The sequence below is a fragment of the Stenotrophomonas sp. YJH_SMC_36 genome, from assembly GCF_059369935.1.
The window spans coordinates 1-228,739 of record NZ_JCAFTD010000004.1; the positions used below are offsets into that span (position 1 = coordinate 1).

Here is a 228,739-nt window from a genome sequence, read left to right on the forward strand (position 1 = left end):
GAGCAATGGCAGCGTCATCAGCGGTACGGCTGAAGCCGGCGCCACGGTGATCCTCACCGATGGCAATGGCGATCCGATCGGGCAAGCTATCGCCGATGGCAGTGGCAACTGGAGCTTCACCCCTGGAGCGCCGCTGCCCGACGGCACCGTGATCAACGCGGTGGCACAGGATCCCGCAGGCAATAGCAGCGGCCCGGCCACCACCACGGTGGATGCGGTGGCGCCGCCGGCCCCGGTGATCGATCCGAGCAACGGCAGCGTCATCACTGGCACCGCTGAAGCCGGTGCAACAGTGATCCTGACCGATGGCAACGGCGATCCCATCGGCGAAACCACCGCCGATGGCAGCGGCAACTGGAGCTTCACTCCTGGAGCGCCGCTGCCCGATGGCACCGTGATCAACGCGGTGGCCCAGGATGCGGCGGGCAACAACAGCGGCCCGGCCACCACCACGGTGGACGCCGTGGCGCCGCCGGCGCCGCTGCTCAGCGTGAGTGCTGACGGTACGCTGCTGAGCGGCACGGCCGAGCCCAACAGCCAGGTCCGGATTGTGGTCAATGGAGACACCGCGAATCCGATCACCGTCAATGTGGATGGCAGCGGCAACTTCAGCCTGCCGTTCGCACCACCGTTGATTGCCGGCGAGCTGATCTCTGCGGTCGCGATCGATCTGGCGGGCAATACCAGCGGTCCGGCGACGATCAATGCCCCCGATCTTGCGCCACCGGACATCAGCGTGCCGGAGGCCGCCGACATGTGGATCAATGCTGCGGAAATCGGCGACGGCATCCAGGTCGACGTGACCGTTCGCCCGACGATGCAGGTCGGGCAGGTCATCACCGTCAGGTTCGCGGGCCAGAACGGCTACGAGGCCGATGTCAGCCACACCCTGACCGCTGCGGACATCGCGGCCGGTTCGGTGACCGTGACCTTGACGCCGCCCGCTGGCATGGGGCCGTTCCCGGAAGGCGCATCGACCATCACCGCCGAAGTCGCCGGTGGCACCGCATCGGCGCCGGAAGCCTTCACCATCGATACGGTTCCACCCGCAACCCCGGTGCTGTCGCTGGTCGGCAATCTGCTGACCATTTCCGCCGAACCCGGCACCGAATTGACGGTCACGCTGACGGTAGGAGGTGTGACGGCCACGGCGACGGTCACCGCCGACAACAGTGGCCTGGCGTCGCTGAACCTGCTCACCGATCTGGATATCGACTTCACCTGGGACCAGCTGCTCAACGCACAGGTGTCGGTCGTGGGCAGTGATCCGGCTGGCAATCCGAGCAACGTGGCCAGCATCGGCATCGGCACCAGCATCGAACAGCCGGTCACCATCGGCAACTTCGGGGTGGACGTCAGCCTCAATCCTCTCAGTCCGCGCTTTGGCTTCAGTGGCACCACCGAGCCGGATTCGAGCGTTGTGATCCGGGTGATCACGCCCGCGCTGAACGTCGAGCTGCTGCCGATCCAGGCCGATTCCTCCGGCAACTTCTCGCTGAACCTGCTCAGTCCGACCATCCTCAGCCAGCTCGGGTTGAACATCACCGATATCCTCAACCTTGGGTCGCAGATATCCTTCAATCTGGTATCTACCGATTCCAACGGCAACGACAGCGCTGCCTACGGCGTCACGCTGAGTCCGAACGGCCTGTCGTTGAACATCGGTCAGATCGATGTCAACGGTACATCCGGGAATGACGTACTGTCCGGCGCCAACGGCAGTTCCGAGCACATCAACGGCGGCGATGGCAGCGATCTGATCTTCAACGTCGGCAGCGGCGATCACGTGGTCGCCGGCAACGGCGACGACGCGATCCAGATCACCGCCACCAACTTCGTCAGCATCGATGGAGGGGCTGGATTCGACACCCTGATCCTGGCCAATGGCATCGACCTGGACTACAACTCGGCCGGTGTGGGCACGCTCAGCAACATCGAGCGCATCGATCTGGGCACGGGAGATTCGGGCAGCGTGCTCACCCTCACTGCGGCGGAAGTGGCGGCGATCACCGATGGCAACGACACGCTGCAGATCACCGGCGAGAGCAACGATGTGCTGAACGTCATCGGTGCGGTCAACACCGGAACCACCCAGTTGATCAATGGTGTGACCTACGACGTGTACACCTTTGGCAGCACCACGCTGCTGGTGGAGGACAACTCGGTGCAGGTGGTGGCCTGATGCCGCAACGGCGGAGCCGAAGGCGGTGGGCAGGAGGAGCGTTCGCGCTCCTCCTGCTGTGCGGCCTGCCGGCGGGGGCCAGTGCGATGAGTGTGGGGCAGGCTGTGCAGACCGGACTGGCGATCCATCCCCGGGTGCGTGCGGCGCTGAGCGAAGCGGAACGGGCAGGCACCGACGTGAAAATCGCACGGGGGGGCTACTTTCCCGCACTGCAGATCTCCGGCGGACCGCAGGCCGGACACATGTCCGAGATGGTGTACGACGTCACGCTGTCGCAGATGCTGTTCGACTGGGGCCGGACGCGCAGCCAGGTCGAGGCCGCCAGTGCGACCCAGCGCCGCTATCTGGCAGCGCTGGAGGTCGCCCGGGACGACGCAGCGCTGGATATCATCGAGACCTACCTGGACGTGCTGGTCGCCCGCGAAAGAGTGGTGGCCGTGCGTGACTTCCTGCAGCGGATCGAGGGCGTCCGCGGCATGGCCCGCGACCGCAGCGGCAGCGGCTACGCCGACCGCACCGAGCTGGATCGCGCGCAGCTGGAGTTCGCGCGCGGCCAGGACCAGCTGGCGTTCGAGGAAGGCGCGTTGCGCGATGCCAACAACCAGCTGGCCCTGCTGCTGGGCCGCGATCCTGGCCCGCTGCAGGCGCCGGACCTGCCTGCCGGACAGCGGGCGTGGCAGCGTGACGGCCTGGATGCAGCAATCGAGGCCGCGCCGCTGCTGCGGGAATCGCGCGAGGATGCCGCGGCAGCCGAGGCGGAGCTGGCCGAATCGCGCGCGGCATTGAAGCCACAGCTCAACGTGGAGGCATCGGCGCTGCGCCGCGAGATCGGCGGCCAGATGGAGAACGATTCGGTGGTTTCGCTGCGCCTGCGCATGGATGTCCTGCGCGGCTTCAGCAATTTCCAGCGGCCGGCGGCGGCCCGGCAGCGACTGGAGGCGGCGCAGTGGAGTGCCGACGCCACCCGCCGTGATCTGCGGCGCAAGATGCGCACCTTGTTCGACAACGCCGATGCGCTGGTACTGCGTGAGCAGGCGCTGCAGCAACAGGTGGAGGAGTCCACGCACGTCGGCGGCCTGTATCACGACCAGTTCCAGGTCGGACGCCGCGACATCATCGATCTGCTCAGCGTGCAGCGCGAGCGGATGGAGGCCGAACGCCAGCTGGCAACTCTGCGCATGGAGCGGGTCCGTATCGATTATCGCGCTGCCGCCCAGATCGGGCAGCTGGGTGAGTTGCTTGGAGGGAGGACGCATGCAGACGCCGCGCATTGAATCGACTACCACCGGCAGCGGCAACACGCCGCGCGACCCGCTGCAGGATGGCCTGCTGCTGCTGTGCGAGCGGCTGGGCCGGCCACTGGGTGCTGCCGAGCTGGTTGACGGCATTGCTCTGGAGCAGGGGCGGCTGCCATTGCAGCGGGTGCCACGCGCGCTGCGGCGGGCGGACCTGAACGCGCGCGTGGAGGCCTTCGAGCTGACCGACATCGACGCCTATCTGCTGCCGGTCCTGCTGCTGCTGAACAATGGGAACACGCTGTTGTTGACGGCGATCAGCGATGACCAGGCGCAGGTGGAGGTGCCACAGGCCGAGGGTGGCACACAGGCCATGCCGCTGCAGGCACTGCAGGCGCTGTACAGTGGTACGGCAGTGTTCGCCAAACCGCGCTTCCGCTCGGATGGCCGGGTCGGCGATTTCGCCGCGGGCCGGGGCGAGCACTGGTTCTACGGGCCACTGCGTCAGCTGTGGCGCTCCTATGTCGAGGTGGGGGCCGCCGCATTCGTGGCCAACCTGCTGGCCATCGCGACGGCGATCTTCGCCATGCAGATCTATGACCGGGTGGTGCCGGTGGCAGCGTTCGACACGCTGTGGGTGCTGGCCAGTGGCGTTGCCCTGGCGGTCATCATCGAAGGGGTGCTGCGCGTCCTGCGCGGGCAGCTGCTGCATGTGCTCGGCAAGCGCATGGACCTGCAGCTGGGAACGCTGCTGTTCGCCCGCGTGCTCGGTACCCGGACCAACGCCAAGCCGGCGTCGATGGGGGCATTCAGTACGCAGGTGCGCGAGTTTGAGGGCGTGCGTGATTTCTTCACCTCGTCCACCGCTGCGCTGCTCAGCGACCTGCCGTTCGTGTTCGTGTTCCTGCTGCTGATCGCGCTGATCGGTGGGCATGTGGTCTGGGTGCCGATGGTGGCCTGTGTCCTGATGGTGCTGCCGGGCGTGCTCGCGCAGCGCCGGCTGGGTGAGCTGTCGCGGCAGAATCTGCGCGAAGGGGCGATGAAGAACAGCGTGCTGCTGGAGGCCTTTGAACACCTGGAATCAGTAAAGGCCACGCGTGCCGAAGGCCGCAGCCTGAAGCACTGGGAAAGCCTGACGGCGCAGCTGGCGGGAACGGCATTGAAGACAAGTACGCTCACCGCCAGCCTCAGCCATGGCGCGGCCGTGGTGCAGCAGCTTGCGTATGTGGGTGTGGTCGCCTTCGGTGTCTACCGCATCAATGACGGTGCGATGACCGTGGGCGCACTGGTGGCGTGCTCGATCCTGTCATCGCGGGCGATCGCGCCGCTGGCGCAGGTTGCGGCGGTGCTGGGGCGCTGGCAGCACACCCGCGTCGCCATGGAGGGGCTGGACCAGTTGATGGGCGCCGAGCAGGAGCGCCCACAGGGTGCCCGCTTCGTGCACCGGCCGCGCCTGCAGGGTGCCTACCAGCTGCACGATGTCCGCCTGGCGCTGGGCGAAGGGCCGTGGGTGGTCGACGTGCATGCGCTGTCCATCGCACCTGGGCAGCGGGTGGCGCTGCTGGGCGGCAACGGTGCGGGCAAGTCCAGCCTGCTGCGCGTGCTGTCCGGACTGGTGACGCCGCAGCAGGGACGCCTGTTGCTGGACGACGTGGCGCTGGCACAGATCGATCCCGGTGACCGTGCACGCAACATTGGTTATCTGCCGCAGGACGTGGCGCTGTTCCATGGCAGCCTGCGCGACAACCTCAATCTGGAAGGTGCCGCCTGGCGGGATGATGAGCTGCTGGAGGCGCTGGATGCGGTGGGCATGGGGCCTTTCGTGCGCGGCAATCCGTTGGGGCTGGACCAGCTGGTGATGGGCAACGGCAGCCTGTCCGGTGGCCAGCGCCAGGCCATCGGCCTGGCCCGGGTGATCCTGCAGGATCCGCCTGTCGTGCTGCTGGATGAGCCCACCGCCGCCTTCGACCAGCAGAGCGAGACCCATGTCATCCAGTTCCTGCAGCGTTGGCTCGGCCAGCGCACGCTGGTACTGACCACCCACAAGCGCAGCATGCTGGCCCTCGTCGAGCGTGCCGTGGTGATGCGCAACGGCAGGATCATCATGGACGGCCCATTGGAGCAGGTGGTGCAGGGCAACCAGGTGCAGCCGATCGCCGCGGTCGCAGGAGGACATCATGGTTGAGCGGCAGAAGCGTTCGCAGCGACTGCGGCGCGAGCTTGCGGATCCACTGCTGGCGTCCACGCATCCCGTGTACCGACCGCTGTTGTGGGTGCTGCTGGCGACGGTGGCCATCGCCGTGGGCTGGGCCGCGCTTGCGCAGCTGGACCAGGTGACCCGTGGCGAGGGCAGGGTGGTGCCGTACAGCCGCATGCAGAAGATCCAGAGCCTGGAAGGCGGCATCCTCGATCGCCTGCTGGTGAAGGAGGGAGACCTGGTCGAAGTGGGCCAGCCGCTGGTGCGGCTGGAGGAAACCCACTTCCGCACCAACTACGAGGAATCGGCCAACCAGTCGCAGGTGCTGCGGGCCGCAATCGCGCGACTGGATGCGGAGGTGCTGGGCAAAGGTGCCATCGAGTTCCCGGACGACATTCCAGCCGGGAGCGCGCTGGCACGTTCGGAGCGGGAGCTGTACCAGTCCCGCCGTGCGACATTGCAGCAGAGTTCGGCAGCCATCGGCCAGCAGCTGTCGATCGCGCGCGACCAACTGCGGATCGTGCGGCCGCTGGTCGCGCGCAACGCCGTCAGCCAGATGGAAGAGTTGAAGCTGACCCAGGAAATCGCCACGTTGACCGGCAAGCTCAGCGAGTTGCGCAACACCTATTTCCAGGAAGCCTATACCGAACGCTCCAAGCTGAAGGCGGAGTTGTCCGCACTGGAGCCGATCGTTCACCAGCGGCAGGACCAGCTGCGGCGCACCGAGATCCTGTCGCCCGTGCGTGGGCGGGTCAACACGGTGCTGATCAATACCCGCGGTGGCGTGATTCCTCCCGGCGAGCCGATCATGGAGGTGATTCCGGTGGAGGAACGGCTGCTGGTGGAAGCCCGCGTCAAGCCGCGCGACGTCGCGTTCCTGGTGCCGGGCATGCCGGCCAAGGTCAAGATCACCGCCTATGACTACACCATCTACGGCGAACTCAGCGGCACCGTCGAGCAGATCAGTGCCGATACCATCGAGGAGGATACGCCGCGGGGCAAGGAATCGTTCTACCAGGTGCTGATCCGCACCGATGGCAGCCAACTGCGGCGGCACGGCGAGGCCCTGCCGATCATTCCCGGCATGGTGGCGGATGTGGACATCCTGACCGGCAAGCGCAGCGTCCTGAACTACCTGCTCCGACCGTTGATCAAGGCGCGGTTGAACTGAGACCGGGAGTCGGCCGCATGCCATGCAGCTGCGGCAGGGCGGCCTTCATCGCATCGATGAAGGCGCGCAGCCGCGCCGGCTGCTGGCGCGCGGCAGGAAACACCACATGGACCGGCAGGGGCGGCGCTTCCCAGCCCGGCAACAACTGGACCAGGCGGCCGTGCGCCAGATCCTCGGCGACCAGCCAGGCCGATACCACCGCCGCACCCAGGCCCGCACGCGCCGCCTGCTGGACCACGAACAGGTTGTCACTGAGCAGGCGCGGCGTGATCGACAGTGTGTGCGGACGCCCGCGTGCGTCGTACAGCAGCAGGCGTTCGCGGTAGTAGGTGACGAGGGAGATCCAGGGCAATGCCTGCGCCTGTGCAGCGGTGGTCACCGCATCGGGATCGACCAGCGAAGGCGCGGCGACCACGATGCGTGGGACTTCGGCCAGCGGCAGCGCGACCATGCGTGGCTCGTCCACCGGGCCGACCCGCACCGCACAGTCGACGCCCTCGGCAATGAAGTCCGGGCGCCGGTCTTCGAGGATCCACTCCAGGCTCAACTGTGGATGCCGGGCGAGGAAGGCGAGCATGGTCGGCAGCAGCTGTGCCTGTCCAAACGCATGCGGCACCATCACACGCAGGCGCCCACGCAGCACGTCGGGTTGTCCCTGCAGTTCGGCCTGGAGCGTTTCCCATTCCTCCACCACCCGCTGCGCGTGCCGCTGGCAGCGCATGCCCTCCTCGGTCAGCTGCAGACCATGCGTGGACCGGTGCAGCAGTCGCAGGCCCAGTTGCCGTTCCAGTGCCTGCAGGCGGCGGCTCACGGTGGGCTGGGTGGTACCCAGCTGCGCGGCGGCGGCAGACAGGCTGCCGGCGTCGACGATGCGCAGGAAGGTGCGCAGCAGGTCGAGCCGGTCGGCGCCCGGGGCCATGTCCATCATACGCACCATGTATGAAAAGTATTCATTTGATCCTACTACAGACGTGAGGCGAATAGGCGCAGGCTACCTCCCGTTCCCTGACTGGAGTTGCTGATGTCCACCCCCACGCTTTCCGTGACCGCCCCGCCGGTCGTGGCTCCTTCCACCTCCCTGGTACTGGCGATGGCGGCCGGTGCCGGGTTTTCGGTGGCATCGCTCTATTACAGCCAGCCGATGCTGGGACTGATCGCCCAGGACCTGTCCGCGGGCGAGCGCGCGGCAGGTCTGGTGCCGACCCTGACCCAGCTCGGCTATGCGCTGGGCATCCTGCTGCTGGCGCCCTTGGGGGATCGTTTCGACCGCCGGTCGCTGATCCTGCTGAAGTCCGCGCTGCTGTCGGTTGCACTCGCCGCAGCGGCCGGGGCGGGGCACCTGCCGGGCCTGCTGATGGCCAGCCTGCTGGTCGGGTTGATGGCAACGCTGGCCCAGGACATCGTGCCTGCCGCTGCGGCGCTGGCTCCGGATGCGCAACGCGGGCAGGTGGTCGGACGGGTGATGACCGGTCTGCTGCTGGGCATCCTGCTGTCGCGCGTGGTCAGCGGGATGGTGGCCGAGGCCTGGGGCTGGCGCACCCAGTTCGTGCTGGCGGCCGTGTCCGTGGCGGCGATGGGGGTGGTGATGGCGCGTGCACTGCCCCGCTTCGCATCCACCAGCACCCTGCGCTATCCGGCGCTGCTGGGCTCGTTGCTGTCGCTGTGGCGGGAGCAGCCGCAGCTGCGCCGGGCGGTGGCGAGCCAGTCGTTGCTGGCGGTGGGTTTCAGCGCGTTCTGGTCAACCCTGGCGCTGATGCTGCATGCGCGTCTGGGACTGGGCAGTGCTGCCGCCGGCGCCTTCGGTATTGCCGGTGCGGCGGGCGCGCTGGCGGCGCCGTTCGCCGGTCGCTTCGCCGACAGGCTGGGCAGCCCCGCAGTGGCACGCTTGGCGATCATGGTGGCATTGCTTGGCTTTGCACTGCTGCTCGCCGAATCGTGGCTGCCCGCAGCGGCACTGCTGCCGCTGCTGGTGGCCAGCGCACTGCTGTTCGATTTCGGCTTCCAGTCGGCTTTGGTGGCCCACCAGACACTGGTGTATGGCCTGGCGCCCGCCGCACGCAGCCGTCTCAATGCAGTGCTGTTCACCGGCATGTTCATCGGCATGGCGGCCGGAGGCGCACTTGGCAGCCTGGCATTGGCGCAGTGGGGGTGGCATGGGGTGGCATGGCTGGCGACGCTCTGTGCCGGTGGCAGCCTGCTGATCCGCCTGCGCTGAGCGCTGCGCGCGCAGCCGCGCGTCAATCGTGGCCGCTGTCGTCCAGGCTGATGATGCCGCGGCGCAGGGCCTGTGTGACCGCATGGGTGCGGTCGCCGACGCCCAGCTTGTCCATCAGGCTCTTCATGTGCGCTTTCACCGTCTGCTCCGAGATCTGCATGCGTTCGCCGATGCGCTTGTTCGAGAGTCCGCCGGCAACATGCCGCAGCACCTCGGTTTCGCGCGGCGACAGCCGGTCCTCCACCACGTGCGCGGCGATGCTGGCGGCCACCGCGGGTGGAATAGGCGCACGGCGACCACCGGCCACCATGCGGATGGTATCGATCAGTTCATGGCGCAGCATGTCCTTGAGCAGGTAGGCGCTGGCACCGGCCTGCAGGGCGCGCACCGCGCGCACGTCGCCGCGGTAGGTGGTCAGCACGATGATGCGGGCACGCGGGTCGAGCGCGCGGATCCGCATGATGGCCTCGACACCGTCCAGCCGGGGCATCTGCAGGTCCATCAGCACCACGTCCGGTTGCAGATGCTGGTACTGCGCGATGGCTTCTTCACCGTCGGCAGCTTCGCCCAGCAGCCGCAGGTCCGGCTGGGCGCCGAGCAGGGCCGCCAGGCCGTCGCGCAGCAGCGGGTGGTCATCGACCACCAGCACGCCGATGGGAGGGGAGAGCTCAGTCATGGTCAGGTCTGCTCCAGGGCCAGCGCCAGCGCGACGGCCTTCGGTGATAGAGGCGGCGCGCGGGGACCGACAGCGCCACTTCAGTGCCCAGGCCGGGCCGCGTCCACAGCTTCAGCGCCGCGCCCAGCCGCTGCGCGCGCTCGCGCATGCCCTGCAGCCCCCAGTGGCCGGCACCGGCATGGTCGTCGGCAATGCCAACGCCGTCATCGCGGACATGCAGCAGGAAGCAGCGGGCACCGTAGGACAGCTCGACCTCGATGGCGCTGGCGTGCGCATGCCGCAATGCATTGCGGATCGCCTCGCGGCCGATCAGGAACACCTCCTCGGCAGCATCCGGCTGCAGGCGGGGCGGGGTGCCTTCCACGGTCAGGCGCAGTGGGTTGGTGCCCTGGCCGGCGTACTCAGCGTGCACATCGGCCAGGGCCGAGGCCAGATCACGACCCGCGAAGGGACCGTCGCGCAGGGCGTTGACCCGTTCGCGGCCCTCGGCCAGATTGCGTTCGGCCAGCTGCATCGCCGATTCCAGCTGGCTGCGCACGGTTTCCGGTGTCTGTGGTGACTGGCTGATCGCGTGCAGGCGCAGGATCAGGCCCTGGCTGCCCTGCAGCAGCGTGTCATGCAGGTCACGGGCGATGCGCTCGCGTTCGCCGTTGCGCTCCTGCAGCCGGGCCCGGAACAGCGCGGCCAGCTGTCCGCTGCGGATCCGTACGGCCATCACCAGCACCGCCAGCACCAGCAGCGCGCACAGCAGCTTGAACCAGACCGTCTGCATGAAGGTCGGTGCGATGCGGAAGCTGCGATGCGCCGGCACCCGGCTCCAGATGCCGTCTTCGTTGGCGGCCTCCACCTCGAAGCGGTAGCTGCCGGGGGCCAGGTTGGTGTAGTAGGCGCGGGTGCTGCTGCCGGCGTCCTGCCAGTCCTCGTCGACACCCGACAGTCGATAGCGGTAGCGGTTGCGTTCGGGCCGGGCCAGTGAAAGGGCCACGTAGTCGATCTGCAGCTGGGTGGTACCAGCGGGCAGGCGCATATTGTCACGCAGTGGTTCGTGCACGTTGCCGTACAGCACATCGCCGATGCGGACGCTCGGCGCCATGCTGTTGACGTGCGCGTGGGTCGTGTCCAGCCATGCCAGGCCCTGGTTGGTGGCCAGCCAGAGCAGCCCGTCACCGGCCAGCACCGCCGTGGAGATCGGACCGCTCTGCAGGGCGACGCCCGGCATGCCGTCCACGGCATCGAACAGGCGCGGCGTCACCGGCAGGCCGGCGCGCAGCGCGTGCCGCAGATGCGCGCTGTCCAGACGCACCAGGCCGCGGCTGCCGTTGAGCCAGAGCCGGCCCTGTGCATCGGCCACCATGCCGGTGATGCCTTCGAGCACGCCCGCAAGGTCGGTGCGTACCGGCATGAAACGTCCGCCGCCCAGGCGTGCGGCCAGGCCCGATTCGCCGGCGACCAGCAACAGATCGCGCTGCTGCAGCAGGGCAGTCACCGGCCCCACTGACAGCCCCTGCGCGGCACCGAAGGTCTCGATCGTGCTATCACCCAGATGGCGCAGGCGTCCATCGGCATACCCCAGCAGCAGCTGGCCGTTGTGGTCCATTGCCAGGGAGGAACAGGCCTGCTCGGGCAGGCGCGGTTCGCGCTGCCAACGGCCCTGCGCGTAATGCAGCACGCCGCGCTCGCCGGTACAGACCCAGGCCTGCTCGTCATCGGGAAACAGCAGCGCGTGCAGTGGCTGGCCGGTGAACGGCGCCGGCAGTGCGATCCGTGCGGTCCGGCCGTTACGCGTGCGCGCGAGATTGACCCAGTCGAATTGCCAGATCGGCGTCGGCGCGCCGCGTGCAGCGGCTTTCAGTTGCGCGCCACTGCCGTCGAGCAGCTCCCGGCGCAGGTCATAAGGTGCCAGATCCTCGCCGTAGCCATACACGCGGCCATCGCTGGCACGGACCAGCGAGCGATACGGATCGGCAGGACCGGCCGACAGCGTTTTCACGCTGCGCGCGCGGAAGCGGTTGAGGCCGAGATTGGTGCCGACCCAGATATTGCCTTCGCGGTCGGCCATGATCGGCACGGCCGACGTTGCGGTCAGGCCATCCGGTGAATCGAAACGTTCCATGCGCACGGCGCGCCTGCCATCGAACGTGACCCTGGCGACCCCACCGTGCGGGCTCATCGTCGCCCACAGCGCGCCATCAGCGGTGAACTGCAGCCGCGCAGCGACCAGCTCCGGCAGGCGGCGTGCTTCGCGCTCGTGCTGTGGCAGCACACCCTCCGCGTTGGCCAGCGGCGAGGTGCCGCGCACGCGGTCGGCCAGCCACACCTCACCCAGCGGGCTCTCCACCAACGTGGCCATCTGCGAGACAGCGATGCCGGTGTCCTCGAAGCGGACGGCACCCGGCGCGCGTTTCCAGATCTTCAGGTCGGCCAGCACCCAGAAGGTATTGCGGCTGTCCTGCAGGACCCACTGCACGCGCCGCTCGGGCAGGCCTGCGCTGGCCGGTGGCGGCCGCCAGCGCTTGCCGTCGAACCAGCGCAGCCCGCCGTTGATGGCGGCCCAGCGGCGTCCGTGCTGGTCGCGGCTGAAGCGCGGCACCACGCCGACCGGAACCCCTTCCGCGCGCCCGAAGTTGCGCAGCTGGCCATTGGCGAACTGGCTGATGCCCGCCTGGAAATAGCCGATCCACAGCGCATCGCCATCGCCGGGCACCAGGGTGACCATGTTGGTGGAGGGAAATCGGCTGCCGGGCGGTGCGGGCTGCCGCTCGAAGCGACGCCCGTCGAAGCGGTACAGCCCGGAGCCGGTGGCCAGCCAGAGCAGGCCGTCGCGATCCTGGGCGATGTCCCAGATATCGCCGGGTGCGCCCTGTCCCACCCGCCAGGCGGTGTGCTCGTAGCCGGGCAGCCCGCTGCTCACTGCCGGGCGCTGCACGGCGTGGGCGGGCAGGGCGATGCACAGCAGCAGGCACATCAGCAACGCCGTCAGGCGACGCAGGGAAGGGAAGGGGCAGCCATGCATGCAGCGCATTCTCGCAGGTGCGGGGCAGGGCGGGGTGACCCGAACGGGGTAGGCGCCTGCCGCGGCACTCGGCTATCACGCCGGCATGGACCACAGAGACTCTCCATGCAGCGCCTGTTCGTGATGTTTCCTGACCGCGGTCCCGGCGCCGGCCTGTTGTGGCTGCGGCTGTGCGTGGTCGCAGCGCTGTGCGTGCGCCCGTCCGACGCGGGCTGGCTGACGGCTGCCTGCCTGATGGTCGCCCTGTCGCTGCTGCTGGGGGTGCTGACGCCGCTGTCTGCGCTGCTGGCCGTGCCGTGCCTGTTCTGGCAGTCCGTGCCGTGGGCCCTGGCGTTGCTGCCGTTGGCCCTGCTGGCACTTGGGCCGGGTGCCTACTCGCTGGACGCGCGGCTGTTCGGACGACGTGTGCTGGAGCGACGGTCTCCCCCATTCGGGTAGGTGCTGCCCTCGTCCGTCGGGGGTAGGGCATCGTGCCGGCGCCCCGCACCATGGGGCACCCCGTCGTGGCACCCCTCCATGGCTACCGTATCCAGCCCTGTTCCGACCGTCGCGGCGCTGCCGCCCCGGCAGGCTGCCGCTCTGCAGCGTGCGCTGCATTACATCGATGAACACCTGTCACAGCCGATGCGGGTCACCGAGCTGGCTGACGCGGCCTGCGTGAGCCGCTTCCATCTGGTGCGGCTGTTCCGCACCGGAACCGGCGCGAGCCCACTGCGCTACGTGCGCCGCCGCCGTATCGAGCGTGCCCGTCAGCTGCTGCCCGTCGTGCAACTGCCGATGTCCTGCCTGGCGCAGCAGCTGGGCTTCTTCGACCAGAGCCATTTCGTCCGCAGCTTCCGCGCGGAGACCGGCTGCAGCCCCGGCCAGTACCTGGCTGGAGATGCAGCCCTGTCCCTTCCCCCTGCCCTTGTTCGCAACGGAGTCCATCCATGAGCCTCGCTACCGCAATTCCTGCCAAAGGCCTGCTATCGCCCACCGATCACGCACTGGTCCTGATCGATTTCCAGTCGCAGATGGCATTTGCAACCCACACGATCGACATCTCGGCGCTGCGCAACAACGTCGCGCTGATCAGCAAGGGCGCGCAGGGTTTCAATGTGCCCGTGGTGCTGACCACGGTCGCGGAGACCTCGTTCTCCGGCCCGATGTTTCCGGAGCTGCCGGTGATCTTCCCCGGGCAGAAGGTGTTCGATCGCACCTCCATGAACACCTGGGAAGACCAGCCGGTGATCGATGAGATCAATCGCATCGGCAGGCGTCGCCTCGTAATGGCCGGGCTGTGGACCAGCGTGTGCATCGTGGGGCCTGCGCTGTCAGCGCTGGAGCAGGGTTTCCAGGTGTACGTGATCACCGACGCCTGCGGCGATGTCAGCGTGGAAGCACATGAGCGGGCGATCGCCCGCATGGTGCAGGCCGGTGCGGTGCCGATGACCAGCGTGCAGTACCTGCTGGAGCTGCAGCGCGACTGGGCGCGCGGCGAGACCTATGGCCTGACCACCGGAATCGCCCGTGATCATGCGGGCGGTTACGGCATCGGCATCCAGTACGCCAAGACCATGTTCGGCGCCCAGGAAGGCGGGCACTGACCATGGATCCGGGGCTCGACCTGGCGCTGCTGATCCTGCGCGTGGCGGCGGGCGGCTTCCTGCTGCCCCACGCGCTGGGCAAGCTGTTCGGCTGGTTCGGTGGCCCTGGCCTGAGCGGTTTCGCGGCCGAACTGCGTGGCTTCGGCCTGCCGTCGGCGGCGCCTCTGCCATTGCTGCTGGCCGGGCTGCAGGTGCTGTCCGGAATGGCCGTACTGCTGGGCTGGCAGACACGCATCGCTGCGCTGGCCGCAGCGGCGTTCATCGGCTTCACCGTGCTGCTGGCCGTGCCCAAGGGCTGGTTCTGGATGCGCGCCGGCGCCGAGTACCCCCTGATGTGGACCCTCGTCCTGCTGGCCATCGCGCTGGCCGGGCCGGGAGCCTGGGCGCTGGACAGCCCCGTATTTCCCGGAGACATCGCATGAACCATGAGCCACTCGATCCCGGCCGCCGCAGCGTCGTACTGGGCACCGGCGCTGCCGTGGCGCTGGGCCTTGCCGGACAGGCCGGCGCCGCCCTCGATTCCGCCCCCAAGGAGCGCCGCATGCACACACTGGTCATCCGCAACGCCCGCATCACCACGCTCGATCCACACCGTCCGCATGCACAGGCGCTGGCCGTACAGGAAGGGCGCATCATCGCCGTAGGCAGCGATGAAGAGATCATGCGTGGTTGGGGAGCCGAAGCCACGCTCATCGACGCACAGGGCAGGCGACTGGTGCCCGGCCTCAACGACAGTCACACCCACCTCATCCGTGGTGGCCTGAACTACAACCTGGAGCTGCGCTGGGACGGGCTGCGTTCGCTGGCCGATGCAATGGCCATGCTCAAGGCACAGGTCGATCGCACCCCGGCGCCGCAATGGGTGCGCGTGGTGGGGGGCTTCACCGCCGCCCAGTTCCACGAGAAGCGCCTGCCGACCCTGCAGGAGCTCAACCAGATCGCACCGGATACGCCGGTGTTCCTGCTGCACCTGTATGACCGCGCGCTGCTCAACGGGGCGGCGCTGCGTGCATGCGGCTACACCCGCGAAACGCCGGACCCGCCCGGTGGCCAGATCGTGCGCGATTCGCTGGGCAACCCCACCGGCCTGCTGCTGGCCAAGCCCAATGCGTTGATTCTGTATGCGACGCTCGCCAAGGGCCACGCCTGCCGGTCGAATACCAGGCCAACTCCACCCGTCACTTCATGCGCGAGTTGAACCGGCTCGGCATCACCTCGGTGATCGATGCCGGGGGAGGCTTCCAGAACTATCCCGAGGACTACCAGGTCATCGAGCAGCTGCACCGCGACGACCAGCTGACCGTGCGTATCGCCTACAACCTGTTCACGCAGAACAAAGGCAAGGAAGTGGATGACTTCCGTGGCTGGAGTGAGATCCTGCAGCCCCGCCAGGGCGATGATCTGCTGCGCCACAACGGCGCCGGCGAGATGCTGGTGTTCTCGGCAGCGGACTTCGAGCTGTTCAGCGAACCACGCCCCGAGCTGCCGCCGGAACTGGAGCCGGAGCTGCATAATGTGGTGAAGCTGCTGGTGCAGAAGCGCTGGCCGTTCCGCATCCACGCGACCTATGACGAGAGCATCGGCCGCATCCTCGATGTCTATGAGCAGGTCAACCGCGAAGTACCGTTCGATGGACTGCACTGGTTCATCGATCACGCCGAGACCATCACCCCGCGCAACATCGAGCGGATCCGGGCACTGGGTGGAGGCATTGCCGTACAGCACCGCATGGCCTACCAGGGCGAAGCGTTCGTCGAACGCTATGGCGTGCAGGCGGCACGGCACACGCCGCCGGTGAAGCGCATGCTGGCCGAAGGCGTGCCGGTCGGCGCGGGCACCGACGCCACCCGCGTGGCCAGCTACAACCCCTGGGTCGCGCTGTCGTGGCTGGTCACCGGGCGCACCGTCGGCGGCCTGGCGCTGTATGGGGAGGAGAACCTGCTGGAGCGCGAGCAGGCCTTGCGCCTGTGGACGCAGGGCAGCGCATGGTTCTCCGGCGATGAAGCGGTGAAGGGCACCTTGAGGGAAGGCCAGTTGGCCGATTTCATCCTGCTCTCGGCCGATTTCTTCCGCGTCGAAGATGCCCGCATCGCCGACATCACCAGCGTGCTTACCGTGGTCGGTGGCCGCATCGTGCATGCCGGCGAAGACTATGCCGGACTGGCGCCGCAGCTGCCGCCGGCGATGCCGGACTGGTCGCCGGTCAACCGGTTCGGGGGGTATCACGTGGGCGGCGCGGCCACCGGCCTGGCGATGGCGCATCACCATCACCATGGTGCGGCCTGCAGGACCCACGGTGCACACGACCATGCCGCGCGCCACGCAGCACCCAGCAATGATCTGACCGCATTCTGGGGTGCGATGGGATGCTCGTGCTTCGCATTCTGAGCCTCGCCCTGCTGGCCGCGCCGTCCCTTGCGCTCGCCTGCGAGGGGGGCTACTGCAGCGATGCCGCTGATGGCACGTTGCAGTGGGATGCCTCGATGCGTCTGCGCGGCATGTACTACGACCCGACCCGCTTCGGTATCGGCGGCGGCGAGGATGGCTACGGCCTGCTTCGCGCATTGGCGTCGGCCACCTACGGTAAACGCGACTGGAAGGCGATGCTGCAGCTGGGCGTGCACGGCGAGCGTGGGAGGGCCGGTGGACCTGGCAGGACCGATCGGGGTGCGCTGGACGTGCAGCAGGCGTACTGGCGCTGGCAGCGCGGCGGCCTGCGTGTGCAGCTCGGGCGGCAGGAGGCGGGCCATGGCAGCTCGCGCCTGCTGTCGGTGCGCGACGGGCCGAATATCCGCCTGGCCTTCGATGGTGCCAGGGTCGGATGGCAGGGCGGACTGGGCGAGCTGGAACTGATGGCACTGCGTCCGGTGGAGAACCGGCCGGGTGCGTTCGATGACCGTGGCGAACGCGGTGCGCATCTGTGGGGTGCCTATGCAACCACGGCGCCAGGCCAGGGTCCGGGCCAGTGGGACCTCTATCTGCTGGACTATCGCCGGGAGGACGCCCGCTTCGCGGCAGGCGCCGGCATCGAGCGCCGGCAGACTCTCGGGGCGCGCTGGTTCGGCCAGGCCGGATCGTTGGACTGGAACAGCGAGCTGGTCGTGCAGGGCGGTGAGCTGCGGACCACCAGCGAGCAGCTTGATATCCGCGCGTGGACGCTGGCCACCGATACCGGTTGGCGTTGGCCGCAACTGCCCTTGCAGCCACGGCTGGGACTGAAGGCCGACATCGCCAGTGGTGATGGCCGCCCGAACGACGCCCGGCTGGGCACCTTCAATGCCCTGTTCCCGAAATCGGCCTACTTCAGCGAAGCCAGCCTGCTGGCGCCGGCGAACCTGATGGACGTGCAGCCAACCCTCACACTGCGGTTGCACGAATCCGTCACCACTGAACTGGGCATGCAGATGGCCTGGAAGCACCGCCGCGCCGATGCGGTGTACACCACGCCCGCACCGCTGGTGGCGTTGCCCGGCAGCGCAGGCGGCGCGCGCAGGATCGGCCGCCAGTACAAATCCGAAACCCGCTGGCAGGCCAGTGCACACTGGCAGTGGCAGCTGCAGCTGGCCTGGGTCGATGCCGGTCCTGCGCTGACGCAGGCCGGTGGCCAGGACACGTTGTTCGCCTCGATCGTTGGAGCATGGCAATGGTGAATGCACGCACATCGCAACCTCCCGCACCGGCCGCAGGTGCCTGGTCCCCGCTGAAGATCCGCATGTTCCGCTCGATCTGGCTGGCGATCCTGGCCAGCAACATCGGTACGTGGGTCAATGACGTGGCCGCGGCCTGGGTGATGGCCGAACGCACAGGATCACCGTTGATGGTGGCCCTGGTGCAGTCAGCCACAACCGTACCGATCGTGCTGCTGGCACTGGCCGCAGGAACCCTGGCCGACATCGTCGATCGCCGCACGTACCTGCTGGCCACCCAGGGATGGATGCTGGCAGTGGCGGCCTTGATGGCGGTGCTGACCTCGCTCGGCATGCTGACGCCGCAGCTGCTGGTGCTGCTCACGTTCTGCATGGGATGTGGCGCGGCGATGGCGATGCCGGCGCAGGCAGCGATCGTCTCCGAGCTGGTTCCGCAGTCGATGCTGCCGTCGGCAGTGGCGCTGAATTCGATCGGCATCAACATCGCCCGTTCGATCGGGCCTGCTGTCGGTGGCCTGATCGTCGCCCAGCTGGGAGCCGTGTGGGCCTTTGGCTTCAATGCCATCACCTTCGCTGCGATGCTGTTCGTGGTCTGGGGCTGGAAGCGTGACCCGAAGGCATCGAGCCTGCCGCCGGAAGGCTTCGGTGCCGGACTGAAGGCCGGACTGCGCTATGCCAGCCGCGCCGGGCGTCTGCAGGCGGTGCTGATCAAATCGGTCGGCTTTTTCTTCTTCGCTGCGGCGATGAACGCATTGTTGCCGGTGGTGGTGCGAGGGCAGATGCATGGCGGTGCAGGGCAGTACGGCATGCTGCTGGGCTGCATCGGCATCGGCGCGGTTGCCGGGGCGCTGCTGCTGCCTAGATTGCGCGCACAGCTGGACCGCGATCTGCTGGTGTTGCTGGCGACGCTGGCGCTGGCACTGAGCTTGGTTGGACTGGCGCTGACCCGCAGCTGGTACCTGCTGCCGGTGGTGATGCTGGTTAACGGTTTTGCCTGGATCACGGTGCTGTCCTCGTTGCAGATCGCCGCACAGACGGCGGTTCCGGCGTGGGTGAGGGCACGAGCGCTGGCGCTGTACATCATGGTGTTCTCGGCAGGCATGGCCGCCGGTGGCCTATGCTGGGGCGCGCTGGCGCAGCGAACATCGCCGGAACTGGCGCTGCTGGTTGCGGCAGCAGGCGCGGTCATCGGCGGGCTGCTGGTGTGGAGGGTGCGAATCGCTGGCACCGAAGATCTCAACCTGCGCCCTGCGGGTCATTGGCCGGCGCCGGAACTGTCGGTGCCGGTCTCCAACGATCGCGGGCCGGTGCTGGTGACGATCGAATACCGCATCGATGCCGCCGACCGTGCATCGTTCCAGGCGCAGATGCGCGCGCTGGGCACGGTCCGGCGCCGCGACGGTGCGGTGGTGTGGGGCGTGGTCGAAGATGTGGCCAGCCCGGGCATCCATCTGGAGTATTTCGTGACCCCGTCCTGGCTGGAGCACCTGCGCCAGCACGAACGCATCACGGCCGACGACAAGGCGATCCAGGAAGTGCTGCGTGCTCTGCACCGTGGTGAACGCGCGCCGGTGGTACGTCATTTCGTCGGCGGGCATGACCCGTTGCCCACGGCGGTACCGCACCATCACAGCGATATCTGACAGGTAGCGCCGGGCCATGCCCGGCGGATGCTGGATACGTTCGCTGGGCAATACCCGTCGCTACCCCGCAGGAGCGGCGGCGCAGTGGGGCGCCGCCGCGGGACATCATTTGCGGGCGAACGCCAGCAGGTCGGCGTTGAAGCGATCGGCATGGGTGACGGTCAGGCCGTGCGGCGCGCCGGGGTAGACCGTCAGTTCGGCGTCCTTGATGATCTGCGAGGACAGCTTGGCCGACGCATCGAAGGGGACGATCTGGTCGTCGTCACCGTGCACGACCCATGCCGGCACGTCGATCTTCTGCAGATCTGCGGTGTAGTCGACTTCCGAGAATTCATGGATGCAGTCGTACTGGCCCTTCACACCGCCCAGCATGCCCTGCAGCCAGAACGAATCGCGCATGCCCTGGGTGACCGTGTTGCCGTCACGGTTGGCGCCGAAGAAGGGCGTGGCCAGGTCCTGGAAGAACTGCGAACGATCACCGCCGGTGCCCTTGCGGATGCCGTCGAAGACCTCCAGTGGCGTTCCGGCCGGGTTGCCCGCGGTCTTCAGCATCAGGGGCGGTACCGCACCGACCAGCACCACCTTCGCCACGCGCGCGCTGCCATGGCGGCCGATGTAGTGGGCCACCTCGCCACCACCGGTGGAGTGGCCGACCAGGATGGCGTCCTTCAGGTCCAATGCCTCGATCACCGCGGCCAGGTCGTCGGCGTAGGTGTCCATGTCGTTGCCGTCCCAGGTTTGGCTGGAACGACCGTGGCTGCGCCGGTCGTGGGCGATCACGCGGAAGCCGTTCTGGCCCATGAACAGCATCTGCGGGTCCCAGGCGTCTGAGGACAGTGGCCAGCCGTGCGCGAAAACGACCGGTTGCCCGGTGCCCCAGTCCTTGTAGAAGATGCGGGCGCCGTCGTTGACGGTGATGTAGTTGCTCATTGCGGTTTCCTTGGCGGAAGGGAAGGACGGCGGCGGCGAAGGTGGCCGTCGCCTGTGGCAGTACAGCGCAGAGATGATGCAGTGGCTTGCACGGCTGTGCTGGATGAGCACGGATGTGACGCGGATCGCTCTGGCGCGCGGCGCTCGTCGTACCGACCATGAGTGCTGGTCGTGGGAGGGGGTGAAGATGAGGACTCTGCCGGGATGGGGGCTGCTGGCCATGCTGCTGGCGACATCCGCAGCGGCGCAGACCCAGGTCTACAAGTGCACGGACGGCGGGCGTGCGCTGTACCAGCAGACGCCTTGCCAGGGGCAGGCGGAGTGGCGCTGGGAAGTGCCCGCCGAGCAGTCGCTGCCGCGCGGCAGTGCGCCGCTCACCGCCGAGGCGACCCCCACGGGTAACGGTGGACGCAGGCCGGTGCGGCGATCGGGCCGTGCACAGGGGGCGTTGATTCCGATCAGTGCGGATGCTGCGGCCTGTGCACGGGCGCGCAGGATGCGCACGGAGGCGCTGGCCAGAACGCGCCGGGCGGATTTCGTCCAGCGCAGGCAGTGGGACGATGCCGTGTTCGAGGCCTGCCGCTGAATCGGGTCGCAATCAGGCCAAAAACGACAACGGCGCCGTTCGGCGCCGCTGTCGGGTTCTGTCGGGGGATTCAGCGAACGTCGCTGGCCGCTGCCGGCGCGGGTGTGCTGTCCGGCTTCGGCAGGCTCAATTCGGGGTTGCCCTGTTCGGCCTGCAGGATCTGGATGCGGCGCTGCAGGGCGTCCAGCTGGCTGTTGGTGCTCTGCACATCGGTGCTCAGGCTGACGGCCTGCTGCTGGGCCTGCTGCAGTGACGCGCTGACCTGGGCCGACTGCGCCTGCTGCTGCTCCATTTCCTGGTGCAGGGTACGCAGGCGCTCTTCGTTGTAGGCCACCAGGCGCTCGGTATAGCGCTTGCCGGCTTCCAGGCGGGTGGTATCGATGTAGACCTGCGCGAGCTGTTCGGTCTGCTGCACGAACGTGCGATAGACCCGCTCGGCGTTGTCGACGGCATCGGTCTTGATGACGCGCCAGAAGTTCTTTTCCTGGAACAGGGCGACGTAGTAGGTCAGGGTACTGGCATTGAAAAGCAGGCTGGCGCCGTAGTTGCCGTTGTACGTGGTACGCAGTTCGGTCAGCTGGCGTGCGTCCATCAACTGCTTGAGCTCGTCCACCGTGTTGCGTACCACGGGTGCGCTGCTGCGTACCGGTTCGGCTGCGGCTTCGCGGCTGCTGCGCGCCGCCAGTGCGGACGGTGCCGCCAGCAGCATGGCCACGGCCAGCAGTGCCGCGCCGCGCGCGTGGCGGGCGAAGACGGTGCCCCCTGAAGTTTCTCGCATGTCTGGACCATCCACGGATGAGTGTGGGTTGAGATGGAAGTGTTCCCCGCCCGGGAGTCTAGCATGCGCGGCGGCGGCGCCAAGGGCGCCGGCCCGGCTCAGAACACAAGCTGTGCGCCATTGCACTGGATGGACTGGACGTTGACATCGGTGCGGCCCAGCTCCAGCCCCAGCAGGCTGGCCAGGGTCGTGCTCAGCAGGGAGCCGACGGTGTTGAGCACCGGCTTGAGCGCGGCCAGCACCGGGCTCAGCACGGTGCACAGCACACCGCTGCAGGACACGTTGTTGCCGGGCGTGGTGACACCGCCGCCGGCCGCCGCGTCGAGGAAGCCGTCCGGGGCGGTCTGGATGTACGAGGCCAGATTGGTGCGGACGCAGCCGTTGTAGTCGATCAGGTTGCCCAGCAGGCTGTCGCAGCGGTTGATGAGCAGCCCGCCGACCAGTGAGCCGAGCAGCCCGTCGAGCAGACCCAGGCCCTGTCCCGTCACGGTGGCGCGGTAGCCTGCCCACACCGAGCCATCTTCCCAGCAGGTGCCCAGCCCGATCAGGCAGGGTTTTGGCACGCCCTTCTTGACCGTCCAGTTGCCCAGCGGTGCCAGGTTGCGCGACGGGTCGCCGTCGCGCAGCAGGGGAATGAGCTGGTCGACGTTGTAGCGGCCGCCCGAGGGGAACGCTGCCTGCAGGTAGCGGTCGGCCAGTGCCTTGGCCGTGTCGTTGGCATTCATGCCCTGTGCCGGCGAGCTCAGCATGCCCGACAGGACACGCAGCAGCTCGTTGACCAGGTGCGAGACCGCGTCACCGACGGCCAGGGGATTGATCCGGGTGGTGCCGGTCTGGCCGGCGGCCAGGGTCAGGCTCTGCGTGCCGGTCAGCGCCGGCAGGGTGATCTTGTCGTTGATCAGCGGCCGTCCCAGCAGTGTCAGCAGTTGTTCGTTCTGCAAGGTGGCGTCGCAGACATTGCTCTTGGAGAAACGGTCGGCGGCATTGACCTTGCCGACGCACGCGCGCAGTACCGAGGAGTCCACCTGGATGGTGGCCGTGGGCGGTGCCGCGCTGCATTGGATGCTGGTCAGTGTTCCCATCGCGTTGGCCACGTCCACATGCAATGGCAGGTGCAGGCGCGTGCCCAGCAGGTTGAGCAGTGGCCCCACCCCGAACAGGCGGTCGCTGTCGACGTCGACCATCAGCCGGACCTGTGCGTTGTAGGCCCGCGAACCGACACCGCCGATGGCGATCGACGGCGGTTCGACAACACCTGCCTTGATATCCATGCCGAGCAGGTTGAGGTTCGGCACCGCTACGCCATTGCCATCATTGGCGATGGAGATGGCTGCATTGACCAGGTCAAGCACGTTGATCTGCGACTGCAGCGCACTGCCCACCGTGCCGTCGGGAGAGATCACCTCGGCGAACAGTCCGCCGCCGCCGTTCTGGCTGCCCAGCGCGATATTGACCCGATTGATGTCAAGGCGGGTGGCCACCAGGTCGGACAGCGCACGCAGCTGCACGCCCGCGGTGGTGCTGCGGCCGACCACCGTGGCGGTGGCGTCCACCAGCCGTGCCAGTGAAACCTGGTTCAACGACAGCAGGCGATTGAAGTCGGCCACGCTGAGATTGGCGGTGACCGGAATGCCGAGCGCATTGAGCAGGCCTGACGGTGTGATGTTGGCCTGCGCCAGTCCGTCGTACGACAGCACCGTGGCGTTGGTGACGTCCAGCCCCACCAGGCGCAGGGTGCCCATCAAGGGCGAGTTGCCGTTCGTGCGCAGCAGCTGCGAACCCACCGCGAACACCGCCGTCGGTTCCGAGCGGCGCGCCACGGCCTGTACGGTGATGGTCGGCAGGCTCTCGTTCTGGCCGAAGAACGGCAGCACGCTGCGGGTCGCAACCACCCGCACCGCATTGCGCGGATTGCTGGCGTCGACCGTCTCGCTGAAGCGGTTGCCTCCGCGTGCGGCGCTCCAGTTGCCGCAGCGGACCTGCACCGTGCCCGGGAACTGGTTCTGCGTGAGTGCGCTCTGCCGCGCGGCGCTGTTGTCGCCGTTGTTCGATGTACACAGCTCAAGTCGCTGTGCACCTGCCAGCGCCGCCAGGTCCACGACCTTCTGCGCATCGCGCTTGGCCCAGAACAGGAAGCCGACCTCGATCAGACCCAGCATGGCCACCAGTGCCAGCATCACCAGCATCATGGTGACGGACATGCCGCCGCGCGGGCGGTGGAAACGGGGCTGGCGAGAGCGGTTCATGGCATGCCTCAGCGTCCGGAGTTGGAGGTGCTCTTGGAACTGCCGACATCCGTGTCGAAGAAGGCGGGGATGTCCTGCTCGAAACTCTTCAGGTAGCGCGCGTAGCTGGCGGTGGCCTGATCACCGAGGATCGGCAGCCGCGGGCCGGCCTGTTGCCCGGACGCCTGCAGCTGGAACAGCTGGCGCGTGGCATCACCGACCTCGTTGCGCCGCGGCGCAGCCGGTGCAGCGGCCACCGGGGCAGGAGGCGCGGTTGGCATCGCCGGGGGCGGCGCAGGCGCCGCCAGGTCGACGGTTGCCAGTGCTTCGGCCTGCTGTGGGGCGACGGCCGGGCCGGCGGCCGGGCCGCCTCCCAGCATCTGGCCGGTCAGCGGCGCCTGTGGCGCCTGTGCGTGGGCTCCCGTGGCAAGCAGGCAGCAGGTGACCGCAGGCAGCAGGCGTCGGATCAGGGTCATCGCGGTCATGGCGTGTTCTCGGTGGGGTGGTCGGACGTGCCGAAGCGCTCAAGCATCGACGGCGGCAGACGGGAGGGATCGCGATCGCGGGCGTCACGGCGTGTTTCGGCCGCCAGCCGGCTGCCGGCCGGGGCGGGGGCGCGGGATGGCACAGTGGCGATCCGTGCCGTGCTGCTGGCCGCCGATGCCTGGGCTTGGCGCTGCTGCAGCCGGCTGCGGATCTGCTGGGCCTGCTGCTGGATGCTGCGCCGGGTGTCTTCGTTAAGGTTGGCCTGCGCAGCCAGGCGTTCGGCCGTGGCGTTGTCGCCGCGCAGGACCGCCCACAGCGCCAGGTTGGCGGTCGCCTTGGCGTTGCCCGGTGACAGTTCCAGTGCTTTGGCCAGCGGCTCGCGGGCCTGATCGAAGCGGCCGGCACGCAGACGCGCATACCCCAGGTCACCCAGGTAATCGGTATTCAACGGCTGCAGCTGGGTGGCGCGGGCCAGCGACAGTTCGCTGCCGGCCTCGTCATCGCGATGCGCGGCGATCAGGCCCAGGCCATGTGCCGCGGCGGCGGCCTGCGGCCCGCTGCTGAGTTCGCGGTACAGCGCGGCCGCGGCGTCGGTCTGGCCGGTCTCGCGCAGTGCATTGGCCTGCAGCAGGCGCAGCGCCGGAGGATCGCCGTAGCGCTGGCGGAATGCATCCACATGCGCCAGCGAGGCGTACCAGGCCCCTTGCAGCTGCATGCGCTCGATCAGCTCAAGGTAGGCATTGCGGCTGTCCTGCGGCGCGGGCCCGGGCTCGGCCAGGGTGGGCGCGCGCAGGTACTTCGGGGTGGACGAGGCGCATCCCGCGACGGCAGCGGCAAGAGCAAGCAACAGACAGGCGTGGCGCAGAGCAGGCATGACGGTCATCCCATGTTCGACAGGGTTTTGGCCAGCGCGACCAGCGCAGGCCCGGCCAGCACCAGCATCAGTGCAGGCAGCAGGGTCAGCATCATCACCACGGTCATCTTCACCGAGAGCTTGCCGACCTTCTCTTTCAGAGCATTGCGGCGCTGTTCGCGCAGCCGGATGCTGAACTGGCGCAGCGGCTCCTGCACCGCGCCGCCGTGGGCGTGCACCTGCAGGATCAACTGCACCAGGCTGGACAGGTCGTCATCGCCGTAGACATCGCTGAGCCGGCGCAGCGACTGGGCGCGAGTGCGTCCATGGGTGTAGGCGACGTTCGCCTCCTGGATCTCGCCACCGAGCACCGGCAGTGCGTCGCGCAGCTTGTCGCCCAGGGTCTGCAGGCTCTGATCCATGCTGAAGCCAACCCCCTGCAGCAGGCGCAGCAGGTCGATCAGCAGCGGCAACTCGTTGTTGACGGCGCGCCGCCGCCGTTTGACCCACGCGGCCAGCACGAACTTGGGCAGCAGCAGGCCGGCGGCGAGCGCGCCGACGATCACCATGATCCGGGCCAGGCCGGTGGCATCGCTCACGGCCAGGGTCAGCGCCAGCACCATTACTGCCAGCAGAAGGCGCAGGCCCAGATAGATCGCCGTGCCGCGACGGGTGTTCCAGCCGGCCAGATCAAGCAGCAGGCGATCCTCGCCTGCCAGCAGCGCGGCTTCCAGGCGCCCGCCGCTGAGCGTCCGTCCGAAGCGCTCCAGCCAGCCCAGTGAATCCCTGCGGGCCGCGTCCTCGTCGGCGATCGGGTCACGTGGCTGCAATGCGGTCTTCAGCGTTGCCGCACTGCGGTCCTCGCGATGGCTGCGGACCCAGCCACCCACACCGAGCAGGGCGACGCCGGCGGCCAGGACCAGCAGGGCCAGTGCGAACCAGGCAGTTGCGCTCATCGGGAACCTCCGCTGCGGATGCTCATAGCGACTTGGCCAGGCGATACAGCAGGAAACCACCGAGCAGTTCCAGGCCCAGGGCGATCAGCAGGATCTTGTGACCGAGCGGATCGTGCAGGACGGGCTGGAAGAACTCGGGGCTGGAGATCGCCATCAGTACCGCGCTGGCGGGCGGAAGCAGTCCCAGCACCCAGGCCGACATGCGGGTCTCGGACGTGGTGGCTGACAGCTCCTGCTGGGCCTGCTCCAGGTCGCGCATGAAATCGCCCATGCGCTGCAGGATCTGATCGGCGCGGCCGCCGATGCGGACGCTGACGCCCATCACCACGGCCAGCACCTTCAGCACCTCCATCCGATAGGGCTGCGCGGCGAGGTTCAGTGCGCGGTCCAGGTCCATGCCGCCCCGCGCGTATCGCACCGTGGTGTCCAGCAGCTCACGCAGCGGCGGCGTCGCCTGTTGCGACGCGACCTGGAAGGCCGACTGCAGGCTGTTGCCGAGCGCGGTCAGGCGGACCAGGTTGTCGAGGAAGTCCGGCAGCTGATGAAGCAGCTTGGCCTGCAACTTGGCGGTGCGGCGCATGATCCACAACCAGCAGCCCAGCAGGTACAGCAGCAGCGTCAGCGGCAGCATCCATGCCGTTCCCAGCCGCAGCATCGCGAACAGCGAGAGGGCCAGGCCGGGCACCAGCAGCATCAGCGGCACCTTCCAGCCGGTGGCGAGGCCCGCGCGTTGCAGCAGGCCATTCCAGGGCAGCGCGCGACGGCCAGCTGCTGCCGGCAGCGGCCGCGATCCATCGTTGGCCGCAGCCGCGTTGCTGCCCGGGCCCGCGCTGCCACGTGCCAGCTGCTGTTCGGCATGCTGCAGGGATGCCTGCCGCTGTTCGCGGCTGTTGGCGGTGCCCCACAGCCATACCGCCAGCGCCAGCAGCACCGACACGATGCTCAATACGCCCAGCAGCAGGCCGGTCCCCATGTTCAGTAGTCTCCGTAGAGGGATTCGCGCAACAGTTGGCGGAACGGCTCGAGCTTGTGCGAGTGCGGCTGGAAGCCCAGCCCGATCCAGCGGTCGGTCTCCTTGCCACTGCCGTCGATCTGCACTTCGTGGCGGAACATCTCCTGGGTGGTGATCAGGTTGTCGCTGACGCCGGTGATCTCGGTGATCGATACCAGCACGCGCCGGCCACTGCCGAGGCGCGAGATCTGCACGATGAAATCGATCGCGCTGGCGATCTGCCTGCGCAGGCTGTCTTCGCTGCCCTGGAACCCGGCGAAGCCGGCCAGCATCTCGATGCGATAGAGACAGTCGCGCGGCGAGTTGGCATGGATGGTGGCCATCGAGCCGTCGTGGCCGGTGTTCATCGCCTGCAGCATCTCCAGCACTTCCGCGCCGCGCACCTCGCCGACCACGATGCGGTCGGGGCGCATGCGCAGGCTGTTGCGCACCAGGTCACGGATGCTGACGGCGCCCTGTCCCTCCGCACCACCGATGCGGCTCTCCAGGCGCACCACGTGCGGATGGTTGAGCGAGAGCTCGGCGGTGTCCTCGACGGTGATCACGCGCTCGGTGGGTGGCACGTAGCTGGCCAGGGCGTTCAGCAGCGAGGTCTTGCCCGAGCTGGTGCCGCCGGAGACGAGGATGTTGCAGCGACCCAGCACCATCGCCTTCAGCAGCGCCTGCATCGGCGCATCGAAGGTGCCCTTGGCCAGCAGTTCATCGGGCGTGAACGGGTCCTTGCGGAACTTGCGGATGGAGACCATCGGGCCGTCCACCGCCAGCGGCGAGATGATCGCATTGAGGCGGCCGCCGTTGGGCAGGCGCGCATCCACCATCGGGTTGGAGTCATCCAGGCGCCGGCCAAGTGGCGCGAGGATGCGGCGCAGGATGCGCAGCAGATGGGTGTCGTCGGTGAAGCGCTGGGTTGCGCGCTTGAGCTGTCCGCCCTGCGAGACATGCACATCCTTGAAGCCATTGATCAGGATGTCTTCGATGGTGGGATCATGCAGCAGGTCGTCCAGCGGGCCGAAGCCGGTCAGCTCCTTGACCAGGCCCTCGGCCACCACCTGCATCTCCTCTTCATTGATCGGGATGCGCCATTCCTGGATGAAACCCACGGTCTGCACCTGCACCCAGCGCGCGATCGTGTCCGGAGCCCACGAATCGATATCGATGCGCTCGTCCTCGATGCTGTTGAGCAGGTGCTCATGCGCCGCGGACAGCACCTTCTGGTACTGCTCGGTCTCTGCGAACGGCAGATTGCCCGCAACGTGGTCAGGAACGGTGTGGCGGGCGACGGCGTGCGGAAACGGGGTTACTTTGTCTTCCATTGCGATCCACCCAGGGCAAGGGCAAGTCTTTCCCGCAGGCCGTGCGTCTGGACCGGGCATGCAGCCGGATCCAGGCGTTGGACGAGCGGGGCGAGGGCACGCAGGTACGGATCACGCGGCGCGTCCTGCAGCAGCAGGTGGCCGTGGCTGGCGGAGGCACGTACGCGTGGTCGTTCGGGGAGCGTGGCCAGCAGTGGAAGCTCGAACCGTCGGGCGATCTGCTCCGGGCTCATGCCGCTGCTGTCGTCATGGCGGTTGATCACCAGTTGCAGGCGCTTCTCCCGTTCGCGCTGGCCGGACAGATGCTTGAGCGCATGGTCAAGCGAGACCAGAGTGGCGATCGAAGCGTCCGCGACCAGCCAGATCTCGTCGGCCTGGTCCAGCAGCAGCGGTGGCAGTTGACGCAGCGGGCAGCCGCCGGCGTCGCACAGCACGCTGGCAAACACGCCGCGCAGCCGCTGCAGCAGGGCGCCCGGATCGGACGGTGGCAGCGCATCGCTGCCGCTGGCGCGGTCGAGCAGGACCAGTCCGCTGTCATGGCGCGCCATCGCAGTGCGCGCCAGGGTGGCGTCGATGCGGCTGGCATTGCGCAGTGCATCTTCGTAGTGGAAGCGGCTGTCCAGATTGAGGTAGAGCGCCAGGTCGCCTGCCGGCTGCGCCAGTTCCAGCAGCAGACCGTCCTGGGTGCTGGCCTCGCCCTGCGCCAATGCATGGGTCTGTTGTGCAAGCACGGCCAGATGCGCGGCCAGTGTGCTGGTGCCGACCCCGGCACGTACGCCCAGCAGCAGGATCAACCGCGCCTTGTGCGGCTGGTGTGCGGCAGCGGCGGGCCGGGGCGAGAGCGCGCGGCGCAGCGCGGCCTCGATGCCGGTGTTGTCGCTGTCCAGGTCGAGCACATCGCGCAGGCCGGCGCGCAGCGCCATCACCACGCCTTCGACCTGCCCGGCACTGGTGGCGCCAACGGCGACCAGCGCAAGGTCCGGCTGGGTCTGCTGCAGCTGCTGCGCCAGCACGGTCGAGGCGGCGGCGTGCTCGGGGCGGAAGTCGAGCAGTACCAGATTCTGCGGACCGCGTTGCAGGTCCTGCGCGGATGTCGGCTCACCGCTGTCCTGCCAGTGCAGGGTGGTGGCAGGCGGCAGCTTGGCCGCCAGCCGCGGCAGCAGTTCGCGATCCATCCCGTACAGGACCAGGTTCATCGGCGGTCCTTGCGGATGCAGCGGCTGGGCAGTGGCGTAGGGCATGGGCGTGGTATCGCAGGCATCATGGATTCAACGTGAGAAACCGGGCACCGGGTCCTGGCTGACCGGACCCAGCAGCCAGGAACCCCACTCAGGCAGGTTGGGCCGGGCCTCGCGCTCGCCTGGCAGTGCCAGCTCGGCATTGCGGGCGAGGGGCTGCACCAGCCGTGGCGTGACGATGATCACCAGTTCCTTGTCCTGGCGCTTGTAGTCGAAATCGCGGAAGAACGAGCCGATGATCGGCAGGTCGCCCAGCAGCGGGATCTTGTTCACCGTGGAGGCGACCGTCGAGCTGACGAGACCGCCGATCACGAAGCTCTCGCCATCGCCCAGCTCCACCGTGGTATCGGCACGGCGGGTGCTGATCGAGGGAATCTGCACACCGTTGAGGGAAATGGCGTTGGTGTAGTCGAGGTCGCTGGCTTCCGGCGCCACCTTCAGGGCGATGCGGTTGGGCGCGAGCACGGTCGGGGTGACGGTCAGGCCGATGCCGAACGGCTTGTAGGTGATGGTGGTGGTCCCCAGGCCCTGGGGTTCGAGGATCGGCAGTTCACCACCGGCGAGGAAGCTGGCGCTCTGGCCGGACAGCGCGACCAGGGTCGGCTCGGCCAGCACCCGGGCCATGCCATTGGACTGCAGCAGATCGAGGTCCGCATTCCACAGGCCCTTCGTCGAGCCGAACACCAGGCGGAAGGCCGACGAGATGGGCGATTCCGATTCGTTGCTGGAATTGCCCTCCTGCATGCCGGGCAGCACGCCGGTGTTGCCCGGCAGGATGCCGCCCGGACGAGCGAAGCCATAGGCAAAACCGCCGTTGCGGTTCTGGAAGCTGATGCCGACCTGTTTCAGCGCGGTCTTGTTGAACTCGACCACCTTCACCTCGACCTGGACCACACCGCCGCTGGCGATGGTGGAGGCATCGGCCAGCTGGCCATCCTTGCCCAACGCCATCGCGGCCGCCTTCTGTTCCTGCATGTGCGAGAGCGCACTGTCGGTGCTTCCCTGCAGCAGGCCCTGCTGGTCCTGCTGGGTGAACACCAGGCCGCTGGAACCCGCATCGGCCGCCCCCTGCACCGCGCTCTGCACGCGGACCTGCACGCGCTGTGGCTCCGACTGCTTGCGGTGCCACAGCAGCAGGGTGGTGGTGCCGGGGGCCTTGCCGACCAGCAGCGCCTGGCGCTGGCCTCGCAGCATCACGATATCGGCGACGCCCGGATCGGCGATGGCCACCCGTTCCAGGTCCGCGGGCAGTGTCCATGGCCGCTGTTCGCGGGCCTGCAGCACCAGGTCGTCAGCAGCCACGCTGGTCGCAGGCGCCAGCAGCACCAGCAGCAGAGCGAGCCAGCGCTGGCGGGAGGAGGGGCGTGGACTCTGGCGACGTTCGGTCATGGAAGCTCTCGGTGCAGGTCAAAGGGAGCCGCGGGGCGCAGAACCATCGCCGCGGATGATCTCGATTCCGGATGCGCGCGGTGCGCTGCGGCGGGCGGCGGGGGGCTGTGCCGGGGCGTCGTTCACCGTGCGTGCGCGTGCGTTGCTGCGACCGGCCAGGGCATCGCCATCGATGCCGGCGAAGGCGTGGTTCTCGGGGCGCTGCAACGCCAGCTGCTGTTCCGCGTCCAGGCCACGCAGCGGGTCGATCACACCCCGCGCCTGCGGGAACAGGGCCAGGTCGGGCTGGCCGGCGTCGGCGGGATTGCGCAGCGCGAGGTAGAGCTTGCCCTGCTGCGCGCCCAGCAGCAGCCGGTTGGCATCGGCCACCGGCACCGCCAGCACGGCGCTGCGGGCCGGCTGGGCTGCGTCACCGCTACTGCCGCCACCGCTGCTGGCGTTGCTGGTGATATCCGCCGCGCGCGGGTCTGCACGGTTGCTGGTATCGGCGCTGGCATTCGTGCTGCCCGTGTTCGGGGCGATGTCCTGCTGGCCATAACTGAGCACGCGCAGGCGCGACAGCAGAAGGCGGGTCTGTGCGGCGTCGGGTGCCGCGTTGTAGCTGGCAGGTTCGCTGCGCAGGTTGAGGAACACATCGACGAAATCGCCCGGCAGGATACGGTTGCCGGCACCGACCAGTTCATCCACCGGCACCGCCAGTGCACGCTCGCCGGGCCGCAGCTGCAGCGAGAAGCCCTGGGCCAGCACTGCGTCGCTGATGGTGCTGCCTTCGGCGATGTCCTGCACCGGCACCTTGCCGACCACGGCGGCCAGGTCGGCGGCGGCACCCGGCACGGCTGCGCTTCGACGCGCCAGGCGCACGCCATTGGCTGTGATCGGTTCACCGGCCGGCAGCCGGGCGATGGCCTCGACCACCGTAATGGCCTGTGCGTCGGCGTGAACGACCGGAGCCGCGCTTTCCGTCGAAGGGGCGGGCCTGCGGCCGATCACGAATGCGATCAGCGCCAGCAGCACCGCGAGTGCGATCAGAGCGATGGCGGCGATGCGGGTCAACTTGAGCATGGAACCGTCTCCTGTACCGTCAGTTGCCGGAGCCGAGGTCGAGCTGGGCGACCGCGACGCTGCGGATGGGGGCCTGCATCACCCAGCCGTAAAGCGTGGCGGTGCCGGGGAAGAAAGGGTGGGCGGCGTAGTCGTAGCGGACGGTGACCGTCATGCACTGCGCGGTCGCCATGCCCGCGCAGGGTGCCTGCGCCGAGACCTGGATCGGACCGGTGCCGCCGGCGCTGCAGTCAGGGTTCTGCCTGGAGAACTGCAGCAGCCATTGCATCGACTGGCGTGCTGCGACGCACGCGGCGGTGCGTCGTTCGTTGGCGGTTCCGAAGCGGAGCGATGCGCGCGCGCCTTCGGCAGCGGCCGTTGCAAGCGTCTGCTGGGCAGCCATGATCAGCACGCCGGAAAAAGTGAACAGCAGCAGCGGCACCAGGCCGAGAATCATCATCAGCGCGTATTCGACGGCAACCACGCCACGCTGGCGCCGGGGACCGAGGGTGTTCATGCGAGACCTCCGTAGGTCGTGGCCAGGAGCCAGCCGATCGCCGCCAATGCGAGGTAGGCCGCATAGGGAATGCCGCGGCGCCCCTGGCGGGCAGCCTCCATTCCGCGCAATGCGGGGTGCGTCTGCCATTGCTCGCTGGCGCGCGATACCTGCAGCTGCACGCGCATCGGCAGGTGCATGCCCAGCTGACGCCCGAGCAGGATCGCCACTGCGTGGGCGCCGGCGGCAAGGCTGGCCACTACCCATATCGGCAGCAAGGCATGCCATCCCAGCAGCAGGCCGAGCACGGCAAAGAATTTCACGTCGCCTGCGCCCATCCAGCGTAGTGCGTAGAAGGGCAGGAGCGCGAGCAAGCCGGCAACGGCACCGAGCAGGTGCGCCGGCCATGGCAGTCGTGGCTCACCAAACTGCCCGGCGACGAGCAGAGGTATTGCGAGTGCGCACGCAGCCAGCAGCCAGGCATTGGGCACCCGGCGGGCATACAGATCACTGATCGCGATCCGCAGGCACACACCGATGGCCAATAGTCCCAGCAGTGTCATCGCACTCCCCTTCGTCCGTCACTGGACCGTCTGCAACCGCATCCCGGCCTGCGGCCACCGTGGTCGCGGATGGCGCGACCAGCGGTGGTGCGTCCGCAGGTCGCTCAGGTGGTTGCTTCGGTGGCGATTGCCGAAAGGCGGGTGAACAGCGTGGTGAAGAATTCCGTGATCTGGGTGCGGCCCACGGCAATCAGGATGCCGGCGATCACAGCGGCCAGCAGCCCGTACTCGAGTGCGGTCACGCCATCTTCTTCTTTCAGGAACTTGCGGATGGAAGCGTTCATGACGGTTGTCTCCCTCTACCTGTCAATGGCAACAAGACACCTGCATCGGCCGGTTGCCCGACTCCGTCGGGACCGTCCATGGACCTCTGCCATCCTGGCGGAGGTGGCAATGCGGGACTGTCCCGCATCGCTAAAGCAGGGTGATCTCCGCCAGGGAGTGCAGCGACCGCGCATGTGCGACCGCGCGGCACCAGGCCGGTGGTCGCAACGTCATCGAGCAGCGCGTGCATCGTCATGCTGTCCCCTGGGTGTGACCGCATCGGAGCGGTTCGATCACCGTGATACCGACTTTGCCTGAATGGCGGCCGGGTGCAACCGGAACCTATATGCAAATTCGGCAGGAATCTCTTATTCCTGATAATAGGTTGCTTATTCTGTGATGAAGCGCCGTTCCCAAGCGTAACGATTCATCGTGATGTTAATAATGTGACCCGGGTTAACGCATGCGAGAATCGTGCCACTGGCGCCCACATTTCCTTCACGCCGGGCGCGGGTTGCTGTATTCCCGTGCGACCTGTTTACCTGCGTGGATTATCGGGCATACTCGTATTCAAGGTTTGGTACTTTCAAGGTGGAGCCGGCCAGTGGCCGCATCCATCACGGCAACGGATGATGCTCTTGGAAACCGCGCGCACCTGTAGGGCAGTGGGGGTTGCGGCGGGCAGCTGACCAACGGGGGACGACACTGTCATGGTTGATGGTGGGGTGGTTGACAGCGACGACGGCGAGCTCCGGTCGATCGACCTGGCCACGCTGAGCGGTGTGCTTCGCGTATGCGATGTGGAACTGTTGCTGCTCGACGGCAATGGTCCGCGCGCGGCGTTCGCTTCGCGCGTGCATGAGGAAGCCCTGTTCTGCAGCATCAGCTGCGGATTCCATTGCCGTGGCCGCTTCATGCTGCCGCCGGACTGGGCGATGCTGGGGTATCTGCAGGCCACCGACGAGGCGGTGAGCTGGTGCCATGGCGTACCGCTGGCGGCCGGGATGGCGTTGACCGTGCTTCCCGAAGGCATCAGTGAATTCACCCTCAGCCCCGGTACCCGCTTGACCCTGATGCTGGTGCCGGTATCGCGAGTGCAGCGCAAGCTGACCGAACTGAGCCTGCGCAGCACACCGCCGGCCGGACAGGCGCTCTCGCTGTTCAATCTGTCCGGTGATGATGCCCCGCTGGCGCTGCATTACCAGCAGCTGCACCAGCAGCTGGGGCAGGGTGCCAGCCTGCAGCCGGAGGAAACCGAGCGGCTGCTGCATGAGCACATCCAGGCCCTGCTGGGTGCCGGTGCCGTGGATCGCCCGGGGTGCAGCCGCGCACGGCGTACGCATTACCTGATCGCCCAGCGCGCCGAGAATTTCATGCGGCTCAACCTGCGTCGCAATATATACATGAATGAAATCTGCGACGCCGCCGGTGTCAGCGAGCGTGGCCTGCGCTATGCATTCGAAGATCTGTTCGGTACGTCGCCCAACCGTTATCTGTCCATGCTGCGCCTCTGTGCAGCCTGCCGCAGCCTGTCGATGGCCGACTCCAGCAGGCGTTCGGTCAAGGCGATCGCGCTGAGCTGTGGCCTGTGGGATCTCTCGCGCTTTGCCGACAATTACCGGAAGGTGTTCGGTGAACTTCCGCGGGATACCCTGATGCGCGCACCTGCGCAGTTGGGCCAACCGGCCTGAGTCTTGCCCCACAGGGGCTTTCACGGCATTGCTGCCGGTTTTGCATATCCGGCTGCCGAATCCGGCCGTGGATTTGCCGGATTGCGCGATTGCCCTGCCGGATTGAAGTGCGCCACGCCTCCGCGAACCGTTGAAATGTCAGTCACCTGCCTAGCGGCAAGTCCACTGTCATTCAAGTTGTTCGCCTACGGGGGAAATGCTCATGAACCGCATCTACCGGCGTGTATGGAACCGCCAGCTCAATGCTCTGGTTGTGGCCTCGGAACTGGCCACCGGCGATAGCGGCGGCACCGCATCACGCGATCCGCGCACCTCCCTGCTGACGCCCAGCGCCCTTGCGCTTGCACTGCTGTGCGTGCTGGCCAACGGGCCGGCATCCGCAACCGAATCCAATCAGTCGCTGCGCGATCTGCAGGCGCTGGCGGCCAAGTACACCCAGACCTTGCCGGTGAAGGTCGATGCCGAAGTCGCCCTGGCTGCAGCCGCGCGACAGGCGCAGGCCACGCCTGCGATCAGTGCCGATACGCGTGTGGGCCTGCAGCTGAGCACGGCCTCGCTGCCGCTGGTGCACGAGGTCCTGCCGGCCGCCGTGCAGGTGAAGCTGGGGGCGAACGCATCGCCGCAGCATGTGCCCACGCCAGCGCTGGCCGCTGATGTGCGGGCCCAGCTCGGCATCGGAGCAGGTACCCAGGTGGATACCTCACTGGCAGCGAACGTTTCCTCCGGCTCCGCTTCGCCGCTGGGGCTGACGGCCGATGCGAAGGCAAAGGCCAGGGTCGGCATCGCGGGTGCCCCGGTGGCATCGGTGGGTGCCGGCGCCAAGGCGGCAGCGGGTATCACGACATCCTCGCAGGGATTGTCCGGGTTGAAGGCCGGCATCGACGGCAACGCCGACTCGCATCTGGCCATCGCCGGACATCGAATCGAGGGCCAGGGCAAGGCCTCCGCAACCGCAGCGGTGAGCTTGCCCGCCAAGGAAGAACTGCCGGGCGAGACCGATGATCGCGCGATCACGGCGGCGTTCGATGCAGGCGTCGCCGGCAAGGTGCGCGTGCAGGGCCCGGGTGGCCAGGACGTGGTGGCCGATCGCAACCTGAAGCTCGCGGGCCGGACCGTCGTGAGTGCGCAGGCCAGCACGCTCGGTCTCGGAGGCCTGCATCACGGCGCCCTGGGCGATCTTGGCGGTGCGGTGGGTGGCGTAGTGCACGGCGTAGTCGGCACGGTGGGCAGCGCAGCAGGCGAGACGCTGCACGAAACCGTCGGCACCGTAGGTAGCGCAGTGGGCGGCACGCTGCACAACACCGTGGGCGCAGTAGGTGGCACGCTTCACGGAGCTGCCGGCACGGTCGGCGGTGCTGTGGGTGGCGTAGTGCACGACGTGGTCGGCACGGTGGGCAGCGCAGCAGGCGGAACGCTACACGAAACCGTCGGCGCCGTCGGCGGTGCGGTGAGCGGTGTACTGAACGGCACTGTCGGCACCGTGGGTGGCGCAGTGGGCGGCACGCTGCACAACACCGTGGGCGCAGTAGGCGGCACGCTCCACGGTGCTGTCGGTACGGTCGGCAGTGCGGTGGGCGGTGTACTGAACGGCACCGTCGGCAACGTCGGTGGTTCCCTGGGCGACACGTTGAACAACACCGTAGGTGCTGTAGGTGGCGTCCTCGATGGAACCGTCGGCACCGTCGGTGGTGCTGTGGGTGGCGCGCTCAACGGCACGGTCGGCACGATCGGCAGCGCCGTAGGCGGCGCTTTGAACGGCACCGTGGGTGCGGTTGGCGGTGTCCTCGATGGAACCGTCGGCACCGTCGGTGGTGCTGTGGGTGGCGCGCTCAACGGCACGGTCGGCACGGTCGACAGCGCCGTAGGCGGCGCGTTGAACGGCACCGTGGGTGCGGTTGGCGGTGTCCTCGATGGAACCGTCGGCACCGTCGGTGGTGCGGTGGGTGGCGCGCTCAACGGCACAGTCGGCACGATCGGCAGCGCCGTAGGCGGCGCGTTGAACGGCACCGTGGGTGCGGTTGGCGGCGTCCTCGATGGAACCGTCGGCACGGTCGGTAGCGCCGTAGGCAGCGCTTTGAACGGTACCGTGGGTGCGGTTGGCGGCGTCCTCGATGGAACCGTCGGCACCGTCGGTGGTGCGGTGGGTGGCGCGCTCAACGGCACGGTCGGCACGGTCGGTAGCGCCGTAGGCAGCGCTTTGAACGGTACCGTGGGTGCGGTTGGCGGCGTCCTCGATGGAACCACCGGCACTGTCGGTGGTGCAGTCGGTGGCGCGCTCAACGGCACCGTAGGTGCAGTCGGCGGTGTCCTGGATGGAACTGTCGGCACCGTTGGCGGTGCGCTCAACGGCACCGTCGGCACGGTTGGCAGTGCCGTGGGTGGCGCTCTGAACGGCACCGTAGGTGCGGTCGGCGGCGTCCTGGATGGAACTGTCGGCACCGTTGGCGGTGCGCTCAACGGCACGGTTGGCACGGTCGGCAGCGCCGTAGGCGGCGCTCTGAACGGCACCGTAGGTGCAGTCGGCGGTGTCCTCGATGGAACCGTGGGCACCGTTGGCGGTGCGCTCAACGGCACGGTCGGCACGGTCGGCAGCGCGGTAGGCGGCGCGTTGAACGGTACGGTAGGTGCGGTCGGTGGCGTCCTGGATGGAACTGTCGGCGCGGTCGGCGGTGCAGTCGGCGGTGCGCTGAACGGCACCGTTGGCACAGTCGGCAGCGCCGTAGGCGGTGCTTTGAACGGCACCGTGGGCGCAGTCGGCGGTGCAGTCGGAGGCGTGCTCAACGGCACGGTCGGCGCAGTCGGTGGTGCGGTGGGTGGTGTGCTCAACGGCACCGTCGGCACCATCGGAGGTGCCGTGGGCGGTGCACTCAACAATACGGTCGGCTCGGTCGGCAGCGTTGTCGGTGGCCTGCTCGGGGGTGGAAGCACCACGCCAGGCAGCGGGCTGGACGGCGTACTCACCGGCACGCTCGGCAACGTCGGCGGTGCGGTGGGCAACCTGCTGGAGGGCAACCTCAACGGTACCGTCAACAATCTCGGCGGCGCAGTCGGCGGGCTGGTGGGCGGCACGCTGGGTGGCCTGGGCCTGACCCAGCCCTCGGCGATTCCGCCGGACAGCCCGAAGGCACCCGCTCCGGCTGATCCGAATGCGGGACTCATCATCGGTACCGGTGGCCTGGTCGGCAACGTCGGCCAGCTGATCGGCCCGACGACCAGCAGCCTGTTCGGCGGTGACGGCTATCTGCACAACGGCAATCTCAAGCTCAGCAACGCGAACGTGATGCAGGCCTACTCCACGGTCAACGTGCTCGGCCTGCCGGTCGTGAACCTGTCACCGGTCGGCAGCACCCTCAATGGCCTGGGCGGCGCGGTGACCGGTGGCAGCTCGCACCTGACCCTGATCGGTGGCGTCACCTCCGACAGTTACATCTACAACATCAACAACGGCAACCCCGGTGGCCTGCTGGGCCTGCTGCTGCCGACCGATTCGCCGGCATGGGCCGCCAAGTGCCTGGATATCGCGTTGGCCGACATCTCCTGCTGGGCGGTCAACGCCGCACAGGATTACCAGGTGCTGATGGGTGACGGTGCCTTCGCCAACGGCTCCAAGGAAGTGGTGATCGGCGCCAATGCCCGCCATGAGCTGCCGAAGGTGGACGCCAACGTGGCGTTCCCGGGAGCCGGTCCCAACGATCCCACCAATCCAACCGGCGTGCCGACTGCGGACTACGCCGCGCGCATGGGCCACTCGGTGATCGTCGGCGACAGCGCGGTGGGTACTGCCAACGGCCAGACCCTGCTGGGTGCGGAGGCGACCTCCAACCAGGCCAATTCGGTGGCGCTGGGCTACCGTTCCGCAGCGCTGCGCGGCGCACAGGCCAGCTACAGCGCCTATGGTCTGACTGCCGCCCAGGTCTCTGCCGGTGAAGTTTCGGTGGGTACCGCCAACGGTGGCGAGCGCCAGATCACCAACCTGGCTGCGGGTAGCGCCAACACCGATGCGGTCAACGTCGCCCAGTTGAAGGGTGCGATCAGCCTCATCGACGATGTTTCGGCCGGCGCGGTGATGTACGACGTCGATGGCGCAGGCAATCCAGACTATCGCCGCGTCACGCTCGGCAACGGCACCGGTACCACCACCATCGGCAACCTCGCCGCGGGTGCGGTCACCGCCGGCAGCCTGGAAGCCGTCAACGGCGGCCAGCTGGCCACCACCAACGCCGCCATCGCCGGCTTCTTCGGTGGCATCACCGCCTTCGATCCGGTCAGTGGCGCCTTCACCGCGCCGCTGTTCGAGATCAGCACGATCTCCACCGATGGCGCCATTGCGCAGGGCCTGTACAACAATGCGACCGATGCCTTCGACGCCGTCGACGGCTCGCTGGTCAATCTCAACACGCAGATCAACGATATCCGCAACGGCGGCACCAAGTACCTGCGGGTGAACTCCACGGGTGTGGAGGCAGTGGCCACCGGTGCCGACTCCATCGCGGTCGGTACCAACGCCCGCGCCACGGCGGCCAACGCGATCGCGGTCGGTGCCGGCAGCCTGGCTGATCGTGCGAACAGCGTGTCGATCGGTGCCGCGGGTGCCGAACGCCAGGTGACGAATCTGGCCGCCGGTACGGCTGCCACCGATGCGGTGAACCTGGGCCAGCTGCAGGCCTCGGAGGAAGGCGCGCTGCGCTACGACCTCAATGGCGATGGCAGCGTCAACTACGCCAGCGCCACGCTGGGTCAGGGCGGCACGGCGACCACGCTGCGCAACCTCGGCCCGGGCCAGGTGAGCGCCACGAGCACCGAAGCCATCAATGGTGCCCAGCTGTTCGCTGCCAACCAGGCCGTTGCCACCCACCTCGGCGGCGGCGCGGCGGTCAATGCGGCCGGCGTGCTGACCGCGCCGACCTACACGATCAACAACATCGCCGCCAATGGCACCATCAGCCAGGGCAGCTACAACGACGTCGGCACCGCCTTCGACGCGGTCAGCAATTCGCTGGCCAATGTCGCGGACCAGACCGACGATATCGACAAGCGCGCGGTGAAGTACGATGTCGATGGCAGTGGCAACGTCGTGAACACGGTCACCCTGAGTGGTACCGGCACGGGTGCGGTGAAGGTGACCAACGTGGCGGCCGGCAGCATCCTTGCAGGCAGCAGCGACGCCATCACCGGCGACCAGCTGTTCAGCACGAACTCGACCATCGCCAGCTACTTCGGCGGCAGCACGGCCTTCGACGGCACCACCAATCTGTGGACCGCGCCGTCGTTCAGCATCTCCAGCATCGCCACCGACGGCACCCTGACCGCCAACGACTACAGCAACGTCACCGCGGCGTTCTCCGCGGTGGACGGTTCGCTGAGGGTGCTCAACCAGCGCATCACCAACGGTGGCGGCAGCCCGTACCTGGCAGTGAACTCCAGCGCCGCGGCGGCCGCTGCGGCGGGTGCGGAGGCGCTGGCGGTGGGTCCGCAGGCCAGTGCGGCAGGTGCTTCGGCCGTGGCAGTCGGCAACGGTGCCAACGCCAGCGCGGACAACAGCGTGGCACTGGGTGCCGGCTCGGTGGCCAGCGTCGGCGCGCAGAGCGGCTATACCGGTGCCTATGGTCAGACGGGTGCCAGCAATTCGGCAGGCGAAGTGTCGGTCGGCAGCAGCGGCAGTGAACGCAAGATCACCCACGTTGCCGACGGCTCGGACGATCACGACGCGACGAATGTCGGCCAGCTGAAGAATGGCGTGAACTATGCCATCGATCAGTCCAAGGCCTACACCGACCAGAAGATCCAGAACATCACCAACGTCGCCGGCAGCTTCCGCGCCAACAACAGCAACAACCTGGCCGATCCGGCCGCGACGGGCGCCAATTCCGCAGCCGGTGGTGCAGGATCGACGGCGGCCGGTGCCAACTCGACTGCCCTGGGCAACGGCTCGCAGGCACAGGCCGACAACTCGGTGGCCCTGGGCGCAGGGTCGGTGGCCAACCGTGCCAACACGGTTTCGGTTGGGGCCAGCGGCGCCGAACGGCAGGTGGTCAATGTGGCAGACGGCACCCAGGCCACCGATGCGGTCAACGTGCGGCAGCTGCAGGCCTCGCAGCAGGGCACCATCCGCTACGACACCACCGTCAACGGAGCCACCAACTTCAACAGTGTCACTCTCGGCAGCAGCACCAGCGGCCCGACGACGGTCCGCAACGTTGCCGCCGGTACGGCAGGCACCGACGCGGTCAATGTCGACCAGCTGAAGTCCGGCATGGCGCAGACTCTGGACTGGTCGAAGGCCTATACCGACGAGCGCATGGGCGGCTTCGAGCGCGACCTGCGCAGGACCGACAACCGCGCTTCGGCCGGCATCGCTTCGGCCATGGCCACGGCCTCGCTGCCGCAGCCGAGCGAAGCGGGTCGCAGCATGGCCTCGTTCGCCGCCGGCAGCTACAACGGCGAATCGGGCGTGGCGGTGGGCCTGTCCGGTGTCTCGGAAGGAGGCCGCTGGATCTACAAGTTCAGCGGCTCTACCAACAGCCGTGGCGAGGCCGGTGTGGCCGTCGGTGCCGGCATCCAGTGGTAACGCCGTAGCCGGGCCGCGATCGCGGCCCGGTTGCCGCGCAAACGTCTACAGGGGGAATGACATGAATCAGCATCGCATCGCCCGCGCTGGCCGCATCGCCGCGTCGCTGGGCCTGATCCTCGCCGCCGGCCTGCTGGCCGCCTGCCGCAGCCACGCGCCCGCCGGTGAGGGTCCGGCGGAGGCCACTGCAGTGGCCTTCCCGGAAGTCTCCAAGGCGTCGCTGAAGGAGGGTACCTATCCCGACATCGCCGACCTGCGCCGCTTCGCGCCCGGGATGAGCAAGCGGCAGCTGTACAGCCTGCTGGGTACGCCCCACTTCAACGAAGGCATGTGGGGCGTGCGCGAGTGGAACTATCTGTTCAACTTCCGCACCGCACAGGGCGCCGAGTACTTCACCTGCCAGTTCCAGGTGCGCTTCGACAACAAGGGCATCGCCCAGGCCGGCTACTGGAAGCCCGAATCCTGCGCCGCCGTGCTCGACCCGCCGCGGCCACCACCGCCGCCGCCGGCACCCGCGCCACTGCCCGAACAGCCGCTGCGCCTGGCCGCCGATGCACTGTTCGGTTTCGACAGCGCGGTACTCAGCGCGGAAGGCCAGCAGGCGGTGCAGGGCATCCTGGCGCAGGTCCGTGAGGCCAGCAAGGTGCAGTCGATCCAGGTCGTCGGCTACACCGACCGTATCGGTGCGGCCAGCTACAACCAGCAACTCTCGCAGAAGCGGGCCGAAGCGGTGCGCACGGCCCTGGTGCAGGGCGGAGTGCCGCCGGGCAGCATCAGTGCCGAAGGGCGCGGCGCGGCTGAACCGATCGTGCAGTGCGCACAGCGCAACCGTCGCGAACTGATCGCGTGCCTTGCGCCGAATCGCCGGGTGCAGATCGTCGGGATCGCGCACCCGCGCTGAAGTCTCCCGCGCCGTGGCCATGCCCCGGCATCCCGAGTCCCCCCTGACCACCGGCAGGACGTGGCCACGTCTCCCCCGTCGTCCACCCCTGCCGGTGGCTCAGGTTTTCATACGGTGCACGCGATGAACGCCCAATTCCTGCCTCTGTCCATGAAGACGGAAACCACCCTCAGCGTGTATGGCCAGCTCGGCAATCATGCGGTCGTGCGCATCCCCGGGCGGCGCCTGCCGGGCCTGATCCTGCAGGCCGATACCGTGGCCGGGTTCCTGGCCCAGCTGCAGGAAACCCAGGCCTGCCTGCGCAGTGGCCGGGCGCAGCGTGCCGATGCAGAGCTGGACATGCTGATCGACATGCTGGAGCAATGGTACGCGTTGATCGAGTCGCGGCTGGCCGATGCCGGCGAAGCGCTGTAGCAGCGGGGCGGGCGATCAATCGGCGTCTTCGACGCGCTCGCCCATCAGTTCGCGCTGGCGCTTGTCCAGCTCCTCGGCGTAGCGCCTGCGCACGAAGGCCTCGGAAACAATGCCCAGCAGCTGGCCATCGGCGGCAACCACGGCCAGTTCGTCGGCCTGCGTCCGGTCGAAGCACTGCATCACGCTGACCACATCCGCGCCCGGCAACAGTGACACCTCGCGGTTCTCGGCCAGATCGCCAACGGGTGTCTCCGGCTTCACGCCGTCGGCGAAGACGCGCGGAATCTGCACGATGCCGGCGTAGTGGCCTTCGCTGTCGATCAGGACCACGCGACCGCCGGAGCCCAGCGGGAAACGCTGGCGGAACGCAGCGGCATCCAGCCCGGCCGGAGTGGTGGCAACGCCCTTGCGCATCATCCGCCCGGCGTTGAGGGTGTGGATCCAGCCGACGTCGCGTGCGCTGCGGATGGTTTCGCCGCGCAGATGCATGCGCCATGTCGAGAACGAGTAACCGAACCACTGGCGGACCAGTGTGCTGGAGACCAGTACCGCGCTCATCACGACGCTGGTCAGCAGGAAGTCGTGGGTGCCTTCCAGCACCAGCATGGCCATGGTCATCGGCGCGCCGACCACTGCGGCGGCCAACGCGGCCATGCCCGCAAGCGCCGCGGACGTGGCATCAACCACGGGCACGCCGGTGGCCGTCGCCAGCAGGCCGGCAAACAGGGTGCCGACCAGGGTGCCCATGAACAGCGACGCAAAGAAAAGACCACCTCGGAAGCCGAAGCCCAGCGAAATGCCCGAGGCCAGAAGCTTCAGGGCGAGCAGGCCGCCGATCCAGATCAGTGGCAGCTGCGTGGTCAGGTCCAGGTGCAGCGCACCGTGACCGGAGGAAAGCACCTGCGGGCTGGCCATGGCCAGTGGAATCAGCAGGAGGCCGCCGACCACCGGGCGCCCCCACAGGGGCAGTGGACTGCGCTTGACCACGCCTTCGATGGAGGCGATCAGTCGCATCACGCCGATCCCCACCATCGCGCAGCAGCAACCGAGCAGGCCGTAGATCGCGTAGTCGGCGGCGCGCACATCGATGGTCGAGGCTGCGGGCAGCAGGTACGCCTCGATGCCAGCCTGGTCGGCGACGAATGCACCCGCCAGTGCGGCCAGGGCCACAGGCGCGAGAGCGGCGGGCGTGTAGGCGCCGATGACGATCTCGAACGCGTAGAACGCGCCGGCCAGCGGAGCCCCGAAGGCCGCGGCGATGGCGCCGGCGGCACCGGCACCGACCAGGATGCGCACATCATTGCGGCGCAGGCGCATGACACGGCCCAGCTGCGAGCCGCTGCCCGCACCCGTCTGGGTATACGAAGCCTCAAGGCCGACGGACGCACCGCAGCCGTTCGACAGCAGGGTCTGGGTGAGCACGATCAGATTGTCGCGCATCGACATGCGACCGCCATGCAGGGCATTGGCCTCGACCGCGTCGAGCAGCGGGCGCTTGCGCCGCGCGGCCGCCAGGCTGACCAGCCCGACCAGCAGGCCGCCCAGCGGCAGCACCAGCAGGGCGGTCCAGCTGAGCGCGGGCAGGGAGCTGAGGCGCATGCCGGGTTCCAGCCCGTACAGCGCACTCTGCAGCCCGCGCGCGATGTCCGATTGCAGCAGCGTCAGGCCACCGGCGATCAGGCCGACCAGCAACGCCAGTGCGATGAACCACAGGTCGCTGCCACGCAGGCGCAGTCGCAGGCCCTGGAAGGCCAGATGCAGGCGCGATGGTGGAACCGTGGAGGCCATGGTGGCGGCATGATACGCCGCCATCGTGATCGCCACCGTCACCGCATCGGGCATTTACCGCATCAGAAGCGGTAGCGTCCCTGCAGGTAGAAGGTGCGTGGCGCGGCCACCATGCGCCCGGCATTGCCGTCGACATTGCGGGTGTACCAGCGCTTGTCGGCCAGGTTGTTCACGCCGGCCGTGATCTCGCTGTCGCCCAGCCCCGGAACCTGCCAGGCCACCTGCGCATTCCACAGCCGCACCCCCGGCACGCGGCCCACACGTGCATCGGCGCTTTCCTGCCAGGTGTTGGCAGCGTCGGAGAACTGGCCGCTCTGGTGCGTGCTGGAGACATTGAAGGTCCAGGCCGACAGCGCATAGCGGGCGCCGATGCTGTCGGTGTCGCGCGAGTAGAAGGGCACGTCCCGGCCGCGGTTGTCACCGGACTGCTGGATCGCCTTGGTCCAGGTGTAGTTGGCGTACAGTTCCAGTCCGGCCAGCACGCTGTCTTCGGCGAAGCGGTATTCGAGCGCGCTTTCCACACCCTTGTGATCGGTCGCACCGATGTTCTGGAAGGTGGGCGGGGTAATCCCCGGCACCTGCAGGATCTGGTTGTCGAAGCGCATCCTGAACACCGTGACGTCCGCGCGCAGTGCGCCGTCCTGCCAGCGGGCGCCCAGCTCGGTGGTCCTGGCCACCTCCGGATTCAGCGGATTGCTGGCGGTCTGCGAGTTCAGCTGGATGTTCTGCACCGGCCCGAACGAGGTGGTGTAGTTGCCGAACACGGTCAGCTGCGGGGTCAACAGGTAGGCGACGTTGAGCGAGGGCAGGGCTTTGTCGTTGCGGCTGCTGAAGGTGGTGCCGCCATCGGCCTGACGGCGGTCCATGTCGATCCATTCCATGCGCACCCCCGGCGTGATCCGCCACTGGCCGATGGCGATGCGGTCGTCGAGATAGAAGGCGTGGGCGTCGGTGGCATTGTCGAAGCGGTTGATGGGGCTTGCGGCGCCGGTGCGGCGGGTCACCGTGTAGCTGCGGTCGTTGCCGCGCTCGCGCAGGAAGCGGTAGCCCGCGGTGACGTCGTGCACGCTTGCCCCCCAGTGCAGGCGCTGGGTGTAGCGCGGTTCGATGCCGAGCACGCGGTAGTCGCGCGGCTGCACGCTCACCTGGGTGTTGGCAGCGTTGATCAGCGAGCTGGCACGGGTGCTCTCGTTGTAATAGGCCAGTACCTCGAACTCGCTGGTGTCGGACAACGTGTGGGTGTAGCCCAGATCGATGCCCGTGCGGTGGCCCTTCCAGAAGTCATCGGGACGCGTGTTCTGGAACGGATCCGCCTCGTACTGCGCGCGGGTCAGGCCGCCTGGCGTCAGCGAGCGGACATCGTAGTAGGACAGCTTGGCACGCAGCGTCTGCTGGTCGTCGATGGCGTAGGCGAACTTCAGTGCCAGATCGTTGAAACGGTCGTCGCTGCCTTCGCGCCAGCCGCGACCGTCCTGGCCGGAATAGAGCAGGGCGACGCCCAGGCCGTTGTCGCTGGTGCCGCCGAGGAAGGTGTTGTACTGGGTGCTGTCGCCGCCGCCATGGTCATGGGCGTTGTAGCGGATCCCGACCTCGCCGTGCAGGCCGCTCTGCTGCGGAATGGCGCGGGTGCTGAAGTTGATGATGCCGCCCACGTTCTGCGGCCCGTAACGCACGGCTCCGCCGCCGCGCACGACGTCGATCGATTCGATGTTGGACAGGCTGGCCGGCGCGAACGACAGCTGGGGCTGGCCGTAGGGTGCGACGGCCAGCGGCACGCCATCCAGCAGCACCGTCGAGCGGGGTGAGTAGCGGCCGGTGAGGCCGCGCACGCCGATGTTCAGCGACACCGAACTGCCGGCGGTGCCGGAGTTGTCGGTGATCTGCACGCCGGGGATGCGGCGCATGGCGTCGCCGATGCTGGTCGCGCCACTGGCCTCGATGCGCTGGCGATCGACCACCGTACGTGCCCCGGCGAAGCTCTTGACGCTGTCATGCAGGCCGGTGCCCAGCCAACTGCCGGAGATCTGGATGCTGTCGAGCGTGGTCGGCGCGTCCTGGGCGAGGGCCGAAGCAAGGGGCATCAGGCACAGGGCGAGGGCTGCCACCAAGGGCAGCTGGGCCGGTTTCGGGGTGCGGAGGGGCATCTGGACGGCACAGGGGAGGTGGTAAATGAGAATTATTGCTGATTCCATTCGTGAATGGAATCGAGGGCAGATGGCCTCCGGGGTCGGGTGGTAAAGTGAATGATTGCCTCCTGACTCACCGAGATCCGTCATGCCTGCAGCTGTCTTCTATCCCGTCGGAACCCCTGGCCAGCCGTGGGGAGCGGCGGAACGGGAGCAGTGGCGTGCGCGCCAGCAGCGCCTGCGCCGCTACGACGAGGAAGTACTTCCGCGCATCGAGGCACTGGCAGCGCGCTTCGACAAGGTGGCCTACGGCCAGCTCGACTACGCGGGAGAGACCTATACCCTGTTCGCCCTGCGCAGCCGCGACTGGAACCCGGCGCTGCCGGCGGCGCTGGTCACCGGCGGCGTGCACGGCTACGAAACCAGTGGCGTGATGGGTGCCCTGGAGTTCCTTGAGAAGCACGCGGCCGAATACGCGGGCAAGGCCAACCTGCTGGTGGCACCGTGCGTCAACCCGTGGGGCTTCGAGCGCATCAACCGCTGGAACTTCGACGCGATCGATCCGAACCGCAACTTCCGTGCCGGTGGTCCGGCTCGCGAATCAACCGCGCTGATCGAGCTGATCGAACCCCTCAAGGGCCAGTTCGTGCTGCACATCGATCTGCATGAGACGACCGACAGCGATGAAAGCGAGTTCCGCCCTGCGCTGGCGGCGCGCGACGGCAAGCCGTTCGAACCGGGCCTGATTCCTGATGGCTTCTACCTGGTGGACGACAGCGCCAATCCGCAGCCGGCGTTCCAGCAGGCCGTGATCGCGGCGGTGGAAAAGGTGACCCACATTGCACCGGCCGACGACAAGGGCGAGATCATCGGCTCTCCGGTGGTGGCCCATGGCGTGATCGAGTACCCGCTGGTGGAACTGGCCCTCTGTGCCGGCATCACCGGTGCGCCGTACACCACCACCACCGAAGTCTACCCGGACAGCCCGCGCGCCACGCCGCAGCAGTGCAACGACGCGCAGGTGGCCGCGGTCTGCTCTGCGCTGGACTACGCACTGGCGCATCGCTGAGGGGGAGTGCCGAGCCCATGCGCGGCTGCGGTTGCAACCAACCTTGATACATCCCGGGCCGATACGGCCCGGCGCTACCGCAGCGCGTCGGCCCACCACAGTGCGGCCGGCCCGGGCGGCGTGTCGCGTCGCCATACCAGGTCGCTGTGGATGCGCCGCGGCCAACCGGGCAGGGCCAGTTCCACCAGGTGTCCGCGGTCGTAGCGCTGCACCAGCGCTCTCGGGAGTTCGGCCCAGCCGATGCCTTCCTCGGCCATTTCCATCACCATCAGGTAGTCCGATGCGGTCCAGGCCGGGCCGGCGACGGCACGCGCGTGATCGACCTGTGCGCTCAAGCGAATCTGTCGATGGCGGGCAAGCTGCGGTGCGGCGCGCGCACCGGCCGCGGCCAGTGCGTGTCCGTGCGCGACATACACCGCCAGCTCGCTGTGATGGGCCAGGGGCTGTGCGATCACTGCATCCGGATAGCGCTCCTGGCGAGGCAGCAGGCCCAGTCCGGCGCGGCCGCTGCCGACCAGTTCCAGCACATCGTGCCCTTCAGCGTCGAGCCACTCCAGTTCGATTTCGGGAAAGGCTTCAGCGAAACGCTGCAGCACCTGTTGCGCCGGGTCCAGCTGGTAAACATCGGAGAACACCACCGTCAGCCGGGGTTCGACAGGTGCAGCCAGGCGCACGCTCAGCTGCCGCAGGCGCGCATCGGCAGCCAGGATTTCCTGGGCATGGCCCAGCACCTGTCGCCCCGGGTCGGTAAGCTGCGGATAGCGCCCGCTGCGGTCGAACAGCGATACGCCCAGATCGGCTTCCAGATGGGCGATGGCGGTGCTGACCGTCGATTGGGTCTTGCGCAGGCGCCGCGCAGCAGCCGAGAAGGAGCCCAGTGCGGCAGCCTCGACGAACGCCTGCAGGGATTCAGGAGAGTAGGGCATCGATCCATCGCTAATATCGATGGATTCCATTTTTGATCCATCGTAAAGGGCGATGATACTGGGCGCCATCGCCCCTGTCAGCGGGCGCTGTGAATCCTGCTGGAGTTTTCCCATGACCCGTCGTGTTCCCGCCCCAGGCCCCCTGATTGCCTGGGCCTGCCTGACCGTGGCGATCGTCGCCGAAGTGGTCGGCACGTCCTTCATGGCCCATGCCGCCCGCGCCGGTGGCTGGACCGGCTACCTGGTGATGGCCGGGGCGCTGGCGTTGTCCTATTACTTCCTGGCGCTGTCGGTACGGCGCATCGCGGTCGGCGTTGCGTACGCGGTGTGGGAGGGGCTGGGGCTGACCCTGCTGACCCTGGTCGGCATTGCGGTGTTCGGCGAGAGCCTGTCGATGCAGCAGCTGGCCGGCCTGCTGCTGGCGGTGGCCGGCATTGTCTGCGTCACCCTTGGGGAGGCGCACTGATGAACACAACGGCACTGTTCTTCGTGATCTGTTCCGCACTGATCGACGTCGCGGCAAACATGATGGTGGCCAAGTCTGAAGGCTTCCGCCGCTGGCATTGGGGTGTCGCCGCCGTCGTCATGGTCTGGATCGCCTTCGCGCTGCTGGGCCAGGCAGTGCGCTACCTGGACCTGGCCACGGCCTATGCGCTGTGGGGTGCCATCGGCGTGATCGGCACCGCTGCCTGCGGGCGCCTGCTGTTCGGCAATCGCCTGCGGCCCATCGGCTGGATCGGCATTGCACTGGTGACGGGGGCGGTGCTTCTGCTCAGTACCGCATGAGCGGCGACGATTGCAGACCGGAGCGCGCTGTCCGACACTGCGGTTTTTCCGCAACGGAGTGCCGCCATGTTCAGCCACATCACCGTCGGTTCCAATGATCTTGCGGTCTCGCGCCGCTTCTACGACGCACTGTTCGCAGCCATCGGCGGCCGACCGGGCATGACCGATGAAGATGGAAAACTGGTCTACATCAAGGACGGGCGGATGTTCATCGTGACCCCGCCCATCGATGGCCAGCCGGCGTGCCACGCCAATGGCGGCACCATTGGTTTCGCGCTGGAGACTCCGCAGGCGGTGCACGCCTGGCAGGACGCAGGCATCGCCCACGGCGGCAGCGCCATCGAAGATCCACCGGGCGTACGCCACAAGGCCGGGCGGCAGCTGTACCTGGCCTACCTGCGCGATCCCGACGGCAACAAGTTGTGCGCCGTGCACGTGATGCGCTGAACTTCGCGGCGCGCGCGTGATACCACGCGCGTGCTGTCCCTGTGCTGTCATCGCGCGACAGCACTTCATCCTGCGTCCACCGCCGTTCAGCCAGAATCCGCCGGCTCACTCTTTGATCGACCGGAGAACGCCGCCCCGTGGAAGCCCTGGAGCCGCAACAATCCCCGGTGCGCACCCTGCGGCCTGTATTCGCCTTCGCGGCGATCATCGTCGTGGCGTTCGCGCTGTTCGTCAGCCTCTATCCGATCGGTGCCGGTCGCCTGCTGCTCAGCGCACAGGACTGGGCGGCACTCAACGTTGGCTGGTACTACCTGCTGGCGATGACCCTCTATCTGGTGTTCGTGGTCGGCGTGGCGCTGTCCAAGTATGGTGGCATCAAGCTCGGTGCCGACCATGACGAGCCCGAGTTCAGCTATCTCTCCTGGGCGGGCATGCTGTTCGCCGCGGGTATCAGCATCACCCTGTTCTTCTTCTGTGTCTCCGAGCCGCTGACCCATTACCTGCAGCCGCCGCAGGGCGCTCCCGCCGCCGGTGAGGCCGGCGCGCGCCAGGCCATGCAGCTGCTGTTCCTGCACTGGGGCCTGCATGGCTGGGGCGTGTTCGCGCTGGCGGCAATGGCCATGGCCTACTTCGCCTATCGCCACAACCTGCCGTTGGCGCTGCGCTCGGCGCTGTATCCGCTGATCGGCAAGCGCATCAACGGCCCGATCGGCTACACAGTGGATGCGCTGGGCATCGTCGCCACCGTGTTCGGCATCGGCGCCGACATGGGCTTCGGTGTCCTGCACCTCAACGCCGGGTTGTCGCACCTGTTCGACATCCCGCACTCGAACTTCGTGCAGATCGCCCTGGTCGCCAGCATGATGGGGGCGGCGGTGGCCGTGGCAGTGTCCGGCGTGGAGAAGGGGGTCCGCTGGATGGCCAACATCAACATGCTGCTGGCGATCGCGCTGGTGCTGTTCATGCTGTTCGCCGGGCCCACCCAATACCTGTTCGGCACGTTGATGCAGAACCTGGGCGACTATCTGGGCAGCGTGGTCGGCAAGAGCTTTGACGTGTACGCCTATGGCGGACGGCCGGCATGGTTGGGCGGCTGGACGGTGTTCTACTGGGCCTGGTGGATCGGCTGGGCGCCGTTCGTCGGCCTGTTCATCGCCCGCATCTCGCGCGGACGTACCATCCGCGAATTCGTGTTCGGCGTGCTGCTGATTCCGCTCGGCTTCACCCTGGCCTGGCTGTCGATCTTCGGCAACAGCGCGCTGGACCAGGTGCTGCACCATGGCCAGCAGCAGCTGGCACAGCTGGCCGTGGATGACCCACCGACCGTGCTGTACGCATTGCTTGATGGTTATCCGTGGAGCCGCACGGTGATCGCGGTGACCGTGCTGGTCAGCTTCATCTTTTTCGTGACATCGGCCGATTCGGGCGCGGTGGTGCTGTCCACGCTGTCGTCGCACGGCGGCGCTCCGGAAGACGATGGCCCGCGCTGGCTGCGCGTGTTCTGGGGCACGGTGATCGCCGTGCTCACCGCAGGCCTGCTGCTGGCGGGCAGCATCGATGCGTTGAAGTCGGCGGTGGTGCTGGCGTCACTGCCATTCTCGGCGGTGCTGCTGCTGATGATGTGGGGCCTCACCCGAGCCTTCAGTGACGAATCGCACCGCAAGCGCGCGCTGCAGTACCGGCCATCGCCGCTGATCGGCGACGATCGCCACCACCAGGGCTGGCGCCAGCGCCTGAGCCAGGCGATGCACTTCCCGGTGCGCGACCAGGTCTACCGCTTCATGGATGACACGGTGAAACCGGCGATGGAAGCCGTGGCCGAGCAGCTGCGCGGGCAGGGCTGGGATGTGCATACCCGCATCGAAGCCGGCGACATGGAACTTTCGGTCAACCATGGCGAGCAGCAGGACTTCCTGTATCGGGTGATCCTCCGCGGCTACCTGACGCCGTCGTTCGCCGCCCAGCAGCTGCGCAACCAGCGCTACTACCGCGCCGAAGTGCATCTGTTCGAAGGCAGCCAGGATTACGACCTGGTCGGATACAGCCGCAAGCAGATCATCAACGACATCATCAGCCAGTACGAGCGGCACCTGCAGTTCCTGCACCTGAGCCGGTGATGCACGACCGCTGCGATGGGTGCGGGCCGTTGGTCCGCACACTCCGTGGAGCCGAGCCCACGCTCGGCTCCATCAAGCCGGTAGAGCAGCCGGGCATGGGCTCGGCGCTACATGTGCAGTTTCCGCATCAGAACCGGTAGCGTGCCCCCACCGTGACGAACTGGCCGCGCAGGTTGTACTGGCTGATGTCGAAGCCGTTGGAGCCGCCCGCGGGGTCGAACGGCGGGTCCCGGTCGGTCAGGTTCAACACGGACAGCGAAAGCGTGGTGTTGGCCAGGCCCTCGTACGCCACGTACAGGTCCAGCTGGTGATAGGGCTTGACGCGATCGCGCAGGCCCGGGTTGCTGGTGGCCGTCGCGACCCGCTGGTCGTAGCCGCTGACATATTGCAGGCTCAGCGTGCTGTTCCAGTCGCCCACCGCCCAGTTCAGTGACGTGGTGCCACGGGTGCGCGGCAGCGCGCCGTGGCGGTTGTTGCCCGCGCCGTCATAGGGCGCCTGACCGGCTACCAGGGGCTGCTTGAAGCTGAGCAGATGGGTCCAGCTGCCGGCGAGGGTGAGGTTGCCCCAGCCGTCGGTGCGGAAGGTGCGGCTGGCCTCCAGGTCGAGACCGGACGTGGTCAGCTCCCCTTGGTTGGCGTACTGGTTGGTGATGAACTGGATGCGACCCTGCGCATCGCGCTGGACCCGGCCCGGAAACAGGGCGGGATTGTCGACGATGAACTGTGCGCTGTCGGGCTTGACCAGGTTGTCCTGCTCGATGCGGTACCAGTCCAGGCCGATGCTGCTGTCAGTGTCCGGCGACCACACCGCGCCAACGTTGAGATTGCGCGAGCGTTCGGCCTTCAGGTCGGGATTGCCGGTGCGGATGTTGGTGACACCGCGGCTGCCACCGGGCTGCAACGGGTCGAGCGGGTCGATCACCGATCCGTAGCTGACCGTCTGCCCGGGTGCGATTTCCGGCAGCGAGGGAGCGCGGAAACCGCGCGAGAACGAACCGCGCAGCAGCAGGCTGTCCAGCGGCTGCCAGCGCAGCGCGAACTTCGGCGAGAACGCCTTGCCGAAGTCGTCGTAGCGGTCGCCGCGTCCGGCGACCTGCAGTTCCAATGTGCGATGCAACGGTACGCTGAACTCGGCGTAGGCGGCGCTGACCTGCCGCTCGCCATCGACCACGTTGATCGCGGGCCGCAGCTCCGTTCCGGACAGCACCTGCGCACTTGTCCGTGCATCCAGCGATTCCTTGCGGAACTCCGCGCCCCAGGCGAAGCCGACCGCGCCGGCCGGCAGCTCCCACAGCGACGTAGATGCCTTGAGGTTCAGAGAGTGCAGCTGGTACCAGCCCGGGCGCTTGGTCTGCAGGCGCAGCGCGTCAAGCGCGGCCGGCGTGCTGGCCGGGTCGAGGAAGTTGTAGCTGCCATCGCGCAGGATCTGCTCGAATGCGTAGCGGTTGATGAAGTTGTCCACGTACTCGCGCTGCTCGCTCTGCGAGGTCAGCGCGGCGACCTCCCAGTCCCAGCGCTCGCCCTGGCCACGCACGCCGCCCAATGCACGGTAGAACACCTGCGTGTTGTCCTTCAGGCGCGGGCCGAGATCGAAGAACGTGTACTCGAAGGGCAGGGGAGCGCTGCCCGGGTTGTTCGGATGCCCGACCGGCAGCACTGCCGGAATGTCGAGCAGGGTGCCGGTGGCGGGGTTGTAGGCGCGCAGGCCCGGGCCGACGGTCAGTGGCGCGCTGAAGATCTGGTCGGCCGTGTTGTGGCTGTAGAGCACGTCGGCGAAGGCTTCGACGTTGTCGCTGAAACGGTAGGTCGCGCTCAGCGATGCCTGCAGGCGTTCGGCACCGGGCTGCAGGGTCTTGAACGGCTGCGCGTTGAATGCGCAGGCCTGGCCGGGCAGGCTGCTGCCGAAGTCGCTGTAGGGTCGCAGCTGGCTGCCTTCGGGGCAGGGCGAGAATGGCTGCGGCGCGCGCGGGTTCGCCAGCCAGTTGCCACCGGCAGTGGACCAGCCGGCCAGGCGACCACCGGGCTTGTCGCGGAAATCGCCGCTGCGGGTATAGGCGCGCTGGTCGGCGTCGAGCCGATCGCGCTTGAGCACGTCCAGCCCGAACAGCACGTTCCAGCCCTGCTGTTCGAGGTCGCCGAAACCGGCCAGCAGATTGGCCTTGCGTTCGTCGAGGCCGCCCTGGGTGGCCGTACCGAAGCCGCCGCCCACTTCCGCGCCCTGGAAGTTCCTGCGCAGGATGATGTTGATGACACCGGCGATGGCATCGGAGCCATACACCGCCGAGGCGCCGTCCTTCAGTACTTCAATGCGTTCGACCGCGCTGATCGGAAGCGCATTGAGATCGACGAAGGTGTCCTGGGTATTGAGGGCGAAACCGAAGTTGGCCACGCGATAGCCGTTGACCAGCACCAGGGTGTTCTTCGGCGACAGCCCGCGCAGGCCGATCGACGCCGAACCCGCCGCGAAGCTGCCGGTGTACTGCTCGTCGAAGCTGTTGCCGGCATTGGCCGACAGGTTGCGCAGCACATCGGTCAACGTGCTGCGACCGGTCTGTTCGATCTGTTCACGGCTGACGATCTGCACCGGGTTGGGGCCGGCGGTGTCGCTGCGCTTGATGTTGGATCCGGTCACCAGCACGGTGCCGAGCGTGGCGCTGTCCTTGCCGGTATCGGTGGTTTCAGCAGCGCCGGCAGCGCCGGCGGTAAGTCCCAGCGCGATGGCGCCGGCAAGCAGGTTCAGGGTGGTGCGGTACATGGAAGCGACAACGCCGGACAGAAGAGGAGCCGCCAGTACCGCATGCGCTCGCCTGCGCCTTCCAATGACGAAAGCGCATTCAGTTATACATCACAGGTTCTTAACGAGTGACTGGCCCTGTTATCGACCGGTGCTGCGCATTCCTCTCAGGGGTCAGATCCCTTTCCAACGGAAAGCGATCTGACCCCGGTTGGCCGACCGTCAAGGCCGCAAGAGCACCTTGCCGTTGCGGCCGGAACCTGCGCCGGCTTTGACCGCCGCAGCGATATCGTCGAGTGCGAACACCTGTTCCACCGGCAGCGTCAGTTCGCCGCCGGCTGCACGCTGCAGCAGTTCGCCCACCAGCCGTCGCTTGTCGTCCACCGCCATCGCCTGGCTGACCTTGCTGCCCCAGAAGCCCTTCACGGTGGCCTCCTTGTAGATCAGGCCTCCGGCGGGGATGCGCATGGGCTCGCCGCTCATCACGCCGAAGGACACCAGCGTGCCGTGGTGGCCGAGCAGGTCGACCAGGTCACCGCTGGCGTCGCCGCCGATGGAATCCACGGCGGCCGCCGCCTGCGCTTCACCGGTCACTGCACGCACGCGGTCCTTCCAGCCGTCCACCGAGGTATCGAATACATGATCGATGCCGAGCGCCTGCAGCTGCGCGACCGCATCGGCGTTGCGCACAAGGTTGGCCACATGGACACCCCGCGCCCGCGCCAGCATCGCCAGCGACTTGCCGACCGCGCCATTGGCGGTGTTCTGCACGATCCATTGGCCTGGCTCGACATGCAGGAATTCCAGCAGCATCAGCGCACTGAGCGGCATGGCAATCAGCTGCGCAGCGGTCTCGTCGGGGATCGATTCCGGCATCGGAATCACCATCCGTGCCGGCGCGATGAATGCTTCGGCCCAGGTGCCGTGCACCGAGGCGGCAGCGACACGCTGACCGACCCGAAGGCCGTCGACGCCGTCGCCAACCGCGTCGACCACGCCCAGTGCCTCGCTGCCACCGATTGCCGGCAGCGTCGGCTTGTAGCCATACAGGCCGCGCACGGTCAGCAGATCGTGGTTGTGGATGGAGGCGAGCACGGTACGGATGCGCACCTCGCCAGGACCAGGTTCAGGCAGGGCGGCCTCGGCGACGGCAAGGACGTCGGACGGGTCGCCGAAGGAGGAGTACTGGGCAGCGCGCATGGGGGATGTTCCGCGGAAAGTGGAGGTTGTATCGAAGTGGGGATGCGTGCGGCGTCGACAAGGCGGCGCAGACGCAACACGGCATCCTGCGACGGTTCGTCGCGGAGGGCGCTATTTACTGCATCTTGTGTTGACGATATCCATCATCCCCACTATGTTGGGGCCGTCACTCCCGGTCAGCCGCCGCCGCCGGACGATGCAAGACACGTCCCGCGGCCCGCCCCTGAAGGCTTGCCGTGTCGACGCGGCCGCCCTCGTGCGGACTCAGGTCGCCCCCACGGCCCGGATACCGGCCGCAGGCGCAGGCACTTGCCGACGATCTGGTGTTCCCGCGCTTTGGCATCCCACCCGATCGCCCCGTGCGCCGGTATCGCGTGCAGGGCCGCCATGGCATCGGCGCAATCGTGCGTGCGAGCCTGGAGACGCAGGACCATGACTGAATACACCTACCGCGCGGCCGATCCGGCCGGCGCCGGCGACGCCCTGCGCGCCGGTGGCGAGCGCGTGCCGACCTGGATCACCAAGGAGGCCGGCAACCGACGCCTGCCGTTCGACGCCGGGCGCCTGCAGCGCAGCATCGACGCCATCCATGCCGAGTTCCCGCAGCTGGACGTAGCCGACTACCGCCGCGTGGTACAGGCGATGGTTGAGCGCAAGCCCAGCATCAGTGCCGACGACCTGGTGGACCTGCTGATCCGCGAGGCGGAATCCCGTGTGGACCTGGTCGCGCCGGACTGGGAGCGGTTCGCCGCCCGCATCTACCTGCGCCGCCTCTACAAGCGCGCCAGCCGCAACCGCTTCTACGATGTCAGCCTGAAGTACGGCTCGTACGTAGGCCTGCAGGAGAGCCTGGCCGACCGTGGCGTCTACAGCAATGACATCCTGCGCTGCTACTCCAAGGAGGAGCTGCAGCAGGCCGGAGAGATGATCGATCCCGACCGCGACCGTCTGTTCGCGTACAACGGCCTGTACCTGCTGGCGACGCGCTACCTGGCCAGCGACCGCAGCCGCGAGGTGTACGAGTTGCCGCAGGAGCGCTGGCTGACCATCGCCCTGTACCTGATGCAGGAGGAGAAGCCGCGTGAGCGGCGGATGCAGCTGGTCGGCGAGGCCTACTGGGCGCTGTCGAACCTGTACATGACGGTGGCCACGCCGACGCTGGCCAACGCCGGCAAGGTCGGTGGACAGCTGTCCAGCTGCTTCATCGATACAGTGGACGACAGCCTGCAGGGCATCTATGACTCCAATACGGACATTGCCCGCGTGTCCAAGCACGGCGGGGGTGTCGGCGCCTACCTGGGCTACGTGCGCAGCAGCGGTGCACCGATCCGTGGTGTGCCCAACTCGTCCGGCGGCGTAGTGCCCTGGATCAAGCAGCTCAACAACACCGCGGTATCGGTCGATCAGCTCGGCCAGCGCAAAGGCGCGGTGGCGGTATACCTGGACATCTGGCACCGCGACATCGAGGCCTTCCTCGATCTGCGCCTGAACAACGGCGACCAGCGCCTGCGCGCGCATGATGTGTTCACGTCGGTCTGCGTCCCCGATCTGTTCATGGAGGCGGTCGAGCGTCGGGCCGACTGGTACCTGTTCGACCCGCATGAAGTGAAGCAGGCCAAGGGCTGGTACCTGCAGGACTTCTACGATGAGACGCGCGGTGCGGGCAGCTTCCGCGACCGCTACGCGGAGCTGGTGGCCGACGAGCGCATCAGCCGGCGCACCGTGCGCGCGATCGATCTGTTCAAGCGCATCATGCTCAGCCAGCTGGAGACCGGCAATCCATTCCTGTTCTACCGCGATGAAGTCAATCGCAGGAACCCGAACAAGCATGCGGGCATGGTCTATTCCAGCAACCTGTGCACGGAGATCCTGCAGAACATGAGCCCGACGCGGATGATCCAGGAGATCGTCAGCGGCGACCAGATCGTCACCACCCGCCGCGCCGGCGATTTCGTGGTGTGCAACCTGTCCTCGATCAATCTCGGACGGGCGGTCACCGCGCCGGACGATCTGCTGGCGAAGGACGTGCTGGAACGGTTGATCCCGATCCAGGTGCGCATGCTGGACAACGTGATCGATCTCAATGCCTTGCCGGTGCCGCAGGCCACGATCACCAACCGCAAGTACCGGGCCATCGGCCTGGGCACGTTCGGCTGGCATCACCTGCTGGCGCAGCAGGCGATCCCGTGGGAATCGCCGGAGGCCGAGGCGCTGGCCGACCGCCTGTACGAACGCATCAACTTCCTGACCATCCAGGCCAGTGCCGAACTGGCGAAAGAGAAGGGCCACTATCCGATGTTCGCCGGCAGCGACTGGCACACCGGCCGCTACTTCAGCGACCGCGATTACCGTGATGCGGCCTGGCAGGGCCTGGCGCGTGAGGTGGCCCGCCATGGCCTGCGCAATGGCTGGCTGCTGGCGGTCGCGCCGAACATGAGCACCGCCCAGATCGCCGGTTCCACTGCCTCGATCGATCCCATCTACAGCGCGTTCTACTACGAGGAGAAGAAGGACTTCCGACGGCCGGTCGCGGCCCCCGGGCTGTCGCTGGAGACCTGGCCGTACTACGAGAAGGGCGCCTACAAGGTGGACCAGTTCGCCAGCGTCCGGCAGAACGCCCGGCGCCAGCGCCATGTGGACCAGTCGATCAGCTTCAACCTGTACGTGCCCAGCACCATCCGTGCCAGCACGTTGCTGGAGCTGCACCTGAGCGCATGGCGCGCGGGACTGAAGACCACCTACTACGTGCGCTCCAACGACATCGACATCAGCGAATGCGAGTGGTGCTCGAGCTGATCGCTGCGCCCCAGCCGCGGTAGCGCCGGGCCATGCCCGGCGAGCGCACCGCGCGGCCACCGTACATTCCGCCGGGCACGGCCCGGCGCCATCCTCAGCAGGTAACACCATGGCAACGCCGCTTGACCGCATCAAGATCCTTGAACCACGCCATCCCAATCGCAGCACCGGCATCATCAACGGCCGCACCAGCGGCATACTGAACTGGAACGACATTCCGTACCCCTCGTTCTATCGGGCGTACAAGGAACTGTCGACCAACTTCTGGATCCCCGACGAAGTGGACATGAAGCTGGACGCACGCCAGTACGGTGAACTGTCCGGACGCGAGAAGAACGCCTACGACTCGATCATCGGCCTGCTGGCCACGCTCGATTCGCCGCAGACCCGGTTCATCTACAACGTCGCCGAGTACATCACCGATCCGGCCGCGCATGCCAATGCGGCGATCATCGGCCAGCAGGAAGTGATACATAACGAAAGCTACAGCTATGTGCTCGCGTCGATCACCGATCTGCCCAACCAGAACCGGGTGTTCGAACTGGCCCGCACGCATCCGACCATCATCAGCCGCAACGCGCCGATCATGCAGGCGTACGACGACTTCATGCGCGACAAGACTGCGGAGACGCTGCTGAAGTCGCTGATCCAGTCGTCGATCCTGGAGGGCATCAACTTCTATTCCGGCTTCGCCTACTTCTACAACCTGGTGCGGCAGAACCGCATGACCGGCACCGGCAAGATCATCAGTTTCATCAACCGCGACGAGCTGGCCCATACCAAGTTCATCAGCGAGGTGATCCGCGCCATCGTCGGCGAGAATCCGGAACTGCAGACCAACGAGCTGACGGCTTACGTACACAGCGCCTTCGAGCATGCCATCACGCTGGAGACGCAATGGTCGTCGGAAGTGCTGGATGGCATCGACGGCATCGATGTGGACGAGATGGTGCGCTACGTGAAGTACCGCGCCAACAAGATGGCCGGCATGCTGGGTATCGAGCGGCTGTACAGCGATACGACCGACAATGTGATGCCGTGGATCAAGGCCTACGCCGACAACTTCACCGAAACCAAGACCGACTTCTTCGAGATGCGCAATGCAAGTTACAAGAAGACCAACGTCGACAACGGCTTCGACGATCTCTGAGCGGGGGCCGGCGCTGGGCATCCTGATCGTGGTCGCCTCGCTCAGTGGCAATACCCGGGAGCTGGGACGGCAGATCGCCGAGCGGTGTCGCGCGGCGGGTCACGCGGTGCATTGGCAGGAGGCCGACGACCTGCGCCAGCCGGCTCCGCTGGCGGCCGATGAAGCCGACCTCGTGCTGCTGGGCAGCTGGACCGACAACGCCGGGCGCACACCGGCGGAGATGAAGGCGTGGGTGGCCGGCATTGCCGGGCAGGGTCAGTGGCCGCGACAGGTGGCGGTGTTCGGCACCGGTGAGACACAGTGGGGCCAGGAGTACTACTGCGGCGCCGTGCACCGCCTGATCCGCTACTTCCACAGCAGCTACCCGCCGCTGGAGATTGAACAGATGCCGCACGGCGAGCGCCACGCCGCAGCCATCGACGCCTGGACCGACGCGGTCCTGGCCCATTATCGGAGTACCACCGATGCAGATCATCGACGCCACCACGCCTGAGCAGCTCCAGCAGCTGCTGGCCGAACATCCCCGGGTCCTGGTGGATTTCCACAAGGACCAGTGCCCGGGCTGCCGGATGCTGGAGATGTCCCTGCAGCGTGTCGCCAGCAGCGGCGCGGGGCAGGGCATGACCCTGCTGCGGGTGCAGCTGGAAGTGCTGGGTGAAACCTTCTTCAGGGAGCTGGGGCTGCGCCAGACACCAACGCTTGCGCTGTTCCGTGACGGCAACGAACGCATCCGCCTGGCCGGATTCCAGTCGCCACAGCAGATCGAGGCTGCCATCGCCCTGCATCTGTAGAGCGGGGCCACGCTCTACAGCGCTGCACGCGTGCGTCGAGCATGGCCCGGTGGCGGCCCTCGGCCGTCAGGCGGCGGCGAAGGCGTCGACCAGCAGCTTCACATTCAGTGCCACGATCACCAGCGCGATCAACCAGGCGATCGTACCCAGCCACCGCGGCGCCACCAGTGCGCCCATGGTCACCTTGTCGGTCACGATCCGCACCAGCGGAATGATCGCGAACGGCAGCTGCATCGACAGCACCACCTGGCTCAGCACCAGCAGCTTCACCGCGCCCTGGTCGCCGAACAGCACGATCACCACCACCACCGGAATGATCGCCAGCGCCCGGGTCAGCAGCCGCCGCAGCCACGGTGGCAGGCGAAGGTGCAGGAAGCCCTCCATCACGATCTGCCCGGCCAGCGTCGCGGTCACCGTGGAATTCAGGCCCGATGCCAGCAGTGCCACCGCGAACAGCGTCGCCGCGGCACCCACGCCCAGCATCGGTGCCAGCAGCTGATGCGCCTGCTCGATGTCTTCCACGTCGAAGCGGCCGTTGGCATGGAACACGGCTGCGGCCAGGATCAGGATGCTGGCATTGATGAACAGTGCCAGCGTCAGGGCCAGCGTGCTGTCGGTCACCGCCCAGCGCAGCGCGCTGCGGCGACCCTCGTCGGTACGCGGATACGCTCGGGTCTGCACGATGGACGAGTGGAGGTACAGGTTGTGCGGCATGACCGTGGCGCCGATGATGCCGATCGCGATGTACAGGGCGTGCGGATCGGTGACCACCTGTGCGCGTGGAATGAAGCCGCCAAGCACCGCCATGACAGGCGGCGCGGCCATCGCGATCTGGACCACGAAGCAGGCGAAGATCACCATCAGCAGCGCGATGACGAAGGCCTCCAGCGCGCGGAAGCCGCGGTTCATCAGCAGCAGCACCAGCAGCGTGTCCAGCGCGGTGATCACTGCACCCCACAGCAGCGGCAGGTCGAACAGCAGCTTCAGTGCGATGGCGGTGCCGATCACCTCGGCCAGGTCGCAGGCGATGATGGCGGCCTCGCACAGCCCCCACAGGGCCAGGTTGACCGGCTTCGGGTAGCGCGCGCGACAGGCCTGGGCCAGGTCCAGCCCGGTGGCGATACCCAGCCGCGCCGAGAGCGCCTGCAGGATCACCGCCATCAGATTGGACACGAGGATGACCGACAGCAGCAGGTAGCCGAAGCGTGAGCCGCCGGCCAGGTCGGTGGCCCAGTTGCCAGGGTCCATGTAGCCGACCGAGATCATGTAGCCCGGGCCGAGGAACGCCAGCAGGCGGAACCACCAGTGGCCCTTGTCGGGTACCGCCACCGAGGCATTGAGCGCACCCAGGCTGGCCGGGGCAGGGGCCGAAGGGTCATCGGGCGCCAGGGTGTTCATGCGCGTAATATAGCCCATGCTATATCCAATAGCAATGTGAAACAATCGTCTTTATCGCGTCACTGGTCCAGAATTCAGGTTCATTCCCGGACGACTTCGGCAGGACAGGCGCACGCGTGGGCAAGAGCGACGATTCGACATCGCCAAAGAATCCCCCCTTGATCGAGGCCGAGCGCCAGGTCGAGAGCTTCCGGCAGGTGCGCGAGGCGCACCGGATGGAACTGGTGGAGGACTATGTCGAGCTGATCTCGGACCTGCTGGCCGATGGCGGCGAGGCCCGCCAGGTCGACATCGCCACCCGCCTGGGGGTGGCGCAGCCGACGGTGGCGAAGATGCTGCGGCGGCTGGCCCGCGACGGCTGGGTCGTGCAGCGGCCCTATCGTGGTGTCTTCCTGACCGCCGAGGGCGAGGCGCTGGCCCATGCCAGTCGCCAGCGGCACCAGACGGTGGAGCGCTTCCTGTTGGCGTTGGGCGTGGATGCAGATACCGCCCGGCGCGATGCCGAAGGCATCGAGCATCATGTCAGCGAGCAGACGCTGGCGCTGTTCGAAGCATTCGTGCGCAAGGCCGAGGGCGGGTAGGGCCGGTGCCCGCGATCTGGGTGGCGGTAGCGCCGGGCCATGCCCGGCGGCTGCATGCGCTGGGAAGGAGGGGTAGCGCCGGGCCATGCCCGGCGGCCGTGGAAGGTGCCGCAGATCACTCAAGCGGCGGGCAGCGCGCCTGTTCCTGTGCGCATGCCCCTGCCTGCCACAGCTTCAGCACAGGCTGTAGACCCTCATAGCGCCGCCCATGCCACCCCTTCGCCAGCACGCGACCTTCCGCGTCGATCAGCACCAGATTGGGCGGCGCGGGGCCGGCCAGGGCCTGCAGCACCGGCATGCGCGCGGCCCTGCGCGGGTCCAGTACCGGCCACGGCATGTCCTGGCGGCGCATGTAGCGGCGCAGCGCGGCCTCGCTCTCATCCTGGCTGACGTACACCACCTCGGTGTCCGCACCGGCCTCGCGCAGTGCGTCACGCACGCTGCGCAGGGTCGGCACGAAGGCATGGCAGGGCGCGCACCAGTCCGCACCGAAGTACAGCGCGATCAATCGCGGCGGCGGCGACCACTGCATCGGGCGCAGCGATCGCGCCTCCGGTCGCATCAGCGACGCCGAGACCTGCGCGTGCAGATTCTCTGCCGCGACCGGCGCGGCCAGCAGCGCGCTGCCGGCGCACAGCAGAACGCGCAGTGCTTCAGAACGCATAGCGCAGGCTGACATACCACGAGCGCGCGAAGCGGGGCCCGTAGACGTAGTCGCTGTCGCGCAGCGCGCCGGCTTCAAGATCCTTCTGCCGCTGGTCGAACACGTTCTTGACTCCGGCTGCCACGGACACCTCCCGTTCGGCGCCCACCCCGAGGTGGCGATGCCAGCGGGCACCCAGGTCGGTCACCCAGAAGGCATGGGTGCGGTGCAGCTCACCCAGCCGGTTGTTCAGCACTGGCATTGAACCGGTGTGGCGCAGCGCGATGAAGGTCTCCCACGGTTCTGAAGGCAGCCAGCCGAGCTGGGCCAGCCCGGTCCAGCGAGGGGTCTTGAGGTAGTCGCGGCTGTCGATCACGGTGTCGCCGCCCTCGCCGGTGTCATCGAAGATGCGCTGGGGTTCGCGGAAGCGCGAGCGGTACCACGATGCGCCCGCGGTAAGACGCCATTGCGGCGAGGGTTGCCAGCCCAGATTGGTTTCCATGCCCAGTACGTCCGAGCCCGAGGCGTTGTAGCGCAGCTGGCCGAGCCGGCCATCGGCGCCGCGCAGGATCTCGCCCAGCGCAAAGGTGTCACGGATGCGCGCGTAGGAGGCGGTGGCATCCCACGTCCACACCGGCTCGGCCGGATCCGAACGCCAGTCGAAGCCGAGCAGGGTGGTCAGCGCACGTTCCTCCTTCAGGCCGTCGGCATTGCGCACGCGCACCTGCTCGCCACCGAGCGTGTCCACATGCACATCCTCGACGAAGATTTCCGGTGCGCGGAATCCGCTGGCGATGCCCGCCCGCCACTTCAGGTTCTCCGTGGCCTGCCAGGCCAAGGCGACACGCGGTGAGAACACCGCGTTGTCCAGTTCGGAACTCTTGTCCACGCGCGCGCCGATCACCAGGTCGATGTCCTCGCGCAGGCTCCATTCGTCCTGCACGAAGGCGCCCAGGTTGTGGAAGCTGGCGTCCTCCAGCACGGCCAGGCGCTGGCCGTCACCGGTCCGGTTGTCGTCGCGCAGGCGCTCGTGCTTGTACTGCACGCCGAACGCCAGGGCATGCGCGCCCAGCCGCCAGTTCAACTGGCTGTCGAGGTAATGCAGCGGATTGTGCGTGCGTCCGTATTGCCGCCAGGAGCGCGAGGCGGCGCTGCCGGCCACGGTGGGGTCGAGCTCGGAGGGATCGTATCCGGCTGCCGACGGGTCGGTGACCACATCGCCGAGACCGCCATAGAAGCTGTCGCGATCGATGTCGGCGAACGCATAGGCGAGGCGGAAGTCGATGTCCGGGCTTACGTCCTGGTCCCAGGACACGCTGCCACGCCGGTACGTGGTGTCGAGCGATTCTGCGATGTTGGCCAGATACTCCGGCTGGTCAAGGCGGTTGCCGCCGCGCCGGGTTTCATCGGTGACCTGCACGTCCACGCGCAGCCGTGTCCCCGGTGTGGGCGCATACCACGCCTGCAGTCCACCGACCTTGAGATCCTTGCGCGTGATCTCGGTGTAGTCATCACCGTTGTAGTCGATGCCCCTGTTCCAGTTGCGCTGGGCGATCACCGACAGCCCGGCATCGACCTGCGCGGCGACCAGATCCAGCCGGGCATCTGCATTCTTCTGCGGCGTGCCACGCAGCACATCCACGCCGGCCTGCACATGGCCACCACTGCGCGAGGGCAGGGGCGGAACCAGGTTGATCACGCCGGCCACCGCGCCGGGTCCATACAGCGCCGAGCCACCGCCCTTGACCACTTCGATGCGATCGACGAAGCCGGCGGGAATCTGCTCCAGGCCGTACACGCTGCCCAGCGTGGACAGCAGCGGGATGCCGTCGAACAGCAGCTGGTTGTAGGCACCCGGCAGGCCCAGCAGCTGCACTTCGCTGGTGTTGCAGTTCTGGCAGTTGCTTTCCACGCGCAGGCCATTGATCAGTTCGACCGCACGGGAGAAATCGGTGGCCGCACGCAGCGCGATGTCCTCCCTGCGCAGCACTTCGGTACGGATCGGCACATCAGCAAGCAGGCGCTCGCTGCGCGTGGCGGTACTGACCTTGACCTGCACCCGGTCCAGCTGCGTGGGCGAGGGCGTGCCGGCCAGTACCGGGGTCGACAGGGCGAAGAAGATAGCGGTGGCCAGCGGAAGGTGGCACGGCGGCACGGCGTGGGGCATGGAGGCGTCGTCCTTGGGGAAGAGAGCGGCGAGGGCGACCTGGCGGGTGCACATGAAAGCAAATGCTCATAGATATAGCAATTGCTATATCAAGCGCGGCGCTGCTTTCATGGGCACGGTGCAGGGCGCTTCATCAGGAACGACAGTGTTATAACATTACAATAAACGACGTCACCCCTGCCGGATGTCATATCCGGCAGGGGTGTTCAGGCGCGGGTTCCGGGCGGGCCGCCGGGTGTCACCAGGCGGCGCGCAGGCCGACCTGTGCACCGTGGTTGCGATAGCCGCTGTCGCCGCGCTGCACGCGCAGGTCGCCCCAGGCACTCCAGCGTTGCCCCAGCTGCAGCTGCGCGCCCGCCTGCATTTCGTAGCGGCTGTCGGGCGTCTTCGCGCTCAACAGCTCTTCATTGAAGCGCATCGAGGGATCTCGCTGGCCGCGCAGCCAGTTGACCGCCAGGAAGGGTTGTACGCGATTGCCGCGCAGGGTGCTCTGTCCAAACAGACGCACACCCAGCCGGCTGTTCAGCCCGATGCTGCGGCCATCCTCGACCCGCGTTCCGTTGTCCTCAACCAGGCTGTCACTGTCGTAGTCGGTCCAGGTCAGCTGTGCCTGCGGCTGCAGGTACAGAGTGCTGGCCTCGCGGGTGCGGATCGCCCAGGCGTAGCCGAGCTCCAGCGACGCGCTGCGGACGTCCGCATCGTAGGTTTCCGCCGCAATGCCCTCGCCCTGCACATCATTGTCGAAGCGGGCAGCCTGCACCCAGCCGTCCACGTACAGACCGCCGCTGCTCTGTGCATCCTGCACCCAGCCCAGGTACACGCCTGCCGATTTGCCCTTGACCCTGCCGCGCGTGCCATAGCCGGACAGCATGGAGACTGCGCGGGTGGTGGCGTCACCGGTGCCGAGCATCACGCCCACCTGGCCGCGCCCGTCGCTCCAACGCCACAGATCGCTGCCCAGCTGCAGGACGTTGAGATGCGTGCGAGCATCGACCTGGCCGGCAATGCTGGCCTGGATCTGGTCGCGACCCGCGCGGACCCAGGTTCCCGGGCGCGCGCGGTCGAAGCCGGGTTCGCCGCGATCGTGGCGGCGTACCTGGAACATCTGCTCGGCCGCGATCTGGTTGGCCAGATAGGCACCGGGCTCCGGGCGCAGCACGGGCTCAGGCTTGGGAGGAGGAATCACCGGATCCTCCGGATCGCACTCCGGCAGGGAAGGATTGATATCGCATGGATTGCCCGTGTAGGCCGAGGTCAGGTACCAGTTGCCGTTGGCCGTCGTGGCCGAGCCTTTGTGCAGGAAATACTCGTACATGCCGCCGACGGCGCGGCCCTGCAGCGCGAAGCTGCCGTCGCTGGTGCCATCGACCTGGACCAGCAGGATGCCGTCGACCGTCTGCGCGCCAGCGCCCGCGATGTTGTTGACAGTGACGTTGCTGGTGCCGCTGGTGGCGCCGGTCACATGCAGGCGCGAACTGGCGGCGTCGTCGCCGGCCAGCACGGTGTTGAAATGGAGGGTGCCGCCATTGCCGGTGTAATCGCCATTGACGGTCAACTGCGCATACGCCGCCTGACCCTCCGCGCCGAGCAGGATATGGCTGTCCGCGCCGAGGGTGAGGTTGCCGGTGCTGCTGTCGCCGGACAGCGTCCAGCGTCCGCCCTGGTCGACGATCACCTCGGCCGGGCCGGTGATCTGTCCGGTCAGCACCAGCCCATCGAGGAAGCGCAGGGTCGTGCTGGCGGTCTCGGCGATGACGAAGTTGCCGTTGAGGGTGGACGTGCGGGCGGTGAAATCGAGTGCCAGATCGGGGTCGACTTCCACCAGATTGCCGTTGCCACCGATGAGCGTTGCGCCGTTCTGGACGGTGAGGCGTGAAAGTTCGGGCAGACGGCTGAAAGTCCGTCCCACCTTTACGGCTGGGCCACTGGTTCCTTCGACACGCGAGCCGTCGATCAGCACATACCAGTCGGCCGGATCTGCATAGCTCGGCTGGCCTGCGGTGGAATAGTCCAGGCGCAAACCGGTGTCGCTGCCGATTGCGCGGGAACCTTCCGTCAGTTCAAACGAGCCGGCGATCATGCGGATTCCGGTTCCGCCGGAGAAGCTGGTTGCACGGGCGATGACGGTACCGCCAGCCGCCACCTGGCCGCCGGCATCACCAGCGGACACCGAACTGTCGCTGATCTGCACCCGGCTCAGTGGGGCAGAGGAAACACCGAGGTTGCCGGCCAGCGCCAGGCCGACACCATTGGCGTCCTCATTGACGATGGTGGAGCGCGTGATGTTGCCTTCCGCATTGGTGAACGAGAAGCCGAATCGTTCATTGCTGGTAAAGACGGTGTCGCTGGCGTTGACAACAGCACCAGGGCCCTCGCGGGCACCCACGTTACCCACATTGACGCCATTGAGGTTCAATGTTCCGCGGACGGAAAAATCACGGCCCTCATAAGGGCTTCCCGGATCCACCGTCAGCGTGGTGCCGGCCGGGACCGAAACTGACTGGGCATGACCTGTCAGCGGTACGCCGACGCAGGCCGCCAGGGCCAGCGCAAGCGGAGCGACCTGCGCGGGCAGGGCGCGTGAAGCGGATCTCATCGTGTACATGGTTTCTCTCCAGAACGTTGGATGGGCCCGTCCCCACAGGCCGGAGGCGGCACTCTGCGGGGCGACGGCCCGAAGAGCCATGCAATTCGTCTGAAACACCTGCAACGTTTTCCATCCAGCTGCAGCCCGCATTGGCCTATTCAGCTGCGGAATTCGTGGGTGCTGGATAGTCCTCGCGAAGTGAAAACGGCATGAAGCGCCCGTCAGGCTCATGCGAGAACACTTTCACCGATCTAAATCGTGATGTGAGTCACGCAATCGCCCCGGCGGCACCGGCAGACATGCTGCGGCGCAACATCGCAGCGCGGTGGCGCATGGCCACCTGTGCGATCAGCCGCGGCGGAAGGCGGCCGGGGTGCGGGCGCCGACGATGATCATGCGGATCATCGTGGAGATCTGTTCGACCAGTTCCGGATCTTTCTCCGGCGGCAGGTCCATCGCGGTGGCGCCCATCGCGAACACCAGGCGGGTGATCGCCTTGGCCACCAGTTCCGGTGCATGCAGCACCGCGCCGTCGAGGGCCGCCAGGCGCACCAGGTCGTGCTGCAGCTCTTCCTCGAAGTAGTGCAGCTCGCGCTCGACGGCGTGCTTGAAGTCATCCGAACCGACTGCGCCTTCGCGCAGCAGGACGTGCAGCAGCTTGTCGTCTGCGCGCAGCTGCTCCATGAAGGTCTCCACTGATACCCGCACTACGCTGGTGGCGGAGGAGGTCGCGCGCTGCCGCGCCTCGCCGATGATGGTGCGCAGCGAGCGGCCGGCCACATCGATGAGGGCCACGGCGAGTTCGTCCATGTCGCGGAACTGCCGGTAGAAGCTGTTCGGCGCGATGCCTGCCTCACGCGCGACCTCGCGCAGGCTGAGGGTGGACAGGCTGCGGTGCGGGCCGATCAGCTTCAGGGCTGCGGCCAGCAGATCTTCGCGGCTCACCGTACGGCGGGCCGGGCTCTGCGCATCTTCGGGTATCGACAGGACGGTGGCAGCGGCCATGAGGGTTCCGGTGGGGCAAGGCTGAATCATACCCAATCCGGTTCAATATACACGTGTATACACAGGTGTATGTGCGCCCGTATAGTGGCTGCCATGAGCGCTGTCGTCCGTCCGTCCCCGTTTTCCCTGCACCGCTGGCTGTCGCCCACGCTGTTCGATTTCTGGGCCGGCCAGATCAATCCGTTGTGGACGCTGCGCGAGCCCTTGGCACGCCTGGTCCGACGCGAACCAGCGGGCGAGGGCGCGGCCACCCTGATCCTGCGCTGCAACCGGCACTGGGCCGGCATGCGCGCCGGCCAGCACGTCACCCTCGGCGTCGAGCTTGAGGGGCGGGTATGGCAGCGCAGCTACAGCCCGACCCCGCTGAGTGGCCGCGAACTGGCCATTACCGTCAAGGCCGTGGAAGGGGGGCGGGTCAGCCAGCACCTGGTGAACCAGGCGCGGCCCGGTGACCTGTTCCGTATCGATGCCGCCTTCGGTGACTTCCATATGCCGGCCGCCGCGCCGGTGTTGCTGCTGGCGGCGGGCAGCGGCATCACGCCGATGCGCAGCCTGCTGCGCGAGGCCTGCCAGCGACCGCTGGGCGCGCCGGTGGACCTGTTCTACTGGGAACGCACAGCGGCCGCCATCCAGTTCCGTGACGAACTGCATACGCTGGCGACAGCGACGCCGGGCCTGCGCGTGCATCTGCTGACCACCCGTGAGGGCCAGGTACCGGCCGCGCGCATCGATACCCACGCCCTGCAGATTCCCGGCGATGACACGCCGCTGGCACAGCGCCATGTACTGGCCTGTGGCCCGGACGGCTTCGTTGCCGCCGCGCGCCGCCGCCTTGCGCATCAGGTGGCCGGTTTCCAGGCGGAAGCCTTCACGCCGCCCGCGCCGCTGCTGGATGCCGACGGCGAAGGCGAAGTGTCGCTGACCCTGGCACGCAGTGGGCGCCAGCTGCGCGTGCCGCGCGGCCGCTCCCTGCTGGAGAGCCTGGAAGCGCAGGGCATCAAGCCCCGGCACGGCTGCCGCATGGGCATCTGCAACAGCTGTAGCTGTGAACGCGTCAGTGGCGCTACCCGCCATCTGCGCACCGGCGATACGCATTCCGAAGCGGCACAGCCCGTACGGATCTGCGTGAGTGCGCCGACCACCGACCTGACCCTGGATCTCTGAGGAACCGTTGCCATGACCCGCGCTACCGACCGTGCCCTGAGTCCTGCCGAAATGAACGCCTTCGGCCAGGAACTCGACGCGATCCGCGATCGTGTGATCGGCAGTCTCGGCGCGTCCGATACGCGCTATATCCGGCGCGTGGCCGCTGCCGTGCGCTGGTTCGGCGTCGGCGGCCGCAGCCTGCTGTTCCTGGCGGCGTTCTCGCCGCTGCTGTGGGCACCGCTGCTGTGGCCGGCCGCCATCGCCGGCACGCTCATGCTGGCGCTGTCGAAGATCCTGGAGAACATGGAGCTGGGCCACAACGTGATGCACGGCCAGTTCGACTGGACCGGCGACCCGAAGTTGAACGGCAACACCTACGAGTGGGACATCGTTGCCACCGCCGACAACTGGCGCAAGACCCACAATTTCCGCCACCACACCTATACCAACGTGCGTGGCATGGACGATGACATCGGTTACGGCCTGCTGCGCATCTTCCCGGAACAGCGCTGGAAGCCGTTCTATCTGCTGCAGCCGATCATCGCACCGATCTTCGCGCTGCTGTTCCAGTGGGGCGTGGCTGCCCAGGACCTGCGCCTGGGGCGCTGGCTGAAGGGCCGCATCAGCAGCCGCGCGATGTGGCTGCAGACCCGTCCGGTGGCGCGCAAGATGCTGCGCCAGGTGCTGAAGGATTACGTGCTGTTCCCGCTGCTGGCCGGCCCGTTCTTCCTGACCGTGATGCTGGGCAACCTGGTCGCCAACGGCCTTCGCAACATCTGGACCTACGTGATCATCTTCTGCGGCCACTTCACCGCTGAATCGGAGACGTTCCCCAAGGAGTGCCTGCGCAACGAATCGCGTGGCCACTGGTACCTGCGCCAGCTGCGTGGCTCGTCGAACATCAGCGGTGGTTTCCTGATCAACGTGCTGTCGGGCAACCTCAGCCACCAGATCGAACACCACTTCTATCCGGATCTGCCGGCCAACCGCTATGCGGCCATCGCCAAGGAAGTGAAGGAGATCTGCCTTCGCTACGGTCAGCACTACAACAACGGTTCGCTGCCACGGCAGTTCGGCCAGGTGGTCTGGCGCATCCTGCGGCATGCCTTCCCGAGCAAGCCGCGCCGCCTGCCCATGCCGGACATCATGACGGCGCCGGCACCGGCCAACGCAGGCTGATCGATACGGCCGGCCTGTGCGGCCGGCTCAGCCCGCGCTCTCCTGCGGCGCCGGCTGTTCGCGCTGGAGCCGGCGCAGAAACACCTGCATTTCCTTCCGAGCCTGCACATCGCCCTGGTGGCTGGCCACGCTGAGGCCCCGTTGCCATGCCTCGCGCGCCGCCTGCGGCTGGCCACCCGCCAGCCAGGCCTTGCCCAGCAGTTTCCACGCCGCCGAGTACTGCGGATCAAGTGCCACGCAGCGGCCCAGATGGGTCGCCGCGCGCGCCGGATTGCCGGCGTCGAGCCAACCCTTGCCCAGCCCGAAGCGCAGCAGCGCGCTGTCGTGGCCGTTGGCGAGCAGGTCCTCCAGTGCCTCGATGTTCATGTCTGTACCTCCCGCAGGGTGTCCAGCGGCCCCGGCAGGAAGCGGCCACGGTGGAACATCAGCGGTGCACCGCCGGTTTCGTTGACCTCGATGATGCGGCCGGCCAGCAGCAGGTGATCACCCACCGGCCATTGCGCATGATGGGTACAGGTCAGGTGCGCGACTGCGCCGGCGATGCGCGGCGGCGCGTCGTCTTCGCCTGGAAGCAGGGGTACGCCGTCGAAACGATTGCGCACCTGGGGATCGGCGAACGTGCGCGCCAGTGCTTCCTGGTCCGCGCCCAGCACGCTGATCGCGAAGTGCGTGGCGCGCTGGAAGGCCTGCAGGCTCTGTGCGTGCAGGGCCAGGTTCCACAGTACCAGCGGCGGCTGCAGCGACACCGGCACGAAGGAATTGATGGTCAGGCCCAGCGGTGTGCCCCGTGCGTCGCGGGTGCAGACGATGGCCACGCCGGTAGGGAAGTGGCCGAGCAGCCGCCGCAATGCACGCGGCGGCAGACTGACCGAGGGTACCGGAGCCGGGGCGGGGAAGACCCCTGCCCACGGCCCGGCGTAATGGGGAGTGCCGGTGCTCATGCGCCGCCCGCCTGGCGGTAGCGGCGACCGACTTCGGCCCAGTCGATGATGTTGAAGAACGCCCCGATGTAGTCCGGACGGCGGTTCTGGTAATGCAGGTAATACGCGTGCTCCCACACATCCAGGCCGAGGATCGGCGTGTTGCCGGACAGGCCGGCCGCCGCGCCCATCAGCGGGCTGTCCTGGTTGGCGCTGCTTTCAACCCACAGGCGGCCATCGCGATCACTGGTCAGCCAGGCCCAGCCGCTGCCGAAGCGGGTCAGCGCCGCCTTGCTGAAGGCATCCTTGAAGGCATCGAAGCCGCCGAGGTCACGGTCGATGGCCGCCGCCAGCACCTCATCGGGCGTGCCGCCGCGTGCGCTGAGCACGGTCCAGAACAGGCTGTGGTTGGCGTGGCCGCCACCGTTGTTCCGGACTGCGCTGCGCTGGGCCTCCGGCACGGCATCGAGGCTGGCGATCAGCGCCTCGACCGGCTGTTCGGCGAGGCCGGCCTGCTCGACCGCGGCATTGAGGTTGTTGACGTAGGTCTGGTGGTGCCTGCTGTGGTGGATCTCCATCGTCCGCGCATCGAAATGCGGTTCGAGGGCATCGTAGGCATAGGGGAGCGGGGGAAGCGAGTACGACATTGAAGCAGTCTCCGTAGCGAAGGCCAGCGGGCTGGCCGTGGGGAGACTGTTATCGCACCTCAACATTGGTTGAGGTCAACCCGCCTGCTCCTTCATCCACTCAACCCAGCCAATCCCTGCACGCCCCATCCACCTGATTGCCGCACGCCTGCTGCATCCGCTGCTGCAGCCGCGCCAGCGTCTGCGCGCCCTGGTGCTTGCCACTCCATGCCTTCAGCTGCCCGGCCAGGCGTTCGAAGCGCTGGCGGGTGCGCTGGTGATAGCCCGACGGCTGCGCCTCCAGTTCGGCGATCAGCGAGGCGGTCGCCTGTTCGATGCGGGGTGCATCGTCCGGCGCCAGCTTCAGCAGGCCTTCCACATACAGCACACCCCATTGCACCCGGGTCGCCGGGCCCTGCGCACCGTCGTAGGCACGCTTCAGCCACTCCAGAGCACCGGCGGTGTCGCCGCGCTGCTCGGCCAGCTCGGCCAGCTCGGGCATGTAGTAGTACGGCTGCTCGCTGCGCTTCAGTTCGGCCAGCAGCAGCGACTCCGCGCCGGCGTCGTCGCCGACCTGGCGCAGTGCGTAGACCGCGCTGCTGATCGTAGCCTGGCGTGCATGCGCATCGGTGGCGGCGGCATCGGCGGCGGCCACGCGCTGCTTGACCCGATCAACCAGAGTAGCGGGCAGTGCGCCCTTGGGCTGTTGCAGTCGGGCCAGCGATACTTCGGTCAGCGCGCGCGACAACGCGTCGCCGGCGCGGTCGCCACGCTCGGCGTCTGCGCGCTCGAGCGCGACCAGCAGTTGCTGTCCCAGGGTGTTGCTGGTGGCGGGCCCGGTACTGGCCTGCTTGACCAGCTGTACGCCCGCATAGCCCAGCAGCTCGCGGTTGCGTCGTACCTCCGCGGGGTGCGCCAGCACGGCCTGCAGCAGCTCGCGCACTTCGGTGGGCGAGGCATCGGGCTTTTCGGCTGTCGCCAAGGCAAGCAGAGCGAAACGGCGCTGCAGGGCGGCCTCCGGTGCGGCCTTGGACAGCTGGCGCAGCACGTCCTGGCTGTTGCGTTCGCCGGCCAGGCGGTTGGCGTCGACTTCCCAACCGTAGTCGCCCAACACCTGCCAGTCTTCGGCGGCCAGTTGCTCCGGCGTCGTCAATGCGGTGGCCAGGGTGGCGGCAACGGCACTGCGGCGGCCTGCGGCCACGGTCAGTGCCCGGGTCAGTTCGGCGGCATCGTTGCCGCCGGCCACGCGGGTGATTTCGTTGCGCTGTGGGTCCAGCACGATCAGGGTCGGATAGCCGCGCACGCCGAAGCGCTCGCCCCAGGCCTGCGCACCTTCCTCGTCGCCATCCAGGTAGACGGGAACGAATTTGCTGGTCAGCGCGATGAAGGCCGGGTCCTTGAACAGACCCGCCTTGAGCTGGTTGCACGGTGGGCACCAGACCGCACCCCAGTACAGCAGCACCGGCTTGCCGCTGTCGGCGGCTTCGGCGAAGGCGTCGTCGACGTCGCCCTGGCGCCAGGCGATGGCGGACGCCGGTGCGGGGGCCTCGGCGGAGTTGGCGGTGGAAACCGGGGCCGGGGTGCAGGCGCTCAGCGCCGAAGCCAGCAGCAACACGGAAAGCGCAACGCGCATCGGCAGCATCTCGAAGGGCAGGGTGACAGGCCATTGTAGGAATGACGGCAGAGGCTGCTGATTCAGTTTGCTCATGAAGGGTGCGCTGCAGGGCATGACGTCCGCCGCCCGCACCCTCTGCCGATACACCACCCCATTGAACCCACCGGCTTGGCACGCACCTGCGGCAGGGCTCCACGCTAAGCTGACAGCATGAGCGATTTCAATTCTGCCTACGCTGCGCTGTTTGCAGAACAGGGCCTGAGCCTGGGACTGATGACGCCGGTGGCGGCGCACGGGTTGGCCGATCCGCATGAGGCGCGGCGTATCGCCCGGTTGGCCGATGACCTCGGCTTTGCCGCGCTGTGGACGCGCGACGTGCCCTTGATGGTGCCGCAGGGACCGGAGGCGACCGCGAGCGCGCTGGATGATCCCTTCCTGTGGCTGGGCATGCTGGCCGCCGCGACAGAGCGCATCGTGGTTGGCAGTGCGGCCATCGTGCTGCCATTGCGCCAGCCGCTGCAGGTGGCGAAGTCGGCCTTGAGCCTGGACCGCATCAGCGGCGGGCGTTTCGTGCTGGGCCTGGGTTCGGGTGATCGCCCGGAGGAATTCGCCGCGTTCGGCGAGGATCTGGAGGGCAGGGCCGCGACGTTCCGTGAGCGCTGGTCGTTGCTGCGGGCGGCGCTGTCGCCGCAGGCACACGAGCGGGCCGCCGTGCTGCAGGTGACCGGAGGCTTCGACGTGCTGCCTGCGCCGGCCGCGCGCATTCCGATGCTGGTGGTGGGTACCGCCAGGCAGAGCCTGCAGTGGATCGCCCGTGAGTCTGAAGGATGGGCCACCTATCACCGCGAGGAGGCTGCCCAGGAGGGACGCATCGGTCTGTGGCAGCAGGCGTTGGCGCAACAGGGCGCGGCGGGCAGACCGTTCGTGCAGTCGATGCTGCTGGACCTGCAGGCGGACCCGCAGGCACCCGCCGAGCCGTTGCCGCTTGGCCTGAAGGTCGGCCGCGATGGCCTGCGTGACTATCTGCTGCGCGTGCATGCGCAGGGCGTGGCGCATGTGATGTTCAATCTGGTCGACAACGGCCGGCCGGTGGAGGCCGTGCTGCGCGAGATCGGGGAGCGGGTGCTGCCGCATATCCCCCGGTAGCTGTGCTGCGCCCGCCGGGCATGGCCCGGCGCTACCGATGTGTGGGCATCTGCGATGCGGCGAGTGTGACCCGACGGTGTCCTGAACGTTCGCATCTGCGTATCATTCGCATCTTCTGTCCCTGCAGGAGCCCGATGTGACCCCAGGCAATCCCATGCACCCCGTCGGACGGCTGTTCGCCGTGGTTGCCTTCATCGAGGCCATCACCTGGGCCGGCCTGCTGGTGGGCATGTGGCTGAAGTACGGCCCGCAGGCCAACGTCGCCCTGGTCAAGGTGTTCGGGCCGCTGCATGGCGTGGCGTTCCTGGTGTACGTGGCCGTGACCCTGTTCTCCGCAGTGCGCCTGCGCTGGCCATGGTGGGCCAGCGCGCTGGCCCTGCTTGCTGCTGTCCCGCCGCTGGTCACGCTGCCGCTGGAGTGGTGGTTCCGCCGTCGCGGCCTGCTGTCGCCGCGTGTGACGCGCTGACACGGCTGTTGCGGGTCCATTCAATTGAATGGGTATCAAATGCAAATACGAGCCGTTATCATTTAAGGGTGATGCCGCTGCGTGACGTGGCGGCATCGGGCGGAGCGTCGTGCTGGCGTTCTGCCGTCCTTCCCTGTCACGGCTGATGTTCCATGCACGCACGTCCCGTCGTTCCCGGTTTGCCGGCCCTGGTGTTGGCGGCCCTGATCGGCACCATGGCCATGATGTCTTTCGTCGCCGTGATCGGCCCGGTGGTCCGGCTGCTGGGCCTGTCCGAATGGCACGCGGGCCTGTCGGTGACGGCCGCCGGCGTGCTGTGGATGCTGGCGGCTCGCCGCTGGGGCCAACTCAGCGACCGCATCGGTCGCAAGCGCGTGCTGCTGCTGGCGATGGGCGCGTACACCGGCGTCTACCTCGCGCTCGCCATGTTCATCGATGTGGCCCTGCAGGTCACGCCGCCGGTGGTTGTGTCGGTGCTGGTGCTGGTGGGCGCGCGCGGGCTGATCGGGCTGTTCTATGCCGCCGTGCCACCGACGGCCGCAGCCTTGATCGCCGACCAGGCGCCGGCCGGCCAGCGCACGCAGTTTCTCGCCCGTCTGGGCAGTGCCAATGCACTGGGGATGGTGCTGGGCCCGGCGGCAGCAGGCTGGCTGGCCTACACGCATCTTTCGCTGGCGCTGTATGTGGCCGCGCTGTTGCCGCTGCTGGCGCTGGCACTGCTGGCGTGGCGTCTGCCTTCGACAGCGCCGGCAGCGGCGGCATCGTCAGCACGACGGACGCCCCTGCGCCGTCTGGACCGGCGCCTTCGGCTGCCCCAGCTGGCCGCGTTCCTTGCAATGGTGTCGGTGACCATCGCGCAGGTGACGGTCGGCTTCTTCGCGATCGATCGCCTCGGCCTGGCAGCGGCTGAAGGCGCGCGCATGGCCGGCATCGCACTGACGGCTGTGGGCGTCGGGCTGATCCTGGCGCAGGCACTGGTGATGAAGCTGGAGGTGCCACCGCGGCGCTGGATCGTGCTGGGTGCATTGATCGCCGGTATCGGCTTCGCCTCGGTCGCCGCCGTGCAGCAGTCCTGGCAGCTGCCGGCGGCCTATGCGCTGGCGGCATTCGGCATGGGCTTCGTGTTCCCGTCGTTCCAGGCGCTGGCCGCCGATGCGGTGCAGGCACACGAACAGGGTGCCGCCGCCGGAACGGTCGCTGCGGCACAGGGGCTGGGCATGGTGGTCGGGCCGATGCTCGGCACGCTGTTGTATCGGGGCGGGCCGAGCCTGCCGTATCTGCTGGTCGGTGTGCTGCTGCTGTTGCTGTGCGTGCTGGCGGCAGCGCACCGGATGAAGGAGGCGACATGAACGATTCGCTCAGGGACGATGCATGGCAGGAGACGGCGCCGTTGCCGTTGCCGGCTGCGGATGACCCCACGCTGTTCCTGCTGCAGCATGCAGGGCAGCATGTGCATGCGCGTGGCTGTCGTGCGGCGCTTGCGTCCGGTCCGCTGGTGACGCTGGCCGGGCGCGTGGCTGCGTTCTTCGCGCAGCAGCGGGGCGGGCCGGGCCTGCTGGTCGGAGCGATTCCGTTCGAACCACGTGCTGACGATGCGCTGTACCAGCCCGAACGCGTGCTGCCTGCGTTGCCGGTGCAGCCGCAGGCTGCGCCGGCGCTGGAGGGTGTCGTGCAGGCCGAACCTTCGGCGGACGACTACGCCGCAGCGGTGGATAGGGCAGTACAGGCCCTGCGTGATCCCCGACAGGACCTGCACAAGGTGGTACTGGCGCGCAGCCTGTTGGCACACACACGCCACGCCCTGACGCCCGATGTGCTGCTGGCGAGACTGGGAGCCGATCCGTCGGTAGCGACCTACGCGGTGCCGCTGCCGGTGGAGCTGGGCCAGGCCCCGGCATGGCTGGTCGGGGCGACGCCCGAGCTGCTGCTGCGCAAGCGCGGCGCGCAGGTGCTGTCGCACCCGCTGGCCGGCTCAGCCCGACGCAGTGCGGATCCGGTGCAGGACGAGCGTGCCGCGCAGACCCTGCTGGCGTCGGCCAAGGATCACGACGAGCACCGTCATGTGGTCGAGGCCATCGTTGATGGCCTCTCTCCCTATTGCAGCCATATCGACGCGCAGGCGCGGCCGGTGCTGCATGCCACGGCCACCATGTGGCACCTGGGCACCCGCATCCATGCCACGTTGAAGGATCCACGGGTGCCGGCCGCCGCCCTGCTGGCGCAGCTGCATCCCACGCCCGCCGTATGCGGCACGCCGCAGCAGGCGGCGCTGCAGCGCATCCGCGAACTGGAGCCGGTTCCACGCGGTTTCTACGCCGGTGCCGTGGGGTGGCTGGACGCGCAGGGCGACGGCGACTGGTACGTCGCCATCCGCTGCGCACGACTGCAGGGCACGCAGCTGCGCCTGTATGCGGGCGCCGGCATCGTCGCCGGGTCGCAGCCGCAGGCCGAAGTGGCCGAAACCGCAGCGAAGTTTGCTGCCCTGTTGAACGCGCTGGGCGTCAGTGAGCCCGCGCCCCCGACCGAGCCCCTCGCATGAGCCGATCTCCTTCCCGCCTGCCATTGCAGCAGGTATGGCCCGAAGACCGGGTCGCCCACTATCGCCGGATGGGGCATTGGCGCGGGGAGACCTTCCCGGCCTTCCTGCGCGAGCGCGCCGAACGCTACGCCGATGACATCGCGGTGGTGGCAGGTGATGTCCGACTGAGCTATGCGCAGCTGTGGCACGAGGCCGGGCGCATCGGCAGCGGCCTGCTGGCGCTGGGCCTGCAGCCCGGTGAACGGGTGCTGGTGCAGCTGGGCAACAGCGCCGGCTTCATCGCCACCGTCTGCGGCCTGTTCCGCGCCGGCCTGGTACCGGTGTACGCGTTGCCCGCGCACCGCATCACCGAGCTGGTGCACTTCGCCACGAAGGCCGAGGCCAGTGCCTTTGTCACCGCCGATGTGCACGAGGGTTTCGATCATCGCGGGCTGGCACGGGCACTGCAGGCGGAGGTGCCGGCCCTGCGCCACGTGGTGATCGACGGCGATGCGGAGGAGTTCGTCGGGCTGGCGAACCTGCAGGGCGACCGCAGCCAGCTGCCGGCCGACCCGGATCCGCAGTCGGTGGCGTTCCTGCAGCTGTCAGGTGGCAGCACCGGCCTGTCCAAGCTGATTCCGCGCACGCACGACGACTACATCTACTCGTTCCGTGCCAGCAATGCGATCTGCGGGATCGACCGCGACAGCGTGTATCTGGTCGCATTGCCGGCCGCGCATAATTTTCCGATGAGCTCGCCGGGCTTCTTCGGTGCGCTGTATGCCGGTGCCCGCGTGGTGCTCAGTCCGGGGCCGGGCCCGGATGTCGGGTTCCCGCTGATTGCACGCGAGAAGGTGACCTGCTGTGGGCTGGTGCCGCCGCTGGCCCTGCTGTGGGCGCAGGCAGCGGCATCGACGAAGCACGATCTGTCCAGCCTGCGGGTGCTGCAGGTGGGCGGCGCAAAACTGGTGCCGGAGGCCGCGCGGCGCGTCATCGATGGCCTGGGCTGCACGCTGCAGCAGGTGTTCGGCATGGCCGAAGGCCTGGTGAACTACACCCGCCTCGACGATCCCGAGGAACTGGTGGTGGCCTGCCAAGGACGTCCGATCAGCCCTGACGACGAGGTCCGTGTGGTCGACGACCACGACCAGCCGGTTGCCGAGGGCGAGATCGGACATCTGTTGACCCGCGGCCCGTACACCATCCGTGGGTACCACAACGACGCCGCGGCCAACGCGCGCTCGTTCACCGACGACGGCTTCTACCGCACCGGCGACCGCGTGCAGCAGCTGCCCGGGGGATATCTGGTGGTGCAGGGGCGTGCCGGTGACCACATCAACCGTGCCGGCGAGAAGATCTCCGCCGAGGAGATCGAAGACCATCTGCTGGCCCATCCGGGTGTGTTCGATGCGGCGGTGGTGTCCATTCCCGATGAGTACCTGGGCGAGCGCAGCTGTGCCTTCGTCATCCGCCAGGGCGAGCCGATCACGGCGCCGGCACTGAAGGCCTGGATGCGCGGGCGCGGGCTGGCGGCGTTCAAGGTGCCGGACCAGGTGGTGTTCGTGGACAGCTTCGATACAACGGCGGTCGGCAAGATCAGCCGCCGCGAACTGCGTGCGCAGCTGCGTGCGCGTCATCTGCAACAGACAGGAGGAACGCGCTGATGGCGCTGCCCCGCATTGCTTCATATTCCCTGCCGACCGCCAGCGAGTTGCCACAGCCGCGCGGCCCCTGGCGCCCGCAGCGCGAGCGGATCGCGTTGCTGGTGCACGACATGCAACGCTACTTCCTGGCAGCGTTCGACGCGGACAGCGAGCCGCTGCGCCCCGCCGTGGACAACGTCGCGCGCCTGCTGGCGCATTGCCGGGCGCAGGGAATTCCCGTGTTCTATACCGCCCAGCATGGCGATCAGGACCGGCGCGACCGCGGCCTGCAGGCCGACCTGTGGGGGCCCGGCATGCGCCGGAGTGACGAACATGAGCCGATCATCACCGCGCTGGCCGCGCAGCCGGGCGAGCACGTACTGGTCAAGCATCGCTACAGCGCCTTCCAGCGCAGCAACCTGGAGACGCTGATGCGCGCGCGCGGGCGCGACCAGCTGCTGGTGACCGGTGTGTATGCGCATATCGGCTGCACCGCGACCGTGGTCGAAGCCTTCCAGCGTGATATCGAGGCATTCATCGCCGCGGATGCGGTCGCCGACTTCTCGCGCGCCGATCATGAGCAGGCGCTGCACTGGATCGCACGGACCTGTGGCGTACCGATGACCACCGGCCAGCTGCTGGAGACACTGTGATGGATAGGACGGGCGATGTGCTTGACCTGGAACGGATGCGCGCGGACGTGGCGCGCGTGCTCGAATGCGAGCCGGCCGACATCGGCGATGACGACAACCTGATCGATCTCGACCTGGATTCGATGCGCATGCTCGGCCTCGTTCTTGCGTGGAGCAACACTGGCCTTCCGCTGGAGTTCTCGCAGCTGGCCGAGCACACCACGCTGCGCCAGTGGTGGCAGGTGGTGCAACGGCTGCAGGCCGCACAAGGCGCATGAACGGTGCAGCGCCAGCCTCACCGGTGGCATTGACCGAGGCCCAGGCGGGGCTGTGGTATGCCCAGCGCCTGGCTCCCGACAACCCTGCATTCAACACGGCCCATGCCGTATGGATCGACGGCGCGCTGGACGTGGCGGCGTTCACGGCCGCCGCCAACCAGGCGGCGGCAGAGGCGCAGGCGCTCGCACTGCGATTCACGGAAGGCAGTGATGGCCAGCCCCTGCAATGGCATGAGCCGGCGCATGTACCGCTGCTGGCAGTCCATGATCTTTCCAGCGCTGCCGATCCGGTGGCCGAAGCCAACGCCGCGATGCGGGCCGACCGGCTGAGCCCGGTCGATCCCACCCGCGACCGGATCAGCCAGCAGGTGCTCTACGCACTGGGAGGCCAGCGCTGGGTCTGGTACCTGCGCGTTCACCATCTCGGCGCTGATGGCTATGGCATGGCACTGTTCAGCGATCGTGTCTGCGCGCTGTACGCCGGGCGCGGCGGCGATGCGCTGCCGCCCCTGGCCGGTGTACTGGCCGACGATGCGGCATACCGCATCGATCCGCGTCGCGAGATGGCCGGTGCCTGGTGGCGCGACCACCTGCGGGACGCGCCGACCGCCGCTGGTCTGGCCGGCGTCGCCGCCGCCAGTGATGACGCGTTGCGCTGGGTGCAGCCGCTGGATGCCGCCTTCCGTGAAGAGCTGCTGCAGGCATCGGTGCGCTGGCTGCAGCCGTGGCCGGATGTGCTGGCCGCACTTGCGGCCGAGTACCTGCGGCGGATGAGTGCGGCCGAGGAAGTGGTGCTGGGGGTGCCCTACATGGGGCGCCTGGGAAACGCGTCGGCGCGCGTGCCCGCGATGGTGATGAACGTGCTGCCGCTGCGCGTGGCCGCTGCCGAGGGCAGTGTCGAAAGCTACACCCGTGGCATCGGCCGGCAGTTGAGCCAGAGCCGCAGGCATGGCCGGTATCGCGGCGAACAGCTGCGGCGCGATCTGGGCCTGGTCGGTGCGCAGCAGCGCCTGCATGGCCCGCTGGTGAACATACAGCCGTTCTACAGGCCGCTGGCGCTGCCCGGCGTGCAGGCCACGCTGCAGGTGCTGTGCACCGGGCCGGTGGAGGATCTGGTGCTGGGCTTCCGCGGTGATGGCCAGGCGCTGCTGGATCTGGAGGTCGAGGCGAACCCCGCCCTGTACAGCGACGCCGACGTGCAGGCGCATGCGCAACGGCTGCTGCATTTCGTGTCGGCGGCGCTGGATGCCGACGACATTGCCAGCGTGCCACTGGCCACCGCGGCAGAGGTCACGCAGGTGGTTCACCGCTTCAACGCGACCACCCATCCATTGCCTGCAACCACACTGGTGGAACTGTTGCAGCAGGGCATGGATCGCGACCCTCAGGCAACGGCGCTGGTCTGCGGCGACGCCACGCTTGAGCATGCCGCGCTGGAGGCACGCAGCTTCGCGCTGGCGGCACAGCTGCGCGCGCTGGGGGTGGGGCCGGGCAGTGTGGTGGCGGTCGCGCTGCCGCGTTCGATGGAGCTGGTCATCGCCCTGGTGGCCGTGCTGCGTGCCGGCGCCGCCTATCTTCCGCTGGATCCTGCACATCCCGACGAGCGCCTGGCGCGCATCCTGCGCTCGGCGCGTCCGGCCTGCGTGCTGGCCGACAGCACGATGGCGCACCGGGCCGCAGGCGTGCCGGTGCTGCCGCCCGATCAATGGATGGCACAGGGGGCTGCCGCGCCCTGGCCGGACCCGGCGCCGGATGATGCGGCCTATGTGATCTACACCTCCGGCTCGACCGGCGACCCCAAGGGCGTGGTCATCGAGCATCGCGCCATCGTCAACCGCCTGCTGTGGATGCGCGAGCACTACGGCTTCGGCGCAGACGACCGCGTGCTGCAGAAGACGCCCGCCACGTTCGACGTGTCGGTCTGGGAGTTCTTCCTGCCGCTGCTGTGCGGCGCCACGCTGGTTCTCGCCGGTCCGGATGCGCATCGTGATCCCACCGAGCTGGCCCGGCTGATCCGCGCGCAGGCCATCACCACCGCCCACTTCGTCCCGTCGATGCTGGACGCCTTCCTCGCGGCGCCGGCCTCGCAGGGCCTGCAGCTGCGCCGGGTGTTCACCAGCGGCGAAGCGCTCGATGCCTCGCTGCGCGACCGCTTCCATACCCGCATCGACGCGCAGCTGCACAACCTGTACGGGCCTACCGAAGCCGCGGTGGACGTCAGTTACTGGCCGGCCCCGGCAGGCGATCGCTCACGGCCGGTGCCGATCGGCTTCCCGGTCTGGAACACCCGCCTGTATGTGCTTGACGCAGGCATGCGACCCTTGCCGGTGGGCGTGCCGGGCGAGCTCTACCTGGGCGGCGTGCAGCTGGCACGGGGCTACCTGGGCCGCGACGATCTCACCGCCGGACGTTTCCTGGCCGATCCCTTCGTGGCGGGCGAGCGCATCTACCGCACCGGGGATGTCGCGCGCTGGCGCAGCGACGGAGCGGTCGAGTATCTGGGCCGCAGCGACCATCAGGTGAAGCTGCGCGGTCTGCGCATCGAGCTGGGGGAGATCGAGGCGGCGCTGCGGGAACTGCCCGGCATGGAGCGCGTGGAAGTGCTGCTGCGCCACGACCTTCCCGGTGACCCACGGCTGGTCGCCTATGTGCCGGTGGCAATGGCCGACGCCGCTGCCCTGCGCGCGCACGTGGCGGCGCGCGTGCCGGACTACATGGTGCCGTCGGCGTTTGTCGGGGTCGATCACTGGCCGGTGACCACCAACGGAAAGCTGGATCGCAGCGCGCTTCCGAAGCCGCCGGAGGTCGGGGTGACCGGTGTCGCACCGCGCACGCCACTGGAACATGCGCTGGCCGCCTTGTTCGCACAGGCACTGGGCCGTGAGCAGGCAGTTGCGGTGGATGCGGACTTCTTCAGCCTTGGGGGCGACTCGCTTTCGGCCGTGCACCTGCTGCTGGCCATCGAACAGCGCTGGCGCTGCGAGCTGGGCCTCGGCGTTCTGTTCGCGGAGCCGACGGTGGCGGCGCTGGCCCGGCGTATCGCCGAACCCCCGATGCTGGCCGATCATGCCTTGGGCCCGGTCATCGCGTTGACCACGACCGATGGGACTGAACCCCCGCCGCTGTTCGTGCTGCACCCGGCAGGCGGCATCGCCTGGAATTACCGCGCGCTGGCGCGTGCGCTGCAACCGGCGCGGGCCGTGTACGGGCTGCAGTCGCCGGCGCTGGACGCCGCGCAGCCGCTGCCGGCCAGCATCGAGGCGATGGCCAACGAGTACGTGCAGCGTGTAGTGACCCTGCAGCCGCGCGGGCCGGTGCACCTGCTCGGCTGGTCGGTGGGGGGGATCATCGCCCAGGCGATGGCCGTGCGCCTGCACGAGATCGGTCGCGAGGTCGGCGAGCTGGTCCTGCTCGACGCCTATCCCAGTGAATGCTGGCGGGCCGAGCCGGAGCCGGATCCGATCGCTGCGCTGCGGGCGTTGCTGGCCATCGCCGGCCACGATCCGGACGCACACCCGGAACTGGACAGCCGCGAGCGCATCCTGGCCTTCCTGCGTCGAGGTGGCAGTGCGCTGGGCAGCCTGCCCGACGTGGTGCTGGACGGCGTGGTGCGCGCGGTCACCGGAACCAACCGCCTGATCCGCGAGCACCACCACCGGCCATTCGACGGCACCCTGGTGCATGTGCGCGCAGGGCGGGACCACCAGGCACGACCACAGCTGCAGTCGGCGCTGTGGAAGGCGCACGCGCGCACGGTGCAGGCGCTGGAACTGCCGTTCGTGCATGCCGAACTGACCGGCCGTGATGCGGTGGCGCAACTCGCGCCATGGCTGTCGGCGCGACTGCGGCATCGGGATGAACAACAGGAGATCGCAACATGCAGTTGACCGGTTTTGAAGGTCGCGTGGCGCTGGTGACCGGCGCAGCCGGGGGGATCGGCACCGCGCTGGTGAAGCTGCTGGTCGCCGCCGGCTGCCAGGTGGTGGCCACCGACCGCGAGTCGCCCGCGATCGTGGGCGAGCGCGTCCATGCCTGTGCGCTGGATGTCAGCGACAGCGCAGCGGTCGATGCGCTCATCGACCAGGTGGAGGCGAAGATCGGACCGATCGCCCTGGCGGCCAGTGTGGCCGGCGTGCTGCAGGTCGGCGCGGTGACGGAAACCTGTGATGCCGATTGGCGCCGTGTTTTCTCGGTCAACGCTGACGGTGTGTTCCATCTCGGCCGCGCACTGGCGCGGGTGATGTCACCGCGCAGACAGGGCGCCATCGTCACCGTCAGCTCGAACGCCGCGGGCGTGCCGCGTCACGGCATGGCGGCCTACGCTGCCTCGAAGGCGGCAGCGACCATGTTCACCCGTTGCCTGGGCCTGGAGCTGGCGCCACTGGGCATCCGCTGCAACATCGTCGCACCCGGTTCGACGCTGACCGCCATGCAGACCGGCATGTGGGAAGACGCGTACGGTGCCGAGCGGGTGATTGCCGGCAACCTCGACACCTACAAGGCGGGCATTCCCCTGCGCAAGCTGGCTACGCCGGAGGACGTTGCCCAGTCGGTGATGTTCCTGCTGTCCGAGCAGGCCGGGCATGTGGCGATGAGTGACCTGTACGTCGACGGCGGCGCCACGCTGCGCGGCTGACCCCCTGATGCAGGGCCGGGCCTCAACCGGGGTTGCGGGGCTTGCGCGCGCGCTTCGGTTTCGCCGCATCACCGCCGCTGGCCGCACCGTCCTGCAACGCCTGCAACCACGACAGGGTATCGACGTAATCGATGAAGTGGCGCAGATAGCCGGGGCTGGCGGCCTGCATCGAATCGAGCATGCGCTGCACCAGCACCGCAGAGTTCAGCGGGCCGCCGTCGGCAGGGGCCTCGGTGCGCAGCGAACGGCGCACCTGCAGTTCACTGCGCAGCTCCGACCACTCGTACTGCACCTGCTGCAGCATCGGCACCTGCGGGTAGTCCGCCAGCGAGCGCGACCCCGCATCGAGATCGCGCACCAGTGCACGCAGCCCCTCCAGCGCTGGCAGCTTATCTGCCATCCGGTGCCCTGGGCCTGGGAATCGGCGCGATCTCCACGCGGCGGTTGCGCGCGCGGCCATCTTCGCTGGCATTGGAGCTGACCGGCTGCTCGCTGCCGAAGGCGGCGGCGAACACCGCATCGGCCGGTACGCCATCGGCGATCAGGGTACGGGTCACCGTCAGCGAACGCTGCGCGGACAGTTCCCAGTTGTCGGCGAAACGACGGTTGCCTTCGCGCACCGGCGCATCATCGGTGAAGCCGCTGACCATCAGGATCTCTTCGCGGCTGCCCAGGTAGGCAGCCAGCGGTGCGGCCAGGCTGCGCAGCAGCTCCTGGCCCTCCGGCTGCAGCTGGTCTGAATTGAGGGCGAACAGCACACTGCCGCTGATGCCGATGCGGCCATCGACCAGCGTCACCCGGCCCGCCGCCAGCGGGCCGGCCAGTGCCTGCTCCAGCGTCTGCAGGCGCTTGGCTTCGGCCTGGCGCTGCCTGACTTCATCCTCCAGCCGCTGCGAGAGTTCCAGCTGGACCGCTACCACGCCGACCAGGATCAGCACGAACGCGCCGAGCAGTACCGACATCAGGTCGCCGAATGCCGCCCAGATCGGCGCGTGCGAACCGCCGTCGACCTCCAGCTCGTCGCTCATGCGGTGCCGGCCTTGCCGCGGCGCGCGGCCAACTGATGCAGCTCCTCCATCACCTGTTTCTGCGACAGCAGGCTCAGGTCGACCACCTCGCGCGCCTGCGCCACGTAATAGGCCAGCTGCTCGTCGCTGCGGGCGAGCGAGGCATCCAGCGCGCCACCGATCTGCTCCAGCCGGCCCGACAGCTCGGCCGATGCGGCGCCGAACTGGGCCACGGCGTCGCCGAAGGCGCCGGCAAGGTGGCCGACTTCAGTGGCGCTGCCATCGAGCAGTGCGGCGATGCCGTCGAGCTTGCCGGTTTCGGCCGCGATGTGGTCGGTGAAGCGGTTGCCGACGCGCTCCAGCAGTTCCGCCGAGCCGCCCACCAGTGCATCGACCGCGCTGCGTTGTTCATGCGAGGCATGGTTGATCGCATCCAGAAGGGTCTGCACCGTCGCCAGCAGGCGGCCGCGCTCCTCCAGCATCGCGTTGTCGCGCACCAGACTCTCGGAGAGCGTGCTGCGCAGCTCGTTGATGACGTCGGCAGCGGCCTTCGGTGCGGCGGCAGCCGTCTGCAGCAGGGTCGAGACTTCCGCGAGCGTTGCGCTGGCCTGGGCACGGCCGTTCTCGCCGATCTGCTGCGCGGTCTCCGCCAGCGTGTCGCAGATCTGCTGCTGCTGCGCAGCCAGGCGTTCTCCATTGGCGTGCAGGCGTTCGGCCAGATCGTTCGACAGGGTGTGCAGCGCGTCGCTCCAGCGTTGCAGGCGCTGTTCGTCACCGGCCTGCAGTTGTGCCTGCAGCGCGGAGTGGGCCTGTTGCAGATGGGTGCTGGCGGCCTCCCAGCGCGCCTGGCGCTGCTGCTCGTGGTCCTGCAGCAGCGACTGGCTGGCTGCATGACGTTCTTCAAGCGCGTGAAGCAGCGACTGGGCCCGTTCGTCCAGATGCTGGCTGACCGCCTCCAGTGCCTGCTGCTGGCGCTCGACCAGCGTGGTGTTCAGCGCATGCTGCTGGTCGGCCGCAGTGCGCCACGCGTCGGTCTGGCGATCGGCGTCCGCCTGCAGCCGTTCGCCGATGCGTGCCACCACTGCTTCGCCGTGTGCACCCTGGGCATCGCTGAAGGCCTGCAGATGCTGGCGCAGGTCGGTCACCAGCGCCTGCTGTGCCTGGGCCTGTTCGGCCATCACCCGCGTCCAGCTGGCTTCAGTCGATACGCGGCTGCGCTCGAAGCCGTCCGCCAGCCCGGCAAGCTGCTGCTGCACCGCCTGTTCAACGCGCGCATGCAGGGCCTGGCCGTGGCTGGCCAGGCCAGCCAGCGTGGTTTCCGCCATCGGCTGCAGGGCACCGCCGATGGCCGCTGCGCTGGCTTCGGCGCCTTCGCGCAGCGATTGCTGGAGCGAGGCCGCCAGGCGCTCCTGCAGCGCCTGGCTTTGGCTGAGGAACTCGGCCTGGCCGGCCAGCAGCCGTTCGTTGGCCGCCAGGCTGTGCTGCTCGAAGGCACCGGTCATCGCCTGCAGGCGGTCGACCAGGGCCGGCAGCGCTGCGGACTGCGCCTGCAGCAGTCGCAGGGATTCGGCGCGTTGCCACGCCTGCGAATACGGGTGCAGCGGGCCGGAGATGGCACGGTCGAGCTGCTGCACGGCCTGCAGGCGATCCCGGCGCAACAGCGCCGAAAGCAGCCCCAGCATGGCCGAACTGGCGACACCGGCAATCGACGTACCGAAGGCGACGGCCAGGCCCTGTACCGGGGATGCCAGCGAGCCGCGGATGGCGGCCATGTCGGTGGCGCTCTGCAGGGCGAGGCCGGTGCCGCGCAGGGTGTCCATCATGCCCAGCAGGGTGCCGAGCATGCCCAGCAGCACCAGCAGGCCGACCAGGTACGGTGTCAGGACCGGGCCGGGCAGGGCGGTGCGCTCACCTTCCACGCGCAGGCGCACGGCATTGCGCAGGCTTGCCGGCACGCGCTCCAGCCAGGGTGCCAGGCGCTCCTCGGCGGCGGACAGATCGCCCAGGGCATCGCGCAGGCCCGCGCTGGCCTGGCGATAGCGGTACAGCTCCACACCACCGGCGATGTAGCAGGCGGCAATGACCGCCGCGACCGCTGCACCCAACGGGTGCACCGACACGTAGCCGATGCCGATCCAGCACACGGCCAGCAGGCCGACAAGGAAGACAACGACAGGGAAAGCAGTTCTGGACATGGTGTTCCGGGTCAGTGGGAGCGCAGGGCTGCCAGCAGCCCCTCGATCGGGTGGAAGCGCAGCTGCAGCTCGGCAAGCAGCAGCGAGCGCATGTCATGGCGGAATGCGGTGCGCCAGCCAGGCTGGCCATGCACGCGGTCGAAGCGGGTGCCCAGCACTGCCGGGGCGATGGCCAGCAGGCTGTGCTCGCGCGGGCTGAGGGTCTGCTCCATCACGGCGTCGATCTCGGCCAGCCGCGCCAAATCGGGCGAGGCCCGCAGCAACTGGTCACGGAGGCGTCCGCGCAGGCGCCCGGTCGCGGTCTGGATGGCCTGCTGCAGTACCCGGTAGCGCTGCCGCAACGAGGCAAAGGTGGGTGTGGCGGCCGCCTCGGCCAGATCGAGCAGGCGCTCGGCTTCGGCATCGTCACGAATCGACGCCAGCAGGCTGGCATGGGCCTGCTCGCAGTCGGCCAGCAGGTCGTCCATCGCCTCGCCCGCGTCCGCCGCTGCAGGCACGCGTCCGCCCAGTGCCGTCGACAGCGCGACAGCACGGCTCCAGTCCACCCACTGACCGAGGCGATCGGTCAGGACGGGACTGGTGGCCGGCATCGCGCCGTCGCTGAGACGGGCGAGCAGGCGAAGGAAATCCGGTCCACCCAGGACCGTCTGCGCTGCGTTCGCCATCAAGGGGTGAGGGGCCAAAAACCGTTGATTTTACAGCCAGATGAGCCTGGCTGGATGAAGGGCGGGACGGGTGGGCGGGCCCGCAGGCGCCACAAGGCTTAGAATGACCGGCTGCACTCACCACGTTCGACCTCTGGAGCACCCATGACTGTTGCGCAGTTCTACCCGATCGGCACCCCCGGACAGCCCTGGGGCGATCCGGAACGCGCGCAGTGGCGGGCCCGCCAGCAACGCCAGCGCAGCTACCATGACGATGTGGTGGCGGCGCTGGAACGCCTGGACGAGCGTTTCGACGTGATCCAGTACGGGCAGCTCGATTACGCGCCGGACCACTATCCCCTGTTCGCCGTGGTCAACCACGACTGGAACCCGGCACTGCCGACGGCGCTGGTTACCGGCGGCGTGCATGGTTATGAGACCAGCGGCGTACACGGTGCCCTGCAGTTCCTGGAGCAGCAGGCCGAGCGCTACCTGGGGCGTCTGAACCTGATCGTGGCCCCCTGCGTGAGTCCGTGGGGCTATGAGCGCATCCAGCGCTGGAACCCCGCTGCCCTGGACCCCAACCGCAGCTTCCGCGACGGCGGCCTGATCGAGGAAGCCGCCTCGCTGATGCGCTGGGTGGCCGGGCGCAAGGCCGACATCCGGGTGCACCTGGACCTGCACGAAACCACCGACAGCGACCTGCACGAGTTCGACCCGGCCCGTTGCGCCCGTGATGGCAAGCCCTTCGAGCGGGACACCATTCCCGATGGCTTCTACGTGATCGGCAACAGCGAAGACCCGCAACCGGCATTCCAGCAGGCGCTGATCGCCGCCGTGGCGCCGATCACCCATATCGCCCCGGCCGATGCCGAAGGCAACCTGGTCGGCCTGCCGTTGCAGTCGCCGGGCGTCGTATGGGGTGAATCGCGCTCGATCGGGGCCTGCGCCGGATTCACCGATGCGCGTTTTGCCACCACCACGGAGGTCTACCCGGACAGTCCGCGTACCCACCCGCAGGAGTGCAACGACGCGCAGGTCGCGGCGGTCTGTGCGGGCCTGGATTTCGCCCTGGCGCACTGATCCCGACCGGGAATGCGACCGATCAGGATGACGCTGCTACGCGGCCATTACTCGGCGAAACTGGCGGTGTCCTTGCCTTGCCGCTTGGCGTGGTAGAGGGCTCGGTCGGCCAGTGCCAGCCAGTCCTCGACACTGCCGTGTCGCGGGCTCGCAGCGACTCCCATGCTGACACTGAAATCGCTCGCCGGTCCTGTCCGGCGTGCGTTCTCGTGCAGGCGTTGCCGGATGCGTGCCGCCATCTGCATGGCGTCTGACGCGGCGCAGTCGCGCAGCAGCACGACGAACTCATCCCCCCCGAGCCGTGCAGCTGTATCGGCCGGGCTGGCGAATTCGCGCAGTGTCGTGGCGATATGCCGCAGGACCTGATCGCCGGCGCGATGCCCCTGCGAGTCGTTGATGCGCTTGAAGTCATCCACATCCAGCATCAACAGGCACGCCATGCCGCCGTGGCGCTGGGATTTGTCCAGCGCCTGCTGGGCACGGTGGATCAGGAAGCCCCGGTTGGCCAGCTCCACCAGCGGATCCATCCGGCTCAGCCGCCGCAGCTGCCGGTTCTGTGATTTGACCCGGCGCGCGAGTTGCCAGCTCAGGATGCTGAGGCCGATGCCGTACACGAACAGGAACGGCATGCTCAGCATGATGCTGCGTTGCGAGGTGGTCGGCTGGTAGGGGAAGCCCAGCGCGAACCAGACGAGTCCAAAACCCAGCACCAGCGCCAGCGTCGCCCGCAGCGCCAGCCGCACTCCCCCTGCTGCGATCTTGTCGGCCACCAGCAGGGCGGTGAACAGTGCGCTGGGCACGATGCTGAGGGCGATGAACGCGATCCACGCGCCGCCAAGGAAGGAATCGAGCACCATGCAGCGGAACTGGGTGGCGGCCGGCTCGGGGGAACGCCGGGTGAGGACCAGAGCGATCGTCGGCCATGCCAGCGCATTGAGCAGCAGCAGCGTCCATGGCCACACGCCATCCTGGCGTTCGAGCAGGATGGAGGCCAGAGGGAGGGCCGCCAGGCTGCTGCCGACGAACCGCATCCAACCGATGCGCCGCGCCGCGCCGATACCCTCGACGGCCACCTCGGTCGAATCAGTGAAGTAGGGCATTGCCGATCCCCCCAAGATCGCACGACCAACGGCGCTCCACGGTGGAGCGCGCTCCAGCAGTCTGGCATTGCGACGTCAACGGCCCGTGCATGCTGCGGTCGCCGAGGTCAGCGCCGGATGGCAACACGGGGCCGCAGGCGCCGGGCGCCCGTTTGCTTCGGTCCGGAATCATCGAGGGCAGCGCGGCGGGCGTCTAAACCTTCTGCACCCCTGCCGCATCCAAGGCAGGCGGCAATCTGCCGTTGCCTCCACTGGAAGCCATCAATGCGCCAGTCCATACGCTCGTGGTACGTCGCCCTGGTTGCGGGGCTGCTTGTTCTTCCGCAGCCCCGCGCCGCGGCCGGGACGATCACCCTTCCTTTCGAGCAGGACAAGGATCATCGGATCTATGTGGAAGGGCGGATCAACCAGTCAGGACCGCTGCGCTTTCTTGTCGACACCGGCGCTGACGGACTGGCAGTCACGGTTGCCACCCGCAAGGCCGCGTCGATGCAGGTCGATGACCGCTCCGAGAACACCGGCTCCGATGGCGTGAGTTTCGTGGACTACAGTACCCACAACACGGTCGTCGTGGGAGACATGCGCCGGACGATGGGGGCGGCCGTGATCGACTACGGCAAGCGTCCGTTCGACGCCGTGCTTGGCTGGACATTCTTCGCGGGGCGCATCATCGAGATCGACTACGACCGCAAGCTGCTGCACGTGCACGACCGGTTGCCGGATCTGCACGGATACACCCGCGCGAACGTCCGCTGGATCGACAATACGCCCGCCATCGAAGTGCTTCTGCGTGAGGGTGGCTCGACACTTGCGGCCTGGCTGTTCGTGGACACCGGCAGCAACGGCGCCATCGATCTGGGTCATGCGTACAGCTCGCGCCACCGACTGCAGGAGGTGTTCACCCGCACGATCGGTACCTCACAGTTCAGCGGCTCGGCGGGCAGGAAGATCCGGGCCGTCGATGCACGGATCGCATCGGTCGATGTGGGCGGGCTGCGACTGGAACAGCCCAAGGTGTCGTTCACCATCGATGAGGATGGATCCAATGCCGACGGCACGCTGGGCAGCGAAACACTGCGCAACTTCAACATCCTGCTGGATACCAGAACCGGGCAGCTCCATCTGCGGCCAAACGGTAACGCGCGCGCGCTGCCGAACTAGCCCTTCAGCGCCCACCGCTGGACGCAGCAGCGGCAGGCAGCGCAGGAAGGGCTGACCCATCGCGCGTCTGCCCCCGATGGGTCAGCCAGGGCTGCGTTCACCGACGCAGCGCGTCGACGATCACGCCGGTGGCGATTTCAACAAGCAGATACTCGGTGTCGCTCTGGCGGACCCAGCGCTGGCCGCGGCCGGGATCACGCAGCCTGTAGCGTGCGTAGTCATCCACCCAGTAGCGACGATCCACTTCCGCCCACGGCAGATGATCGCCGCGCCGCCATGCCTTCTTCTGCCATCCTGGCGGCGGTGCGTCGCGATTGTGCGGCCCGCCTGCGTGCGGTGGGGGACCGTTTCCGCGGGCGTGGTGCGGCGGATCCGCCCAGGCCGGTGCGACGGCGAGCAGTGCCACCATCAGAGCAGGTACGACGTGTCGGGTCCTCATGGCATCCTCCTGTCAGTGACCGGTCCTGCCGGCCTGGTGAGGTGGACCATAGGTCAACGCCCGTGAACGGAATCATGCTGTCCGTTTCCCTGCCGAGGGGGTGGCGCCTGTTGGCGGCAGCGTCGAATCGAGGATGTCCAGCAGGGCACGCAGACGGTCCATGTGGCGCAGATCCTGGTGATAGCCCACCCAGATGCCCCGCGAAGGGGGCGTCCCGTGTGAGTCGATGCGCTGCAGTCCGGCTACCGCGTCACCCAACGCACGGGGCAGCACGGCGATACCGGTACCGTGCAGGCACATCTGCGCCTGGACACTGCGACTGGTACTGGTGAATGCGCGCGGCGAACGCGGAAACCGCTGCAGCAACCATTCCACGTCGGGGAAGTGCGACTGCGCGGTGTTCATCAGGATGAGTCCGACCGAATCGGGGTCGTCCTGCAGCCGAGCGATGGTCGAGACCGAACCATACAGGCCGTAGGGCAGGGTCATCACGAGGCGCTGGACGATGTCCGGCTCACTGAACGGCACGATGCGGAACGCGACGTCGGCATCGCGGCGCGACAGGTCAAGCAGTCGATAGCTGGCGATCAGTTCCGGAACCACCGCCGGATGCCGGCGTACCAGTTCGGCGAGCACGGGCGTCAGCACGTGGCAGGCAAACCAGTCCGCGCTCGAAATGCGCAGAATGCCTTCCAGCCGGCCCGGGCTGCCTTCCAGGCGGCGCTCCATGGCCAGGGCGGAGTTCTCCATGGCTTCGGCCAGGGCCAGCACCGCATCACCGGCATCGGTCGTGACCAGCCCGTCCCGCGTCCGCCGCAGCAGGGGCTGCCGGGCGTGCTGTTCAAGGGCCTTCAACCGGCGGCCTACCGTGGGATGGCTGACACCAAGGCGCCGCGCCGCCTCACCCAGTGATCCGCCCCGCACGATCGCCAGGAAGACACGGACATCACCCCATTCCATGATCATGCTCGTTCAAAAATGTACGGAAAATGTGCATCAGTGTCAGTCCACATACAAGTTTGAAAGGTCCAGCATGGGCCCCGGTCGCACTGACCGCCTCCCCCTGGAACTGGATCCGCTTGATATGAACACGCTGAAAGACAAGGTCGCGCTGGTCACCGGCGCTTCGAAGGGCATTGGCGCTGCGGTTGCCCGCCGCCTGGCGGCCGACGGCGCCAGCGTCGTCGTCAACTACGCCTCGAGCCGGGAGGGCGCCGAACGGGTCGTTGCCGATATCGAAGCCGCCGGTGGTCGGGCGCTGGCGGTGCGCGCCGACGTGCGTGACGCACGCGAGGTCGATGCACTGGTGGCCACGGCCCTGGATGCGTTCGGCAGGCTGGATGTAGTGGTGAACAACTCGGGCGTGTACCGGTTCGCGAAGATCGAGGACACCACCGAGGCGCTCTATCGCCACCAGTTCGACATCAATGTGCTGGGCCCGCTGCTGGTCACTGCCGCCACCGTTCCCCATCTGCGGCCCGGTGCAAGCATCATCAACATCAGTTCATTCGTGACCCGCATCCTGCCGGTGGACAGCGCCATCTACACCGGTTCGAAGGGCGCGATGGACGCCATCACCGGCGTGTTGTCCAGGGAGCTTGGTCCGCGCGGTATCCGTGTCAACGCGGTCAATCCCGGCCTGATCGAGACCGAGGGCACACATGCTGCGGGTGTCGTCGATTCCGGGTTCCAGGCCTGGAATCTGGCGCAGACACCACTGGGCCGGACAGGCCAGGTACTGGACGTGGCGCCGATCGTTGCGTTTCTCGCCTCCGATGATGCGCGATGGATGAGCGGCGACACCCTGCTTGCCTCAGGCGGCATGCGCTGAGTGGGGGACGACATGAATCTACCGGCTGACGCTGCGGGCCCCGTGTCGCCCGATCCGCGCCGTTGGATGGCATTGGCTGTACTGCTGACAGGCACGCTGCTGCCGCCGCTCGACTTCTTCATCGTCAATGTCGCGTTGCCGGCCATCCGTGTCGATCTGCACGCGCCCCCGGATGTCTCGCAGCTGGTCATCTCGGTCTACGCCACGGCCTACGCGGTGACCCTGATCCTGGGAGGCCGGCTGGGCGACATCTACGGCAGGAAACGGGTGTTCATCGCAGGCATGCTGGGGTTCGGCCTGGCATCGGCGCTGTGCGGCCTGGCGCCTGCGGCTGAAGTGCTGGTGGCCGGACGGCTGCTGCAGGGGATGTCGGCCGCGCTGATGGCCCCGCAGTCATTGGCATCGATCCATGCCCTGTTCCCGGACAGCGAGAAGCGCCGTGCGCTTGGCCTGTATGGCGCCACCTTCGGCCTCGCATCGGTGGGCGGGCAGCTGCTGGGAGGGGTGCTTGTGACAGCCGATCTGTGGGGGACAGGGTGGAGGAGCGTGTTCCTCATCAATCTTCCCATCGTCGCAGCCGCGGTGCCGGCTGCATTCGTGCTGCTGCGTGAGTCGCACGCCCGCCAGGGAGCACGGCTGGACGCTGTCGGAGCGGTGGCGCTGGCGGCGTCGTTGCTGGCGCTGGTGGTACCGATCATCGAGGGCCGCCAGCGCCAGTGGCCGTGGTGGTGCGTAGGACTGCTGCTGGCAAGCGGCCCCCTGCTGCTGTTGTTCTGGAGGCATGAGCAGCGATGCGTGGGGCGTGGGCAGATGCCGCTTGTATTGCCATCGCTGCTGCAGATACGCGGGTTGAGGCGCAGTCTGTCAGCGACATTCTTCTTCTACGCGCTGGCTGCGTTCTTTCTCGTCTTCGCGGTGTATCAGCAGTCCGCGCTGGGGCGCAGCAGCGCGTCGGCGGGGTTGGCGATCCTGCCGTTGGGGCTGGGTTTCCTTCTCGGGCCGCTGTGTGGTTCGGCGTTCCGGCGGCTGGCCGCACAGGGTGCATCGCATGGGATGGTGATGGAGGTTGTGGGCCTGCTGGCGGTCGCAACGCTCGCGCTGCTGGACATGCCGTCGTGGCTGCCGCTTCCGCTGTTTCTGATCGGCGCGGGACAGGGCATCGCGCTTCCGGCGCTGGTGAAGCAGAGCGTGGACCATGTGGATGCCCGCCACGCCGGGCTGGCCGCAGGCATCGTGAGTGCGACACTGCAGATCAGTGCGGCGCTGTCGGTGGCGTTGGTGGGCGGTGTGTTCTTCGCCGTCGCGCCTGACACGGCAACGCCCGCGGAGGTGCGCACCGCGTTCGTGGTGGCCTCGCTGGTGATCGCGGCATCCTTGGCGATTGCCGCCGGATTGGCTTGGCGACGCGGTTGAGACGGGGTCTTCACGCGACGTCCACGTCTTCCACCTGCAGCTGAAAGCCAATCGGAGAGTGTGCCGAAACGCCGCTATATTCCAGACACCCCAGACGAAGGAGGGAGTGGAATGATTCTTACCAAGCAGCACCTGATGATGGCACGTACGCTCGGTGTGGCGATTGTCGCCACCGTAGGCCTTGGGGCCTGCGCCACCTACAAGGACGATTTCGCAACGATCAACTCGCGGCTCGACCAGCTTGATGTGAAGGTGCAGGGTGCGGCGCAGAGCGCCGAGTCGGCCAATCAGTCGGCGCAGCAGGCCAACCAGCGTCTGGATCAGATCGAAGGCCGCGTCCAGCAGCTTGAACGGGCACCTCGCCGCACCCCGCGCGGCTGACCACCTGTAGCCTGCACATCCGAGTCAGGGGCCCAGTGGCCGCAGCGGCCACTGGTGTCCTCCCGTAATACAGCTTTCGAGGAATGCTCCCATCCATACCCACTCCTCCCTTGCGCGCCGTGCCCATCGCGCTGCCCTGGCAGTGGCGTTGGCGTTCCTGGTGGTTGGTGTCGTCAATGCGGAAGATGCCGTCGCGCCGCCGTCGGCCGCCGTTGATGAACTGCCACCCGGCCAGGATGTCTCCGAAACCGTGATCGAACTGGCGGGCTGGGTCGTGGCGTCCAAGGACAGCCAGGGCTATCCGTTCGCAGTCATGGACAAGGCTGCCGCGCAGATCCTGGTGTTCGGTGGCGACGGCCGGCTGCGCGGCGCGGCCCCTGCATTGTTCGGTTCAGCGACCGGCGACCACACCGCGCCCGGCGTTGCGGGTCTCGCCCTGCGTGCCATTCCGGGACGGGACCGCACCACGCCTGCAGGTCGCTTCGTGGGCGGCTACGGCCCTTCGATCGATGCAGGGCGGGTGCTGTGGGTGGACTACGAGTCCGCAGTCTCCATCCATCCGACCGCGACCGGCGTTCCGGCAGAGAGGCGAGTCGAGCGCCTGGCATCGCCGTCGCCGGACGACAACCGCGTCACCCACGGCTGCATCAACGTCTCGCCGGAGTTCTACGAACGCATCATCCGTTCCACCTTCGAGCGGGGCGGGGTGTTCTACATCCTGCCGGACGTGGACCCGATCGAGCAGACCTTCCCCGAGTTCGCACAGAGCCGCGCGGCTGCGCAGCACAACGGCGGCAAGCGCGCACGATCTGCCCGCAGGTAGACGCTCCACCGCCGGCCCGCTGGGCGGCGCGGTCAGCCTGGCGCGCATCCATCCGGACACTGGCTGCGGCTCTTCCTGTTGCCCGGCAGCGTGCACCCGCTGCCGGAAATCGTTCATGATGGGCCCAGTCACACTCCCGTGGCAGCGCAGGCCGCATGCTGTGATGCGCCGACATCACGCGGCAACAGGCAGGACGGTGGAGCAAGAAGGTGGACCAGCCATGAGCCAACTCACCGACGGTTTCGGACGCAGCTTTCCGTACCTGCGCCTGTCGTTGACCGAAGCCTGCAACTTCCGTTGTGGCTATTGCCTGCCGGAGGGGTACCAGGCCGATGGCCGCCCGCGTTTCCTGCAGGTCGAGGAGATCAGCCGCCTGGTCCGCGCCTTCGCGGCGCTGGGCATGAGCAAGATCCGGCTGACCGGTGGCGAGCCCAGCCTGCGCAAGGATCTTGATGACATCATCGCGGCCGTGGCGGCGGTGCCGGGTATCGGCAAAGTGGCCATCACCACCAACGGCACGCAGTTGCCGCGTCGCCTGCCGGGTTGGCACCGCGCCGGCCTGACGGCGCTGAACGTCAGCATGGACAGTCTGCGGCGCGAACGTTTTGCCGCGATCACCGGGCATGACCGCCTGCCGGAGATCGAGCAGGGCCTGGCCCTGGCGCAGGCGCTGGGCCTGTCGTCGATCAAGCTCAACGCGGTGCTGCTTCGCGGCCTCAATGACGATGAGCTGCCGCAGTGGATGGCGTACCTGCGCGACCGTCCCTTCAGCGTGCGCTTCATCGAACTGATGCGCACCGGCGACAACGAAGCCTATTTCCAGCAGCATCACCTGCGTGCCGACGGGGTGATCGAGCAGTTGCTGGCGGCCGGCTGGCGCGAGCGTGCACGGGCGGCCGATGCCGGCCCGGCGCGCGAGTTCGGCCATCCGGACCATCGTGGCAGCATCGGCATCATCGCGCCGTACTCGCGCGATTTCTGCAAGGGCTGCAACCGCTTGCGGGTAACAGCCAGGGGAGACCTGCGGCTGTGCCTGTTCGGCGACTTCGGCGTGCCGCTGCGCGCGCTGCTGCAGCACGATGACGACCATGACGCGCTGCTGGCGCGCATCACCACCCAGCTTGGCCTGAAAGCGGCCGGGCATGGCCTGCACCAGGGCCGGACCGGGCTGACCCCGCACCTGGCTTCCATCGGAGGATGAGCAGCACGATGAGTGGGGAACTGAACGCGGCATTCCATATGGCCGATGTCCGCAACAAGCGCATCAGTCGCCGGCGGGCGGTGGCGGTGGGCGAGCTGCATGCCGGTCCGCTGGCGTACCCGTTGATCGTCGAGCGTCGCCTGCCGAAGGGCGACGCGCTGGTCATGGCCGAGATCGCCGGCCTGCAGGGGGCGAAGATGGCGTCGATGCTGATGCCACTGTGCCATCCGCTGCCGCTGGAGCTGGTGCAGGTGTTCTGCGCGCCGGTGCCGGAACGGCACGCCATCCGGGTCTGGTGCGAGTGTGCCAGCGAGGCGCGTACCGGTGTGGAAATGGAAGCGCTGGCCGGCGTCAACGCGGCGTTGCTGACCCTGTACGACCTGAGCAAGCCGGTGGAACCGGCGCTGCGCATCGAAGGTATCCGCCTGCTGTTCAAGGAAGGTGGCAAGCGCGGCCTGTGGCTGCATCCTGATGGCATGGATGATGCCGAACGCGAGCGCTTCAGACCGCGTGCGCCGAAGGGCCTGCAAGGCGCGGCCTGCGCGGTGATCACCCTGAGCGACCGTGCCAGCGCAGGCACTTATGAGGATGTTTCTGGCCCGACCCTGGTGGCCGGCCTGAACAGGCTGGGCGGCGAGGTGGTGGCTGCCGACGTGCTGCCCGATGGCATCGAGCCGTTGGCGGATCGCCTGCAGGCATTGGCCACCGACGGCGTGCGCCTGTGCCTGTGCACCGGCGGTACCGGCCTGGGCCCGCGCGACCTCACCCCGGAGGCGCTGCGTTCGTTGAACGCGCGGCCGGTGCATGGCCTGGCGCAGATGGTCCGGGCGCTGAGCGCGCAGCACACGCCGATGGCCTGGCTGAGCCGCGCCGAGGTGGTGCAACTGGGCAGCATGCTGGTGTTCGCGCTGCCCGGCAGCCCGAAGGCGGCAGCGCAGTGCCTGGACATCCTGGCGCCGGTGCTGGGCCACGCCCTGGCGATGGTCGACGGTGGTGACCACGCGTGATTCTCTACAGTGAAGCACTGCAGCACCTGCTGGAGGCGGCCGCGCCGCTTCCCGCCGAGCGTCTGCCCCTGCAGGAGGCCGCAGGCCGCACCCTGGCCAGTGACATCCACAGCGCGCAGGCATTGCCGCCGTTCGACAATTCGGCAATGGACGGTTTTGCGCTGCGCGCCAACGGGGTGGCGTTCGAGTCGGGTACCGAATTCACGGTGCAGGGCTGGCAGGCGGCGGGTGATGGCGATGCCGAAGGCGGCGAGGGCGCCTGGGAGATCATGACCGGCGCGCGCATGCCGGGCGGCCTGGACACGGTGGTACCGATCGAGAACGTGCAGATCCTCGCCAGCGAAGCGGGCCGTCCGACCCGGATCGCGCTGAAGAGCGTGGTCAGGCCGGGCCAGAACGTACGCCTGCGGGGCGAGGACGTAGCCGAAGGCGAATGCGTGCTGCGGGCGGGACAGAGGGTGGATATCAACGCACGGACCCTGCTGCACGCCCTTGGCGTTGGCGAGGTGGTGGTGATGTCGCGACCGGCGGTGGCGGTGATTGCCACCGGCAAGGAGCTGGTGAGCGAGGCGACGCAGGCGCTGGAGTCCGGGCAGATCCGTGACAGCAACCGCCCCTACCTGGTCGGGCGGCTGCACGCGGCCGGAGCTGAGGTGGTGTGGCAGGGCACCGTCGGTGATGATGTGGCCGCGTTCGATGCAGCGCTGGACCAGGCACTGGCGGCCGGTGCGCGGGTACTGGTCAGTACCGGTGCGGTCTCTGCGGGCCGTTACGACTTCGTGCCCGACGCACTGCGCGCGCGCGGGGCGCGAATCGTGTTCCACAAAGTGGCGATCCGTCCGGGCAAGCCGCTGCTGTTTGCGGTACTGCCCGACGGTGCGCTGTATTTCGGCCTGCCGGGCAACCCGGTGTCGGCGGCAGTGGGGCAGCGGTTCTTTGTCGAGCCTGTACTGCGCCGGCTGCTGGGGTTGGCGCAGGAACCGGTGCTGCGGCTTCCCCTGCAGGCGATGGTGCGCAAGCCGCCCGGCCTGCGCGTCCACGCCCGTGCGCGGGTGGAGCTGGACGAGCAGGGCCAGCTGAGTGCGCGGGTGCTGTCCGGACAGGAATCGTTCCGTCTGATGTCCATGGTGCAGGCCAACGCCTGGGTGGTACTGGAGGACGAGGGCGATCTGGTTCCGGCCGGCAGCGCGGTGCGCGTACAGGGCTGGGGCCACGCCGACCCGGTGCAGCTGACGGGCAGGGAGTGGGAATGAAACAGGTGACGTTGCAGTTGTTCGGTGCGTTCTCCGATCTGGATGACCGTCGGGAGATCACGCTGGAGGTGCCGGGTGCGACCGTGGCCGACCTGCGCCAGGCGCTGCGCGAGCTGCTGCCGGTGCGTTGGCCCGGTTTCCGTGCCGGCCTGCTGGACTATTCGGCCTTCGCCGACCAGCAGCGCGTGCTGCGCGATCACGATGTGCTGCCGGAGGATGGCCGCGTGGCCATCCTGCCGCCGGTGAGCGGGGGCTGAGCGATGGACGCGAAGCCGATTGCGAAGGTGGTGGACCGGGCGCACGGGGCGATCGACCCGGCAGAAGGGATCGCCGCGGTGTCCGACCCGGGTTTCGGCGGTATCGACGTGTTCATCGGCAAGGTACGTGACGTGAACGTCGGCCGGGTGGTCACGGGCATCACTTACGATCTGTTCGAGCCGCTGGTGCTGAACGAAATCCAGCGCCTGGCGGCCGAGGTGGAGGCGGCGTTCGGGCCGCGCCTGAAGCTGTATGTGGCGCATGCCAGGGGGCGGCTGGGCATCGGCGATGTGGCTGTGGTGGTGGCGGCCGGCAGCCCGCACCGGGACGAAGCATTCGGCGCGTGCCGGCAGCTGATCGAGGCAGTGAAGCACCAGTGCCCGATCTGGAAGCAGGAACACTACGAGGATGGCGACAGCGCCTGGAGCGAGGGCTGCAGCCTGTGCCATGCGGACAGCACGCCCGCACATGGCCATGACCACGAGCACGGCCATTGACGGCATCGTGCTGGCTGGAGGCCTGTCCAGCCGCATGGGCCGCGACAAGGCGCTGCTGCCCTGGCGCGGGCGCACCCTGCTTGAGCACATGCGTGACGTGTTGATCGCGGCCGGTGCGCAGCGGGTGTGGGTGAGCGGTGACTATCCGGCCTTCGATGGCATTCCCGACCAGGTCGCGCGCTGCGGCCCGCTGGGCGGGCTTTACAGCGTGTCTCTGGCCATGCCCGATACCGTTGCGTGGGTGGTGCCGGTGGACATGCCCAGCTTGACCGGCGCCCTGCTGCATCGGCTGCACGGGGTGCCTTCCGCCTGCAGCGTGTTCTCCGGCGAGCCATTGCCGATGTGTCTGCAGATCGATGATCATTGCCGGCGGGCCCTGCGGACCTTGATCGAAGATCCACAGGCGCGGCGTTCGCTGCGTGCCCTGCAGGAGCGGCTGGCGGCGACGGCGTTGCCGCTGCCTGAGAATGAGCGTGCCTTGCTGTTCAACTGCAATACCGGGGCCGACTGGGAGTCCATCGCAACATGAAAGTCCAGCTGCAGCGGCAATCCATGCGCCTGCGTGTCGATGAAGAGGAACTGGCAGCACTGCTGGCCGGTGACTCGCTGGAGAACCTGACCCGGTTTGGTGGCACGGGCGGGTGGGGAACCGCTTTGTCGCTGCATGGGGGCGACCAGGCGGTGCTGCTGGACGGTGGCACGGTCTGCCGGCTGGTGCTGCCGCGCGATGCAGTGCAGGGGCTGGCAGCACGACTGCCGTCGCGTGATGGTCTGGAATTTTCCATCGCGCTGGATGATGACAGTTCGTTGCAGCTTCAGTTCGACGTGGATGTGCGCGACAGCATGCGCCAGCGCGGCCATCAGCGGCGGGGGCAGCGTCCGCCGCCGTGAGACCGGCCGTGGCACGCCTGCCGTATGATGAAGGCCTTCATCCAGGCATTTCGTGATGTTCTCCACTCCGTACCCCCAGGTTCGCCAGGGCGCGGCGACGCCGAACCCCGCCGCTGCCGATGACGGCGACGCGCTGCACTTCTGCAGTACCTGTGCATTCTCCGATGCCTGCATGTCGCAGGGGTATGACAAGGCCGCGCTGGGCGAACTGCATGTGCTGGTCGACCATGTCGGCCCGTTCCACGCGGGCGACTACATCTTCCGCGCCGGCGAGCCGTTCGATTCGATCGCGGCGGTGCGTGCCGGCATGGTCAAGACGTTTGTCGATGACAGCCAGGGCAACGAGCAGGTGCTCGGTTTCAGTCTGCCCGGTGAGGTGATCGGCCTGAACGCGATCCACGAGGCACGCTTTCCCTGCAATGCCGTGGCGCTGGATACCGTGTACCTGTGCCGGATCTCATTCCCCAGGCTGAGCCTGCTGGCCACCCGCATGCCGGGCCTGCAGGCGCGGCTGTTCAGCCTGCTCAGTGCGGAGATCGGCAAGGTTGCCCTGCTGGCGGCCAACCATCGCACCGAAGAGCGGATGGCCGCGTTCCTGCTGGACATGTCCGAGCGCTACGCACGCCGCGGGTTCTCCGCCACCCGGTTCAACCTGACGATGGCACGCACCGAGATCGCCAATTACCTGCGGATGGCACCGGAAACCGCCAGCCGCGTGCTGCGCCGGCTGAGCGATGATGGGATCATCGCGGTCAGGCAGCGGGAAATCCTGTTGTTGCAGCCCGAGCGCCTGGCATTGCTGGCATCGGCCGATGAATCCGATCCGAATTGAATCTGGCCGGGAGCCGACGATGACGCGAGCGGGACTGGTAGTGCTGGGGGTGCTGGCGTCGCTGCCGGCGTACGCGGCCGAGCTGACGGTATCGGCGGCGTCGAGCCTGACCGAGAGCTTCCGTGAACTCGGTGCCGCCTATGAGAAGGCCCATCCCGGCGCCCGGGTCGATTTCAACTTCGCCGCCTCCGGCGTGCTGCTGCAGCAGATCAGCCGGGGCGCACCGGTCGATGTGTTTGCTTCGGCCGACGAAGTCACCATGGATCAGGCACAGCGGCAGGGCCTGCTGGCTGCCGGTACCCGCGAGGTGTTTGCGGTGAACGCGCTGTGGGTGGTGGTGCCGCCGCAGACCCGGGGCGGGCCGCGTAGCCTGAAGGATCTCGCGGGTGCCGACGTGCGGCGCCTCGCGCTGGGCAACCCGGACAGCGTGCCGGTCGGCCGCTATGCCAAGGGTGCGCTGGAAGCGGCGGGCCTGTGGCCGTCGGTGCAGGGCAGGATCGTCACCACGCAGAACGTACGCCAGTCGTTGGATTACGTGGCGCGGGGGGAAGTGGACGCCGGTTTCGTCTACGCCACCGACGCACAGGCCATGGCCGGCCGCGTGCGTCGTGCCTTCGCAGTGCCGGTGTCCGGACGCATCGCCTATCCGCTGGCGGTGACCCGGGCCAGCACGCAGCCAGCCGAAGCCAAGCGCTTCGCCACCTTCGTGCGGTCGGCACAAGGTCAGGCGATCCTGGCCAGGCACGGGTTCGGCAAGCCCTGACGGATGGACCTGGACTGGAGCGCGCTGGGGTTGTCGCTGAAGGTCGCCGGCTGGGCCACGGCGATCAATCTGGTGCTGGGCGTTGGATTGGGGGCGTTGCTGGCGCGTCGGCGCTTCCCCGGCCGCGAACTGCTGGATTCGCTGCTGACCCTGCCGATGGTGCTGCCGCCGACGGTGCTCGGTTATTACCTGCTGGTGCTGATAGGGCGCAACGGCCCCATTGGCGCGTGGTTGCAGTCGTGGTTCGGCATCAACCTGATCTTTACCTGGCAGGCGGCGGTGGTCGCCGCGGCAGTGGCTTCGCTGCCGCTGGTGTTCAAGCCCGCACGCGCGGCGTTCGAGGATGTGGACGGGCAGCTGGAGCAGGCCGCGCGCACGCTCGGCGTGTCGGAGGCGGCGGTGTTCTTCCGCATCACGCTGCCGCTGGCTTGGCGCGGCATTCTCGCCGGCCTCCTGCTGGCGTTTGCCCGGGCAATGGGTGAGTTCGGCGCGACGCTGATGGTGGCCGGCAGCATCCCGGGTCGTACGCAGACGCTGTCGATCGCCATCTACGAGGCGGTGCAGGCAGGGCAGGACGGCAGGGCCAATGCGCTGGTGATCCTGACGTCGGTAGTGTGCATCGTCATCCTGCTGCTGGCGGCACGCCTGGTGGGCGGGCATCGCAGGGAGCTGCGCGATGTGGCTTGACCTGAAGGTGCAGCGCCGGATGCAGGCAGCGGGCCAGGTCTTCGAACTGGACGTCACGCTGCAGTGCACGCAGCGCCAGGTTGTGGTGTTCGGCCCGTCCGGGGCAGGCAAAAGCCTGACGCTCAAGGCCGTGGCCGGACTGCTGCGTCCCGGACAGGGCCATGTGACGCTGCAGGGGCAGGTGCTGTTCGATTCCCACGCGCGGGTCGACTTGCCACCGCAGCGGCGTCGCCTGGGGTACGTGTTCCAGGACTACGCGCTGTTTCCCCACCTGAGCGTGCGCCAGAACGTGGCGTTCGGGCTGCAGCGGGGGTGGTTCAATCCACGCCGTGGCCAGCGCTTCGACGTCGTCGAGCAGTGGCTGCAGGCGTTCCGTATCGACCACGTGGGGGATCTTCTGCCGTCGCAGATCTCCGGCGGCCAGCGTCAGCGTACGGCCCTGGCGCGGGTCATGGTGACCCAACCGCAGGCATTGCTGCTGGACGAGCCGTTCGCCGCACTGGACCACGACCTGCGCCAGCACCTGCGCGAGGAGCTGGCGGCGGTGCTGGACAGTACCGGCATTCCGCTGCTGCTGATCAGCCACGATCCTCAGGATGCCGTTGTCTTCGGCCAGCAGGTCGCGCACATGGCGGACGGCCGGGTCGTCGGCGATTGATGCATGCGCTCGTGCCGGGCCACGGCCGGCCGAATCGATGCAGGGTCAGTACAGCTCGCAGTGAATGCGGCCCTCCCCGCGCAGCAGGTCCCAATGCCCCTGGCCGCCAATGGCGTCGATGGCCTCGCGCACCGCGTCTTCCAGGTGGCGCTTGTTGCCGCACAGGTACAGGTGCCCGCCGCGGGACAACACCTGCCTTACTTCGCGGGCGCGCTGCCGCAGCACATGCTGCACATACACCTTTTTGGTTCCGTCACGCGAGAAGGCAGGATGCAGGCCGGCGAGCACACCGCGCGCATGCCAGTCCTGCAGCTGCTCGCGATACAGGTAATCGTGTTCGCAATGCTTCTCGCCGAACACAAGATGCAGTTCGCGTCCGCAGCCATTGGCCTGCACCTGCTGCACCAGGCCGATCAGCGGCGCGATGCCGGTGCCGGTGCCGATCAGCAGCAGGGGCGCGCTGCCGGTGTCGGCCAGATGGAAGCCGGGATTGGAGCGGCAGTACACGCGGGCGTGGCTGCCCCCCCGCAGCAGGCTGCCGGTGGCGGTACCGGAACGCTCGCGGCCGCGCAGGCTGTAGCGCACTTCGCGTATGCACAGGCTCAGCTGGCCGTTGCCGGGATGCGAGGCGATAGAGTAGGCCCGTGGCAGGCGCGCTGACAGGAGGTCGCGCAGCCTGGCCAGCGGCACGCGGTCCGGGCTGGCGTGGTCCTGCAGGATATCCAGCACGTCCAGACCGTGCAGGTAGGCATCCAGCTCGCGCTTCTGGCTGACCTTCAGCAGCGACTTCAACCGCTCGCTGCCGCCCAGCCTGGCCAGCTCGCGCAGCACGCCCCTGCCCAGCAGCCGCAGTTCGCGGTCCTGCAGCATGGCGATGGCCGCATTGTCGCCGTACCAGGTGGCAAGGGCCTGCAGCAGTGCAGGGTCGTGGTCCGGCAGCACGTGCACCGTGTCGCCGGCGCGGTAGGCCATGCCACTGCCGGCAATATCCAGCTGCAGGTGCCATGCGGCCGGATCGCTGCTGTTGACGCGGTGGCGCTCGACGATGGGCGCGGCGAAGGCATTGTCGTCACCGTAGGCGGTAACCTGCAGATGCAGGTCCTGGCCGGCGGCGGCATCGCCCTCGAGTACCTGGCGGAGCACCGGCTGCCACTGCTGGAAGAACCGTTCATAGCCGAGGTCGGCGTCGACCCGTCGCAGCAGCGGCTGCGCTTGGCGTTCGCTCAGCGCCGCGTCCAGCGCTCGGGTGAAGCCGCAGAATCGAGGGTAGCCGGTGTCGCCCAGGCCGAACACCGCGTAGCGCAGGCCGGGCAGCGACCTGGTCTGGCACACGCTCTGGAAGAAGCGTTCGCCGTTGGCGGGCGGCTCGCCGTCGCCGAACGAACTGGAGATCGCCAGCAGCACATCGCCCTGGCCCAGGCTGGCAACGTCAATGTCGTTGAACGGCAGCACCTGCGGCGCGAGCGCTTGCAGGCCAGGGTCCGCGCCCAGGCGCTGGGCCAGGGCGCGGGCATTGCCCGATTCGGAGGCGAAACCCACCAGCAGGCGGCGAACCGGTGTGGCAGCGATGGTGTTCACGCGGCCTCGTAGAAGTCGTCGAATTTCTCCTTGCTGAACTCGACCTGCTCGAAGTCCTGCATCAGGTCGTTCACCACACGGCGGATGCTGATGTACGCGGTGATGTTGCCTTCGGCGTCGAACAGCGGCTGCACGGTGGTGTCGACCACATAGAGCACGCCACCCTTGCCCAGGTTCGGCACGATGCCGGTCCAGATGCCGCCGGCCTTGATCGTGTCCCACATGTCCTTGTAGACGGCCTTGGGCACATCCGGATGGCGCACGATGCTGTGCGGCTGGCCGATCAGTTCTTCACGTGCGAAGCCGGTGAGCGTGCAGAACAGATCATTGGCGTAGGTGATGTTGCCCTGCAGGTCAGTGGTGGAGATCACCATGACCTTCTGCAGGGCGTTCAGGAGCTGGCTGTTGTCGGGGGTGTCGTGCATTGCAGGGTCCTTGTGGCTGCCGGAAACGCCGGCATGTTCGGGTCCTGCATAGAGATACCCCCGCGTGCCGGCGGCCGGTTTGACATTGGTCAAGGGGGAGGCAGGGACCGCCTGCGACGGGATGTCGCATATGGCACCCAGCCGACCGCCACCACCCAGGCCACGGGCAGCGCGCGCACGGCATCCAGGTGGATGTCCCGTCCGGGAGGCATCGATGGGCGTGATGAACGCGGCATGCGTACTCAGCTCATGACGCGTTGTCACAAAGAAATCGCCAGGGCTTCACGGCCGATTGATCGCATGCGGGGCTATTGTCCTCCTGAGCCTCTCGCTGACGTCCCCCACGTTCTGCGTCGACTTCCCTCTCCGCTTAAGCGCCCGTCCGGGCGCCGTTGGCGTCCGTCTGCCTGAACACTTCCGAGATCATCGCCATGGCCCGCGTCGTCCAGTCCGCTTCACCCGTTGCGACGCCTCCCGGTGCATCTGTACCAATCGGGACCCGCCGGGGCCACTCACAGCCGTTGAAGTTGCCGGAACTGGTACAGCGCGTGCTGTTTGTCGCGACCGAAATGGCCGACTTCGTCAAGGCGGGAGGCCTGGGCGATGTGGCCGCGGCCCTGCCACGCGCGGTGCGCGGCGCGTGTGATTCGCGCGTGCTGCTTCCCGGCTACCCGGAGGTGCTGCAGCGCCTGCCGCAGCTGCGGGCGGTGGGGCAGGTCAGCCAAAGAGCCGGCCTGCCTGCGTGCACCATCGGCATGGCGGTGCAGGCCGACGGCCTGCCGATCTACGTGCTGCTCTCGCCTGAGCTGTATGAGCGGGAAGGCTCGCCCTACGTGGATGGGCAGGGACAGGAGTGGAAGGACAACGCGGTTCGCTTCGCCACGCTGTCACACGCGGCTGCGGAGATTGCGGCCGGGCGTGCCGGGCTGGACTGGTCACCGCAGCTGCTGCACCTGAATGACTGGCCGGTGGCCATGGCCGCCGCCTACGTGCGTTGGGACCGGACGGCCGTGCCGACGCTGCTGACGATCCACAACCTGGCTTACCAGGGCCTGTTCCCGTATGCGCTTGCGCCGGTGCTGGGCGTACCGGCCGCGCACCTGGATGAACTGCACTTCCACGGACAGATGTCATTCCTGCAGGGCGGCATCACCAATGCCACGCGGCTGAACACAGTCAGCCTGCGCTATGCACAGCAGATCACCGCCCCGGATGATGGATGCGGACTGCATGACCTGCTGGCCCGGCGCGCCGCCGGCGGTCACCTGAGCGGCATCGTCAACGGCATCGACGCCAGCTGGGATCCGCGACGCGACATCCACCTAAAGGCGCACTTCGGCATCGGCGAATGGACCGGACGCGCGACCAACGCACATGCGGTGCGCAGGGCGTTCGGCCTGGCGCCCTCGACCGGCCCGCTGTTCGCGGTGGTTTCCCGCCTGGTGCACCAGAAGGGCCTGGACATCACCTGTGACGTGGCGCCACAGATCGTCGCGGCCGGGGGGCAGCTGGTGGTCATCGGCGGCGGCGAGCCGCAGGTGGAAGCACAGGTGCAGGCGCTGGCCCGGCGCTACCCGGGCCGGGTGGGCGCATTCATCGGGTTCGAGGAAGCGCTGGCGCGCCAGATGTTCGCCGGCGCGGACTTCCTGCTTATGCCTTCGCGTTTTGAACCCTGCGGGCTCAGCCAGATGTACGCGCAGCGCTTCGGCTGCCTGCCGGTCGCGCATGCGACGGGCGGGCTGGTGGACACCGTCGAGGATGGCGTGACCGGTTTCCTGTTCCACGGTGCCAATGCCGATGGCCTGCGCCGCTGCGTGGAGCGGGCGATGCGCACCTTCCGTCTGCCAGGCCTGCTGCAGGCCATGCGCCGCGCCGCCATGCTGCGGCCGGGCGGCTGGGATGCGGCCGGGCGAGCCTATCTGGCGCTGTACCAGCAGACCTGCCAGGTGGCCGCATGAGCCACGACAGCGCGCATCTGGCGGCCCTTGAGGACGACACCACCGCAGACACAGCACTGGATCACCGCATCGCGCCGGCGCTGGAGGACCTCGTCCATGCCCGCCCGGCAGATGCATTTGCCTGGCTGGGCCCGCACCGCCAGCGCGAGGGTGAACGGCGGTTGCGCGTGCTGGTGCCGCACGCGCAGCGCGTCGAGGTGATCGGAGAGGACGGGCGACGCTGGGATCTGCACCCGGGCCCCTTGCCCGGCCTGTTCGAGGGCGCCGCCGGTGAAGCGGCGGTGCCGCTGCTTGCCCTGCATTTCGAGCAGGGTGTGGAGCAGGTGCACGATGCCTATGCCTTCGGCCCGCTGCTGGACGAGGCGCTGCTGCAACGCTTCCATGCCGGTGATGCCGATGCGGCGCGCCAGCTGGGCGCGGTCCCGATGCAGGTGCAGGGGATCGCCGGCGTGCGCTTCGCGGTGTGGGCGCCCAATGCGCGGCGGGTCGCCGTGGTCGGCGATTTCAACGGATGGGATGGCCGACGCCATCCGATGCGGCTGCGCCATGCGGCTGGCGTGTGGGAACTGTTCCTGCCCGGCGTGCAGGCCGGTGCCCGCTACAAGTTCCGCATTGTCGGGGCTGATGGCCAGGTGATGCCCGACAAGTTCGACCCGATGGCGCGCTGGGCCGAACTGCCGCCGGCCACCGCCTCACGCGTGCCTACGGCGGCGCCGATGCAGTGGCATGACGAGGGTTGGAGGGCGGCCCGGCGCCAGGCGGGCGCCAGCGCGCCGCTGTCCATCTACGAGGTACATGCGGGCTCCTGGCAGCGCGGCGATGATGGCGCACCGCTGGACTGGGATGCGCTGGCCGACCGGCTGATTCCGTACGTGGCCGGACTCGGCTTCACCCACATCGAACTGCTGCCGGTCAGCGAGCATCCCTTCGGCGGCTCCTGGGGCTATCAGCCGCTGGGGATCTACGCACCGACGGCGCGCCATGGGACGCCGCACGCCTTCGCGCGCTTCGTGGATCGCTGTCACCAGGCCGGAGTGGGGGTGATCGTGGACTGGGTGAGCGCACACTTCCCCAACGACGCGCATGGCCTGGCCGGTTTCGACGGAACCGCGTTGTACGAGCATGCCGACCCGCGCGAAGGGGTGCACGCCGACTGGGACACGCTGATCTACAACTATGGCCGCAACGAAGTGGCCGCTTACCTGATCGGTAGTGCCTTGGAGTGGGTGGAGCGGTTCCATATCGACGGACTGCGCGTGGACGCAGTGGCGTCCATGCTGTACCGGGATTACAGCCGTGCTGACGGTGAGTGGATACCCAACGAGCAGGGCGGGCGAGAGAACCTGCAGGCGGTCGCCTTCCTGAGGCGGATGAACCAGACCCTGCGTGAGCGCTTCCCGGACGTGTTGGTGATTGCCGAGGAATCCACCGCGTGGCCGGGGGTGACCGCGCCGGTGGAGGAGGGCGGGCTTGGCTTCACCCACAAATGGAACATGGGCTGGATGCACGACACCCTGCAGTACCTGGGGCGCGATCCTGTCCATCGCCAGCATCACCACAGCGAGATCAGCTTCGGCCTGGTCTACGCCTTCTCCGAACGCTTCGTGCTTCCGCTGTCGCATGACGAGGTGGTGCATGGCAAGGGCGCGCTGCTGGCCAAGATGGCAGGCGAACCGGCGCAGCGGCTGGCCCAGCTTCGTGCGTATTACGGCTTCATGTGGGCGCACCCGGGCAGCAAACTGCTGTTCATGGGCGGCGAGTTCGGCCAGGGACATGAGTGGTCGCACGATGCAGCACTGGACTGGGAACAGGCGACCAGCAGTGAGGGCCGGGGCCTGTCGCGTCTGGTGGGCGACCTCAATGCCGTGCTCCGCTCCGAACCCGCGCTGCATCGTGACGAGCGCGATGAACGCGGTTTCGACTGGAGCGTGGCCGATGACAGCCGCAACAGCGTGTATGCCTTCATCCGCCGGGATCCTGCCGGCAGCGGCCGCACCCTGCTGGTGGTGAGCAACTTCACCCCGGTGCTGCGCGAGGGTTACCGGGTCGGTGTGCCGCAACCGGGGCGCTGGACGGAACGCCTCAACACCGACAGCGCGCATTACAACGGCGGCAATGCGGGCAACCTCGGAGCGGTGCAGACCGAGCCAAGGCCGATGCATGGCCACGCCCAGTCGCTGCGGCTGACCCTGCCGCCGCTGTCCACGCTGTACCTGCAGGTTGATGCATGACCACAGCGTCCCCGCGTCTGGGCGCTTGGCGTGCGGCCGGTGAGGGGGTGGAGTTCCGTGTGTGGGCGCCGGACGCAGACACGATGACGCTGTGCCTGCAGGGTGCGCTGCGGCCGATGCAACGCGAGCCGGACGGTTGCCACTGGCTGCGGACACAGGCATCGCATGGCGACCGGTACCGGTTCCGCCTCCCTTCAGGCCAGGACGTGCCAGATCCGGCCTCGCGCTGGCAGCCGGACGGCGTCGATGGCGACAGCGCCGTGGTGCTGGACACCGGCAGGGCGCAGGCCACGTGGCAAGGGCCCGCCTGGCAGGACCTGGTCATCTGTGAGGTGCACATCGAGGCAGGCGGCGGCCTCGCTGCACTGACCGCGCAGCTGCCGATGCTGGCCGCAACGGGCATCACCGCCATCGAGCTGATGCCGGTTGCGCAGTTTCCCGGCCGGCGCAACTGGGGCTACGACGGTGTGTTCCCCTACGCACCGGCCCATGTCTACGGCGGGCCGGCAGCGCTGAAGGCTTTCATCGACGCGGCGCATGATGCCGGACTGTCGGTGCTGCTGGATGTGGTCTACAACCACTTCGGACCGCAGGGCAACCCTCTGCGTGACTACGCGCGGGCGTTCTTCCGTGACGATCGCAGCACCCCCTGGGGTGAGGCGATCGACTTCCGCCAGCCCTGGGTGCGGCGCTTCTTCATCGACAATGCGCTGATGTGGTTGCGCGACTATGGCTTCGATGGGCTGCGCCTGGACGCGGTACACGCCATCGACGATGACCGCTTCCTGCAGCAGCTGGCCGATGAGGTGCGCGCGGAGGTGCCGCACGCGCACCTGGTGCTGGAGAACGAACGCAACCAGGCGCGGTGGCTGCGCGGTGCCTATCAGGGGCAATGGAACGACGACTTCCACAACGCGCTGCACGTGATGCTGACCGGCGAGCAGGAAGGCTATTACGCGGCCTACGCCGGTCGCGCCGACGCGCTGCTGGCCCGGTGCCTGGCAGAAGGATTCGCCTGGCAGGGTGAACCTGATCTGGGCGGCCATCCCCGCGGCGAACCCAGCAGTGACCTGTCGCCCGCGCGTTTCGTTGTATTCGCGCAGAACCACGACCAGGTGGGCAACCGTGCCTTCGGCGAGCGCCTGTCGATGCTGGTGGATCCGGCGCGGCTGCGCGCGGCACTGGCGCTGACCCTGCTGACGCCGATGATCCCGCTGCTGTTCATGGGGGAACCGTGGCAGGCGCGGTCGCCGTTCCTGTTCTTCACCGACTATGCGCCGCCGCTGGACGAGGCGGTGCGCGAGGGACGTCGCCGCGAGTTTTCCGGCTTCAGTGCCTTCGCCGATGCCGCCTCGCGTGCGCGTATTCCGGACCCGAACGATCCGGCCACCCTGCAGGTCTCGTACACGCCGCCGCCCGGCGATGATCCCTGGTCGCAGCAATGGCTGCGTTGCACAGGCGGGTTTTTGGCCCTGCGCAGACGCTATCTGCAGCCCGGCCTGCTGCAGGCCCGGTCGCTGGGTGCGCGGGTGCTTGGCGAGGGGGCGGTGCAGGCGGGTTGGCAGCTGCCATCGGGCCAATGGTGGATCGCGATCAATGTGGGCCCACGGCCCGTGGCGCATGCGGTGCCGGCCGGCGAGCGCGTTGTGGGTCCCGACGTTGCCGGTGTGCTGCCGGCAGGCGGCAGTGTTGTTGCGTGCTGGGTGGCGGCATGAGGACGGATACATCGGTTCGGGAAGCCGCACGCCGGGCAGGTCTCCTGGAGCGCTGGACCGACGTGGCCGGCGTCGAGCGCGAAGTCGCGCCGGACGTGCTTCGCGCGGTGCTGGAAGGGCTGCACTGCGATGGTGCGCCGGTGCGCGCCCGCTTGCTCACCGCCTGCTATGGCCAGGTACTGGTAATGCCGGAGGCGACGGGGGCGGCGTGCTGGGTGGATGAACAGGGGCGCGAGCTGCCAGCACGGCCTGATGCGCAGGGGCGCTGGCGAGTTCCGGATCAACCGGGCTATTGGCAGTGGCGCCGGGGCGGGCGGCAACAGGCGGTCGCGGTGGCGCCGCCGCGAGCCTGGTGGCCACCGCGCATGCTGCGCGGTTGGGGTCTGTCGGCGCAGGTCTACAGTCTGCGCGCCCGCGGCGATGCAGGCATCGGTGACAGCGCCGGCTGCACACGGTGGCGTGAGCTGCTGCATCGGCATGGAGGCGATGCACTGGCATTGAGTCCGCTGCACGCCGGCTTGCCACCCGGCCCGGGCTACAGCCCCTATTCGCCCAGTGACCGGCGCTGGCTCGATCCGCTGCAGGTATCTCTTCCGCAGGTGCTGCCGGAGGCTGCCGACAGCGTGCTGCGCCAGGACGAGGCACTGGCGATGGCAATTGATGCCGCCACCGCTGCACGCCGCATCGACTGGCCGCACTCGGCGGCATTGAAGTGGCGCTGGCTGCGACAGGTGCGCCACTGGCTGCGGCAGCAGGCACCGGCGCAGTGCGAGCAGATCGAGACCTGGTGCGATGCGCAGGGCGAACCGCTGCTGCACTATTGCCAGCACGCCGCCGACGGGATCACCGGGAGCGCCGACGACCATGCATTTGCGCAGTGGCTGGCGCAGCAGGGCTGGGTGCAGGTGCACGCGGCGCTGCGCAGTGATGGCGCGTCGATCGGATTGATTGCCGATCTGGCCGTGGGCTGTGCGCCGCAGGGCGTCGAGGCTCGTACCGGTGGCGCCGATCTGCTGCAGGGGCTTGAACTGGGTGCGCCGCCGGATGCGTTCAATCCGCTCGGCCAGGCCTGGGGCATCACCAGCTGGTCACCGTTGGCGTTGCACCGCGAGGGCTTTGCACCGTTCATCCGCGTACTGCGCGCCGTGATGGCCGGTCGCGGCGGCCTGCGCATCGACCACATCCTCGGCCTGCAGCGGCTGTGGGTGTTGCCTCACGGCGCTGGCGCCGGGCAGGGCGTGTACCTGCGCTATCCATTCGATGACCTGATCAATCTGCTGGTGCTGGAATCGTGGCGGCATCGCTGCGTGCTGATCGGTGAAGACCTGGGGGTGGTGCCGCCGGGCATCCGCCAGCGGCTGGCAGCCCGGGGCATCCTGGGCATCGAGGTGCTGCCGTTCGCCCGCAACGGCGAGCGCTTCCTGCCGGCGCCGCGGTGGCGCCGCGATGCGGTGGCCATGCCGTCCACCCACGACCTGCCACCACTGGCCGGCTGGCTGCGCGGGCGCGACCTGCGCTGGCGTGCCCGCCTGGGTGAGCTGGAGGACCTGCCGGCGGCACTGCGCGCGCGCGCGCGGGACGTGCAGGCGCTGGCCGCAGTCTGCGGTGGTGGCGGCGCGGCCGTGGAGGACGGAGCGCTGTCACTGGTTGCCCATGCAGCGTCGCGGCTGGCGCTGCTGCCACTGGAAGATGTGCTGGGCAGCCGTGCGCAGGTGAACCTGCCAGGCACCGTCAGCGGGCATCCGAACTGGCGCCGGCGGTTGCCGCGGGCGTGGGATGGTGCGGCCGCCGATGCGCGGCTGGCGCGCCTGAGCAGCACGCGCCGCAGGGCAGGGCGATGACGAGGTTGCGTGCCACCGCGCGCCTGCAGGTGCATGCAGGCTTCGACCTTGAGGCGGCCGCAGCGCAGGTGCCGTATTACGCCGCACTGGGCGTCAGTCACCTTTACCTGTCGCCGATCGCGACTGCGGTGCCGGGGTCCACACATGGCTACGATGGCATCGACCCGGCCAGCATCAATCCGCAGCTGGGCGGCGAAGCGGCCTTCCGCCAGCTGGCCACCGCGGCGCGCTCACACGGCCTGGGTCTGATCCTGGACATCGTGCCCAACCATCTGGCGGCATCCCCGCACAGCCACTGGTGGAGCGATGTGCTGATGCACGGGCGTCGAAGCCGCCACGCAGGCTGGTTCGACATCGACTGGGAGGCGCCGGGCTGCGAAGGCCGGCTATGGTTGCCGGTGCTGGACCGGCCACTGCACGACGCCGTGCGCGACGGCGTACTGCGGGTCGGGGTGGACGATGAGCGGCCAGGGTTGCGCCATCATGGGCTGGTCCTGCCGTTGTCGCCGCGCAGTCATCCCCTGGACGCCGCGCAGTGGCCGGCGTGGGCCGAACGCTGCAACCGCAGCGTCGAACGGTTGCAGGCACTGCTGCAGCGGCAGCACTACCGGCTGGCGTGGTGGCGCACGGCAGGCGATCAGGTGAACTACCGGCGCTTCTTCGATATCAATGAACTGGCCGCGCTGCGGGTGGAGCGCGACGAGGTCTTCGAAGCGGTGCATGCGCTACCGCTGCGGCTGGTGCGTGAAGGCTGGGTGGATGGCCTGCGCATCGACCATGTGGACGGACTGTCGTCGCCGGGCGCCTATCTGCAGCGCCTGCGCGAAGCGATCAACGCTGCCTGCGCGGCCGAGAGCCGTGATCCGGAGGCGGTGACTCTGCACGTCGAGAAGATACTGGCCGAGGGCGAGCAGCTGCCAGAGGGATGGGCCTGCGACGGGACCACCGGCTATGACTTCATGGACCAGGTCGGCGCGTGGCTGCACGATCCGGCAGCGGCGCCCGCGCTCGCGCGCGCCTGGCAGGCGGCGAGCGGCGACACGCACGACTTTGACCAGATACAGCAGGACGCGCGCGGGATGCTGCTGCGCCAGTCGCTTCACACCGACTTCCAGCGCCTGCTGCGCAGTGCGCAGCAGGTTCTGCAGCCCCGGCTGGCCGAGGCCGACATCGGTACGGCCGCCCTGGCGCGCGCGCTGGCCGCGCTGCTGCGGCACTACCGCACCTATCGCCCGTATTCGCTGCGTGACGCGGGTGAGCGGAAGGCTTTGGTCGCCGCTGCTGCCGCCGCGCGAGCCGCGCTGGACGGTGCCGGACGGGCGGCACTGGACCTGCTGCTGCAGGCACTTCCCGGCCAGGCGCCGGCTGAAAGCGAGCTGCGCGTGCGCTTCGGGCAGCTGGCCGCGCCGTTGAACGCCAAGTCGGTGGAGGATACCGGCTTCTATCGTTACTTCAGGCTGCTCTCACGCAACGAAGTCGGCAGTGACCCGCAGCGGCTGGGCATGCAGGGACGCGAGCTGCTGCAGCATGCAGCGCGGCGCCTGCGGCGCCATCCCAAGGCACTGCTTGCACTGGCGACCCACGATCACAAGCGGGGCGGCGACAGCCGGGCGCGGCTGGCGGTGATCAGCACCTGCACGGCGGAGTGGCGGGATGCTGTACGGCGCTGGAGCCGGATGGCCGCCAAGGCCGGCATGCCGCTGCCGTTGCCGGGCGCCGAGGCGTATGCGCTGTGGCAGGCGCTGGTGGCGGCGTGGCCGATGCAGGGCGCCCCCGGTGCCGACTTCGCATCGAGGATGGCGGACTGGCTGACCAAGGCCCTGCGCGAGGGCAAACGGATCAGCAACTGGTCCGATCCCGATGTGGCAGTGGAGGACGCCGCCGCGCAGTGGCTGCACGCGCTGCTGGAGGGAGCCCCCCTGCTGACGGTGCGCGAGGCGCTGGCGACCTTCGTGGCCCGCGTCGCGCCGGCGGGCGCCTGCAACGGACTGGCACAGCTGTGCCTGCAGCACTGCCTGCCCGGCGTGCCTGACCTCTATCAAGGCGGCGAAGGCTGGGACCTGAGCCTGGTGGACCCGGACAACCGCCGGGCCGTGGACTATCCGGCGCGGCAGGCATGGCTGCGGGACACGCGCTCCTGGCCCGCGCTGCTGCAGGACTGGCGGGACGGCGGCATCAAGGCATTCCTGCTGCGGCAGCTGCTGGATTGCCGCCGCAGGCACCCGCACCTTTTCCTGTACGGCGAGCTGCAGCCGCTGTCCGCGCCGGCGCGCTCGCCCTGGCTGGCGTTCGTGCGCAGGCACCAGACGCAGGTACTGCTGGTGATCGTGCAGCGTGGCTCGCCCATCGCCGTGCCCGGCCCCGGCCTGAACGTTGTGCGTGACGTCGCCACCGGCCCAACGCTGCGCGGGCTTCCGGCAGGACGCATGCGCAACCTCCTGGACGGACGCATCGAACATTTCAATGAAACCGCGGATCCAGCACGGCTTCTGGCTGGCAGCCCGCTGGCGGTATGGATCAACGAGGAGACGGGTAGGGATGGACAGCAGGGAACGACGGCAGCGGATTGAGGCATTGGCCCACCAGATATGGGAAGCGGAAGGGCGCCCGGACGACCAGCAGCAGCGGCACTGGCACATGGCCGAGCGGCTGGTGGAGGCCGAGATTGCCGCGGCGCGCGGCGAGGAGGGCAGCGATGGCGAGCCGTAAGTGGGCACAGACCTCGCGCGTGCGCGAAGGCCGGCCCTTCCCGCTGGGTGCAACCTGGGACGGGCTGGGCGTGAACTTCGCGCTGTACTCGCGGCATGCCACCCGGGTCGAACTCTGCCTGTTCGACGCGCGCAACCGCGAGGTGGAGCGCATCGCGCTGCCCGAGTACACCAATGAGATCTGGCACGGCTATCTGCCCGATGTAAGGCCCGGGCAGCGCTACGGTTACCGGGTGCACGGTCCGTATGCGCCGGAGGAAGGGCATCGCTTCAATCCCAACAAGCTGCTGCTGGACCCTTACGCCAAGCAGATCGTCGGCGAGCTGAAGTGGGCGCCCCACCTGTTCGGCTACACCCTGGGCCATCGCGATGGCGATCTCAGTTTCGACCGCCGCGACAGCGCCAGCTACATGCCACGCTGCGCCGTGATCGATCCGGCCTTCAGCTGGGGTGTCGAGCGTGCACCCGAAACGGCCTGGGACAGGACCGTGATCTACGAAGCGCACGTGCGCGGCTTGACCATGCAGCATCCTGATGTCCCGCAGGCCGAGCGCGGCACCTTCTCTGCACTGCGGCATGATGCGGTGGTGGACCACCTGAGCCATCTGGGTGTGACCGCCATCGAGCTGCTGCCCGTGCACGCCTACGTGGACGACCAGCAGCTGCTCGAGCGTGGGCTGCGCAACTACTGGGGGTACAACACCATCGGCTTCTTCGCCCCGCAGCCGCGTTACCTGTCGATGGGCACCGTGGCCGAGTTCAAGCAGATGGTCGCGCGGCTGCACAATGCCGGCATCGAAGTGATCCTGGACGTGGTCTACAACCACACCGCCGAGGGCAACGAGCTGGGCCCCACGCTGTCGTTCAAGGGCATCGACAATGCCAGCTACTACCGATTGGCCGATGATCGCCGCTATTACATCAACGACACCGGCACCGGCAACACGTTCGACCTGACCAATGCCGGCGCGCTGCGCATGGTGATGGACTCGCTGCGCTACTGGGTGACCGAGATGCGGGTGGACGGTTTCCGCTTCGACCTGGCGACCATTCTTGGCCGTGAGCGCCATGGCTTCGACGCCTCGGGCAGCTTCCTCGATGCGGTACGCCAGGACCCGGTCCTGAGCCAGGTGAAGCTGATCGCCGAGCCCTGGGACATCGGCCCGGGCGGCTACCAGCTGGGCCAGTTCCCGCCGGGTTGGGCGGAATGGAACGACCGCTTCCGCGATACAGTGCGCGCGCTGTGGCGTGGCGATGGCGGGCAGCTGCCGGAGTTCGCCACCCGTTTCACCGGCTCGGCCGACCTGTTCGAACACCACGGCAGGCGGCCGTCGGCCAGCATCAACCTGGTAACGGCACACGACGGGTTCACCCTGCACGATCTGGTGAGCTACAACGACCGCCACAACGAGGCCAACGGCGAGGACAACCGCGATGGCCATTCGCACAATCTTTCCAGCAACCACGGTGTGGAGGGCGACACCGATGATCCGGCGATCCTCTCGTTGCGTGCACGGCAGATGCGCAACCTGCTGGCCACGCTGCTGCTGTCGCAGGGCACGCCCATGCTGCTGGCCGGCGACGAGTTCGGCCATTCGCAGCAGGGCAACAACAACGCGTACTGCCAGGACAACCCGCTGAGCTGGATCGACTGGGAGCGTGCCTCGCAGCCGGCGGCGCAGGCGCAGGTGGCATTCGTGCGGCGTGCACTATCGCTGCGCCGGCGCTATGGCCTGCTGCGCAGGAACCGGTTCCTGCGCGGTGAATACGATGAAGCGCTGGGCCTGCGCGATATCGACTGGCGGCATCCGGACGGCCGCAGCATGGAGGAGGCGGACTGGCACGACCCCGAACTGCGCGCGCTGCTGATTGTGCTGGACGGTCGAAGCCCCGACAGCGGCCTGCGTGAGCCCGGGCGGCATGTCAGCCTCGCCCTGCTGTTGAATGCCGGAGACCAGCCGCAGCGGTTCCGCGTATCGGATCAGGCGCTGTCGTTCCGGCGCGTACTGCTGCAGACCGACGAGGCGCCGCTGGAGCAGGACGGCACCGGCGACTGGACCCTGCCGCCGCGCAGCCTGTGCCTGCTCGCGGCCAGCAGCGCCTGATTGCAGCGCGCCCGCTCGGCGCGAAGACCGATCGGCAGCGCCGGGTCCCGCCCGGCCTGCCGTGAATCAGCCCAGCAGATGGCGCAGCAACCCGGCCGAGACCACGCCGATCAGCACGGTCGGCAGCATCGACAGCCGGGTGGCGGCCAGCAGGGTGATGGCCAGCGCAGCCAGATCGGCGGGCTTGTCGGCAACGAAATCCGGGGCGATCACCGAGATCAGCACGCAGCCCGGCGCGGCCTCCATGACCGTCACCGCACGCTTGCCGAGGGTGCGGTTGCGCAGGGCCAGGAAGCCGATGATGCGGGTGAGGTAGGTAACGGCTGCCATCAGCACGATGGTGAGCAGCGAGCTCCACTGGATCATGCCGCGTCCTCCGCCAGCAGCCAGGCGGCCACCAGCCCGGCCAGCGCACCACTGGCGACGTACCAGGCGCCGGGAACCAGCAGATGGGTGCCTGCGGCCACCAGCAGGCTGACCAGCCAGGGCCGCGCCGCGCGCAGCCCCTGCCACATGCCACGCAGCAGCACCAGGAACACCGCGGGGAAGGCCATGTCGAATCCATAGGCATGGATGTCGCCCAGCAGCGGGCCGGCGATCGCCCCCAACGTCGTGCAGGTCACCCAGACCACATACAGGCCGGCCGAGGTGCCCAGGTAGTAGGCGAGGCTGAAACCGTGCATGCGCCGCCGCGCGTCGGCGACACCCAGGGCCCAGCTTTCGTCGCACATGAAGAACAACGCCGGCAGCGTGCGACGGCGTGGCAGGTGCTGCAGCAGCGGTGCCAGGCTGGCCCCCATCAACAGATGGCGGCTGTTGACCAGCGCGGTGATGGCTACGATGAGCGCGATGTGCGGAGGTGACGTCCACAGCTCGACGGCGGCGAACTCCGAGCCACCGGCGAAGTTGAGCCCGGTCATGAGCGGTACTTCAAGCGCCGACAGGCCCTTCTGCGCAGCCTGTGCACCGAGCACCAGGGCGAAGGGAACAAAACCGATCATCACCGGCACGGCAGCGCGCAGGCCGCGCAGGAACTCGGCGCGGGGCGTGACGTGGCAGGGGGCGTCAGGCGGAAGGAGGGAGCGTGGGGCGTCCATGTGGCGGAAGCGAGTGAGGGGTGCTTCATCCTAGCGGCGACGGCACGAAATCGGGTTGCGTTGATGCCATTCAATTGAGAATGTTGCGCATCTGATGCGGCAGATGGCCATGAGGGTGAAATCCAATGCAATCTCAACTCGATAACCTTGATCGCCGGATTCTCGAGGCGCTGCAGGTCGATGGTCGTCTGCAGAACCTGGAGCTGGCCAGGCAGGTCGGTCTTTCGCCGTCGGCCTGCCTGCGCCGGGTCCGCCTGCTGGAGGAGGGCGGCTACATCGACCGCTACGTGGCGCTGCTGAACGAGACCAAGGTTGGACGGGGCTTCACCGTATTCGTGCGGGTCTGGCTGCGTGGGCAGGACGAGGACACCACCAACCACTTCATAAACAGCATCAAGTCCCTGCCGGAAGTGCTTGAATGTCATCTGATGGCAGGCGACTGCGATTTTCTGCTGCGGGTGGCCGTGGCCGACCTGGACGCGTATCGCCAGTTCCAGATCCGGCATCTGAACAGGATCGCCGGGGTGCAGAACACCAAGACCGAGATCCCGATGCAGCGGATCAAGCAGACCACCCGGCTGCCGCTCTGAGGCCGTGCCGCGCCGGTCGCCGGTGCGGCGGTCATCGCAATGACATCTGCCCCCGGTAGGGTCTGACCCCGCTTGCCGGTCGCGCGCGGGCGACCTCCCGGTCGTGCCGCCTGCCTCCGTCACAGCTGCGGTCGCTGCCGAGGGTCATGTGTTCAACGTCAGGGGGCTGGATGGACGCCACGCGGTCAGAACATGGAGAGTGGCCATCGCTGCGTGGCTGCTGCTGGCCTTCGTCGCCACGGCCGAGGACGACGTCCGTGCCTACGACATTCCGGCGCAGCCGCTGGAGCAGGCAGTGGAGCGCTTCAGCGTCAGCAGCGGGTGGTCGGTGATGTACGCCGGCGAACTCGCTGCCGGTCGGCGCAGTTACCCGCTGCACGCCAGCCTGCCGCCGCTGCAGGCGCTGCAGACCCTGCTGCAGGAGACCGGCGTCGAAGCCGAGGTGATCGGCGCGCAGCGCGTGGTGCTTCGGCTGGGCGCGCAACCCGAACGCGCAGCCGGTCCCGTCGGCCTGCTGCCGGAATCCGAGCGCAGCCGTCGTTTTGGAGGGCTGCAGCAGCGGCTGCGCGACGCGTTCTGTGACGACCCCCTGCTCGCACCGGGCCGCTACGCGGCGACGCTGCGTTTCCGCATCACCGCCGAGGGCCATGTCGACGATGCCGAACTGCTCGTCGGCAGCGGCGACGCCCGGCGCGATCGGCGCCTGCTGCTGGCTATCGGCAGGCTGGCGCCGTCCATCGACGCCGCCGCGTTGCCGCAGCCGGTGACGCTGCAGATCCAGCCCTCCCGTGCCGACCACGACTGCGGCCGGCGGCAGCCCCTTCCATGATTTCAAGGATTCGAACATGAGCAACGGAACGGCCGGGGCGGTGGACCTGATGGATCACCTGCTGGGGGCTTACGATGAACTCAAGCGCCGGCTGGTGCGCAAGCTGGGCTCGGAAGAGCTGGCAGGCGATGCGCTGCAGGACACCTGGATGCGCCTGAGCGCACGCCGCGACCGGCTGGACCCGGTGCAGAATCCGGCGGCCTATCTGCTGCGGATGGCGATGAACACCGTGATCGATCGGCAGCGCGCCGACCATCGCCTGCTCAGCCTGGAAGAAGTGGACGCGCTGATGGAGATGGCCGATCCGGGCCCCGGTCCGGCTCAGGCTGCGGAGCTTGATCGTGCCCTCGAAGACATGGTCGGCCTGCTGCACCGCATGCCCGAACGCCGCCGCCGGATCCTGCTGGCGATCCGCGTGGACGGCCTGCAGCAGCGGGACGTGGCCGAGCAGCTGGGCGTGTCGCTGCGGCTGGTGCAGCGCGAACTGAAAGCGGCCCAGGACTATCTGGCCGAGCGCAGCGGGCGGGACCGGCAGGTGCGGTTCTGACCGGCGGCGTCCGTCTACACTTTGACGCCGAGCAGAACCCCGCAGCGTGCGGGCATGGCTGGACTGCGCATGGACCCTGATGATCGCCCGCACCGCACGCTCGACGCCGTGGAGCGCCAGGCCCACGCCTGGGTGGTGCGTCTGACGTCGGGCGAGGCCACGGCAGCCGACGGACGCAGGTTCCGCCAATGGTGCGCGACCGATTCGCGTCACCGCGAAGCGTTTGCCCGTGCGCGGCGGCAATGGGAGCAGGTGCGCGTGGCCGGTGAGCAGGTCCCGGCTGCGGCGCGCCAGCCGCAGGCACCGGGCCTGGCACGGCGATGGAGCCGGCGTGCATTCCTGGGGGCGGCCATCGCCGCCCCCGCCAGCCTCGCCGTGGTGGCAGCGATCCGTCCACCGTTGGGGCTGTGGCCGTCGGTGAGTGCGATGGCGGCCGACTTCCATACCGGCACCGGCGAGCGCCTCCAGCTTGCGCTGACGCCGCAGTTGACGCTGGAGCTGGATACGCAGAGCAGTCTGCGGCGCCGGATGGGTGCGGGTGGCGAGGGTTACGAGCTGGTGCAGGGGCAGGCGGCATTCGAGACCGCTGCGGGTTCACGCCTCGCACTGTACGCGGGGCCGGGCTGTGTGACCGCCGATGAGGGCGCAGCCCGGCTGGACGTGCGCAATACCGGGGGACACGTCCGGGTGACGTGCCTGCGCGGCAGCGCCCGCATCGAGCACCCGCAGGGCCGGCTGCGGCTGCAGGCCGGACAGCAGACCCGCTACGACGAACGCCTGAGCGGCGTGGTGGCCGAGGCCGTGGCCGGCGAGGTCAGCGCCTGGACCGAAGGCATGCTGGTGTTCCGCCGCGCGCCGTTGCGCGAGGTGGTGGACGAGATCAATCGCTATCGCCGCGGCAGGGTCCTGCTCGGTGACGGCGCACAGGCGCGTGCGCCGGTCAGCGGTCGCTTCCGCATCGATGACCCGGACGCGGCGCTGGAACAGCTGCGGTTGACGCTGTCGTTGGAGCTGCGTCGCTTCCCGGGCGGTATCGCCGTCCTGGGGTAGAGTCCCCGGCCACGCGCGTCGTGTGGCTGCCGCATGCAAGGAGAAGCCAAGGAATGCGCAACGAGACCATCGGTGTGCTCGACCTGCGACGCAACCTGTCCGCATTGCTGGAGACCACGCAGCGGCGTCCATTGACGGTGCATCGCTATGGATCGCCCTGGGTCTGCGTGGTCTCCGATCCGCAGTGGCAGGAACAGTCCGTGCTGCTGGATTTCGACCCGCAGGGCCATCCGCTGGCTGCCCTGCTGAGGTTGCAGCAGGCGCTGTCGCTGCCGGAGAAGGGCAGCGTATCACCGGCAATGGCGGCCCGCGGTCTGCTGCTGATGGCGATGCATGGCATACAGGGCCTGCCACAGTTGCACGATCAGGTGATCCATCACCGCTTGTGGCACTGGTTCGTGGCCGGTGCGGTGACTGCGATGGACGGATGGCAGTTGCCGGCACTGCGCCAGGCCACGGCCGCGTTGCTGGCCGACGCGGACGCGGCCGGGTTGCTGTCCGCATTTGCCCGACGTCCCGACGTGATGGTGCTGGCACGACAATGCGGCGGCATCGCTCCGTTGCTGGATGCCGATGCCTGCAGGCGCATGACGTCGCTGTGACAGAGCGGCTGAAGCGCAACACACGGCACATCACGCGCAACGCGCTGTCGCTTCATCGACCCTGCTGACGTCTTCTCCAGAGTACGGCGCATCCGCGTCGTGGAGCGCAGGCAGCGTCGATGGCGGAACGTCGCAGGATCAGCATGCTCGAGCTGGATCGTCACCTGAGCCGGTCGCTGGAACAGGCCCGGCACGCGCCGCTGTGCGTACAGCGCTACGGGCATCCGTGGGTCTGGGTGCTTTCCAGCGACGCCTGGGCAGACGCCGCGCGATGGGCGGCGCTGGACGTCGAGGCGCATCCGCTGCTGGCGCTGCGCCGCGCAACCGATGCGCAACTGCCGGCGTGGCCGGAAGCAGCCATCGCGACGCTGCCCCTGGACATGGACGATGTCCGCCTGCTGCAGCGTGCCGCTCTGCTGCTGTGGGTGCAGGCACTGGACAGCGCGCAACGGGTACACGATGACCTGCGCCATCACCAGGTGTACCGCCGCTTCGTCGGCTTCGGCCGTGGCAGCGCCTGGTCGCCGACGCAATGCGTGCGGATCCTGCAGGCCAGTCGCCACCCGCTGCTGCGTCGCTGCGTGGAAGGCGCGTTGGCGGCAGTACCTGCAACGCTGCTGCAGTCGGCTGGCGTGCCGCCGGCGGGCGCCAGCGCAGACAGGGTGGAGCAGCAGCGAATTGCAGGTGGATGTTTATCGTACTGACACATGCGCCGCTGACCATGGTGCAGCGGTCCCTTCCAGGATGACGAGGGCGGAACAATGGCAAGACAGCTTCGTGGTGGCAGGGCCCGGCAGCACGGTTTCAGCCTGATCGAGATCATGGTGGTGGTGGTGATCATCGGCATTCTTGCCGCACTGATCGTGCCGCGCCTGATGGATCGTCCCGATCAGGCGCGGGTGGTGGCGGCACGCCAGGACATCGCCGCACTGATGCAGGCGCTGAAGCTCTATCGCCTGGACAATGGCCGCTACCCCAGCAACGAGCAGGGATTGCAGGCGTTGGTGGCGCCGCCCCAGAGCAGCGGCGCGATGCCGACAACCCCCTATCTGGACCGCCTGCCGAACGACCCGTGGGGGCATCCGTACCAGTACCAGAACCCGGGCGCGCACGGCGACATCGACGTGTTCTCCCTTGGCGCGGACAGCAAGGCCGGAGGTGATGCCGGCAATGCGGACATCGGCTCCTGGCAGCTGTGAGGTCCACCGATGTCGCCTCCGATGGCAGCCTTTCCGTGTCGTCGCCAGCAGGGCATGGCGGTGATCGTCGCGATGCTGGTGGTCGCACTGGTGGCGGTGATCGCGACCGCGCTGCTGACCCGCCAGGCCGCGCAGCTGCGTGCGCTGCGTGGCGACCAGCTGCGGGCGCAGGTACGCATGGCCGTGGATGCCGCGCTGGAGCGCGCGGGGCAGCAGCTTCGTGACGACGCGCGCGAGCAGCTGACCACCGTGCGCGACGGTCGCTGGGCACGGCCGGTGCAGCTGGATGCGCCGCTGCCGGTGCGCCTGCAGATGGTGGACGCGCAGTCGCTGTTCAACCTGCGCAACCTGTTGTCGCAGGGCCAACCGGATGCGCAGGCGCGGCAGGCCTTCGTGGCGCTGTGCGTGGAGCAGGGGGTGTCTGCGGCTACATGCAGCGGTGCCGCGGACCACATCCAGGCACGGCTGCGCGACGGTGATCGCGCCGCGCAGGCGCCCCTGCCGCGCGAAGCCCTGATCGGGCAGGCGCTGGCCGGTGCCGAGCCACGCGCCGTCCGGGCGTTGTCCCGGCGCACGGTGGTGTTGCCGGCGCAGACGCTGGTCAACGCCAATACGACTGACCTGGCCGTGCTGCAGGCGGTTGCACCCGGCGCTGATCCGGGCCGGCTGCGGGCGCTGGTGGACGAGCGCGATGGCGGCCGCTGGCTGCTCAACCGCGGTGATATCGCCAACCGCCTGCAGGTGAGCAGCGAGCAGATGTCGGTGATGCCGCTGGGCATCCACAGCGAATGGTTCCTGGCGGTCGGACAGGTCCAGGCAGACGACCGCGACGTCGATTTCCGCGCGTTGATCTGGCGTGAGTACCGCGATGACAGCGTGCGCGTGCAGCGTGTATGGACGAGGATCGGCGCATGAGCGTGCAGCTGCGGGTGCGCCTGCCGGCGCTGGATCGACTGCAGGCCGACAGCCGGGTGGAGTGGGCGCAACTGCAACGCGGTGACGTGGCGGCGCATGGCTGCGAGGCGCTATCGGCGCTGGGACAGCGCCATCCGCAGGCACAGGTGCACGCCTGCCTCGATCCGCATGACCTGATCCTGCTGGAACTGCAGCTGCCGCCGCTGTCAGGTCGCCGGCTGCAGGCCGCGCTGCAGGGCGAGGTGGAGGCGATGCTGCTGGACGACCTGCAGGATGTTGCGCTGGCCAATGGGCCGCAGGCGGCAGACGGGACCGTGCCGGTGGCATGGCTGGGCCAGCAGGCCGTGGCCCAGGCGCAGCAGCTGCTGGCGTCGTGCGGCCTGAGCCTGCAGGGGCTGTACCCGACGCCGCTGCTGCTGCCGTGGACGGAGGGGCGGGCCACGCTGGAGGCGAAGGGCGAGCACCTGCTGGTACGCAGCGGGCGCGACCGCGGCTTCGTGCAGTGGAGTGGCGGGCGCGACGTGGCAGGCGTGCTGCAGGCAACCTCCCTGCGCCTGCAGCAGGCCGGCGTGCAGGCCGTGCAATGGGTGCATGCGGTGCCTTCGGGTTGGCCCGGACACCTGCAGACCAGCACAGTGGCCGCGGGCAGCGAGGCCAGCGGCCCGCTGCCGGCATGGGCACTACCGCTGCAGCGCGGCGGACGACGCCTGCCACGAGTGGCGATCGGGCTGGCACTGGCGGCCGGGGTGCTCGCCGCGACGGGCCTGCAGTTGCAGGTCTCGCGCTGGCGCGGCGAAGGTGAGGCGTTGCAGCGGGAAATGACGCGGCAGTTCAGCGCGCAGTATCCGGAAATCACCGAGGTACTGGATCCGGTCCTGCAGGCACGGCGTGCGTTGGCCGCACCGGTGCAGACGGCTCCACTGCCGCGGATACAGCAACAGGTCGCGCTGGCATTGCAGGCGGTTCCGGAGCTGGCCGGCCGCGTTCGCGGCATGGACTACACGCCCGGCGCGCTTGAACTGGAACTGGACGCCGATGCGCAGGCGCTGGCCGATGATGCGCAGCATCTGGAACGATGGCAGCAGGCGGCGCAGGCGCAGGGCCTGCAGCTGGTCCGCCAGGGCGGTGGCCGCCTGCGGCTGAGCACCGGGGGCAGCCGATGAGGGTGCGGACTGCGTGGATGGAAGGCGGCATCGCGGCGCTGTCGCAGTGCTGGCGGCGCCTGCAGCTACGCGAGCGCGTCATGCTGACGACGATGGTGGGTGCACTGCTGGCCGCTGCGCTGTGGGCATTCTGGCTGGAGCCCCTGCTGAAGCAGCGCAGCTACTGGCAGGTTGAGCTGCCGCGCCTGCAGGCACAGATGCGGGCACTGGCGCCCTTGCTGGACGCGCGCGAGCGCCAGCGCCTGGCCCGGGAGCAGCGGCCGACACTGGCCAGCCTGCGTTCGCGGATCGCCGCCGCCGGCCTTGCCGATGGGGTGCGGGTCGACGCGCGCGATGGACGCTGGCACCTGCAGGTGCAGTCGGTGCCCGCCGATGTGCTCTGGAACTGGCTCCTGCCGCTGCTGGCCGACCCGACCATCGAACTGCAACGACTGCAACTGCAACGCACAGGGGACGCGGATATGCCGGCGGCACGTATTTCAGGAAGCATCGTGATGAAGGCCGTTGCGGGTGAGCTTCGATGAGGTCGATGCACGGTCTTGCCTGTGGCGCGGTGCTGGCTCTGGTCGTGGGGATGGTCCACCTGCCCGCGCCGGCATGGGCGCAGGATGCCAGCGACGAGCCGGTTCAGTTGAATCTGGTGGATACCGATATCGGTGGCGTGCTGCGGATGGCGGCGCGTTTCACCGGCCGCCAGTTCCTGATCGATCCACGCGTGACCGGCAAGATGACGGTGGTATCGGATGGTCCTGTCAGTCGCGCGCAGGCCTATCAGCTTCTGCTCGGCGCGCTGCGCATGCGTGGCTTCGCCGTGGTCGAGAACGGTGGCATCAGCCGGGTCGTGCCACAGGCCGATGCCAAGCTGCTGGGCGGCCGGGTAGGCGGCGGAGCGGCAGGTGGAGAGGTTGCCACACGGACCTTCGCGCTGCGTTACGAGAATGCGGCCGCACTGGTCGCGGTGCTGCGGCCGATGATCAGCCCGGACAACCCGATCACCGCCAACGCGGGCAACAATACGCTGGTCATCACCGACTATGCCGACAATCTGGAACGCATCGCGCGGGTGATCGCCAGCGTGGACACCCCGGCTGGCATGGACACCGACGTGGTCAAGCTGCAGCAGGGGATCGCCGTGGATGTGGCCGCGATGGTCGCACCGTTGCTGGATGCGCAGGGCGCCGAGCCGGGCCAGAAGGTGGTAGTGATGGCCGATCCGCGCAGCAACAGCGTGCTGCTGCGCTCCAGCAGCCCGGGGCGCACGCGGTTGGCACGCCAGCTGGTGGAGAAGCTGGACCGGGCACAGGACGAGTCCGGCAACCTGCATGTGGTCTATCTGCGCAATGCACAGGCCACCCAGCTGGCGGGTGTGCTGCGTGGCGTGGTGGCCGGGCAGAGCGACGCGCAGGCGATGGGCAGCAGCGAGGGCATCACGCCGCTGCCTGGCGGGGCCGCTCGCAGCGCGCCGACGCAGCCGCAGCCGCAGCAGGCCGGGGCCACGGGCAATGCGCTGCAGTCGCAGCGGCTCGATCCGGACCGGCGCGACCCCGCTGATGCCGGCAGCAGTGGCTTCAGCCAGAACGGCATCTCCGTACAGGCCGATGTCGCCACCAATACGCTGCTGATCTCGGCGCCGGAGCCGGTGTACCGCAACCTGCGTCGGGTGATCGACCAGCTCGACCAGCGGCGCGCGCAGGTGCTGGTGGAAAGCCTGATCGTGGAAGTCAACCATACCGATGCCGCTGAACTGGGGGTGCAGTGGATGTTGGGCAATGGCCGCACGTTCGCAGGCACCCACTTCGGTGGTGCGACCGGCGGCAGCGGCCTCAATGGCACGGCGCGCACCACGCTGGACGTGCTGCCGCGCGATGGCCTCAACGTGGGCGTGATCGATGGCACCATCACGCTGCCGGGCGTGGGCCAGATCCTCAACATGAAGGCACTGGCCAACGCGCTGCAGAGCAAGGGCGGTGCCAACATCCTGTCCACGCCGAACCTGATGACGCTGGATAACGAGGCCGCCAGCATCATGGTCGGCCAGACCGTCCCATTCGTCAGCGGCCGCTATGTCACCGACGGCGGAGGTGGCAGCAACAATCCGTTCCAGACCATCGAGCGCGAGGACATCGGCCTGAAGCTGCGGGTGCGCCCGCAGATCTCCGAAGGCGGGACGGTGAAGCTGGACATCTATCAGGAAGTGAGCAGCATCGACGGGCAGAGCTCCGGCAGCGAGGGCATCATCACCAACAAGCGGGCACTGGACACCAGCGTGCTGCTCGACGACGGCCAGATCATGGTGCTGGGCGGCCTGCTCGAGGACAGCGTCAGCCACGGTCGCGACGCGGTGCCGGGCCTGGGCCGGATTCCGGTACTGGGCGCGTTGTTCCGCAGCGACACGCGCAGGCGCGCCAAGACCAACCTGATGGTGTTCCTGCGACCGCACGTGGTGCGTGACCCGGCGGCCGGCCAGCGCCTGACCCGCGATCGCTACGACTACATGCGCAACGCCCAGGCCGGTGCACAGCCGGTGCAGAGCTGGGCATTGCCGGCGCTGTCTGCGCCGCAGCTGCCGCCACAGGACCTGGGTACGCTCGGCCAGGGCAACGCGCGCGACGGCCAGGGGCGACCATTGCAGAACACCAGTCTGGCCGCCCTGTACCCGACCGGCGAGGGCACCGCGCAACATGTGCAGTTCGCGCAGGGCCTGGACCCCGCACGCGCCGCGCAGGCGGTGGCGCAGGTGCGGGCATTGGGGCTGCAGGCGTACGCAGAAGCCACACCCGGCGCAGCGGGTCAGCGCCTGCGGGTGCGACTGCCACGCGATCCGGCACAGCTGGACCCGGCCCTGCAGCAGCTGCGGGGGTTGGGATACACCCCGGAACTGGTGATCGGGCCGTGACCGTGGCCAACGATCTGCGATCACTGCCGTATGCCTGGGTGCGCAGCCACGGGGTGATGCTGGCCGACACGGGTGATGGGCCGGTCCTGCTGGGTACCGCCGAGACCCCGGCCTGGGCTGTCGCCGAGCTTCGCCGCCTGCATGGACCCCTGCCGTTCCAGCAACTGGACAGTGCGGCCTGGCAGCAGCGGCTGGGCGAACAGTATCGTGACGGCGGCGACGCGGCGGCGGTCGTCGGCGCGGCGGAGAGCGAAGTCGACCTTGACCGGCTGATGCAGGACATGCCGGAGATCACCGATCTGCTGGACGCACAGGATGACGCGCCGGTGATCCGCATGATCAATGCGCTGCTGGCACAGGCCGCGCGCGATGGCGCCAGCGACCTGCACATCGAGCCGTTCGAGACCCATTCGGTGGTCCGCTACCGTGTCGATGGCACGCTGCGCGACATGGTGCAGCCGCGGCGCGCCCTGCATGCCGCCCTGGTGTCGCGCATCAAGATCATGGCGCACCTGGATATCGCCGAGAAGCGCCTGCCACAGGACGGACGCATCGCCCTCCGTGTGGGCGGCCGGCCGCTGGACATCCGCGTGTCCACCGTGCCGACCGGGCATGGCGAGCGGGCGGTGCTGCGGCTGCTGGAGAAGGATGCCGGCCGGCTGCAGCTGCAGCGCCTTGGCATGGCCGACGACACCCTGGCCACGTTCACTGGCCTGATCCGCCAGCCACACGGCATCGTGCTGGTCACCGGCCCGACCGGCAGTGGCAAGACCACCTCGCTGTACGCCGCGCTCGGCCAGCTCGACAGCAGCACCAGCAACATCCTCACCGTGGAGGATCCCGTGGAGTACGACTTCGCGGGCATCGGCCAGATCCAGGTCAACGCGCGTATCGGGATGACCTTCGGCACCGCCCTGCGTGCGATCCTGCGCCAGGATCCGGACACCATCATGATCGGTGAGATCCGCGACCTGGAAACCGCGCAGATCGCCGTGCAGTCGTCACTGACGGGTCATGGCGTGCTGGCCTCGCTGCATACCAACGATGCGATCTCGGCAGTGACCCGGCTGGCAGACATGGGGGTGGAGCCGTTCCTGCTGGCGTCTTCGCTGCGCGGTGTGCTGGCACAGCGGCTGGTAAGGCGCCTGTGCATGCAGTGCCGGCGCGCGGAGGTCGACGCCGACGGTCGCACGGTGTGGCGGGCAGTGGGCTGCGCAGCCTGCGCACACAGCGGCTACCGCGGGCGAACCGGCATCCATGAGCTGTTCGTGGTCGATGATCGGGTACGGGCGCGGATCCACGAGGGGCAGGGCGAGCCCGCGCTGCGCCAGGCGGCACGGGCCGCCGGCATGCGCAGCCTGCGCGAGGACGGCCAGCGCTGGGTCGACAGCGGGCTGACCACGCTGGAGGAAATCCTGCGCGTCAGCGGCGACGGGTGACGCGACGATGGCGCTGTTCGACTACCAGGCCGCCAACGCGCAGGGACGCATCGAGAAGGGCCAGGTGGATGCCGACAGCCCGCGTGGCGCGCGCCAGCTGCTGCGTGGGCGTGGGCTGACGCCCGTGCAGGTCAGCTCCGCGCGCGGCGCAGGCCGGGGCTGGGGAGCACGCCGGCTTTCGGCCAGCGAACTGGCCTGGGCCACGCGCCAGCTGGCCAGCCTGCTGGCCGCCAGCCTGCCGCTGGAGGGCGCATTGAGTGCCGTCATCGAGCAGGCAGAGCGACCGCATGTGGCCCAGGCGCTGACGTCGGTGCGCGCCGATGTGCGTGCAGGGCAGCGCTTGACCGTGGCCCTGGCGGCCCGGCCGCGCGACTTCCCGCCGATCTATCGCGCCCTGGTCGGCGCCGGCGAGGACTCGGGCGACCTGGCGCGGGTGATGGAACGCCTGGCCGATTACATCGAGGAGCGCAATGCGCTGCAGGCCAAGGTGCTCACGGCGTTCATCTATCCAGCGGCGATCAGTCTGGTATCGGTGGCGATCGTGATCTTCCTGCTCAGCTATGTGGTGCCGCAGGTGGTGACAGCGTTCGTGCAGGCACGGCAGACACTGCCGATGCTGACCCAGGTGATGCTGGCCGCCAGTGCGTTCGTGCGCAGCTGGGGTGCATGGACAGCGCTGGGCATCGGCCTGCTGGTTGCGGCATGGCGGCTGGCGTTGCGCCGCACCGATCTGCGCCTGCGCTGGGATGCGATGCTGCTGCGCGTACCGGTGATGGGGCGCTTCGTGCTTGGCGTGAACAGTGCGCGCTTCGCCTCGACGCTGGCCATCCTGCTCGATGCCGGCGTGCCATTGCTGCGCGCGCTGGAGGCAGCGCGGCAGACGCTGGGAAACGCGCTGCTGGCGCGCTGCGCCGAGGATGTCGCCGCGCGCGTGCGTGAAGGCGCGGCACTGGGCGCTGCGTTGAAAGTGCAGAAGGTCTATCCGCCGATCCTGGTGCATCTGGTCACCAGTGGTGAAAAGACCGGCACACTTGCGCCCCTGCTGGATCGCGCCGCGCAGACCCTCTCGCGCGAGATCGAGCGGCGCGCGATGGCACTGACCGCACTGCTCGAGCCGACCATGATCCTGGTGATGGGCGGGGTGGTGCTGACCATCGTGCTGGCGGTGCTGATGCCGATCATGGAAATGAACCAGCTCGTGCAGTGACGGGCGTGCGGCGCACAGGCCACGCTTCTCCACACAATCCTCCATACCTTTTTTCGATCTTCCACAGGTTTCTTAAGCGGCCTGTCATCGGCACGGACGAGCATGAGCCTGTCGTCGCGGAGCGGGCTGGGAGGCCCTCAGCGACAGCAGGCGTGTAGTGACCGTTCCTCCCTTGGCGTTTCCCTTCGCAGCAAACCCTTCAGGAGAAGATCATGTACAAGTACAAGACTCTGGCCGCGCTGGTTGCCACCGCGCTGCTCGCCACTGCCGGCGCCGCGTCGGCGCAGACCGTTACCGGCGGTGGTGCATCGCTGCCGGCCGACCTCTACAAGGGCCAGGCTGACAGCATCCTGCCGGCCAACTTCAGCTACGCCGTGACCGGTTCGGGCACCGGCAAGAAGGCGTTCCTGGAGAACAATTCGGCGCTGTTCTCGACCACCGGCACCGTGCATTTCGCTGGCAGCGACTCGGTGCTGAGCGCGACCGAACTGAGCACCTACACCACCAACTACAACCAGTCGACCAATGCGAACCGCTACGGCGCCCTGATCCAGGTGCCGTCGGTGGCCACCTCGGTGACCATCCCGTTCAACAAGCCGGGTTCGGCCGTCAACCTGAGCGTGGCGCAGATCTGTGGCGTGTTCTCCGGCGCGATCAGCGACTGGTCGACCATCGACGCCAACCGCAGCGGTCCGATCCGTGTGGTCTACCGCACCGAAAGCAGCGGCACCAGCGAAATGTTCACCCGCTTCCTGGCTGCCGCCTGCGCCGCTGAGCCGGCTGCGACCTCGAACCTGGTCGGCGGCACGTTCGCCGTGAAGTCGACCTTCGCCGACCTGTACAAGCGCGATGCCAACAACAACCTGCCGGCGTTCCTGGTCGCCGCGCCGGCCACGGGCGGCACCTCGCTGTACAACGCTGTCTATGCGGCGGATGGCCGCATCGGCTACGTCGGCCCGGACGTGATCCCGAGCCTGACCGATGCGACCAAGGTTGCCAAGGTCAAGGGCTTCTCGCCGGACCAGGTGAGCGTGCAGGCCACCCTGGATACCGTCGCTCCGCCGACCGGCACCGCTGCCGAGAACCCCGCCAACTGGGTGCCGGTGTTCGGCAACCCCTCGGCCGGCTATCCGATTGCCGGCTACACCAACCTGGTGATCGGCCAGTGCTACAAGGATTCGGCAGTTGCCACCAGCCTGCGCGGCTTCCTGGCCCGTCATTATCCGGCGACCTACCCGGCGGCCTACGAGGCGTCGATCACCGTCCATGGTTTCATCCCGCTGACCAAGGCCTGGCGCGATGCGATCCGCAACCGCTTCGTGCTGGCCAGCAGCGCAGCCGGCCTGAACAATCCCAGCACCTGTGCGGGCATCGGCCGTCCGCTGTAATCCGCAGCACCGCGTGAACCCTGTTTGACCCGGCGCCGGCCCCTGTGGCCGGCGTCGCCATTTCCGCCTTGCAGCGTGCAGCGCCATCGCCCGCTGCACGCTGTCGGCTTCATGTCATGCGAACCGTCTATCAGTGGCAGGGCATGCGTTGCGCGTGTCTCCGATCACCGCCGCCAGTGCGGTCCACCAGGTTGATGAGGTTACGATGTCGCACCCGCTCCCGTCCGCTGTTCATCCGGCCGCGCCGATGCGCCGCAATCATCCGATGGCCTGGGCCATCGCGGTCGCACTGGGAAGCGTGGTCGCCCCGGCCAGCCAGGCCCAGCAGGCGTTCAGCCCGGCCTGGTTCGCCGAACGCGGCGCAGCGCAGGGCGCGGCCACCCAGAGCGGGCGCATGCCCAACGGCGTGCCCATCCAGTTCCAGTTGCCGGCCCAGCAGCAGGATGCTGCGCGGCAGAAGCTGCAGCAGTCGATCGACAATCTCGGCACCGCCGCGCAGGCCATCGCCCTGCAGAAGCGCCTGCAGGATCAGGCGCGGCAATCGCGCCGGGAGGCCGGGTTCATCGTTGCCGACGGATTGGGCAGGGACGGGTTGAAGGTCGATGAGAATCCGTTGACCCGGGGCTGGATCAACGCCCGCGAGGCGATCCAGTCACAGGGCAGTGACGGACGTGTCCAGGTCAGCATCGAGCAGACCGCGGACAAGGCGATCCTGAACTGGGAGACCTTCAATATCGGCGGCAACACCACGCTGAACTTCCTGCAGAACCCGGACTGGGCCGTGCTCAACCGGGTGAACGATCCGAATGCGCGGCCCAGCCAGATTCTCGGCCAGCTCACCGCGGGCGGCACCGTGTTCGTGGCCAACCGCAACGGCGTGGTGTTCGGCAACAACAGCCAGGTCAACGTCCGCAACCTGGTCGCGGCGGCGGCGCGCATCAGCGACGGCCAGTTCCGCGACACCGGGTTGTACAGCGCGGATACGAATACGGCCGCCCTCAGCGATGCCGTTGGCAAGGTGATGGTGGAGCGGGGCGCACGTATCGCGACCCACGAGCCGACCAGCGCCACGCGTGGCGGCGGTTACGTGCTGCTGGCGGGACACAGCGTGGAGAACGCCGGCCAGATCGAGGCACGAAAGGGCCAGGTGCAGCTGGCGGCCGGCGACAGTTTCGTGATCCGGCGCGGCGTCGGCACCGCAGCCAATACCAGCTCCACCACGCGTGGCAATGAAATCGCGCCGCGCTTCATCGCTGACAGTACCGCGGGCAGTGTGCGCAATACCGGCCTGCTGCGTGCCCGCGAGGGCGACGTGACCCTGGCCGGACGCAATGTCGAGCAGGCCGGCGTGGCCGTGGCCAGCACGACGCTCGCACAGCGCGGTACCGTGCATCTTCTGACCTCGGTCAGTGATGCCGGCAGCACCGTCACGCTCGCCGATGGATCGACCACGGCGGTGCTGATCGAGGACGATGGCAAGGCCACGGCACTGGACACCCAGCGCGACAGCCTCATCAAGGAATCGGCAGAGCAGGATGCGATCCGCGCGGGCGCGCGCTCGGCAACCTTCGACAATCTCTCCCAGCACAACGACCGACGCGACCAGTCGCGGGTGGAGATCGTGTCAGGTGGCACCATCCATTTCCGTCCGGACTCGCTCACGGTTGCCACGGGCGGCCAGGTCATCGCCGATGCGGCGGCCCGCAGCTATGTGGACGATGCAGCACGCGTGGACGTGTCGGGTGCCGTGGGCGTGCAGGTCTCGATGGAAAGCAACAATGTCCAGATCAAGGTGCAGGGCAACGAACTGCGCGATGCGCTGGACAACCGCGACAGCGGCAAGCTGACCAGCAGCGAGGTCTGGGTCGACCGCCGCAGGCTCATCCACGTGCCGGCTGGCACCGGGGGCTACGAGGGTGAGCGCTGGTATGCCGCAGGCGGCCTGCTTGAAGTGGGCGGCTACCTCGACAACCAGGGGCATTCGATCGGCGAATGGGCCGCGCAGGGAGGCACCGTCCTGCTGGGTGGCAGTGAAGTGATCACGCATGGTGGGTCACGCATCAACCTTGCGGGTGGTAGCCTGGATGTGCAGAGCGGCGTGATCCGGCAGAGCTGGGTGCGCGGCGTGGATGGCCAGGTGTACCGCCTTGATGACGCACCGGCGGAGATCCTGTTCGACGGGGTGTACAACGGCCATGAGGTGAAACAGGAGCGCTGGGGCGTCACCGAGACGTTCCGCGATCCGGTCGTGTTCGCGGCGCAGCGTGTCGACAACGGGTATACGGTCGGCCGCGATGCAGGACGCCTGATCGTCTCCGCCCCGACGGCGGTGCTGGAGGGCCGTGTGGAGACCGCCACTTTCCAGGGCGCGCAGCAGAACCGCCGGCCTGATGCCGCACTGGACGGCTATGCACAGGCGCAGACGGCGGCAGCGCGCAATGCGCAGCTCTACCTCGGGCGTTATGACGGCCAGGGCCGCAGCGGCGTGTTCGGTTCGGACGTGCGCGTGGATGACAATGCGCCGAAGACGGCGGCGTGGTCACTGCTGGCACCGGTCGGGGAGGAGCGGCGCGACACGGTATGGCTGGACATCGCAGAATTGAGTGCCCAGCAGTGGGGGCGGATCGATCTGGCGAGCGCCGATCGCATCAGCATTGACGGCCGTCTTCGGTTGCAGGCGGGCGGACAGCTGAACCTGATTGGCAGCGAGGTTGAACTGGCGGGCGACATCGGCATTGCCGGTGGCCAGCTGTCGGCGGGCAACCTGCTGGAGGTGCTGGGCAGGCCGACGGCACTGCTGCACGATGGCCGCGCACGCACCGTTATTGCCGACGGTACCCACATCGATCTTGCCGGTGAATGGAGCAACGCAGCGTTGGGAGAGCCACTGGATGCGGGTGGTGCCTGGACGGATGGCGGCCGCCTGAGCCTGAGCAACAGCCATGACGTGAGGGTGGGCGCGGGGGCGACGGTCGACGTCGAGGCCGGCGCCGCGCTGGACCTGCGCGGCAAGGGTCGTGTCGGCAAAGGGGGCAGCATCAGTCTGCAGGCGAACAGCAGCACGGTGGCAACGGACGGCAGCGGCCGGGTGCAGCTGGGCGACGGCAGCCGGTTCAGTGGCCGTGGCCAGGGCAGCGGCACGTTCTCGCTGGGCACCGGTGGCCGGGTGCGGGTGGGCGATGCGGATCCGGCCGATGCAGCCGCGCTGCAGATCGATGCCGGCCTGTTCGGCAGCGGCTTTGCCCAGTACGACATCAATGGCCATCAAGGGCTGGAGGTTGCCGATGGCACGCAGCTGGCAGCGCGCATGCCGGGCCTTCGGATCACCGCCGACGCGCGCGCCGCGACGGACCGGAAGGACGCACTGGAGCGCTGGCTGGCACCGCTCTACAGTGCCGATCCGCTGAGCGGGCTGGTCCGCCAGCGCAGCGGTGCCAGCGTGAGCCTGCGCTCGGATCGCAACAGCGTCGGCGGCGACCTGCGGGTGGGCAAGGCCGCACTGATCGAGGTCGACCCGGGGCAGGCGATCTCCCTGCTCGGCGCCGGCAACATCGACGTGGAAGGTACGCTGCGTGCGCAGGGGGGACGCATCAGCATCGACGATGTGCGCCTGCCGACCACGCTGTATGCCGGGCAGCGGAGCGAACGGACCTGGCGGTTCGCCGACGGTGCGCTGCTGGATGCCAGTGCGGATGCGGTGTCACTGGCCGATGCCGGTGGCCGCCTGCAGGGACAGGTGCGGGCCGGCGGGCGCATCGAGATCGGCGGCGCGCTCGACTGGGAGAGCTCTGCGTCGGTGGACAACCGTCCGCCTGAAGCCTTCGTCGTGCTCGAGCGTGGCGCGCAGCTGCGGGCAGCAGGCGCCTCGGCGCCGCTGGATGTCGACGGGAAGGGACGGACCCGGGTGGACAGCGACGGCGGGCAGATCGTGCTGCGTTCGGCCAACGCTCTGTACCTGGACGGCGCAATGGATGCCTCTGCCGGCGGCAGTAGCGCGCGTGGCGGCACCTTGGGCGTAGCCTTTGGTGGCAGCGTTCATGCGCGCGGTGCGAGCGAGGAAGTACTGCGCGCGCGTGGCATCACGCTCAGCCAGCGCAGCCCGGTCGACGCGGTGCTGCCGGACCGGCTGGAGTACGGGCACGCGGCGCTGTCGGTGGAGCAGATCCAGGCCGGTGGCTTCGACACCCTGTCCGTGTTCGGTGACGTCCGCGCGGAGGGCGATGTCGACCTGCGCATGGGCCAGAGCCTGCGCATCTACGGGCAGGGGCAGTCAAGCCTCGGCATGGCCGTGGCAGCACCGCAGTCCAGCGGCATTTCGCTGAGTGCTCCGCACCTGCTGCTGGCACAGTCGCACTGGCAGTCGCTGCCGGGTGAGAACCTGGTGGTTACCGATACCGTGGCGTCGTCTGCGGAAGGCGACCACGTGCTGTCGGCGAGGGCTGATCTGATCGACATCCGTGATGTCACCTGGCTGCCCGGCTTCAACCAGGTCGTGCTGGACAGCCGCAGCGACGTGCGGCTGCTCAACGCGGTGTCCAACGGCGGATCGATCAGTGCGTTGATGGCGAGCGGGTCGATGGATGTGAGTGCCGCCCGCCTGTACCCCACCTCCGGTGCGACGGGCTATCTGGTCGCGGGTGCGTCTGCGGCGACCGTGGCGACGCCCGGATACTGGTCAGATCCGGATGCGGTGCTGCGCATCCGGGGTACCGGCACGGCGGCGGCCACTCCGCCGGAGTCAGCGCTGGGCGCGTTGCAGTTGGTGGCAGCGACCGTGCAGCAGGGCGGAAACGTGCAGGCGCCGATGGGGGCGCTGCAACTGGGCGGCCTGATCCTGGGCGGCACACGTGCCAGCCGGGTGGAGCTGTTGCCGGGCAGCATCACCTCCACCAGTGGCGCAGGTCTGGCGCTGCCCTACGGCGGTACCGTGGACGGCGTGTCGTGGAGAAGAGGCAGCAGCAGCCTGGAATCACTGACGCCGGGTGGCATTGCGTCCAAGGGCGTGACCGTAACCGCCAACGATGTGGATGTGCATGCCGGTGCGCTACTGGACGTGTCAGGTGGCGGCGAACTGACCGGCGCGGCATTTGTCTCAGGCCGCGGTGGCTCCGTCGACGTGCTGCGCACTGCGCTGGCCGATGCCAACCCGCGCTATGCGTTCAGTGCCTCCGGCAACCCGGTGTACGCGATTGTGCCGGGACGTGCCGGCAGCTTCGCACCCAGCAGTGATGATGGCTTCGCTGCTCCAGCGGTGGGCCAGCAGATCACCGTACCCGCCGGCGTTCCCGGCCTGCCTGCGGGGACCTACACATTGCTGCCGGCCAGCTTCGCGCTGCAGCCGGGTGCATTCCGCGTCGAACTGGGCGCGACGGGAACCTCCGGCGTACCGCAGCCGATCCAGACCGGCACCGGGACCTGGCGCGTGTCCGGCCAGCAGGGATCGGCACTGGGTGGGGTGGCGTCGCCGCTGCTCACCGACATCCTGCTGACGCCGGCGGCGGTGGTGCGCCGGCATTCCGGCTACAACGAAACCAGCTACAACAGCTTCGTGCAGGCCACCGCCGACCGTCGTGGCGAGGCGCGCGGCTGGCAGACCATCGATGCGCTGGGGCTGACCCTGGCACTGGGTGAAGGCGCTGGCCGCGAGGGAACCGCGGCCATCGACTTCGCCGGCACGGCGCGCTTCTCCGCGGCCAATGAAAAGGGACGCGGCGGCACCCTGGTGGCCACGCTCGCCAGCCCGGCCGTGGGTTCGCTGGAGGTCGCCGCTGCCGGCAGTCCGTCGCAGGCGCACGATCGCGGCGCGACCTTCACCGACGACGCACTCAATGCGCTGCGCCCGGAGCGCATGGTGATCGGCGGACAGTTCAATGAGACGGCTTCGCTGGTGGCGGTGTCCGGCGCGGTGCGCGATGTGGCGATCCGCTCCGGTGCGACCCTGCAGGCGCCGGAGATACTGGTGGCTGCGGCGTCCGGTGGCAGCGGCATCCTGGTCGAAGCCGGGGCGACACTCGATACCTTGTCTTTCGCACGCGACACCGCGTCCGCGCCGACCGTGCCCTATCAGGTCAATGGCGGCCTGCTGGCCGTCTCGAACCAGCGCCTGAACCTGATCACCGGTACGACCGGCGTGGCGGCAGGGCCGGTCGCGATCGACATCGGCGGCTGCCAGACGGACTGCGAAGGCGAGGCACGGCTGGTATCCGATGGCAGCATCGGGGTGGCCACCGATGGCGTGCTGCAGATGCGCGATTCCGCCCGTTATGGCACGCGCCAGCTGGGCGTGAGCATGGCGGCGCTCAACCTCGGCAGCGCCGAGGCGATCGCGCAGGCGGCGGCCGCAGGGGCGTTGCCAAATGGCATGACCATGAACCAGTCCGTGCTGCAGCAGCTGCTGCGCGGCAATGATGCCACCGGCGCACCGGCGCTGGATACGCTGAGCCTGGTCGCACGCGATTCGGTCAACGTGTTCGGCAGCGTCGACCTGGATGCGCGCGACAGTGCCACCGGCCGCGGTGGCCTGCAGACGCTGGTACTGGGCGCGCAGGCCATCCATGGCTATGGTGCGGCGAGCGACCGTGCGCGTATCCTGGTGGACACACTGGTCTGGGACGGTTCGCTGGCGGCGACGCAGGCGGCGGGCAGCGATGCATCGGTGCCGCCGGCCGATCCCATGGTGGACCGGCTTGGCGCGGGGCAGCTGGACATCGTCACCCGCAACCTGCAGCTGGTGCGCGCCCCGTTCAGCCGTCCCAGCTCCGAGGTGCCCGCGAACCGCCAGGTGCTCGGCTTCAGCGCGCTCAACCTCAGCGCGTCCGGGCAGCTGCTGTTTTCCGCGCAGGGTACGCTGGACGTGTACCAGCAGCGCGGCGACTATCTCGCGGACAAGGGCTGGCAGTACAGCGGTGGCAGTATCGGCATCGACACGCCGCTGCTGACGGCCGATCCGGGTGCGCAGCTGCGGGTGCGGACCGGCGGCGACTTCCGTCTGCAGGGCGGCCGCGGCACGACCGGGGGCGACGCGCTGGGCAGCGAACTGAGCATCGATGCGCAGCGGATCGCGCTGGACAGCACGATCGCACTGGCCTCCGGCCGGCTGTCAGTGAACGCGCGCGACGGCATCGCGCTCGGCGGCCAGGCGGCGCTGGATCTGGCGGGACGCAGGGTTACGCTGTACGACGTGGACCGGTACAGCTGGGGCGGCGACGTGCTGCTGTCCAGCGATGCGGGTGACGTCAGCACTGATGCCACCTCACGCATCGATCTCTCGGCGCGCAACAACCGCGGCGGACGGCTGACGGTGAACGCCCTGGCCGGGCGGGCCGATCTGGCCGGTGGCATCGAGGGGGCTGCCAGTGGCCGTTACGACGCAGGTGGCACCGTGGTGCCTTACGACGGCGCAGACATCGTGGTTCGCGCCGGCACGTTGCAGGACTTCGCAGGCCTGAACCAGCGCTTGAACGCAGGCGGTGTCACCGGCGGGCGCACGTTCCGGATCGGTGAGGGTGATCTGCTGATCGGTGATGAGGTGAAGGCGCGCAGGGTCGACATCAGCCTAGACGCAGGCAGCCTGCGCGTGGCGGGGCGCATCGACGCCAGTGGCGAGCAGGTCGGCGCGATCCGCCTGTACGCACGTGACGGTCTGCAGGTGGAGGGAACGCTGGATACGCATGGCACCGGCCTGCGCGTGGACAGCCAGGGCAAGATCATCGACAGCCCGAACCGGGCCACGATCGAACTGGGCAGCGCCGCCGGCGGGATCGACATCGGCGCCGGCGCTCATCTGGACCTGCGCGCGGGGACGGCTGTGGCGGTGGGCGGCGGCCGCGGGCAGAACGACGGCGTGGCCCGCGGCACCCTGAAGATCGATGCGCCCCGCATCGGCGGCAACGATGCGGCGATAGCGGTCGCCAACGGTCTGCGCGTCGAAGGTGCGGCCGATATCCAGGTCAATGCGGTGCGACGCTATGAGGACGCGCCCTTGGCGGACACTGTCGACGTCAACGGCAACCGCGCGCAGCGCGTCACCCAGCAGTGGCTGGACCAGATCGTCGATCCGGACAACCGCGCGTGGATGGACGGCGCGCTGGCCAATGCGGATCTCCGACAACGCACGGCTGCGCTGGGCACGCATCGCCTGCGCCCCGGCGTGCAGGTCCTCGCCCGCCGCAGCGAGGCCAATCCCGGAGGTGACCTGACCGTATCCGGTGACATCGACCTGTCCGGCTACCGCTATGGGCCTGAGGCCGATCGCAATGATCCGGCGCGGCGCGGCTTCGGCGAGTCGGCGTCGCTGGTGCTGCGCGCGGAGGGCAACATCAACGTGCACGGCAGCATCAACGATGGCTTCGCGCCGCCACCGGCCAATCCGGACGAGGCAGGATGGCAGTTGCATGAGAGCCGCAACGGCACCGCCGGTCACACCCCGTTCGGCGGCGACCTGGTGGTGCCGGTGGAGGGCGTGAGGCTGCAGCCCGGTACGGAGTTCCGGGCCGGTACCCGCCTGAACTATGACGTGCCGGTCGAATCGGTAACGCTTCCGGTCGGTACCGTGCTGCCCGCGCCGATGGTGATCTCGCAGAACCTGCGCCTGCCCGCGGGCACGGTGCTGGGTGCGGCGGTGACCACCGACTCCGGGCAGACGCTGGCAGCGGGCACCGTGCTGCAGGAGCCGCTGGTGCTGGCGGCCGGTGCGCGACTGGGGGCCGGCTTCCGCCTGCGCAGCGATGTGCAGATGGCCGCCCAGGACTGGCCGGCCGGCGCGATGCTGCCGGTGACCCTGCGCCTGGCACGGGAAGTCGAGCTCAAGGTGGGTGCGTACATTCCATCGCTGACCAAGGTGGAGCTGCCCGGCGACGCATCGGTGAACCTGCGTCCTGCCGACGCCAACGGCAACCAGGGACGCAACTGGGCGCTTGCCCCGATGCTGGCCGAAGGTACGACATCGTGGGACATGACACTGGTGGCGGGGGCTGACAGCGACGCCGCGGATCCGCGTTCGCGACGCTGGGGAAGCGACGGCAGCGTGGTGCTTGCCGATACCCATCAGGGCTCGGTCGGCACCGTGACGACCGAGATCATCTGGGTGGGCGACCGGGTCCTGACCGAACAGGCGTCACTGGACTGGATGGGCGACACCTCCTATGCCGGCCGTCCGATTTCCGAGCTGGCAGACATGTTCGGCTTCAGCGAGGATGAGTTCTGCGCGCTTTCCGATGGCTATTGCGGCCCCGCGCCGCGACAGGTCGCCGCGCAGGGTTCGCTGGATTTCTGGGGCGATGAATCCTATGTCGGCACGCCGGCAAAGGACTTCGCCGAGCTGTTGGGCATGACCGAGGACGAATTCTGCGGAATGGCACCGGGCTACTGTGCCGGCGGTGGCACCCAGACCGAGGTCACCACCTACGGCAAGCGCGCCGGTACACCGGCCTGGAGTGTCCTGCGCACCGGCAAGGGCGACCTGGAACTGCTCGCGGCGGGCGACGTTGCGATGAAGTCCGGGTTCGGCGTCTATACCGCCGGTACGCCCAGCTCACTCGGCGAGGGCCGTGACGCCGCGTTTGATTCACCGCGCGCGGCGGCGCCCTGGAACACCGCGCTGCTGGGTGAGAACCTGGTGCCGGGCAGCTATGACGCCGCAATCGCGGGATACCAGGCCTGGTATCCCGATCATGGCGGCAACCTGCGCGTCGAGGCCGGACGCGATATCGTCGGTGATGTCTGGACCGCGCGCGCGGAGTCGGGCACCAGTGAGCGCGACTGGGCGCTGTACTCCAGTGCCGCGGTCGGCAATTGGCTGTGGCGGCAGGGAACCGGCAGCACCACCGGCGTGGAGCCGGTGCCGACCAGCTGGTGGATGAACTTTGGCGCCTACACCAACGTGTCCGCTGCTGCTGGCGCCTCTCCGCGGATGGTCGGCTTCACCGGCTTCGGCACATTGGGCGGTGGCAACCTGATGTTGGAGGCCGGGCGCCACGCCGGCGTGCGCGATGCGATAGGTGACGCGCTGGACTCGACGATCGCACCGCGCTCGGGTGCGATCATCGCGGCGGTGGGATCGACCGGCCGGGTCAGCGATGGCCAGCTGCACCTGACCGGCGGCGGCGACCTGCAACTGCGTATCGGTGGCGCACTGAATCCGAATCTGCGGGCGACGTTCTCCAGCCTCAATGCCTCCAGGGCGGGACAGAATCTCGATCTCAACGGTACCTTCAGCAACCTGCGCGGCAGCCTGCTGCTCGATGCGGGACGCATCGGTGCAATGGGCGTCACCCTGGACAGCTACGGGACGCTGGGCCAGCTGCGTGCGGCCGATCTGTTCGCCGCCGACGCCGCCCGCCCGATGGGCGGGCCGGTGCTGGTGCTGGGCGATGCGGTCGCACAGCTGCAGGCGCGGGGCGATGTCGTGCTCGGCGGCGTCGCCGATGCCGGCCGGGTTCCACTGGCCAACTACAGCACGGTGGTGCAGGACAACGGCAGCCGCGCTGCGGGCAGCACCTGGTTCTCCCTGTGGACCGCCAACACAGCCGTGGATCTGTTCAGTGCCGGTGGTGACCTGGCGCCGGGCCTCGCCGGGCCGGAGAACGTGACCGGCAGCAATCTGTGGCCCGAGCAGGTTGCGCTGGCACCGGGCAGCCGGGAGGAGCTGCTGAACTACTGGCTCTATCCTTCGCGCTTCAGCGCCGTTGCCGCCCAGGGTGACATCAAGCTGGACCGGATCAGTGCCGTGACGGGGACGCAGGATGTGATCCTGCTGGCGCCCTCGGCCACCGGGCGGCTGGACGTCCTGGCCGGCGGCAGCATCTTCGCCCGCAGCGGCGCGACCCAGATCACGCGCTCGGGCGCGGATGCGCGCCTGCCGGGGCCGTTCGACCCCGCATTCGTTGCCGAGCAACGCGATGCCAGCGGTAATGTCACGCGTCCGCGGCACAACCTGTCGGTCGATGGCAACATCGCCTCGCCGGAGGCATCGCTTCCGCTGTTCGCGTTCGGCCCGGGTACGCCGTTGTCCACGGTCTCCTCGGCACTGGCACCAAGCCGCTTCTACGCCGTGCAGGGCGACATCATCGGCCTGGCGACAGGCGCCCAACGCACGCTCGACGGCACCGCCTGGCAGCGCACGCAGCTGAACTGGTTCGAGGCAGCAGGCGCGGTGCAGCTGCGGGCAGGGCGGGACATCCTCGGCGTGTCGATGACCGCGTTGAACAGCGCGCCCACCGATATCACGGTGGCGGCGGCGGGACGTGACATCGTGCATCTGGACGCGACGATCGCCGGCCCCGGCAACGTCGAGATCAGTGCCGGCCGTCAGCTGCGCCAGGAGGAGGCGGGCAGCATCGTCAGCCTCGGTGGCATCGTGCAGGGTGACACCCGTCCGGGTGCCAGCATCGCGCTGACGGCCGGCAACCAGCAGATCGATTTCGCCGCCCTGCGTGCCCGCTATCTGGATCCCGCAAACCTGGCCGATCCCGCGCAATCGCTTGCGTCGCAGCCGGGCAGGGCAGTCAAGGTCTACGACCAGGAACTGAAGCAGTGGCTGCAGCAACGCTTCGGCATGGCCGCCGATGGCGAGGCAGCGCTGGCAGCGTTCGATGCGTTGCCGCAGGAACAGCAGCGCATCTTCCTGCGGCAGATCTACTACGCCGAGCTGCGCGAAGGCGGACGCGAGTACACCGATGCGGAAGGGCCGCGCTTCGGCTCCTATCTGCGCGGGCGCGAGGCCATCGCCACGCTGATGCCGGACAGGAATGCGGCCGGTGCGACGATCGACCGTACCGGCGATATCGTGATGTACGGCGGCTCCGGTGTGCGCACCGAGGCGGGCGGCAACATCGAACTGATGGCACCGGGAGGCCAGATCGTGGTGGGCGTACAGGGTGTGGTCCCGCCTGCCAGTGCCGGCCTCGTCACCCAGGGGCAGGGCGATATCCGCCTGTTCAGCCAGGACAGCGTGCTGCTGGGCCTGTCGCGGGTGATGACCACCTTCGGTGGCGACATCCTGGCGTGGTCGGAACAGGGCGACATCAATGCCGGTCGCGGCTCGCGCACCACGCTGTTGTACACACCGCCACGGCGCGTCTATGACACCTGGGGCAATGTGATCCTGTCGCCCCAGGCGCCGGCCAGTGGTGCGGGCATTGCCACCCTCAATCCGATCGCGGAAGTCGCGCCGGGCGATGTGGATCTGATCGCGCCGCTGGGCACCATCGATGCGGGCGAGGCGGGCATCCGTGTGTCGGGCAACATCAATCTGGCCGCGCTGCAGGTACTCAACGCGGCCAACATCCAGGTGCAGGGAGACAGCAAGGGCCTGCCGGTGCTGGCGTCGGTGAACGTCAACGCGCTGGCTTCGGCCAGCGCCGCCGCCAGCAGTGCCAGCCAGGCGGCACAGGATGTGATCCGCAAGAGCCAGGAGGATGCCCGGCGCAACCAGCCTTCGGTGATCAGCGTGCAGATCCTGGGCTTCGGCAACGCCAGCAGCAGCATCAACCCGCCGGCACGCGGCACGACCGCGGCCAGCGGCTACGACGTAGACAGTGCTTTCCAGTTCCCGCAGGCCCGCGAACCGCAGGCGCGTGGAGAGGGTGGCACACAGCGGCGATAGTTGCCGGGGATGATCCACGCGGTGCGTGGCGATCCGCAATCGGGCCCGCTGCCACGGAGCGGTGGCGGCCCCCCGCCAGGACGGCACGGAGGGCAGGGAGCAGCCATCGGCGGTGAGGAGCACCCACAGGCGCCACCGGGCGCGGGACAGCGCCCGGTGGCCGGGATGGCGGACGCTGCGCCCCGGATGACGTGGGTCGACGGCGTGCAGCTGCGTCTGCGGCTAGAGTTCAAGGACGCGACGGTAGCTCAACGGACCGCGGCCATCACGCAGCCGCAGCCTCAGTTCCAGCCCGGTGGCCGGCAGCAGCAGGCCCTGGCTGGGCAGCGTCGTCCAGCCGGCGCCCGGCTGCCAGGCGCGCACATCGAAGAACTGGACATCGTGCGCCACGGCCAGCCCGCGTGACTGCTCTGGTGGCGGCAACGGATAGCGATCCGATGGCGGCCCGCTGGCCCGCCACAGGGTATTGCCCTGGCGCCACCAGCGCACCCGCTGCCAGCGCAGCCCGTCGCTGCCGACGCTGCGGGTGATCTCCAGCGCGAAACTGCCGTCGGCCTGCCGTTCGCTGACCAGCGCCGGCGGCAGCAGGCGCTGTGGCTGGTCAGCGGGGCGTACCGCACCATTCATCAGGGCATCGTCCGCGCGCATCTCGATGTCGCGCTGGAACTGCTGCAGCACCCGCAATGCGGCATTGGTGCCTGCATCAGCCTGGCGCAGTCGCTGGTCACTGGTGGACACGCTGTCCAGCGCACGCCAGCAGATCACGGCCAGCACGCCCATGAGGGTGATCGCGATCATCACTTCGATCAGGGTGAAGCCCTGCACGCGCCGTTTCACGGTGCAGCGGTCCATGGCAGCAGCATGCGTGCCAGCGACTGCGTTGGTGCATCCTCCGCCACCACGATGAGCTCCAGCAGCGGCTGCCCGTCGCTGCCGCTGCCCAGATGCTGCCGCACCAGGAAGCGGCTGCGACCCTGCACGCAGCGCTGCTGCACATCCGCGGGCGGTTGCGCGGCCAGCCGCAGTTCCTGCCAGCGGTCCTGTGCGCACAGCAGTGCCAGACGTCGGTCGCGCAGCCGCGACTGGTCATCGGTTGCCACTGCCACCGAGCGCATCACCGCCGCCAGCGCGACTGCCACGATGGCCAGTGCGATCAGTACCTCGATCAAGGTGAACCCCCGCCGCGGCCCCATCACTGCACGACCTGCAGCTGTCCACTGCCGTCGTCGCGAAGGCGCAGCTGTCGCCCCTGCAGCGACAGCGCCAGCTCCCACGGCACGCCGATCCATTCCGGACTCAGTTCGATGGCTGCCGCCGGCTGTACGGCGATGCCCGGGCTCTGCCACCGCTGGGGGCGCAGCAGGTCGTCGCGCTGCACGTCGGTCCAGCGGTCGCCCTCGCGTCGGCTGAAGCGGTAGCCCTCGGCATCCGCCTGCCAGCGGAGGCTGCGGCCATCGATGCGGGCCTCATCGCGTGCCACCTGCAGGCGTTGCGCCAATCGCTCGCCTTCCTGACGGAGCTGGCGCGCAGGATCGAGCAGTGTGCCCAGGCCCAGGCCGATGGCCGTTGTACAGATGCCGATGATGACCAGCACCACCATCAGTTCCAGCAGGGTGAAGCCGCGCGGGATGCGCCGCATCGACATCGCCTCCTGTGCCTGCCGATCGCGGACAGGGTAGCGGCGGATGATGAAACAAAAGCGTCAGCGGCGACTGCTAGCGTGGTGGCCGTCAATGTCGACGAAGGTGCGGAACATGGACGGCAGGCGCTGGGATCGCAATCACCTGCTCACACTGCTGGCGGCGACGCTGCTGCTGGCCGTGATGGCCTACTGGGGCATTGCCCTGTTCGCTGCAGGACCACCAGCGGCGGCCAGCGCGGTAAGGCCGTCGACACCGGCCCGGCCACCGTTCGACGCTGCGGCCAGCGCTCCGCTGGTGCGGCTGCTGTCACCGGGTGCGATCCACACCGAGGTAGTGGTACTGGGTGTGATGGCCAGCGCGCACGCACCGCTGGCACTGCTGTCGGTCGATGGTGGCGCGGTCGATGCCTATGTGCCGGGGCAGCGCCTGGGACCGTCCACGGTACTGGCCGGCATCGGCGCAGAGACCATCGAACTGCAGCAGGCGGGGCGGTCGCGCAGCCTGCCGGTGCCCGCGCTGCCGCCCGTTCCTGCCGACGGCATCGTGCCTGCCGCTGCGGGGCGGCACTGAGGCGCGATCAGCGAGAGGGGCGCTGCGGTGTCACCGAGCGGCCAAAGGCGTCGCCCATCCGTTGCCGGGTGCCTTCCAGGTTGTACTGCATGAGCTGGTTGCCGGGCTGCCGCATCAGCCGCTCCGACTCGGACAGGCGCGGTGATCGTGCACGCGGCGGTGCCGGTGCGAGCCTGCGCTGCAGACATTCCCAGGCCGGAATGCGCTCTCCGTTGACCTGCACGTCGATGCAGGGCGGTGTGTCCGCGCGCGTTGCGCGGTCATCGGCGTGCGCAATCGGCATCGCGATGGACGCGAGCAACGCCACGGCAGGCCAGCGCCATGCAATCAGGATCATGCTCATCTCCTATCTCCCGCCACCCCATGTCGGCTGCTTCATGGACGGGTGGCGGGCGCAGTGTCCGCCTGCGCGCATTCCGCCGCCGTCAACAGATGACAGTGCTGTCACAAAACTGTTGGCGGCTTTGACGCGCCCTGCACGTCCTGTGGGTAGACCCACGCGCCGCTCCCTGGCCACTTCCTTCGATACGACGCGATGCCTTCAATGACGCCTGTTCCGTGCCGAGCTGTCCGACTCCCGCTGCGCCTGCGTCCGCGGGTACTCGCGCTGGCCGTGGCGTCCCTGCCATTGCCGCTGCTTGCGCAGGATGCCACGCCGGCGGCCAGGGTGAACATCAACGAGTACATCGTGCGCGGCAACACCGTACTTGATCCGCGTCTGATCGAGCGCGCCGTTGAGCCCTATCTCGGCCCGGGCAGGACGTTGGCCGACGTCGAGCAGGCGCGCGATGCAGTCAGCGCGCTGTACCAGCAGGCGGGATACCAGTCGGTGTACGTGGAACTGCCCGAGCAGCAGGTCAGTGCCGGCGTGGTGCTGCTGAAGGTGCAGCAGACGCCGATCGGCGAACTGCGCGTGGTCGGTGCGGCGCCTGCTGCGGCGGCGCGGATCCGCGCACGGGTACCGGCGCTGGCCGAGGGCCAGGTGCCGGATTTCGACCGGGCGCAGAAGGAACTGACCGCGCTCAACGAAGGCGGTCGCCGCCAGGTGATGCCGCTGGTCCGTGAGGGAAAGACGCCCGGCACGATGGACGTGGACCTGCAGGTGGAAGAAAAGTCGCCCTGGCGAGCGAGCGCCGCACTCAACAATGACCGCAGTGCCGACACCGAGAAACTGCGCCTGAGTGCCTCGCTGGCGCATGACAACCTGTGGGGACGCGGGCACAGCGCCAGTCTCGGCGTGTTCCTCGCTCCGCAAGATACCGATCAGGCCAAGGTGTTCTCGGCGTCGTACACGCTGCCGTTTGAAGGCAGCCCCTGGAGCCTGGAGGCATCGGGCTATACCTCCGACAGCCGTGTGCTCAATGCCGGCGGCCAGGGGGGCGCGGGAACCGGCACCAACGTGATCGGCAATGGTCATTCGATCGGCCTCAAGCTCAATTACCGCCTGCCCGGCAGCACTGCATGGTGGCGGCAGCTCAGCCTCGGCGTCGACTTCAAGGACACCGAGGAGGACACCTGGATGGGCAGCGACAACCTGAAGACTCCCCTGAAGTACGCACCGCTCACGCTGGCATTCGTGGGTGTGCGCCAGGGCGAACAGGACCAGCTGAGCATCAGCACGCAGTTGGTGGCCGGAACCCGCCGCCTGTTCGGCTATGGCAGCAATGGGTACGACTTCAGCCAGAAGCGGGCGTGGGCCGATCCCAGCTTCGTGGCACTCAAGGCCGATGTGTCGAATACGCATACCTTCGGCAGCGATTGGCAATGGTATGCACGCGGGGCCCTGCAGGTGACCGATGCGCCACTGGTCTCGGCCGAGCAGTTCGCCGCCGGTGGCATGTACACCGTGCGCGGCTACCTGTCGGCCGAGGCGATCGGCGACTACGGCGGTGTGGCGAACCTGGAATGGCGCACCCCGGCATGGCCGCTGTGGAGCGGTAGCCAGCTTCGCGTGTACAGCTTTGCCGACGCGGCCTACCTGCGCCTGCGGCGGCCGCTGCCCGAACAGCGCGACCAGTACAACCTGGCCTCGGTCGGGCTCGGCGCGCAGCTGCGCCTGGGAGATCACCTGCAGTTGCGCCTGGACTATGCGTGGCCCTATGCCGATGGGCCGGTGACCCGCAAGGACGACCCGCGGCTGCATTTCAACATCAGCACCAGTTACTGACCCTTCCCTTGAACATGCGTTCTCCGGAGACCCCTCGCATGGACCGTTTGCTTTCCCGGATGTTGCTGCTGCTGGCCGCGCTGATCGCGCTGCCCGCCGCTGCGGCCGATGCCAGCTGGTGGCAGGCCGAATGGAAATACCGCAAGCCGATCACGATCGACGCAGGCCCGCAGGGTGCCGGTCTGGCAGGCGACCCCGGTCGAACCCCGCTGCTGCTGCGCTTGCATACGGGCAACTTCGGTTTCGACGGCACCCAGGATGCCGGCAGCGATCTGCGTTTCGTGTCGGCGGACGGGCGCACCGTGCTGGCGCACCAGATCGAACAGTTCGACCCGGCGCTGGGGCTGGCCCTGGTGTGGGTGGATGTGCCGGCCGTCAGCGCCGCCGCACCTCAGACGATCTGGATGTACTACGGCAACGACAAGGCGCCGGCCAGTGGCAATGGACAGCAGGTATTCGATCCGGACTACACGCTGGTCTACCACTTCGCCGACGCCAATGCCCCGGCACGTGACACCACGGCCTACGGCAACAACGCGGGCGCAGTGGTGCCGGCCGCCGAAGGTTCGGTGATCGGTCGCGGCGTGCAGTTCGCCGGCACTGCGCTGCCGCTGCCAGCCAGTGCTTCGCTGGCGCAGGAGGCCGGCGCGCCATTGACCGTGTCCGCGTGGATCAAGCCGGGTGCACAGAATGCGGCGCAGGCCATCTATGCCCGTCGCGATGGCAGCGCGGAACTGCTGCTGGGCATCGACAACCGGGTGCCGTTCGTGCAGCTCAATGGCCAGCGCAGCACGCCTGCGCAGCCGATTCCGGAGGGACAGTGGGCGCATCTGGCGCTGACGGCGGAGAAGGGGTCGCTGCAGCTGTATCTCAATGGCCACGTGGTGGCGCAGCTCAGCGGCGAACTTCCGGCCATGTCCACCGCAGCGGTGGTGGGCGCTGATGCGCCGGGTGCCGAGCAGCCGCTGGCCGACTTCGATGGTGCGCTGGATGAACTGCGGATTTCTCGCGTTGCGCGCCCGGCGGCACTGCTGCTGGCCGATGCCACCGCGCAGGGCGCTGACTCACGCCTGATCAGCTATGGCGCCGATGAGCAGTCCACGGGCCAGAGTCACTTTGGCTTCATCCTGAAGGCGATGCCGTTCGACGCCTGGGTGGTGGTGGCCATCCTCGGCCTGATGATGCTGATGTCGTGGGCGATCATGATCGCCAAGAGCCGTCACTTCGGCCGCACCGGCAAGGCCAATGCGGTGTTCACTGATGCTTTCGGCAAGCTGGCCGGCGTGCCGCTGCGCACGCTCTCGGACATGGACCGGCAGGGCCAGGCACCGGCGGCCATGCGCGACGGTTCACTGTGGCGCATCTACCAGGTGGCCATCGATGAGATGCAGCAGCGCCACCAGCGCGACGGCAACGGCGGCTATCTGAGCGCGGCGACCATCGCGGCGATCCGCGCATCGATGGATGCGGTGATGGTGCGCGAGCAGGAGGCGATGTCGCGTCGCATGAACTGGCTGTCCACCACGATCGAAGGCGCGCCCTATGTGGGCCTGTTCGGTACGGTGATCGGCATCATGCTGGTGTTCGTGGTCGCGGCGATGGCCGGTGCGGTGGACATCAATTCGGTCGCGCCGGGCATGGCGGCGGCCTTGCTGTGTACGGCCGCCGGCCTCGGCGTCGCGATCCCGGCACTGTTCGGCTACAACTGGCTGGGCGCACGCGCCGAGGCCATCGGTGCCGACATGGCCGTGTTCATCGACGAATTCGCCGCCCGCCTGGCTGAAGAGCAGGACGGGCGCGGCCCGGCCCCGGTGCAGGGCTGAGGAGCGCGTCATGGCCCAGAAGGCGAAGTTCGGCATCAAGAAGCGCGAGAAGGGCATCAACGTGACGCCCTTCGTCGATGTGCTGCTGGTGGTGCTGGTGATCTTCATCCTCACCAGCAACGCCTCCATTCCCGGCATCGAGGTCAACCTGCCGAAGGCCAGCAACAGTGTGGCGCTGGAGAAGCCCAAGACCAAGGCGATCACCATCGATCCCAGTGGCCAGGTGTTCCTTGACGCCTACCCGGTGACGATGGCCGAGCTGGAGGACCGCCTGCGGACAGAGCGCGCGACCTCGCCGGACTTCCCGGTAATCGTGCGTGGCGACGCCCAGGTGCAGTACGCGCGCGTGGTCGAGGTGCTGGATCTGCTGCGGCGGCTGGAACTGGCCCAGGTTGGCCTGGTCACCGGCAAGGCACAGGGCTGAGGCATGACCGGCCCTCATTCCCCACGGCCGGAGCCCGGCATGCGTGGCCGCCCGCTGCTGGTGACCGTCGCGCTGGTGCTGGCGGCGCTGCTGGTACTGGGCGCCGTGCTGTGGTGGCTGCTGTTCAAGGACACGGCCAGCACCCGCCGCCCCGTGGTGCAGCCGCCGATGCTGGCGTTGCCACCCCCGCCGCCACCCCCACCGCCACCGCCTGAGAAGCCCCCCGAACCGGAGACCCCGCCGGAGGAGACCCTGCCCGAGCCGGAGCCGCTGGATCAGCCGACCCCGGCCGAGGAGCCGACGCCGACGCCGGACAATACCGACCCGGTGACCATGAACGCCGACGCGCAGGCGGGCGGTGACAACTTCGGCATCCAGGCGGGCAGTGGCGGCGGCGCGTCCGGTACCGGTCGCGGTGGTGCCGGCAATGCCACCTATGGCCGCTATCTGGGTTACCTGATGCAGCAGGCGATTGCGCGCGATGCGCGGGTCAAGCGCCTGGCCTTCCAGTTGCAGGTGAACGTGTGGCTGGCGCCGGATGGGCGCCTGGAGAAAGTCGAGCTGGTGCGCGGCAGCGGCAATGAAGAGGCCGACGCCGCCGTGCTCGACGCGCTGCGCCAGATCGGCCGGGTGGACCAGCCGCCGCCACCTTCACTGGACTTCCCCGCGCGCGTGCTTGTGCAGGGCCGCAGGCCGGGGGCGTGAACCGTGATTTCCCCGATTTCCCTTCTTCCGATGAGAACCGTGATGAACAACCACGTCCGCGCTCGAACCGACTCCCGCCCGTCGCGGCCGGCCCGACGGGCGCTGCTGTGCTGCGCTGTGCTGCTCAGCCTGGCGGCGCCGGCCGGTGCAATGGCTGCTGAGACCACCATGATCAAGCTGATCAAAGGCCTGATGGCCAGTGGCGCGCTCAAGCCCGAGGACGGCCAGGCGCTGCTGGTGCAGGCCGAAGCCGAGGCAGCAGCAGCCCAGCGCGGTGCTGCCGGTGCTGCATCGGCCAGCAGTGGAGGCATCGCGCTTGAGGCGGGCGATGTGCGTGTGCCCTATGTGCCGCAGAGTGTCCGTGATGGCATCCGCGACGAAGTGCGCCAGGACGTAATGGCGCAGGCGAAGGCGGAGGGCTGGGCGGCGCCGAATGAGGTCGCCGAATGGACACAGCGCATCAAGGTGACCGGGGACGTGCGTGTGCGCAGCGAGTCGCGCTTCTATGGCGATGACAACAGCGGCATCGTCAGCAACTGGGCCGCGGTCAATGCGGGCAGTGGATTCGACACCAACACCAATACCAACCTGCAGCTGCCGCCCTTGCTCAACACCCGACAGGACCGCCGTAACCTGTGGCGCATCCGCGCCCGCCTGGGGGTCGAGGCCATGATCGGCGATCACACCACCGCTGGCATCCGACTGGCCAGCGGCAGCAGCAATGGCCCGGTGTCCACCACCGAGCAGCTGGGGGGCGGCCTGAGCAAGAAGGACGTGTGGCTCGACCAGGCGTGGCTGGCCTACAGTCCGGCCGACTGGCTGACCGTGCGTGGTGGCCGTTTCGGCAATCCGTTCTGGAGCAGCGACACCCTGTTCTCCAACGATCTGAATTTCGATGGACTTACCGCCAACCTGAAGTACGGGTTCGGCGACGGCGATCTGGACCTGTTCGGCACCCTTGCCGTGGCGCCGCTGGAGTACACCTCGGACAGCCTGCAGAGCCGCAGCGGAGAGAAGTCGCCGAACGAGAACAAATGGCTGTCCGGCGCGCAGGCTGGCGTGAACTGGCGCTTCAACGACGACAACGCACTGCGGGCCGCACTGGGCTACTACGACTTCAAGAACATCAGCGGTCGGCTGTCCTCGCCCTGTGCCCTGTACTCCGGCGCCGTCGGCTGCGACACCGACTGGTCGCGCCCGGCGTTCATGCAGAAGGGCAACACCCTGATGCTGATCCGCGACATCGCGCTCAATCCGATGGATCCGGCCGGCACGCCGACGCCGCAGTATGTCGGCCTGGCGTCCGCCTTCCGCCTGGCCACGCTGAACCTGCGTTGGGATACCCGGCTGGCGCAGGACATCGGACTGCGCCTGGAAGGTGACTTCATCCGCAACCTGGCGTACGACACGCGGGCGATGTTCCGCCGCGCGAACAACGGCATCGTCAACAATTTCGGTGCGGGTGACGCTCCCGGCATCGATACGTTCCGCAGCGGCGACACCGCGTGGATGCTGCAGGCAACGTTCGGCGCCATCGATCTGAAGGAGAAGGGGCAGTGGCAGGCACTGCTGGGCTACAAGCGGATCGAGGCCGATGCGCTGCCGGATGCCTACAACGATCCGAACTTCCATCTGGGTGGCACCAACGCGCGCGGCTATTACGTGGGTGGTGCCTATGCGTTGGACACGCGCAGCTGGATCAGCGGCAAGTGGATGGCTGCCAAGGCGGTGTCGGGCCCGCCGCTGGCGATCGATGTGTTCCAGCTGGAGTTCAACACCGGCTTCTGAGCCGCCAGCGATGACGGGCCGGCACGAAACGTGGCGGGGGTGCAGCGATGCGCCCGTCTAGGGAAAGGAGACCACGCGTGGCAACAAGGAGGAGTGTGATGAGCCGTCGCAAGCTGTTCGAAAATCCCGGGACGTCCAGCCAGATGCTGGGCATCGGTCCGGCCTATGTCTCGGTGGAGGGCCTGCGCCAGCACCTGGCCGAGTTCCTGCTGTACGCCGGCCGCCCGGTGGTGATCATGCGCGGGCGCAGCGAGGTGGGCTATTTCCTGCCGTCCCGCTGCTGGCGCCAGCGTGACGACGATCCGCTGGCGGCCGCCGCGGCCAACCAGATGCTGGATGCCGCGGGTTTCCAGGCCGAGGACATCCAGCAGGTGGAGCGGGAGTTCAACGCGATGCGCCGGCGCACCGTGCTGCATCCCCGCCGCTAGCACTTTCCGGGAGCGGCGTTCTGGCCGCGTTCGCTGGTGATGCGCGCCCCTTCGCGCATCACCAGGGTGACCGGGGTCTTCTCGACCACCTCCAGCAGGCGCTGCCACTGGGCATCGTCCAGCGCGGCGCTGGCATGCAGTATGCGGTGCACATGGAAACGACCATCAGGATCGCGCTCCGAGCGCAGTTCGGCATGGAACTCACCCAGCTCCCAGCCCTTGCGCTGGGCGTACATGCGCAGGGTGATGGCGGTGCAGGCGGCCAGTGAGGCCAGGTACAGGTCGAACGGGGCGAATCCCTTGCCCTGGCCACCCAGCGAGGCCGGCTCGTCGGCGTTGACATCGAAGGTGCCGTTGCTGATGTGGTGCAGATAGTTGTCAGCCGTCGAGACAATGCGTGCGTAGGCCATGGGCTTCTCCTGTGCGGGGGATGTGGGGCCGGATCAGGCGCGGTGCCGCGCGACCATCACCGGTGATGATCGGGTGGCAGGGCTATCGTGACAATGGGACTGACGATCCCGGGAGTGGCGGGTGCCGTGGTGCGGGCTGGGCGTGATGGGGTGCCGCGCCCTACAATCACGTCCCGGACCGTCGCCATCACGCCCATCATTCCCCGGTCCGGCCTGGCACCTATGTCTCCCAATGCCCTGGCGCTGGTCGAGCTGTTGATCCGCGAGCGCCGTGCGTTGTCACGCTTCATCGCGCGCTACCTGGACCCGGCCAGCACCGAGGACACCCTGCAGAACCTGTACCTGAAGGCCAGCAGCGTGCCCGGCGATCCGCCGATCCTTGAACCGCGCGGTTACCTGTACCGCATGGCGTACCACCACGCCCTCAACCGCAGCCAGGCCGACGCACGTGAACGCCGGGCGATGGCCGAGTACGCGTGCGAGGTCGGCGATGCCGTTGGTGGTGAGCAACAGGCGCTGGACCAGGCGCAGCTGCGCGAGATCACCCGGACCATCCTTGCGCTGCCGCCGCAGGTGCGGGAGTGTTTCGTGCTCAACCGCTACCTGGGCCTGAGCGAGCGTGAGATCGCCGCCCGCCTGGGCATTTCCAAGAGCCTGGTCGGCAAGCATGTGCTTCGCGCCGCAATGCTGATCCAGCAGCACCAGCAGGGCGCACGCCGATGACCTGCAATTACCGTGGGCAGAGGCCGCCCGCCCTTGTCACAACAGTCACGCGCACCGGTTCGTGGTGCGACAGGCTACGACCATGACCACGTCCGAACCCTCGCCGCGACAGGCCAGGCAGGCGTTGCGCTGGGTGATCCGGTGCAGTGCAGGCCCGTTGCCGGACCGGCAGCAGCGGGCCCTGCAGCGATGGCTGCAGGCCGATCCGCGCCATGCCTTGGCCTGGCGCCGCCAGCAGGCATTCTGGGACGGCCTGGACGCGGCTGGGCCGGAGGTGCTGGCCGCACTGCCGGCACTGACCTCCGATCGCCAGGGCCTGCGCCCGATCGCCCCGCGCAGGCGCCTGTCCTGGTGGTGGGCCAGCGTGGCCGCGGTGGTGCTGGCGGTCCCAGCCCTCCCCGGGGTCGCATTGTGGGCGCGCAGCGATCTGCGTAGCGGCGATGCACCCCGTGTGGTGCAACTGGAGGATGGCAGCACGGTCGTGCTGGATGCCCGCACCGCGCTGGCCGTCGCATTCGATGGGGATCAGCGGCAACTGCGGCTGCTGCGCGGCCAGGCGTGGTTCCGGGTCGCGCATGAAGCGCGGCCGTTCCGGGTCGAGGCCGGCGGTGGCCTGGTGCGCGACATCGGTACCGCGTTCAGCGTTTCGTTGCAGGACGCGGTGGTGACCGCCCAGGTCAGCGAAGGGGTAGTGGACGTACATCCCGGTGATGGCAGCCTGCAACGGCTGCATGCAGGGCAGGCACGCGCGTTCCGTGACGGACGCTGGCTGCAGCCGGTGAGCAGCCTCGCCAGCGACGCGGTGGCACCCTGGCGGCGCGGTGAGGTTGCCATCGACGATCTGAGCGCGGCACAGGCCATCGAACGGTTGGCGCGCTATCGGGCCGCACCGGTCTGGGTGCTGGGGACAGAAGCGGAGCAGATCCGCGTCAGTGGCCTGTTCCATCTGCGCCAGCCGGACCCGGCCATCTCCGCAGTGGCGGCCCAGGCGGGCCTGCGCGTGCAGCGGCTGCCGGGTGGCGCGCTGGTGGTCTGGTGATGCCGGCAGGTTTAGATCGCGATGAAAAAAGCCTGAAAAAAGCGTGGGCAGCCTGCAGCGTGCGCTGTCTATAGAGGTACAGCCAGAGCGAAACACCGTTTTTCCTCAAGCCAGACACACCACCGGCAGCGGCTGTGCCCGTGGTTTCCCCACGCTTGAGGAGTTCCGTCCATGCCGTCCACGGCGTCTGCCTGTCACCGTCGCGCCACCACACTGGCCCTGGCCATCTGCACCGCACTGCTGCCGCTGGCCCGGGTGCCGGCCGCGCAGGCGCAACCCAGCACAGCGGCGGCGCTGCGCCAGTACGCCATCCCGGAGCAGTCGCTGGCAGACGCGGTACGCGCGTTCGGGCGCCAGGCCGATGCGCAGGTGGTGTTCCGCAGCGACCTGGTCGAAGGGCGTCGTTCCAGCGCAGTGCAGGGCCAGTACAGCCAGATGCAGGCGCTGCAGCGGCTGCTGCAGGGCAGTGGGGTGCGTGCCCAGCGAGGCCTAAATGGCACCTGGAGCCTGCGCGCCGCGGCGGACGCAGCGCAGGCATCGGCCGAGGGGGAAGGGGTGCGGGTGACCGATACGCTGGACGTTGCCGGTCGCCTGCAGCCGGAAGGCGGCGAAGCGCGCGATCGCCGTGGCTATGACGACGTGTTCGCGCTGGACCTGACCACGGTGTATTCGGGGCGGGACCGGGTGGAGCGCTTCCGCGGCGCCAACCCGGCCGACGTGGTCAAGGATCTGGTCGGCGTTTTCAGCGGCGATGCGCGCAACAGCGGCGCGCTGGACATCAACATCCGCGGCATCCAGGGGCCGGGGCGGGTGCCGGTGAGCATCGATGGCGGTGAACAGGCCCTCACGGTCTGGCGGGGCTACAACGGCGTCAGCAACCGCAACTACATCGATCCCAACCTGATCGGTGGCATCCAGGTCATCAAGGGGCCCGGCCTGGTGCGTGACGTGCACAGCGGCATCGGCGGCGCGCTGGTCATCAGGACCATCGACATCGATGACGTCGTGGCGGCCGGCGAACGCTTCGGCGGGGAGCTGAAGATCGAAGGCAGCAGCAACGCGGTGGCGCCACGCCTGCCACGCCTCCACAGCGGCGAGGACTACCGGACGGTGCCGGGTTTCCCGCAGGGGTCGCCGAACTCGCCCTATGACGACCGTACCCTGGTGGTGCCGGTGCAGTCGCGCAGCGGCAACAATCCGTTCGATGGCGAGGACCAGGCGTGGCGACTGGCGCTGGGCCTGCGCGGCGAGACGGTGGACGTGATGGCGGCCTATGCCTGGCGCCGGCGTGGCAACTATTTCTCCGGCAGCCAGGGCAGCGACTACTACGACCAGGACCCACGCGAGCAGTACGAGTACCAGGGCATCGACTACATCACCACGCTGGCCCGCTACTTCAAGCCGGGTGATGAAGTGCCCAATACGTCGAGTGAACAGGAGTCGTGGCTGCTCAAGGCGACGTGGCAGATCAATGACGACCAGCAGCTGAAGGCGAGCTGGCGGCACACGCTCTCGCACTACGGCGAGATCATGCCTTCGCGCATCCTGTCGGCGCCGGACTACGGCCGCATCCAGTGGCCGTTGAGCCGCGTCGACTCGGATGCCTGGAGCCTGGAGTATCGCTGGCAGCCGGCCGGCAGCCGCTGGCTGGATCTGTATGCCAATCTGTGGCGCACCGAGACCGACAGCGATACCTATACCGCGGGCGGCTTCCCCAACTTCGCGCCGGGCAATCCGCAATGGGACCCTGAAGCCAGCCCGATCCTGCGCAACACCGCTCTGGCCAACGCGCGCAACGATCGCACCGGCCTGACGGTCAGCAACCGCTTCGCGTTGCACTCCAGCCTCGACCTGACCGTAGGGGGCAACTGGCAGTACGAGAGCCTGGGTTCGCGCGATCCCTACTTCGGCACCACTGATGGCTGGCGCATGTTTCCGCGTGCCGGCCGCCGCCAGGAGGGCGAGGGCTACCTCAACCTGGAATGGCGTCCGCTCGATGTCATCACCCTCAGCGCCGGCGTCCGCTACAGCCGCTACTGGGCCTTCGACGACTTCCTCGACGCGCACCCGGAGCTTCTGACCAAGGGGGTGGGCAGCAAGCAGGCTACCTATCGGGTCAACGAGCTGCCCGAGAGACCGGCCAGCCTGCAGGCGGAGATCGATGCGCTGGAAGCAGAACGCGAGTTCTGGGAGAGCATCGGCATGGGCTCGGTGATCGATGATTCGATCCGGGGACTGCTGGCCTATTACGAAACACCGCAGGCAGTGGAGCACAACATCGCGTGGCTGCCCGACGCCAACGGCAACTATGCCCGCGCCACCAACCCGTGCCTCAACGGCGAGGTGGCTGCGATCCCGGGCGTGCTGCCGTTGTTCGCCGGCAGCGACCTGGTCTGCAGCATCGGCAACACCGTGCAGGCGCGGCCGGTGGATGGCAGCAACCGGCGCCAGCGCGATCACGCGTGGCTGCCCACTTTCTCGGCGACGGCGCATCTGTCGCCTGCCGCGCGCATCTACCTGCGCTACAGCGAAGCAGTGCGTTTCCCGAGCATGTTCGAAAGCACCATCGCCTTCTCCAGCAGCCTCAACCCGCTGTATGACCTCAAGCCGGAGCATGCCTACAACTACGAGCTGGGTTACGTGCACGACCTGTCGGCGCTGTTCGGAAACACCGCCGATGCCGACGTCAAGCTGGCCTATTACGTGCACAAGACCCGCAACGTGATCGAGCGCGATGCCTACTTCCTGTTCGACAACATCGACAAGCAGACCATCCGCGGCATCGAACTGCAGGCGCGCTTCGACAACCGCCGCTTCTTCACCGATCTGGGCATCGCCCGCACGCTGGAGAACGAGGTCTGCGACGAGAGCAGTGCCGTGCTGCTGGATGCCAACCGTGGCCTGGTCCCGAACTGCGTGCAGGACGGGTTCGTCAGCGGCTACCTGCTGACCCAGGCGATTCCGAAGCTGTCGGTCAACGCGTCACTGGGCACCCGCCTGTTCGACGAACGACTGGAGCTGGGCAGCCGCATCATCCACTACCGGCGCCACGAAAACCCGGACCTGCAGGCCTACCGCGACCGGTTGCTGGCCGGTGGCAGCAGCCTGCTCTGGCAGAACGTGCCCTTCACCTGGGGAAACATCACCACGGTGGATGCGTATGCGCGGTGGCGCTTCAACGAGCACGCCAGCGTGGAGCTGGTCGGCAGCAATCTCGGCAACCGCTACTACGTCGACCCGGCCACGCGGTCCACGCTGCCGGCGCCGGGCCGCACCCTCAAGCTGGGCATCACCGCACGCTTCTGAGCACCTGCATTCAAGCGTTGTACCCGTAGTTCCCTCAACCCAAGGAGCAACACCATGAAAATGATCTCCCGTTCCGTCCTGGCGGTCGCCGCCTCCTTCGCCCTGGCCGGCGCGGCGCAGGCAGCCGACATCGTCGGTGCGGCCAGCCCGGTGACCGATGCCGAGCTGTATGTCGCCGTCGGTGATTCCCAGGTCAACGGTGGCCCGCACTCGGCCGGCAAGGCCGGTATCGGCGTCGGCACCGTGTCCAACGCCCGTCGCGTCGATTTCCAGGGCCTGGCCAGCTATTCGGTGCCGACCACCGTCAATGGCACCACCGTGCGCACGCTGGCCATGCCGATCACCGGTGCGCCGGGCAGCCACTCGGGCATGGGCCACTTCAACTTCGTCAAGGTCGGCAGTGGCGATGTCTGGTTCGGTGAATGGTCCAAGGACGGCGCCGCAGGTGGCTTCAACAACCGCCAGGTCTACTTCGTCGGCGACCGTGCCGGCACCACCCTGCCGGCCGGCGTGGCCACCTACAGCGTGGCTGGCCTGAACAAGTTCAACGGCAGCAACCTGCTCAGCGGCACCTTCCGCGCCAACTTCGGCACCGGCACTCTGCTGGGCGGCCTCAGCGGCGGTGGCCTGTCGGTCAACATCAACGCCACCATCAACAGCGCCACCGCCTCGTTCGCGGGCGCGGCCACCGCCAACGGTTCGGTCAGTGGCACCACCCAGGGCCAGTTCTTCGGTGCCAATGCCGCCACCCTGGCCGGTATCGCCACCTTCGCCGGCAACAGCCAGTACGACACCGCCTTCGGCGGCAGCAAGAACTGATCGCCACGCCCCTGACGGGGCAGGGCAGGGACAAGCCGCGATCCGCCAGTCCCTGCTTCGGCCCGCTGCATCGCTTCACACCGGATCGACCATGCGCCTCCCTCTTTACTGCCTCCTTCTGCTGGCGCTGACCGCCACGGCGCACGCCCAGCAGGATGACCTGCGCCGCGTGCTGGAGCAGGGCAACGACGTGCGCCATCAACGCCAGGACCAGCAGCGGCTGCAACAGGCCGAACCGGATCGGCCGACCGTCACCCTCGATGGCCGGACCCTGCGCGTGGAGCGCACGGTCGACGACCTGGGCCAGGCGCTGTACCTGTCGTTGCAGCACCAGCAATGGCCCGCCGCGCAGGCCTTCCTGCACGAGTACATTGAACTTCCCGGCCATGACCCGCTGCTGCGCCACTACGCGCAGGGCGCGCTGGCGCGGGTTGCGGGCGAGCATCATCGCGCGGCCCTTGAGTACGAGGCCCTGCTGGCCCGGCAGCCGGATTTCCTGCCTGCGCGGCTTGAACTGGCGCGGGTCTACGCCGAGGACCAGCGTGACCGGGAGGCGACGTCGCTGTTCACCGCGATCGCCGCCGACATCGATGACCGCGACCCTGCCACCGCCGGCGTGCGCGGCCGGGTGCAGGGGTATCTGCAGGCGCTGCAGGCGCGGCGGCGCTGGAAGGGCGCACTGTCCGCCGGACCTGCATGGAGCGACAACATCAACCGCAGTTCGGCCAGCCGCACCTGCCTGTTCGGCGTGGGCGAGGACTGCATCATCGAGCGCAGGTTGCCCGATGCCCAGCGCGCACCGGGGGTGGACTACGACGGCAGCCTGGAACGCCGCTGGGCACTGGCCGGCCACCACGGCCTGTACGTGCGCGGGTTGGCCTTCGGTCAGGCATGGAAAGACAACCGCGCCTACAACGAACTCAACGCCACTGTGCAGGTGGGCTACAGCTGGCGCAGTGCGCGGCACACCCTGCTGCTGGCCCCCGGCTACGACTATCAGGCACTGGGCAACCGTACCCTGCAGGGCGCCGCAGGCGCGCATGCGGAATGGCAATACGCACTGGACCCGCGCAGCCTGCTGAAGCTGGAGGCGGACTGGAAGCGCCAGCGCTATCGGCAACCGGGGCTGGCCGACAACTACGATGGCGCGATGGGAGCACTGTACGCCACCTGGTTCCGTGCGCTCACTGCGCGCTGGACCGTCTTCGCCGGCATCGATTTGGCCGACAGCGGAGCGGCCGACGCAGCCAATGCCTATCGCCAGCGCGGCCTGCGCGTCGGCGCGGCGCGGCAGTGGAGCGGCACGACTGCCACGCTGTTCCTTTCGCTGCGCGAGCGCAGCTACGATGCCTGGAGTCCGCTGCTGGAAGCGCGCCGGCACGACGACGAGCAGAACCTCATTGCGCTGGTACGCAGCGAACGGCTGGCGGTGGCAGGCCTGGTGCCCAGCCTGAGCCTGCGCTACACCCGCATCGACAGCAATGTGGACTGGCTGTACAGCCATGACCGCAGCCTGCTGAGCCTGAAATGGGAGCGTGCGTTCTGACCGCGGGCCGGGCACACAGCGTGTTTGGCCGAGGTGAATGCGATCTCGCTGTTGTCTTCATCCGTCATCACGCGTTCTTGTAGGGCAACTCGCGCATCCTGCGGGCATTGCGGCCGGATGGGCCGCGCGTGTCAGGGAGTACAGCGTGCTGGAGTCGGGCGATGAACGGGAGGGGCTGCAGGGGTTGCGGGTGCTGGTGGCCGAAGATGAATTCGCCATTGCGATGTTCCTGGCCGACTATCTGCAGCTGAAGGGCGCGCACGTCGTGGGCCCGGCCGGTGACCTGCGCGAGTTGGCGCGTCTGGTCGATGATCACCCGATCGACGTCGCCCTACTGGACATCAACCTGGGAGGTGAGCAGGTGTACCCGCTGGCCGACCGCCTGTCCGAGGCGGGGACGCCGTTCCTGCTGACCTCCGGTTACGACGACAACCTGCCGAGCCGCTTCGCCAGCGCGCCGCGCTGCCCCAAGCCCTACCATATCGACGCGTTGGCCCGGCAGCTGGCCGGACTGGTCGCCGCACCGCGGGCTGCTGCGGGCAAGGTCTGACTGCGCGGCATGGGCCGGCGATTGGATACCGCTGCTCCCTCGTCCGTGCGCGGCACAGCACCTCCGGCGCATCGTCTGGGTGGACTGCATGACGGCATGGATGCGCGCATCGCGCGCCATGACTGGTCAGGGACGCCGCTTGGCCCGACTGGGCGGTGGCCGGCGCATCTGCGCGCCACCGTGGACATGATGCTGGCTCATGGGTTTCCGATGATCATCCTGTGGGGCCAGGAGCTCATCCAGCTCTACAACGACGGCTATGCCGAGATCCTTGCCGACAAGCATCCCGCTGGCCTGGGGCAGCCCACCCGCGACTGCTGGCCAGAGGTCTGGCACATCAACGGGCCGATCTACGACCGGGTCTGGCAGGGTGAGACCGTCACGTTCGAGGACAAGTTGTACCCGCTGGCCCGGCAGGGCCGGCTGGAGGACGTCTGGTTCACCATCACCTACAGCCCGCTCCGCGGCGAGGAAGGGCAGGTGGGCGGTGTGCTGGTCACCATGTTCGAGACCACGGCAGCGCACGTGGCACAGGCCGCGCGTGAGCGCGAGGAGCGGCGGCGGCAGGAGAGCGACCGGCGCTTGGCGCTGGCGTTCAAGGTACTGCCGGTCGGCTTGTGCATTGTCGATGCGCAGGGGCGGATGCAGCTGTCGAACGACCAGATGCGCGCCTATCTTCCCAGCAGCCAGGTGCCCTCGGCCGATCCGGTCAACCAGCACCGATGGCAGGGCTGGCATGCCGATGGCAGCCCGATCGCACCCGAGGATTTCGCCATCGCACGGGCCCTGCGCGGAGAAACCGTGGTGCCCGGACTGGAGTTCCAGTTCACCCACGATGATGGGTGTGTCCGCTGGACGCGGGTCGCGGCGGCGCCGCTGCGAGATGTCGACGGCGAGGTGACGGGCGTGTTCGCCATCGCGGTGGACATCGATGATCTCAAGCGTGCCACCGAGCGGCAGGCGGTATTGCTGGCCGAGCTGCAGCACCGCGTGCGCAACATCATGGCCACGATCCACGCCATCGCCTGGCGCACACGCGAGTCGGTCGACAGCGTGGACGAGTACGCTGACCGCCTGTGCGCACGCCTCATGTCGCTTTCTCGCACGCAGACCCTGCTCACCCGCAGCGCCAATGCCGGGGTGAGCCTGCGTGGCATGCTGGACCAGGAGATCGCGGTGCAGGGACACGCGCCCGACGGATTCCTTCTGCAGGGCGAGGAGGACGTGCTGCTGCCGCCCAAGGTGGCCGAGGTGCTGTCGCTGGCGGTCCATGAACTGGCCAGCAACGCGCTCACGCACGGCGCATCGGTGCACAGCGATACGCGGATCGAGGTGTCCTGGTCGATGCAGGACATCGACGGTGAAGCCTGGCTGGACCTGCACTGGTGCGAGCGGCGCGCGGTGAACGACGACTGGGTCGTCCCTTCGCATCGCGGGCTGGGTCGGGCGCTGGTCGAACAGCGCATTCCCTACGAGCTTGGCGGTAGCGGCGAGCTTGCGTTCTCACCCCAGGGCGTGGATGCGTGGATCCGCTTGCCGCTGCGCGAGCGCGACAGCCTGCTGCAGACCGATGCCACCTCCAGCCTGTCGCCGCCGCGCGGGTAGCGCCTGCGTTCCTTCAATGGCTGGCCGGGTCAGTGCGTGGCGGCTGCGCCGATCAGGGTGCAGGCGAGCGCCATCGCGACCGGTACCGCCAGATGACGCGTCGCCAGCGCGGTGCCCGTGGTCATCAGCGAAGCCAGGGCAATGCCGAGCGCGAGCACCGGCTGGCCCTGCAGGAACTGGTGGATGCAGCCGGCGCATCCAGCGACGGCCAGGCCAACGGCGAAGCAGACATGGAGCAGGGAGGCAGCATGCATGGGGGGGTCCTCGCGGTGATGCCGTGGGTAGCGGCCGGCGCCGGGGCAAGTTGAGCCGCGATCTTCCATTCCAACGAATGGATCACATTGTGTGCGCGCCACGGTTACGGCGGGCGACCTAGGGTGGTGCTGCAGAAACATTCGAAACCCGTACGAGGAGGCAGCGATGGCACGAACGATTCCCGAGGGGACGCTGGTGGTGGTGGCCGATGGTGGTTCGGCCCGGGTGTTCACCAATGTCGGCAGCGCGCAGCAGCTCACGCTGAAGCAGGAGGGCGAACTGCGGCTGCAGGACATCAGCGAGACGGGCGTCTCCGGGCAGGGCCCGGCCGGTGCCGTTCCCAAGGACATGTCCATCGCCCAGCTCAACGAAGCGACCTTCGCCAAGCAGGTGGCCGAACAGCTCAACGAGGATGCGCTCAACAACCGCTATGCCCACCTGCTGCTGGTGGCCGACCCCACCACGCTCGGACGGATCCGTCCGCTGCTGCACAAGGAGACGCAGGCACGGTTGCTGGGCGACATCGCCAAGGACCTGACCAACGCGCCGCTGGCAGACATCCAGCGCAGCCTGGCGGGGTAACGCCTGTGCCCTTCATGCGCCCGCACCTGTCCAGCGAGCCGTCACGCGCCGAAGTGGAGGCGCGCGACGGCTGGCAGCTGCTGGAATTCGGTGCGCCCTGGTGCGGCCATTGCCAGGCGGCACAGCCGGCGCTGCAGGAGGTCGTGGAAGCACATGATCTGGCGCACTGGAAGATCGAGGATGGGAAAGGGCGGGCGCTCGGGCGCTCGTTCCAGGTGAAGCTGTGGCCCACGGTGATCCTGCTGCATGACGGCCGGGAAGTGGCACGCGTGGTGCGTCCGCGCGTGCGTGCCGATCTCGCCGCGCTGGAGGGCGCGCTGCCCGACTGAGGGCACGCTGCACCGGGGACTGCGGCCGCACTGCAGCATGCGATGCACGGGCACTGGTGCTAGCATCGGTACACCATCTGAATCGATCCAAATGCCGATGCCCACGCTGGACCGTCGTCTCCTGATCGCCTTCGCCGCCACCGCCATGCTCGCCTCCGGCGCGGCCTGGGCAGCGCCTTCGAAGTCCGCCGCCGAAAAGGCGTATGCCTCGGTGGACCCCTTCATCGGTACCGGTGGTGAAGGGCATACCTACCCCGGCGCGACGATACCCTTCGGCATGGTCCAGCTCAGCCCGGACACGCGCATCCGCCCGCGTGAGAAGGCCTACGGCTGGGCCGCCGGATACCGTTATGACGACAGCAGCATCGTCGGCTTTTCGCACACCCACTTCTCCGGCACCGGGCATTCTGATCTCGGCGACATCCTGGTGATGCCGTTCACCGGAAACCCGGGATTGGAACGCGGTGACCCCGAACGGCCCCGCAGCGGCTATGCGTCGCGCTTCCGCCATGACGACGAAAAGGCCGAACCGGGCTACTACGCGGTGACCCTGGACGATTACAAGGTGCGCGCCGAACTGACCACCAGCGCCCGGGTCGGTGTGCATCGCTACGCCTTCCCCAAGGGCGTCGATGCCAAGGTACTGCTGGACATGCGGACAAGCATGTACGACTACCCGGGCAAGGTGCTGTGGTCGCGGGTGCGAGTGCGTACGGACGGCACCATCACCGGTTTCCGCGAGACCCGCGGCTGGGCGCCGGGGCGCCAGCTGTATTTCGCCATGCGCTTCTCGCAACCGTTGGCAGGCCATGCGCTGCACAACACCGAGCAGGACATCGTGTACAAGGGCTTCCCGCCGCCGGGTGAGAAAGATCCGGCACAGCGCGCACAGATCGAAGGCCGCCAGCTGGTCGGCACGTTCGATTTCGGCAGGCTGGATGCTCCGCTGGTGGTGAAGGTGGCGATCTCGCCCGTGAGCGAGGCCGGTGCGATCGCCAACCTGGATGCCGAGGTCGCCGACTTCGACTTCGACCGCGTGCGTGCGCAGGCCCGGCAGGAATGGACGCAGGCACTATCGGTGCTGGACATCGATGCGCCGGAGCATGCGCGGCGTAGCGCCTACACCGCCCTGTACCACACGATGCTGGGGCCGACGCTGTTCATGGATGTGGATGGCCAGTATCGCGGCCCCGACAACGCCGTGCATGTCGCCAAGGGGTATGCCCACTATTCCACGTTCTCGTTGTGGGACACCTACCGGGCGCTGCATCCGCTGCTGACTCTGGTGCAGCCGGAAAAACGCAACAGCGACTTCATCAACTCGATGCTGGCTCACCACGAACACAGCCCGTACGGCATGCTCCCGGTGTGGTCGTTCCACGGCCTGGAAGACTGGTGCATGATCGGTTACCACGCGGTGCCGGTCATCGCCGACGCCTATGTGAAGGGCATCCGCGGCTTCGACGCCGCAAAGGCGCTCGACGCGATGGTGGAGACCGCCAATTACGGTCCCTACGACGGCATCGCGCAGTACCGTGAGCTGGGGTATGTGCCCATCGATGAAGAGGGCGAAGCGGCCAGCAAGACCCTGGAATACGCGTTCGACGACTGGACCATCGCGCGCATGGCGCAGGCGATGGGCAGGAGCGAGATCGCGGCGACATTCGACAAGCGTGCGGCGAACTGGCGCAATGCCTTCGACAAGGACACCGGCTTCATGCGTGCCCGCAAGCGCGACGGCAGTTTCCGCACCCCGTTCGATCCCAGCGCCAGCGGCTACGGCACCGACTACACCGAGGGCAATGCCTGGCAGTACTCGTGGTACGTCCCGCAGGACGTGGCGGGCCTGGCCGCCGCGCATGGCGGCAGCGACCGGCTGCTGGCGAGGCTGGACGAGGTGTTCAACGCCACGGTCGATCCGGCGGTCTTCGAGCACATGGAAGACATCACCGGCCTGATCGGCTGGTATGCGCATGGCAACGAGCCCAGCCATCACGTTGCGTACCTCTACGCCCACGCTGGTCAGCCCTGGCGCACGCAGGCGCGCCTGAAGCAGATCATGGACACCCAGTACGCCGACCGTCCCGATGGCCTGGCCGGCAACGATGACGTGGGCCAGATGTCGGCGTGGTACGTGTTCACCGCGCTGGGCTTCTATCCGGTGGCGCCCGGCTCGGGGGAGTACATCCTGGGCCGCCCGTTCCTGCCAAGGACCGCCATGCGCCTGCCCAACGGCAGGACCTTCACCATCGTGGCCGAGGGGCTGGATGACAGGCACACCTATGTGGGCAGTGTGTCCCTGAACGGCAAACCGCTGCAGCGCACCTTCCTGCGCCACGACGAGATCATGGCCGGGGGCGAGCTGCGCTTCACCATGCAGGCCGAGCCGAACAGGGACTGGCCCGGGCAGGGCGCGCAGGCGCCGTACTCGATGTCAACGCCGTAACGGTAGCGCCGGGCCATGCCCGGCGGCTTTGCTGTCACACCATCCCGCCATTGGCTCGCAGCACCTGGCCATTGATCCAGCCGCCGTCGGTTCCAGCCAGGAAAGCCACCGCGCCGGCGATGTCGTCCGGCGTGCCCAGCCGCTCCAGCGGATTCATCTGCGCCAGGCGCTCGATCAGTTCCGGCGACTTGCCCTCCAGGAACAGGTCGGTCGCGGTCGGGCCGGGTGCCACGGCATTGACCGTGATGCCACGGCCACGCAGCTCCTTGCTGAGTATCGCCGTCAGGGTTTCCACGGCCGCCTTGCTTGCGGCGTAGACACCGTAGTTCTCCAGCTTGAGGCCGACCACGCTGGTGGACAGCGCGACGATGCGGCCGCCGTCGCGGACGCGTCGCGCGCTCTCGCGCAGCACGTTGAAGGCGCCCTTGAGATTGATGGCGGTGACCCGATCGAACAACGCGTCGTCGGTGGCTGACAGCGGCGCAAGCTGCAGCACTCCGGCGCTGTTGACCACCACATCGATGCCCTCGAATCGAGCCTCGACGGCATCGAACAAGCGGCTCACCGCCTGCGGATCGGCCACGTCGGCCTGCAGCGCAATGGCTTGGCCGCCGGCGGAGACCAGCTCGGCGGCCAGGGCATCAGCCTCTTCGCGGCGGCCGGCATAGTTGATCGCAACCGCATGGCCGTCGGCCGCCAGCCGACGCGAGATCGCGGCGCCGATGCCGCGGGAGCCGCCGGTGACCAGGGCGACGGTACGGGGAGAGGAGCTGGACATGAAGGCTTCCTTCGAAGACGCGCCCGCGTGGCGCCCCATCATCTTGCTGGTTCCTGCCGCCCGGATAATCATGGAGAATCCGACAACATCATCCGGATGTTCGAACAATGGATCGATTCACCGCCCTGCGCGCTTTTGTCCGTATCGTCGAACGTCGCAGCTTCACCCGCGCTGCAGAGGACCTGGGGCTGCCGAGGGCCACGGTGACCGACGCGATCAAGGCGCTGGAGCGGCGGCTGGGGGTGAGGCTGTTGCACAGGACCACGCGACGGGTGGTGCCGACCCTCGAGGGCGAAGCCTTCTATGGCCGCTGCCTGCGCCTGATCGCCGACATGGACGATGCCGAAGCCGCATTCCGTGATGTCCCGCCGCGCGGCACGCTGCGCATCGAAGTGCACGGAACGCTTGGTCGGCACTTGTTGTTTCCGCACCTGCCCGAGTTCCTGCAGCGCTATCCCGACATCGAGCTGGACGTGAGCGAGGGGGATCGCTACGTGGATCTGCTGCGCGAAGGCGTGGATGCCGCGCTTCGGGTCGGCACCCTGGCCGACAGCGATCTGGTCGCGCGGCGCCTGGCACTGCTGCGCGAAGTCACCGTTGCCTCACCGTCCTACGTGGGTTCGCATGGGCTGCCGGACAGCATCGACGCGCTGCTGTCCGGTCATCGGATGGTCGGTTTCCGTTCCGGTGCCAGCGGACAGTTGATTCCTCTGGAGTTCCAGCAGGCCGGGCAGGTGCGCCATGTGCCTCTGCCGGCAACCGTGCGGGTATCCGGCGCCGATGCCTTCCTGGGGGCGGCACTGGCGGGGCTCGGCATCATCCAGGCGCCGCGCTACCGGCTGGATCCCTATATCGAACGTGGTCAGTTGCTGGAGTTGCTGGCGGAATCGCCGCCCACACCCAGCCCGTTGAGCCTGGTTCACCCGCGCAACCGCACGCCGTCGCCGCGGTTGCGGGTATTCATCGACTGGATTGCCGGCGTGTTTGCGCCGGACCGCTAGCGCCCGGCAGGGCCAGCTCGAACACGGTGCCCGATGCGTCGGAGACCACGCTCACCGATCCACCATGGGCCTGCACGATGGCGCGGGTGATCGCCAATCCCAGCCCGGCGCCCTCGTGCCGGCCGCGCTCGCCGCGGAAGAACCGGTCGAACAAGCGGGGCAGTGCCTGCATGGGAATCGGCGGACCGAGGTTGTGGACAGCAATCCGGCTCGTGGGCCCGGTGCCGTCCAGCCGCACCACGATCTCCGTACCCGGCGTGGCGTGCTGCAGGGCGTTGGAAAGCAGGTTGGCGACCGCCCGGTGCAGCATCAGGCGGTTGCCGTTGGCCTCTGCGCTGCCTTCCCGCCGCAGCGTGAGCTGGCGCTCCTCGGCCAGCAGATCGTAGAACTCCAGCAGCGCATCGACCATCGCATCCAGCGCCACCCCCTCGCGCGAGGGCAGGGCGCCGGGTGCTTCGGCCTGGGCCAGATAGAGCAGATCGCCCACGGTCTGTGCCAGCCGTTGCAGCTCTTCCGCGCAGGAGAGCAGCGTCTCGCGATAGGACTCGTTGCTGCGGGGGTGCGCGAGCACCACCTGCACCTGGGTCAGCATGTTGGTGATCGGCGTGCGCAGTTCGTGGGCGAGGTCTCCGGAGAACCCGCTGAGGCGTTCGAAGTCCTGTTGCAGCCGCGCCAGCATCCCGTTCAGGCTCTGCGCCAGCTGTTCCAGTTCGACGGGCACGTGCTCGGCCGTGAGCCGGCGCTGCAGTCGTCCGGCGGTGATATGGCGGGCCTCGTCGGCCAGCGTGCGCAGTGGGCGCAGCGTCTGCCGCACGACGTAGCCCCCCAGCAGGCTGCTGGCCACCGCAGCAGTGACCAGAGCGACGGCCAGCAGGTGGCGGAAGCGCTGCAGGAAGTCGGCATGGCGCGCATCGTCGATCGCCAGCAGGGTGGCCAGGCGGCTGCCATCGGCCAGCGTCTGCCGCAGATTGAGGGCGTGCAGGCGGCTTCCGTCGGCCAGCGTCCAGTCATGGCGGCGCGGTTCAGTGTCGGCGGGTTGAGTCCGCGCATGCGCGCGCAAGGCCTCCGGCGCGGTGGAGAAGAGCACGCCGCCCTGCTCATCGACGATGTGGAAGGCGATATCGGGATGGTGGCGCAGCGCATCGCCCAGGCGCTGGGCGCGCTCATCGGACGTGCCGCTGCCGGCGAGGTCGGCGATCAACGCGGCCTTGTTCTCCAGTTCGGCGAAATCCTGTGCGACCAGATCATGGCGCGCGCTCAGATAGATCGCCACGCCCAGTGCAGCAAGCACCAGCGTACCGACCGTGGCGAACAGCACGGTGAGGCGGACGGCAATGGAGCGTCGCAGGCTCATTGCGGTTGCGCTGCTTCGACCTCGGGTGCCTCCAGCACGTAGCCCATCCCGCGCACAGTGACCACCAGCTTTTCGGCGAAGCCATCGTCGATCTTGGCGCGCAGGCGGCGTATCGCCACATCGATGACATTGGTGTCGCTGTCGAAATTCATGTCCCACACCTGCGAGGCGATCAACGAGCGTGGCAGGACCTCGCCGCGCCGTCGTGCCAGCAGCTCCAGCAGCGCGTATTCCTTCGGGCTCAGTGTGATGCGCTGGCCACCGCGCTCCACGCGCCGGCGCAGCGTATCCACCACCAGATCGGCGACGACGATGCGGTCAGGCTGAGACTGGCCCTGGCCGCGTCGCAGCAGGGTACGCACGCGTGCCAGCAGCTCGGCGAAGGCGAAAGGTTTGGCCAGGTAATCATCGGCACCCAGTTCCAGCCCCTGCACGCGGTCGGCAATGCTGCTGCGCGCCGACAGGAACAGCACCGGCACCTGCCACCCCGCATCGCGCAGGCGCGACAGGACGTTCCAGCCATCGAGACCGGGCAGCATCACATCGAGGATGACCAGCTGGTACTCGCCGCTTGCCGCCAGATGCAGGCCGTCCACGCCGTCGCAGGCGAGATCGACCACGTAGCCCGCTTCGATCAGGCCCTGTCGCAGGTAATTGCCGGTCTTGGGCTCGTCTTCGACGATCAGCAGCTTCATCGTGTGCATGCCGGCCCGCGCAGCGCCGCCCTCATGCCAGCGGGTCCAGCGTGCCGAGCACGGCCACGCAGGCCAGTACCAGCAGCCCGAGTGCGGCCTCGAAGGTGAGGCTGTGACGCAGCGAGCGCAGCGGGCGGAACTGCCAGCCGCCACGGATGGCGGTGGCGAGTGCCGGCACCAGCCGCCAGCGGTGCAGCGCGGCCAGGCCGAGCATGCCCGCGACCAGGGCCAGCTTGAACAGCAGCCAGCGCCCGTGCGCGGTGTTGAACAGGGTCTGCAGCGAGCCCTGCAGATCCACGTAGGTATAGGTGCCGGTCATCGCCAGCAGGGCCACGATTACCGTACCGGGCAGGGCGAAACCATGCGCCACCTGCCAGAGTTCATGGGTGCGTTCACGCAGGGAAGGGCCCTGGGTGCGCAGGGCCAGATGCAGCACCGCGGCGATCGCGCCGACCCATGCGCCTGCGGCGAGCAGGTGGACGGTCCCGGCCGCCAGGCGCAGCGCACCGCGGATGCCGTCGCCGGCGGCGGCGTGGCCGTTCCAGGCCAGGCTTGCCAGGGCGACCGCCGAGAGCGGCAGCAGGATGACACGGCGTGCCCCGGCCACTTTCGCGCTTGCGGCAAGCAGCGGCAGCATTGCCAGCAGCGCCAGCGCACGCACCAGTGCCGCTTCGCCGACCGGTGTGGCGGTGGTGAACCATGCGACGGTCGCTTGATCGACCGCGGCAAGCGGAAGCCCCAGCACGCCTGTCACCCGCACCGCCGCGTCCAGCAGCACGACTGCCAGCGCGATCACGGCCAGTGGCAGGAACATGCGACGCGCAGGCGCAGGGCGGATGAACAGCATCCTGCCGAACAGCAGCATCAAGGCCAGGTACAACGCCAGCCGCAGGGCATAGGGAGACAGTTCGATCACCACTGCAGCTTACTTCACGCTGAAACGATAGTCGCCGGTGACGGGGTGGCTGTCCTGGCCGACGGCGCGCCACTGCAGGCGATAGTCTCCGGCAGGCAGCGGCTTGGCGAAACTCACGACCAGCCGGTGACCATCGTCCGACACCTGCTGGGAAAGGGCAGGCATCGCCATCAGGGTGCGGCCATGGGCCATGCTCAGTTCGATGCGGGTGGCGCGCGGCATCACCCGCTCGCTGAAGGTCAGCTCGATGCGGTTGGCAGGCGCGACGCTGGCATCGGCGGCGGGCGTTGCCTTCACCAGGCTGGGGTGTGCAAGGGCCAGCGGAGCGGCGGCGACGCCCGGCAGCAGCAGGAGCAGAGCGGCGGAGCGGCGGAGCGAAGACGACATGGTGGGTGCCTGCAGGAATGGGGCGCTCAGGCTGACGGCGGGCACCTTTCGTGGCCCTGACCCGGACATTACCGATCTGTCAGGTTGGCCGGTGCCGGGCCGACCCGCCCTTCCCATCATCGGCGCGCGCGTGCGCAGGCACGCAGGGCGCGGCGGTTGCACAGGTGGGCCATCGCCAGCAGCCCACCGCCGCAGGCGGTGGCCATGCCGTGCCAGAGCAGCGATTCCTTCAGCGGTGGATACAGCGATGCGGACAACAGCAGGCCAGCCCCAGCCAGGGCCAGTCGCATCGGCAGCCAGTGGCGGTGCCGGCGCAGGCCCGCAGCGGTGCTGGCCAGCGCCAGCAGCGAGGCGAGCAACGCGAACGCCCACTCCCAGCGTGACATCAGCAGCAGGGTGGTCATCAGGGCATGGCCGGGGTGCTGGAACGAGCGCAACGCCATCATGGCCGCCGGGACGAAGGCCAGCAGCAGCGGCAGCGCGATGCAGTGCGCTGCGCAGGCCAATGACAGCCCTGCGCCGGCCAGATCGAAACGGGGATGCCAGCGTGCCGATGCTGGCGGCTGTGGCAGACCCCTTGCAGGAACGGTGGGGATGTGGTCCATAATGTTACATAGTAACACTAACGGTACCCCCATGAAGCTTCCCGCCACGTTTCTGCTGCTGCTTTCTGCGGCGTCCGCCCACGCCCATGAGGTGCGCCAGCAGGGCGCGCATGTGCATGGCCAGGCCACGGTCGATGTGGCGCTCGAACGGGGAACACTGGACCTGGCAATGCAGGCCCCCGGTATCGGCCTGCTCGATTTCGAGCGACCGCCCGCCACCCCGCAGGAGCGCGCCGCGCTCGCACGTGCGAAGGCACTGCTGAAGGAAGGCGCATGGGTCACCCTGCCGACTGCGGCCCAGTGCCGCCTTGCCGCCAGCAGCGTGGCCGCCGACGGATTCGCTGCAGACCCGATGCACGATGCCGGGCACCACGGCCATGCCGGCTTCAGTGCCGGACTGCGTTTCCAGTGCGCGCATCCGTCCGCGCTGCGGGTGCTGGTGGTCCGCCTGCCGGTGCTGTTCCCTGGCCTGCATGAGGTCATCGTCAACAGCACCACGCCCGCCGGACAGGCACGGCACGTGCTGACCGCCGAGACTCTGCGCGTGGTACTTGCGCCGTGAGTGCGGCGGTCATCGATGTGCAGGACCTGCGCTTCGCCTACGGCGATCGCCCGGTACTGGAGATTCCGGCATTGCGCGTCGATGCGGGCAGCAGCGTGCTGCTGCGCGGTGCCAGTGGCGGTGGCAAAAGCACTCTGCTGGGTGTGCTGGCCGGCGTGCTGCGCGCTCGCCAGGGCCGGGTCGACGTCGCCGGACACTCCCTGCATGCGATGAACGGTCCGGCCCGCGACCGCTTCCGTGCCGACCAGCTGGGCGTGATCTTCCAGCAGTTCAACCTGCTGCCGTTCCTCAGCGTGCGCGAGAACATCGCGCTGGGTCTGCGCTTCTCGCGGCTGCGCAGGCAGCGCGTCGGCGCAGCGCTGGACGAGGAGATCGCACGGCTGCTGCAGTCCCTGCAGATCGACCCGACGCTGATGGGCCGTCCGGCGGGCAGGCTCAGTGTCGGCCAGCAGCAGCGCGTGGCAGCAGCACGCGCACTGATCGGGCGGCCGCAGGTGCTGCTTGCCGACGAGCCCACCTCGGCACTGGACCGGCACGCGGCGGACGCGTTCGTGCGCCTGATGACCCGGCAATGCCAGGCCTGCGGCACCACCGCGCTGGTGGTCAGCCACGATGAAAGCCTGCAGCCTCTGTTCGACCGGGTCATCGTCCTGGCCGAGATCAATCATGCCGGAGCTGCCCATGCTTGAACTTGCCTGGGCCAGCCTGCGCAGCCGCGCGCTCAGTGTTGCCCTCACGGTGCTGGTGATCGCCCTCAGCGTGGTTCTGCTGCTGGGCGTGGAGCGGGTCCGCACGCAGGCGCATGAAGGTTTTGCCAGCACAGTGTCCGGAACCGATCTGATCGTGGGTGCGCGCTCCGGACCGGTGAACCTGCTGCTCTATTCGGTGTTCCATATCGGTGATCCAACCAACAATGTCTCCTGGCAGTCCTATCAGGCGCTGTCGGCGCTGCCGCAGGTGAAGTGGTCGGTGCCACTCTCGCTGGGCGATTCCTGGCGGGGCTACCGCGTGGTCGGCACCACCGGCGGCTACTTCGAGCATTACCGCTACGGTGCCGGTCATGAACTGGTCTTCGCACAGGGCGGGCCCTTCTCGGACCTGTACGATGCGGTGATCGGCGCGGAGGTGGCGCAGGCGCAGAACATCACGCCGGGCGACCCGATCATGCTGGCGCATGGCACCGGGGCGGTGCCCCTGGCCACGCATGCCGACAAGCCGTTCCGCGTGGTGGGGATCCTGCAGCGCACCGGAACACCGGTGGATGCGTCGGTACTGGTATCGCTGCCGGCGATCGAAGCCATCCACATCGACTGGCGTTCCGGCGTGCAGCTGCCCGGCCAGCATGTCAGCGCGGAGCAGGCGCGGCGGCTTGATCTGACCCCGACCAGCATCACTGCCTTCATGCTCGGCCTGAATACCCGCATCGCGACGTTCTCCGTGCAGCGCACGATCAGCGACTATCCGGAGGAGGCGATGCTGGCGATCCTGCCGGGCGTCACCCTGCAGCAGTTGTGGCAGTCGTTGGGCACGGCCGAGCGGGCACTGCGGTTGATCAGCGCGATGGTGGTGCTGCTGGGAATGGTCTCGCTGGTGGCGCTGCTGGTATCAACCCTGCAGGAACGGCGCCGCGAGATGGCGGTGCTGCGCGCGGTCGGCGCGCGCCCGCGCTACATCGCCGGCCTGCTGGTGGTGGAGGCGGTGGCGACCAGCGCGCTGGCGTGCGGGCTGGCACTGGCGGCGCTGGTGCTGGCCAGTGCCGTGGGACGCAGCTGGGCGCTGGCGCAGTATGGCCTGTCGATCACCCACGTCTGGCCGGATGCGCGCGAGCTGGGCTGGGTGGCGGGCCTGCTGCTGGTCAGCGCCGTGGCGGGCCTGGTGCCGGCCGCGCTGGCCTACCGGCGCACGCTCGCCGACGGTTTGGCGTCGCCGGGATGAGCATGCGCCGGCTGGGTGGCTTGCCAGTGTTGCTGATGCTGGTTGCCTGCGAGCGGCCGGTCGACACCGGCGTGCAGGCGCTGCCGCCACCGGTGGCGGATCAGGGCGCAGCGACCGTGGAAGAGCAGGAGCTGGACTGGCTGCAGATGATGCCCGCCGACGAGCTGGCGGCGCTGGAACGTGGCGAAGGCCCTGAGGTGGAGCACAACGGCAGCCGACGCATGCCGCAGTTCGGCACGTTCCGCACCGTCGACGCCGTGCTGCAGCGGCCGGTGCGCCTGCCGGGCTACGTGGTGCCGCTCGCCAGCACTGCGGAAGGACGGCTCAGTGAATTCCTGTTCGTCCCGTATTACGGCGCCTGCATCCATGTGCCACCACCGCCGCCGAACCAGATCGTGCACGTGGTACTGGACCGGGCAATCGAGATGCCTGACATGTACGCTCCGTTCTTCCTGGCCGGAAACCTGCACGCCGAGCGCCTGGACGATGAGCTGGCAGGCTCTGCCTACAGCATGCGCGATGCACGGCTGAAACCCTATGCGCCGTGATTGCCTTGCATGGCTCGCTGGATGCGCGCTGCTGGCCGGATGCGCCCGCGTGCCCGACGGTGCCGGACAGCACCCTGCACCGTTGCCGGTGGCGGCGCCGTCTCCGTCGGCAAGCCCGATCGACCGCTGGGACGCCCTGATGCCGGACGAGGACCGTTTCCAGCGACCGCCGCCGCAGATCGGCCTGTCACGCGACGGCATGGCCGGCGTCGGTGGCCTGATTGACGACAGCGGCGCCGGCACGCCGCCCGGTCAGGCGATCGACCACTCCCGTCCGGAGCGCGCCCGGCAGTTCGGCTCTTCGCGCGTGGTGGCATCGGTGGATGGACGTGCGGTGGACCTGGACGGTTACGTCGTGCCCCTGGGCACCACCGACGACGGACGCGTGGACGAGGTGCTGTTCGTCCCGTTCTATGGTGCCTGCATCCATGTACCCCCACCACCGCCGAACCAGATGATCCACGTGACGTTGGCCACGCCGATCACGCTGGGTGCGCTGTGGGACCCCTATCGACTCGCCGGGCGGGTGCAGGTCAAGCGCTTCGACGCCGACATCGCCAGCGCTTCCTACGATGTGGCGGCCGCCACACTGACGCCGATCCACAACTGATGCGCGGGCGTCCACTACTGGCGATGGCGCTGCTGGCGGTGACGGCCACGGCGGTCGGGTGGCTGTACCTGCGGACAGCGCAGCCGCAGCCGCCGCAGGCCACTTCCGTGGCGCCCACCGACGAGATGCGGCAGCGGATCGAGCGGCGGATGGGGGACGATGCGGCCTTCCGCAACGACGTGGCATTCCTGCTGGTGGCAACCCTGCGCGACCGCTGCCGGCCGGCAGAGGCAGGGCTGCTCGCGCGCATGGCCAACCGTGCCGCGCTGCCGGTACTGGGCGCGGTGAGTGCGGTGACTGCGGAGGATCCAGGCCTTGACCGTCCCATCTACCGTTACATCCAGCACCGCGCCGACAGTGCCCGCTGCACGGATCCGCTGCCCCTCGCAGCGGCCGGTGGCCGCGTGCTGCACGTCGATATCGAGCAGTATGCTCGCACCTTCCCGGACAGCTACTTCGATCCCACGCGCAGCAGGGCGCCGCGGGATTTCGGTGGGCATACGCTGCGCGAGCGGGCCTCCAACGCATGCAACAGCGTGGTTTATTCGGTACTGCCGCTCGGCGACGCGGACTGGCGCTGTGCGTCGCTGCGGGCGAACGCGCGGGCCCGGGTGCGCAGCCTGTGCGAGGACGAGCTGCGGCGCCAGCACGGTGACATCGCGGGCGAACTCGACATGGCCGTGGGGCAGGGCATGCAGGAACAGGTGGTCGCGGCGGTGGCGGCGTTGCCGGTGGACTGCAGGTAGCACCCGCGGCGCCTGCCGGGGCTGAACAGCGCCTGGGTCGAAACCTGAACGTGTCGCTGCAGGGCTATAACTATACAGGATATCCGGTATAGTTAATGGAACCTTCTTGCCCAGGTTTGTTTCCCATGGCCTTGTCCCAGTCCTTGGCCGATGCTCCGGCTCTGTCCCGTGCCCGGCGCTGGTCGCTGTTGTTCACGGTGGCCGCCGGCCTGCTGCTGGTGACGCTGGACAACTCGGTGCTGTACACGGCGCTGCCCACGCTGACGGCAGAACTTTCCGCCAGCGCGGGTCAGGCGCTGTGGATCATCAATGCCTATCCACTGGTGATGGCTGGCCTGCTGCTCGGTGCGGGCACGCTGGGCGACCGCATCGGTCACCGTCGCATGTTCCTGATCGGCCTGGTGGTCTTCGGCGTGGCTTCGCTGGCGGCAGCGTTCTCTGTCACCGCAGCGCAGTTGATCGCTGCCCGTGCGCTGCTCGCCGTGGGCGCCGCGGCGATGATGCCGGCCACGCTCGCGCTGATCGGCCTCAGCTTCCATGAAGAGCGTGAGCGCAACATCGCCATCGCGATCTGGGGCTCGGTGGCGATCGTCGGCGCCGCACTCGGACCGATCATCGGTGGCTGGCTGCTGCAGCATTTCTGGTGGGGATCGGTGTTCCTGGTCAACGTGCCGGTGGTGATCGTGGCCTTCGTCGCGACGCTGCTGCTGGCGCCGGAGGGGCGGCGCGACACGTCCCGGCCGTGGGATCTGCTGTCCTCGCTGCTGGCGCTGGCGGCGCTGTCGGGGCTGGTGCTGGCGATCAAATCGCTGATCGCCACGCCGCCTTCCTATGGCCTCGGCGCGGCGGCATCGGTGCTGGCGCTGGCGGCGGGCGCCGCGTTCGCCCGCCGCCAGCGGCGCCTGCCGCATCCACTGCTGGACTTCGCGATCTTCCGCAATCCGGCATTCCTGGCCGGTACGCTGTCTGCGGTGTTCACCCTGTTTGCGATGGCGGGCCTGCAACTGCTGACCACCCAGCGTTTCCAGCTGGTCGCCGGATTCACGCCATTGCAGGCGGGCCTGCTGGTATCGGTGGCGGCGCTGGGCAGCCTGCCCAGCGCGCTGCTCGGCGGCAGCATCCTGCACCGCGTCGGCCTGCGTCCGCTGATCTGCGGCGGACTGGCCGCGGGGGCACTGGGAGTGGGCGTGGTCGCGTTCGGTTTTCCGCACGGACTGGGCTGGGTCGTCGCCGGCATGGCGATCACCGGGTTCGGCATGGGCTCGGCAATCTCGGTCGCATCCACTGCCATCCTCAACAATGTGCCTGCGCACCGTGCGGGCATGGCGTCCTCCGTGGAGGAGGTCTCCTACGAATTCGGCGGCCTGCTGGCGGTGGCGATGCTGGGCAGCCTGGGCGCAGCGATGTACGGCGCCTTCCTGCCGGTATCGGCGGATGTTCCGGCACTGGCGCGGGAAGGATTCGCCCTGGCGCAGCAGGTCGCCCGCGAAGCCGGCCCGGGCGAGTGGTTCGCCGGCGCCACCGCCGCCTATGACCGCAGCTACCAGATCGTGCTGCTGGTCATCACCGCGGTGCTGGCCGTGGGTGCAGCGCTGATCGCGCGCCTGCTGCGCGGGCGGGCGGGGAGCCGCGAGGGAGCGGCCGATCGCGTAAAGTAGTGCGATGAGAACCAGCAAGCGCCAGCGCATCCTCGATGCCGCCGTCAACGTGATCAATCGAGACGGCGTGCGCGCGGTGACCTTCGAGTCGGTGGCGGCAGAAGCCGGCCTCACGCGCGGCGGCCTGCTGTATCACTTCCCGTCGCGCGAGGCACTGCTGCGCGGCATCGACGAGCACCTGGTGCACAACTGGGAGGCATCGATGGAAGCGCTGCTCGGAAAGCGTGCCAGCGAGGCCACGGCGCTCGAGCGCTATCAGACCTTCGTCCGCGTGTCGGCGCAGAGCGCGACGCGCGCCGAGCTGATGTTCATGCTCGAATCGGTGGACCCGGAGGCCGGTGAGCGGCCATGGAGCCCGGCCGTGCAGCGCTGGGCGCCATCGCCGCCGCCGGCCGGCGTGGTTGATCCTGCGGCGCTGGACAATTTCGTGGCACGGTTGGCGGCCGATGGGCTGTGGATCTACGAGGCCATGTACGAAGGACAGCTGGACGACGCGGTGCGCGCCCAGGTGGCCGAGCGCATCGCGGGCCTGTTGTCACCCGGCCGATGATGGGGGTTGCCCACTGACGATGGCGGGTCCCGCCATGGCCGCGTTCATGCCGTTGGCATGTCTTCCGGCCGCAACCGCTCTGGATGGGTGTACACATTGAATCCACTGCCGCGGGCGAAGCCGACCAGGCACAGCCCTGCGCTGCGCGCCAGATCGATCGCCAACGCCGTTGGCGCGGACACGGCGGCCAGTACGCTGGCACCGGCGCGCACTGCTTTGCTGACCATCTCGTAGCTGGCCCGGCTGGAAATCAGCAGCAGTCCACCGTCGATGGCGTGCTCGTTGTGATGCAGGGCGCCGATCAGCTTGTCCAGTGCATTGTGACGGCCCACGTCCTCGCGCACCCAGCCGATGCGCCCGTTGGCGTCGGCCCAGGCGGCCGCGTGGGTGGAGCCGCTGGCCGCATTCATCGGCTGGTGCTGCGACAGCGTGGCCAGTGCCCGCTGCAGGGCCGCCGGCGCGTAGGTCCGTCGTTCGCGTACCGGGGGCAGGGGCCGCAGCACATCCTCGAGCTGCCGTGTTCCGCACAGGCCGCAGCCGCCACGGCCGGGCAGCAGGCGGCCATCGGCCGGATCCAGACCGGCGCCCGGTGCCTCGGCGGCAACCGTCATCCGCAGTTCGATGCCTTCCAGCTGCGGCGCCACATCGATCGAGAGCAGCTGCGTCGGCGTGGTGATCAAGCCCTCGCTGAGCGAGAAACCGAGCGCAAAGTCCTCCAGGTCACAGGGCGTGGCCATCATCACCGCGAACACGGTGCCGTTGTAGTGCAGCGCTACCGGCACCTCTTCGGCGACCACGTCGGCCTGCGCCTGCACCTGCAGCCCTCCCTCGCGCCAGCGCTGCAACGTGCGCTGCGCGGTGCCGGCAGGCGGAGAGGGCGGCGGGGGCGAGTCAGCCATGCAGAGTGTCCGGACAGAGTGAGCGTGTCATGGGCCGTTCGCCCACCCCCCGGAGGATAGCGCAGTGCGTCCGTGGCGATGCAGCAGCCACCGGCGCGCCGAAGAGGGCGCGCTGGGAGATGCGGGGCGGCTCTGGCGAAGCGGTCCCGGGCGTGCTTGACTCTGTCTGTCGTGCCCTTCGCAGTCTCGTCTCCTGGCGCCAGGTCTTCGAACATGTCCGAGCAAAAACCCCCTCGTTACAAGCCCTACAACCAGCCCGCAGGCGGTTGGGGTGCGGCCGGCGCCACCGCCCGGGTTCTGCTGCAGCAGAGCGTGATCGGCAACGGCTCCAGGGCACTGCTGGCGATGAACCAGCCCGCTGGCTTCAAATGTCCCAGCTGCGCCTTCCCCGACGCCGACGAGCGCAGGAAACTGGAGTTCTGCGAGAACGGGGCCAAGGCACTGGCCTGGGAGGCGACCCGGTTCCGCGCGGATCGCGAGCTGTTCGCGCGTTACACCGTCAGCGAGCTGATGGAGCGGACCGACTACTGGCTGGAAATGCAGGGGCGGCTGACCGAGCCGATGCGTTACGACGCAGCCACCGACCACTATGTGCCATGCAGCTGGGACGAGGCGTTCGCACTCATCGGCCGTCACCTGCGGTCACTGGACAGCCCGCATCAGGCCGAGTTCTACACGTCGGGCCGCACGCCGAACGAGGCGGCGTTCCTGTATTCGATCTTCGTACGCGAGTTCGGCACCAACAACTTCCCCGATTGTTCGAACATGTGCCACGAGCCGACCAGCCGTGGCCTGCCACCTTCCATCGGTGTGGGCAAGGGCACCATCGTCCTGGAGGATTTCGAGCACGCCGAGGCGATCTTCGTGATCGGCCAGAACACCGGCACCAATTCGCCGCGGATGATGGGCAACCTGGTCGAGGCGCGCAGGCGCGGCGTGCCGATCGTGGCGGTCAACCCGATGCCCGAGCGCGCCCTGATCCGGTTTGCCGAGCCGCAGGATGTGGTGCAGATGGCGACCTTCGGCTCCACCGAGATCAGCAGCGAATTCGTGCATATCCGCATCGGCGGTGACCTGGCGCTGATCAAAGGCATGATGAAGGTGATGTTCGAGCGAGAGGCACAGGGCCAGCGCGTGCTCGACCATCGGTTCCTGGATGAACATACGGTCGGCCTGGAGGCCTTGCGCGCGGACGTGATGGCGCAGGACTGGGACGACATCGTCAGGGTCTCCGGCATCTCGGAGGCGCAGATCCGGCGCTGCGCCGAGATCTACATCCGCTCCAATGCCACGGTGATCTGCTATGGCATGGGCCTGACCCAGCACCAGTATGGTTCGCGGCTGCTGCAGCAGGTCGCCAATCTGCTGATGCTGCGCGGCAACTTCGGCAAGCCGGGGGCGGGGATCGGCCCGATCCGGGGTCATTCCAACGTGCAGGGCGATCGTACCGTCGGCATCGACGAGAAGCCGGCGGCAGCGTATCTGGATCGCCTGCAGGAGGTGTTCGGTTTCAATCCGCCGCGGGAGCACGGGCATCATGTGGTCGAATCGATCGAGGCCATGCTCGATGGCAGCGCCAGGGTGTTCATCGGGCTGGGCGGCAATTTCATCCATGCCGTGCCGGACACGCCCCGGGCCTACGAAGCCATGCGCAGCCTGCAGCTGACGGTGGGTATCGCGACCAAGCTCAACCGCGGGCACCTGGTGCATGGGCGCGATGCGCTGATCCTGCCGGTGGTGGCGCGCTCGGAACGTATCGTCACGCCCGCAGGCGAGCAGTTCGTGACGATCGAGGATGCGATGTCGAACGTGACCGCATCGCGCGGTGTTCTTGAGCCGGCCAGCGACCAGCTGCTGCCGGAGGTCGAGATCGTCTGTCGCATGGCGATGGCGACGCTGCCGGACAGCAGGGTCGACTGGGCAGGTTGCAGGCATGACTATGCGCGGATCCGTGACCTGATCGCTGCCGTGTACCCGCAGATCTATGCAGGCTTCAATGAGCGCATCCGGCAGCCGCACGGCTTCCATCTGGACATTGCACCGCGCCGCCGGGTGTGGCCCACCGCCAACGGCAAGGCCAACATCCTGGTGATGCCGGGCCTGGATGTGGACGACCCGGTGCACGATCCGGACATGCTGCGACTGGCCACGGTGCGTTCGCATGACCAGTTCAACACCACCATCTACAGCTACAACGACCGCTATCGCGGCGTGTACAACGATCGCAGGGTGGTGTTCATGAACATCGAAGACCGGCTGGCACGCGGTCTGGAGAAGGAGGCGCGGGTCAGCCTGGAGACGCTCAGCGCAGATGGCGTGCGGCGTCGCATCGACGGGCTGACCGTGCTCGACTACCCCATGCCACGGGGCGCGCTGGCGGGCTACTACCCTGAGTTGAATGCGCTGCTGCCGCTGGACTACTACGATCGCCTCAGCGGCACGCCTGCGGCGAAGTCGATTCCGGTACGCATGCGGGCAGACGCAGGCAGCGCGGACACCGCATAGGGTCCGGCGGCGGCCCAGCCTGCCACGCCCATCGGCTATGATGCCTCCGATGAATGCTGCTGCTCTCCTGCTGCGCTGGCTGTTGCTCGTTGCCCCGGTGCTGACCGCACCTGGGCTGGCGCGGGCTGCATCGGGCGACGGTGGACAGGGCGACACGGAGTACTGCGCCGCGTCGCATGAGACGGCCGTGGATCGGGCCGGATGCTGCGGCGATCGATCATCGGGCGACTGCGCAGCCAGTGAGTGCCCGTGCCCTCCCGCGTGTACCGGCGTGCCGGCGACCTCCTCCGCCGTGGCGATCACACCCTGGCGCGAGGCGCCACGCGCTGCCCTTGCACGACGGCCTGTGCCGCCGCCCCTGACCGACGCGTTGCGACCTCCCATCGTGTGATGGCCTGCAGGCGCCAGCCGCCTGTTGTCCTGCCTGTCCCATTCCCGATTTTCCCGCGCCTTCGATGCGTGGGTCGCGGGCGTTCCGCCCGCATGCACAAAGGAACCAACACGATGAACCGTTCTCTCTCTCTCGGCCTGCTGCTGGCCAGCATTCTGTCCGGCGCCGGCTGCGCCCGTGCAGCCGAAGAGGTGGCCGCGGCGCCGGGCCATGCCCACGCAGCGGCCGATGCCGCCTCCGTCCCCGATGCGCAGCTGCCGACCGCCATCGTCCACAAGACCGCCAGCTGCGGTTGCTGTGGCGTCTGGGTCGAACACCTGCAGGCCGCAGGCTTCGCGGTGGATGTGCGGGATACCGATGACATGAACCCGATCAAGCAGCGCCTGGGTGTGCCGGTCGGCAAGGGGTCCTGCCATACCGCCGAGATCGACGGCTATGTGGTGGAGGGGCACGTTCCGGCCGAGGACATCAAGCGGCTGCTGAAGGAGCGTCCTGCGGCGCGTGGACTGGTGCTGCCGGGCATGCCGGCCGGTTCGCCCGGCATGGAGATGCCCGACGGTTATGTGCAGCCGTACACGGTGGAACTGGTGCGCGGTGACGGCAGCACCGAGCCGTTCGCCCACCACGGCCAGGGCGGCTGAGGGTCGCTGCTGCTGTGGCGGCTCACAGGCCGCCACGGCTTCAGTGCGCGTTGTCGCGTTCCCTGGCCAGCTGTGCCTCGAAACTGCGCTCGGCTGAATCCGCGTAGGCGCTGCAGCGCATCGCTGCAGCACTGGCCTTGGCGCCTGCGGCATAGTCCCAGCCGCTGGCGCCAGGATGCGGGGTCAACAGCACGTCGCAGGGCAGGCGGCGCACGGTCGCGAAGCTGCGGCGATAGTCCTCGATCAGGTGCGGATAGCGGGGATTGCCCTGCAACCGGTAGCCCGGCGCACTGAGGCTGTCCGCATAGGCGATGCGTACCGGCCTGCCATCGCGGGTGTCGTTCCAGGTCCAGGCGGTGCTGCCCGGTGTGTGACCCGGCATGAAATGCGCGGTGAAGTGCATTCCGCCCAGCGACACGACCTCGCCGTCCATCAGGATGCGGTCGGCATTGGCCGGAGGGAAAGTGATGTCATCGCCGAAGTGCAGATCGTTGCTGCCCCCGCGCGCCAGCAGGACGGCCGTTTCGGCGTTGCTGGCGATCTGCGCGCCGGTGCGGCGCCTGAGTTCGGCCACCGCACCGGCGTGGTCGGCATGGGCATGGCTGAGCAGGATCCAGCGCAGCTGCTGCGGTGCGACGCCGCGCTGCTGCAGGTTGGCCAGCAGGTGATCGGCCATCTGCGGCATGCCGCCATCGATCAGCACCGCGCCGTCGTCGGTCTGTACCAGCAGTGCGGTCAGGTTTTCGGTGCCGATCTGCCAGGTGTGGTCGGCGATCTGCAGCGGCCTCATCGGCTGCAGCCATGAAGCATCCACCGTGTAGGCCCGCAGCTGGGGCAGGGGCGGCTCTGCTGCGTGTACCGGCGGGACCGCCACGGCAAGGACGAGGGCAGGCAGGAGAGAGCGCATCGTGAGGGTTCGCTGGGAGGAGGCGCAGAAACTAGCATGGGCCTCGTCGGTCGCGTTCCGCATAGATTTCATGGCTCCCATAAGGCTAGGCGAGCCCGGCCCGCAGCCGGTCGTACAGGCGGACCAGGTCGACCAGCGTACGCGCGCCCATCTTGCGCATCACCTGGGCGCGGCGCACCTTCACCGTGATCTCGCTGACGCCCAGGTCCGCAGCGATCTGCTTGTTGAGCCGGCCCCGGACCACGCCATCCACCACGTCGCGCTCGCCGGCCGACAGCGACTCCCAGCGCTGCTGGAGGGCGCCCAGTTCGTCGCCTTCGCGGCGGCGCTGGCGATCGATGCCGATGCCCTTGTGGATCGCATCCAACAGTTCCTGGTCGCGGAAGGGCTTGGTCAGGAACTCGATCGCACCGTCCTTGATCGCGTTGACACCCATCGCGATGTCACCGTGGCCGGTGATGAACACCACCGGCAGGTGCAGGCCACGCTGGCGCATGCCGCGGTGGAATTCCAGGCCGCTCTGGCCCGGCATGCGCACATCCAGCACCAGGCAAGCGGGCGCATCCAGCAGCGGTTGTTCGAGGAACGCCTGGGTGGACGCGAAGCCCCGTACCTGCAGGCCCATCGAGGCCAGCAGATCCTCCAGCGCCGCGCGCACCGAGGGATCATCGTCGATCACGTACACGATGGGCGCCGGCTCGACGGCCGGTGCAGCGGGTCTACGCATGGCGGTCCCCGATGGCAACAGGCAGGTCGAACACGAAGCAGGCGCCACCGCCGGCAACGCGTTCCGCGCGGATGTGGCCGTCATTGGCCTCGATCATGGAGCGGCTCAAGCTCAGGCCCAGGCCGAGTCCGCTCGACTTCGTGGTCCAGAACGCCTCGAACACGCGCTCCGGCTGTTCCGCCGGCAGGCCGATGCCACGGTCGCGCACGCTCAGGGTGATCCGTTGCCCGTCGCGCCGGCTCAGTAGTGACAGCCGGCGTTCGGCCACCGCTACGCCTTCCATCGCATCGACGGCATTGAGAATCAGGTTGCCGATCACCTGCTGCACCTGCACGCGGTCGGCCTGCACCGGCGGCAGGTCCGGCTCCAGCAGCAGGGCCACGGTCACCCCATGCTGGTCGAGTTCGCTGCGCGAGAGCGCAAGCATTTCCTCCACGGCCTGATTCAGGTCGAAGGTGTCGCGCTGGGGTGCCGCACCCCGGGTCAGTCCGCGGATGCGGGCGATCACATCGCCGGCACGATGCGCGTCGGCGAGGATGCGTGACAGCGCCTGCCGTGCCTTGTCAACATTCGGCGGTTCCTGCGCCAGCCAGCGCTGGCAGGCGTCGGCGCTGCTGGCAATGGCCGCCAGCGGCTGGTTCACCTCGTGCGCGATGGACGTGGTCAGCTCACCGACGGTGGACGCGCGGGCGACCCGCAGCAGGCGTGCCTGCGCCTCCTGCACGGCGGCCTTGGCGGCTTCCATTTTCAGCGCCAGCCAGGTGGTGATGGCGATCACCAGCATGCCGATCACCGAATTGACCAGACCGATGCGGTAGGTGCCGAACCGCGTCAGTACGAAGCTCAGGCCGGTCAGGGCGACACAGGCCACGGCCAGGGCCAGCAATCCGCGCGGCGAAAGCACCCGCGAGGCTGCCAGGATCACCGCCGCATAGAAGCAGGCGGCTGCCACCGCGTAGTCGGTCAACGTGTCGAGCAGGAAGATCGCCACTACGGAGGCGATCAGGGCCAGCAGCACCAGTGGACGGCGGGACGACAGCGAAGGCATCGGGACAGCTCCCTGGCGGGATGGAAAGGATAGCAAAGCCGGCTCTGCCTCCCGTGGCTCTGCGTGTGCACCTGGACGGCAGCAGCTGCCGCGCTGCACGTGCGCGCGATGATCTCGCGTCACTCCTCCAGGCTGGCATTCCAGAACCCCTGCAGGACGCCGGGCGTGGTGGATAACGCCGCCAGGACCGCATCCAGCTCGTCGCCATCGGCGGTGGTGGCATACAGTACCGCTTCGATCTCCACATCGCGCTCGCCGAACGGATGGTGGTCCACCGCGCGCACGGGGTACTGGGCCTGTTCCAGCAACAGCAGCAGGCGATCCAGTACCTCGGCCTGCTGTTCGCGCTGGCAGACGACATTGATGGCATAGACGGCTTCGCTGAACGTCTCCGGCAAGGGCTGCCGCTGGATGCGGTTGACCACCGGCCGCAGCAGCGTGTTGGCGGCGAGCACGAACAGCGTGGCCATCACCGCCTCCGGCAACAGCTTGATGCCGGCACAGGCCCCCACTGCCGCCGAGCCCCACAGGGTGGCGGCGGTGTTCAGGCCCGAGACCTGCGCGCCCTCCTTCATGATCGCGCCCGCGCCCAGGAAGCCGACACCGGAGATCACGTAGGCGACCACGTGCAGCGGCGACGGCGGCCCGCCGTACAGGTCGTGGAAACGGACAGCCAGGTCGACGAACACCGCCGCGCCGACGGCTACCAGCGTGTTGGTGCGCAGCCCTGCGGTACGTTGGCGCAGCTGGCGTTCCAGGCCGATGGCGGCACCGAGGACGAAGGCGGTGGACAGGCTCAGCAGCGAGCCGAGCGTGGCGCCGGCGTTGAACGCGGGCAGGTTCAGGTTGATGGCGGACATCAGGATCTCCCCAGGCACGGCCGGCAACGCCTACTGCCAGCCGTAGCGACGGATGTAGAGCTTCTTCAGTGCAGTGGTCAGTGCGGCATAGCCGAACAGGATCGCCACCAGGAACGGCCAGTACCCTGCCGGCAGTGCCTGCAGCCTGAAGTAGGCGGCCAGCGGGCTCATCGGCAGGATCACGCCCAGGGCCATGATCAGTCCCGTCATCAGCAGCAGCGGTGGCGCGGCGATGCTCTGCAGGAACGGCAGCTTCGGCGTGCGGATCATGTGCACGATCAGGGTCTGGGTCAGCAGGCCGACGACGAACCAGCCTGACTGGAACAGGCCCTGGTCGGCGGGTGTGCGAGCGTCGAACACGTACCACATCAGGGCGAAGCAGCTGAGGTCGAAGACCGAGCTGATCGGTCCGAAGAACACCATGAAGCGGCCGATGTCCGCCGGGTTCCATTTCAGCGGCTGCCGCACCAGTTCCTCGTCCACGTTGTCGAACGGAATGGCAATCTGCGAAACGTCGTACAGCAGGTTCTGCACCAGCAGCTGCAGCGGCAGCATCGGCAGGAACGGCAGGAAGGCGGACGCTACCAGCACCGAGAACACGTTGCCGAAGTTGGAGCTGGCGGTCATGCGGATGTACTTGAGCATGTTGCAGAAGGTGCGCCGGCCCTGGATCACGCCTTCCTCCAGCACCATCAGGTTCTTTTCCAGCAGGATGATGTCGGCCGCTTCCTTGGCGATGTCCACGGCGCTGTCGACGCTGATGCCGATGTCGGCGGCGCGCAGCGCGGGCGCATCATTGATGCCGTCGCCGAGAAAGCCGACCACCTTGCCCTGCGCGCGCAGCTGGCGTACCAGTCGTTCCTTGTGCAGCGGCGTCAGGCGGGCAAACACGCGGTGGTGCTGCAGGGCGTGTGCCAGCGCTTCATCGCCCATGCGTTCGATCTGCGGGCCGGTCAGGATCGTGTCCGCGTCGAGTCCGACCTGGGCACAGACACGGGCGGTGACCAGTTCGTTGTCGCCGGTGAACACCTTGACCTCGACGCCATGCATCGCCAGTGCCTGCAGTGCCTGTGCAGCCGATTCCTTGGGCGGATCAAGAAAGGCCACGTAGCCGATCAGGGTCAGTCCACATTCGTCGGACTGGGTGTAGGTCGCCTGCTGCGCGCTGGTTTCCTTCATCGCCACCGCCACCACCCGCAGGCCCTGTTCGTTCAGTTCCTCGGTGGTCTGCCGGACCCGCGCCAGCCGCCGTTCGTCCAGTGGCATGTCGTGGCCGTTCTCGCGCACGGTGGAACACACCGCGAGCATCTCCTCGACCGCGCCCTTGCAGATCAGCTCATGGTGATTCCCGCATTCGGATACCACGACCGACATGCGGCGGCGCTCGAAGTCGAACGGTATCTCGTCCACCTTCCGGTAGTCCTGGCTCAGGCGCAGCGAGCTCTGCAGTTCCACGTGCTCCAGCACGGCGCGGTCCAGCAGATTGATCAGGCCGGTCTGGAAGTGGCTGTTGAGATAGGCGAACTTCAGCACGTCTTCCGAGTCACGGCCGAACACGTCGGTATGCCGTTCCAGGGCGATCCGGTCCTGGGTGAGCGTGCCGGTCTTGTCGGTGCACAGCACGTCCATGGCACCGAAGTTCTGGATGGCGTCCAGGCGCTTGACGATCACCTTGCGGCGCGACAGCAGCACCGCCCCCTTGGCCAGGGTGGAGGTGACGATCATCGGCAGCATTTCCGGGGTCAGGCCGACCGCCACCGACAGGGCAAACAGGAAGGCTTCGGTCCAGTCACCCTTGGTCCAGCCATTGACCAGCAGCACGAACGGCACCATCACCAGGGCGAAGCGGATCAGCAGCCAGCTGACACTGTTGACCCCGGCCTGGAAGGCCGTGGGTGCACGGTCGCTGGCGATGCTGCGCTCGGCCAGAGTGCCGAAATAGGTGCGGTTGCCGGTAGCCAGTACCACCGCGGTGGCCGTGCCGGAGACCACGTTGGTACCCATGAACAGCAGGTTGTGCTGATCGAGCAGGCCGGCCTGCGCATCGCCCGGATGGGCGAACTTCTCCACCGGCAGTGATTCCCCGGTCATGGCCGCCTGGGCCACGAACAGATCCTTGGCCGACAGCACCCGGCAGTCGGCCGGAATCATGTCGCCGGCCGAGAGCACGAGGTGATCGCCGGGTACCAGCTCGCGGATCGGCAGGTCCAGCAGCCGTGAGGGCCGCCGGCTGTGCAGGTGCGCACCGAAGTACTGATCGGCCAGGTCTGCCGCTTCCGTTCCAGGGGTGCGCCGCAGTACACGCGCCGTGTTCCCCACCAGTGCCTTCAGCCGTTCAGCGGCGCGGTTGGAACGCCCTTCCTGGACGAAGCGGATCAGGGTGGACAACAGCACCATCGCGGCGATCACCACCGTGGCCTTCGCATCCTCCGTCAGCCAGGAGACCGCTGCCAGCACGGTCAACAGCAGGTTGAACGGATTGCGGTAGCACTGCCACAGGTGGCGCCACCACGGCAGCGGCTTTTCGTGATCGACTTCGTTCGGGCCGAGGGCGGCCAGCCGTAAGTCCGCCTCGTGCTGGCCCAGGCCATCGGCGTGCGAGTCCAGCCTGCTCAGCAGGTGCGCTTCATCGAGCTGCGCCAAGGTGACCAGTCCGGCGGTGAGGTTGAACGGTACGCTCCCGCTGTTGCCGGGACCGAAGCCGGCTTCGGGCATCGCCCGGCGCCGGAACAGGTTGCCGGCGCGCCGGCTGCGCAGGAAAGCGTTGAACCAGGCATTGAGCAGGCTCATGGGGAACTCCTTGATGGGGCCGGCGCAGGACCGGCACGCAGGGGGCAGGGCGTCGCGTCGCCGTTCAGGCGGAGCGCAGGGCCAGTACGTCAGGCGACCAGGGCTGCATGCGAAGGCGCTGGCTGCCGCCGATGCACAGCGGCTTCATCGCGTCGCGGAGGGGGTAGGGCAGATGGCGCAGGACGCTGATGCGCTCGCTGATCGGCAGCAACGAAAGGACGTCGGCCACCACGCGTGGCGAGCCCAGCGCCAGCGAACGGGCAAACAGCACTGGGCCATGCACCCACAGCTGGCTGCGCAGGGCGGTGACATCGCGCGTACCCATCAGGCGGCGCAGGGTGATGTAGAGGGTCTTGCAGAACATGGGGGCACTCTCCAGGCAGGTGCGCCTGGCGGCCCCCCGCACTCACGCAGGCAGGGACCGGCCGCCAGGCGCCAGGTACGGGCGGAAACAGGCAGGCAGGGGCGCGTTGCGCCCGGCAGGGTCGGGATCCATCGGCGTCTCCGTGCAGGTGGGAAGGGGCTGCCGGGCGCGTTTCCCGGCGGTGGTGCCATTGTCGGCCGCTGGCCGGGCACGGCCTAGAGGCCCGTGGGTTAGCTTCGCTATACCTTGGTATAGCGGCCGCAGTCGAAGCTGACGGAATTGTCAGGCAGGCGACAGCATGGTGCCGGAGGTTGCCACCCAGGATGGCGGCAGGCCTGCGCAGACCGGCGCGGGCACCGGATTGGACCCCCTGCCATGCGATTGCCTGATGTCACTGCGCTGCTGCGCCGCCGCCACCTCGCGCTGGGAGCGGCACTGCTGGTTGCCCTGTTGCTGGCGATGTTGTTCCACGGCGTTTCCCGCGGCGACGCACAGCCCAGCGCGGCACCGCCACCGGTACCGGTGGTCACCACGCGCGTCGAGCAGCGTGATGTCCCGCACTGGCGAAGCGGAGTCGGCACGGTGCAGTCGCTGCAGAGCACCGTGCTGCGCCCGCAGGTGGATGGCGTGCTGACCGAAGTGCTGTTCGAGGAAGGGCAGAAGGTGCGCAAGGGGCAACTGCTCGCGCGTATCGATGATCGCGCCATCCGTGCCGGTCTGGGCGGTGCACAGGCGGCGCTGGTGCGCGACCGCGCCACGCTGGACGCGGCGCGCTCGGATCTGTCACGGCTGCAGCATCTGTCCAGCGACCAGCTGGTGTCGCGGCAGATGCTGGAGCAGCAGGCCGCCACCGTGCAGCAGTTGCAGGCCACCGGCCGCGGCAACCAGGCTGCGGTGGACGCAGCGCAGGTGCAGCTCTCGTATACGCGCATCGTGGCGCCGATGGACGGCCGCATCGGTCTGCGCCAGGTGGATCCGGGCAATCTGGTGCGCGCCAGTGACACGCAGGGGTTGGTGACCGTGCAGCAGACCGATCCGATCTCGGTGGTGTTCGCGCTGCCGCAGGACGCGCTGCCGCAGCTGCGACAGGCGCTCGCCGCAGGCGGCGCACAGGTGCAGGCACTGGACCGCGAGGGTGGCCAGCTGCTGGCTGAGGGCACGTTGCAGGTGATCGACAACCAGGTGGACGAGGCCTCCGGTACGGTGCGGCTGCGCGCGCGCTTCAGCAATGCGTCCGACCAGCTGTGGCCCGGACAGCTGGTCAGCGTGCGGGTGCGCACCGGCCAGAGCACGGGCGCGCTGGTGCTGGATGCCGCGGCGATCCAGCGTGGCGTGCAGGGCAGCTTCGTCTACCGCGTGGTCGCTGATGGCAGCGTGGAATCGCTGCCGGTCACGGTCGGTGAACAGGACGGCGGGCAGGTGGTCGTGCAGGGTGAGTTGCGGGTCGGCGATGTGGTGGTACGCGATGGACAGTCGCGGCTGCGGCCGGGCACGGTGGTGGCCGAGGCCAAACCCGCCGCGGCGCCTGCAGCGGTCCGGCGCGGGGCGGCACCATGAGCGCGCGCACCTCGCTGTCCAGCTGGTTCGTTCATCACCCGGTCGCCACGACCCTGTTGACCCTGGCGGTGGTGCTGCTGGGCGTGGCAGCATTGCCGCGCCTGCCGGTGGCGCCGTTGCCGGAGGCTGAGTTCCCGACCATCCGGGTCAATGCCAATCTGCCCGGTGCCAGCGCCGAGACCATGGCCTCGGCGGTGGCCACGCCACTGGAAACCCAGCTGACGGGCGTGCCCGGCATCATCGAGATGACCTCGACCAGTGCACTGGGCAGCACTTCGATCACCCTGCAGTTCGATCTGGAAAAGAACATCGACACGGCCGCGCAGGAAGTGCAGGCGGCGATCAACGCCGCCGCCGGCCGCCTGCCCAGTGAACTGCCGAACATGCCGACCTGGCGCAAGGTGAATCCGGCCGACAGTCCCATCCTGGTGCTCAGCGTGGTGTCGACCCAGATGTCGATGACCGAATTGAGCGATCTGGCCGAGAGCCGCCTCGCACGCTCGATCAGCCAGATCAGCGGCGTTTCGGAGGTCGGCATCGTCGGCCAGCAGCGTCCGGCGATCCGCATCCAGGCCCAGCCGGAGCGGCTGGCGGCGATGGGCCTGACCCTGTCCGACCTGCGTGGCGTGGCGCAGAACGCCAGCCTCAACCAGGCCAAGGGTGCACTGATGGGCGAGCAGCGCACGTCCACCTTCGAAGCCAACGACCAGCTGTTCAGTGCCCAGGACTACCGGCGCCTGGTCGTTGCCTATCGTGACGGCGCACCGGTGGTGCTGGGTGATGTCGCGCAGGTGATCGACGGCGCCGAGAATGCCTACGTGCAGGCGTGGCCGAACGGCCAGCCTGGGGTCGGCCTGATCATCAGCCGGCAGCCCGGCGCGAACATCGTGCGCACCACCGATGCGGTGCTGGCCGCCTTGCCGGAACTGAGCGCGAACCTCCCGGCCAGCGTCGATGTGGAGGTGCTCAACGACCGTACGCGCACCATCCGCGCGTCGCTGCACGAGGTGGAGCTCACCCTGGTACTGACCATCGTGCTGGTGGTGCTGGTGATGGGCCTGTTCCTGCGCCAGCTTTCCGCCACGCTGATCGTCGGCGCGGTACTGGTGGTCGCGCTGGTGGCGACCTTCGCCGCGATGTACGTGGCCGGCTTCAGCCTCAACAACCTGACCCTGGTGGCACTGGTGGTTGCGGTCGGCTTCGTGGTCGACGACGCGATCGTCGTGGTGGAGAACATCCACCGTCACCGCGAGGCCGGGCTCGGTCCGGTGGACGCCGCCCTGAAGGGCGCCGGCGAAATCGGCTTCACCGTGGTCTCGATCAGCCTGTCGTTGATTGCCGCCTTCATCCCGCTGCTGTTCATGGGCGGGGTGGTCGGGCGCCTGTTCGCCGAGTTCGCGCTGACCATCACCGTGGCGATCCTGATTTCCATCGTCGCCTCGCTGACCCTGGCACCGATGATGGCCGCGCACCTGATGAAGCGCATGCCGGCGCACCGGGACAGCGAGCGGACCCTGGCCGGGCGCCTGCTGGCCGGCTACGACCGCAGCCTGCAATGGGCCCTGCGCCGCCAGCGGCTGGTGCTGGCGGGCTTCGGCCTGACCGTGGCGGTGGCGGTGGCCTCGTACATAGTGATTCCCAAAGGCTTCTTCCCCCTGCAGGACACCGCCTTCGTGTTCGCCACCACCGAGGCGGCGCAGGACATCGGCTACGAGGACATGGTGGCCAAGCACCAGCAGCTCGCGCGCATCGTTGCGGATGATCCGGCCCTGCAGGCCTACAACCACGCGGTCGGCGCCACTGCCGGCAGCCAGACGCTGTCCAACGGCCGCTTCTGGTTCGTGCTGAAGGACCGCGGCGACCGCGATGTGGACGTGCACGGCTTCATTGACCGGGTGCGGGCGAAGATGGCCAGCGTGCCCGGCATCACCGTGTACATGCGCGCGGCGCAGGACATCAATCTCGGCGCCGGGCCGGCGCGGACGCAGTACCAGTATGCCCTGCGCGGACAGGACAGCCGCGAGCTGTCGCAGTGGGCCGAGCAGCTGACCGAGCGGCTGCGGGGCCTGCCGCAGCTGCGTGACGTGTCCAATGACCAGCAGGTCGGCGCCAGCGTGACCCGGCTGGAGATCGACCGCACGGCAGCGGCGCGCTTCGGCCTGACCGCCAACGACATCGACCAGGTGCTCTACGATGCCTTCGGCCAGCGCCAGATCAACGAGTTCCAGACCGAAACCAACCAGTACCGGGTCATCCTGGAAATCGCGCCGGGCATGCTGGGGCAGGTCGATGCGCTGTCCTACTTCCACCTGCGTTCGCCACTGACCGGGCAGATGGTGCCGCTGTCGGCCGTGGCCCAGGTGCAGCCCCCGGGCAATGGTCCGCTGTCGATCAGCCATAACGGCATGCTGCCGGCGGTGAACCTGTCCTTCAATCTGGCCCCCGGCGTTTCACTGGGCGAAGCGGTCGGCCTGGTGGAGCAGGCGCAGGCGCAGATCGGCATGCCTGCCAGCATCAGCGGCCGCTTCCAGGGCACGGCACAGGCCTTCCAGGAGTCGCTGGCCAGCCAGCCGCTGCTGATCCTCGCGGCCCTGCTGGCGGTCTACATCATCCTCGGCGTGCTGTACGAGAGTTTCGTGCACCCGCTGACCATCCTGTCCACTCTGCCGTCGGCCGGCATCGGCGCGGTGCTGATGCTCTGGCTGTGGGGGCTGGACTTCTCGATCATGGCGCTGATCGGCATCGTGCTGCTGATCGGCATCGTCAAGAAGAACGGCATCCTGATGGTCGACTTCGCCCTCGACGCACAGCGCAACCGCGGGCTGGCGCCGCTGGAGGCGATCCATGAGGCCTGCCTGACCCGGTTCCGCCCGATCATGATGACCACGCTGGCCGCGTTGCTGGGTGCCATTCCGCTGATGATCGGTTTCGGTACGGGTTCGGAACTGCGCCAGCCGCTGGGCGTGGCGGTGGTCGGTGGCCTGCTGATCAGCCAGCTGTTGACCCTGTACAGTACCCCGGTGATCTACCTGGCCCTGGACCGCCTGTTCCTGCAGCGTCGCCGCGAGCGCAGGGAGGCGGCGGGCGCTGCCCTGGCGGACCCTGGATGAAACTGCTGATCGTGGAAGATGAAGGCAAGACCGCCCATTACCTGCGCACCGGCCTGGGCGAGCAGGGCTGGGCGGTGGATCTGGCTGCGGACGGTGTCACCGGCCTGCATCTGGCGCGCGAGTTCGACTACGACGTGATCGTGCTGGATGTGATGCTGCCGGGCATGGATGGCTTCAGCGTGCTGCGCGAGCTGCGCCGCAGCAAGCAGACACCGGTGATCATGCTGACCGCGCGGGACCGCGTGGATGATCGCGTGCACGGCCTGGGGCAGGGCGCCGACGACTACCTGGTCAAGCCGTTCTCGTTCATCGAACTGCTGGCGCGGCTGCAGGCCCTGGTGCGGCGTGGGCGCCAGCAGGAGCCGACCGAACTGCAGGTGGGCGATCTGCAGGTGAACCTGCTGGCCCGGCGGGCCTACCGCGATGGCTCGCGGCTGGACCTGACCGGCAAGGAGTTCGCGCTGCTGGCGCTGCTGGCACAGCGGCGGGGCCAGATCCTGTCCAAGACGGTGATCGCCGCCCAGGTCTGGGACATCAATTTCGACAGCAATACCAATGTGGTCGAAGTGGCGATCAAGCGCCTGCGCGGCAAGATCGACGGCCCTTACCCGAGCAAGCTGCTGCATACCGTGCGCGGCATGGGCTACGTGCTGGAAGTGCGCGAGGACGAGGGTGGGCGGGGATGAGGATGTCGATCGCCCAGCGCCTGTCGGCGATGTTCGCGCTGGCCGCATTGCTGGTGTTTGCTCTGCTGGGCGTGGGCGTCTATGGCGTGCTGGAGCGGCAGGTGGTGCGCTACCAGCATGCGGAACTGCAGACCAAGCTGCACGCGGTCAGTGGCAGCGTCGCGATGTGCGACAGCACCGAGCGCTGGAACAAGGTGCGCGAGAAGGTCGGCAACCTGATCTCCGGGGACCGCGACACCCTGGTCTGGGCATGGAGCGAGAACCCCACATTCCGCATCGGCCAGGCAGAGCCGCAGGTGCAGGCCCCCGGCAAGGGCGACAACGGCATGGGTACGCTGCCGCGTGAGGGTGGGCACCCGCTGCGCACGCTGTATGAACGGGTGCCGGGCAAGGGTGCGCGACCGGATGTGGACCTGTGGATCGGCATCGACTCGGAGCCCTACACGCAGGCGCTGCAGCGCTTCGGCGTTGCGTTGTGGGTGGCCGGCGGGCTGGGCGTGCTGCTGGTGGCCGGGCTTGGCTACTGGATCGCCCGGCTGGGGCTGGCCCCGCTGCGGGCGCTGTCCAACGAGGCACGCTCGCTCAGCCCGCAGCGGCTGTCGCAGCGCCTGGCCGCGCAGGGACTGCCGGCCGAACTGGGCCACCTCACGCAGGCCTTCAACGGCGCGCTGGATCGGTTGGAGGCAGCGTACACGCGGCTGGACGGGTTCAACGCGGACGTCGCGCACGAGCTGCGCACCCCCCTGGCCAATCTGATGGGACAGACCCAGGTGGCCCTGTCCCGTCCGCGTGATGTGGCGGCGCTGCAGGAGGTCATGCAGTCCAACCTGGAGGAACTGGAGCGCCTGCGTGCGATCGTCAACGATATGTTGTTCCTGTCGCGGGCCGGCCAGGGCGATATCGCGGTGGAAACGCGTCAGGTCCAGCTGGCAGACGAGGTCGCCACCGCCGGTGAATTCATGGAATTCCTGTTCGAAGAGGCCCAGCTGACGTTGCATGTCGAAGGCGACGCCACCGCCCGCATCGATCCGTCGTTGTTCCGCCGCGCGCTGACCAACCTGTTGCACAACGCCGTGCAGCACGCGCGTCCAGGCAGCGACGTGCGTGTGCAGCTGCAGTCCGAAGGCGACGGCGTGCGGGTGGCCGTGCTGAATGAAGGCAACGGCATCGCCGCCGAGCATCTGCCCCTGCTGTTCGAGCGCTTCTACCGGGTCGACCAGGCCCGTGAGTATCGGGGCGAGCGCCATCACGGGCTGGGGTTGTCCATCGTCAAGGCCATCGCCGCACTGCATGGCGGCGAAGTGTTCGTGGCCAGTTCGGACGGTCTGACGACGGTCGGCTTCACCGTGGCACGGTGAAGGAACGATTCAGCCGGGCTGGCCGAAACGGTCAGCGAAGTCGTCGGTCGCGCGCACCAGCGCGTCGGTCGTGGCCGCTTCGTTAGCACTGTGGCCGGCAATCACCATCTCCAGCCTGGCTTCCGGCCACGCCTTGGCCAGTTCCCACGCGCTGCGTGGCGGACAGATGATGTCGTAGCGGCCCTGTACGATCACCGCCGGGAGGTGGCGGATCCGCTCCACATCGCGCAGCAGCTGGCCGGGCTCAAGGAAGGCCCCGTTGCGGAAGTAGTGCGCTTCTATCCGGGCCTTGGCCAGGGTATCCATCGGGTCGCTGCTGGATTCGGCGGACACCTCGTGCTGCAGGGTCGCAGCATTGTCCTCCCAGCCCAGTCACGCCGTTGCGGCAGCAATGCGGATGGCGGGGTCCGGGCTGTCCAGGCGTGTCCAGTACGCCTGCAGCAGGTTGCCGCGCTCATCTTCGGGAATGTGCGCCTCATAGCGGTCCCAGCGCTCCGGAAATATCCAGCGCGCACCGCCCTGCGGCTCGGAAAACCATTGGTTCTCGATGTCCCGCCCCAGATACACGCCGCGCACGATGAGGCCGGTGGCGCGGGCGGGATGGGCCTGCGCGTACGCCAGCGACAACGTCGAGCCCCAGGAGCCGCCATACACCAGCCAGCGCTCGATACCGAGGTGCTCACGTACCTTCTCGATATCGGCCACCAGTTCCTGCGTGGTGTTGTCGCGCAGTTCGCCGAACGGGGTGGAACGGCCGCTGCCGCGCTGGTCGATCAGCACGATGCGGTACCGCGCCGGGTCGAAGAAGCGACGATGCGTGGGTGAGATGCCGGCACCGGGACCGCCATGCAGATACACCACCGGAATGCCGTCGGGCGTCCCGCACTCTTCGACATGCAGGGTGTGCAGCGTGCTCACGGGCAGAGTGTGCTCGCGATAGGGCGTGATCGGGGGATACAGCGTGCGCATGATGGACGTCAGTGGACCGGGGCCTGACAGCATACCCCCGGCGCGCGCCTACAATGGCGTCATGTCCAGGCAGCCCACTCTCGACGACCTGCGCCGCTACGCGGTGGCGCGCACCCTGTTCCCGCCAACAACGTTGATGGCCGCGATCCGGCGGCTGGGCTTCGTACAGGCCGATCCGATCCGCGCGCCGGCCCGGGCACAGGATCTGACACTGCGGCATCGGGTGAGGGACTATCGGGCCGGTGACCTCGAGCGGCGTTACCCGCGCCTGCCGGTAGAGGAGGACTGCCTGGTCAACTACGGCTTCCTGCCGCGCGAGTACCTGGTGTTGATGCATCCCCGCGTGGCCCGGCGTGCATGGGACGCGGACACCGAACGCCGTGCGGCGGATGTGCTGGCGTTCGTGCGCGAACGTGGCAGCGTGCATCCGCGCGAGGTCGACCAGGCGTTCGCGCACGGCCGGGTGACCAACTACTGGGGCGGCACCAGCAACGCCAGCACGCATCTGCTGGAGGGCATGCACTATCGCGGCCTGCTGCGGGTGCAGCGGCGCGACAGCGGAACGCGCATCTACAGCGTGGCCGAGCATGCGCCGGCGGAGGACAGCGAGGACGGGCGCGTGCGGCGCGCGGCTGCACTGGTCGCGCTGATCGTGCGCAAGTACGCGCCGCTTCCATCGGCCAGCCTGACCTACCTGGCCCGGCTGCTGGGCTACGGCGCACCGCATCTGGCCGAGCAGACCCGGCAGGCGCTGAAGCTGGCGAAGGAGCAGCTGGCGAGCGCTACCGTGGAGGGCACGACGTGGTACTGGCCGGCGGACGAGAATCCGCGCTCACGACGGCATGCGCCGGACGAGCAGGTACGCCTGCTGGCGCCGTTCGATCCGGTGGTCTGGGACCGCCGGCGGTTCGAGCTGCTGTGGGGCTGGGTCTACAGGTTCGAGGCCTACACGCCGGCGCCCAAGCGCCAGTATGGCTACTACGCGCTGCCGATGTTGTGGCGCGAGCAGGTGGTGGGGTGGGCCAATGTGACCGTCCGCGACGGCCAGCTTGAGCCATCGCTCGGCTATGCGGGGCGCTCACTGGCGCGCGACCGGCTGTTCCGCAGTGCGCTGGAGGACGAGCTGCAGCGCATGGCGCTGTTTCTGGCAGGCGGGCGCGGGGCCGGGTAGCGCTCGCAGCAGGCTGCTGTGGGCGCGTTCGCGATGATCGCCGAGCGTCGTTTCGATGACCTCGACGGCGCCTGCATGACGGCGCAGGCACAGTGGTAGCTCTGCCCGCCGGCGTCAGGAGTTCTGCATGGCCCGCCGCAAGACGCTGCGCATCGCCACGTTCAACGTCAACGGTATCGGCACGCGCTTGCCCCATCTGCTTGCCTGGCTCGACAGGACATCGCCGGACGTGGTCGCATTGCAGGAGCTGAAGGCCACGGATGCTGCATTCCCGGCCGATGCGCTGGAACAGGCCGGCTACGGTGCACTGTGGCTGGGCGAAGCGCGATGGAATGGCGTGGCCCTGCTGGCAAGGGATGCGGTGCCGGTGGAAAGCCGGCGGCGGTTGCCGGGCGAGCCGGCGGATGTGCAGAGCCGCTATCTGGAAGCGGCGGTGCACGGCATCGTCGTGGGTGGTCTCTACCTGCCCAACGGCAATCCCCAGCCGGGCCCCAGGTTCGACTACAAGCTGCGCTGGATGAAGCGCCTTATCCGTCACGCGCGCAGCCTCGTCGATCTCCCGCACCCTGCAGTGCTGCTGGGCGATTTCAACGTCATCCCCACCGAGGCCGATGTGTACGACCCGAAGGCATGGCGCCGCGACGCGCTGTTCCAGCCGGAGGTGCGCGAGCAGTTCGAGCATCTGCTCGCGCAGGGCTGGACCGACGCCCTGCGCAGCGTGCACGGTGACAGCACGATCTACACATTCTGGGACTACTTCCGCCAGCATGCCGAGCGCGACCGGGGACTGCGCATCGATCACCTGCTGCTGAACCCGATCCTGGCGGCACGCCTGGTGGATGCAGGCGTGGATCGTTGGGTGCGCCTGCAGGACAAGGCCAGCGATCACGCGCCAACGTGGGTGACGGTGCGCACCTGATCCGGATCCGGCGTTGTCCGTCAGCACTGTGGTGGGGCGTCCGCTCAGCGCGTCTGCAACGATGCCTGCAGGGCGGCGGCCAGGGCAGCATCACCTGACACCAGGTCACGCCAGCGCAGGACCACACCCTTGCGCCGGCCTTTTTCCACCAGCTTCAGGCCCTGCGGATCAAGCGTCAGGGTGTAGTGCTGGCCGTCGATCTCCAGTTCACGCCGCAGTGGCCGGTCCAGCGGCGTCATCTGCGTGCTGCCGATGCAGGCCGGGGGGCGCGTGCCGAGACGTGCCGATGGCCGCGGACATGCCAGCGCCACGGAAAGTCGACGGCGCGGCTGATGCCGATCCGCGGGCCGATGACCGGGTCCGTCGGCGGAGGTGTGCCGTCGCGGGCAATGACCACACCGTGGCTGCCCGTCACCAGATCGGCGCCGTCGAAGCTCTTGTCCAGGCCGAATGCCTGGGACAGCTTGCCTGGGCCGCTGGCAAGATCGCGGTCGTGCCGTGCGGCTGGCCTGAGTTCCCGCATCCTGTCGATGCCCTGCACGGGCTCCGCTGCGCGCAGCAGGACTGCCACGCCCTCGTGTTCCTGCCCGCACACCACGTTGCTTCCCCAGTGGATGCCGTAGCTGAAGTACACGTACAGATGCCCGGCCTCCCCGAACATGCTGGCTGTCCGCGGCGTCGGTCCCCGGTAGGAGTGCGCGGCCGGGTCCTGGCTGCCGCCGTAGGCCTCGACCTCGACGATACGGGCCGCCCGTCCATCGCTGCGTATCAGCAGCGCATTCAGGAGTTCGGGGGCGACCTCCTGCGGCGGACGCTGGTAGAAGCGGCGCGGTAGGAGCGTCCAGTGATCGGGCAGCCAGTCAGGCACGGCGGTAGCGGGTCGGCGAACGGGGGATCAGTCTGGCGCTGGCAGGGTGAAGCGGATGCGGACGCGGCGTCAATCCGGTGAACGCGGCGCGCGAAGCGCCGCACGCCGGGCGGCGTAGACTTCCGGCGTCTGCGGTTTGACGAACAGCGCCACCAGTTCCGGGTACTCACGCTTGACGGCGTTTTCGATGCGGGTGATGCAGGCCTCGATCTGCGGCGTATGCCGATCATCCTCGAACTCCGCGCTGAGCATGGCCACCACCTGCTCCGGGCCCATCTGCATGGTGGTCACGCCATTGGCGCGGCGCAGATCGGCATCGGTTTCGGCGACGGCCAGGATGCGCTCGGCCACCGCTGGATGGGCAGGCTCGCCCACCAGCAGACCCTTGGTCTCGCGTGCCAGCAGAAACGCAGTCACCGCCAGAACTGCGGCGATGCACAGCGAGGCCACGCCGTCCAGGACCGGCATGTCCAGCAGTTGCGCCGCGACCAGCCCGGCCAGCGCGAATCCGAGACCGAGCAGGGCTGCACTGTCCTCCAGAAGCACGGTGAACGTGGACGGGTCCTTGCTGCGTCGGAACGCCTCGAAATAGCCGAGCCTGCCCTTGGTGCGGCGGAACTCGCGCAGCGCCACCCACCACGACGCGCCTTCGAAGAGGATGGAAATGCCCAGCACGCTGTAGCTCAGCACATGGTGGGTCGCCGGTTCCGGCTGGCGGATGTGCTGGATGCCCTCGTATGCCGACACGCCCGCGCCCGCCGCAAACACCAGCAAGGCCACGATGAAGCTCCAGAAATACAGCTCGCGCCCGTAGCCGAATGGATGCACGGTGTCCGGCGCCTTGCCGGCCCTGCGCAGCCCGTACAGCAACAGCACTTCGTTCAGGGTGTCGACCAGCGAGTGCACGCCTTCACTGAGCATCGCTGAACTGCCGGAGATGCCAGCGGCGATGAATTTGGCCACGGCAATGGCGAGGTTGCCGGCCAGGGCGGCATAGATGACGAGGCGGGGACCGGTGGGGGCGGACATCGCAGGGCGGTTCAAGGAAGGTTGCCTGATCTTCCTGATGCTGCCGTCCCCGGGGCGTGCAGGGCGTCCGTCAGCGACCCTTCGGATTCAGGTAGAGCCGCGCGCCGTCGGACTCGCGAAAGCCAGACCACCGTCCGCCACCCGATGCACGGAAACGGCCGTACACCGTGTTGCTGGTGTCGGTCAGCAGCAACTGGTTACCGGAAAGCACCCAGCGGTTGGCCGGGAAGAATCCCTCTGGACAGCCCGCCGGCACATAGGCGCTGTAGCCGCCGAACCACTCCATGCTCTTCAGTTCGATCGTGCAGGTGTTCCCGTTCTCCTCGCCCAGCGTCCACGTGCCGAACAGGTCGCTGTCACGCAGATCGCGGGGATGGCGGCGTTCCTGGCCCCAGCGATCGGTGTCATCGGGGACGCCGATCTCCAGATCCACGCCGGTGCTCTCGCTGTTCGATTCGGAATGCGTCCGGGAATGGGTGCTGGACTGCGAGGTCATCGAGCCGCTGCTGCCGAAGGCCGTGTCATCGCTGCGCTGGCTTTGGCTCTGGGTGGTCGAGGTCTGGGTGGTCTGCGAGGTTTCGGTGCTCTGCTGGCCAAAGCCGAAGGATGCATCCTGGGCCATGACGGGAAGGGACAGGCAGCACAGCGCGGCCAGGCAGGTACGCGGGAGCAGGGCGATCATGGCGGGATGCTCGGGAGGGCGAGCCGGAAAGCATGAGACCGGCAGGGTGGGAGACCGCGTGATGGTGCCATGCGGGCTGCGCAACGGCACTCGATGGCGGGCACCGTGGCGGTGCCCGTCGCCCCGGTCCCGGCCCTCAGGGCCTGGGTTTCAGCCGCGCCACGCGTCGTCGGTACTGGTAGACGTTGTCGCCCTCGATGCGGGTGGCCTCGGTGCCGCGCACCTGGCCCACCTTCTGGTCCGAGCCGCTGACGGGCGCGGCCTGCACTTCGGTTTCATGCTCGAAGGCGTGTGATTTGTCGGTATTGCGGTAGTAGCGGTACAGCGCCCAGTACAGCGCGGTCGCGCCGGCCGGACCTGCCGCCAACAGCCAGAGGCCACTGTCGTCGCTCATGCGGTCGCCATCAGAATGAGGATTGCCACTGCTTCGATGATCGTGCCGGCCGTAAGGGCTGCCAGCAGCATCTTCCACTGCTGCACGGGCACGCTCCCCATGGTTTCGCCGGTACGCCCGTTCACCGCGATGTAGTGCAGCATGCCGCCGTTGCGGCCGGGCTGATGATAGGAGTACAGCCAGACCGGCAGGTACATGGATACCCAGCGGGTGCCATGCACGTCCAGCTGTTCCTGCTCCCAGCGGACGCCCCGGTTGTAGCCACGCACCGACGCTTCCACCTGTGCGCGCGCGATCGACAGCAGCTGGTCCTCCAGCCGCGGGCGCAGCGTTTCGACATCGAGATTGCGCTTCTCGGACGTGAAGCCGGCCAGGTAGGACGCGTTCCATTTCACCGCGTTCTTGGTGTCGAACGGCAGAATGGTGTTGATGATGTTGTTGGTGTTGGCACTGATGTCCAGATTGCCGCGCTCGGCAGAGGATTCCAGCGGCAGATCGTCGACGGTGAAGTTCACCTGGCGCTCGATCTGGTAGACATCGGCATCGTATACGGTGCGCTTGTTCTTCTCGCTGCCCACGGTGTATCGGCGGGTCTGGATCTCGCCCTTGCCCGCCACGACGGCGCTGACATTGCTGTCCACGATCATGTACGGCAGGTACACGCCGACCACGTTCTCGGGCGTGAACTGATCCTTGAAGGCTTTCAGGGCGAACAGACGGCGCTTGTCGACGAACTGGCGGATGCGGGCAACCGCATCGTCCTTGCTGATGTGGAACGGCAGTACCGCATCCGGCACCGCGCCATTGGCGATCTGCTCGTTGACGCCGAACACATGCCGGCACCAGTGGCAGCGCGCCGTCATCGTGCTCTCGGTGTTGACCGTGACTTCGGCGCCGCAGCCGGTGCATTTGAAGCTCATCAGCGCCGACGCATCGGCATCGATGTCGCGTGCACCGCTGGCAATGATGGTGCCACGCAGCTGGTCGATGTTCTCGCCCAGACCGAATGCCTCTTCCACCCGGGCGCCATGCCATTCGTGACGGCAGTACAGGCAGACCAGGATGTCTGTGCCGAGCTTGGGCCGGATATCGGTGGCGCCGCATTTCGGGCACCGGTTCAGGCCGTCCTTCAACTCGGTGGCGGAGGTGTCAATGGCCAGCGGGTCCGGGGCGTCCACTTCGTCGCGGATCGCCTGCGGCAGCTGCGAGGTGTCCAGCGGGAAGCTGCCGGGTGGGGGAGGGACGTCCCGCGGAGAGCCCGGACCGTCCAACGCCGCCCCCGGCAACGGCGGCGGTGTCACAGGGCCGGAAGCGGGCAGCGGAGGCGGTCCGTTGCGTGGATCTGACATGTGCGGTTCGCGTCCTGCGGGTTACAGGCCCAGCGCCTTGGCCTTCAACGCATCATAGTCATCCTGGGTGATCAGGCCCAAGTCCAGCATCTCCTTGGCCTTTTTCAGCTTGGCCACCGGGTCATCCGCGGCCGGGGTGGCCGGCTGCTGCATGCCGCCGACACCGAACATGCCCGATGCCATGCCGACCCCCACCAGGCCTGCCGCGCCGCCGTTCTCGCCGGCGGACTGGATGCCCTGGGCGACACTGGCCTGCAGGTTGGAGTTGCCGCGCGATCCGGCCAGCGCGTCGGCGCGCTGCACGGTCTTGAGCAGTTCGCGGGTAGTGGCGTCGTATTCGATGGAGACGATCGCCGTCTTGACGATGGCCAGGCCGCGATCGCTCTGCCACTGGTAGGCCTGCTCGACGGCGGCCGACAGGCTCTGCGCGAAGCCGATCGAATCCTGCTGCAGCCGGGTGATGCGGTTGCCCTTGCCCGGATCGTTGGTGTACAGGCTGAAGGCCGGCGCCAGCGAGCCCACCACCTCATTGAACAGCTGGGTGGCGGCAGCGTTGTCCAGGTCGGTGAAGTCGAACACCTTGCCCGGCTGCAGGTAGGCTGCGGGTACGAAGTTCTTCACGAACAGGATCGGATCAACGATCTTCAGCGTGTACGAACCGCGGGTGACCGCGCCGACCTGGGTGTTGAGGAAACCGTCATCCCAGTAGATCTCCGACTGGGTGCCGAAACGGTTGTCCGGCAGTTCCTTCAGCGAGACGAAGAAGGCGGCCTGCTGGCTTCCCGGCTGGCCACCGAACTTGAAGCGCTCCCAGCTCTGCTTGATGAAGGTGCTGACCAGGCCATCGCCGGCGAAGAGGGACTGCGAGTTCAGGTCGTCAGAGCGCCATTCGTATCCGCCCGGTTCGGCGACGAAGGCGGTGATCGCACCGTCCTGGAACAGCAGCAGGCCGTAGCCCTCGGGCACGACGATCTTCGAGCCGTTGCTGATGATGTTGGACGACCCGTGGGTATTGGAGCCGCGCCCGGCATTGGTGCCCTGCGGGACCGCAGCGAACAGGGCTGCGGTGGCCGGTAGGCCGGTGGGCACGGTGTAGAAGTCCTTCCACTGGTCGGCCAGCACACCACCGACCGCACCCTTCACCGCCTGTACCAGACCCATGGCCAACTCCCTGTTGTTGCGTGGACAGGCACCATGCCTGTCGAGCCCGCCTGAATATAGCAGCGGGCGGGGGCGGGCGTGGCATCCCTTGCTGAATCAGGCGGCGGGCGGCCGTCGCAGCGCCTGCAGCACGGCGGCCATGTCCAGCCCGCCCAGGCCGAGCCGCTGGGCGCGGTCAAAAAGGGCATCGCTGGCCTCGATCAGCGGTGCCTTGATGCCGGCGTCGCGTGCTGCCGCAGCCACCAGCTGGCTGTTCTTCAGCACGTCGGTGATCGACGCCTGCACCGCATAGTCGCCGCGCACCATCTTGTCGAGCTTGATCCGCGAAACGTCACTGGCCATCGGGCCGGCATCGAGCACCTGCGCGAAGCGCTCCAGCGGAATGCCGTGCGCTTCGGCGAAATGCACGGCCTCGGCCAGGCCGGTCACCAGCGTGATCAGGTACAAGTTCACGGCGAGCTTCATGCGCAATGCCGCGGGAACATTGCCGCAGGGAACGCATTGCCTGCCCAGCGGCGCCACCAGCGCGGAGGCCTGTGCGACGTCCTCGTCTTCACCTGCCAGCAGGATGACCAGCTGCGCGGCTTCGGCCTGCACCCGCGAGCCGGATACCGGGGCTTCCACATAGCGCCCGCCGGCTGCGCGCACCTGTTGTGCCAATGCCTGCGAATAGGACGCGGAGCTGGTCCCCATGTTGATCAGCAGGCGACCGGCAGCACGGGCGGCGAATTCGGGGCTGTCGCGTGCCAGCACGCTGTCGATCGCCGCGTCGTTGGCGAGCATGAGGATGATCGTGCCGCAGGCAGCGAACACGTCTTCAACGCCATCGGCCACTTCGACACCGGCGGCGACCGCCTCGGCGTCGTTGCGGCCCGAGCGCGACCATCCCAGTACCTGGCTTCCCGTCCGCGCCAGGTGCGACGCCATCGGCGTTCCCATCACTCCGAGCCCGATGAATCCGACAGGCATGGCTGCTTCCGCTGGGGACAAGGCGCCCATCATGCCGCAGGGCGCCGGCGACCGGCAGGGATTGACCGCGCGCAGTCGGGGACGCAGGCTGGGCCGGTTCATGGCCGCCCGACACCCATCGCCCCTGTCCGCATCCTCGCACGCCATTGAAGGGGTGGCGTGCGCGGAGGATGCGTGGCCCTGCCTCGTGCATGCGGGGAGGCCATGAACCAGAGCCCGGAACTGCTGCGCCGGTTGCTGCGTGCCCGCGACTGCATGGACCGCGCCAGCCACGAACCGTGGCCGGTCGCCCGTCTGGCCGAGGTCAGCGCAGTGTCCGTGGCGCACTTCGCACGCTCTTTCAAGCAGGCGTTTGGCATACCGCCCCATCGCTACCTGCTCAGCCGGCGCATCGAGCGGGCGGTTGCCCTGCTGCGCGAGACCGAACTGCCCATCACCGAGATCGCGCTGGCGACCGGCTGGGTCAGCCTGGGCACCTTTGGCCGCATCTTCCGTGACATCACCGGCGCCAGCCCGGGTGCCATCCGCGAACGCGAGCGCGCAGGGGTGGCGGCGCAGGGTCGGGTACCGGAGTGCCACGCCCGCGCGGCGCGACGCCCTGACCTGAAGACCGCAGTTCTGGAGAAGCGGCGACGCGACAGCGCTGCTAACGTCGCCCCTGACTGAGGGAGGTCCCATGACGAACAGCGTGAATGTGGTCGGCCTGTACGTGCGCGACCAGGATGAAGCACTCGACTTCTACGTCGGCAAGCTAGGCTTCGAGGTGCACACCGATGTGCGCAACGGTGACTACCGCTGGCTGACGGTCCGCAGCCCCGGGCAGGACGGCGTCCAGCTTGGCCTGTTCCGGCCCGGCCCACCGGTCCACGACGCCGCCACCACGGCGAGCCTGCAGCAGCTGCTGGCCAAGGGGGCGATGCCGCCCCTGGTGCTCGCGGTGGACGATTGCCGGGCCACCTACGAAGCTTGGCGACAGCGCGGGGTCGAGTTCACCCAGGAACCGGTCGAGCGCTACGGCGCGGTCGATGCCGGATTCCGTGATCCTTCCGGCAATGGCTGGAAGATGATCGAGGCCCGGTCCGATGCGAGGCGGCGGCCATGAGCCGCGGGCGCGGGGCCGGCCCCACGCTGCATCCGGTTGACCGGATCACGCCACGGCGCCGGCCGCGTGGGCGGCCAGCAAGGCCGGCAGCTCGTCCATGCGCTGGAACACCCGATGGACACCTGCGGCGCGCAGTGCCTCCGGGGTGCTGTGGTGCGGCCCGCCCTCGCTGAAGCCGAACACGGTGGCACCCGCGGCCACGCCGGCCGCAGCGCCGGTCACGGTGTCCTCGATCACCGCACAGCTTCGCGGCTCAGCGCCCAGCGAAGCGGCAGCGGCCAGGTAGACATCCGGATGTGGCTTGCTGCGCGGCATGTCCTGGCCGCTGAAGACATGGCCCTCGAAGGCGTCGAACAGACCGACCTTGCGCAGTTGCAGCTCGACCTTGTGCAGGTCCGCACCGGACGCGCAGGCGATGCGGCCGCCGGTGGCCGCGTGGATGGCGCGCACGGCTTCAGGGGCACCTGCGATGGCGGTCAGGTCCCGCTCCAGGGCACGATTGCGCTCCTGGCGGAATTCCTCCAGCCATTCGGCGGTGAAGGGTTTTCCCGTGCGCTCCTCGATCAGGCCGGCCAATCCGGCGACGGACTTGCCGAGAAAGACCTCGCCTGCCTGGGCGGGGGTCAGCAGCCAGCCGCGCGCACTCAGCATCTCGGAGAGCACGCGGGCCACCAGCGGCTCGGAATCCACCAGTACGCCGTCGCAGTCGAACAGCACCGCATCGAAGGGGTAGGGGGACATCGACAACTCCTGCCAGTGAAAAGCCCATCATTATCGCCGGTTGGCGCAGCGCCGGGTTGCCGGGCTGCGGATGGGATGTCGAGGGCGCGCCGGCTACAGGCCCGGTTCCCGTCCGATGCGATGCGCCAACGCGAAGATCGCATCGGCCCCGGCCTGGGCAGCGTCCCTGTCTTCCGGCTGCAGGTCGCTGGTGAACAGGTCCTCGACCGACTCCGGCCCGCACATGCCTGCCTGACTGCACAGGCGGTTGAGCAGCGGAGAGTCGATCCCGCAGGGGACGCCGAGCCGGCATCCGGCGAGGATCCACGCCGCTGCGGCCACTTCGCTGCCGGCGGGAACGGCCTGCAGCTGCTGGCGTCGGTCGGCCGCCGTTGAACCCATCAGGTTGGAAAGAGCCACGTACGCCTCGCCATCCTCCTGCAGGAGGACGGCTTCAATCAGCGTCCTGTGATCGGCCAGGGACAGATCAGAACGTGCAAGCGGGATCTGCTCTTCTATCTGGGCCACCAGACTGCCCTGCCGGGCGGCCAGGCTTCGGTAGTGCCGGACGTTCCTGATGCTCTCGAGAATGCGCAGCGACACCCCGGCACAGCGCCTCTGCAACCAGGCATGGCTGCGTATCAGGGCCGCACGGCGCGCAGTCGGGATGTCGATCGTCGCGAGTGCCGTAGGGTCGAGGGACATCATGCACTCGTCGTAGATCCGGCTCAGGGCCAGGCTGGCGTCGGCGTCGCCGCTTCGCGAGCGCTGCTCCAGGTCGGCGATGAGCAGATCCAGGCGGGCCGCCTCGCGGTAGCGCGCCATGGGTGAAAGCACGGGCCTGGCCTGTCCGGTACCTGCGGCGGCTGCCGACGCCGGCGCACCGTGCAGCGCAGCCTCGGCTCTGGTGCTCGCCGTGGGTGGTTGCGTGCTGTCCGCAGACCGCCGCGAGGCGACGACAAGCGTCATCGCCAGGAGGACCAGCAGTGCAGCCACGCATGCGGCCATCCGGAACGGGAATTTCGCCATTGACCTCTTCTCGGCAATTGAATCTGCCGGCACCGGCCGGGAGCTGTCTGTGTGCCTGCATCGGCACGCTCGAGCCTAGCACGCCGCATTCATGTTCAAGCCCGGCGAGACGGGGCGTTCCCGCCATGTTGCGTCGCAAGGTGTCTCCCACCATTCGCACTGGTACGGTCCGGCTCGTCGCACTGCAGCGACGGGGAGAAACGACGATGCGCAAGATGCTGCTGCTGTTGATCCTGTTGACCGGTCTGTCACCTGCCGCCTGGGCGGTGACCGTCACCACCACCCATCAGACGATACCCAGCTGGGACGGAACACCGCTCGGGGTATTCGTCATCCAGCCGCAGGGGCAGGGCGAGGGACGCCTTCCGCTGCTGGTCATGCCCAGCAGTTGGGCCGTTCCCAGCGTGGAATATGTCGGCGTCGCGCAGGCGCTCGCCCAGCGTGGCTATATCGTGCTCAGCTACAGTTCGCGCGGGTTCTGGGAGTCGGGTGGGGCGATCGACATCGCCGGACCCGCCACCGTCGAAGATGTCAGCGCGCTGATCGACTGGGCGCTGGACAACACCCGGGCCGATCCTGCCCGCATCGGTGTCTCCGGCATCTCCTACGGCGCCGGCACCAGCCTGCTGGCGGCGGCGCGTGATCCGCGCATCAAGGCAGTGGCCGCACTGAGCGGCTGGGCCGACCTGCAGGCGGCGCTGTACAGCAACAACACGCCCAGCGCGCAGGGCATTGCCCTGCTGGTGGCCGCCGGCCTGGCCACCGGCCGTCCCGGTGAGGAGCTGGCCACGATCAACCGCAGGGTGGTGACCGGCAACTTCCAGGGCGCGGTCGAATCGCTGCTGCCGGTTGCGGCACTGCGCAGCCCATCGGCCAGCGTGGCGGAGATCAACGCCAACCGCCCCGCCATTTTCCTGGCCAATGCCTTCAACGACAGCCTGTTCCCGCCCGGCCAGCTGGTGGACTTCTTCAATGCGTTGACTGGCCCCAAGCAGCTGCAGCTGCGTCATGGCGATCATGCCCTCAACGAGGCGCTGGGTGCGCTGGGGGTGCCGAATGAGGTCTACGCCTCGGTGGGGGACTGGTTCGATCACTACCTCAAGGGCGTGGCGAACGGCATCGATCGTGCCCCGGCCGTGCAGCTGAAGTCGCAGAAGGGCAGCTGGAACACCTATGCAGACTGGCAGGCGACCCGTGCCGGGGCGACCCAGTACGCGCTGACCGCGCCGGGCGGATTGCTGCTTCCCACGGGCGGCCTGGTCGAGAACGGGCGCAGCAGCGGCTGGAGCTACCGCATCGGCAGTGGCCTGCCGACCGCTGCCAACTCCGGTGTCGCGATGGTGTCCGGCTCCCTGCAGATGATCAACGTTGCGCCTGGCGCCTACGTGCCCTTCATCGGCCGCAATGCCGCCGGCGTCTGGCAGAGCCCGGTCTACTGGAGCGCCCGTCGCCTGGACGGCATGCCGGAAGTGCGCGTCACCGTCACCCCCAGCCGGGCCGACACCACGCTCTATGCGTATCTGTTCGTCGAGGACGTCCTCGGCAACGGGCAGCTGATCAGCCACAAGCCGTACACCCTGCGCAGCGCGACCCCAGGGCAGGCCAGCACGCTCGATCTGCGTCTTGAAGCGAGCAGCTGGAACATCCCGGCCGGAAGCCGGCTGACCCTGGTGATCGACACCGTGGACCTGCGCTATGCCGGCGTCAGCCAGCTGGGCGGAACGGTCACCTTCAGTTCCCCGGCCAACGCACCTTCAGTCCTGCGGGTGCCCTTGCACTGAGGCGATGCCGCGTTCCTCGACGGGGACGCGGCCGCGTGCGGCGGAGGAAGCGCACGGCGCCGCTGCCAGCGGCGCCTGCTGCATCCGCGTGCCATGCGCCGCATACCATCGCAGGTCTTCGATGAGGCGGGCGATGTCACTGGCCGACGCCGGGTCTGCCGTGCGTTGGCGCAGTGCCGGCATCAGGGCCCGCGCGATGGCTTCGATGCCACGCTCGCCAGCGATGGCCGCGCTGCCGCAGATGCGGTGGGCCATGTCGCTGGCCTTGCCCCAGACGCCCGCCTCGACCGCGACCTGGAGAGCCTGCAGGTCGCTGTCATACGATTCCCAGAAGATCTCCAGCATTCCGCGTGCGATCTCGTCCCCCGGTCCGCGGCCCAGCCAGGCCCTGAGCTGGAAGGTGGAGAGAGGTTTGGTCACGACGTGATCGAACCCCGCCTCGGCGCACTCCTTCGCATGTTCAACGCCCTCCATCGCTGAGATCGCCAGGATGCTGGCACGTCCTTGCCGCCGCGAGTGCTCAATCGCGCGGATCCGCCGGCACAGTGCGTAGCCATCCATGTCGGGCAGGTTGCAGTCCAGCAGGATCGAGCCGAACTGAGGAGCCGTCCGGATTACGCGCAGGGCATGCGCAGCATCCGTCGCCAAGGTCACCGACAGCCCCATCGCCTCGATCTGCGCCTTGAACATCCGTGCACTGTAGATATGATCCTCCACGATCAGTACCGATGGATTCCCGGGCGTGGCGGTCGCCTGCTGTTGCAGTGCGAGCGTGGGAGCGGAAGCTTCGCAGGCTCGCGCGTGACGTGCGGGAAGCACGACGTGGAAGCGACTGCCTTTTCCGGGGCTGCTCTCCACCTGGATGGAACCCCCCAGCCGCTGCGTGATGCGCGAGCAGATGGACAGGCCCAGGCCAGCACCGCCCAGGGCGCGTCCCTGCTGGCTCTGCCAGTAGTCGGAGAACAAGGCGTCGCGCTCCTCGGCACTCATGCCGATGCCGCTGTCGATGACCTCGATGTTCAGCGTGCAGTGCCCGGACGTGCCGGCCTCCACCCACAGGCGCACACGTACGTCACCGTTGCGTGTGAACTTGATCGCGTTGGACAACAGGTTGACAACCACCTGCCGCACCACGATGGGATCGATCCACAGATCGCCCGGCTCGCCACCGGGCAGTTCCACATGGCAGGTTACGTTGCGTTCGCGCGCCTGCGGGCGGAACGCGCGCACCGACTCCTCGATCAGGGGGCGCAGCGCGACCCGCGTTGGCTCCGCTGCGCGGCTGCCTCCTTCAAATCGCGAGTACTCCAAAGCGTTGTTCAGCAGAAGACTGAGGCTGGAGGCACTGGCCAGGGCTGCATCGAGGGCCTCTTCCTGCTCCAGAAGCACGGGTCCCTTGCCGAGCAGGTCGGTTGCCGAAAGCAGCGCATTGGCCGAATTGCGGATTTCATGGCTGACCACGGCCAGCATCCTTGCCTTCTCCTGCGCGGCGCATTTGGCCAGATCCCGTGATCGCTTCATCTGGTAGGCCGCGAACGCCAGCGCCAGCAGGATGAGCGCGGCGGAAATCGCTTCCGTCCGGTAGTACAGCAGGATTGCGCCGACCGAGGGCGGCGTGCGGTACACCGTCTCCAGCCAGCCATCGATCACATCCCGGTGATGGGCGACCGAAAGCGCGCGGAGTCCGCTGTCGATGGTGTCCAGCAGCGCCTTGTCCTCGCGCCTGACCACCGCACGCACCACGATCGGCAGCTCCGCGACCGCACCGGACGCGACCAGGGTATGCTGGAAGTATCGGCGGATCACCGGGTTGTACAGCGCATCGGTTCCCAGCGCCGCATCCGCCGTTCCCGACTCGACCGCACCGAGGATCTGCGGCACTCCCGTGAACTCCAGCACTTTGATATCCGGATGATGGCGCCGGATCCAGTCAACGTACTGGCTGCCCTCGCGTACGGCGACCACGTGGCCGGCCAGCGCGCCAAGCGTAGCGAAACCGGGCCCCGCCGCGCGCGAGAACAGCAGTGTCCTACCCTCGTAGTAGGGCGGCGAGACCAGGAAGCGGTCATCCTGGGGAAGACCCAGGTCCATGACTGAAGGCACCAGATCCACCGTGCCTGCCTGAAGGTGCCAATAGGCGTCCGCAGGTGATCGGGTGGGCACGAACTCGAAGCGGACGCCCGCCAGCCCGGCGATGTGCATCATGTAGCGATAGGCGGAAGCACCTTTCCCGGTGGCGAAGCCAACCGCACGCCCTCCATCCAACTGCGGATCGGCGGCCACACGGATGATGCGCGCCTGCGTGACGTCGTCGTTGCGGGAGGAGTGATGGACTCCCGTGGCAAGCGCGCAGAGCAGAAGCGCGGCTGCAGCCAGCAGCCCGGCCATTCCTGTTGATCGTTTCATCGGCCTTCCAGAGGCGGGCAAAGCACGTGAGCGGATCTCACGGGACGTTGTGCTGAAGAAGCCGTGGCGACGCGGTGCTGTCACCCCGCGGTGCTCCTCCATTTCGGTGCTGGAAGGCTAGCAAAGAGTGCCCGATGCGTCTTTGCAACTAATTGTATTGGAGAACCTGAACGAGCCGTACATCATTCGTGCCCCGGCCCGCTGCCGCCTTCCCACTACACGAGGTGCCAACGCGACCCTGGGCGCGCCCGTCGACAGACGCGCTCATTCCAGTCCCAACTCCGATGCGAACCTGAAAAGTTCGGCATTGCTGCTCACGCCGAGCTTGCGCATTGCCGCACGCTTCTGGGTGCTGACCGTCTGCTTGGTGACCGCCAGCTCAAGCGCAATCTCATTCACACCCTTGCCCGCCAGAAGCAGATGTACCACCTGTGCTTCGCGAGGCGAGAGCAGTTCGCCGGCGGAATCGAATCCGTTCACATCGCGGCAGGCCAGGATGGCGGGTGAGAAATACCGGCGTCCCTGGGATGCGGCCAGCAACGCTCTGGCGACATGCCGCAGGTCATCCGACTTGCTGACCACCGCGGCCACCCCGCGCGTGAGCAGAACCTGGATGATCGGCCACTGGTCCAGCGCGGTGAGAACCACGATGCGCAGTGCCGGGTACCTGCTGCACAACGTATCCACCAACGCCAGGCCATCGCAGCCGTCGCCAGCGGGCATGGAGTAGTCGACGACGGCAACATCGGCAGGCTGGACAGCGAGGAGGTCCAGCAGTTCGACGCCGTTTGCAACGCTGGCCAGGCATTGGAATCCTGCCTGCTCATCGACGATCGCCTCAACCGCAAAGCGTGTAATCGGATGATCGTCGGCAATGACAACATCCTCGACTCGGTCTTTCATAGTGTTTTCCTTCGCATTGCGTTTTCGCGAACAGGAAACTTCACGGCCAACCTGACAAGCGTCAACAGAAGGAGGCGCGAAACATGCCTGTCGAATTCATCATCGCCGATGATCACCCCGTGGTCACCATCGGCGTTGCCCGGCTCATCGCCGCACACCCGGACCTGTCCCTGCGGGGGTGTGCCAGGAATTCGAGCGAGCTCGTCAACCTGCTGGCCACCACCAGCGTGCAGGTCGCGGTGATCGACTACTCGATGCCGGGTGGCGAGTACGGAGACGGTCTTTCATTGATCCGCTTCCTCCTGCGACGCTTTCCTCGCACGGCGCTCGTCCTGCTCACCGGGAACGAGAGCAGCCACATCATCGAGCATGCGCAGCGGGCCGGCGTGAAATGCATCGTTGCCAAGTCCGATCCGCTGGAGTACCTGCCACCGGCCATTCTCGCCGCGGCGGTCGGCAGGAACCACCTGTCGCCGCGGATGCTCGAACTCGCTTCGCTGCATGAGCAGTTGCCGGGCGTGGTGCTGTCCGGGCGCGAGCTGGAGGTCCTGCGCCTTCTGGTCGAAGGTTACAGCCAGCGCGAGGTGGCCCGCCAGTTGTGCCGCAGCGTACAGACCATCAGTGCACAGAAGCGCTCGGCGATGAAGAAGCTCGGCCTCAACAGCACCATCGATGTCCATCGCTATGCTGCTGCCAATGGCTGGGTGACCTGTGCCGATGGCGGATAGGCCTGCGGCATTTGCAAACTAGTTCGATTGTGGAAGTGAACTGCCATCCATACAGTGACTGCAACTTAACTCGTAGTCCGGGGGAGCGGAATGACCATTGAACTGGATGCCTGCGTAGCCGGAGTGCTTGCACGGTTCGCTGCACTGGATGTCGAGCAGCAGCGGTGGTTCCTTGATTCGTTGAACGGCTACATGTACGCGTCCGCGCCGCAGCGGAGGCAGCTGCGCAGCACGTGGGAGAACCATCGTCACGACGAGGTGGGCGGTCGCAGCGCCGTGCCCCGGCAGGCCTAGGCGGCCACGCGTGTGGAGTGGGGCGCCCGCACACATCATCGCTGTTCCGTGACGCCCACGATCTGCACCGATTCCCGATACAGTGCAGCAACGCCGGACCTCGCCGCGCTTGCCTGCTCCAGTAGTGTCTCTTCCACGGGCAGAAGCCCGGAGCGACATGCCTGCACCACGTCCTTGCACTCCATCATCATCCACTTCGTCTGACTGTCGTCCATCACGATTCTCGACAGCACGCGCGAGGCTTTGCGCAGTGCGATCTCCCGCGATGTCGCATGGGCACAGACGTAGGCGTAGAGCGGGGGCGCGAGGCCATGGCGATCACGCCGCAGGTCGAACTTCATCAGAAAGCACACACGCATCCGAACACCGCATCTCCGGCCGGGTCAAACGGCGCGCCATCGCGCCGACAGTGCAACTCCAGCGGGTTTCGCTGCAGTGCAATATGGCAACAGTGCAATCAAGTCCGCGTTCTTTCCATAGAACTTTTATCAATCATTCGTTGCCGAGCTGGCCGGACAGGGCGATCCGCGCTGAACTTCGGAGTTGTTCGATTGAGTGCTCCAGCCGGCGGACATAGCATGGACGGCGCGCCGGCGCAGGAAGCGGCGAGGGGGCTGTTACCTACATGGACCATGTCGAGGGGGTCAAGACGATGTTCGCAGCGGGAGCCGGAGTACTGTCGGATCTGCGTCACTGCCTGTGCCGGGACTCCGCAACGATGCCCCATGATGAAGGTGCCATCCTGGGGCTGTCATCTGCATCGGAAGAGGCAGGCGTGCGCAGCCACATTGCCTTCCTGTGCCGATTCCCCGATCGCGATGTGCCGGTGATCACCAGCCGGTTCATGGGCCGGTCACTGACGGTGAGCATCGGGCTGGAGCCCCGTGGCGTCGGTCACGCAGGAAGGCAGGCCACCGGGGCAGAGCAGCGTGCGCTGCGCAGCGCGTGCGGCCGCGGTCGCATCCATACCGTTGCCATATCCACACGCACCGCCGCTCCGATCACCCTGCACGGCATGTTCCGTTCGGTGCCCGATGGCGAAGGCGTGATGATCCTGTGCGCCGACGATGCGGTCCGCCAGCATGTGATCGCTCTGATGGGCCTGTCGAACCACTGTTCCAGCTGCGGCGCGACCCGCTGATTCCCTGTTACAGCGTGCGCAGTACACGAAGCTGAGCCGTTCATCCGCGCGGCCCGGGATTTCGAATTATTCGGAATAGTTGCATACCCAGGCAGAGTATCCGTCCCTATCGTAGCGCCCTTCGATGAAGAGGGTGTCGGCAACGCCGCACCCCGACCTCAAGGAAGCTCCGATGAAACGCCTCATTCTGCTGGGCGCAGCCTTGCTGTTGCCCACGTTCGCCAGCGCCGAAATGCCGTCGATCCACGTCGGCGCCATGTACGAGTACCTGTTGCCCGACCAGGGCGCATTGCTGAAGCGTGTCCGCAACAGCGGTGACGCCACGGCATTCGTGCGTGTGCAGGTCACCGAGGTGCGCTACACGGAGGACAACACGCCTTACGAGGTCGGTGTGGAGCCGGGTGTGTATGGCGGTGGTGGCAATGCCCTGATTGCCAGCCCTTCGCGCCTCATCGTTCCGCGCCAGGGGCAGCAGGCCACACGGCTGCTTTATCACGGCGATCGCGACAAGGAGCGCTATTACCGTGTCCGATTCGTGCCTGTCCTGCCGAAGAAGGAGGACGAGTTCGCGCTGACGGAGGCGCAGTCCGAAGACTATCGCCGTTCCATCGCGGCCGGCGTCAACGTGCTCACCGGCTATGGCGTCTTCGTCATCGTGCATCCGGAAAAGCCGTTGTCTGATCTGCGCACTGATCGACAGGCCGACCGCACCGTGGTGCACAACGCGGGCAACAGCACCGTGGTGCTCGACAACGTGCGCCAGTGCAGCACCGGCACCCAGCCCGGGCAATGCGGAGCGTCGCGCAGGGTGCATCTGTTGCCCGGACGCAGCGAGGCATTCGCACATCTGCCTGGCCAAGACCATCGCTTTGAAATCGTCGAGGGGAAATCCCGCAAATCCGTCCTGCTCGACTAGCAGCTTCCTCTGAAGCTGCGTCCACCGCCGCACACGTCGGCATTTTCCAACCCTGGAGCAATTGCAATGAACCTGAAGTCCATCACCGTGGCCGCCCTGGCCACCCTGACCCTGTCGCCGGCCGTCGCCTTCGCCGATCCGGAGCAGTTCCCGCTGCAGATCAACGTCACGGCCACCGTGCCGTCGCCGACCGGCCTGCAGATTTCCCCCGTGGGTGACTGGGCCGGCGAAACCCAGGACCTGCCGTGGAACATGACCACGCAGCGTCTGGAGCCGGTGCAGAAGCAGATCGACATGAAGAGCGGCCTGGGCGCGATCACTGCGCACCTTGCCTACGACGCCAAGCTGGCGGCAGACGCCGGTGAAATGCCGATGACGGTTTCCGTGGCCGGCAAGACCCTGGACGTGGGCCCGGCCGCCGCCGTTGAAGTCGCGACTGAAGTCGAGGCTGCGGCTGGCAAGCGTGCCCTCGTGTCCATCGCAGCGGCGCCGGCCGGCGGCGACTACCTGCAGGGCAACTACAGCGGCACCGTTTCGATGATGTTCGAAAGCCGTTCGCCGTAAGCACAGTCCTGTGCAGACCGGGCGCGCCCGCTCCCCCCGGGAGAGCGGGCGCGCGCCTCATTCTGACTCAACAAGAAGCCATCATGTCTCCGCGCACCCTCCCTCTCGCCATTACCCTCGCGCTGTTCTGCACCGCGCCTGCCGTGCTGGCTGCCGAGGGCGCGCTGGACACACTGAATCTGCTGGAGCAGTCCGATGCCCTGCCGGATGACTTCCGCGATCACTTCTTCGATGTGCCGCTGGTGGTCCGGGTAGAACGGGACGGCGAGTACCTGGGTGACGCGCGCGCCGTGCTTACCCGCGACAACGCGGTATCGTTGCTGGAGTTCACCGACGCGCACGGCAGCACCCAGCCCGAGAGCGAGCGCGAGCGTTGGCTGGCCGTGCTGGGCTCCCCTCATGCCCTCGGCCCGTGCACCAAGCCGTGCCGCGATGGGCTCGCCGGCCTGCACTACAGCCTCGAGAGCTCCCTGCTTTCGATCGCCTCCGAAGCGGCCGGCCAGGCGTTGGCGGTGCAGCGCCACCTGTCGCTGCCTGATTCCGGCAGCAGTGGCCTGATCCTGCGCCACCAGTTGAATGCCTATGGCGGGGAGGGCCAGCGGGCTGCCGGTCGCTACGCGCTCGCCGCACAGGGCAGCGTCGGCAACTGGACACTGGACGCCAGCTACCAGGCGGACCGCAGCGGCGAGGATGATCGTCGCGTCCGCCATGTCCTGCAGTCACTGCACGCGCAGCGTGAGTTCAAGGACCATTTCCTGCGTGCAGGATGGTTCCTCCCGAATTTCGACGGCGTTACACGGCAGCCCCGTGGCGCAGGACGCACCCGTTTCACCACCTTCGGGGTGATGGCCGGTTCGTCCGATACGCTGCTGGTGGACAGTCGTTCGCCCAGCCTGTACCCGGTATACGTGACTGCCAACCGCGAGGGCAGCGTCGAGGTCTACCGTGACGGCAGCCTGATCCTGACCCAGGCGGTCCGTCCGGGGCTTCAGCAGGTGGAGACGCGACGTCTGCCTGGCGGCATCTATGAAGTGGAACTGCGTGTGATGGAGGACGGACGCGAGACGTCACGCACGACATCCATCATCCACAAACCCACCCAGTGGCGCGATCCCAGCCGGCGTTGGCGCTACAGTGCCTTTGCCGGCGTGCAGGACAGCCTGCTGGACAGCTTCGATGATCCCGGCGCGGGCCGGCCTGCCGTGGGCGGCGTGGTCAACTATCTTGCGCATCCGCGTGCGGTGCTCGGCGTTGCCGTGCAATCCATCGGGGACGAGCGCTCGCTTGCCGGTTCAGTCGACTGGCAGGTCAATGACTGGGCCAATCTCTACACGAATGCCTATACCTCCAACCGGACCGGCAAGGGCGTGGACCTGCAGGGCCTGCTGCGCTACCGCAATGGCAGCGTGATCGCTTCACATACGCGGAGCTGGCAGGCGCAGGGCGACCTCATCGAGCCTCCGCCGTTTCCCGGGTACACCAGCGCGCCCGTGCGCGAGGGCTGGTTGCGCACCTCCGCAGTCGGGGTCAATCACGGGTTCGGCCGGCATGGCCAGCTCTCGGCCCGGATCTCACACAGCCAGGGCATCAGCCGCGGCACCGGCTTCGACCTTTCATTCAGCCGTCGGCAGACGCTGTTCGGCAGTGACGCCAACTGGCGGGCCTCGGTCTTCGATCGCCCCGGCAGCATCAGCTCGGGCCTGCGACGCAATCGTGGCGTGGAGTTCACCTTGAACATCGCGCTCGGCCAGGATGGGCGCCGCTACAGTGGCAGCCTTGGCTCACGGACCGGGGCCCGGGGTGGCCGTGACGTCTACGCCAGCGCAGGCGTACAACAGCGCTTCGCAGACAGCATCGTGCACAGTGTCGCCGGGCAGGTCACCGTGGACAGCACCGGCATCGGCCTGGGCGGCAACGCCCACTTCGAGTCGGCTGCACTGCGCGGGGATCTCCATCTGCAGCGCTCTTCGCTGGACGGTGGTGTGAGCGGGGGCGTCAATCTGGAGAGCACGCTTGCCGTGGGCGGAGGCTCCCTGGCGATCGCAGGCGACGGCCAGGCCAGCATGGTTGACACCGGCATGATCATCGATGTGCGTTCGGATCTGGCCGGCGCCACGATCCGTGCCCACGACAGCCGTGGCGGTTCCCATATCCTGCGCCCCGGCCGCAATCTGCTGCCGGTGTCCGCCTACAGGCCCGGGTCGATCCAGCTCGACTTCGATGATCACCATGCGCCGGCCGCCGCGATCCAGCCGTCGGTGCTGCCCTATCACCTCAACAAGGGCGGCATCGCCTACAACCAGGTCGATGTCGTCAGCACGATCACCGTGATGGGCCATCTGCAGGACTCGCAGGGGCGGCCGCTCGCGGGTGCGCACGTGGTCAATCATGCCGGGCGCAGTGTCGCCGAGGCCGATGGCTTCTTCGCCCTGGAGATGAACAGCCGGATGCCGACGCTGGTGGTGCGTCATCCGGACATCAGCACGTGCAGTTTCGAGCTGGATGGCCGCACAACCCGCCCGCGTGGGGAGATGTGGATGGCTGGCATCCTCAGATGTCCACCTTCGGCCGTGGCCGCACAGGCTGCGGCCGGCCATGCTGGAGAAGCGCCATGATGTTCCATCTGCTGTGCCGCTTCCTTCGCCGGCTCACGCTCGGCGTGTCGATGCTGCTGCCCGCCCTGGCCGCGCAGGCGGGCGACGTGTACATCACGGCCGAGTTCAAGCCTGACCTGACAAACCCCAACCAACGGGGATTCGTCAACACCACGCCGTGGAGCGGGGTCTGTGCCAATGCGCATATGGCGACCTGCATCGCCAACAACTGGTGGAGCATCGATACGACCGTCCGTGGCAGCAAGGAGGTGATCCGCAATGCGGACTACGGCCCGGACGGCTTCTATATCGCGATGCCGGCACCGCGCATCGTGACCGTCACGTCCGAGGATGGCGCCAGCAGCTTCGACCTTACCCTGCGGGTGATCGGGGCGGCGATGCGGTTCACCGACGAGGAGAGGGACGGGGCGTCGAGCGGGTTCTACTCCAGCGGCGGACCGAACAACTGCTCGTATGGGGTGACAGGATCAAGTGCCTATACTGTCATGCGCATGCTCCTGCGCCGCGACGATGGACAGGGCGCCGTCGCCTGCGGCCTGCACTGGGTGAACACCAACAACTATGCCATTCCAGCACTGGATTTCGTCTATGCGCTGGAAACCCCGGCGCCGCTGGAGATGCGCAGTGGCATCTACACCGGTTCGACCCGCTTCTCGTTCGGGGGAACCGGGCAGGGCAGTGACTTCGACCTCGGGCACCGGGTATCCCTGTCCGACAGCCTGGTGAACGTGCATTTCCGCCTGGAGGTGCGCCACGCGTTCCGGTTGGATGTGGCCCCTGGCATGGATCACGCGGTGCTGGCGCCCAGAGGCGGGTGGAGCCAGTGGACCGACCATGGCATCGCACCGGCGCGGCTGCAGCAGGAAGTTCCGTTCCACATCAGCAGTTCCGGCCAGTTCAGTGTCTCGATGCAGTGCGAGCACCTGCAGGCAGACGGGCGCTGCGGGATCCGCAATACGAGCGTTGATGCCGATGACGTTCCGTTGGATGTCAGCCTGACATTGCCAGGTTTTCGTGATCGCGCGAGCGGCCGCCAGGTGGTGGATCTGCCGCTGCGGGTGAACCAGCCTCCGCCTGTATTCACCGCCGATGCCGTCATCATCGGGCGTTCGTCGACGCTTCGGTTCGCCGTGAACGGCGAGCCGGTACGGAAGATGCTGGACCACCCGGGCACCACGTATCAGGGCAGCGTCACCGTGGTGTTCGACGCAGATCCATAGCGCTGCGACGTGTGGTGTCTGGCATCATCGGCAGAGCATTCGGACGAGTGCTCTCCATCCGGTCCTTCCTGGGAACCTCTGATGCCTGACAATTCCGCCCCCCTGCGCGTACTCGCTTTCGCCGGCAGCCTGCGCCGGAACAGTTACAACCGGCACCTGATCGACGCTGCAACAGGCTCGGCGCCGGCCGGCCTGTCGCTGACCGTCCATGACAGCATCGCTGACATTCCGCTGTTCAACGAAGACCTGGAAGCAGACGCTGCGGGTGGTCCGGACGGCGTGATGCGCCTGCGTGCTGCGGTTGCTGCGGCCGACGGCGTGCTGATCGCCACGCCCGAATACAACCAGTCCCTGCCGGGCGTGTTGAAGAACACCCTGGACTGGCTGTCGCGCAACGATGCCGCGCTGGGTGAGGTGCTGTCCGGCAAGCCGGTCGCCATCATGGGCGCCACCCCGGGGCGGTGGGGCACACGGCTGGCGCAATCGCAGCTGCGCCACGCGCTGGCCGCGATGGGGGCACTCGTCATGACCTCGCCGCAGCTGTACATTGCCGAGGCGGCATCGGCACTCGACACCGCAACGAATGACTTCGATGACGCCACCCGCAAGCGGTTGCACCGCTTCCTGGAGGGGTTCCAGAGCTGGATTCACCAGTTGCGCGGGGAGCGCACGCCATGAACCACACTCGCATGAAACCGATTGGATGCCTTGCCCTTGCACTGGCCGCGATGCTGACCGGCAATGCCTGGGCCGAGTCAGACGAGAGCACCAAGCGCCCGTCGGCCGAGCAGCTGCAGCGGCTGATTGTCGACCGCTCGCCGCAGACTCGCGTCGAACGTCCTGACAGCGAGCGGATCACAGCCCGCCGCATCGACATCGTGGATGACAAGGGCGTGATCCGCATGACGCTGTCGGGGCAGACGCCGGCACCGATCATCGATGGCATCCAGTACAAGCGCGCGTTCAACGTCGCGGGCATGGTGCTGTACGACGACAAGGGCAGTGAACGCGGCGGGTTCGGCACCGCTGACATCGAGGGCGGGATGGCCGTGCTGGCGCTGGATCACCCGGCCATGGATGCGATCGGCTGGCGGGTATCGCCCGATGGCGAGGTCCGCTTCTCGATCAACCAGGCACCGCCGCCGATCCGCGATGCCGCACTGGGCAACAAGCTGGTACCGGGGGTGCAGGTTCCGACGCGTATCCAGATGGTGGTGGGCGCCGACGGCACGCCGGCCATCGCCTTGAATGACAAGCAGGACCGGACCCGCCTGCGCCTGACCGTCACTGCCGAAGGCCATGGTGCCATCGAGTTCCTCGATGCACAGGGCAGGGTGGTGCATACGCTGGCCCCGGAAGCCGGTGCGCAGTAGACGCCGGACGCGGCGGTCGATGGCATCGGTCATCTGCAGATGGATCGCCGGTGGGCTGGCAATAGCCTTGCTGGCGACGGCCGCACAGGCGGAGACCCGGGCGCGCGCGCCCATCGTGCGAACCGATGATGTGACACGCTTCTTCGCGGTGATGGACGCCAGCGGTGGCAGGCCGGATGCATTGTTGCTGCAGCGCCGCTATCTGGAGCCGGGCAGCGATGCGCTGCATCGGTTCAGCGAACTGCGTATCGGCTCGATGCAGCGGCTTGCCGATGCAATCCGGCAGAAGCCGGCGCTGTATGTGAAGGCGCGTACGTGTGCTGCGGCACTGCCGGGCATCCGCAGTGGAGTGACCCGTGCGCTGCGGAATCTCGGCGAGATCGTGCCGTCGGCCCGTTTTCCTCCGGTCACCCTCCTCGTCGGACGGGGCACCACCGGTGGCGTCACCACGCCGGACGGCGTGGTGATCGGCCTGGAGACACTCTGCAACGCGG

The 228,739-nt window shown here is 68.0% G+C and carries 197 protein-coding genes and 2 pseudogenes (1 of these 199 cut by a window edge); 124 read left to right on the forward strand and 75 right to left on the reverse strand.

Annotated features, from left to right (window positions below):
* The 4 genes from AC5P76_RS08660 to AC5P76_RS08675 all read left to right on the forward strand — a co-directional run.
* Positions 1-2,182: Ig-like domain-containing protein (locus AC5P76_RS08660; RefSeq protein WP_495222726.1), on the forward strand; the 2,182-nt coding region annotated here is incomplete at its 5' end.
* Positions 2,183-2,268: 86 nt separating this feature from the next.
* Positions 2,269-3,456 (forward strand): TolC family protein, encoded by a 1,188-nt coding sequence (locus tag AC5P76_RS08665; protein WP_253118587.1) that lies wholly within the window; start codon positions 2,269-2,271, stop codon positions 3,454-3,456.
* On the forward strand, positions 3,437-5,602 hold the full coding sequence (locus tag AC5P76_RS08670; RefSeq protein WP_253118586.1) for a type I secretion system permease/ATPase: 2,166 nt from the start codon (positions 3,437-3,439) through the stop codon (positions 5,600-5,602). The genes AC5P76_RS08665 and AC5P76_RS08670 overlap by 20 nt, the downstream gene beginning before the upstream one ends.
* The gene (locus AC5P76_RS08675) at positions 5,595-6,785 is read left to right on the forward strand and encodes a beta-barrel domain-containing protein (RefSeq protein ID WP_005414746.1); all 1,191 of its coding nucleotides are present in this window, start codon (positions 5,595-5,597) and stop codon (positions 6,783-6,785) included. Before AC5P76_RS08670 ends, AC5P76_RS08675 begins: the two co-directional genes overlap by 8 nt.
* Here the strand turns inward: AC5P76_RS08675 and AC5P76_RS08680 are convergent.
* The gene (locus AC5P76_RS08680) at positions 6,766-7,713 is read right to left on the reverse strand and encodes a LysR family transcriptional regulator (protein WP_180875335.1); all 948 of its coding nucleotides are present in this window, start codon (positions 7,711-7,713) and stop codon (positions 6,766-6,768) included. The two genes, AC5P76_RS08675 and AC5P76_RS08680, sit on opposite strands and share 20 nt — an antisense overlap.
* Before the next feature lie 93 nt (positions 7,714-7,806).
* Between AC5P76_RS08680 and AC5P76_RS08685 the strand changes: the two genes are divergently transcribed.
* Positions 7,807-9,000, forward strand: a complete 1,194-nt coding sequence (locus AC5P76_RS08685) for an MFS transporter (RefSeq protein WP_253118584.1) — start codon at positions 7,807-7,809, stop codon at positions 8,998-9,000.
* 22 nt (positions 9,001-9,022) lie between these two features.
* Here AC5P76_RS08685 and AC5P76_RS08690 read toward each other — a convergent pair whose 3' ends face one another.
* Both AC5P76_RS08690 and AC5P76_RS08695 read right to left on the reverse strand, forming a co-directional pair.
* Positions 9,023-9,676: a response regulator gene (locus AC5P76_RS08690; RefSeq protein ID WP_065175264.1), complete on the reverse strand. Its 654-nt coding sequence runs from the start codon at positions 9,674-9,676 to the stop codon at positions 9,023-9,025.
* Positions 9,669-12,698: a sensor histidine kinase gene (locus AC5P76_RS08695; protein ID WP_495222727.1), complete on the reverse strand. Its 3,030-nt coding sequence runs from the start codon at positions 12,696-12,698 to the stop codon at positions 9,669-9,671. Before AC5P76_RS08695 ends, AC5P76_RS08690 begins: the two co-directional genes overlap by 8 nt.
* 96 nt (positions 12,699-12,794) lie before the next feature.
* Between AC5P76_RS08695 and AC5P76_RS08700 the strand changes: the two genes are divergently transcribed.
* The 7 genes and pseudogenes from AC5P76_RS08700 (at position 12,795) to AC5P76_RS08730 (ending at position 19,565) form a co-directional block, all read left to right on the forward strand.
* Entirely contained in the window at positions 12,795-13,127 is a 333-nt protein-coding gene (locus AC5P76_RS08700) for a hypothetical protein (RefSeq protein ID WP_253118582.1), read from the forward strand.
* 78 nt (positions 13,128-13,205) lie between these two features.
* Positions 13,206-13,622 carry a helix-turn-helix transcriptional regulator gene (locus tag AC5P76_RS08705; RefSeq protein WP_164152522.1) on the forward strand — a complete coding sequence of 139 codons (417 nt, stop codon included), beginning with the start codon at positions 13,206-13,208 and terminating at the stop codon, positions 13,620-13,622.
* A complete protein-coding gene (locus AC5P76_RS08710; protein WP_065175260.1) occupies positions 13,619-14,275 on the forward strand; it encodes a hydrolase in 657 nt (218 codons plus the stop codon). The genes AC5P76_RS08705 and AC5P76_RS08710 overlap by 4 nt, the downstream gene beginning before the upstream one ends.
* 2 nt (positions 14,276-14,277) lie before the next feature.
* A complete protein-coding gene (locus AC5P76_RS08715; RefSeq protein WP_065182957.1) occupies positions 14,278-14,697 on the forward strand; it encodes a DoxX family protein in 420 nt (139 codons plus the stop codon).
* Between the two features lie 119 nt (positions 14,698-14,816).
* Positions 14,817-16,663 (forward strand): annotated as a pseudogene (locus AC5P76_RS08720) (amidohydrolase).
* Positions 16,642-17,925 carry an alginate export family protein gene (locus AC5P76_RS08725; RefSeq protein ID WP_253118581.1) on the forward strand — a complete coding sequence of 428 codons (1,284 nt, stop codon included), beginning with the start codon at positions 16,642-16,644 and terminating at the stop codon, positions 17,923-17,925. Before AC5P76_RS08720 ends, AC5P76_RS08725 begins: the two are co-directional and overlap by 22 nt.
* Positions 17,919-19,565, forward strand: a complete 1,647-nt coding sequence (locus tag AC5P76_RS08730) for an MFS transporter (RefSeq protein WP_065182952.1) — start codon at positions 17,919-17,921, stop codon at positions 19,563-19,565. The genes AC5P76_RS08725 and AC5P76_RS08730 overlap by 7 nt, the downstream gene beginning before the upstream one ends.
* 105 nt (positions 19,566-19,670) lie before the next feature.
* Here the strand turns inward: AC5P76_RS08730 and AC5P76_RS08735 are convergent, their stop codons facing one another.
* Positions 19,671-20,495: an alpha/beta fold hydrolase gene (locus AC5P76_RS08735; protein ID WP_253118580.1), complete on the reverse strand. Its 825-nt coding sequence runs from the start codon at positions 20,493-20,495 to the stop codon at positions 19,671-19,673.
* Between the two features lie 187 nt (positions 20,496-20,682).
* On the opposite strand from AC5P76_RS08735, the gene AC5P76_RS08740 reads away from it, so the two are divergent.
* Entirely contained in the window at positions 20,683-21,081 is a 399-nt protein-coding gene (locus tag AC5P76_RS08740; RefSeq protein ID WP_253118579.1) for a DUF4124 domain-containing protein, read from the forward strand.
* 70 nt (positions 21,082-21,151) lie between these two features.
* Here the strand turns inward: AC5P76_RS08740 and AC5P76_RS08745 are convergent, their stop codons facing one another.
* The 13 genes from AC5P76_RS08745 to AC5P76_RS08805 form a co-directional block, all read right to left on the reverse strand.
* Positions 21,152-21,859, reverse strand: coding sequence for a DUF2968 domain-containing protein (locus AC5P76_RS08745; RefSeq protein WP_253118578.1), 708 nt, complete (start codon positions 21,857-21,859; stop codon positions 21,152-21,154).
* Between the two features lie 98 nt (positions 21,860-21,957).
* Positions 21,958-24,105: a TadG family pilus assembly protein gene (locus AC5P76_RS08750; protein ID WP_111185930.1), complete on the reverse strand. Its 2,148-nt coding sequence runs from the start codon at positions 24,103-24,105 to the stop codon at positions 21,958-21,960.
* An 8-nt stretch (positions 24,106-24,113) separates the two neighbouring features.
* Positions 24,114-24,569 carry a DUF3613 domain-containing protein gene (locus AC5P76_RS08755; RefSeq protein WP_253118577.1) on the reverse strand — a complete coding sequence of 152 codons (456 nt, stop codon included), beginning with the start codon at positions 24,567-24,569 and terminating at the stop codon, positions 24,114-24,116.
* Positions 24,566-25,444: a tetratricopeptide repeat protein gene (locus tag AC5P76_RS08760; RefSeq protein ID WP_253118576.1), complete on the reverse strand. Its 879-nt coding sequence runs from the start codon at positions 25,442-25,444 to the stop codon at positions 24,566-24,568. The genes AC5P76_RS08755 and AC5P76_RS08760 overlap by 4 nt, the downstream gene beginning before the upstream one ends.
* A gap of 5 nt (positions 25,445-25,449) precedes the next feature.
* Complete coding sequence (locus tag AC5P76_RS08765) at positions 25,450-26,379, reverse strand: type II secretion system F family protein (RefSeq protein ID WP_253118575.1); 930 nt, start codon at positions 26,377-26,379, stop codon at positions 25,450-25,452.
* A 22-nt stretch (positions 26,380-26,401) separates the two neighbouring features.
* Complete coding sequence (locus AC5P76_RS08770) at positions 26,402-27,352, reverse strand: type II secretion system F family protein (RefSeq protein ID WP_065182947.1); 951 nt, start codon at positions 27,350-27,352, stop codon at positions 26,402-26,404.
* A 2-nt stretch (positions 27,353-27,354) separates the two neighbouring features.
* Positions 27,355-28,704, reverse strand: a complete 1,350-nt coding sequence (locus AC5P76_RS08775) for a TadA family conjugal transfer-associated ATPase (protein ID WP_065182946.1) — start codon at positions 28,702-28,704, stop codon at positions 27,355-27,357.
* A complete protein-coding gene (locus AC5P76_RS08780) occupies positions 28,689-29,945 on the reverse strand; it encodes a CpaE/TadZ family protein (protein WP_065175248.1) in 1,257 nt (418 codons plus the stop codon). The genes AC5P76_RS08775 and AC5P76_RS08780 overlap by 16 nt, the downstream gene beginning before the upstream one ends.
* 27 nt (positions 29,946-29,972) lie before the next feature.
* The gene (locus AC5P76_RS08785) at positions 29,973-31,331 is read right to left on the reverse strand and encodes a type II and III secretion system protein family protein (RefSeq protein WP_111185926.1); all 1,359 of its coding nucleotides are present in this window, start codon (positions 31,329-31,331) and stop codon (positions 29,973-29,975) included.
* Positions 31,332-31,349: 18 nt separating this feature from the next.
* On the reverse strand, positions 31,350-32,393 hold the full coding sequence (gene cpaB / locus AC5P76_RS08790) for a Flp pilus assembly protein CpaB (RefSeq protein WP_164152538.1): 1,044 nt from the start codon (positions 32,391-32,393) through the stop codon (positions 31,350-31,352).
* A gap of 19 nt (positions 32,394-32,412) precedes the next feature.
* Positions 32,413-32,889 (reverse strand): TadE/TadG family type IV pilus assembly protein, encoded by a 477-nt coding sequence (locus AC5P76_RS08795; protein ID WP_065182943.1) that lies wholly within the window; start codon positions 32,887-32,889, stop codon positions 32,413-32,415.
* The gene (locus AC5P76_RS08800) at positions 32,886-33,431 is read right to left on the reverse strand and encodes an A24 family peptidase (protein ID WP_065182942.1); all 546 of its coding nucleotides are present in this window, start codon (positions 33,429-33,431) and stop codon (positions 32,886-32,888) included. The genes AC5P76_RS08795 and AC5P76_RS08800 overlap by 4 nt, the downstream gene beginning before the upstream one ends.
* A 104-nt stretch (positions 33,432-33,535) precedes the next feature.
* Positions 33,536-33,715 carry a Flp family type IVb pilin gene (locus AC5P76_RS08805; RefSeq protein ID WP_065175243.1) on the reverse strand — a complete coding sequence of 60 codons (180 nt, stop codon included), beginning with the start codon at positions 33,713-33,715 and terminating at the stop codon, positions 33,536-33,538.
* Between the two features lie 690 nt (positions 33,716-34,405).
* Here AC5P76_RS08805 and AC5P76_RS08810 point away from each other — a divergent pair.
* The 4 genes from AC5P76_RS08810 to AC5P76_RS08825 all read left to right on the forward strand — a co-directional run bounded on the left by AC5P76_RS08810 (position 34,406) and on the right by AC5P76_RS08825 (position 43,269).
* Positions 34,406-35,386 carry an AraC family transcriptional regulator gene (locus tag AC5P76_RS08810; protein ID WP_065175242.1) on the forward strand — a complete coding sequence of 327 codons (981 nt, stop codon included), beginning with the start codon at positions 34,406-34,408 and terminating at the stop codon, positions 35,384-35,386.
* A 202-nt stretch (positions 35,387-35,588) separates the two neighbouring features.
* The gene (locus AC5P76_RS08815; protein WP_495222728.1) at positions 35,589-41,954 is read left to right on the forward strand and encodes an ESPR-type extended signal peptide-containing protein; all 6,366 of its coding nucleotides are present in this window, start codon (positions 35,589-35,591) and stop codon (positions 41,952-41,954) included.
* A 61-nt stretch (positions 41,955-42,015) separates the two neighbouring features.
* Positions 42,016-42,855, forward strand: coding sequence for an OmpA family protein (locus AC5P76_RS08820; RefSeq protein WP_053517837.1), 840 nt, complete (start codon positions 42,016-42,018; stop codon positions 42,853-42,855).
* A gap of 123 nt (positions 42,856-42,978) precedes the next feature.
* A complete protein-coding gene (locus AC5P76_RS08825) occupies positions 42,979-43,269 on the forward strand; it encodes a DUF6959 family protein (RefSeq protein ID WP_053517836.1) in 291 nt (96 codons plus the stop codon).
* 15 nt (positions 43,270-43,284) lie between these two features.
* On the opposite strand, the gene AC5P76_RS08830 is transcribed toward AC5P76_RS08825, so the two are convergent.
* Both AC5P76_RS08830 and AC5P76_RS08835 read right to left on the reverse strand, forming a co-directional pair.
* Positions 43,285-45,081 (reverse strand): chloride channel protein, encoded by a 1,797-nt coding sequence (locus tag AC5P76_RS08830; RefSeq protein ID WP_495222740.1) that lies wholly within the window; start codon positions 45,079-45,081, stop codon positions 43,285-43,287.
* 38 nt (positions 45,082-45,119) lie between these two features.
* On the reverse strand, positions 45,120-47,201 hold the full coding sequence (locus tag AC5P76_RS08835) for a TonB-dependent receptor family protein (protein ID WP_317233190.1): 2,082 nt from the start codon (positions 47,199-47,201) through the stop codon (positions 45,120-45,122).
* Between the two features lie 130 nt (positions 47,202-47,331).
* On the opposite strand from AC5P76_RS08835, the gene AC5P76_RS08840 reads away from it, so the two are divergent.
* Positions 47,332-48,252 carry a M14 family metallopeptidase gene (locus tag AC5P76_RS08840; RefSeq protein WP_253118571.1) on the forward strand — a complete coding sequence of 307 codons (921 nt, stop codon included), beginning with the start codon at positions 47,332-47,334 and terminating at the stop codon, positions 48,250-48,252.
* A gap of 74 nt (positions 48,253-48,326) precedes the next feature.
* On the opposite strand, the gene AC5P76_RS08845 is transcribed toward AC5P76_RS08840, so the two are convergent.
* On the reverse strand, positions 48,327-49,178 hold the full coding sequence (locus tag AC5P76_RS08845; RefSeq protein WP_193395903.1) for a LysR family transcriptional regulator: 852 nt from the start codon (positions 49,176-49,178) through the stop codon (positions 48,327-48,329).
* Between the two features lie 112 nt (positions 49,179-49,290).
* Between AC5P76_RS08845 and AC5P76_RS08850 the strand changes: the two genes are divergently transcribed.
* From AC5P76_RS08850 to betT, 4 genes are all read left to right on the forward strand, one after another.
* Entirely contained in the window at positions 49,291-49,644 is a 354-nt protein-coding gene (locus tag AC5P76_RS08850; RefSeq protein ID WP_053517832.1) for an SMR family transporter, read from the forward strand.
* A complete protein-coding gene (locus tag AC5P76_RS08855; RefSeq protein ID WP_197571174.1) occupies positions 49,644-49,964 on the forward strand; it encodes a DMT family transporter in 321 nt (106 codons plus the stop codon). The genes AC5P76_RS08850 and AC5P76_RS08855 overlap by 1 nt, the downstream gene beginning before the upstream one ends.
* Positions 49,965-50,030: 66 nt before the next feature.
* Entirely contained in the window at positions 50,031-50,411 is a 381-nt protein-coding gene (locus AC5P76_RS08860) for a VOC family protein (RefSeq protein WP_053517829.1), read from the forward strand.
* A 137-nt stretch (positions 50,412-50,548) separates the two neighbouring features.
* Positions 50,549-52,528: a choline BCCT transporter BetT gene (gene betT, locus AC5P76_RS08865; protein WP_253118568.1), complete on the forward strand. Its 1,980-nt coding sequence runs from the start codon at positions 50,549-50,551 to the stop codon at positions 52,526-52,528.
* A 127-nt stretch (positions 52,529-52,655) separates the two neighbouring features.
* Here betT and AC5P76_RS08870 read toward each other — a convergent pair whose 3' ends face one another.
* Positions 52,656-55,283, reverse strand: a complete 2,628-nt coding sequence (locus AC5P76_RS08870) for a TonB-dependent receptor (protein WP_253118567.1) — start codon at positions 55,281-55,283, stop codon at positions 52,656-52,658.
* A 201-nt stretch (positions 55,284-55,484) separates the two neighbouring features.
* Entirely contained in the window at positions 55,485-56,462 is a 978-nt protein-coding gene (locus tag AC5P76_RS08875) for a zinc-binding dehydrogenase (protein WP_065175232.1), read from the reverse strand.
* Positions 56,463-56,894: 432 nt separating this feature from the next.
* Between AC5P76_RS08875 and AC5P76_RS08880 the strand changes: the two genes are divergently transcribed.
* From AC5P76_RS08880 to AC5P76_RS08895, 4 genes are all read left to right on the forward strand, one after another.
* Entirely contained in the window at positions 56,895-59,258 is a 2,364-nt protein-coding gene (locus tag AC5P76_RS08880) for a ribonucleoside-diphosphate reductase subunit alpha (RefSeq protein WP_193395897.1), read from the forward strand.
* Positions 59,259-59,367: 109 nt separating this feature from the next.
* Entirely contained in the window at positions 59,368-60,408 is a 1,041-nt protein-coding gene (locus AC5P76_RS08885; protein WP_053517822.1) for a ribonucleotide-diphosphate reductase subunit beta, read from the forward strand.
* Between the two features lie 13 nt (positions 60,409-60,421).
* Positions 60,422-60,901 carry a flavodoxin gene (locus AC5P76_RS08890; protein ID WP_253118617.1) on the forward strand — a complete coding sequence of 160 codons (480 nt, stop codon included), beginning with the start codon at positions 60,422-60,424 and terminating at the stop codon, positions 60,899-60,901.
* Positions 60,873-61,199, forward strand: a complete 327-nt coding sequence (locus AC5P76_RS08895; protein WP_053517820.1) for a thioredoxin family protein — start codon at positions 60,873-60,875, stop codon at positions 61,197-61,199. The genes AC5P76_RS08890 and AC5P76_RS08895 overlap by 29 nt, the downstream gene beginning before the upstream one ends.
* Positions 61,200-61,265: 66 nt before the next feature.
* Here the strand turns inward: AC5P76_RS08895 and AC5P76_RS08900 are convergent, their stop codons facing one another.
* Positions 61,266-62,597 (reverse strand): Nramp family divalent metal transporter, encoded by a 1,332-nt coding sequence (locus AC5P76_RS08900; protein WP_253118616.1) that lies wholly within the window; start codon positions 62,595-62,597, stop codon positions 61,266-61,268.
* A 116-nt stretch (positions 62,598-62,713) separates the two neighbouring features.
* Between AC5P76_RS08900 and mntR the strand changes: the two genes are divergently transcribed.
* Complete coding sequence (mntR, locus tag AC5P76_RS08905) at positions 62,714-63,178, forward strand: manganese-binding transcriptional regulator MntR (protein ID WP_053517818.1); 465 nt, start codon at positions 62,714-62,716, stop codon at positions 63,176-63,178.
* A 115-nt stretch (positions 63,179-63,293) separates the two neighbouring features.
* On the opposite strand, the gene AC5P76_RS08910 is transcribed toward mntR, so the two are convergent.
* The 4 genes from AC5P76_RS08910 to fabR form a co-directional block, all read right to left on the reverse strand.
* A complete protein-coding gene (locus AC5P76_RS08910) occupies positions 63,294-63,842 on the reverse strand; it encodes a thioredoxin-like domain-containing protein (protein WP_164152555.1) in 549 nt (182 codons plus the stop codon).
* Positions 63,832-65,988, reverse strand: coding sequence for a TonB-dependent receptor plug domain-containing protein (locus AC5P76_RS08915; protein WP_253161713.1), 2,157 nt, complete (start codon positions 65,986-65,988; stop codon positions 63,832-63,834). The genes AC5P76_RS08910 and AC5P76_RS08915 overlap by 11 nt, the downstream gene beginning before the upstream one ends.
* Before the next feature lie 238 nt (positions 65,989-66,226).
* Positions 66,227-68,593, reverse strand: coding sequence for an autotransporter family protein (locus AC5P76_RS08920; RefSeq protein ID WP_253118565.1), 2,367 nt, complete (start codon positions 68,591-68,593; stop codon positions 66,227-66,229).
* A gap of 330 nt (positions 68,594-68,923) precedes the next feature.
* Positions 68,924-69,580: an HTH-type transcriptional repressor FabR gene (gene fabR, locus AC5P76_RS08925; RefSeq protein WP_053517811.1), complete on the reverse strand. Its 657-nt coding sequence runs from the start codon at positions 69,578-69,580 to the stop codon at positions 68,924-68,926.
* A 93-nt stretch (positions 69,581-69,673) separates the two neighbouring features.
* Between fabR and AC5P76_RS08930 the strand changes: the two genes are divergently transcribed.
* Positions 69,674-70,744, forward strand: coding sequence for a ferredoxin reductase (locus AC5P76_RS08930; RefSeq protein ID WP_253118564.1), 1,071 nt, complete (start codon positions 69,674-69,676; stop codon positions 70,742-70,744).
* 12 nt (positions 70,745-70,756) lie between these two features.
* Positions 70,757-71,905, forward strand: coding sequence for a fatty acid desaturase family protein (locus tag AC5P76_RS08935; protein ID WP_053517809.1), 1,149 nt, complete (start codon positions 70,757-70,759; stop codon positions 71,903-71,905).
* 27 nt (positions 71,906-71,932) lie between these two features.
* Here the strand turns inward: AC5P76_RS08935 and AC5P76_RS08940 are convergent, their stop codons facing one another.
* The 4 genes from AC5P76_RS08940 to AC5P76_RS08955 all read right to left on the reverse strand — a co-directional run bounded on the left by AC5P76_RS08940 (position 71,933) and on the right by AC5P76_RS08955 (position 75,093).
* Entirely contained in the window at positions 71,933-72,271 is a 339-nt protein-coding gene (locus AC5P76_RS08940; protein ID WP_253118563.1) for a tetratricopeptide repeat protein, read from the reverse strand.
* Complete coding sequence (locus AC5P76_RS08945; protein WP_253118562.1) at positions 72,268-72,846, reverse strand: flavin reductase family protein; 579 nt, start codon at positions 72,844-72,846, stop codon at positions 72,268-72,270. The genes AC5P76_RS08940 and AC5P76_RS08945 overlap by 4 nt, the downstream gene beginning before the upstream one ends.
* Positions 72,843-73,472, reverse strand: a complete 630-nt coding sequence (locus AC5P76_RS08950) for a superoxide dismutase (RefSeq protein WP_065175222.1) — start codon at positions 73,470-73,472, stop codon at positions 72,843-72,845. The genes AC5P76_RS08945 and AC5P76_RS08950 overlap by 4 nt, the downstream gene beginning before the upstream one ends.
* A gap of 100 nt (positions 73,473-73,572) precedes the next feature.
* Entirely contained in the window at positions 73,573-75,093 is a 1,521-nt protein-coding gene (locus tag AC5P76_RS08955) for a thioredoxin family protein (protein WP_253118615.1), read from the reverse strand.
* Positions 75,094-75,276: 183 nt separating this feature from the next.
* Here AC5P76_RS08955 and AC5P76_RS08960 point away from each other — a divergent pair, with 183 nt between their 5' ends.
* The 9 genes from AC5P76_RS08960 (at position 75,277) to AC5P76_RS09000 (ending at position 86,385) form a co-directional block, all read left to right on the forward strand.
* Complete coding sequence (locus tag AC5P76_RS08960) at positions 75,277-76,212, forward strand: TIGR03571 family LLM class oxidoreductase (protein ID WP_164152566.1); 936 nt, start codon at positions 75,277-75,279, stop codon at positions 76,210-76,212.
* 154 nt (positions 76,213-76,366) lie between these two features.
* Positions 76,367-76,678: a DUF3817 domain-containing protein gene (locus tag AC5P76_RS08965; RefSeq protein WP_164152567.1), complete on the forward strand. Its 312-nt coding sequence runs from the start codon at positions 76,367-76,369 to the stop codon at positions 76,676-76,678.
* A gap of 152 nt (positions 76,679-76,830) precedes the next feature.
* The gene (locus AC5P76_RS08970; RefSeq protein WP_128987972.1) at positions 76,831-78,027 is read left to right on the forward strand and encodes an MFS transporter; all 1,197 of its coding nucleotides are present in this window, start codon (positions 76,831-76,833) and stop codon (positions 78,025-78,027) included.
* Positions 78,024-79,217, forward strand: a complete 1,194-nt coding sequence (locus tag AC5P76_RS08975; RefSeq protein ID WP_128987973.1) for an isochorismate synthase — start codon at positions 78,024-78,026, stop codon at positions 79,215-79,217. The genes AC5P76_RS08970 and AC5P76_RS08975 overlap by 4 nt, the downstream gene beginning before the upstream one ends.
* Complete coding sequence (locus AC5P76_RS08980; protein WP_253118560.1) at positions 79,214-80,860, forward strand: (2,3-dihydroxybenzoyl)adenylate synthase; 1,647 nt, start codon at positions 79,214-79,216, stop codon at positions 80,858-80,860. Before AC5P76_RS08975 ends, AC5P76_RS08980 begins: the two co-directional genes overlap by 4 nt.
* Positions 80,860-81,492, forward strand: a complete 633-nt coding sequence (locus AC5P76_RS08985; protein ID WP_253118559.1) for an isochorismatase family protein — start codon at positions 80,860-80,862, stop codon at positions 81,490-81,492. The genes AC5P76_RS08980 and AC5P76_RS08985 overlap by 1 nt, the downstream gene beginning before the upstream one ends.
* Positions 81,492-81,749 (forward strand): phosphopantetheine-binding protein, encoded by a 258-nt coding sequence (locus AC5P76_RS08990; protein WP_053517795.1) that lies wholly within the window; start codon positions 81,492-81,494, stop codon positions 81,747-81,749. Before AC5P76_RS08985 ends, AC5P76_RS08990 begins: the two co-directional genes overlap by 1 nt.
* Positions 81,746-85,636 carry a non-ribosomal peptide synthetase gene (locus AC5P76_RS08995; RefSeq protein WP_253118558.1) on the forward strand — a complete coding sequence of 1,297 codons (3,891 nt, stop codon included), beginning with the start codon at positions 81,746-81,748 and terminating at the stop codon, positions 85,634-85,636. The genes AC5P76_RS08990 and AC5P76_RS08995 overlap by 4 nt, the downstream gene beginning before the upstream one ends.
* Positions 85,627-86,385, forward strand: a complete 759-nt coding sequence (locus tag AC5P76_RS09000) for a 2,3-dihydro-2,3-dihydroxybenzoate dehydrogenase (RefSeq protein ID WP_253118557.1) — start codon at positions 85,627-85,629, stop codon at positions 86,383-86,385. The genes AC5P76_RS08995 and AC5P76_RS09000 overlap by 10 nt, the downstream gene beginning before the upstream one ends.
* 22 nt (positions 86,386-86,407) lie before the next feature.
* Here the strand turns inward: AC5P76_RS09000 and AC5P76_RS09005 are convergent, their stop codons facing one another.
* Genes AC5P76_RS09005 through AC5P76_RS09020 form a run of 4 tightly spaced genes read right to left on the reverse strand, consistent with a single transcriptional unit; the run spans position 86,408 to position 90,252 of the window.
* On the reverse strand, positions 86,408-86,785 hold the full coding sequence (locus tag AC5P76_RS09005; protein ID WP_253118556.1) for a DUF2894 domain-containing protein: 378 nt from the start codon (positions 86,783-86,785) through the stop codon (positions 86,408-86,410).
* Positions 86,775-87,413 carry an OmpA family protein gene (locus AC5P76_RS09010; RefSeq protein ID WP_053517790.1) on the reverse strand — a complete coding sequence of 213 codons (639 nt, stop codon included), beginning with the start codon at positions 87,411-87,413 and terminating at the stop codon, positions 86,775-86,777. Before AC5P76_RS09010 ends, AC5P76_RS09005 begins: the two co-directional genes overlap by 11 nt.
* Complete coding sequence (locus AC5P76_RS09015) at positions 87,410-89,587, reverse strand: DUF802 domain-containing protein (RefSeq protein WP_253118555.1); 2,178 nt, start codon at positions 89,585-89,587, stop codon at positions 87,410-87,412. Before AC5P76_RS09015 ends, AC5P76_RS09010 begins: the two co-directional genes overlap by 4 nt.
* An 11-nt stretch (positions 89,588-89,598) precedes the next feature.
* Positions 89,599-90,252 (reverse strand): DUF3348 family protein, encoded by a 654-nt coding sequence (locus AC5P76_RS09020; RefSeq protein ID WP_065175212.1) that lies wholly within the window; start codon positions 90,250-90,252, stop codon positions 89,599-89,601.
* Between the two features lie 144 nt (positions 90,253-90,396).
* Between AC5P76_RS09020 and AC5P76_RS09025 the strand changes: the two genes are divergently transcribed.
* The gene (locus AC5P76_RS09025; protein ID WP_053519777.1) at positions 90,397-91,314 is read left to right on the forward strand and encodes a M14 family metallopeptidase; all 918 of its coding nucleotides are present in this window, start codon (positions 90,397-90,399) and stop codon (positions 91,312-91,314) included.
* A gap of 47 nt (positions 91,315-91,361) precedes the next feature.
* Here AC5P76_RS09025 and AC5P76_RS09030 read toward each other — a convergent pair whose 3' ends face one another.
* Positions 91,362-92,414 (reverse strand): sensor domain-containing diguanylate cyclase, encoded by a 1,053-nt coding sequence (locus AC5P76_RS09030; protein WP_128988296.1) that lies wholly within the window; start codon positions 92,412-92,414, stop codon positions 91,362-91,364.
* A 264-nt stretch (positions 92,415-92,678) separates the two neighbouring features.
* On the opposite strand from AC5P76_RS09030, the gene AC5P76_RS09035 reads away from it, so the two are divergent.
* Positions 92,679-93,575, forward strand: a complete 897-nt coding sequence (locus AC5P76_RS09035) for a retropepsin-like aspartic protease (protein ID WP_253118554.1) — start codon at positions 92,679-92,681, stop codon at positions 93,573-93,575.
* Positions 93,576-93,672: 97 nt separating this feature from the next.
* On the opposite strand, the gene AC5P76_RS09040 is transcribed toward AC5P76_RS09035, so the two are convergent.
* Together AC5P76_RS09040 and AC5P76_RS09045 are read right to left on the reverse strand one after the other, a co-directional pair.
* The gene (locus tag AC5P76_RS09040; protein WP_053519774.1) at positions 93,673-94,014 is read right to left on the reverse strand and encodes an RcnB family protein; all 342 of its coding nucleotides are present in this window, start codon (positions 94,012-94,014) and stop codon (positions 93,673-93,675) included.
* Positions 94,015-94,086: 72 nt separating this feature from the next.
* On the reverse strand, positions 94,087-94,974 hold the full coding sequence (locus AC5P76_RS09045) for a LysR family transcriptional regulator (protein ID WP_253161712.1): 888 nt from the start codon (positions 94,972-94,974) through the stop codon (positions 94,087-94,089).
* A 124-nt stretch (positions 94,975-95,098) separates the two neighbouring features.
* Here AC5P76_RS09045 and AC5P76_RS09050 point away from each other — a divergent pair, with 124 nt between their 5' ends.
* From AC5P76_RS09050 to AC5P76_RS09120, 15 genes are all read left to right on the forward strand, one after another.
* Positions 95,099-95,845, forward strand: coding sequence for a glucose 1-dehydrogenase (locus AC5P76_RS09050; RefSeq protein ID WP_065183016.1), 747 nt, complete (start codon positions 95,099-95,101; stop codon positions 95,843-95,845).
* Between the two features lie 66 nt (positions 95,846-95,911).
* Positions 95,912-97,258 (forward strand): MFS transporter, encoded by a 1,347-nt coding sequence (locus tag AC5P76_RS09055; RefSeq protein WP_220083907.1) that lies wholly within the window; start codon positions 95,912-95,914, stop codon positions 97,256-97,258.
* 111 nt (positions 97,259-97,369) lie between these two features.
* Positions 97,370-97,639 (forward strand): hypothetical protein, encoded by a 270-nt coding sequence (locus tag AC5P76_RS09060; protein ID WP_053519770.1) that lies wholly within the window; start codon positions 97,370-97,372, stop codon positions 97,637-97,639.
* Between the two features lie 142 nt (positions 97,640-97,781).
* Positions 97,782-98,462 carry a L,D-transpeptidase gene (locus AC5P76_RS09065; protein ID WP_065183014.1) on the forward strand — a complete coding sequence of 227 codons (681 nt, stop codon included), beginning with the start codon at positions 97,782-97,784 and terminating at the stop codon, positions 98,460-98,462.
* A 220-nt stretch (positions 98,463-98,682) separates the two neighbouring features.
* Complete coding sequence (moaA, locus tag AC5P76_RS09070) at positions 98,683-99,663, forward strand: GTP 3',8-cyclase MoaA (RefSeq protein ID WP_065183013.1); 981 nt, start codon at positions 98,683-98,685, stop codon at positions 99,661-99,663.
* An 8-nt stretch (positions 99,664-99,671) separates the two neighbouring features.
* Positions 99,672-100,670 carry a bifunctional molybdenum cofactor biosynthesis protein MoaC/MoaB gene (moaCB, locus tag AC5P76_RS09075; RefSeq protein WP_253118552.1) on the forward strand — a complete coding sequence of 333 codons (999 nt, stop codon included), beginning with the start codon at positions 99,672-99,674 and terminating at the stop codon, positions 100,668-100,670.
* Entirely contained in the window at positions 100,667-101,923 is a 1,257-nt protein-coding gene (locus AC5P76_RS09080) for a molybdopterin molybdotransferase MoeA (RefSeq protein WP_253118551.1), read from the forward strand. The genes moaCB and AC5P76_RS09080 overlap by 4 nt, the downstream gene beginning before the upstream one ends.
* Positions 101,920-102,180 carry a MoaD/ThiS family protein gene (locus tag AC5P76_RS09085; protein ID WP_053519765.1) on the forward strand — a complete coding sequence of 87 codons (261 nt, stop codon included), beginning with the start codon at positions 101,920-101,922 and terminating at the stop codon, positions 102,178-102,180. The genes AC5P76_RS09080 and AC5P76_RS09085 overlap by 4 nt, the downstream gene beginning before the upstream one ends.
* Positions 102,181-102,183: 3 nt before the next feature.
* Positions 102,184-102,678, forward strand: a complete 495-nt coding sequence (locus AC5P76_RS09090) for a molybdenum cofactor biosynthesis protein MoaE (protein WP_253118550.1) — start codon at positions 102,184-102,186, stop codon at positions 102,676-102,678.
* The gene (gene mobA / locus AC5P76_RS09095) at positions 102,650-103,207 is read left to right on the forward strand and encodes a molybdenum cofactor guanylyltransferase (protein ID WP_429000958.1); all 558 of its coding nucleotides are present in this window, start codon (positions 102,650-102,652) and stop codon (positions 103,205-103,207) included. The genes AC5P76_RS09090 and mobA overlap by 29 nt, the downstream gene beginning before the upstream one ends.
* Complete coding sequence (locus tag AC5P76_RS09100; RefSeq protein WP_053519762.1) at positions 103,204-103,569, forward strand: hypothetical protein; 366 nt, start codon at positions 103,204-103,206, stop codon at positions 103,567-103,569. The genes mobA and AC5P76_RS09100 overlap by 4 nt, the downstream gene beginning before the upstream one ends.
* Before the next feature lie 55 nt (positions 103,570-103,624).
* Entirely contained in the window at positions 103,625-104,401 is a 777-nt protein-coding gene (locus tag AC5P76_RS09105; RefSeq protein WP_053519761.1) for a helix-turn-helix domain-containing protein, read from the forward strand.
* 19 nt (positions 104,402-104,420) lie between these two features.
* Positions 104,421-105,164 (forward strand): molybdate ABC transporter substrate-binding protein, encoded by a 744-nt coding sequence (gene modA, locus AC5P76_RS09110; protein ID WP_253118548.1) that lies wholly within the window; start codon positions 104,421-104,423, stop codon positions 105,162-105,164.
* Positions 105,165-105,167: 3 nt separating this feature from the next.
* Positions 105,168-105,851: a molybdate ABC transporter permease subunit gene (modB, locus tag AC5P76_RS09115; protein ID WP_065176130.1), complete on the forward strand. Its 684-nt coding sequence runs from the start codon at positions 105,168-105,170 to the stop codon at positions 105,849-105,851.
* Positions 105,841-106,509, forward strand: coding sequence for a sulfate/molybdate ABC transporter ATP-binding protein (locus tag AC5P76_RS09120; RefSeq protein WP_128988275.1), 669 nt, complete (start codon positions 105,841-105,843; stop codon positions 106,507-106,509). The genes modB and AC5P76_RS09120 overlap by 11 nt, the downstream gene beginning before the upstream one ends.
* Positions 106,510-106,554: 45 nt before the next feature.
* Here the strand turns inward: AC5P76_RS09120 and AC5P76_RS09125 are convergent, their stop codons facing one another.
* Together AC5P76_RS09125 and AC5P76_RS09130 are read right to left on the reverse strand one after the other, a co-directional pair.
* Positions 106,555-108,087, reverse strand: coding sequence for a flavodoxin domain-containing protein (locus AC5P76_RS09125; protein ID WP_253118547.1), 1,533 nt, complete (start codon positions 108,085-108,087; stop codon positions 106,555-106,557).
* Complete coding sequence (locus tag AC5P76_RS09130) at positions 108,084-108,512, reverse strand: PAS domain-containing protein (protein ID WP_065176127.1); 429 nt, start codon at positions 108,510-108,512, stop codon at positions 108,084-108,086. Before AC5P76_RS09130 ends, AC5P76_RS09125 begins: the two co-directional genes overlap by 4 nt.
* Positions 108,513-108,943: 431 nt before the next feature.
* On the opposite strand from AC5P76_RS09130, the gene glgA reads away from it, so the two are divergent.
* Genes glgA through glgX form a run of 7 tightly spaced genes read left to right on the forward strand, consistent with a single transcriptional unit; the run spans position 108,944 to position 121,070 of the window.
* On the forward strand, positions 108,944-110,470 hold the full coding sequence (gene glgA, locus AC5P76_RS09135; protein WP_081284459.1) for a glycogen synthase GlgA: 1,527 nt from the start codon (positions 108,944-108,946) through the stop codon (positions 110,468-110,470).
* The gene (locus AC5P76_RS09140; RefSeq protein ID WP_253118546.1) at positions 110,467-112,701 is read left to right on the forward strand and encodes a 1,4-alpha-glucan branching enzyme; all 2,235 of its coding nucleotides are present in this window, start codon (positions 110,467-110,469) and stop codon (positions 112,699-112,701) included. The genes glgA and AC5P76_RS09140 overlap by 4 nt, the downstream gene beginning before the upstream one ends.
* Complete coding sequence (gene treZ / locus AC5P76_RS09145; protein ID WP_128988267.1) at positions 112,698-114,416, forward strand: malto-oligosyltrehalose trehalohydrolase; 1,719 nt, start codon at positions 112,698-112,700, stop codon at positions 114,414-114,416. The genes AC5P76_RS09140 and treZ overlap by 4 nt, the downstream gene beginning before the upstream one ends.
* Entirely contained in the window at positions 114,413-116,257 is a 1,845-nt protein-coding gene (locus AC5P76_RS09150) for a 4-alpha-glucanotransferase (RefSeq protein WP_253118544.1), read from the forward strand. Before treZ ends, AC5P76_RS09150 begins: the two co-directional genes overlap by 4 nt.
* Positions 116,254-118,827 (forward strand): malto-oligosyltrehalose synthase, encoded by a 2,574-nt coding sequence (gene treY, locus AC5P76_RS09155; protein WP_495222729.1) that lies wholly within the window; start codon positions 116,254-116,256, stop codon positions 118,825-118,827. Before AC5P76_RS09150 ends, treY begins: the two co-directional genes overlap by 4 nt.
* Positions 118,796-118,966, forward strand: a complete 171-nt coding sequence (locus AC5P76_RS09160) for a DUF2934 domain-containing protein (RefSeq protein ID WP_080375226.1) — start codon at positions 118,796-118,798, stop codon at positions 118,964-118,966. Before treY ends, AC5P76_RS09160 begins: the two co-directional genes overlap by 32 nt.
* Positions 118,953-121,070: a glycogen debranching protein GlgX gene (glgX, locus tag AC5P76_RS09165; protein ID WP_253118542.1), complete on the forward strand. Its 2,118-nt coding sequence runs from the start codon at positions 118,953-118,955 to the stop codon at positions 121,068-121,070. The genes AC5P76_RS09160 and glgX overlap by 14 nt, the downstream gene beginning before the upstream one ends.
* 66 nt (positions 121,071-121,136) lie before the next feature.
* On the opposite strand, the gene AC5P76_RS09170 is transcribed toward glgX, so the two are convergent.
* Together AC5P76_RS09170 and AC5P76_RS09175 are read right to left on the reverse strand one after the other, a co-directional pair.
* Positions 121,137-121,436: an AzlD family protein gene (locus tag AC5P76_RS09170; RefSeq protein WP_053516356.1), complete on the reverse strand. Its 300-nt coding sequence runs from the start codon at positions 121,434-121,436 to the stop codon at positions 121,137-121,139.
* Complete coding sequence (locus AC5P76_RS09175; protein WP_253118541.1) at positions 121,433-122,167, reverse strand: AzlC family ABC transporter permease; 735 nt, start codon at positions 122,165-122,167, stop codon at positions 121,433-121,435. The genes AC5P76_RS09170 and AC5P76_RS09175 overlap by 4 nt, the downstream gene beginning before the upstream one ends.
* A 125-nt stretch (positions 122,168-122,292) precedes the next feature.
* Here AC5P76_RS09175 and AC5P76_RS09180 point away from each other — a divergent pair, with 125 nt between their 5' ends.
* The 15 genes from AC5P76_RS09180 to AC5P76_RS09250 all read left to right on the forward strand — a co-directional run bounded on the left by AC5P76_RS09180 (position 122,293) and on the right by AC5P76_RS09250 (position 148,596).
* Positions 122,293-122,757, forward strand: coding sequence for an Lrp/AsnC family transcriptional regulator (locus tag AC5P76_RS09180; RefSeq protein ID WP_128988259.1), 465 nt, complete (start codon positions 122,293-122,295; stop codon positions 122,755-122,757).
* 148 nt (positions 122,758-122,905) lie between these two features.
* On the forward strand, positions 122,906-123,586 hold the full coding sequence (locus tag AC5P76_RS09185; protein WP_128988257.1) for a TonB-dependent receptor: 681 nt from the start codon (positions 122,906-122,908) through the stop codon (positions 123,584-123,586).
* A 16-nt stretch (positions 123,587-123,602) separates the two neighbouring features.
* Positions 123,603-124,133, forward strand: a complete 531-nt coding sequence (locus AC5P76_RS09190; RefSeq protein ID WP_065182998.1) for an RNA polymerase sigma factor — start codon at positions 123,603-123,605, stop codon at positions 124,131-124,133.
* Positions 124,134-124,202: 69 nt separating this feature from the next.
* Entirely contained in the window at positions 124,203-125,183 is a 981-nt protein-coding gene (locus AC5P76_RS09195; protein WP_317233193.1) for a FecR family protein, read from the forward strand.
* Positions 125,184-125,236: 53 nt separating this feature from the next.
* On the forward strand, positions 125,237-125,785 hold the full coding sequence (locus tag AC5P76_RS09200; protein ID WP_065182997.1) for a hypothetical protein: 549 nt from the start codon (positions 125,237-125,239) through the stop codon (positions 125,783-125,785).
* A 143-nt stretch (positions 125,786-125,928) separates the two neighbouring features.
* Positions 125,929-126,489, forward strand: a complete 561-nt coding sequence (locus AC5P76_RS09205; RefSeq protein WP_253118539.1) for a hypothetical protein — start codon at positions 125,929-125,931, stop codon at positions 126,487-126,489.
* Between the two features lie 57 nt (positions 126,490-126,546).
* A complete protein-coding gene (gene gspG / locus AC5P76_RS09210; protein ID WP_253118538.1) occupies positions 126,547-126,984 on the forward strand; it encodes a type II secretion system major pseudopilin GspG in 438 nt (145 codons plus the stop codon).
* A gap of 54 nt (positions 126,985-127,038) precedes the next feature.
* Entirely contained in the window at positions 127,039-127,899 is an 861-nt protein-coding gene (gene gspK, locus AC5P76_RS09215) for a type II secretion system minor pseudopilin GspK (protein ID WP_154582314.1), read from the forward strand.
* Entirely contained in the window at positions 127,896-129,062 is a 1,167-nt protein-coding gene (gene gspL, locus AC5P76_RS09220; RefSeq protein ID WP_164152856.1) for a type II secretion system protein GspL, read from the forward strand. Before gspK ends, gspL begins: the two co-directional genes overlap by 4 nt.
* Positions 129,059-129,586, forward strand: a complete 528-nt coding sequence (locus tag AC5P76_RS09225) for a type II secretion system protein M (RefSeq protein ID WP_253161711.1) — start codon at positions 129,059-129,061, stop codon at positions 129,584-129,586. Before gspL ends, AC5P76_RS09225 begins: the two co-directional genes overlap by 4 nt.
* A complete protein-coding gene (gene gspD, locus AC5P76_RS09230; protein ID WP_253118536.1) occupies positions 129,583-131,958 on the forward strand; it encodes a type II secretion system secretin GspD in 2,376 nt (791 codons plus the stop codon). The genes AC5P76_RS09225 and gspD overlap by 4 nt, the downstream gene beginning before the upstream one ends.
* Before the next feature lie 2 nt (positions 131,959-131,960).
* Positions 131,961-133,397 (forward strand): type II secretion system ATPase GspE, encoded by a 1,437-nt coding sequence (gspE, locus tag AC5P76_RS09235; protein WP_343245569.1) that lies wholly within the window; start codon positions 131,961-131,963, stop codon positions 133,395-133,397.
* 7 nt (positions 133,398-133,404) lie between these two features.
* A complete protein-coding gene (gene gspF, locus AC5P76_RS09240; RefSeq protein ID WP_197600052.1) occupies positions 133,405-134,604 on the forward strand; it encodes a type II secretion system inner membrane protein GspF in 1,200 nt (399 codons plus the stop codon).
* 212 nt (positions 134,605-134,816) lie between these two features.
* Positions 134,817-135,992 (forward strand): substrate-binding domain-containing protein, encoded by a 1,176-nt coding sequence (locus tag AC5P76_RS09245; protein ID WP_253118535.1) that lies wholly within the window; start codon positions 134,817-134,819, stop codon positions 135,990-135,992.
* A 205-nt stretch (positions 135,993-136,197) separates the two neighbouring features.
* Positions 136,198-148,596 carry a filamentous hemagglutinin family protein gene (locus tag AC5P76_RS09250; protein WP_495222730.1) on the forward strand — a complete coding sequence of 4,133 codons (12,399 nt, stop codon included), beginning with the start codon at positions 136,198-136,200 and terminating at the stop codon, positions 148,594-148,596.
* Between the two features lie 222 nt (positions 148,597-148,818).
* Here AC5P76_RS09250 and AC5P76_RS09255 read toward each other — a convergent pair whose 3' ends face one another.
* From AC5P76_RS09255 to gspH, 3 genes are read right to left on the reverse strand one after another with little or no spacing between them, the layout of a single operon-like run.
* Positions 148,819-149,433 (reverse strand): prepilin-type N-terminal cleavage/methylation domain-containing protein, encoded by a 615-nt coding sequence (locus AC5P76_RS09255; RefSeq protein WP_317233192.1) that lies wholly within the window; start codon positions 149,431-149,433, stop codon positions 148,819-148,821.
* On the reverse strand, positions 149,430-149,789 hold the full coding sequence (gspI, locus tag AC5P76_RS09260) for a type II secretion system minor pseudopilin GspI (RefSeq protein WP_193395860.1): 360 nt from the start codon (positions 149,787-149,789) through the stop codon (positions 149,430-149,432). Before gspI ends, AC5P76_RS09255 begins: the two co-directional genes overlap by 4 nt.
* Positions 149,789-150,235 carry a type II secretion system minor pseudopilin GspH gene (gene gspH, locus AC5P76_RS09265; RefSeq protein ID WP_053516372.1) on the reverse strand — a complete coding sequence of 149 codons (447 nt, stop codon included), beginning with the start codon at positions 150,233-150,235 and terminating at the stop codon, positions 149,789-149,791. Before gspH ends, gspI begins: the two co-directional genes overlap by 1 nt.
* 115 nt (positions 150,236-150,350) lie before the next feature.
* Here gspH and AC5P76_RS09270 point away from each other — a divergent pair, with 115 nt between their 5' ends.
* A complete protein-coding gene (locus tag AC5P76_RS09270) occupies positions 150,351-150,809 on the forward strand; it encodes a general secretion pathway protein (protein ID WP_053516310.1) in 459 nt (152 codons plus the stop codon).
* Between the two features lie 7 nt (positions 150,810-150,816).
* On the opposite strand, the gene AC5P76_RS09275 is transcribed toward AC5P76_RS09270, so the two are convergent.
* Complete coding sequence (locus AC5P76_RS09275; protein WP_229765786.1) at positions 150,817-151,092, reverse strand: hypothetical protein; 276 nt, start codon at positions 151,090-151,092, stop codon at positions 150,817-150,819.
* Positions 151,093-151,353: 261 nt separating this feature from the next.
* On the opposite strand from AC5P76_RS09275, the gene AC5P76_RS09280 reads away from it, so the two are divergent.
* The 6 genes from AC5P76_RS09280 to AC5P76_RS09305 all read left to right on the forward strand — a co-directional run bounded on the left by AC5P76_RS09280 (position 151,354) and on the right by AC5P76_RS09305 (position 158,144).
* Entirely contained in the window at positions 151,354-152,976 is a 1,623-nt protein-coding gene (locus tag AC5P76_RS09280) for a ShlB/FhaC/HecB family hemolysin secretion/activation protein (protein ID WP_253118532.1), read from the forward strand.
* Positions 152,977-153,014: 38 nt separating this feature from the next.
* The gene (locus AC5P76_RS09285; protein ID WP_253118531.1) at positions 153,015-154,799 is read left to right on the forward strand and encodes a DUF2341 domain-containing protein; all 1,785 of its coding nucleotides are present in this window, start codon (positions 153,015-153,017) and stop codon (positions 154,797-154,799) included.
* A 10-nt stretch (positions 154,800-154,809) separates the two neighbouring features.
* On the forward strand, positions 154,810-155,223 hold the full coding sequence (locus tag AC5P76_RS09290) for an ExbD/TolR family protein (RefSeq protein ID WP_053516303.1): 414 nt from the start codon (positions 154,810-154,812) through the stop codon (positions 155,221-155,223).
* A 39-nt stretch (positions 155,224-155,262) separates the two neighbouring features.
* The gene (gene tolA / locus AC5P76_RS09295; RefSeq protein ID WP_253118530.1) at positions 155,263-155,928 is read left to right on the forward strand and encodes a cell envelope integrity protein TolA; all 666 of its coding nucleotides are present in this window, start codon (positions 155,263-155,265) and stop codon (positions 155,926-155,928) included.
* 42 nt (positions 155,929-155,970) lie between these two features.
* Complete coding sequence (locus tag AC5P76_RS09300) at positions 155,971-157,716, forward strand: putative porin (protein WP_253118529.1); 1,746 nt, start codon at positions 155,971-155,973, stop codon at positions 157,714-157,716.
* A gap of 98 nt (positions 157,717-157,814) precedes the next feature.
* On the forward strand, positions 157,815-158,144 hold the full coding sequence (locus AC5P76_RS09305) for a hypothetical protein (RefSeq protein WP_065182343.1): 330 nt from the start codon (positions 157,815-157,817) through the stop codon (positions 158,142-158,144).
* Here AC5P76_RS09305 and AC5P76_RS09310 read toward each other — a convergent pair.
* Positions 158,141-158,554, reverse strand: coding sequence for an OsmC family protein (locus AC5P76_RS09310; RefSeq protein WP_065182342.1), 414 nt, complete (start codon positions 158,552-158,554; stop codon positions 158,141-158,143). The genes AC5P76_RS09305 and AC5P76_RS09310 overlap by 4 nt on opposite strands.
* A 222-nt stretch (positions 158,555-158,776) precedes the next feature.
* Between AC5P76_RS09310 and AC5P76_RS09315 the strand changes: the two genes are divergently transcribed.
* The 7 genes from AC5P76_RS09315 (at position 158,777) to AC5P76_RS09345 (ending at position 168,142) form a co-directional block, all read left to right on the forward strand.
* Positions 158,777-159,277 carry an RNA polymerase sigma factor gene (locus AC5P76_RS09315; protein WP_053516292.1) on the forward strand — a complete coding sequence of 167 codons (501 nt, stop codon included), beginning with the start codon at positions 158,777-158,779 and terminating at the stop codon, positions 159,275-159,277.
* 82 nt (positions 159,278-159,359) lie between these two features.
* On the forward strand, positions 159,360-160,316 hold the full coding sequence (locus AC5P76_RS09320) for a FecR family protein (protein ID WP_253118528.1): 957 nt from the start codon (positions 159,360-159,362) through the stop codon (positions 160,314-160,316).
* 171 nt (positions 160,317-160,487) lie between these two features.
* A complete protein-coding gene (locus tag AC5P76_RS09325; RefSeq protein ID WP_253118527.1) occupies positions 160,488-163,622 on the forward strand; it encodes a TonB-dependent receptor in 3,135 nt (1,044 codons plus the stop codon).
* A gap of 54 nt (positions 163,623-163,676) precedes the next feature.
* Positions 163,677-164,441, forward strand: a complete 765-nt coding sequence (locus AC5P76_RS09330; protein WP_053516287.1) for a Slam-dependent surface lipoprotein — start codon at positions 163,677-163,679, stop codon at positions 164,439-164,441.
* A gap of 91 nt (positions 164,442-164,532) precedes the next feature.
* Positions 164,533-165,987: a surface lipoprotein assembly modifier gene (locus AC5P76_RS09335; protein ID WP_180875251.1), complete on the forward strand. Its 1,455-nt coding sequence runs from the start codon at positions 164,533-164,535 to the stop codon at positions 165,985-165,987.
* 145 nt (positions 165,988-166,132) lie between these two features.
* Positions 166,133-166,537: a response regulator gene (locus AC5P76_RS09340; protein ID WP_065176179.1), complete on the forward strand. Its 405-nt coding sequence runs from the start codon at positions 166,133-166,135 to the stop codon at positions 166,535-166,537.
* Positions 166,538-166,546: 9 nt separating this feature from the next.
* Positions 166,547-168,142 (forward strand): sensor histidine kinase, encoded by a 1,596-nt coding sequence (locus AC5P76_RS09345; RefSeq protein ID WP_253118526.1) that lies wholly within the window; start codon positions 166,547-166,549, stop codon positions 168,140-168,142.
* A gap of 29 nt (positions 168,143-168,171) precedes the next feature.
* Here AC5P76_RS09345 and AC5P76_RS09350 read toward each other — a convergent pair whose 3' ends face one another.
* On the reverse strand, positions 168,172-168,396 hold the full coding sequence (locus AC5P76_RS09350) for a hypothetical protein (protein ID WP_053516280.1): 225 nt from the start codon (positions 168,394-168,396) through the stop codon (positions 168,172-168,174).
* A 166-nt stretch (positions 168,397-168,562) separates the two neighbouring features.
* Between AC5P76_RS09350 and AC5P76_RS09355 the strand changes: the two genes are divergently transcribed.
* From AC5P76_RS09355 to AC5P76_RS09365, 3 genes are all read left to right on the forward strand, one after another.
* The gene (locus AC5P76_RS09355; protein WP_053516277.1) at positions 168,563-168,979 is read left to right on the forward strand and encodes a baeRF12 domain-containing protein; all 417 of its coding nucleotides are present in this window, start codon (positions 168,563-168,565) and stop codon (positions 168,977-168,979) included.
* 5 nt (positions 168,980-168,984) lie between these two features.
* A complete protein-coding gene (locus AC5P76_RS09360) occupies positions 168,985-169,308 on the forward strand; it encodes a thioredoxin family protein (protein ID WP_197600041.1) in 324 nt (107 codons plus the stop codon).
* Between the two features lie 91 nt (positions 169,309-169,399).
* Positions 169,400-171,754, forward strand: coding sequence for a GH92 family glycosyl hydrolase (locus AC5P76_RS09365; RefSeq protein WP_495222731.1), 2,355 nt, complete (start codon positions 169,400-169,402; stop codon positions 171,752-171,754).
* A 34-nt stretch (positions 171,755-171,788) separates the two neighbouring features.
* On the opposite strand, the gene AC5P76_RS09370 is transcribed toward AC5P76_RS09365, so the two are convergent.
* Positions 171,789-172,532, reverse strand: a complete 744-nt coding sequence (locus AC5P76_RS09370) for an SDR family oxidoreductase (protein ID WP_065182361.1) — start codon at positions 172,530-172,532, stop codon at positions 171,789-171,791.
* Between the two features lie 107 nt (positions 172,533-172,639).
* Here AC5P76_RS09370 and AC5P76_RS09375 point away from each other — a divergent pair, with 107 nt between their 5' ends.
* On the forward strand, positions 172,640-173,533 hold the full coding sequence (locus AC5P76_RS09375; RefSeq protein WP_065176182.1) for a LysR family transcriptional regulator: 894 nt from the start codon (positions 172,640-172,642) through the stop codon (positions 173,531-173,533).
* On the opposite strand, the gene AC5P76_RS09380 is transcribed toward AC5P76_RS09375, so the two are convergent.
* From AC5P76_RS09380 to AC5P76_RS09400, 5 genes are all read right to left on the reverse strand, one after another.
* On the reverse strand, positions 173,493-174,887 hold the full coding sequence (locus AC5P76_RS09380) for a heavy metal sensor histidine kinase (protein WP_111186898.1): 1,395 nt from the start codon (positions 174,885-174,887) through the stop codon (positions 173,493-173,495). The two genes, AC5P76_RS09375 and AC5P76_RS09380, sit on opposite strands and share 41 nt — an antisense overlap.
* Entirely contained in the window at positions 174,884-175,582 is a 699-nt protein-coding gene (locus AC5P76_RS09385) for a heavy metal response regulator transcription factor (RefSeq protein WP_053516367.1), read from the reverse strand. The genes AC5P76_RS09380 and AC5P76_RS09385 overlap by 4 nt, the downstream gene beginning before the upstream one ends.
* 31 nt (positions 175,583-175,613) lie before the next feature.
* On the reverse strand, positions 175,614-176,498 hold the full coding sequence (gene copD / locus AC5P76_RS09390; RefSeq protein ID WP_053516365.1) for a copper homeostasis membrane protein CopD: 885 nt from the start codon (positions 176,496-176,498) through the stop codon (positions 175,614-175,616).
* A gap of 9 nt (positions 176,499-176,507) precedes the next feature.
* A complete protein-coding gene (gene copC / locus AC5P76_RS09395; protein WP_053516266.1) occupies positions 176,508-176,885 on the reverse strand; it encodes a copper homeostasis periplasmic binding protein CopC in 378 nt (125 codons plus the stop codon).
* A gap of 116 nt (positions 176,886-177,001) precedes the next feature.
* A complete protein-coding gene (locus tag AC5P76_RS09400; RefSeq protein WP_065182334.1) occupies positions 177,002-177,490 on the reverse strand; it encodes a MerC family mercury resistance protein in 489 nt (162 codons plus the stop codon).
* Positions 177,491-177,521: 31 nt separating this feature from the next.
* On the opposite strand from AC5P76_RS09400, the gene AC5P76_RS09405 reads away from it, so the two are divergent.
* The 8 genes from AC5P76_RS09405 to AC5P76_RS09440 all read left to right on the forward strand — a co-directional run bounded on the left by AC5P76_RS09405 (position 177,522) and on the right by AC5P76_RS09440 (position 184,099).
* A complete protein-coding gene (locus tag AC5P76_RS09405) occupies positions 177,522-178,052 on the forward strand; it encodes a ZrgA family zinc uptake protein (RefSeq protein ID WP_065182333.1) in 531 nt (176 codons plus the stop codon).
* Positions 178,049-178,741, forward strand: a complete 693-nt coding sequence (locus AC5P76_RS09410) for an ABC transporter ATP-binding protein (RefSeq protein WP_065182332.1) — start codon at positions 178,049-178,051, stop codon at positions 178,739-178,741. The genes AC5P76_RS09405 and AC5P76_RS09410 overlap by 4 nt, the downstream gene beginning before the upstream one ends.
* On the forward strand, positions 178,734-179,987 hold the full coding sequence (locus AC5P76_RS09415; RefSeq protein ID WP_253118523.1) for an ABC transporter permease: 1,254 nt from the start codon (positions 178,734-178,736) through the stop codon (positions 179,985-179,987). Before AC5P76_RS09410 ends, AC5P76_RS09415 begins: the two co-directional genes overlap by 8 nt.
* Positions 179,988-179,989: 2 nt before the next feature.
* Positions 179,990-180,535: a DUF3299 domain-containing protein gene (locus tag AC5P76_RS09420; RefSeq protein ID WP_164152801.1), complete on the forward strand. Its 546-nt coding sequence runs from the start codon at positions 179,990-179,992 to the stop codon at positions 180,533-180,535.
* A complete protein-coding gene (locus AC5P76_RS09425) occupies positions 180,525-181,145 on the forward strand; it encodes a DUF3299 domain-containing protein (protein WP_253118522.1) in 621 nt (206 codons plus the stop codon). Before AC5P76_RS09420 ends, AC5P76_RS09425 begins: the two co-directional genes overlap by 11 nt.
* Complete coding sequence (locus AC5P76_RS09430; protein ID WP_253118521.1) at positions 181,145-181,891, forward strand: hypothetical protein; 747 nt, start codon at positions 181,145-181,147, stop codon at positions 181,889-181,891. Before AC5P76_RS09425 ends, AC5P76_RS09430 begins: the two co-directional genes overlap by 1 nt.
* A 125-nt stretch (positions 181,892-182,016) precedes the next feature.
* Positions 182,017-183,549 (forward strand): MFS transporter, encoded by a 1,533-nt coding sequence (locus AC5P76_RS09435; RefSeq protein ID WP_253118520.1) that lies wholly within the window; start codon positions 182,017-182,019, stop codon positions 183,547-183,549.
* Positions 183,550-183,553: 4 nt separating this feature from the next.
* Complete coding sequence (locus AC5P76_RS09440; RefSeq protein WP_065182328.1) at positions 183,554-184,099, forward strand: TetR/AcrR family transcriptional regulator; 546 nt, start codon at positions 183,554-183,556, stop codon at positions 184,097-184,099.
* Positions 184,100-184,143: 44 nt separating this feature from the next.
* Here the strand turns inward: AC5P76_RS09440 and fdhD are convergent, their stop codons facing one another.
* Entirely contained in the window at positions 184,144-184,998 is an 855-nt protein-coding gene (fdhD, locus tag AC5P76_RS09445) for a formate dehydrogenase accessory sulfurtransferase FdhD (protein WP_065182327.1), read from the reverse strand.
* Positions 184,999-185,211: 213 nt separating this feature from the next.
* Between fdhD and AC5P76_RS09450 the strand changes: the two genes are divergently transcribed.
* Positions 185,212-187,503, forward strand: coding sequence for an FdhF/YdeP family oxidoreductase (locus AC5P76_RS09450; protein WP_253118519.1), 2,292 nt, complete (start codon positions 185,212-185,214; stop codon positions 187,501-187,503).
* A gap of 504 nt (positions 187,504-188,007) precedes the next feature.
* Positions 188,008-188,535 (forward strand): DUF411 domain-containing protein, encoded by a 528-nt coding sequence (locus AC5P76_RS09455; protein ID WP_193395837.1) that lies wholly within the window; start codon positions 188,008-188,010, stop codon positions 188,533-188,535.
* 40 nt (positions 188,536-188,575) lie between these two features.
* Here the strand turns inward: AC5P76_RS09455 and blaL1 are convergent, their stop codons facing one another.
* From blaL1 to AC5P76_RS09485, 6 genes are all read right to left on the reverse strand, one after another.
* Positions 188,576-189,442: a L1 family subclass B3 metallo-beta-lactamase gene (blaL1, locus tag AC5P76_RS09460; protein WP_253118518.1), complete on the reverse strand. Its 867-nt coding sequence runs from the start codon at positions 189,440-189,442 to the stop codon at positions 188,576-188,578.
* A gap of 85 nt (positions 189,443-189,527) precedes the next feature.
* Positions 189,528-190,169: a response regulator transcription factor gene (locus AC5P76_RS09465; protein ID WP_197571380.1), complete on the reverse strand. Its 642-nt coding sequence runs from the start codon at positions 190,167-190,169 to the stop codon at positions 189,528-189,530.
* Positions 190,162-191,217 (reverse strand): sensor histidine kinase, encoded by a 1,056-nt coding sequence (locus AC5P76_RS09470; RefSeq protein ID WP_459062046.1) that lies wholly within the window; start codon positions 191,215-191,217, stop codon positions 190,162-190,164. Before AC5P76_RS09470 ends, AC5P76_RS09465 begins: the two co-directional genes overlap by 8 nt.
* Before the next feature lie 119 nt (positions 191,218-191,336).
* Positions 191,337-192,077, reverse strand: a complete 741-nt coding sequence (locus tag AC5P76_RS09475) for an MgtC/SapB family protein (protein WP_065176105.1) — start codon at positions 192,075-192,077, stop codon at positions 191,337-191,339.
* 30 nt (positions 192,078-192,107) lie between these two features.
* Positions 192,108-194,867: a magnesium-translocating P-type ATPase gene (gene mgtA, locus AC5P76_RS09480; protein WP_253118516.1), complete on the reverse strand. Its 2,760-nt coding sequence runs from the start codon at positions 194,865-194,867 to the stop codon at positions 192,108-192,110.
* A 64-nt stretch (positions 194,868-194,931) separates the two neighbouring features.
* Positions 194,932-195,231, reverse strand: a complete 300-nt coding sequence (locus AC5P76_RS09485) for a hypothetical protein (RefSeq protein WP_193395833.1) — start codon at positions 195,229-195,231, stop codon at positions 194,932-194,934.
* A gap of 375 nt (positions 195,232-195,606) precedes the next feature.
* Here AC5P76_RS09485 and AC5P76_RS09490 point away from each other — a divergent pair, with 375 nt between their 5' ends.
* From AC5P76_RS09490 to AC5P76_RS09505, 4 genes are read left to right on the forward strand one after another with little or no spacing between them, the layout of a single operon-like run.
* Positions 195,607-196,788: an efflux RND transporter periplasmic adaptor subunit gene (locus AC5P76_RS09490; protein WP_053515919.1), complete on the forward strand. Its 1,182-nt coding sequence runs from the start codon at positions 195,607-195,609 to the stop codon at positions 196,786-196,788.
* Positions 196,785-199,898, forward strand: a complete 3,114-nt coding sequence (locus AC5P76_RS09495; protein WP_111186906.1) for a multidrug efflux RND transporter permease subunit — start codon at positions 196,785-196,787, stop codon at positions 199,896-199,898. Before AC5P76_RS09490 ends, AC5P76_RS09495 begins: the two co-directional genes overlap by 4 nt.
* The gene (locus tag AC5P76_RS09500) at positions 199,895-200,584 is read left to right on the forward strand and encodes a heavy metal response regulator transcription factor (protein WP_053515914.1); all 690 of its coding nucleotides are present in this window, start codon (positions 199,895-199,897) and stop codon (positions 200,582-200,584) included. Before AC5P76_RS09495 ends, AC5P76_RS09500 begins: the two co-directional genes overlap by 4 nt.
* Positions 200,581-201,942 (forward strand): heavy metal sensor histidine kinase, encoded by a 1,362-nt coding sequence (locus AC5P76_RS09505; RefSeq protein WP_065176097.1) that lies wholly within the window; start codon positions 200,581-200,583, stop codon positions 201,940-201,942. The genes AC5P76_RS09500 and AC5P76_RS09505 overlap by 4 nt, the downstream gene beginning before the upstream one ends.
* A gap of 9 nt (positions 201,943-201,951) precedes the next feature.
* Here AC5P76_RS09505 and pip read toward each other — a convergent pair.
* Positions 201,952-202,911 (reverse strand): annotated as a pseudogene (gene pip, locus AC5P76_RS09510) (prolyl aminopeptidase).
* Between the two features lie 61 nt (positions 202,912-202,972).
* Between pip and AC5P76_RS09515 the strand changes: the two are divergent.
* Positions 202,973-204,082, forward strand: coding sequence for a DNA glycosylase AlkZ-like family protein (locus AC5P76_RS09515; RefSeq protein WP_253118515.1), 1,110 nt, complete (start codon positions 202,973-202,975; stop codon positions 204,080-204,082).
* 127 nt (positions 204,083-204,209) lie between these two features.
* Complete coding sequence (locus tag AC5P76_RS09520; RefSeq protein WP_065182313.1) at positions 204,210-205,001, forward strand: exodeoxyribonuclease III; 792 nt, start codon at positions 204,210-204,212, stop codon at positions 204,999-205,001.
* A gap of 44 nt (positions 205,002-205,045) precedes the next feature.
* Here AC5P76_RS09520 and AC5P76_RS09525 read toward each other — a convergent pair whose 3' ends face one another.
* The 8 genes from AC5P76_RS09525 to AC5P76_RS09560 form a co-directional block, all read right to left on the reverse strand.
* Positions 205,046-205,240, reverse strand: a complete 195-nt coding sequence (locus AC5P76_RS09525) for a hypothetical protein (RefSeq protein WP_111186911.1) — start codon at positions 205,238-205,240, stop codon at positions 205,046-205,048.
* Positions 205,237-205,869, reverse strand: coding sequence for a DNA-3-methyladenine glycosylase (locus tag AC5P76_RS09530; protein WP_065176091.1), 633 nt, complete (start codon positions 205,867-205,869; stop codon positions 205,237-205,239). Before AC5P76_RS09530 ends, AC5P76_RS09525 begins: the two co-directional genes overlap by 4 nt.
* 69 nt (positions 205,870-205,938) lie before the next feature.
* Positions 205,939-206,898, reverse strand: coding sequence for a cation diffusion facilitator family transporter (locus AC5P76_RS09535; RefSeq protein WP_180875229.1), 960 nt, complete (start codon positions 206,896-206,898; stop codon positions 205,939-205,941).
* Positions 206,899-206,968: 70 nt separating this feature from the next.
* On the reverse strand, positions 206,969-207,580 hold the full coding sequence (locus AC5P76_RS09540; RefSeq protein ID WP_065182310.1) for an AprI/Inh family metalloprotease inhibitor: 612 nt from the start codon (positions 207,578-207,580) through the stop codon (positions 206,969-206,971).
* A gap of 136 nt (positions 207,581-207,716) precedes the next feature.
* Complete coding sequence (locus tag AC5P76_RS09545; protein ID WP_053515893.1) at positions 207,717-207,974, reverse strand: hypothetical protein; 258 nt, start codon at positions 207,972-207,974, stop codon at positions 207,717-207,719.
* The gene (locus AC5P76_RS09550) at positions 207,971-209,323 is read right to left on the reverse strand and encodes a TFIIB-type zinc ribbon-containing protein (protein WP_180875227.1); all 1,353 of its coding nucleotides are present in this window, start codon (positions 209,321-209,323) and stop codon (positions 207,971-207,973) included. Before AC5P76_RS09550 ends, AC5P76_RS09545 begins: the two co-directional genes overlap by 4 nt.
* Before the next feature lie 21 nt (positions 209,324-209,344).
* Positions 209,345-210,484 (reverse strand): SPFH domain-containing protein, encoded by a 1,140-nt coding sequence (locus AC5P76_RS09555; protein ID WP_065182307.1) that lies wholly within the window; start codon positions 210,482-210,484, stop codon positions 209,345-209,347.
* A gap of 96 nt (positions 210,485-210,580) precedes the next feature.
* Positions 210,581-211,453, reverse strand: coding sequence for an NAD(P)-dependent oxidoreductase (locus AC5P76_RS09560; RefSeq protein ID WP_253118514.1), 873 nt, complete (start codon positions 211,451-211,453; stop codon positions 210,581-210,583).
* A 204-nt stretch (positions 211,454-211,657) separates the two neighbouring features.
* On the opposite strand from AC5P76_RS09560, the gene AC5P76_RS09565 reads away from it, so the two are divergent.
* Complete coding sequence (locus tag AC5P76_RS09565) at positions 211,658-212,119, forward strand: helix-turn-helix transcriptional regulator (protein WP_065182306.1); 462 nt, start codon at positions 211,658-211,660, stop codon at positions 212,117-212,119.
* Positions 212,120-212,129: 10 nt separating this feature from the next.
* The gene (locus AC5P76_RS09570) at positions 212,130-212,555 is read left to right on the forward strand and encodes a VOC family protein (RefSeq protein WP_053515885.1); all 426 of its coding nucleotides are present in this window, start codon (positions 212,130-212,132) and stop codon (positions 212,553-212,555) included.
* A gap of 45 nt (positions 212,556-212,600) precedes the next feature.
* On the opposite strand, the gene AC5P76_RS09575 is transcribed toward AC5P76_RS09570, so the two are convergent.
* Positions 212,601-213,296: an HAD family hydrolase gene (locus AC5P76_RS09575; RefSeq protein ID WP_197600020.1), complete on the reverse strand. Its 696-nt coding sequence runs from the start codon at positions 213,294-213,296 to the stop codon at positions 212,601-212,603.
* A 93-nt stretch (positions 213,297-213,389) separates the two neighbouring features.
* A complete protein-coding gene (locus AC5P76_RS09580) occupies positions 213,390-214,304 on the reverse strand; it encodes a hypothetical protein (RefSeq protein WP_253118513.1) in 915 nt (304 codons plus the stop codon).
* A 206-nt stretch (positions 214,305-214,510) separates the two neighbouring features.
* Between AC5P76_RS09580 and AC5P76_RS09585 the strand changes: the two genes are divergently transcribed.
* Positions 214,511-216,085 carry a S15 peptidase family protein gene (locus AC5P76_RS09585; RefSeq protein WP_111186921.1) on the forward strand — a complete coding sequence of 525 codons (1,575 nt, stop codon included), beginning with the start codon at positions 214,511-214,513 and terminating at the stop codon, positions 216,083-216,085.
* Here AC5P76_RS09585 and AC5P76_RS09590 read toward each other — a convergent pair.
* Both AC5P76_RS09590 and AC5P76_RS09595 read right to left on the reverse strand, forming a co-directional pair.
* Entirely contained in the window at positions 216,059-218,491 is a 2,433-nt protein-coding gene (locus tag AC5P76_RS09590) for an ATP-binding protein (RefSeq protein WP_253118512.1), read from the reverse strand. The genes AC5P76_RS09585 and AC5P76_RS09590 overlap by 27 nt on opposite strands.
* Before the next feature lie 264 nt (positions 218,492-218,755).
* Positions 218,756-219,394, reverse strand: a complete 639-nt coding sequence (locus tag AC5P76_RS09595) for a response regulator (RefSeq protein WP_065176079.1) — start codon at positions 219,392-219,394, stop codon at positions 218,756-218,758.
* Between the two features lie 83 nt (positions 219,395-219,477).
* Here AC5P76_RS09595 and AC5P76_RS09600 point away from each other — a divergent pair, with 83 nt between their 5' ends.
* On the forward strand, positions 219,478-220,122 hold the full coding sequence (locus tag AC5P76_RS09600; protein ID WP_253118511.1) for a LuxR C-terminal-related transcriptional regulator: 645 nt from the start codon (positions 219,478-219,480) through the stop codon (positions 220,120-220,122).
* 90 nt (positions 220,123-220,212) lie between these two features.
* The gene (locus tag AC5P76_RS09605; protein ID WP_065176077.1) at positions 220,213-220,416 is read left to right on the forward strand and encodes a hypothetical protein; all 204 of its coding nucleotides are present in this window, start codon (positions 220,213-220,215) and stop codon (positions 220,414-220,416) included.
* A 35-nt stretch (positions 220,417-220,451) separates the two neighbouring features.
* Here AC5P76_RS09605 and AC5P76_RS09610 read toward each other — a convergent pair whose 3' ends face one another.
* Positions 220,452-220,757 (reverse strand): hypothetical protein, encoded by a 306-nt coding sequence (locus tag AC5P76_RS09610; protein ID WP_154582308.1) that lies wholly within the window; start codon positions 220,755-220,757, stop codon positions 220,452-220,454.
* A 377-nt stretch (positions 220,758-221,134) separates the two neighbouring features.
* Between AC5P76_RS09610 and AC5P76_RS09615 the strand changes: the two genes are divergently transcribed.
* From AC5P76_RS09615 to AC5P76_RS09650, 8 genes are all read left to right on the forward strand, one after another.
* Positions 221,135-221,557: a hypothetical protein gene (locus tag AC5P76_RS09615; RefSeq protein WP_197571405.1), complete on the forward strand. Its 423-nt coding sequence runs from the start codon at positions 221,135-221,137 to the stop codon at positions 221,555-221,557.
* A gap of 172 nt (positions 221,558-221,729) precedes the next feature.
* Entirely contained in the window at positions 221,730-222,473 is a 744-nt protein-coding gene (locus AC5P76_RS09620; RefSeq protein WP_253118510.1) for a CS1 fimbrial subunit B flags: Precursor, read from the forward strand.
* A gap of 66 nt (positions 222,474-222,539) precedes the next feature.
* A complete protein-coding gene (locus AC5P76_RS09625; RefSeq protein ID WP_053515864.1) occupies positions 222,540-223,037 on the forward strand; it encodes a CS1 type fimbrial major subunit in 498 nt (165 codons plus the stop codon).
* Between the two features lie 83 nt (positions 223,038-223,120).
* Complete coding sequence (locus AC5P76_RS09630) at positions 223,121-225,652, forward strand: TcfC E-set like domain-containing protein (protein WP_253118509.1); 2,532 nt, start codon at positions 223,121-223,123, stop codon at positions 225,650-225,652.
* Positions 225,649-226,872, forward strand: a complete 1,224-nt coding sequence (locus tag AC5P76_RS09635; protein WP_253118508.1) for a hypothetical protein — start codon at positions 225,649-225,651, stop codon at positions 226,870-226,872. The genes AC5P76_RS09630 and AC5P76_RS09635 overlap by 4 nt, the downstream gene beginning before the upstream one ends.
* 81 nt (positions 226,873-226,953) lie before the next feature.
* The gene (locus tag AC5P76_RS09640) at positions 226,954-227,550 is read left to right on the forward strand and encodes an NADPH-dependent FMN reductase (protein WP_065182292.1); all 597 of its coding nucleotides are present in this window, start codon (positions 226,954-226,956) and stop codon (positions 227,548-227,550) included.
* 11 nt (positions 227,551-227,561) lie between these two features.
* Positions 227,562-228,245: a hypothetical protein gene (locus AC5P76_RS09645; RefSeq protein WP_053515858.1), complete on the forward strand. Its 684-nt coding sequence runs from the start codon at positions 227,562-227,564 to the stop codon at positions 228,243-228,245.
* A gap of 19 nt (positions 228,246-228,264) precedes the next feature.
* A protein-coding gene (locus tag AC5P76_RS09650; RefSeq protein ID WP_253118507.1) for a DUF2268 domain-containing putative Zn-dependent protease crosses the window boundary here: on the forward strand, positions 228,265-228,739 show its 5' portion. The gene runs 476 nt beyond the window's last position; the window shows 475 of its 951 coding nt (coding positions 1-475); the start codon lies at positions 228,265-228,267; its stop codon lies beyond the right edge, outside the window.

Excerpts from the sequence above, each read along its gene's own strand:
- AC5P76_RS08665 (WP_253118587.1), top strand. The coding sequence starts at position 2,269 with ATGAGTGTGGGGCAGGCTGTGCAGACCGGACTGGCGATCCATCCCCGG.
- AC5P76_RS08670 (WP_253118586.1), top strand. The coding sequence starts at position 3,437 with ATGCAGACGCCGCGCATTGAATCGACTACCACCGGCAGCGGCAACACG.
- AC5P76_RS08675 (WP_005414746.1), top strand. The coding sequence starts at position 5,595 with ATGGTTGAGCGGCAGAAGCGTTCGCAGCGACTGCGGCGCGAGCTTGCG.
- AC5P76_RS08680 (WP_180875335.1), bottom strand. The coding sequence starts at position 7,713 with ATGATGGACATGGCCCCGGGCGCCGACCGGCTCGACCTGCTGCGCACC.
- AC5P76_RS08685 (WP_253118584.1), top strand. The coding sequence starts at position 7,807 with ATGTCCACCCCCACGCTTTCCGTGACCGCCCCGCCGGTCGTGGCTCCT.
- AC5P76_RS08690 (WP_065175264.1), bottom strand. The coding sequence starts at position 9,676 with ATGACTGAGCTCTCCCCTCCCATCGGCGTGCTGGTGGTCGATGACCAC.
- AC5P76_RS08695 (WP_495222727.1), bottom strand. The coding sequence starts at position 12,698 with ATGCGCTGCATGCATGGCTGCCCCTTCCCTTCCCTGCGTCGCCTGACG.
- AC5P76_RS08700 (WP_253118582.1), top strand. The coding sequence starts at position 12,795 with ATGCAGCGCCTGTTCGTGATGTTTCCTGACCGCGGTCCCGGCGCCGGC.
- AC5P76_RS08705 (WP_164152522.1), top strand. The coding sequence starts at position 13,206 with ATGGCTACCGTATCCAGCCCTGTTCCGACCGTCGCGGCGCTGCCGCCC.
- AC5P76_RS08710 (WP_065175260.1), top strand. The coding sequence starts at position 13,619 with ATGAGCCTCGCTACCGCAATTCCTGCCAAAGGCCTGCTATCGCCCACC.
- AC5P76_RS08715 (WP_065182957.1), top strand. The coding sequence starts at position 14,278 with ATGGATCCGGGGCTCGACCTGGCGCTGCTGATCCTGCGCGTGGCGGCG.
- AC5P76_RS08725 (WP_253118581.1), top strand. The coding sequence starts at position 16,642 with ATGCTCGTGCTTCGCATTCTGAGCCTCGCCCTGCTGGCCGCGCCGTCC.
- AC5P76_RS08730 (WP_065182952.1), top strand. The coding sequence starts at position 17,919 with ATGGTGAATGCACGCACATCGCAACCTCCCGCACCGGCCGCAGGTGCC.
- AC5P76_RS08735 (WP_253118580.1), bottom strand. The coding sequence starts at position 20,495 with ATGAGCAACTACATCACCGTCAACGACGGCGCCCGCATCTTCTACAAG.
- AC5P76_RS08740 (WP_253118579.1), top strand. The coding sequence starts at position 20,683 with ATGAGGACTCTGCCGGGATGGGGGCTGCTGGCCATGCTGCTGGCGACA.
- AC5P76_RS08745 (WP_253118578.1), bottom strand. The coding sequence starts at position 21,859 with ATGCGAGAAACTTCAGGGGGCACCGTCTTCGCCCGCCACGCGCGCGGC.
- AC5P76_RS08750 (WP_111185930.1), bottom strand. The coding sequence starts at position 24,105 with ATGAACCGCTCTCGCCAGCCCCGTTTCCACCGCCCGCGCGGCGGCATG.
- AC5P76_RS08755 (WP_253118577.1), bottom strand. The coding sequence starts at position 24,569 with ATGACCGCGATGACCCTGATCCGACGCCTGCTGCCTGCGGTCACCTGC.
- AC5P76_RS08760 (WP_253118576.1), bottom strand. The coding sequence starts at position 25,444 with ATGCCTGCTCTGCGCCACGCCTGTCTGTTGCTTGCTCTTGCCGCTGCC.
- AC5P76_RS08765 (WP_253118575.1), bottom strand. The coding sequence starts at position 26,379 with ATGAGCGCAACTGCCTGGTTCGCACTGGCCCTGCTGGTCCTGGCCGCC.
- AC5P76_RS08770 (WP_065182947.1), bottom strand. The coding sequence starts at position 27,352 with ATGGGGACCGGCCTGCTGCTGGGCGTATTGAGCATCGTGTCGGTGCTG.
- AC5P76_RS08775 (WP_065182946.1), bottom strand. The coding sequence starts at position 28,704 with ATGGAAGACAAAGTAACCCCGTTTCCGCACGCCGTCGCCCGCCACACC.
- AC5P76_RS08780 (WP_065175248.1), bottom strand. The coding sequence starts at position 29,945 with ATGCCCTACGCCACTGCCCAGCCGCTGCATCCGCAAGGACCGCCGATG.
- AC5P76_RS08785 (WP_111185926.1), bottom strand. The coding sequence starts at position 31,331 with ATGACCGAACGTCGCCAGAGTCCACGCCCCTCCTCCCGCCAGCGCTGG.
- cpaB (WP_164152538.1), bottom strand. The coding sequence starts at position 32,393 with ATGCTCAAGTTGACCCGCATCGCCGCCATCGCTCTGATCGCACTCGCG.
- AC5P76_RS08795 (WP_065182943.1), bottom strand. The coding sequence starts at position 32,889 with ATGAACACCCTCGGTCCCCGGCGCCAGCGTGGCGTGGTTGCCGTCGAA.
- AC5P76_RS08800 (WP_065182942.1), bottom strand. The coding sequence starts at position 33,431 with ATGACACTGCTGGGACTATTGGCCATCGGTGTGTGCCTGCGGATCGCG.
- AC5P76_RS08805 (WP_065175243.1), bottom strand. The coding sequence starts at position 33,715 with ATGAACGCTTCCATCCGCAAGTTCCTGAAAGAAGAAGATGGCGTGACC.
- AC5P76_RS08810 (WP_065175242.1), top strand. The coding sequence starts at position 34,406 with ATGGTTGATGGTGGGGTGGTTGACAGCGACGACGGCGAGCTCCGGTCG.
- AC5P76_RS08815 (WP_495222728.1), top strand. The coding sequence starts at position 35,589 with ATGAACCGCATCTACCGGCGTGTATGGAACCGCCAGCTCAATGCTCTG.
- AC5P76_RS08820 (WP_053517837.1), top strand. The coding sequence starts at position 42,016 with ATGAATCAGCATCGCATCGCCCGCGCTGGCCGCATCGCCGCGTCGCTG.
- AC5P76_RS08825 (WP_053517836.1), top strand. The coding sequence starts at position 42,979 with ATGAACGCCCAATTCCTGCCTCTGTCCATGAAGACGGAAACCACCCTC.
- AC5P76_RS08830 (WP_495222740.1), bottom strand. The coding sequence starts at position 45,081 with ATGGCGGCGTATCATGCCGCCACCATGGCCTCCACGGTTCCACCATCG.
- AC5P76_RS08835 (WP_317233190.1), bottom strand. The coding sequence starts at position 47,201 with ATGCCCCTCCGCACCCCGAAACCGGCCCAGCTGCCCTTGGTGGCAGCC.
- AC5P76_RS08840 (WP_253118571.1), top strand. The coding sequence starts at position 47,332 with ATGCCTGCAGCTGTCTTCTATCCCGTCGGAACCCCTGGCCAGCCGTGG.
- AC5P76_RS08845 (WP_193395903.1), bottom strand. The coding sequence starts at position 49,178 with ATGCCCTACTCTCCTGAATCCCTGCAGGCGTTCGTCGAGGCTGCCGCA.
- AC5P76_RS08850 (WP_053517832.1), top strand. The coding sequence starts at position 49,291 with ATGACCCGTCGTGTTCCCGCCCCAGGCCCCCTGATTGCCTGGGCCTGC.
- AC5P76_RS08855 (WP_197571174.1), top strand. The coding sequence starts at position 49,644 with ATGAACACAACGGCACTGTTCTTCGTGATCTGTTCCGCACTGATCGAC.
- AC5P76_RS08860 (WP_053517829.1), top strand. The coding sequence starts at position 50,031 with ATGTTCAGCCACATCACCGTCGGTTCCAATGATCTTGCGGTCTCGCGC.
- AC5P76_RS08870 (WP_253118567.1), bottom strand. The coding sequence starts at position 55,283 with ATGTACCGCACCACCCTGAACCTGCTTGCCGGCGCCATCGCGCTGGGA.
- AC5P76_RS08875 (WP_065175232.1), bottom strand. The coding sequence starts at position 56,462 with ATGCGCGCTGCCCAGTACTCCTCCTTCGGCGACCCGTCCGACGTCCTT.
- AC5P76_RS08880 (WP_193395897.1), top strand. The coding sequence starts at position 56,895 with ATGACTGAATACACCTACCGCGCGGCCGATCCGGCCGGCGCCGGCGAC.
- AC5P76_RS08885 (WP_053517822.1), top strand. The coding sequence starts at position 59,368 with ATGGCAACGCCGCTTGACCGCATCAAGATCCTTGAACCACGCCATCCC.
- AC5P76_RS08895 (WP_053517820.1), top strand. The coding sequence starts at position 60,873 with ATGCAGATCATCGACGCCACCACGCCTGAGCAGCTCCAGCAGCTGCTG.
- AC5P76_RS08900 (WP_253118616.1), bottom strand. The coding sequence starts at position 62,597 with ATGAACACCCTGGCGCCCGATGACCCTTCGGCCCCTGCCCCGGCCAGC.
- AC5P76_RS08910 (WP_164152555.1), bottom strand. The coding sequence starts at position 63,842 with ATGCGTTCTGAAGCACTGCGCGTTCTGCTGTGCGCCGGCAGCGCGCTG.
- AC5P76_RS08915 (WP_253161713.1), bottom strand. The coding sequence starts at position 65,988 with ATGCCCCACGCCGTGCCGCCGTGCCACCTTCCGCTGGCCACCGCTATC.
- AC5P76_RS08920 (WP_253118565.1), bottom strand. The coding sequence starts at position 68,593 with ATGTACACGATGAGATCCGCTTCACGCGCCCTGCCCGCGCAGGTCGCT.
- fabR (WP_053517811.1), bottom strand. The coding sequence starts at position 69,580 with ATGGCCGCTGCCACCGTCCTGTCGATACCCGAAGATGCGCAGAGCCCG.
- AC5P76_RS08930 (WP_253118564.1), top strand. The coding sequence starts at position 69,674 with ATGAGCGCTGTCGTCCGTCCGTCCCCGTTTTCCCTGCACCGCTGGCTG.
- AC5P76_RS08935 (WP_053517809.1), top strand. The coding sequence starts at position 70,757 with ATGACCCGCGCTACCGACCGTGCCCTGAGTCCTGCCGAAATGAACGCC.
- AC5P76_RS08940 (WP_253118563.1), bottom strand. The coding sequence starts at position 72,271 with ATGAACATCGAGGCACTGGAGGACCTGCTCGCCAACGGCCACGACAGC.
- AC5P76_RS08945 (WP_253118562.1), bottom strand. The coding sequence starts at position 72,846 with ATGAGCACCGGCACTCCCCATTACGCCGGGCCGTGGGCAGGGGTCTTC.
- AC5P76_RS08950 (WP_065175222.1), bottom strand. The coding sequence starts at position 73,472 with ATGTCGTACTCGCTTCCCCCGCTCCCCTATGCCTACGATGCCCTCGAA.
- AC5P76_RS08955 (WP_253118615.1), bottom strand. The coding sequence starts at position 75,093 with ATGCTGCCGATGCGCGTTGCGCTTTCCGTGTTGCTGCTGGCTTCGGCG.
- AC5P76_RS08960 (WP_164152566.1), top strand. The coding sequence starts at position 75,277 with ATGAGCGATTTCAATTCTGCCTACGCTGCGCTGTTTGCAGAACAGGGC.
- AC5P76_RS08965 (WP_164152567.1), top strand. The coding sequence starts at position 76,367 with ATGCACCCCGTCGGACGGCTGTTCGCCGTGGTTGCCTTCATCGAGGCC.
- AC5P76_RS08970 (WP_128987972.1), top strand. The coding sequence starts at position 76,831 with ATGCACGCACGTCCCGTCGTTCCCGGTTTGCCGGCCCTGGTGTTGGCG.
- AC5P76_RS08975 (WP_128987973.1), top strand. The coding sequence starts at position 78,024 with ATGAACGATTCGCTCAGGGACGATGCATGGCAGGAGACGGCGCCGTTG.
- AC5P76_RS08980 (WP_253118560.1), top strand. The coding sequence starts at position 79,214 with ATGAGCCGATCTCCTTCCCGCCTGCCATTGCAGCAGGTATGGCCCGAA.
- AC5P76_RS08985 (WP_253118559.1), top strand. The coding sequence starts at position 80,860 with ATGGCGCTGCCCCGCATTGCTTCATATTCCCTGCCGACCGCCAGCGAG.
- AC5P76_RS08990 (WP_053517795.1), top strand. The coding sequence starts at position 81,492 with ATGGATAGGACGGGCGATGTGCTTGACCTGGAACGGATGCGCGCGGAC.
- AC5P76_RS08995 (WP_253118558.1), top strand. The coding sequence starts at position 81,746 with ATGAACGGTGCAGCGCCAGCCTCACCGGTGGCATTGACCGAGGCCCAG.
- AC5P76_RS09000 (WP_253118557.1), top strand. The coding sequence starts at position 85,627 with ATGCAGTTGACCGGTTTTGAAGGTCGCGTGGCGCTGGTGACCGGCGCA.
- AC5P76_RS09005 (WP_253118556.1), bottom strand. The coding sequence starts at position 86,785 with ATGGCAGATAAGCTGCCAGCGCTGGAGGGGCTGCGTGCACTGGTGCGC.
- AC5P76_RS09010 (WP_053517790.1), bottom strand. The coding sequence starts at position 87,413 with ATGAGCGACGAGCTGGAGGTCGACGGCGGTTCGCACGCGCCGATCTGG.
- AC5P76_RS09015 (WP_253118555.1), bottom strand. The coding sequence starts at position 89,587 with ATGTCCAGAACTGCTTTCCCTGTCGTTGTCTTCCTTGTCGGCCTGCTG.
- AC5P76_RS09020 (WP_065175212.1), bottom strand. The coding sequence starts at position 90,252 with ATGGCGAACGCAGCGCAGACGGTCCTGGGTGGACCGGATTTCCTTCGC.
- AC5P76_RS09025 (WP_053519777.1), top strand. The coding sequence starts at position 90,397 with ATGACTGTTGCGCAGTTCTACCCGATCGGCACCCCCGGACAGCCCTGG.
- AC5P76_RS09030 (WP_128988296.1), bottom strand. The coding sequence starts at position 92,414 with ATGCCCTACTTCACTGATTCGACCGAGGTGGCCGTCGAGGGTATCGGC.
- AC5P76_RS09035 (WP_253118554.1), top strand. The coding sequence starts at position 92,679 with ATGCGCCAGTCCATACGCTCGTGGTACGTCGCCCTGGTTGCGGGGCTG.
- AC5P76_RS09040 (WP_053519774.1), bottom strand. The coding sequence starts at position 94,014 with ATGAGGACCCGACACGTCGTACCTGCTCTGATGGTGGCACTGCTCGCC.
- AC5P76_RS09045 (WP_253161712.1), bottom strand. The coding sequence starts at position 94,974 with ATGGAATGGGGTGATGTCCGTGTCTTCCTGGCGATCGTGCGGGGCGGA.
- AC5P76_RS09050 (WP_065183016.1), top strand. The coding sequence starts at position 95,099 with ATGAACACGCTGAAAGACAAGGTCGCGCTGGTCACCGGCGCTTCGAAG.
- AC5P76_RS09055 (WP_220083907.1), top strand. The coding sequence starts at position 95,912 with ATGGCATTGGCTGTACTGCTGACAGGCACGCTGCTGCCGCCGCTCGAC.
- AC5P76_RS09060 (WP_053519770.1), top strand. The coding sequence starts at position 97,370 with ATGATTCTTACCAAGCAGCACCTGATGATGGCACGTACGCTCGGTGTG.
- moaA (WP_065183013.1), top strand. The coding sequence starts at position 98,683 with ATGAGCCAACTCACCGACGGTTTCGGACGCAGCTTTCCGTACCTGCGC.
- moaCB (WP_253118552.1), top strand. The coding sequence starts at position 99,672 with ATGAGTGGGGAACTGAACGCGGCATTCCATATGGCCGATGTCCGCAAC.
- AC5P76_RS09085 (WP_053519765.1), top strand. The coding sequence starts at position 101,920 with ATGAAACAGGTGACGTTGCAGTTGTTCGGTGCGTTCTCCGATCTGGAT.
- AC5P76_RS09090 (WP_253118550.1), top strand. The coding sequence starts at position 102,184 with ATGGACGCGAAGCCGATTGCGAAGGTGGTGGACCGGGCGCACGGGGCG.
- mobA (WP_429000958.1), top strand. The coding sequence starts at position 102,650 with ATGGCCATGACCACGAGCACGGCCATTGACGGCATCGTGCTGGCTGGA.
- AC5P76_RS09100 (WP_053519762.1), top strand. The coding sequence starts at position 103,204 with ATGAAAGTCCAGCTGCAGCGGCAATCCATGCGCCTGCGTGTCGATGAA.
- AC5P76_RS09105 (WP_053519761.1), top strand. The coding sequence starts at position 103,625 with ATGTTCTCCACTCCGTACCCCCAGGTTCGCCAGGGCGCGGCGACGCCG.
- modA (WP_253118548.1), top strand. The coding sequence starts at position 104,421 with ATGACGCGAGCGGGACTGGTAGTGCTGGGGGTGCTGGCGTCGCTGCCG.
- modB (WP_065176130.1), top strand. The coding sequence starts at position 105,168 with ATGGACCTGGACTGGAGCGCGCTGGGGTTGTCGCTGAAGGTCGCCGGC.
- AC5P76_RS09120 (WP_128988275.1), top strand. The coding sequence starts at position 105,841 with ATGTGGCTTGACCTGAAGGTGCAGCGCCGGATGCAGGCAGCGGGCCAG.
- AC5P76_RS09130 (WP_065176127.1), bottom strand. The coding sequence starts at position 108,512 with ATGCACGACACCCCCGACAACAGCCAGCTCCTGAACGCCCTGCAGAAG.
- glgA (WP_081284459.1), top strand. The coding sequence starts at position 108,944 with ATGGCCCGCGTCGTCCAGTCCGCTTCACCCGTTGCGACGCCTCCCGGT.
- AC5P76_RS09140 (WP_253118546.1), top strand. The coding sequence starts at position 110,467 with ATGAGCCACGACAGCGCGCATCTGGCGGCCCTTGAGGACGACACCACC.
- treZ (WP_128988267.1), top strand. The coding sequence starts at position 112,698 with ATGACCACAGCGTCCCCGCGTCTGGGCGCTTGGCGTGCGGCCGGTGAG.
- AC5P76_RS09150 (WP_253118544.1), top strand. The coding sequence starts at position 114,413 with ATGAGGACGGATACATCGGTTCGGGAAGCCGCACGCCGGGCAGGTCTC.
- treY (WP_495222729.1), top strand. The coding sequence starts at position 116,254 with ATGACGAGGTTGCGTGCCACCGCGCGCCTGCAGGTGCATGCAGGCTTC.
- AC5P76_RS09160 (WP_080375226.1), top strand. The coding sequence starts at position 118,796 with ATGGACAGCAGGGAACGACGGCAGCGGATTGAGGCATTGGCCCACCAG.
- glgX (WP_253118542.1), top strand. The coding sequence starts at position 118,953 with ATGGCGAGCCGTAAGTGGGCACAGACCTCGCGCGTGCGCGAAGGCCGG.
- AC5P76_RS09170 (WP_053516356.1), bottom strand. The coding sequence starts at position 121,436 with ATGATCCAGTGGAGCTCGCTGCTCACCATCGTGCTGATGGCAGCCGTT.
- AC5P76_RS09175 (WP_253118541.1), bottom strand. The coding sequence starts at position 122,167 with ATGGACGCCCCACGCTCCCTCCTTCCGCCTGACGCCCCCTGCCACGTC.
- AC5P76_RS09180 (WP_128988259.1), top strand. The coding sequence starts at position 122,293 with ATGCAATCTCAACTCGATAACCTTGATCGCCGGATTCTCGAGGCGCTG.
- AC5P76_RS09190 (WP_065182998.1), top strand. The coding sequence starts at position 123,603 with ATGAGCAACGGAACGGCCGGGGCGGTGGACCTGATGGATCACCTGCTG.
- AC5P76_RS09195 (WP_317233193.1), top strand. The coding sequence starts at position 124,203 with ATGGACCCTGATGATCGCCCGCACCGCACGCTCGACGCCGTGGAGCGC.
- AC5P76_RS09200 (WP_065182997.1), top strand. The coding sequence starts at position 125,237 with ATGCGCAACGAGACCATCGGTGTGCTCGACCTGCGACGCAACCTGTCC.
- AC5P76_RS09205 (WP_253118539.1), top strand. The coding sequence starts at position 125,929 with ATGCTCGAGCTGGATCGTCACCTGAGCCGGTCGCTGGAACAGGCCCGG.
- gspG (WP_253118538.1), top strand. The coding sequence starts at position 126,547 with ATGGCAAGACAGCTTCGTGGTGGCAGGGCCCGGCAGCACGGTTTCAGC.
- gspK (WP_154582314.1), top strand. The coding sequence starts at position 127,039 with ATGGCGGTGATCGTCGCGATGCTGGTGGTCGCACTGGTGGCGGTGATC.
- gspL (WP_164152856.1), top strand. The coding sequence starts at position 127,896 with ATGAGCGTGCAGCTGCGGGTGCGCCTGCCGGCGCTGGATCGACTGCAG.
- AC5P76_RS09225 (WP_253161711.1), top strand. The coding sequence starts at position 129,059 with ATGAGGGTGCGGACTGCGTGGATGGAAGGCGGCATCGCGGCGCTGTCG.
- gspD (WP_253118536.1), top strand. The coding sequence starts at position 129,583 with ATGAGGTCGATGCACGGTCTTGCCTGTGGCGCGGTGCTGGCTCTGGTC.
- gspF (WP_197600052.1), top strand. The coding sequence starts at position 133,405 with ATGGCGCTGTTCGACTACCAGGCCGCCAACGCGCAGGGACGCATCGAG.
- AC5P76_RS09245 (WP_253118535.1), top strand. The coding sequence starts at position 134,817 with ATGTACAAGTACAAGACTCTGGCCGCGCTGGTTGCCACCGCGCTGCTC.
- AC5P76_RS09250 (WP_495222730.1), top strand. The coding sequence starts at position 136,198 with ATGTCGCACCCGCTCCCGTCCGCTGTTCATCCGGCCGCGCCGATGCGC.
- gspI (WP_193395860.1), bottom strand. The coding sequence starts at position 149,789 with ATGGGGCCGCGGCGGGGGTTCACCTTGATCGAGGTACTGATCGCACTG.
- gspH (WP_053516372.1), bottom strand. The coding sequence starts at position 150,235 with ATGCGGCGCATCCCGCGCGGCTTCACCCTGCTGGAACTGATGGTGGTG.
- AC5P76_RS09270 (WP_053516310.1), top strand. The coding sequence starts at position 150,351 with ATGGACGGCAGGCGCTGGGATCGCAATCACCTGCTCACACTGCTGGCG.
- AC5P76_RS09275 (WP_229765786.1), bottom strand. The coding sequence starts at position 151,092 with ATGCCGATTGCGCACGCCGATGACCGCGCAACGCGCGCGGACACACCG.
- AC5P76_RS09280 (WP_253118532.1), top strand. The coding sequence starts at position 151,354 with ATGACGCCTGTTCCGTGCCGAGCTGTCCGACTCCCGCTGCGCCTGCGT.
- AC5P76_RS09285 (WP_253118531.1), top strand. The coding sequence starts at position 153,015 with ATGGACCGTTTGCTTTCCCGGATGTTGCTGCTGCTGGCCGCGCTGATC.
- AC5P76_RS09290 (WP_053516303.1), top strand. The coding sequence starts at position 154,810 with ATGGCCCAGAAGGCGAAGTTCGGCATCAAGAAGCGCGAGAAGGGCATC.
- tolA (WP_253118530.1), top strand. The coding sequence starts at position 155,263 with ATGCGTGGCCGCCCGCTGCTGGTGACCGTCGCGCTGGTGCTGGCGGCG.
- AC5P76_RS09300 (WP_253118529.1), top strand. The coding sequence starts at position 155,971 with ATGAACAACCACGTCCGCGCTCGAACCGACTCCCGCCCGTCGCGGCCG.
- AC5P76_RS09305 (WP_065182343.1), top strand. The coding sequence starts at position 157,815 with ATGAGCCGTCGCAAGCTGTTCGAAAATCCCGGGACGTCCAGCCAGATG.
- AC5P76_RS09310 (WP_065182342.1), bottom strand. The coding sequence starts at position 158,554 with ATGGCCTACGCACGCATTGTCTCGACGGCTGACAACTATCTGCACCAC.
- AC5P76_RS09315 (WP_053516292.1), top strand. The coding sequence starts at position 158,777 with ATGTCTCCCAATGCCCTGGCGCTGGTCGAGCTGTTGATCCGCGAGCGC.
- AC5P76_RS09320 (WP_253118528.1), top strand. The coding sequence starts at position 159,360 with ATGACCACGTCCGAACCCTCGCCGCGACAGGCCAGGCAGGCGTTGCGC.
- AC5P76_RS09325 (WP_253118527.1), top strand. The coding sequence starts at position 160,488 with ATGCCGTCCACGGCGTCTGCCTGTCACCGTCGCGCCACCACACTGGCC.
- AC5P76_RS09330 (WP_053516287.1), top strand. The coding sequence starts at position 163,677 with ATGAAAATGATCTCCCGTTCCGTCCTGGCGGTCGCCGCCTCCTTCGCC.
- AC5P76_RS09335 (WP_180875251.1), top strand. The coding sequence starts at position 164,533 with ATGCGCCTCCCTCTTTACTGCCTCCTTCTGCTGGCGCTGACCGCCACG.
- AC5P76_RS09345 (WP_253118526.1), top strand. The coding sequence starts at position 166,547 with ATGGGCCGGCGATTGGATACCGCTGCTCCCTCGTCCGTGCGCGGCACA.
- AC5P76_RS09350 (WP_053516280.1), bottom strand. The coding sequence starts at position 168,396 with ATGCATGCTGCCTCCCTGCTCCATGTCTGCTTCGCCGTTGGCCTGGCC.
- AC5P76_RS09355 (WP_053516277.1), top strand. The coding sequence starts at position 168,563 with ATGGCACGAACGATTCCCGAGGGGACGCTGGTGGTGGTGGCCGATGGT.
- AC5P76_RS09365 (WP_495222731.1), top strand. The coding sequence starts at position 169,400 with ATGCCGATGCCCACGCTGGACCGTCGTCTCCTGATCGCCTTCGCCGCC.
- AC5P76_RS09370 (WP_065182361.1), bottom strand. The coding sequence starts at position 172,532 with ATGTCCAGCTCCTCTCCCCGTACCGTCGCCCTGGTCACCGGCGGCTCC.
- AC5P76_RS09375 (WP_065176182.1), top strand. The coding sequence starts at position 172,640 with ATGGATCGATTCACCGCCCTGCGCGCTTTTGTCCGTATCGTCGAACGT.
- AC5P76_RS09380 (WP_111186898.1), bottom strand. The coding sequence starts at position 174,887 with ATGAGCCTGCGACGCTCCATTGCCGTCCGCCTCACCGTGCTGTTCGCC.
- AC5P76_RS09385 (WP_053516367.1), bottom strand. The coding sequence starts at position 175,582 with ATGAAGCTGCTGATCGTCGAAGACGAGCCCAAGACCGGCAATTACCTG.
- copC (WP_053516266.1), bottom strand. The coding sequence starts at position 176,885 with ATGTCGTCTTCGCTCCGCCGCTCCGCCGCTCTGCTCCTGCTGCTGCCG.
- AC5P76_RS09400 (WP_065182334.1), bottom strand. The coding sequence starts at position 177,490 with ATGGACCACATCCCCACCGTTCCTGCAAGGGGTCTGCCACAGCCGCCA.
- AC5P76_RS09405 (WP_065182333.1), top strand. The coding sequence starts at position 177,522 with ATGAAGCTTCCCGCCACGTTTCTGCTGCTGCTTTCTGCGGCGTCCGCC.
- AC5P76_RS09415 (WP_253118523.1), top strand. The coding sequence starts at position 178,734 with ATGCTTGAACTTGCCTGGGCCAGCCTGCGCAGCCGCGCGCTCAGTGTT.
- AC5P76_RS09420 (WP_164152801.1), top strand. The coding sequence starts at position 179,990 with ATGCGCCGGCTGGGTGGCTTGCCAGTGTTGCTGATGCTGGTTGCCTGC.
- AC5P76_RS09425 (WP_253118522.1), top strand. The coding sequence starts at position 180,525 with ATGCGCCGTGATTGCCTTGCATGGCTCGCTGGATGCGCGCTGCTGGCC.
- AC5P76_RS09430 (WP_253118521.1), top strand. The coding sequence starts at position 181,145 with ATGCGCGGGCGTCCACTACTGGCGATGGCGCTGCTGGCGGTGACGGCC.
- AC5P76_RS09435 (WP_253118520.1), top strand. The coding sequence starts at position 182,017 with ATGGCCTTGTCCCAGTCCTTGGCCGATGCTCCGGCTCTGTCCCGTGCC.
- AC5P76_RS09440 (WP_065182328.1), top strand. The coding sequence starts at position 183,554 with ATGAGAACCAGCAAGCGCCAGCGCATCCTCGATGCCGCCGTCAACGTG.
- fdhD (WP_065182327.1), bottom strand. The coding sequence starts at position 184,998 with ATGGCTGACTCGCCCCCGCCGCCCTCTCCGCCTGCCGGCACCGCGCAG.
- AC5P76_RS09450 (WP_253118519.1), top strand. The coding sequence starts at position 185,212 with ATGTCCGAGCAAAAACCCCCTCGTTACAAGCCCTACAACCAGCCCGCA.
- AC5P76_RS09455 (WP_193395837.1), top strand. The coding sequence starts at position 188,008 with ATGAACCGTTCTCTCTCTCTCGGCCTGCTGCTGGCCAGCATTCTGTCC.
- blaL1 (WP_253118518.1), bottom strand. The coding sequence starts at position 189,442 with ATGCGCTCTCTCCTGCCTGCCCTCGTCCTTGCCGTGGCGGTCCCGCCG.
- AC5P76_RS09465 (WP_197571380.1), bottom strand. The coding sequence starts at position 190,169 with ATGCGTAGACCCGCTGCACCGGCCGTCGAGCCGGCGCCCATCGTGTAC.
- AC5P76_RS09470 (WP_459062046.1), bottom strand. The coding sequence starts at position 191,217 with ATGCCTTCGCTGTCGTCCCGCCGTCCACTGGTGCTGCTGGCCCTGATC.
- AC5P76_RS09475 (WP_065176105.1), bottom strand. The coding sequence starts at position 192,077 with ATGTCCGCCATCAACCTGAACCTGCCCGCGTTCAACGCCGGCGCCACG.
- mgtA (WP_253118516.1), bottom strand. The coding sequence starts at position 194,867 with ATGAGCCTGCTCAATGCCTGGTTCAACGCTTTCCTGCGCAGCCGGCGC.
- AC5P76_RS09485 (WP_193395833.1), bottom strand. The coding sequence starts at position 195,231 with ATGTTCTGCAAGACCCTCTACATCACCCTGCGCCGCCTGATGGGTACG.
- AC5P76_RS09490 (WP_053515919.1), top strand. The coding sequence starts at position 195,607 with ATGCGATTGCCTGATGTCACTGCGCTGCTGCGCCGCCGCCACCTCGCG.
- AC5P76_RS09495 (WP_111186906.1), top strand. The coding sequence starts at position 196,785 with ATGAGCGCGCGCACCTCGCTGTCCAGCTGGTTCGTTCATCACCCGGTC.
- AC5P76_RS09500 (WP_053515914.1), top strand. The coding sequence starts at position 199,895 with ATGAAACTGCTGATCGTGGAAGATGAAGGCAAGACCGCCCATTACCTG.
- AC5P76_RS09505 (WP_065176097.1), top strand. The coding sequence starts at position 200,581 with ATGAGGATGTCGATCGCCCAGCGCCTGTCGGCGATGTTCGCGCTGGCC.
- AC5P76_RS09515 (WP_253118515.1), top strand. The coding sequence starts at position 202,973 with ATGTCCAGGCAGCCCACTCTCGACGACCTGCGCCGCTACGCGGTGGCG.
- AC5P76_RS09520 (WP_065182313.1), top strand. The coding sequence starts at position 204,210 with ATGGCCCGCCGCAAGACGCTGCGCATCGCCACGTTCAACGTCAACGGT.
- AC5P76_RS09525 (WP_111186911.1), bottom strand. The coding sequence starts at position 205,240 with ATGACGCCGCTGGACCGGCCACTGCGGCGTGAACTGGAGATCGACGGC.
- AC5P76_RS09535 (WP_180875229.1), bottom strand. The coding sequence starts at position 206,898 with ATGTCCGCCCCCACCGGTCCCCGCCTCGTCATCTATGCCGCCCTGGCC.
- AC5P76_RS09540 (WP_065182310.1), bottom strand. The coding sequence starts at position 207,580 with ATGATCGCCCTGCTCCCGCGTACCTGCCTGGCCGCGCTGTGCTGCCTG.
- AC5P76_RS09545 (WP_053515893.1), bottom strand. The coding sequence starts at position 207,974 with ATGAGCGACGACAGTGGCCTCTGGCTGTTGGCGGCAGGTCCGGCCGGC.
- AC5P76_RS09550 (WP_180875227.1), bottom strand. The coding sequence starts at position 209,323 with ATGTCAGATCCACGCAACGGACCGCCTCCGCTGCCCGCTTCCGGCCCT.
- AC5P76_RS09555 (WP_065182307.1), bottom strand. The coding sequence starts at position 210,484 with ATGGGTCTGGTACAGGCGGTGAAGGGTGCGGTCGGTGGTGTGCTGGCC.
- AC5P76_RS09560 (WP_253118514.1), bottom strand. The coding sequence starts at position 211,453 with ATGCCTGTCGGATTCATCGGGCTCGGAGTGATGGGAACGCCGATGGCG.
- AC5P76_RS09565 (WP_065182306.1), top strand. The coding sequence starts at position 211,658 with ATGAACCAGAGCCCGGAACTGCTGCGCCGGTTGCTGCGTGCCCGCGAC.
- AC5P76_RS09570 (WP_053515885.1), top strand. The coding sequence starts at position 212,130 with ATGACGAACAGCGTGAATGTGGTCGGCCTGTACGTGCGCGACCAGGAT.
- AC5P76_RS09575 (WP_197600020.1), bottom strand. The coding sequence starts at position 213,296 with ATGTCCCCCTACCCCTTCGATGCGGTGCTGTTCGACTGCGACGGCGTA.
- AC5P76_RS09580 (WP_253118513.1), bottom strand. The coding sequence starts at position 214,304 with ATGGCGAAATTCCCGTTCCGGATGGCCGCATGCGTGGCTGCACTGCTG.
- AC5P76_RS09585 (WP_111186921.1), top strand. The coding sequence starts at position 214,511 with ATGCGCAAGATGCTGCTGCTGTTGATCCTGTTGACCGGTCTGTCACCT.
- AC5P76_RS09590 (WP_253118512.1), bottom strand. The coding sequence starts at position 218,491 with ATGAAACGATCAACAGGAATGGCCGGGCTGCTGGCTGCAGCCGCGCTT.
- AC5P76_RS09595 (WP_065176079.1), bottom strand. The coding sequence starts at position 219,394 with ATGAAAGACCGAGTCGAGGATGTTGTCATTGCCGACGATCATCCGATT.
- AC5P76_RS09600 (WP_253118511.1), top strand. The coding sequence starts at position 219,478 with ATGCCTGTCGAATTCATCATCGCCGATGATCACCCCGTGGTCACCATC.
- AC5P76_RS09605 (WP_065176077.1), top strand. The coding sequence starts at position 220,213 with ATGACCATTGAACTGGATGCCTGCGTAGCCGGAGTGCTTGCACGGTTC.
- AC5P76_RS09610 (WP_154582308.1), bottom strand. The coding sequence starts at position 220,757 with ATGAAGTTCGACCTGCGGCGTGATCGCCATGGCCTCGCGCCCCCGCTC.
- AC5P76_RS09615 (WP_197571405.1), top strand. The coding sequence starts at position 221,135 with ATGCCCCATGATGAAGGTGCCATCCTGGGGCTGTCATCTGCATCGGAA.
- AC5P76_RS09620 (WP_253118510.1), top strand. The coding sequence starts at position 221,730 with ATGAAACGCCTCATTCTGCTGGGCGCAGCCTTGCTGTTGCCCACGTTC.
- AC5P76_RS09625 (WP_053515864.1), top strand. The coding sequence starts at position 222,540 with ATGAACCTGAAGTCCATCACCGTGGCCGCCCTGGCCACCCTGACCCTG.
- AC5P76_RS09630 (WP_253118509.1), top strand. The coding sequence starts at position 223,121 with ATGTCTCCGCGCACCCTCCCTCTCGCCATTACCCTCGCGCTGTTCTGC.
- AC5P76_RS09635 (WP_253118508.1), top strand. The coding sequence starts at position 225,649 with ATGATGTTCCATCTGCTGTGCCGCTTCCTTCGCCGGCTCACGCTCGGC.
- AC5P76_RS09640 (WP_065182292.1), top strand. The coding sequence starts at position 226,954 with ATGCCTGACAATTCCGCCCCCCTGCGCGTACTCGCTTTCGCCGGCAGC.
- AC5P76_RS09645 (WP_053515858.1), top strand. The coding sequence starts at position 227,562 with ATGAAACCGATTGGATGCCTTGCCCTTGCACTGGCCGCGATGCTGACC.